The sequence below is a fragment of the Lichenibacterium dinghuense genome, from assembly GCF_021730615.1.
Taxonomy (GTDB): Bacteria; Pseudomonadota; Alphaproteobacteria; order Rhizobiales; family Beijerinckiaceae; genus Lichenihabitans; species Lichenihabitans dinghuensis.
The window spans coordinates 336645-559674 of sequence record NZ_JAJLMN010000001.1 but is presented as its reverse complement, the minus strand read 5'-3'; the positions used below and the strand labels follow the sequence as shown (position 1 = coordinate 559674).

The window sequence follows — 223030 nt, the reverse complement described above, 5'->3', positions numbered from 1 at the left end:
GTCGGCAGGAAGTCGACCGGCACGAGGTCGCCCTCGGGCGCCGCGCCGCGGCGTGCGCGGTAGCGCGGGGGCTTTGAGGCCTCGGCGACGCGGCCGCGCGGCGCCACGAGCCGCGGGGCGACGGCGGCGGGCGCGCGGCGCGACGCTTCCAGCCTGTCGAAGGCCGCGCCGAGGAGCGGCAGCATGCCGGGCCAGGGGCGCGAGTCCTGGTCGAACAGCGCCAGCCGCTCGTAGCCGTCGCGGCTGGCCGCCAGCGCGATGACGTTGAGCCCCACGCCGACCCCGAGGTTGGTGCCGGCCTCGATGGCGACGAGCTTGGGATAGTCGGCCAGCACCATCTCCAGCGCCGGGTCGAGGGATGCGTTGTTGAACAGGTAGACGCGGTCGACGTCGCGCGACAGCACGGCCACGAGGTCGAGCAGCAACTCGGCGTCGGGGTGGAAGGAGACGATGCCGGCCGCGACGGGGAGGGGCTCGCTCATGCCGGGGCCGCCCCCGCCCTCAGGCGGCCTCGCTGGCGGCGCCGACGAGGCGCCGCGCTTCGGCCGCCGTGATGGCCTGGCCGAAGGCGAAGCCCTGCGCGTATTCGCAGCCGAGCTGGGAAAGCTCGATCACGTCGCTCTCGGACTCGGCGCCCTCGGCCACCACCTCCATGCCGAGGTCGTGCGCGAGGCCCACGATGGAGCGCAGGATGATGGGCCGCGCGCCCTTGCCGTTCTGGCGCACGAAGCTCTGGTCGATCTTGATCGTGTCGAAGGGGAAGCGCTGGAGGTAGCTCAGGCTCGAATAACCCGTGCCGAAGTCGTCGAGCGACAGGCCGGCCCCGAGGTCGCGGATGCGGCCGAGCATCTTGGCGGCATATTCGGGGTTCTCCATCACCAGGCTCTCGGTGAGCTCCAGCTTCAGCGAGTCGCGCAGCACGCCGGAGCGGGTGAGCACGGATTTCACGTCGCCGAGCAGGTCGTGGCGCAGGAGCTGGCGCGAGGACACGTTCACGCTGGCGTAGATCGGCGGGTAGACGTCGAGCGCCGCCTGCCAGGCGGCCAGCTCCCTGGCGGTGCGGTCCAGCGCTAAGAGGCCGAGGTCGACGATCAGCCCGGTCTGCTCCGCCACGGGGATGAACTCGGACGGGGGCACGACGCCGAGCCGCGGATGCGTCCAGCGCAGCAGGGCCTCGAATCCCGCGATGGTGCGGTCTTCCAGGCGCACGATCGGCTGGAAGTGGACCTTGATCTCGCCCCGCTCGACGGCGCGGCGGAGGTCCGACTCGACGGTCACGCGCTCGGTCCGCACGGCCCGCATGGCGGGGCGGAACAGCTCGACGCGGTCGCCGCCGCCGCGCTTGGCGTGCGCCATGGCGACCTCGGCGTCCTGCAGCATGGTTTCGCGCTTGGCGTGGACGCTGGGATCGTAAGGGGCGATGCCGCCCGAACAGGTGAGCGCGATCTCGTGGTCGCCGAAGGTGATCGGCGTCGACAGGGTTCGGCGCAGCGTGTCGGCCAGGGCCAGCACGGCGTCGAGGTTCTGCTCCGACATGACGATGAAGGCGAACTGGTCGCCGCCGATCCGCGCCATCGTGTCCTGCTGGCGCAGCAGGCGGCCGAGGCGGCGCGCGATGGTGAGCAGGATCGAGTCCCCGACCGACGGCCCGACCTGCTCGTTGACCTGCTTGAAGCGGTCGACGTCGAGCGTGATCACGGAGGGGCGCGACGCGCCGACCCCGGCCCCCATGGTCAGGGCCGCGTTGAGCCGGTCGAAGAACAGCTCGCGGTTCGGCAGGCCGGTGAGGTTGTCGTGCACGGCGTCGTGGAGCAGGCGCTCCTCGGCGGTCTTGCTTTCCGTGCAGTCGGACAGGGTGCCGACCACGCGCACGACCTCGCCGTCCTGCCCCACCACGGGGCGGGCCTTGAGCGCGTACCAGAAGTAGTGACCGTCCGCGGCCCGCAGGCGGAAGAAGTGCGAGATGCGGCCGCAGCGCTGCTCCAGCACCGTGTCGAGCGAGGCGCGGTAGCGCTCGCGGTCGAAGCCGTGCAGCAGGTCGAACCAGCCGGAGGCGGGACCCTCGAGGCTGCCGCGCTTGAGGCCGAGCTGGTGCTCGATCTCGGGGCTGACGTAGATGCGGTCGGCGTCGACGTCCCAGTCGAAGATCACGTCGCCGGAGCCCGTCAGCGCCAGCGCCTTGCGCTCGGAATCCGACACCGCGCCGTGGCCGAGCCCGCTGCCCGCGAAGGCGTTCTGCATGATGGTGAAGCCGATCAGCATCACCAGGAGCACGAGGCCGCCCATCAGGGCCGGGGACACGAGGTCGTTGCTCAGCACGCCCTCGACCGTGAAGCCCGCCGCCGTGACCCACATGGACAGGATGAACCAGGTCGGGATCAGCATCACGGCGCGGTCGTAGCCGTGGGTCGACAGGTACAGCACCAGGATCAGGCCGACGCCCGCCACGGCGCCCAGCGTGATGCGGGCGACCCCGGCCGCGACCGGCGCGTTGAAGTAGGCGAAGACGACGAGCGCCAGCAGCAGCAGCGAGGACACGACGCCGATGTGGCCGTAGCGGACGTGCCAGCGGTTGAGGTGGAGGTAGGCGAACAGGAACACGAACAGGGTGGCGGCCAGCACGGCCTCGGCCACGGCGCGCGCCACTTGGTCGCTGTCGCCCCCCACCGCGAAGAGGCGGTGCCAGAAGCCGAAATCGATGCACACGTAGGCCAGCACCGCCCAGGCGAGCGCCGCGGCGGCCGGGAAGATCACCGCGCCGCGCACCACGAAGACGATGGTGAGGAACAGCGCCAGCAGGCCCGCGATGCCGATGACGATGCCCTTGTAGAGCGTGATGTTGTTGATCTGGTCCTTGTAGGCGTCGGGCGCCCACAGGGTCAGCTGCGGCAGGTTCGGCGTGCGCAGCTCCGCCACGTAGGTGACGGTGGAGCCGGGGTCGAGCGTGATGCGGAAGATGTCGGCGTCGGGGCTGTCCTGCGCTTCGGGCGAGAAGCCCTGGCTCGCCGTGATGGCCGAGATGCGGTTGGCGCCGAGATCGGGCCACACGAGCCCCGAGCCGACCAGGCGGAAGTGGGGCGCCACCAGCAGCCGCTCGATCTGCTCGTCCGTGTCGTTGGTGAGCGCGAAGACGATCCAGTTCGGATGCGTGCCGGGCTGCTTGGCGCCGACCTCGATGCGCCTCACGATGCCGTCGGCGCCGGGCGCGGTGGAGATCTGGATGCGGTCGCCCTGGCCGGTGAAGTGCTCGACCACCGGGGTGAGGTCGACGGCCGTGCTGTCCAGCGACACCCGCACCGCCTCGACGGCGGAGGCGGACCGCGGCAGCGCGAAGCAGAGCAGGGCGAGGACGATCAGGGTGAGGGAACGACGCACGGCACCTGGACTGCGTGGATTCGGGCGGACAACCGTGCCGCTGGGGCGCGGCGTCGCGGTCCGCACAGGTCTGCAGGACACGCATGGAGGACGGTAGAGGCACGGGGGGGCGAGCGCAAGGCGGAGCGCTCGCCCGGCGCCGCCCGGTTCAGGCGAGGGGATCGATCCGGAACCCGGCGCCGTCGAGCGCCACCCGGCCGAAGCCGCGCAGGTGCCCACCCCCCACGGTCCAGCCCTCGGCGGCGGCGCAGGCCAGCACGGCGCGGCGCGCGTCGGCCGCATCGGTCGGGCTGTCGTCGTAGACGAGGCCGAGGTCGGGGTCCGTCGCCTGCTCGACCGCGAGGTGGAGCAGGTCGCCGAACAGGAGCAGCGTGCCGCCGGCGTCCGTGAACAGGTAGGCTCCCTGGCCGCGCGAGTGGCCGGGGATGGGCAGCAGCTCCACGCCGGGCATCACGGGTCCGAACGGCGCGGCGCGGAGGCGCCCCGCATAGGCCGCGGCGACGCGCCCCGCCTCGTCGAAGGTTTCGCGCCAAGCCTCGGGCACGCGCTCGCGCTCCGCCGGATCGGTGTAGAAGGCGAGGTCCGCCGCGGGCACGACGAGTTCGGCGCGGGGAAAGAAGGCCTCGTCGCCGTCGATCAGCCCGAGCATATGGTCGAAGTGCATATGGGTGAGGTAGATCCGGACGATCGCGTCCGGCGCGACGCCCCGCTCGGCGAGGGCCGCGCGCGCGTGGCCGAGGTCGGCACCGCGGCTCGGCCCGCCGGCCCCAGCGTCGACCAGCTCGATGCCGCGCGGGCCGCGCAGGAGGAAGCAGTTGACGTCGAGCGACAGCGATCGCTCGTCCAGCCCCGCGACGGCGGCGGCGAGCGCCGCCGGGCCGCGGTCGTGGATCAGGTGCTCCCGGGGCACGCCGAGCGGGCCGTCCAGGAGCAGGTCGACGGCGGTGCCGCCGATGTGCAGGTGCCGCTTCGCCATGGCGTTCCTCCTTTCCCGCCTCGCACGGGTTCACCGGGCCGCGGGGCCGGTCCGATCATCGGCGCATCCGGGGGGCAGAGAAAAGCCCGGTCCGGCCGCGGCTCGCGCCGGTCAGCGCAGCCGGCGCTCCAGCTTGCGCGCGGACTTCACCATGCCCTCGATCGCGGCGCTGTGGATCTCGCTCACCTCCAGCATGGCGTGGATGGCGTTGAACATGGCCTCGTCGAACGGGTCGAGCTCCGTCCGCTCCTTGGCGGCCGTCAAGGCCTCACGCAGGGCCACAAGCCTTTGCCGGACCGCCGCACCGTCGTAGATCATCCATTCAGCCCTGATGTTCGTAGCCGCGCCGACATTGGAGCGTGCCGGTCCGCGGCACGCAAGCGCGACGGTGGCTTTTGCACGCCGGATCGGAAGGGCGTCAAACGGGGGGCAGGGCGGGGCCGCAGGCGTGGGCCGACGATCGCCCTTGCCTCCGCCGGCGGCACAGTCCAAGCTGACGTTCATGGATCGCACGACCGCCCGCCCCCGCGCCTATCGCGGCCCGTCTCGATAGACGCGGCCCGGTTCGTCACGACGATCTCCGAGATGCCGCCGCCGAGCGGTCCGCATCCCCACAGAGCCTCCCGCGGCTGCCCAGCCCCGACGAGGACACCATGCAGCGACGACGTGAGAAACGCCCGGCCCTGGGCCTGATCGGCGCGGGGGCCTTCGGGGCCTTCGCCGTCCCGCACCTGCGCCCCTTCTTCGACGTCGCCGTTCACGACCCCCGGCCGGACATCGACCGGCTCTGCGCCGGTTGGGGCGTCGCCCCAGCCTCGCTGGCCGAGGCCGCCGCGCGCCCGGTCGTGGTGCTGGCGGTTCCGCTCGGCGCGCTCCGCGCGGCCGCCGGGGCCGCGGCGCCACACCTCGGCCCCGGCGCCATGGTGGTCGACGTCTGCTCCGTGAAGGTGAAGCCGCTCGCGATCCTGCGCGAGGAACTCCCAGCGGGCACGCGCCTCGTCGGGACGCATCCCCTGTTCGGCCCCAACAGCGGGCGGGACGGCATCGCGGGGCTGAAGACCGTGGTGTGCGGCGAGGGAGTGGCCGCGGCCCTGGTCCGCCGCTTCTGCGCGCGGTCGCTGCGGCTCGACGTGCGGCGCGCCACCCCGGAGGCTCACGACCGGGAGATGGCCTACGTGCAGGGCTTGAGCCACCTCGTGGCCGGCAGCCTCAAGGCTCTCGACCTGCCCGACTTCGGGCTGGAGACGGCGGCCTTCGCGCGCCTCGCCGGGCTGCTAAACCTCGTCGGCGACGACTCGGCGGCGCTGTTCGACACGATCGTCGGCGGCAACCCCTTCGCGCCCGAGGCGCTCGGCAACTTCATCGCGGCGGCGAGCGCGCTGGCGGCCCGCGCCGGGGGGATGTCCGGCTGAGCCGCGCCGAAGATCCTACTTGCGGCGCAGGCGGATGATGACGTCGACCCGGTCGATCTCCATCCCGGCCGGCGCGTCCGGAAGGGCGCTCACCTCGATATGCGAGCCGGGGATGTCGACGAGGGCGTTGGTGTCCTCGATCAGGAAGTGGTGATGGTTCGACAGGTTGGTATCGAAATAGGTCTTCGAGCCGTCCACCGCGATCTCCCGCAGCAGCCCCGCCTCGGTGAACTGGTGGAGCGTGTTGTAGACCGTGGCGAGCGAGATGGCGACGCGCGCGCCCGTGGCCTCCTCGTAGAGCTTCTCCGCCGTGATGTGCCGGTCACCCTTGGCGAACAGCAGCCAGCCCAACGCCACGCGCTGCCGCGTCGGGCGCAGCCCGGCCTGCCGCAGCTTGGTGCGCAGGTCGTGCACCGGGCAGCCGTGCAGATGCGCGCCGGCGGCGGCCTGGAGGGCGGCGGGAGGGGTGACGGGGAGCTTGGGGGCGATGAAGGGCTGGGGCATGGGCGTTCCATAGACCATTCCGGCGGCGAAGAACAGCCGCGCCGTTCCGCGCCGCAACCGGGAGGATCGGCGTCCGGGGTGCAACCCCGCAATCTTCCCTTCACCACCGCGCGGGGGAAATCACCCGGAGGGATGAATCTGCGGCATGGTGATCGTGCGGGGCAGCGGCTGCTCCGACCCGTCGTTCATGCGCTGTCAAGCTCGAATCGACGATCGTCAACAGGCGCGGAACCGAAGGCGGTGTGGGGCATTGTCGCCACAACCGACGGCTTCAGCGCCTCCGGCTTCGGACAAGGGTCAGGACCATGGTCGCCACCTCCTCCACCACACGCCAGGGCTTCACCGCCGAGGTGACCGGGGTCGAAGCGCGCCGCCAACTCCGCATGTCGGTGGGCGTCGTGGTGATGCTGGCCGTGGGCATCGTGTCGGCGGCCTTCACGGTCGGCTCCCATCCCATCGCGGCTAAGCGCGACGTCGTGTCGACGGCGCCGTTCGTCACGATGCACGCCGAGGCGAACCCGGTCGGCGCCCGGGCGATCTGAGCGCCTCCATCCGACCGCGCTCGATGCCGAGCCGGGCCCCGCGCCCGGCTTTTTCATGCCGTCAGGCGAACAGCCCCGCCATCGGCTTCACGCCATCGCTGCCCGGGAACACGTCGCCCGCGAGGACGCCGGCGGAGAGGCCCCACTGCTCGGCCAGCACGCCCTTCAGCACCGCGCGCAGGTCCGTCGTCGGCTGGAGATCGCGCCCCTCGTAGAGCTTCGGCGCGGCGAGGCCTGGCCAGTCCGCCACCACGCGCCCGCCGCGCACGCCGCCGCCCGCCAGGAACGCGACCGTGCCGGTGCCGTGGTCCGTGCCCACCGTGCCGTTGATGTGCACGGTGCGGCCGAACTCCGTCACGGCCACTACCGTCGTGTCGCGCCACCGCGGGCCGAGGCCCGCTTCCAGCGCCGCGATCGCGCCGTCGAGCCCGCCGAGCAGTTGCGACAGGCGCCCCGTGGCGCCGCCCTCGTTGACGTGGGTGTCCCAGCCGTCGAAGGCCAGCGCGGCGACGCGCGGGCCGTCGTCCGCGGCGAGGAGGCGCGCGGCGCCCTCGGCGGCCTGCCGCATGCCGGCCGGGGACGCCATGTCGCCGCGGCCCGTCCTGCCGGCCGCGTCGCCGGCGAGGCGCTCGGTCGCCAAGCCCTGCGACAGCGCGGCGTGGAGGCCCGGATCGCGGCGCCCGTAGAGGTCGAGCACGCGGCGCGCGAGATCGTCGCCGGCGGGGGCCGGGCCGACCTGCGGGGCCCAGCCGAGCACCGGCGCAGGCCCGCGGATGACGAGCGGCGCCACGGCGCCGACCGCGAGCCCGGCCGGGCCCACCCGCTCCCCCGCCGGCAGCGCCGAGAGTGCGCGGTTCAGCCAGCCCGAACCGGTGAAGCCCGGCCCGGCGTGCCCGCTTTCGAGCACGTCCTGCCCGTCGAAGTGCGAGCGCTCGCGGTAGCTCGTCGCCACGGCGTGGACGACGCTGGCCTGCCCGGCGCGGAACAGCCGCGCCAGGTTCGGCATGGCGGGGTTCAGCGCGAAGAAGCCGTCGAGGGGCAGGGCGGGATGGTCGCCGTCGAGCCGCAGCGCCAGGGAGCCGTGCAGGTCGGCGTAGGCCGGATCCCCCACCGGCGCCACGGCGGACAGGCCGTCGAGGGCGCCGCGCAGCACGATCGTCACGAGCCGCATGTCGCGCCCGCCCGCCGCGTGGGCGAAGCCCGGCAGGCACGCCCAGGCGAAGCAGCCGGCGCCCGCGCCGAGCAGGGCCCGGCGGGAGGGGGATGGAATCTCGCACAGCGTCACGGTCACCTCCTCTGGAACTCGGGGGACATCAGGGCCAGGGCCAGGCCCTGCTCGCGCGACTCGGCGCGCGGGATGGCGTCCCGCGTCTCGGGCGACAGGGCGTTGCCCGCCGCGGCTTCGATCAGGGCCAAGGGGTCCGTGCCGCCCTTGTAGGCGTGCGCCGCCGCGGCGCAGAGGTCGAGCCGCAGCTTCATGTTCTCCGGCGAGGCCCAATCGGCGGCGGTGTCGGGGTAGCCGTTGGGGCCGGGCGGCTCCCACAGGGGCTGCCCGAGGGTGTGCAGCGCCCCGAGGGTCGGGCCGGGGTCGCGCAGCGGGGCGCCGGTCAGGCGCGCCACCGCGATCACGAGGTCGGCCGGGCTGCGCACCTTGGCCATCGGCGCCGACCAGGCCTCCGGCAGGTCGACCAGCGCGGAGGCCACGGCGCGGAGGTCGCCGTCGCGCTCGGTGAACACGGCGGCGATCCGCTCCACGGCGGCGGGCGGCGGATCGTCGGCGACGAAGTGGCGGACGAGCTTGGTCGCGACGTGCCGGGCCGTCGCGGGATGGCGGGCGAGGTCGTTCAGCGCCGCCTCGCCCTGGCCGAAGCCGCCGCCCGGATACACGCGCCCGAGGACGGTCTGGTCGCCGGGCTCGTGCCAGGCGGCGTCGAAGGTGAAGACGCCGGGCTCGCCGATGCGCCCCTCCCGCCCCGCGAAGGTCCAGCCCGTGATGACGCGGGCCAGCGCCGTCACGTCGGCCTGCGTGTAGCCGCCGCCGACCCCGAGCGTGTGCAGCTCCAGGGTCTCGCGGGCGAGGTTCTCGTTCAGCCCGCGCTTGCCCTTCGCCCCCGCGCGCGACGCGGGGCCGACGGAGCGCACGTTGTCGAGGTAGAACAGCATGGCCGGATGGCGCTCCACCGCCACCAGCATGTCGGCGAAGCGGCCGAGCACGTGGGGCCGGATGGCCTCGCGCTCGAAGGCGCCGGCGCTGGCGCGCAGCAAGGGCGCCTTGCCGGCCGACACGCAGAAGTGGTTCGACCAAAACATCACGAGCCGTTCGACGAAGCCGATCTCGGCGTCGCGCGCCATGGCGAGGCGGGCCGCGGCCTCGGCGCGGAAGATCAGCCCCTCCGTGAAGGGCTGCGGCTTGAAGGGCGGCGACCCGCCCGTCATGGCGGAGGGCAGGATCGCCGGCAGGGCGATGCCCTTCAGGCTTTCGCGCTGCGCCCTCCGCTCGGCCTCGGCCACGAAGGCAGCGCGCATGTCGCCCGCCGTGCCGGCGAGGCCGGCGGCCTCCACCGCCTCCGGCGACACCAGGGCGCGGTCCGGCTTCAGTTCGGCCCTGAGGGCGCCGCGCGGGTCGGGCGCCACGCGGGCGAGATCGCCGGGGCGGGCGCCGAGGCCGAAGCGGTTGAGGGCCGTGACGGCGTCGATGGACAGGGCAGCCTCCTCGCGCGAGCGACTTAGCGGAGTTTAAGCATGCCGAAGTTAGCGGTTCCATGAACGTTTGCGGGCAGACAGGGGGCGATGCGGTCGGCGGACGGAGGGGATGCGCCATGGCTCAACGACGCGGCGGCTTCGGCCTGGGCGCACCCCGGCTCGCGACCTTCGCGGCCTCGCTCGCGCTGGTGCTCGCGGCGACCCTGTCGCTGCGCTTCCACCTGCCGATCGGCCAGGGCTTCGTCGCGGCGCACCGCCTGTGGCTGGCGGTGGCGGCCTACGGGGTGCTGGCGCTCGGGGTGCTGCTGCCGATGCTGTGATGCGGCCGAGCGAGCCGGGTCGCGGATCGGGAGCCCGCGCGGCGTATGGGCGAAGCCCGTTTCCGCGCTGCGGAGCGGTCAGGCGAAAGCGGTATGGGGCGGGCGCGTCACCCGAAGCGCTCCGTCCTGACGGCGCGGGGCGCGACCCCGGCGTCGAGCAGCAGCGCCGTCATGGCCTCCACGAAGCCCGACGAGCCGCACAGGTAGGCGCGGGCCGGCGGCGCCGGCAGGAGCGCCAGGGCGGCCGCCACCGCGGCGCGGTCAGGGCGCCGCGCTTCGCCCTCGCGGCTCAAGCGCAGGACGAGGCCGAAGCCCGCCTCGTCGCGCGCCCGCGCTTCGAGCTCGTCGAGGTACAGGGCTTCGGCGCGGGTGCGGGCCGCGCAGAGCAGCGCCATCGGCACCGCGGGCGCCGCGGCCGCGCGCTCGCGCAGCATGGCGAGCAGCGGCGCGACCCCCGAGCCGCCGCCGACGAGCAGAACCGGGCCGCCGTCCTCCGGCGCCCAGGAGAAGGGCAGGCCCACCGGCCCGCGCAGCTCGATCGCGTCGCCGACCTCCGCGGCCTCGTGGAAGAAGCGCGACACCTCGCCGTCCGCCGCGAGCGCGACCAGGAGGTCGACCGTGCCCCGCTGCGACGGCGGCGAGGCGATCGAGTAGAAGCGGTGCGCCGCGTAGCCGTCCGGCGCGGTGAGCCGCAGCTCGACGGATTGGCCCGCGCGGTGCGGCTGCGCCCAGCCCACGGCGAAGCGGAACCGCGCGACGGTGGGCGTCACCGCCTCGCGCTCGACGATGCGGGCCTCCGCCCAGGCGAGGCGCACCGGCGGCGTTTCGGTCACGCCGCCCCGTGTCCGCCGTCCGCGCGGGCCGCGAACTCGGCCTGCGCGGCGGGCGCGGCCTCGGTCTGGTACAGCGCCTTCCATTCCGCGTAGGGCATGCCGTAGACCTTCTCGCGGCCGTCGTCGCGCGTGAGCGGCAGGCCGCGCTCGTTGGCGGCCTCGGCGAACCAGTTGCCGAGGCAGTTGCGGCAGAACCCGGCGAGGTTCATCAGGTCGATGTTCTGCACCTCGGTGTGCTGCCGCAGGTGCGCCACGAGGCGGCGGAACACCGCCGCCTCGAGCTCGGTCTGCATGGCGTAGTCGATCTCGTAGTCCATCGCGCCCACTTCCCCCTGTCAGAGCGCCGCCAAGCGGCGGCCGGCCCCCGCGCGGGGGCCGAAGAACCTCACCTCGTGGATGTCGGGGCGCCGGAGGATCGGCGCAAGCAGCCGCGCGAGGCGCGCGCCCCAGGCCTCGGCCTCCGCGTCCGTCGCCATCAGGTCCTGGCGCACCTCGACCAGCACGTTGGCGTAGCCGTTGCGCGTCGCGTGCGTGTCGATGGTGTCGCCCGGCAGGGCGCCGTCGTAGGGCTCGTTGTCGCCGACCCGCTCCGCCCAGGGCTGGAGGTCCGGCTCGGCCTTCAGCGCCTCGAAGAGCGGCGCGGCGAGCCGCGGGTCGTCATCCCACAGCAGCCCGACGTGCCAGGGCCGCGGCACGTCCTTCCAGAACGGCGTGAAGCTGTGCATCGACACGATGGCCGGCACCGTGCCGGTGGCCGCCATGGCGCGCAGCGCGTCCGCGACCGCCTCGTGGTAGGGGCGGTAGTAGGCGGCGCGGCGGCGCTCGATCTCGGCCTCGTCGATGCGGGCGTTGCCGGGCACGATCGCGCCGTCGGACAGGCGCATCACCAGCGTCGGATCGTGGGCGCCGCGGTTCGGGTCGATCAGCAGGCGCGAATAGGTGGTGAACAGGGCCGGCGCGCCGAGCGCCTCCGCCATCGCCTCCGTGGCCCGCCGCGCGCCGATGTCGTAGGCGATGTGGCGTTCGAACTGGGCTTCGGGCAGGCCCAGCCGCCCGTAGGCCGGCGGCAGGGCGTTCGAGGCGTGGTCGCAGAGCAGCAGCAGCCCGGCGTCGAGCCGTCCCTCGATGCGGCGCACCGGCGGGAAGGGCTCGGTCGTGTCTGGGCTGGCTAAAGGCATGGTCCTGGCCTATTGGGTTCCGCGATGACGGGCCGCGCGACCATAGAGTCGCCCGCGGCCGGACACCACAAAGCACAGCCCGGAGCCCGAGGGGCCTTCCGGCCCCGCGCGGGACCCCGAATGCTCGACGCCGACACGCCCGCGCTGCCCGCCGCCCCCGCGGCGCTCCCGCCCGGCGTGGCGCTCGGCATCGCCGCCATGGTGTCGGCCGCGCTGGCCATGAGCATCTCGCCGAGCCTCGTGCGGCTGGCCGACGTGGGCCCCTTCGCCAGCGCCTTCTGGCGCGTGGCGCTGGCCCTGCCGGTGCTGTGGGCCTGGATGCGGGCCGAGGAGGCGCAGGCCCCCGCGGGCGCGCCGCGCGCCCGCTTCACCCGCCCGACCCTGCTGGCCGGGCTCGTGTTCGCCGGCGACCTGTTCTTCTGGCACCTGGCGGTGATGAAGACCACGATCGCCAACGCGACCTTCTTCGCCACCTGCGCGCCGATCTGGGTGGTGCTGTTCGGCTGGCTGCTGCTCGGCCAGCGCGTCGGCGGCCCGGTGCTGTCGGGGCTCGGCCTGTGCGTGCTCGGCGGCGCCGCGTTGGTGGCGCAGAGCCTGGCCTTCGACCCGGCCCACGCGGTCGGCGACGGGCTCGGCATCGTCACGGGCGTGTTCTTCGGCCTCTACTTCCTCGCTGTCGGGGCCGCCCGCGTCCGCACCGGCGCGGCGCGCGTCACCTTCGAGATGAGCGTCGTCACCGCGCTGCTCCTGTTCGCCGCCGCGCTGCTGCTGGAGCCGCACCTGCTGCCCCGCTCGGCCTACGGCTGGGCCGTGCTGCTGGCCCTGGCGCTGGTGAGCCACGCGGGCGGGCAGGGGCTGCTGTCGGTGGCGCTGGGCCGCCTGCCGGCCGCGTTCTCGTCGCTGGTGATCTTTCTCGAAGCCGTGGCGGCGGCCGGCATCGCCTGGGCGGTGCTGGGCGAGGCCGTCACGCCCGTCCAGGCCGCCGGCGGCGTCGTCATCCTGGCCGGCATCTGGATCGCCCGCCCCCGCCCGTCGGCCGCCGTCGCACCGTGAGGTTTTCCGAAGCCATGCGCCTCCCGCTTTCCACCCTCGCCGCCCTCGCCGCGCTGTGCCTCGCCGCGCCGGCGGCCCGCGCCGACTTCCGCGTGTGCAACAACACGGCGAGCCGGACCTCGGTGGCGCTGGCCTACACCAACGGCGCGGCCTGGGTGTCGGAAGGCTGGTGGAACCTCAAGGCCAACACCTGCGAGACGCTGCTCGGCGGCGCGCTGACGGCGCAGTTCTACTACGTTTACGGCATCGACGAGAGCGGCGGCGAGTGGAAGGGCCGCGCCTTCATGTGCACCCGCGACCGCGAGTTCCGCATCGACGGGCGGCAGGACTGCTTCGTGCGCGGCTTCGACCGGACGGGCTTCCTGGAAATCGACACCGGCAAGGACGCCAAGGATTGGACCGTGCAGCTGACCGACCCCGGCAAGGCCGGCGCCGTCGCGGGCTCGGCGGCCCCGACCGCGCCCGCCCCGGCGCAGCCGACCGCGGCCAAGGCGGCCCCGGCGACGGCCGCGCAGGGCGCGCCGCCCCAGCCCGCTCCGGCCCACTGACGCGCTTCGCGCGCACCCCGCGCAGACGGGGGCGCGCCGAACCAACTTGCCCCGGCCCCGTTGTGCCGCGGGCGTGACGCGAGCCGCCCCGGATCGAAGCGACCCGGCCGCGGTTCGGATCAGAAGGCCGGAGCGCGCCCGCAGGGCAGCCCGGAAGGCCGGTGGGGAGACGAGCATGAGACGACTGCGCCGCGTGAAGATCCTGGCGACGCTGGGGCCGGCTTCCCAGGATCCCGCCGTGCTGGCACGGCTGTTCGAGGCGGGCGCCGACGTGTTCCGCATCAACATGAGCCACGCCAGCCACGACGCCATGCGCGAGCGGGTGCGCGCCATCCGGGCCCTGGAAGAGCGCTTCGGCCGCCCGGTCGGCATCCTGGTCGACCTGCAGGGGCCGAAGCTGCGCGTCGGCACCTTCGCCGACACTGGCGTCGATCTCCTGAAGGGCGACAGCTTCGTGCTCGACGCCGACCCCACCCCTGGCGACGCGAACCGCGTGCACCTGCCCCACCCCGAGATCCTGCGGGCGCTGCGCCCCGGCCACGCCATGCTGATCGACGACGGCAAGGTGAAACTGCGCGTGACGGAGGCGACCGACACGCGCGCCGTCGCCACCGTCGAGGTCCCCGGCCGCATCTCCAACCGCAAGGGCGTGAGCCTGCCCGACACGGAGATCCTGGTCTCGGCCATGACGGCCAAGGACCGCTCCGACCTCGACGCGGCGCTGAACGAGGGCGTCGACTGGATCGCGGTGTCGTTCGTGCAGCGCGCCGACGACGTGGCCGAGGTCAAGAAGATCGCGCGCGGCCGCGCCCTGGTGCTGTCCAAGATCGAGAAGCCGCAGGCCATCGACCGGCTCGACGAGATCATCGAGATGTCGGACGCCCTGATGGTGGCGCGCGGCGACCTCGGCGTCGAGATGCCGCTCGAGAAGGTGCCCGGCCTGCAAAAGCGCATCACCCGCATGGCGCGCCGCCTCGGCAAGCCCGTGGTGGTGGCGACGCAGATGCTGGAGTCGATGATCACCTCGCCGGTGCCGACCCGCGCCGAGGTGTCCGACGTGGCGCAGGCGGTGTTCGAGGGCGCCGACGCCGTCATGCTGTCGGCCGAGTCGGCGTCGGGCCAGTTCCCCGTCGAGGCGGTGGCGACCATGAACCGCATCGCCGAGGAGGTGGAGCGCGATCCCCTCTACGCCGGTATCATCGCGGCGCAGCGCGCCGAGCCCGAGCGCACGGGCGCCGACGCCATGGCGCACGCGGTCCGCGACATCGCCGAAACCCTGGACCTCAAGGCCATCGTGGCCTGGACGGCCTCGGGATCGACGGGCCTGCGCATCGCGCGCGAGCGCCCCACCGTGCCGGTGCTGGCGCTGACGCCGCAGAGCGAGTCTGCGCGGCGGCTGTGCCTCGCCTGGGGCATCCACCCGGTCATCGCCGAGGACGCCAAGACGGGCGACGACATGGCCAACCGCGCCTGCCGCCTCGCGCTCGGCGAGGGCTTCGCCGAGAAGGGCGACCGCGTCATCGTGGTGGCGGGTTTCCCCTTCGGCTCGCCGGGCGCGACCAACAACATCCGGCTCGCCTACGTCGGGCAGGGGTGAGGCGCGGTCTACGGCGCCGAGCAGACCCGCGTGCATCCCTGCGGGTCAGCCCCGTCCTCGATGGACTCCGTCTGAGGACGATACGATGATCTCCGAAGCGCTGGACTGAAATCGCGAGCGAGGCCCGGACGACGGCGGCTCTCGCTTGACGGAGACGGAGCATGATCGTCGGGTTCCGAGACGAGTGGCTGCGACGGTTCTTCTTCCACGACGTTCGGCATCGTGAAATCCCGGCCGACGTCGAAGCGCGTTTGTTTCGTAAGCTGCAGTTGATCGACGACGCGGTCTCGGATCAGGATCTGCGCGTGCCGCCCGGCAATCACTTCGAGAAGTTGAAGGGTTCGCTCGACGGCTTTCATTCGATCCGCGTGAACGGACAGTGGCGGTTGATCTTCGTTTGGGATGGCAGCCGGGGCGAGGCGTCGGACCTCTACCTCGACGACCACACGTACCGGTGAGGTTTCGCATGCTGATGACGGAGCGCAAGCCGGCGACGGTCGGTGAGATCCTCGTCGAAGAGTTCCTTCAGCCGATGGGACTGACGTCCGCATCGCTGGCCGAGGCGATGGCCGTGCAGCATGACACGATCGACGAGATCTGCGAGGGCCGACGTCCGGTCACGGCCGGGCTGGCGCTGGTCCTTGCGCGTGTGTTCGGCAACAGTCCCGAATTCTGGCTCAACGTGCAGAGGCGTCTCGACCTCTGGGAGGTGATGCACTCGCCCGAGCAGATGGCGCGGATCGAGCGAGCCAAACCGCTGGCGACGGCGGCCTGACCGCTCGGGTGTGTCGACGAGCCCGTTCTGAAAGCCAGCCACCTCCCGGAGGTGGTGCTCCAGGGCCGGCAAGGCGATGACGAGGGGTCGGCGAACCCCTGCGAAATCGCACCCACTCTCCCCGACCTCTTCCGCCGAAGAGCTGTGGGGTCTCGGCACCGGGGCTCGATGCCGTCGTTCCATCTTTTTGAGCGGGCGATCCACGGCAGGCCAGGCCGCCCGCGAGGGCTCAGTGCGAGGACACGCCCTCGTGCCGCGCCAGCTCTTCGAGGGTCTCGACCGGGACGGCGTCGCCGTCGTCGTCGATGATGGCCGTCAGGCTGAAGCCCTCGCCGCTGAGCTGGCGCACGGCCTGCAGGGCTTCGGCGGCGGTGGGCTTGGCGATGCCCGTGGAGGCGTCGGAGTTCCGCGCCACGATCCGATAGGTCATGGAGTTTTCCTTCTTAGGGCGGGTGACCGCCCGATGTCGGGTTGGAACCGCGGCCGGGCGACCACACACGACGCGCCCGGACCGGGAGCGGGCTCTGCGGCTCCGCTGCGCGCAGAAGCACCACAAGCCCTTGTAGCCCGCAACCCCGGCCGCCGTAGGCGTGCCATCCCCGAACGCGGGAGCGGGCGGGGATCGCCCGCCCGCCCGATCACTCCGCCGCGCGGGCGAACTCCTGGGTGATGCGGTGCGCCTCCTCCTCGGGGTCGACGCGCTCCTCGTCGCGCGGCGGCCCCATCAGGGCGGGCTGGAAGAAGATCGCCGACACCAGCGTGCAGACCAGCGACAGGGCGAGCAGCTTGCCCATGCTCGACGTGCCGGGATGGCTCGACGCCCACAGCGAGCCGAACGCCACCGCGGTGCAGGAGGCCGAGAAGAACACCGCGCGGGTGAGGCTCGACTGCAGCACGTGCCGCTGCCCGGCGCGCCACGCCAGCACGAAGTAGATCTTGAAGGCCACCCCGAGGCCCAGCAGCAGCGGGATCGCGATGATGTTGGCGAAGTTCAGCGGCATGCCGATCAGCACCGTGATCTCCATCGTGAGGAGGCCGGCCAGGATCAGCGGCACCAGCGTCAGCAGCACGTCGGTGACGCGGCGCAGCGCGAGGTACAGGATCACCGCGATCGAGCCCAGCGCCCAGAGGCCGGCCTCGATGAAGGCGTGGATCACCGAGTCGCCCGAGTCCTTGATGACGATGGGCTGGCCCGTCGCGTCCGGCGCCACGGTCAGCACGGCGTCGCCGAAGCTCTTCAGGTTGTCGTTGGAGGTCGACAGGTCCTTGGGCGTGACCTCGATGCGCGCCTGGCCTTCCGGCGTCACCCAGTCGCGGTGGATGCTCGCGGGCAGCGTTTCCGCCGTCACGGGCTCGGCCGAGATCAGGCTCCCGATCTGCTGGATCAGCAGGTGCATGGCCGGCACGAAGGCCTGGTTGGCGAGCGCGCGGGCTTCCGGCTTCGCGTCCGCGAGCTTGGTGAAGTCGGCGCCGAGGCGCTCGGCCGTGGCGCGGGCCTCGCCCGTGCCGTGCGGCGCCGCCTTGGACAGGCGCGTCGCGGCGCCCTTCAGCGCCTCCACGTTTTCGGCGTCGGTGGGCGCTGGCTTGAGGTCGTCGCCGGTGGGCTGCAGCGACGGGCCGAGCGAGTCCCGGAGGTCGGCGATGATCTTGAGCTTGGGGTCCTGGTCCGGCGGCACGTAGGCGTCGAGCGTCTTGGCGCTGGCGACCTCGGGCAGCTTGGCGATCTCGGCCGCGACCGCGTTGGCCTTGGCGAGCGAGGGCTCCAGCACGTCGATCTTGTAGGGCGTCGTGTTCGGGTCCTTGGCGAGGTCGAGGATGGTGGCGACGGACTCGACCTTCGGGCTGTTGAGGTTCAGCGGGTTGAAGTCGAAGTGCAGGTGGAACAGCAGCGGCGACATCACGACCACCGGCCCGAGCGTCGCGGCGATCACCAGGACGCGGTGGGTTTCCAGGAAGTGGTCGACGGGCTTCAGGAACGTGTAGCCCACCTCCGTCCCCTCGGACGGCGGGTTGAACAGCCTCAGCAGCGCCGGCAGGAAGGTGATGGCCGTGACGAAGGCGATGATCATGCCGCTACCGGCGATCAGGCCGAGCTCGGACACGCCGCGGTAGTCGGTCGGCAGGAACGAGTAGAAGCCGGCCGTGGTGGCGACGGCGGCGAGCAGCAGCGGCCGGCCGGCCTTGACGCCGGCGCCCACGATGGCGGGCACCAGGGCGTCCTCGATGTAGCGCTCGTCGCGGTAGCGCACCGAGAACTGGATGCCGAAGTCGACGCCGATGCCGATGAACAGCACCGCGAAGGCGACCGAGATCAGGTTGAGGGCGCCCACCATCAGCAGGCCCAGCGCCGCTGTGATGACGAGGCCGACCGCGGTGGCGAGGAACACCGCCACGATGAGGCGGCCGGACTTCAGCGCCAGCCACAGCAGGAACACCACGGCCAGCACGGTGAGGATCGAGTTGAGGGCGAAGCCCTCCTTCAGCGTGCCGAACTCCTGGTCGTCGAGCGGGATCTGCCCGGTGAGCCGCACCGTGACGCCGGTGTCGGGCCCGATGTTCAGCTGCTTGACGGCCTCGTGCACGACGTCGGTCGCGGCGGCGCCGGGCTCCAGCGCGCCGTAGTCGAGCTTGGGCTTGATCTGCACGAAGCGGCGGTTCGGATAGGCCTGATCGTCCGAGCCACCCGCGAGGCCCTGGAACGAGAAGGGCACGAGCCTGCCGGCGAGCGCACCCTCGATCGAATCCGCCATGTGGGCGAAGAAGGGCTGCACCTGCTGGAGCGGGATCTTCCCCTGCTCGATGCCGATGCCCATCATGCCGACCATCTGCGACAGGCCGCGCAGCGACGGGTCGGCCGCCAGGGTCGAGATCAGCGGCTCGGCCTTGTCGAGCTGCGCGGCGACCTGCTGCACCTTGGGCAGGGGCTGGAACAGCAGGCCGTCCTTGCCGAAGAAGCTCTGCTCGGGCGGCAGGCGCACGAAGTCGAAGTTCTTCTTGTCGTCCTTGAGCTTGGCGACGATGCGGTCGGCGGCGTCCTGTGCCGCCTCGGGCGTCGCGCCGTCGAGCACCATCAGGATGAGGCCGTCGTTCTGCGGGAAGGCGCGGTTGAACGCTTCCTGGCGCTGGCGCCAGGGCAGGTCCGACGCGATCAGGGTGTTGGAATCCGTGTTGATCGCGAAATGCGTGGCCGCGAACCAGGCGGACAGGACGGTGAGGAGGCCCGACAGCAGCACGACCCAGAGGGCGTGGCGGCTGCAGGCGGCGACGATCCGCGCTACGATCCTGGTCAACATTCGGTCGTCTGTGTCCTCGATGGCCCGCGCCCCGGCGCGCGGGGTGCCGCTAACCGGACGCTCAGGCCGTTTCATGGCATCGGCCCCGCCGACCCGACGCGACGGGGTCCAGCGGCTCGGCCGGCGACGGACGCGGACCGCCGGGCCGCACTGTGACTAGCACTGGCACGGATCGACCCGTGTGAGCAAGGATCAGCCCAGACGCCTGCTCCGCTGGCTCGCATGGCCACGCTCGCCGGCGGGCGTGTCACGCCGATGCGCGACCGTCACGCCTGAGCACGATCGGCGACCCCGCCGAAGCTCCGGCCAGCACCGCGCTGATCCAGTCCCGCGAGGGAGCCGAGGTCAAGGAGAGGCGGTCGAGGGCGGAGACGAGGTCGTTCCAGCAGGGATCGTCCTGCGTCACCATCGTACCGCTTCCGTTCCGAAACGCGAGCGTCAGCGCGATCAGTGCTCCCGCGTGGACGTCGGCTTCGTGGGCGACCACGCCGCACAGCTCGGCCAAAGGCAGAACCTCGCGTCCGATGCGGAGTGAGTCGCCCTCGACCACGGGAAGGGTGCGCTCCATCCGGCACATGATGAGGCGGTTGATGCGATCGACGATGCTCACGGCCTGATCCAGCGGATGCGGGTGACGAGGTCGTAGACTTCTTCTCCGGCCTTCTGGCCTCCCCATCCGCCGAGGAGGCCGAATCCGAAGCCGCCGAGGAGGCCTCCGACCAGGCAGGCGCCGCCCTCCGTCACCTCACCGACGATGGGAATGGTGAGGGATGGCGAAGCGAGCAACGCGGCCGAGGCGTAGCCGGCCCAAGCGCCGCCCCACCCCGCGACCGCGCTGCCGCCCAGGGCGCCGGCTTGTCCGGCCGTCACGCGGCCTCGATCCTCCGGTTTGGCTTCCGCGATCAACACGACCGACACGACGACCTGCAGCGCGACGCCGGCGCGGCCGACGTTCTTCATGACGACGGAAAGCCGGTTCACGACTGCCCGGGTCCGTCCGACGCTCTCGATCACCGCTTCGATGGAGCCCTTGGCGGTCAGCAGGCCGTCGTAGCTCGGCAGCTTGCCCGACGGCTTGAGGATCTCGGAATACAGGCGGCCGAAGGGGCTGAGACGGTCGCGCGCCGCGGCCAGGATCAGGTTGCGCTGCTCGCTCAGCGCGCGCGCTTCCGCATCGGTGATCCGTCCGCTCGCCATCAAGGCGCGCGCCTGCTTCTGCAGCGCGGCGTTGGCTTGGTTGTAGACCTCGCGCTGGTAGGCGTCCCACGTCAGGTTGGTGCCCAGACCGAAGAGGCCGTTGCCGGTCGCGGTGACGGCCGGGCTGTAGTTGAACTGCTTCTGGTCAGGCTGAGCCATGGGGACAAGCTCCGCCGCGGCGCGTCGCTGCCGCGGTGCGGCGAGTCTAACCCGCCCCGATCCGTCGGCAAGCCGCCACGGTGGACCTCGCACACCGCGGTGCGACCCATCTGGGCGGAGCGGCCGGGGCGTGTCATAGGGTGCTTTCGGGAGAAGCTGATGGGCGAGACGCGTGTTCTGGTGGGCGTGTTCGGGGCTCCGCAGGGGGTTCGGGGCGAGGTTCGGATCAAGTCCTACACGGGCGAGCCGCGCGATGTCGGCGCCTACGGCCCGCTCACCACCGCGGACGGCCGCGGGTCCTTCAAGCTCCTGTCGCTGCGCCCGCTCCGGGACGACATGCTGGTCGCCCGCGTCGAGGGGATCGAGGACCGCGACGCGGCGGCGCGCCTCACCAACACGGACCTCTACATCCCGCGCGACCGCCTGCCGCCGCCCGAGCCCGACGAGTTCTACCACGTCGACCTCGTCGGCCTGCGCGCCGAGGGCGAGGACGGCGCGGCCCTCGGCCGCGTGCGGGGGATCGAGAACCACGGCGCCGGCGACATCGTGGAGATCGCGCCGGACCGGCCGGGCGAAACGCTGCTCGTGCCCTTCACCCTGGCCTTCGTGCCGGTGATCGACTTCGAGGGCGGGCGCATCGTGGTGGCGGCGGGCGCGCTCCTCCCCGAGGAGGAGGGCGACGCCACGGTCGACGACGCCTGACATGTGGCGCGCCACCCCGCTCACGCTGTTCCCGGCCATGTTCCCGGGGCCGCTCGGCCTGTCGCTGGCCGGCGACGGGCTCGCGCGCGGCCTGTGGTCCTGCGAGCCCCACGACATCCGCCTCCACGGCCTCGGCCGCCACCGCACCGTGGACGACACGCCGGCGGGCGGCGGCGCCGGCATGGTGATGCGGGCCGACGTGCTGGCGGCGGCGCTCGACGCCGCGGCCCCGGCCGACGACGCGCGCCCGCGCCTGCTGATGAGCCCGCGCGGCCGGCCGCTCGACCAGGCCCGCGTCCGCGCGCTGGCGGCCGGCCCCGGCGTCGTCGTGCTCTGCGGGCGCTTCGAGGGCGTGGACGAGCGCGTCATCGCGGCGCGGGGGCTGGAGGAGGTGTCGGTCGGCGACTTCGTGCTGTCGGGCGGCGAGGTGGCCTGCCTGGCGCTGCTCGACGCCTGCGTGCGGCTGCTGCCCGGTGTGATGGGCGCGGCGCTGTCCGGCACGGAGGAGAGCTTCGAGGGCGGCCTCCTCGAATACCCGCACTACACGCGGCCGCGCGACTTCGAGGGGCGCGAGATCCCCCCGGTGCTGCTCGGCGGCGACCACGGCCGCATCTCGGCCTGGCGCCGCGCCGAAGCCGAGCGGATCACGCGGGAGCGGCGGCCAGACCTGCTGCGGGACCCGGGGCAGGGCGGATCTGCGCCGGAGCGCGGCCGGCGATGAGGTCGGCCACCACGGCGGCGAGCCGCGAGGCCTGGCGCAGCGACATGGGGCGGAACTCCAGTCCGTAGTGCAGGGCGCCGCTGTCGACCTGCACATGGCGCAGCAGAACCGGGACCACCACGCCGCAGCCGTCGCGCCCGAGCGGCCGGATCGACAGCAGCCCCGTGTCGCCGAACCGGTCCGGCAGGTGCTCGGAGCGGTCGAGGATGAGCACGCGGCAGCCCGTGTCGGACACGTCGCCGATGCGGGCCGGCGCCACGGCCTCGCCGGACGCCAGTTCCGCCAGGCAGCTCACGCTGTAGCGCGGCGAGCCGCGGCGTTCATTCGAGCTCATGGCGGTCGGCCCCCGGATACAAGCCGCCCAATTAGGACCAGAATCCTTAAGTCCGGGCCAAACCGATCGCTCGACTCCCGCGGATCCAAGACGAAGCCCGATCGGGCATGCGACTTGCACCGGTGTCAACTGTCCTGGGAGGGGAGATCGGCATGGCGACCACGATCACGGTGCTCTACGAGAACGTCGACGACGCGACGTTCGACCTCGACTCCTACATGGCCAAGCACATGCCGCTGGTCGACGAGAAGTTCAAACCCTTCGGCATCAAGGGTTGGCGCGTGTTGAAGGCGGTGGGGAAGCCGTTCGGCGGCAAACCCATGTACAGCGTCATCGCCAACCTGGAGTTCGACACGGCGGACCAGTTCCGCGCGGCCGTCGCGGCGGAAGGCGGTCCCGTGTTCGGCGACGTGCCCAACTTCAGCAACAAGGACCCGGTGGTGGTGATCGCCGACCTCGTCGGCGCGGCGGGCTGACGCCGGCCGTCCCATTTCCGGCGCCGACCTCGTATGGTGGAGGGCGGTCGGCGGCGGGCGGAGGCGCGGTTGGAGTTCCTGGGAGTGCACTGGGTCGGGCTGACCGCGGAGAACGGCCGGCGCCTGATCCTGTCGGTGCTGTTCGTCGCGGCCGTGCTCGCGGTCCGGGCCGGCCTGCGCCGCCTCGTGCTCGGCTTCGTGCAGGGCGACGGCGCCAGGCAGGCCCGGTTCTGGACCCACCAGGGCCTGAACCTCGTCGCCGCTCTGGTGATCGTGCTCGGGCTCATGTCGATCTGGTTCGACGATCCCGCCCGGCTCGCCACGGCGCTCGGCCTGTTCAGCGCCGGCCTCGCCTTCGCTCTGCAGCGCGTCGTCACCGCCTTCGCGGGCTACATCGTGATCCTGCGCGGCAACAACTTCACGGTGGGCGACCGCATCTCCATGGGCGGCGTGCGGGGCGACGTGATCGCGCTCGGCTTCATCCAGACCACGCTGATGGAGATGGGCGTGGCGCCGAACAGCGATGCCGGGCCTTCCGTCTGGGTGAAGAGCCGGCAGTTCACCGGCCGCATCGTCACCGTGTCCAACGCCAAGATCTTCGAGGAGCCGGTCTACAACTACACGCGCGACTTCCCCTTCATCTGGGAGGAGATGACCGTGACGGTGCGCTACGAGGACGACCGCGCCCTCGTCGAGCGCGTCGTGCTCGAAGCGGCGCGGCGCCACGCCGTCGACCCCGACGAGCTGTCGGCCGAGGCGGCGCGCACGCTGGAGCGGCGCTTCGACCTCCAGCGGCTCGACTTCGCGCCGCGCGTCTTCGTGCGGCTGACGCCGAACTGGCTGGAGATGAACGTCCGCTTCATGTCGCGCGACCACGGCACCCGCGCCATCAAGGACCTGATCGCCCGCGACGTGCTCGACGGGCTCGACCGCGCCGGCATCCGCGTGGCCTCCGTGCCCTACCGCGTGACCGAGATGCCCGGCGGGAACGCGCGGGGCGCCGCAGCGGTTGAGCCTCCGGCAGGGGGACGCGATGGCTGACGACACGACCTTCAAGCTCGGCGAGGCGCTCGCCGCACAGGCGGCCCTGCGCCGCTCGCTGGGGCTGGCGGAGGAGCTCTTCCCCGTCGAAAGCTTCGTCGGCATGATCTCCGACGAGATCGAGGCCAGCCGCCGCGCCGGCCGCGACGACCGGACCACCGCCGACCTCGTCCGCGACACGACCGGCAAAACCGTCACGGCCGACGACATCGCGCGGTTCTACGTGCCGCCGGAGGCGCGGCGGCATCCCGAAGAATGAGGCCGCTCGGACGTTCGCCCGATCTTCTGCGGCCGCCGGCTCGACGCGCCGTCGCGTCCGGCCCGTGTCGCGTCGGGACGGGAGGACGCCGATGCGCGCGGGATTCGTCGCGATCATAGGGCTGGCCGGGCTGCTCGCCCCCGCCTGCGCGACCGCTCAATGCCCCGCCCCGCCGGCCGACCGTGCGACGCTGGCGGTCGTCGGAAGCGGCGAGGTGCACCGGAAGCCCGAGATCGCGACGCTCGACATCTCGCTCCTGACGCGCGGCCCGACGCTCGACGGCACGTCGCGCGACCATCGCGGGCGCGTGGCGCAGGCGGCGCCGGTGATCGAGCGTCTCAGGTCCGAGGGCGTCGACGTCGAGGAGGGGGCGTTCACGCTGTCGGAGGAGCGGGCTCCCGTGCCGGTCGGCGTCCGTCCGAACGACGCTCCCCCGACATACAGGGCCGCGACGCGCTACGATCTCACGGTGAAGTCGCTCGCTCGGATCGACGCCATCGTCGCGGAGATCGCCGCGTCGGGGCTGTTCGAGGTCGGGTCGATGCGCTTCTCCGTGGCGGACCAGGATGCCGCGCTCGACGACGCCCGCCGCGCCGCGATGGCGGACGCCCTGCGGCAGGCCCGCGTCTACGCCGATGCGGGCGGCGTCCGCGTGGACGGCATCGATAGGATCGTCGACGGGCAGGCGGCGGCGCGCGGCGATGGAGCCTTCGACCTGCCCGTCCGGTCGGCGCGGACGGCTTCGGTCGGCATCGTGCCGCCCAGGACGTTGAGCTTCTCGGGCAGCGTCACCGCGACGTGGCACATCGTCCCGCGCTGACGCGCAGGACGGGCCCATCGTTTCGCGCTGACGTGCGGGGCTGGCGGGCCGTTCGAGGCTGGGGCATAGGGCAGCTTTGGACTCTGTGCCGGACGGCCCGCGCTTGCCCTTCGACGACGCCTTCCGTGACGACCTCCGGGCGCTGCTGCACTGGCGCCGCGACGTGCGCCGCTTCCGCCGCGATCCCCTGCCGGAGGGCGCGCTCGATCGCCTGATCGCGACGGCCTGCCTCGCGCCGTCCGTGGGCCTGTGCCAGCCCTGGCGCTTCGTCACCGTCGACGATCCCGCCCGGCGCGCCGCGCTGCGCGACCTGTTCGCCCGCTGCAACGCTGAGGCCGCCGCCGGCTACGCGGGCGAGCGGGCAGAGCGCTACGCGGCGCTCAAGCTCGCCGGCCTCGACGACGCGCCCGCGCAGCTGTCGGTCTTCGCCGACCGCTCCACCGCGGTCGGCCACGGCCTCGGGCGGCGCACCATGCCGGAGATGGCCGACTACTCCGTCGTCACGGCGATCCACACGCTATGGCTCGCGGCCCGCGCCGAGGGCATCGGCCTCGGCTGGGTGTCGATCCTCGACCCCGCCGCCGTCGCCCGCATCCTGGACGTGCCGGCGGAGTGGCGTTTCATCGGCCACCTCTGCATCGGCTACCCGGCCGAGGAGGCGGACACGCCGGAACTGGAGCGCGCGGGATGGGAGCGGCGCCATCCGGCGGGCGAGGCCGTGCTGCGACGCTGACGGATGGCGCCGCAGTCCCGAATGTGGTCGGTTGTTGACGTGCGGTCAGCGCGGTCGAGACCTCGGTCATGCATGCGGAGCTTCGAAGCGGCGAGGATCGTTCTCAAACCGTGGGGCAGGCGACCTTCGGCATGTCGAACCTTCGCCCCGACTCGACCGGCCTGCCCTTGATCGTCTTCATCCCGCAGACAGACGACGCGCGGCATGCCGCACGGGTCGAGTGGTCGCCTCAGCGGCCGAGACGAGGCCATGCTGGAACGCTGGATCGACCTGAACCGAGATGTGCTGCAGCGCTACTGGGACGGCGATATCGAATACACGCAGGATGCCCTCGCGCAGTTGATGAAGCTCTGAAGCGTCAATCCCGTGTAGGCTGAGCGGACGGCTCGAAGCGCGAGAAACACGATCTCGGTCGGCGGAGAGGGCCGGCGCTCGTACTCTCGGCTGCCGCCGCACCCCGCGCGGGGGCTGTCCCTCGCCGCAGATCCGGGCACAGGCCCCACACGAAATGACAATCTTGCACAATCGTGCATCTTCGTGCATGGGCTGGCGCGAGATTGGAGCGCGCCATGCCGACCCTGCCTGACGAGCGCCAGGCCGCCATCCTCGACCGCCTGACGCGCGAGGGCCGCGTCCTCGCGGCCGACCTCGCGGCCGAGTTCGACACCTCCGAGGACACGATCCGCCGCGACCTGCGCGACCTCGCCGCCGCGGGCCGCTGCCGGCGCGTCTACGGCGGGGCGCTGCCGCCGTCGCCCGCCGGCGGCCCGGTGTCGCGCCGCAACGCCGTCGCGCCGGACGCCAAGCGCGCGCTCGGCCGCGCCGCCGCCACGCTGGTCGAGCCCGGCTGGACCGTGCTGATCGATTCCGGCTCCACCAACCTGCGCATCGCCGAAGCCCTGCCGGCCGACCGCGACCTCACCGTCGTGACCAACGCGCCCGCCGTCGCAGCCGTGCTGGCGGGGCGGCCGCGCTGCGCGCTGGTGGTGCTGGGCGGGCGGGTGCACCCCGCCATCGGCGCCGCCTTCGGGCCGCGCGCCCTGCGCGATCTCGAGGGCATCTGGGCCGACATCGCCTTCGTGGGCGCCTGCGGCCTCGCGGCCGGGCCGGGCCTCACCGTCTTCGACGCCGAGGAGGCCGAGTTCAAGCGGTGTCTCCTCCGGGTCAGCGCCCGCGCAGCCGTGGCGATGACGGCCGACAAGCTCGGCACCGCCGCTCCCTTCGGGATCGGCCCCGCCGCGGACCTCCACCACCTCGTCGTCGAGGCCGGCCTGCCCGAGGCGGCGCTCGACGGCCTCGCCGGACCGCGGCTCCGCGTCCTCCGCGCCGACCCTGCCTGAGATCACCCGCATGACCGTCCTGTCCCGATCGCTCGGCGACGCCCGCTGGAGCGAGCGCGCCGCCATCCTCGCCGTCTTCCTGCAGCTCGGCCTCTTCGCCGGCGCCTGGGCGGCGGCGCTGCCGGCGGTGAAGTCCGGGCTCGCCCTGTCGGACCGGGCCATCGGCCTCGCGCTGCTGACCTTCGCGGGCGGCTCGCTCGTGTCCACGCTGGCGACGGGCGCGCTGTCGGCGCGGGTCGGCACGCGCCGCGCGATCCGCATCGGCGTCGTCGCGACCGCGATCACGATGGTGCTCCCCGCCTTCGCGCGCTCGCTCCTGGAACTCGCGCTCGCGACGGCCTCCATGGGCGTCGCCATGGGCCTGCTCGACGTGTCGATGAACGGCGCCGCCGGCGCGCTGGAGGAGCGCTGGGGGGCGCCGCTGATGTCCTCGTTCCACGGCGCCTTCAGCCTCGGCGGCCTGGGCGGGGCCGCGCTCGGCGGCGCGCTCGCGGGCGCGGACCTCGGCGCGCTCGGCCAGCTCGGCGTCGCGGGCGCGGTGGCGCTGACGGTCGGCGCCGCCGCGGCGCCCTTCCTCGGCGCCGACGCGCCCGCCTCCGGCGCGGGCGGCCCGGCCCTCGCGCTGCCGGGCCGCAGGCTGCTCGGCCTCGGCGTCGTCGCGGCCTTCTGCTTCATGGTCGAGGGCGCCATGGGCGACTGGAGCGCCATCTACCTCGACACGGTGGCGGGCAGCGGCCTCGCCCTCGCGTCCGCCGGATATGCCGGCTTCTCGATCGCCATGGCGGGGGTGCGCTTCGCCGGCGACGGTGCCGTCGCGCGCCTCGGCGCCCGCGCCGTGCTGGTCGGCGGCGGGCTGCTCGCGGGGGCCGGCCTGCTGCTGGCCGTGCTCGTGCCCGTCCCGCTCGTCGCGGCGGTCGGCTTCGGCCTCGTCGGCCTGGGGCTCGGCAACGTCGCGCCGGTGGCCTTCAGCGCCGCGGCGCGCACGGGCTCGGTGCCGGCGGCGGGCGTCGCCCCCGTGGCGACGGTGGGCTACGCCGGCTTCCTGCTCGGGCCGCCGGTCATCGGCTTCCTGTCCGGCGCCGCGGGCCTGCGGGCCGCGCTCGCCTGCCTAGTCGTCGCGACGGCGGTCGTGGCGGCGGTGGGCTACGGCGCCGCCGAGGGCCGCCGCAGCCGAACGTAGAGCGCGCCCGCGCCGCCGTGCCCGATCGAGGCCTCCTCGAAGCCGATCACGACCTGCCGCAGGGCGCCGTCGCGCAGCCAGGACGGCACGGCGCGGCGCAGCACGCCGGGCTCGACCGCGTCGGCGCGGGGGTGGTAGCGCTCGCGCATGCCCTTGCCGGTCACCACGATCACGAGGCGCGCCCCGTCCCGCTGCGAGCGCAGGATGAAGTGGTGCAGGGCCGAATGGGCCTGGGCCTGCGTCATGCCGTGGAGGTCGAGCACGCCCTCGACCGGCACGCGGCCGATCGCGACCTTGCGCTTGTAGCGGCGCTCCAGCCCGACCGGCGGAGGCTTCGGCACCGACACGGGCGGGCGGTAGCTCGGCGCGTGGAACACCCGCGGCGCGGCGACGGGCTTCTCCGGGGCGGGCGCGGTCTGCGCCGGCGGGAGCGAGGGCTCCGGCTGCGCGGGCAGCGCCGCCCCGTCGCGGGGCGTCACGGAAGCGGCGACGCGCCGCCAGATCTCGATCTCGGCCCCGGACAGGCGGCGGATGCGCATGGCGTGGGCCGACGCGCGCTCAGGCGCCGGCTTCGGTGGCGACGAGCCGCCAGTTGGGGTCGCGGGCGTCGGTCTCGCGGGCGAAGGTCCACAGGTCGAACACGTCCGCCACCTGGTCGGGCGCGCCCTCGACCACGGCGCCGTCGCGCCCGCGCGTGACGGTGATCATCTTGGACTGGAAGCGGATCGTCACCTGCGCGGTGCGGCCGCGCAGCTGCGCGTCGTGGACCAGCGACCGCTCGGTCGACACGAAGGTGGTCTCGTTCTTCTCGCCGCGCTCCTCGCGGGCCGAGATGGCGGCGTTGAAGCCCTCGTAGACGTCCTTGGCGAGCAGCGGCTTCAGGGCCGCGCGGTCGCCGGCGGCGAAGCCCGTGACGATGATCTCGTAGGCGCCCCGCGCGCCCTGCATGAAGCTGTTCGGCTCGAAGGAGCGGTCGGCCTCGGCGATGCGGGACAGGCCGTCGAGCGCGCGCGAGCCCGGCTCGACGTGGTCGCGCCAGGCCGCGGCGGGATCGACGGCGGCCGGCTCGACCGCGCGCGACTCCCCGCGCTGCAGCGGGATCACCTGGCCCGGCCCGCGGCCGGGCTCGGGCTTGGCGGCGTCGCGGCCGGACTTGCCCTCGCGCAGCTTGCGGCGTGCCTCGAAGGGGTCGAACGGCGGCCGCTCGTTGCCGGTGCGGGTCCCCAGGACCGAGCGGAGCTTCCACACCACGAAGATCGCCAGCACGGCGAAGATGACGATCGACGGATCGAAGGACTGGTGCATGGATCGGGGCCTCGCCGGCGCGTCGGGACGCGCGTTGCGCAGGCGCGCGGGGGCGCCCATATTCACGATCGAATGTGGGTGCGCCGCCCGCGATGTCCACGCCTGCCCGCGCGCAAGCGTGTGGACGGCGCGGCGATGGCGCCGCTTTTCGGGGCTCTCACGCCTGCGACGTCCACGCCGGAGGCTCGTTTCATGCTGCGCCGCCAGAACATCGGAACCCTGCTGCTGCTCGGCCTCGTGGCCGAGGTGGCGGCCTTCGTCGCCGTGGTGGACTGGCTCGGCGCGGGCCCGGCCGTGCTGCTCGGCATCGGCTCGACGCTGCTCGGGCTGGCGCGGCTGCGCCAGGTCGGCACCGCGTCGCTGATGGGCCTGCGCGCCGCCGCGGCCGGCCAGCCGCCGCGCGAGGACGGCTTCGCCGACGGGGCGCTCAGCACCGCCGGCGCCGTGCTGCTGATCCTGCCGGGCTTCATCACCGACGCGATCGGCCTGGCCCTGATGGCGCCGACGGCGCGCGAATGGGTGATGGGGCGCATCGGCGTGCGCGCGCTGTCGCCCACCGCGCGCCGCCCGGCCGGCGGCCCGCGCACCATCGACCTCGAAGCGCAGGACTGGACGCGGCTCGACCGGTCGCGCCCGTCGTGAGCGTCGACACGCCGGACTGGTCCCGCATCCCGGCGCCCGCGGACGACGGCGCCGCCGCGCACCTCGATGGGCTGGCGGTTCCCCCAGTGCCGCTGCCGGCCACAGACGGGACGGTGGTGGACCTGTCGCGCCTGCCGGGCCGCGCGGTGGTCTACGCCTATCCGCGCACCGGCCGGCCGGGCGTCGACAACCCGGACGGCTGGGACATGATCCCCGGCGCGCGGGGCTGCACGCCGCAGTCCTGCGCCTTCCGCGATCACTTCGCCGACCTCCGTGCCCTCGGGGTCGATCACCTGTTCGGCCTGTCGGCGCAGGACACCGCCGACCAGCGCGAGGCCGCCGAGCGGCTGCACCTGCCGTTCCCGCTCCTGTCCGACGCGGACGGCGCGCTCGCCGCGGCGCTGCGGCTTCCGACGATGACCGTCGACGGCATGACCCTTCTGAAGCGCCTCACGCTGGTGATCGAGGGCGGCGCGATCCTCCGCGTCTTCTACCCCGTGTTCCCGCCGGACCGCAGCGCCTCGGACGTCCTGGACTGGCTGTCGAACCCCCGGAGTTGAGGGTCTGCTTCGCTTGTCGGCCCACGCCGAAGCGTGATACCCGCGGCGCTGCACCGGCCCGCGCGGCCGCGAAGAGGATGGAAACGATGGCCGAGCAGAACGGGAACGGGCAGGGCAACCCGGGGCAGGGCGGCCCGCAGCTCAACGCCCTCGCGCAATACATCAAGGACCTGTCGTTCGAGAACCCGAACGCGCCGAACTCGCTCGGCCCGCAGGAGAACGGCCCCAACATCGCCATCCAGGTCAACGTCAACGCCAAGCAGCTGTCCGAGACGGACTTCGAGGTCAGCCTGTCGCTCGAAGGCTCGGCCGGCGAGGGCGCCGGCACGCTGTTCAAGTTCGAGCTGGACTACGCGGGCGTGTTCCGCGTCGCCGGCATCCCGAACGACCAGGTGCACCCGGTCGTGATGATCGAGTGCCCGCGGCTGCTGTTCCCCTTCGCGCGCCAGATCGTCGCCGACTCGGTCCGCAACGGCGGCTTCCCGCCCCTCTACATCGACCCGATCGACTTCGCCGGCCTGTACCGGCAGCGCATGAGCGAAGCCTCGCCGCCGCCGGCCAACATGGCCTGACGCGGCGCAGGCGCGGGGAGGGCGGCATGGCGGTCTACGCGCTCGGCTCGCACGAGCCCTCCCTGCCGGAGGACGGCCGGTTCTGGGTCGCGCCCGGAGCCCACGTGGTCGGGGACGTGACGCTCGGCGAGGACGTCGGCGTCTGGTTCAACGCCTCGATCCGCGGCGACCGTGCCCCGATCCGCATCGGCGCCCGCTCCAACGTGCAGGAAGGGGCGGTGCTGCACGCCGATCCCGGCTTCCCGCTCACGATCGGCGAGGGCGTCACGGTCGGCCACAGGGCGATCGTCCACGGCTGCACGGTCGGCGACAACAGCCTGATCGGCATGGGCGCCATCGTGCTGAACGGCGCCCGCATCGGCGCGAACTGCCTCGTCGGCGCCGGGGCGCTGGTCACCGAGAACAAGTCTTTCCCGGACGGCAGCCTGATCGTCGGAAGCCCGGCCCGCGCCGTGCGCCAGCTCGACGAGGCCGCGATCGAGGGCCTGCGCCGCTCCGCCCGGACCTACGTCGACAACCTCCGCCGCTTCCGCGCCGAGTTGAGGCCGCTCGACTGACGGGGCGGGCCCGCGCCCGCCCCGTCCGCTCTCAGGCGTCCAGCAGCTTGTCGATGGTGATCGGCAGGTCGCGCACCCGCTTGCCGGTCGCGTGGTAGATGGCGTTGGCCACCGCCGCGCCCGTGCCCACGATGCCGATCTCGCCGAGGCCCTTCACGCCGATGGGGCTGGCCTTGTCGTCCGGCTCGTCGACGAAGATCACGTCGATGGCGCCGATGTCGGCGTTCACCGGCACGTGATACTCGCCGAGGTTGTGGTTCATGAATCGCCCGAGGGTGTGGTCGAGCATGGCCTCCTCGTGCAGCGCCGAGCCGATCCCCATCACCACGCCGCCGAGGATCTGGCTGCGGGCGGTCTGGAGGTTCAGGATCCGGCCCGCCGCGACCGCGCTCACCACGCGGGTGACGCGCACGACGCCGAGCTCCTCGTCGACCTTGACCTCCACGAAGCAGGCGCTGTGCGTGTAGGCGGCGAAGCGCATCTGCTGGATCATCGACGGCGCCGCCGTCTCCTCGGCCTCGACTTTGCCCTCGTTGGAGGACGCGATCGCGTCGACCAGCGACACGGACCGCGACGGGTCGTTGGTGACGACGATGCGTCCGTCGCGGAAGGTGACGTGGTCGAGGTCCTGGTTGGCGAGCGGCGAGCCGTCGAGCTGGCGGGCGAGCTTGAACACCTTCTCGCGCACCGTCTCGCAGGCCATCTGCACGGCGGAGCCCGCCGAGGCCGCGGTCCAGGAGCCGCCTTCCAGGGGCGAGTAGGGCAGCGACGTGTCGCCGAGCTTCGCCGTCACGTCCTCCATCCGCAGGCCGAGCGCTTCCGCGGCGAGCTGCGTCAGGATCGTGTAGGTGCCGGTGCCGATGTCCGCCGAGGCGGTCGCGACCTCGAGCCTGCCGTCGCCCGTGAGGGTCGCGCGGGCCGAGGTCTTCTGCATCATGGCTTCCCACACGCCGGTCGCCATGCCCCAGCCCACGAGCTCGCGCCCGTCCGTCATGGAGCGCGGGCGCGCGTCGCGCTTCGACCAGCCGAAGCGCTCCGCGCCCTGCAGGTAGCAGTCGCGCAGGGCCTTCGAGGTCAGCTTCTTGTTGGTGTTCTGGTCGCGGTCGGCGACGTAGTTGCGCAGGCGCAGCTCGACGGGGTCGACCCCCGTCGCGTAGGCGAGCTCGTCCATCGCGGCTTCGAGCGCGTAGACGCCCAGGACGGCGCCAGGCGCCCGCATGTCGGAGGGCGTGTAGGTGTCGAGCTTGGCGAGCTCGTAGGAGAAGCGGGTGTTGGCGCAGTCGTAGAGCAGGCCGGACCAGTTGACCGTGTTCTCCTGGTAGTCCTCGAAGGTCGAGGTCTCCTGCACGGCGTCGTGCATGATCGCGGTCAGCTTGCCGTCGGCCTCGGCGCCGAGCGACACAGTCTGGATCGCCAGCGGCCGGTGGCCGAAGGTGAACATCTGGTCGCGCGTCAGCACCACGCGCACGGAGCGCTCGAGGTCGAGCGCCGCCAGCACGGCCAGGAAGAGCTGGTACTGCGGGCGCAGGCCCGAGCCGAAGCCGCCGCCCACGAACGGGCTGATGCAGCGCACCTGCTCCTTGGACAGGCCGAACACCCCGGTCACATAGCTCTGGGTGTTGGTGACGCCCTGGATCTTGTCGTGGACGGTGATGTTGCCGCCGCCCTCCCAAACGACCGTGGTGGCGTGGGGCTCCATCGGGTTGTGGTGCTCGACCGCGACCCGGTATTCCTGACGCACCTGCACGGGCGCCGACGCGAAGGCCTCGTCAGCGTGGCCGCGGGGCTTCGGCGGCGGGTCGATGCCGGCGCGCTTCTTCGGCGGATCGTAGCTCTCGCCGCGCTCGGCGTCGAGGTCGGTCCGGGGCGCCTCGGCGTCGTAGGACACCTCGACCAAGGAGGCCGCGTAGGTCGCGGTCTCGAAGTCGCGGGCCAGCACCAGCGCGACCGGCTGGCCGGAGAACATGATCTTGTCGGAATGGAGCGCCCGGAAGGGATGGCCGGGAGGCGCCACCTCGTCGCGATAGGACGAGTCGAGCCAGGCCGTGCGCGGCCGGTTTTGGTGCGTGTAGATCTTGACGACCCCCGGCACGGCTTCGGCCGCGGAGGCGTCGATCTTCGTGATCCGCCCCTTGGCGATGGCGCCCGAGACGACGGCGCCGTGCAGCAGGTCGGCCGCGGCGAACTCCGCCGCGTAGCGGGCGCCGCCCGTCACCTTGAGGCGGCCGTCGACGCGCCGCTGGGCGGTGCCGACGAGTTTCTGCGATGTGCTCATCTGCGGGGATCTCACTGCACGCGCTTGTCGACCTGGGACTGCGGGGTGCCGGCAGCCGCCTGGGACAGGGCGCGGATGATGGCCTTGCGGGCGAGGCCGATCTTGAAGCCGTTCTCGCTCCGGCCCACCGCCGGCGCGAGGATCTGGTCGGCGACGGCCGCGAAGCTGTCGACGCCGGCAGTCCGGCCGACGAGGGCGGCCTCGGCCGACTCGTCGCGCCAGGGCTTGTGGGCCACGCCGCCGAGCGCGATGCGGGCCTCCGTCACGGTGCCGCCGTCGAGCTTCAACGCCGCCGCGACCGACACCAGCGCGAAGGCGTAGGACTGCCGGTCGCGCAGCTTGAGGTAGGTGTGGTGCGCGCCGTAGTCCTGCGCCGGCAGGTCGACCGAGACGATGATCTCGTCGGACTTCAGGGTGGTTTCCACCTGCGGCGTGTCGCCGGGCAGGCGGTGGAACTCCGCGAAGGGGATGTCGCGCGCGCCGGACGGCCCCTCGACATGCACCGTGGCGCCGAGCGCCGCCAGGGCCACGCACATGTCGGACGGGTGGGTGGCGATGCACTTGTCCGACGTGCCGAGGATGGCGTGGATGCGGTTCACGCCCTCGACGGCCGGGCAACCCGTGCCGGGCTCGCGCTTGTTGCAGGGCGTGCCGGTGTCGTAAAAATAGTAGCAGCGGGTGCGCTGCAGCAGGTTGCCGCCCGTCGAGGCCGCGTTGCGGAGCTGCGCCGAGGCGCCGGCCAGGATGGCCGAGGACAGCAGCGGAAAGCGCGCCTGCACGCGCTCGTCGTAGGCGAGCCGGCTGTTCGACACGAGCGCGCCGATGCGCAGACCGCCATCGGCTCCCTCTTCGATGTCGGTCAGCGGCAGGCGCGAGATGTCGACGACCGTGGTGGGCCGCTCGACGTCGTATTTCATCAGGTCGAGCAGGTTGGTGCCGCCCGCGATGAAGCGCGAGCGCGAGTCGGCCGCCTTGGCGCGCAGCGCATCGGCGACCGTGGTGGCGCGGACGTACTCGAAGCGGTTCATTCCGCGGCCTCCAGGTGGCGGGCCGCCTTGGCGTCGACCACGTGCTTCACGGCCTCGACGATGTTCGGGTAGGCGCCGCAGCGGCAGATGTTGCCGCTCATCGCCTCGCGGATCTCCTCCGCCGTGTGGGCGTGGCCCTCGTTGATCAGGCCGATGGCCGAGCAGATCTGCCCCGGCGTGCAGTAGCCGCACTGGAAGGCGTCGTATTCGATGAAGGCGTCCTGCACGGGGTGGAGGTTGCCGCCCTCGGACAGGCCCTCGACCGTGCGGATGTCCGCGCCGTCCTTCATCACCGCGAGGGTGAGGCAGGCGTTGATGCGCTGGCCGTCCACCAGAACCGTGCAGGCGCCGCACTGCCCGTGGTCGCAGCCCTTCTTGGTGCCGGTGAGGCCCATGTGGTTGCGCAGGGCGTCGAGCAGCGTCGTCCAGGGGGCGAGTTCGACCGTGGTGGGCGCGCCGTTCAGCGTGAAGCTGACGGGGATCTTCACCATCCCGACGGGATGGGACGCGGGTGAGGAGCTCATGCCGTCCATCATGCTGTGGTGGAAGGCGCTTCAGCGTCACATACGCCCAGATCCGCCCGGCGGACCATCGGCCTTCCTTCGATGGGCAAACCGGACGTAACTTGGATTGGTTCCAGGGAGCGGCACGGCGGCGCAGGCACGAAAAAGGCGCCGCGGCGGGAGCCGGCGGCGCCTGCGATTCGAAGCGGTCGCGCTGTCACATGTTGTCGGACGGCGCGGGCGCCATGTGGGCCTGCAGGGAACGGAAGTGGGCGAGGTGGTCCTCGACCTCGGGCAGCGTCGAGGCTTCGTAGCGCAGGAGCGGCGCGTAGCTGCCCTGCACGGCGTAATCCTGCATCTGCTGCGCCGTCATGGCGTGCCCGGCCACCTGGTCGTCGACGTAGGCCCTGTCGAAGGCCGCGCCGTCGAGGGTGGCGAGGTTGGCCAGCATGTCGGCCGTCATCGGCGTCTCGACCGGCGAGGCGCCGCCCAGGTAATCGGCGTAGCTCGCGGCGCCGAGCAGCTTGCGCTCCGCGGCCGTGTGGCTCTGGATCATCCAGCGCGCCATGTCGCGCACCGCGGGATCGCGGCTCTTGCGCAGGGCGAGCTGCGACGAGCGGATCTCGAAGGTGTTCGAGGCCGCGGCCCGGCCGGCGAACTGCCGGTCGATCGGCGAGGCCGTGCCGCCGGCCGGCGTGGCGTAGACGGGATCCTGGGCGAGGGCGGCCGAGGACAGGAGGGCGAGGCCGAGCGCGCCGGCCAGGGTGGCGAGTTTCATGGGAGCGGTCCGATGTCGTGCGTCCGCCGCGCGGCGCATCCTGGACGCCGAAAGCCCCTCACCCGACGCGGGTTCCCCGACTGATCCGCAACTCTGGGATCACAGACCCAGCCGGGCCGCGTGCCAGCGCAGGTGGTCGGCGATGAAGCTCGCGATGAAGAAGTAGGAATGGTCGTAGCCGTTTCGCCTGTTCAGGGTCAGCGCCATGCCGGCGCCGCGGCAGGCCTCCTCCAGCAGGTCCGGCTTGAGCTGTTCCGTCAGGAAGGGGTCGGCGGTGCCCTGCTCGACCAAGATCTCTGGCAGGCGGGCGCCGTCGGCGATCAGGGCGCAGGCGTCGTAGGCGCGCCAGGCCGCGCGGTCCGCGCCGAGGTAGCGCGACAGGGCCTTCTCGCCCCAGGGGCAGTTCATCGGCGACACGATGGGCGAGAAGGCCGACACGGCGCGGAAGCGGTCCGGGTCGCGCAGCGCCATCGTGAGCGAGCCGTGCCCGCCCATCGAATGGCCGGAGATCCCCTGCCGGCCCATGTCGAGCGGCAGCGCGTCCCCGAGCAACTCGGGCAACTCGCCTTCGAGGTAGGCGCGCATGCGGTAGTTCGACGACCAGGGCGCTTCCGTGGCGTCGAGGTAGAAGCCGGCGCCCTTGCCGAAGTCGTAGGCCTCGTCGTCCGGCACGCCCTCGCCGCGCGGGCTGGTGTCGGGCGCCACCAGGGCGAGGCCGAGATCGGCCGCCAGGCGCTGCGCGCCGGCCTTCTGCGTGAAGTTGTCCTCCGTGCAGGTGAGGCCGGACAGGAACCAGAACACCGGCACCGGTCCGCGCTCCGCCTGCGGGGGCAGGAACACGGCGACCCGCATCGGCGTGCCGGTCGCGGCGGAGTCGTGCTTGAAGGTGACCTGCCGCCCGCCGAAGCAGCGGGTTTCCGACACGGTGTCGAGGCTCATGGGACGCTCCCGGGCGAGGTGTTCGCCGCTCCCCGATAGAGCGCCCATGCGCCTCGCGGCAAGCTCAGGCGAGATCGCCGTAGCCGCAGAGCGCGGCCCCGCTCCGGCGCGCCGCCGTGATCACGCGCGGCGAGATCAGGGCGTCGAGCTCCTCGCGGTAGCGGTAGCCGAGGGCCGCGCCGGGGTAGTCGCCGTCGAGCGCCGGGTGCGTGTAGATCTCGGTGACGCCGTCGGGCAGCCTGTCGAGCAGGCCGGCGACCCGCGCTTCCGTCATGGCTCCGGTCCAGGACAGGCCGAAGACCTGGGCAGGCACCGCGCAGCCGGCGCGCCGCATCCGCGCGCCGAGCAGCCGCGTCCACGGCGCCGTGACGGCCGGCAGCGCGCGGGGCGAGCCGGGCTCGACGGCGCGCACGATCCCCGCCGGCTCGGCCGGGATGCGGACCGAGCGCATGCCGTGGCGGCGCCCGACCCGGATCATCGCCGACGCCACGGTCGGGTGCAGGTGGAAGTGCTGGTGCGCGTCGACGTGGTCGAGCGGCAGGCCCGTCGCCGCGTAGGCGGCGAACTGCGCCTCGACCTCGCGGAGGAGCTGCCGGCGCATGCGGGGTGAGAAGAACAGTTCGGCGCCGAAGCGCGCCGTGTCGCGCCGGAACCAGCCGTCCGGCCCGACGAGACTCGGCACCTCCGCCGCCGGCAGGGCGGGGCGGGCCTCGACGAGCGCGAGGTGAAGGCCGACACGGAGCCCCGGGTTGCGGCGCGCGACCGCAACCGCTTCGACGGCCGCGGGCGCCGCCACCATCAGGCTCGCGGCCGTGAGGATCCCATCCCGGTGGGCGCGCTCGACCGCGGCGTTCACCTGGGGCGAGAGGCCGAAGTCGTCGGCGGTGACGATGAGGTGCTTGGGCATGGTGCGTGCCCCTTCTCCCGCTCGCGGGAGAAGGTGTCGACGCGGAGCGGCGACGGATGAGGGGAGGCCCGAGCGACGCGGTTCCCCTCATCCGACCGAGCTTCGCCCGGCCACCTTCTCCCGTTTCACGGGAGAAGGAAGCCTCGGCTCAAGCGGCTTCCTTGCGGTCGCGCAGGAAGCGGAAGAACTCGACGCCCTCGCGCAGGCGGCGCTTCATCATCTCGGGGCTCCGCACCATCTCGCCGACGATCGAGGCGATCTTCGGGGCGCGAAAGTAGAAGCGCCGGTAGAAGTCCTCGACCGAGGTGAAGATCTCGGTGTGGTTGAGGTGCGGGTAGGACAGCGGGGCGATCTGCGTGCCGCCGTCCGTCAGCAGGTCCTGCGTCTCGTCGTAGAGCCAGCCGTTCTCCTTGGCCTGCTTGTAGAGGTAGGTGCCGGGGTAGGGCGCCGCCAGCGAGATCTGGATCGTGTGAGGGTTGATCTCCTTGGCGAAGTTGATCGTCTCCTCGATCGTCTCCTTCGTCTCGCCCGGCAGGCCGAGGATGAAGGTGCCGTGGATGACGATCCCGAGCTCGTGGCAGTCCTTGGTGAAGCGGCGCGCCACCTCGGTGCGCATGCCCTTCTTGATGTTGTGCAGGATCTGCTGGTTGCCGGACTCGTAGCCGACGAGCAGCAGGCGCAGGCCGTTGTCCTTCAGCACCTTGAGGGTCTCGCGCGGCACGTTGGCCTTGGCGTTGCAGGACCAGGTGATGCCGAGCTTGCCGATCTCCTTCGCCAGCGCCTCGACGCGCGGCAGGTTGTCGGTCAGCGTGTCGTCGTCGAAGAAGAACTCCTTGACCTGCGGGAAGGCGGCCCGCGCGTAGCGAAGCTCGTCCATCACGTGGCCGATCGAGCGGGTGCGGTAGTTGTGGCCGCCCACGGTCTGCGGCCACAGGCAGAAGGTGCAGCGGCTCTTGCAGCCGCGGCCCGTGTAGAACGACATGTAGGGGTGCTTGAGGTACCCGCCGAAGTAGTTCTCGATCTGCAGGTCGCGCTTGTAGACGGGCGTGACGAAGGGCAGCTCGTCCATGTTCTCGAGGATGCGGCGGTCGGCGTTGCCGACGATCACGCCGGAGCCGTTCCGGTAGGTGATGCCGTCGATCTTGGACCAGTCGCGGCCGTCGGCGACCTCCTTGATGGTGAAGTCGAACTCCTCGCGCGCCACGAAGTCGAGCGCCGTGCAGGCTTCGAGGCTCTGGTTTGGCTCGACCGCGACCTTGGCGCCGACGAGGCCGACCTTGAGGTCGGGCTTGAGGTCCTTGAGCATCCGCACGGTGCGGATGTCCTGGTCGAAGGACGGCGTCGAGGTGTGCATCACCACGAGGTCGTAGTCCTTGATCTGGGGCGCGATGTCGTCCCAGCGCAGGCGGTGGGGCGGCGCGTCGATCAGCTTGGAGTTCTCGACCAGCGCGGCCGGCTGGGCGAGCCAGGTCGGGTACCAGAAGGACTTCACCTCGCGCTTCATCTGGTAGCGCGCGCCGGCGCCGCCGTCGTAGCCGTCGAAGGAGGGAGCCTGGAGGAACAGAGTGCGCATCAAGAGCCTGCTTTGGGGGGCGCCGTCATCGAGCCGTCGGTCTGCAACGCGAAGCGATGCCCGCGCCAATCGATCGATCCGGGCCAGAAGCCGAGGAGGAAGACCAGGAAAGCCGCGTAGTCGCGGACGGGGCCGACAATAAGGCCATTCGTTCCGGTGTTCAGCGCCCGGTTCACGATAATCTGGAGCAGTAGCCGCGATGTCACAGCGGCGCCCAGCATCGCCAGGGCCGCGCCCGTGAGGGCCGGCGCGAAGCACGAGGCGGCGAGGGCCAGCGTCGCGAGCGGGATCGGGTGGGTGACGACCGAGCCGAGGAAGCCCGTGGGGTCGACCGAGCGGATCGTGCGCACCCAGCGCACCTCCTGGCGCAGCAGCGCGCCGAGGCTCGCGGTCGCGCAGGTGTGGCCGAGCACGAGGTCGGGCGGCACCGCCACGCCGAGCCCGAGCGCGCGGACGGCCTCGCCCACCGCGTAGTCGTCCGCGAGCCGGTCCTTGAGGGCGAGGAAGCCGCCGATGCGGTCCAGCGTGTCGCGCGTGAGCGCGATGGTGGAGCCGAAGCAGGGCTTGGCCAGGCCCAGCGCCATGCCGACCGCGACGTTGGGCAAGAAGTGGTGGTCGATCCAGCTCACGCCGAGCCGCGACCAGAGCCCCGGCACCGCCACGCCGCGGTACAGGCAGGTGACGGCGCCGATGCCGGGCTGCTCCAGGGCCGCGACGACGCGGGACAGGTAGTCGGGCCCGACCAGCATGTCGCTGTCGGCGAAGACGATCACCGGGTGGCGCGCGCGGTCCAGCATGTTGGCGAGGTTGGACACCTTGCCGTTGGTGCCGTGGCGGCGTCCGTCGACCACGAGGCGGATGTCGCGCTCCGGCAGCTCCGCCCGCAGCCGCTCGGCGGCCGGCACGGCGGCGTCCCCCGACTCCGCGACGCCGAAGATCACCTCGACGGGACCGGGATAGTCCTGAAGGCAGGCGGAGCGCAGGTTGCGGTCGAGGTCCGGCTCGTCGCCGTAGAGCGGCTTCAGCAGGCTGACGCCGGGCCAGCCGCCCGCGGGCGGTGCGGGGCGCCGGCGCGCTCCGCCGAGGTCGCGGGCCACCAGGGCGGCGGCGAGAAGCGCGTAAAGGCATCCGGCCCCGGCCAGGGCGAGCAGGAAGAGCGTCAGGATCGGGATGCGGGAAGGTCCTCGTCGGGAGGGGAGCCGCGGCGCGGCCTCACAGGCGCCGGGGCGCCGGGGCGCTCGGCTCGGACGGGCGGTGCGCGCCGAGGCTCGCGCCGCCCTTCAGCGCCCGGTGGCTTTCCAGCCACTGCCACACGCCGAGGCCGGGCAGCCCCAGCACCACCTCCGGGAAGCGCTTGGCGAGTGACAGGGCGATGGCATCCGGGGCCGGTATGCCGAACAGCGCGCAGAGCGCCACGAAGCCGGCCTCCTGCACGCCGATGCCGCCCGGCACCACGAAGGCGGCGCCCCGCACCGCCTGGCCCAGGCTCTCGATCACCAGAGCCGTGCTGTAGTGGACGGGCTGCCCCATGAAGTGCAGCGCGGTCCAAACCTCCAGCGTGCCGAAGAACCAGATTGCGAAATGCAGCGCGAAGACCGCCGCGAGGCGCCAGCGGCGCCGATAGATGCGCAGGAGGCGCTCGTTCAGGGCTTCGAGCCCGCCGCCGACCGCGGCCCACTGCGGGTCGTCGGTGAAGTGGCGCAGCGCGCGGTCGAGCAGGCGCGCGCCGCCGAAGCGCTGGGCCGCGAAGAAACCCGCGAGCGCGGGCCCCAGCATGGCGAGGCCGAGCCCCACCCAGCGCACGATGGGCCCGCCGCCCTCGACACCGGCCAGCAGGGCGAGGCCGATCAGCGTGAACACGAACTGCGTCGCGGTCTGGGCCAGGAGGTCGACCAGCACGGAGGCGGCGGCCAGGCTCTTCGGCACGCCCCAGAAGGTGAGGAGGCGCGCGCCCACGACCTCGCCGCCGACCTGCGCCACGGGCAGCAGGGCGTTCACGGACTCGCGCACCCAGCGGAGCAGCAGCGTCGCGCGCAGCGTCTCGGAATTCTGCCGGTCGAGCAGCAGCCACCAGCACACGGCCGCCCCGGCGGCCTCGCCCGCGCGCACCAAGGACACCGGCAGCACGCCCCACCCCACCGCCCGCACGGCCTCGAGGATCGGCTGCCAGCCGTAGAAGGCCACCAGCGCGACCGCGGCCGCGACCCCGACGGCGCTGGCGATGACGAAGGTCAGGCGCATGCTGGCTATGGTGGTCCCCGTCGCCCCGGACCGGGCGGCTGAGCGGTGTCCATAGCACGACGGCGGCCCCCGGCGTGAAGCCCGGAGCGGCTTCCGTTCCGGCGGCGGTCGGGGTTATGAGGGAGATCCCCGGCCCCGGCCGGCCCCGACCGCGAAAGCCGACATGGCCAACAGACTGCACAAGGGCGACCTGCCGCCCGACTACCGGGCCGGCACCAGCGTGGCCATCGACACCGAGACGCTGGGCTTGAAGCCGCACCGCGACCGGCTCTGCGTCGTGCAGCTGTCGACCGGCGACGGCTCCGCCGACCTCGTGCAGGTCGCCAAGGGCCAGACCGCGGCGCCGAACCTGCAACGCCTGCTGGCGGACCCGGCCGTGCTGAAGCTGTTCCACTTCGGCCGCTTCGACATCGCCGTGATGTTCAACGCCTTCGGCACGATGGCCGAGAACGTCTACTGCACCAAGATCGCGTCCAAGCTCGTGCGCACCTACACGGACCGGCACGGCCTGCGCGAGCTGTGCCGGGAGCTGCTCGGGGTGGACATCTCGAAGCAGCAGCAGTCCTCCGACTGGGGCGCCGACGCCCTCACCGACGCGCAGGTGAGCTACGCCGCCTCCGACGTGCTGCACCTCCATGCCCTCAAGGGGAGGCTCGACGCCATGCTGGAGCGCGAAGGTCGCGCCGCCGTGGCGCAGAGCTGCTTCGACTTCCTGCCGACGCGCTGCCGCCTCGACCTGATGGGCTGGCCGGACAGCGACATCTTCTCGCACGAGTAGCGGCGATCCCCATGGCGCGGGGAGCGCGCGACACGGTCGCGCAAGCCCGCCATGCGAAACCCGTGCCGCCGGCCACAACTCCGCCACGGCGGACGGGGATCATCGTGGCTCCCCGTGACAACGCGAGCGCATGACCGACATCGCCACTGCCCCCGGACGACCGCCCCGGCCTGAGATGCGGGCCGCGGCCCAGCCGCCCGACGCCGCAGGCCAGCGTCGCGACGCCTTCCGGGCGGCGGGCCGCCACACTGCGCGGGTGCGCCTCCTGCGCCGCCTCGTGCTGTCCGGCGCCGTGCTGGGCTCGGTAGCGGTGATCGCCTTCGCGTTCTTCAACCCGTTCCGCGCCGTGATCCCGGGCGTGTCGGTCGACGGCGTCGGCCTGTCCGGCAGCAAGGTGACGATGGAGCACCCGAAGCTGACCGGCTTCCGCTCGGACGGGCGCCCCTACGACCTCGTGGCGAGTTCCGCCGTGCAGGACGCCAAGACGCCGAGCCAGCTGGAGTTGCACGACATCGACGCCCACGTCACCATGGCGGACCGGAGCGTCGTCCACATCGTGTCCGCGGCGGGCCTCTACGACAGCTCCAAGGAGACGATGCAGCTCAAGAGCGCCATCCGCCTCACGAGCGACAAGGGCCTCGACGCCCACATGCAGAGCGCCTTCATCGAGTTCAAAACGGGCCTCGTCGACACGCGCGAGCCCCTCACCGTGGTCAACGGCACCGGCACGGTGACGGCCGACAGCATGCACATGACCGACAACGGCGCCCACGTGGTGTTCGAGGGCCACGTCCACACCACCGTGCTGCCGGCCTCGGCCGCCGCCACGACGACCGCCAGCCTGAAGGGGACGGGCCAGTGATCCGCCACGCCACGCATCGCGCGCTGCTCCTGTCCGCCGCGGCGCTGCTCGCCACGCCCGCGGTCGCGCAGGCCGCGAAGAAGCTGAAGAGCCCGACGGCCATCCCCTTCGTCGACGACGCGGCCAAGAAGCCGGCGCCCGCCGACGCGGCGCCCAAGAAGGCCGCGGGCGTGCCGCTGCTGCCCGGCAGCGGCTCCAAGGAGCCCGTCAACATCTCCGCCGACAAGCTCGACTTCCTCAACAAGGAGAACAGGCTGATTTACAGCGGCAACGTCGTCGTGGTGCAGGGCGACTCCACCATGAAGGCGTCGAAGCTCAACATCGACCTGCAGAGGGACGCGGCCGGCGGCGCCACCGCGCCGGCGACGCCGACCGACGGCGCCGCTCCGGCGGCGGGGAACAGCTCCGTGCGCCACATGGAGGCGGACGGCCCCGTGACGCTGATCTCCAAGGACCAGGTCGGCACCGGCAATCACGCCACCTACGACAAGGCCGAGAACAAGGTCTACCTCAACGGAAACGTGACGCTGAGCCAGGGCACCAACGTCACCCAGGGCGACCGGCTGATCTACGACATGACGTCCGGCCAGGCGCAGGTCTTCTCCGGCCAGACCAACGGCGGCCGCGTGTCGAGCGTCTTCACGCCTGGCAGCGGCGGCCCGCCCGGCGCCGCGGGCGCCCCCGCGCCGAAGTCGAAGCCGCGCCCGGCCAAGGGCGGCGGCGAGGCTGCGGCCCGCGACGCGGAGGCGACGCAGTGACGGCCTCCCGCGCGCGGCAGGCGAACGGGCTCGGCTGAACCGTGTCGCAGACCATCACGAAGCCGCGCGGGCTCCGCCGCCTGTTCGGGCGCGCCCCGGCCGAGCAGTCGCCCGAGCCGGCCCCGGCACCGCGCCGCGAGCCGGGGTTCGCGCCCTCGCCCCCAGACCCGGCCTGGGCGGAGGAGCCGCTCCCCGAGGACCTCGCCGACGGCGCCTGGCCCGACCCGGACATGGCGGAGGGGGGAGCCGCCTATGCGGACCGTGCCGACGCCGACGAGCAGGCGCCGGACGACGACTACGCGCGCGATCCCGCCTGGGACATGGCGCCGGGCACGCGGCGCGACCTGTCGCCCGAGGGCATGCTGGGCGTGTACAACCTCGGCAAGGCCTACAAGGGCCGCAAGGTCGTCCACGACGTGTCGATCAACGTGCGGCGCGGCGAGGCCGTGGGGCTGCTCGGGCCGAACGGCGCCGGCAAGACCACCGTCTTCTACATGATCACCGGCCTCGTGAAGCCCGACAAGGGCATGATCCAGCTCGAAGGGCACGACGTCACGGCGCTGCCCATGTATCGCCGCTCGCGCCTCGGCATCGGCTACCTGCCGCAGGAGGCCTCGATCTTCCGCGGCCTCAACGTCGAGGACAACATCCGCGCCGTGCTGGAGATCACGGTGCCGGACAGGAAGCAGCGCGACCGCGAGCTCGACCAACTGCTCGACGAGTTCTCCATCACCAGACTGCGCAAGTCGCCGTCGATCGCGCTGTCGGGCGGCGAGCGGCGCCGCTGCGAGATCGCCAGGGCGCTCGCCGGCCACCCGTCCTTCATGCTGCTCGACGAGCCCTTCGCCGGCATCGACCCGATCGCGGTCGGCGACATCCAGGACCTCGTGCGCCACCTCAAGCAGCGCGGCATCGGCGTGCTCATCACGGACCACAACGTGCGCGAAACGCTGGGCCTGATCGACCGCGCCTACATCATCCACTCGGGCCACGTGCTGACCGAGGGCACGGCCGACGAGATCGTCGCCCATCCCGACGTGCGCCGCCTCTACCTCGGGCAGGACTTCCGCATGTAGCGGGAGCGAGCCGAATGCAAAATCGGGGCCGAAACGCCGCAAGGCGGTTCCTTTACGCAAAACCATGATATGACGGACCGACGGCGCCGTCCGCAGGGACGCCGCCGCCGCGGCACGGCGTGGGAACGGGGACCGGATGGCGCTTTCGGCCAAGCTCGTGATGCGCCAGGGCCAGTCCCTGGTGATGACGCCGCAGTTGATGCAGGCGATCAAGCTCCTGCAGCTGTCGAATCTCGAGCTGGCGTCCTTCATCGAGGAGGAGCTGGAGCGCAACCCGCTGCTCGAGAGGGTCGACGAGGCCCACGACCCGCGCGAGCACGAGCCGTCCGCGGAAGCCGCGCCGAGCGGCGATCCCGCCGAGTCCGACTGGACCAGCGACGAGTTCGAGACCGACCGGGGCGCGCTGGAGTCCGGCCTCGGCACGGAGCTGGAGAACAGCTTCGACGGCGAGCGCGCCGGCCCCGTCGCGGACCCGGCCGGCGACATGGCGGGCCTGTCCGCCACCTCCTGGACCGGCGCGCCGCCCTCGGCCGAGGGCGAGGCGTCGAGCCTCGAGCGCTACGTCGCCTCGCGCCCCTCGCTGCACGACCACCTCGCCGACCAGCTCCACCTCGCCGTGGTCGACCCCGTCGACCGCCTGATCGGCCTGAGCCTGATCGACGCCGTCGACGAGGCCGGCTATCTGTCGGAGCCCCTCGACGCCGTCGCGGAGCGGCTCGGCGTCGCGCTCGCGCGCGTCGAGGCGGTGCTCGGCGTGGTGCACGGCTTCGACCCCACGGGCGTCGGCGCGCGCTCGCTGGCCGAGTGCCTCGCGCTGCAGCTCAAGGAGCGCGACCGCTTCGATCCCGCCATGGCGGCCCTGGTCGGCCACCTCGACCTCCTGGCGCGGCGCGACCACGCCGCGCTGCGGCGCATCTGCGGCGTCGACGACGAGGACCTGGCCGACATGGTGGGCGAGATCCGCCGGCTCGATCCCAAGCCCGGCCGCTCCTACGGCGGCGGTCCCGTGCAGACCGTGGTGCCGGACGTGACCGTGCGGGCGGCGCCCGACGGCTCCTGGCTGATCGACCTCAACACCGACGTGCTGCCCCGCGTCCTGGTCAACCAGACCTACCGGGCGCGCGTGGTGCGCGGGGCCAGCGACGCGGACCGGAGCTTCGTGGCCAACTGCCTGCAGACCGCCAACTGGCTGACGAAGAGCCTGGAGCAGCGGGCGCGCACCATCCTGAAGGTGTCGAGCGAGATCGTGCGCCAGCAGGACGCGTTCTTCGCCCACGGCGTCCAGCACCTGCGGCCGCTCAACCTCAAGGCCGTGGCGGACGCCATCGGCATGCACGAGTCGACCGTGTCGCGCGTGACGTCCAACAAATACATGGCGAGCCCGCGCGGCATCTTCGAGCTGAAATACTTCTTCACGGCCTCCATCGCCTCGACCATGAACGGCGCGGCCCATTCGGCCGAGGCGGTGCGCTTCCGCATCAAGCAGATGATCGAGGCCGAGACCCCGTCCGACGTGCTGTCGGACGACGCCATCGTGGCGAAGCTCAAGGCGGCCGACATCGACATCGCGCGGCGCACGGTCGCGAAATACCGGGAAAGCCTGCGCATCCCGTCCTCGGTGGAGCGGCGGCGCGAGAAGTCCGTGATGGCGCTGGCGGGACGCTGACCGTCAGCGCACGGGCGGCAGAGCCGTCACAGCATCTCCAGCGGCACCTTGCGGGCCGGGGCCGGGAAGGCGCGGTCGAGGTCGGCGAGGTCCGCGTCCGTGAGGCGCAGGTCCGCCGCGGCGCGGTTCTCCTCGACGTGGGCCACCGTGCCGGCCTTGGGGATCACGATCGTGTCCGGCCGGCGCAGCAGCCAGGCGAGCGCCACCTGCAGCCCGGTCGCGCCGTGGCGCGCCGCGACGGCGTCGAGCGCGGGATGGCCGAAGAGGCGCCCCTGCTCGACGGGGCTGTAGGCCATGGCCGGCATCGACAGCTTGTCGAGGAGCGGCAAGAGGTCGAACTCCGGGCCGCGGCGCGCGAGGTTGAGCAGGATCTGGTCGGTCGCGCAGCCGTCGCCGCCGGCGTCGAGAAGGTCCTCCAGGTCGTCGGCGTCGAAGTTGAACACGCCCCAGGCGGCGATCAGCCCCTCGTCGCGCAGCGCCTCCATGGCGTCCACGGTCTCGGCCAGGGGCACGCTGCCGCGCCAGTGCAGGAGGTAGAGGTCGAGGCGCTCGGCCTTGAGCCGCTTCAGGCTGCCCTCGCAGGCGCGCCTGAGCCGCGCGCGGCCGGCGTTCTGCGGGTAGGCCTTGGACACGAGGAAGAGCTGATCGCGCAGGCCCTCCAGCGCCTCGCCGAGGAAGGACTCGGTCGCGCCCTCGCCGTACATCTCGGCGGTGTCGATCAGCGTCAGGCCGCGCTCGATCCCGGCGCGCAGCGCGGCCGCCTCCTCGGCGCGGCGGTCGGGGTCCTCGCCCAGGCGCCACGTGCCCTGGCCCAGCGCCGGCACGCGCCGGCCGCCGGGCAGGGTGACGGTTCCGATCTCGCTCATGGTGAAGCCTCGCCGCTGGTGCGAGGCCCCAACGGGGCGAGCGCCTTCAGAGTTCGATCTCGAGCCCGAGCTCGACGGCCTGCGCCGTGGGGACGCCGAAATACACGGCCGTGTGCTCCGAGTTGCGCGCCATGAAGGCGAACAGCTTCTTGCGCCAGCGCGCGAAGCCGTCGCGGGCCCGCGACGGGATCACGGTCTCGCGGCCGACGATGTAGGTGATGTTCTCGGGATCGATGTCCTCCAGAAGGCCGCGGTCCAGCGCGAAGGCGAGGCCCTCCGGCACGGAGGGCGCCTCGTCGAAGCCGTAGGTGAGGATCAGCCGGTCGATGCCCTGGCCGAGCGGCACCACCTGGGCCCGCTTCTCCAGCGGCACGCGGGGGCGCTCGGTCGTCACGGCCGAGATCAGCAGCACGCGTTTCTGCACGGCGCGGTTGGTGCGCACGAAGTGGGACAGCGGCAGCGGCAGGCCGGTCGTGCCGGCGGACAGGTAGGCCGCGGAGGTGGGCAGGCGCAGCAGGCGCACCCCGGAGGCGTTGATGCCGCAGGCGTCGACGAGCTTCGACTCCGGCTCGCGCATCTCGGCGCGCTGCTTCTCCAGGAGGTGGTTGCCGCGCCGCCAGGTGAGCATCAGGAAGGCGACGACCAGCGCCAGAAGCAGCGGGAACCAGCCGCCTTCGAGCAGCTTCACGGCGTTGGCCGAGAAGAACACGAGGTCGATCAGGAAGAAGGCGCCGTTGACAGCCACAACGGCGACGGGCGGGAAGCCCCACTGGATCGCCACCAGCGCGGCCAGCACCGTGGTGATGGCCATCAGCGCCGAGACCGCGATGCCGTAGGCGCCCGCCAGCGCGTCCGACGAGCCGAAGGCCAGCACGGCGCCGAGCGTCGCCGCCGCGAGCAGCCAGTTGACCACCGGCAGGTAGATCTGCCCGATCTCCTCGGAAGCCGTGTGGACGAGGTGCATCTTGGGCAGGAAGCCGAGCTGGATCGACTGCTGGGTCAGCGAGAAGGCGCCCGAGATGATGGCCTGGCTGGCGATCACCGTTGCGGCGGTGGCGAAGACCACGAGCGGGTAGTGCAGCCAGTCGGGCGCGAGCTGGTAGAAGGGGTTGTCGATCGAGGCCGGCTCGGCGAGCAGCAGCCCGCCCTGGCCGAAATAGTTCAGCACGAGGCAGGGCAGCACCACGGCGAACCAGGACACGCGGATCGGCGTGGCGCCGAAATGGCCCATGTCGGCGTACATGGCCTCGCCCCCCGTCACGGCCAGGAAGGCCGCGCCGAGGATCGCGAAGGACACGGCCGGCCCGGCGTGGATCATGAATCCCAGCGCCGCCCAGGGATTGACCGCCTGGAGGATCTCCGGCGCCTTGGCGATGCCGTAGACGCCGAGGGCCGCCAGCACCGCGAACCACACCAGCATGATGGGCCCGAAGATTCGGCCGATGGAGCCCGTTCCGAAGCGCTGGGCCAGGAACAGGACGATCAGCACGACGATCGTGATGGGCAGCACGAAGGCAGCGAGCGACGGCGCGTCCACCTTCAGCCCCTCGACGGCGGACAGGACCGAGATGGCGGGCGTGATGGCGCCGTCGCCGTAGAGCAGCGCCGCGCCGATGAGGCCGAACACCAGCAGGCCCACCCGCCAAGTGCCGGGCTGGGCCTCGCGGGCGCGCAGCAGCGCCAGCATGGCGACGATGCCGCCCTCGCCGCGGTTGTCGGCCCGCATGATCAGGATGGCGTATTTGATCGACACGACCAGGATCAGCGACCACAGGATCACCGACACGGCGCCGATCACCGCCGCGGCCTCCGGCTGGGCGGCCGGCGCCATGGCGGCCTTCACGGCCTCCTTGAGGGCGTAGAGCGGGCTCGTGCCGATGTCGCCGTAGACGATGCCGAGCGCCCCGAGGGAGGCGGCGGCCCCGAACCGGTGCAGGCCCTAGTGCGCGCCGTCGTCGGCAGTGGATGGGCTTGCTTGGCCGTCGCCCTGATGAGCGCCCCCGTGCGCGATCTGCTGGCTCACGCGTCCTCCCCTCGTCCGTCACCCGGAGGGCTCGATTCGCCCTTTTATGCAATAGTTCGGCGACGGCGCCATCCTTCTGAGCGGCGTCTCACTCCGATTTCCGCCCCGCCGATCCGCGCGTCCCTCACAGCGCGTCCTCGTCGGCCATCGCGGCGGCGAGCGCCGCCGCGGCCTCGCCGCACAGCGCCGCATAGGCCGGCGTCGCGCGGAACGCCCGCGTGCGCCCGAGGCGGCCCGGCACGGCGAGCTCGGCCGCGGCGCGGCCGGGATGCGACGACATGACCACGACCCGGTCCGACAGGTAGACGCTCTCGCCGACCGAGTGGGTGACGAAGACCATCGTGGTGCCGAGCCCCGCGACCAGGCCCGCGAGGTCGTCGTTGAGGCGCAGGCGCGCGATCTCGTCGAGCGCCGCGAAGGGCTCGTCCATCAGCAGCAATCGAGGGCGCACCACCAGCGCGCGGGCGATCGACACGCGCATCCGCATGCCGCCGGACAGCTCCGCCGGCCGGTGGCGCGCGAAGGCGCCGAGCCCGACGCGCGCCAGCGCCTCCGCGACCCGGGGCGCCGCGTCGCCGCGGCGGACGCCGCGCAGGCGCAGCGGCAGGTACACGTTGTCGCCCGCCGTCGCCCAGGGCATCAGCGTCGCGTCCTGGAACACGTAGCCCACCTCGGGCCGCCCGCCCGCCCAGGCGATCCGCCCGGTCGTGGGGCGGTCGAGGCCGGCGAGGAGGCGCAGCACGGTCGACTTGCCGCAGCCGGACGGGCCGAGCAGCGACAGGACCTCGCCCTCGCGCAGGGCGAGGTCGAGGCCGTCGAGCGCCACGGTGCCGTTGGGGAAGCGCCGGCCGACGCCGTGCAGCGCGGCGAGCGGCGGGCCGGGCGGGGACAGCGGATCAGCCGTGGCCGACGGACTCGCCGATCAGGAACTGCGGCTTCAGCGTCGTGAAATTCGGCACGTCGCCGACCACCGGGCCGCCTTCCGCCCTCAGGGCGGCGGCGAAGCCCTCGGCGCTGCCGAACTCCAGCGTGGCCTTGACGCTGAACGGCGCGGGCTCGCCCGCCGGCGTGCCGGTGATGCGCTCGACGCGCCAGCCCGTCATGCCGTGGGCGCCGAAGCGCTCCTGCACCATCGGCATGTGCCGGCCGAGGTAGTAATCCATGTCGAAGGTCGCGTCTTCGGCGTTCGGGTACAAGACCGTGATGACCGCGCTCATGGTGATCCCCCCTGGTGTTCGGCGCAGTGTAGCCGCGATCGCGCCCGCGTCGAGGGCGCGATCACGTTGACAGGCGCGGTCCGGCCCCGTATCCACCACGGCTGGTCGGAGCGGCGGCATCGCCGCCGTCCGGCATCGGCGCGCAGGCGCGCCGCGCCGCTCCAGGCCGACAATCAGCGGGTCACCCTGCACAAGAAGACGGCCGTCCCCGCGCGAGCGGATGGGCAGAGCCGATCGGGATCGAAGGTACGGAAAGATGTTCGCAGTCATCAAGACCGGCGGGAAGCAGTACAAGGTCGCCGCCGACGACGAGATCGTGGTCATGACGCTCGAAGGCGAAGCCGGGGCGGAGATCACGTTCGATCAGGTGCTGAGCTACAGCGACGGCACGACCGTGCAGGTCGGCGCTCCGCTGGTCGAGGGCGCCACCGTGGCGGCCGAGATCGTGAAGCAGACGCGCGGCCCCAAGGCCATCTCGTTCAAGAAGCGCCGCCGGCAGAACTCCAAGCGCAAGCGCGGGCATCGTCAGGATCTCACGGTGGTCCGCATCACCGACATCCTGCTCGCCGGCCAGGAGCGCCGCCCCCGCGAAGCCCGCCGGGCCCGCACGACCCCCGCGGCCGACGCCGCGCCCGCCGCGGAGGCCGCCTCGGCCTGAGGCCGGCGAGCCTTCGACCCCTTCCACGGCCGGCCCGCCGGGCCGGAGACTCCGAGTCTCCGCGGCGGTCCCCGGCCTCGACAGAACTGAGGAGCATTCCCCATGGCCCATAAGAAAGCTGGCGGCTCGTCCCGCAACGGCCGCGACTCCGACGGCCGCCGTCTCGGCGTGAAAAAATTCGGCAGCGAAGCCGTGCGCGGCGGCAACATCATCGTGCGCCAGCGCGGCACCAAGTGGCATCCGGGCGCCAACGTCGGGATGGGCAAGGACCACACCCTCTTCGCCCTGTGCGACGGGACCGTGGAGTTCCAGCGCAAGCACGATGGCCGCACCTATATCGCGGTCCTCCAGAACACCGTAGCGGCGCAGGCCGCCGAATAAGGTGGGGTTCACGAGGGATCCCACCGGTGCTCACACACCCCGGTGGAAGGTCCCTCAGGGAGCGCAGGACGCGCCCCACCCGGACCGGACAGCGACGGGCCGAAAGGCTCTCAGGGGGACGTGGGCATCCACGTCCCCCTTCGTCGTTTTCCGGGGTCCGCATCGCGCGGAGCCCCCGCTCAGGAGGTCCGGCATGTTTCCCGAGATCGCGCGCGAGGACATCTTCCGCCTCGAGACCCGCCGGCTGTGGCTGCGCTGCCCGCAGGCTTCCGACGTCGCCGCCGCCCCGCCCGAGGCCGCGGAGGGCGACCCTCACCGGCACGCCGCGGCGCTGACGGCGTGGCGCGAGGCGGGCGCGGCGGGCCGCGCGCTGCACCTGCTGCTGACCGGGCGCGGCGCCGACCGCACCGTCATCGGCGCCGTGGAGCTCGCGCCCGTGCGCGGGCGCGCCGAGGACTGCGGCCTGCGGCTGCGCGTGTGGCTCGACGAGGGTCCGCGGGGGCAGGGCCTCGCCACGGAAGCCGTGCAGGCGACGGTGGACGCCGCCTTCATGCTGACCGCGACGCCGCTGGTGTCGGCCTCGGCGCGGGTGCTCGACCCCGCGTTCCGGCGTGTGCTGGAGAAGTGCGGCTTCTCGTCCTGCGGGACGGGGCTCGACCCGGCCGCGGACGGGCAGGGGCTGACGGCGTCCGACCGGTTCCGCCTCGACCGCAAGGCCTGGGCGAGCCTGAAGAGCTGGCGCGTGTTCGGCCTGCCGCACGCGTCGAGCGGAGCGGCCGAACGGCTCGGCGCCTGAAGACGCCGGCCTCAGGCCACGGCGACCTCGTCCCCGACCGCGATGCGGCCGGGGCCGCGGGGGATCAGGTTCTGGCCGAAGATGATGCGGCCCTTGGCCTTGCGGCGGAACAGGCTCAGCGTGAGCAGGGGCTCGTTCTCGGGCGAGCGGGCGCCCGTCGACTGATCGACGGTCGTCACGGCGCAGCGCGCGCAGTCCTTGACGCCGTCGAAGGGGACGGGGCCGATGCGCAGGCTCAGCCACCCGTCCTCCGCCCAGGGCGCCGCCCCGTCCACAGCGACGTTGGTGCGGAAGCAGTCCATCGACACCGGATGGGGCAGGAGGCCGTTCAGGTCCTCCAGCGAGGCGACGCTGGTGGCCAGCAGCGGGAAGCCGTCCGCGAAGGTGACATGGTCGCCGGGCGCCGAGAAGTCCGGGTCGACGGGGCGGTCAGCCGCGGGATCGGCCATGTGGACCAGCCGGCACGCCGTGCCGAGCGCGGCGGACAGGAAGGCCGCGGCCTCGTCGCCGGCGTCGCGGGCCGCGACGATGTCCCTCCACACCGTCGCGGAGCGCGACGGCGCCTGCGGGCCGGGCTCCATCACGATGACGCGGCCGGTGTCGGGATTCGACAGCTCGAGGCCGTCCGGCCCGAGATGCGCCGCGATCTCGGCCATGCGGGGCAGCTGGCGCTGGGTCAGGAAGCGGCCCGAGGCGGCTTCCACCACCATGTAGCGCCGGTCGCCCTCGAGGCCCCACGGGTGGACGACGGCCCCGGGGACGGAGTGACCCCGCAGGCCCTTGACCGGATAGATCCTGATGTCGGAGACGCGCACGACCCACCCTGAGACAGATCAGCGCTCCGCGAAAGCCTTCTCGACCACGAACTGGCCGGGCTCGCCGTGGTTGCCCTCGATGAAGCCGCGGTCGAGCAGCAGCGCCTTGGTGTCGACCAGCATGCCGGGCGAGCCGCACATCATCACGCGGTCGTGCTCGGCCTCCAGCGGGTCGAGCTCGAGGTCGTCGTTGATCTTGCCCGAGGCGAGCAGGTCTGTGATGCGGCCCGTGTTGCGGAAGGGCTCGCGCGTCACGGTCGGATAGTAGACCAGCTTGTCGCGCAGGATCTCGCCCAGCAGCTCGTCCTGCGGCAGGTGCTCGGTGATCATGTCGCCGTAGGCCAGCTCGGCCACCTGCCGCACGCCGTGCACCAGGACCACCTTCTCGAAGCGCTCGTAGGTTTCCGGGTCCTTGATGACGCTCAGGAAGGGCGCGAGCCCCGTGCCGGTGCCGAGCAGGAACAGGTTGCGACCGGAGTGGAGGTTGTCGATCACCAGCGTGCCGGTGGCCTTGCGGCTCACCATCACGGCGTCGCCGACCTTGAGGTGCTGCAGGCGCGAGGTCAGCGGGCCGTTGTCGACCTTGATCGAGAAGAACTCCAGCTCCTCCTCGTAGTTGGCGCTGGCCACCGAATAGGCGCGCAGCAGCGGCTTGCCGTTGACCGGGATGCCGATCATCGTGAACTCGCCGTTGCGGAAGCGGAACGACGGGTTGCGGGTCGTCTTGAAGCTGAAGAGGTTGTCGGTCCAGTGGTGGACCGACAGCACGGTCTCTTCGTTGAAGTTGCTCACGTCCTCGCTCCGGTCCTGTTCGCTGCCCTCGGCCGCGACCCGCCGAGCGCGGTCCTGGCCTGTTCGTCGATAGACGAATATGTGCGGTGCAACATAGCGTCAACCTGCGCGCCGATGCGGCACGGCTGACATGCGGGAGGGCTGGGGACGGCGCCTCACTCGGCCGGCCGCATCCCCTTCGCCTCGGCCTCGGTGGGCAGGTATTTCGCGCCGTCGCGGTAGGTGAACTCGGTCATCACGCCGCGGTTGTTCTGTTGCGCCGTCCGGCCCGTGAAGGTGCCGAGCGTCGACTGGTGGTCGACGGCGCGGAACTGCGCGCGGCCGAAGGGCGAATCGAAGCTGATGCCTTCCGCCGCGGCGATGAGCTTGTCCGCGTCGGTCGAGCCGGCCTTGCGCAGCACGGCCGCCGCCGACTTCACCAGCGTGTAGCCCACCACGGAGCCCATCCTGGGCGCCTCGCCGAACCGGGCCTGGTAGGCCTTCGCGAAGGCGTCGTTCTCCGGCGTGTGCAGCCCGCCCGACAGCGGGTAGCCGGTGACGATCCAGCCCGTCGGCGCCTCGTCCTTCAGCGGGTCGAGGTATTCCGGCTCGCCGGTGAGGAAGCTCACCACGGAGCGGTCCTTGAACAGGTCGCGGGTCTGGCCCTCGCGCACCAGCTTCACGAGGTCGGGGCCGAACTCGACGTTCAGGATCGCGTCGGGCTTGGCCGCCGCGATGGCCTGGACCACGGGGCCGGCGTCGATCTTGCCCTGCGTCGGCCACTGCTCGGCCACCCAGGTCACGTCCGGCCGCCGCGCCGCGAGCAGCTTCTTGAACACCGCCACGGCGGACTGGCCGTATTCGTAGTTGGGCGCGATCGAGGCCCAGGTCTTGGCCGGCAGCTTGGCGGCCTCGTCGGCCAGCATCGCGGCCTGCATGTAGTTCGAGGGCCGCAGGCGGAAGGTGTAGCGGTTGCCGGCGGACCAGACGAGCGCGTCCGTCAGCGGCTCGCCCGCGAGGTAGAACACGCGGTGCGCCTTGGCGAAGTCGGACAGCGCGAGGCCGACATTGGAGAAGAAGCCGCCGGCCAGCATCGCCACGTGGTCGCGCGACACGAGCTCGTTGGCGGCCGTCAAGGCGTCCGCGGGCTTGCCGGCGTCGTCCTTCGCGATGACGGTGAGCTTCTTGCCGTCGATGCCGCCCGCGATGTTGATCTCGTCGACCGCCATCTGCCAGCCCTTGCGGTAGGGCTCGGTGAAGGAGGGCAGGGCGGAATAGGAGTTGATCTCGCCGATGCGGATCTCGCCCTCCTCGGCGCGGGCCGGCCGCGGCGCCGTCGCCAGGGCGAGCAGGGCGGCGCCGATCAGGCTCCGCCGCAGGATGACGCCGTGCCCCATGTCGCTCCTCCCCGCGCCGCCGTGCCGCGCGGCGTGCGAGGCTTGTCACCCATCCCCGGCCGATCCGCAACCGGCCGGGGGCCGTGGCTCAGCCGACGTGCTCGGCGAAGAAGGCCAGCGTGCGCTCCAGCGCCGCGGCGGCGCTCGGCTTGTCGTAGGACCCGCGGGCGTCGCAGTTGAAGCCGTGGCCGGCCGGGTAGGTGTAGACCGGCACGCCGGGCAGGGCGGCGCGGATCGCCTCGACGTCCGACATCGGGATGTGGTCGTCGTGGCTGCCGAAGTGCAGCATCAGCGGCACGCGCGGCTCGCGGTCGAGCGACTTCGCGATGTTGCCGCCGTAATAGCCCACCGCCGCCGCGACGCCGTCGAGCGTTGCAGCCGCGGCATAGGCCAGCGAGCCGCCCCAGCAATAGCCCACGACGCCGACCCTTCCGCCCTCGGCCGCCGCCTTCACGGCCGCGGCGACGTCGAGCATCGTCCGCTCGTGCCCGACCTTGCCGACGAGCTCGACGCCGCGCGGGATGTCGGCGGGCGCGTAGCCGAGCTCGACGCCGGGCTCGGCGCGGTCGAACAGGGCCGGCGCGATGGCGAGGTAGCCCTCGGCCGCGAAGCCGTCCGCCACGCGGCGGATGTGCGGGTTCACGCCGAAGATCTCCTGCAGCACGACGATGCCGCCCCGGGGCGTCCCGGCGGGATCGGCCCGGTAGGCGTCGGTCGTGACGCCGTCCGAGGCCGTCAGTTTGATGGTCTGGCTCACCGTGTAACCCCTCGCGCTGGCGGGCGACGGCCTTCGCCTGTAGGGACAGCCACGGACGGCCCGCGCCCGCGGGACGGGCGGGATCTAACACGGCGGGGGGCCAGCGGCCATGGACGGTGAAGTCGAGCGGCTGCGCGCCGAACAGGTCGGGCACTTCATCGCGGGCGACTTCACGCGCTACTTCGCCGTCTCAGACCGGCTCGCCGCCTCCTCCTCCGGCTTCGCCCGCTCCTACGAGTGCTGGATCCACACGGTGCTGCACGCGCTGCACGGCCTCGTGCCGGACGCGCGCGTGCTGCAGGTGGGCGCCATGGACGGCAAGCGCTTCGACCCCGTCCACGCCTTCGTGGCCCACTACGGCTGGCGCAGCGTGATTCTGGAGCCGCTGCCCGACCTCTTCGCGGCGCTCCGCGACACCTACCGCGACCACCCGAACGTCACGCCGGTCGAGGCGGCGCTGCTGCCCGCCGACGGCCCCGCCACCATGACGCGCGTCGACCGCGACGCCGCCCTGTCGGGCGCGGTGCCGCTCTGGGCCGAGGGGCTCGGCACGTTCCATCCCGAGCGCAACGCGCTCGGCGGCGTCGGGGTCGGGCCGGACCTGCATGCCGCGCTGCTCGGCGCCGCGCGGCGCGAGACCGTCTCGGGCGTCACGCTCGCCACCCTGAGCGAGCGCCACGGCCTCGGCCGCATCGACCTGCTCCAGGTCGACGCCGAGGGCTGCGAACGCGACATCCTCTGGCAGGTCGATGCCGCGGGGCACCGGCCCGCCGCGGTCCACCTCGAATATTGGGCGCTGCTGCCCGACGAGCGGCGCGAGGTGATCGGCACGCTGGCGGGCTGGGGTCACGCGCTGCGCATGGGCGAGTCGGACGTGATGGCGATCTCGCCCGCGCTGCGGGCCGCCGTGGACGCCGCGGTCGGCTGGGGATGTTGAGCGTGCCTCGGCCCGCTCCGCGTCCGAGCGAAAGAGCCGGATAAGTTCACCTGCGGCGGAACCATTAACTCTCGCCGACGTCCTAGGATGGAGCCGCCGACGAGCGGTCGATTCAAGAGAGGCGATCCACGCCATGTCCTTGCAGCCCAACGGCAGCACAGTCCGGGACGAAGGGGCCTACCTGAGCTTCACGATGACGAGCGCCGGCAGGGTCGTACGCTGCCACGTGCAGCAGGGGGCGCTGGATTCGATCGAGCGCACCAGGGCCGGGGATGCCGCCGACAGGACCGAAAGGTTCGGCCGGCACCGCGCCGCCTTCGAGGCCGTCGCCCGCCACCTCCACGAGGCGGGGCTGCCCCTGCGCATCACGGCCGACCACGTGACCTGGCTCCGCCGCGCCGCTGCGGCCGGGACGCGCGCCTACGCGTGATGCGGGGCCCTGCCGCACAGGCCGGGCCGTCATCGCGCGTTCGAGCGAAGCGGTAAGACGTGAAAAGGGAGCGGGCCGTGGCCCGCTCCCTTCGTCGTCGCGACCTTTCCTTGGAGCCGCTCAGCGCGGCAGGACGGTCGAGCCCATCAGCTGCTTGTCGACCGAATGCGCCGCCTGCCGCCCCTCGCGGATGGCCCAAACGACGAGGCTCTGGCCGCGCCGCATGTCGCCGCAGACGTAGACCTTCTCGGCGGAGGCCCGGTAGCCCTTCATGTCGGCCTGGACGTTGCCGCGGCCGTCGAGCTTGATGCCGAGGTCGGACAGCATGCCGTCCGACACCGGCGACACGAAGCCCATCGCCAGCAGCACGAGGTCGGCGCGGATCTGGAACTCCGAGCCCTCGACGGGCTGGAACTTGCCGTCCACGCGCACGCAGTCGACCGTCTCGACCGTGCCGTTCGGCCCGGAGAAGCGGCGCGTCATCACGCCGAAGTCGCGGTTGGCGCCCTCCTCCTGCGACGACGAGGTGCGGAGCTTCAGCGGCCAGTCCGGCCAAGTCAGAAGCTTATTCTCCTTTTCGGGCGGCTCGGGCATGATCTCGAGCTGGGTGACCGAGAGCGCGCCCTGGCGGATCGAGGTGCCGATGCAGTCCGAGCCCGTGTCGCCGCCGCCGATCACCAGCACGTGCTTGCCGGTGGCGAGGATCGGGTTGTTGGAGCGCAGCGGCTCGCGGCCGACGCGGCGGTTCTGCTGGGGCAGGAACTCCATGGCGAAGTAGATGCCGCCGAGCTCGCGGCCCGGCATCGGCAGGTCGCGCGGCTTCTCGGCCCCGCCCGCCAGCACCACGGCGTCGAAGCCGTCGAGCACCTCCTGCACGGTCACGTCGACGCCGACGTTGACACCGCAACGGAACGTGACGCCCTCGGCCTCCATCTGCTTCACGCGGCGCTCGATATGCGCCTTGTCGAGCTTGAAGTCCGGGATGCCGTAGCGGAGCAACCCGCCCGGCCGCTGGTTCTTCTCGAACACCGTCACGTCGTGGCCGACGCGGGCGAGCTGCTGCGCGCAGGCGAGGCCCGCCGGCCCGGAGCCGATGATCGCGACGCTCTTGCCGGTGCGCTGCTTGCAGACCTCGGGCTTGATCCAGCCCTCGGCCCAGGCCCGGTCCGCGATGGCGTTCTCGATCGTCTTGATCGTGACCGGCGCGTTGTCGAGGTTCAGCGTGCAGGACGTCTCGCAGGGCGCCGGGCAGATGCGTCCGGTGAACTCCGGGAAGTTGTTCGTGGAATGGAGGTTGCGCGACGCCTCCTCCCAGTCGCCGCGATAGACGAGGTCGTTCCAGTCCGGGATCTGATTGTTGACCGGGCAGCCGTTGTGACAGAACGGGATGCCGCAGCTCATGCAGCGCGAAGCCTGCGAGCGCGTGCTCTCCTCGGACAGCGGGAGCAGGAACTCCTTGTAGTGGCGGATCCGGTCGGCGGCCGGCGCATAGCGCCGGTCCACGCGATCGAGCTCCATGAAACCCGTGATCTTGCCCATCGGGCTACTCCCCCGCGGCCGCGAGCAGCGGCTCGTCCAGTTGCGTCAGTTCGGCGAGCGCGCGGCGGTACTCGACCGGCATCACCTTTCGGAATTTGGGCAGACAGGCGGTCCAGTCGTCCAGGATCGCCTGCGCCTTGGTCGAGCCCGTCAGCCGGGCGTGGGTGGCGATGAGCTGCTGCAGGCGCTCGGCGTCGAACCGCGTCATGTCGCCCATGACGTCGACCGGCGGCGGGCCCGTCCAGTTGTCCATCTGGTGGAACAGCCGGCGGTTCCGCTCGTCCTCGCCCTTGACCATCTCCAGCTCGACCATCGCCATGTTGCAGCGCTGGGCGAAGTCGCCGTCCTCGTCGAGCACGTAGGCGATGCCGCCCGACATGCCGGCCGCGAAGTTGCGCCCGGTGCGGCCGAGCACGACCACGATGCCGCCCGTCATGTACTCGCAGCCGTGGTCGCCCGTGCCCTCCACCACCGCGATGGCGCCGGAGTTGCGCACGGCGAAGCGCTCGCCCGCGACGCCGCGGAAGTAGCACTCGCCCGAGATGGCGCCGTACATCACCGTGTTGCCGACGATCATCGACTCCTCGGGCACGAGCTTCGTGGCTTCGGCCGGCGGGTACACCACCAGCTTGCCGCCCGACAGGCCCTTGCCGACGTAGTCGTTGGCGACGCCTTCGAGCTCCAGCGTCACGCCGTTGGCTACCCAGGCGCCGAAGCTCTGGCCGGCCGTGCCCTTGAACTTCACGTGCACCGTGCCCTCGGGCAGGCCGCGGTGGCCGTAGCGCTTGGCGATCTCGCCCGACAGCATGGCGCCGGTCGAGCGGTCGGTGTTGTTGATCGGCAGCGCGATCGACACCCGCTCGCCGTTCTCCAGCGCACCCTGCGCCCGCTCGATCAGCGTGCGGTCCAGGACCTTGCCGAGGTTGTGGTCCTGCTCCTCCGCATGGCGGATGCCGACGCCCTCGGCCGCCTCCGGCTTGTGGAACAGCTTGGAGAAGTCGAGGCCCTTCGCCTTCCAGTGGTCGACCACCTTCTCGCGGTCCAGCATCTGCATCTGGCCCGTCATCTCCTCCATGCGGCGGTAGCCCATGGCGGCCATCAGCTCGCGCACCTCCTCGGCGACGAAGAAGAAGAAGTTGATGACGTGCTCGGGCGTGCCGACGAAGCGCTTGCGCAGCACCGGATCCTGGGTGGCGACGCCGACCGGGCAGGTGTTGAGGTGGCACTTGCGCATCATGATGCAGCCCGCCGCGATCAGCGGCGCGGTGGCGAAGCCGAACTCGTCAGCGCCGAGCAGCGCGCCCACCACCACGTCGCGGCCCGTGCGCAGCCCGCCGTCCACCTGCACGGCGATGCGCGAGCGGAGCTGGTTCAGCACCAGCGTCTGGTGCGTCTCGGCGAGGCCGATCTCCCAGGGGGAGCCGGCGTGCTTGATCGAGGTGAGCGGGGACGCGCCCGTGCCGCCCTCGAAGCCCGACACGATGACGTGGTCGGCGCGCCCCTTGGACACGCCGGCCGCCACGGTGCCGACGCCGATCTCGGACACGAGCTTCACCGACACGAGGCTGGTCGGCGACACGTTCTTCAGGTCGTAGATGAGCTGCGCCAGGTCCTCGATCGAGTAGATGTCGTGGTGCGGCGGGGGCGAGATGAGGCCCACGCCCGGCGTCGAGTGGCGCACGCGCGCGATGGTGGAATCCACCTTGTGGCCGGGCAATTGCCCGCCCTCGCCGGGCTTCGCGCCCTGCGCCATCTTGATCTGGATCATGTCCGAGTTGACGAGGTACTCGGTCGTCACCCCGAAGCGGCCCGACGCCACCTGCTTGATGGCGGAGCGCATCGAGTCGCCGTTCGCCATCGGCTTGTAGCGGTCGGCCTCCTCGCCGCCCTCGCCGGTGTTGGACTTGCCGCCGATGCGGTTCATCGCGATGGCGAGGGTCGTGTGGGCCTCTCGGCTGATCGAGCCGTACGACATGGCGCCGGTCGAGAAGCGCTTGACGATCTCGGCCGCGCTCTCGACCTCCTCCAGCGGCACGGGCGCGCGCCCGTCCTCATCGGCGGTCTTGATGCGGAACAGGCCGCGGATCGTCAGCAGCTTCTCGTCCTGCTCGTTCAGGATCTGGGCATAGGCGCGGTACTTCTCCTGCGCGTTGCCCCGCACCGCGTGCTGGAGCAGCGACACGGACTGCGGCGTCCAGGAATGGGTCTCGCCGCGGACGCGGTAGTTGTAGTCGCCGCCGACGTCGAGCGCGTTGCGGTAGATCGGCGAGTCGCCGAAGGCCAGCGCGTGCCGCTCCGCCGTCTCGCGGGCGATCTCGTCGAGGCCGACGCCCTCGATCTTCGACTGCGTGCCGGTGAAGAAGGCCTCGACGAAGGCCGTCGACAGGCCGATCGCGTCGAAGATCTGCGCCCCGCAGTAGCTCTGGTAGGTCGAGATGCCCATCTTGGACATGACCTTGAGCAGGCCCTTGTCGATCGACTTGATGAAGCTCTTCACCGCGTGGGCGTGGTCGATCTCTTCCGGGAACTCCGTCGCCAGCGCGTGGATCGACTCGAAGGCCAAGTAGGGGTTGACCGCCTCGGCGCCGTAGCCGGCCAGGCAGGCGAAGTGGTGCACCTCGCGCGCCTCGCCGGTCTCGACCACGAGGCCGACGGAGGTGCGCAGGCCCTTGCGGATGAGGTGGTGGTGCACCGCGGCCGTGGCCAGCAGCGCCGGCACGGGGATGCGGTCCGGCCCCATCATGCGGTCCGACACGATGATGATGTTGTAGCCGCCGCGCACGGCCTGCTCGGCGCGCTCGGCGAGCCGCGCCAGCGTCGGCGCGAGGCCGTCCGCGCCCTCCTTCACCGGATAGGTGATGTCGAGCGTCTTCGTGTCGAAGGCGTCCTCGAAGTAGGAGATGCAGCGGATCTTCTCCAGGTCCTCGTTGGTGAGGATCGGCTGGCGCACCTCGAGCCGCTTCTTGGACGAGTGGCCCTCGAGGTCGAAGATGTTGGGCCGCGGGCCGATGAAGGAGACGAGGCTCATCACGAGCTCCTCGCGGATCGGGTCGATCGGCGGGTTCGTCACCTGGGCGAAGTTCTGCTTGAAGTAGGTGTAGAGCAGCTTCGCCTTGTCGGAGAGCGCCGAGATGGGCGTGTCCGTGCCCATCGAGCCCATGGCCTCCTGGCCCGTGGCCGCCATGGGGGCGAGCAGCGTCGTCAGGTCCTCCTGCGTGTAGCCGTAGGCCTGCTGCTTATCGAGCAGCGACACGTCGCGGCGCGCCTCGCGGGCCTCCACGGGCTGCAGCTTCTCCAGCACGATCTGGGTCTGGTCGAGCCAGGCGCGGTAGGGATGCGAGGCGGCGAGCTCCGTCTTCATCTCCTCGTCGGAGACGATGCGGCCCTGCTCCAGGTCGACGAGCAGCATCTTGCCGGGCTGCAGGCGCCACTTGGTGACGATCTTCTCCTCGGGGATGGGCAGCACGCCCATCTCGGAGGCCAGCACGACGAGGTCGTCGTCGGTCACGAGGTAGCGCGCGGGGCGCAGCCCGTTGCGGTCGAGCGTGGCGCCGATCTGCCGGCCGTCCGTGAAGGCGACCGCGGCCGGGCCGTCCCAGGGCTCCATCAGGGCGGCGTTGTACTCGTAGAAGGCGCGCCGGTCCTCGCCCATCAGCGGGTTGCCGGCCCAGGCCTCGGGGATCAGCATCATCATGGCGTGGGCGAGCGAGTAGCCGCCCTGCACGAGGAACTCCAACGCGTTGTCGAAGCAGGCCGTGTCGGACTGCCCCTCGTAGGAGATCGGCCACAGCTTGGTGATGTCCGAGCCGTAGAGCTCGGAGGTGACCGACGCCTGCCGCGCCGCCATCCAGTTCACGTTGCCGCGCAGCGTGTTGATCTCGCCGTTGTGGGCCACCATGCGGTAGGGGTGGCTCAGCGACCAGGACGGGAAGGTGTTGGTCGAGAAGCGCTGGTGCACGAGGGCCAGGGCCGAGGTGAAGCGCTCGTCCTGCAGGTCCTTGTAGTACTTGCCGATGCGCGAGACGACGAGCAGGCCCTTGTAGACGATCGTGCGCGACGACATCGACACGATGTAGAAGCCGCCCATGCGCGGGTCGGCCGAGCGGTACACCGCGCCCGAGATCACCTTGCGCAGGATGTACAGGCGGCGCTCGAAGGCCTCCTGGTCGGGCGTGCCGGCCCCGCGGCCGACGAAGAGCTGCCGCGACACGGGCTCGCCGTCCACCACGCTGTAGCCGAGCAGCGACGGGTCGACCGGCACGTCGCGCCAGCCGAGCAGCACCTGGCCCTCGGCCGCGACCGCCTCGGCCACGATGGCCTCGACCGCGGCGCGCCCTTCCGCGTCGCGCGGCATGAAGAAGAAGCCGACGCCGTAGCGGCCGGCCTCGGGCAGCGCGAAGCCGAGCCGCTCCGCCTCCGCGGCGAAGAAGTCGTGCGGGATCTGGGTGAGCATGCCGCAGCCGTCGCCGGCGTGCTGGTCCGCGCCCACGGCGCCGCGATGGTCGAGGTTCTCCAGGATCTGGAGGCCCATGGCCACGATGGAATGCGAGCGGCGGTTCTTCATGTCGGCCACGAAGCCGACCCCGCAGGCGTCGTGCTCGTTCGACGGGTCGTAGAGGCCTTGCGCGGCCGGCAGGCCGGGGTCGCGGACGGTCGGCACGGGTTTGGGTTCGGTCACGCGCTTGGCGATCTCGGCCGCACGGGCGGCGCGGGCGGGCGATGCGATGACGTCGATGTTCCCCTCGTCCATGGACATGGGACGATGCTCCCTCACTGTACCGAAGCGGCGGGCCGCGCCCGCCTCCTGCCGCCGGTGGAGACAGATGCCTGCCCGCCCACCGACCCGGCTCCGGCCGACCCGCTCCGGGACCGCCGCGAACCGCCCGTCCCGGCGCCGGAGCGCGCGGGAGGCACTCAAAACAGGTCAGCATGGCTGTCCTATTTGGAGCCGGTCTAGGTTGCAGGAAACGCGCCTCCGCACAATGGCTTTTTTGATCTATGCAAAGACCGCGCGGAGCGCCGAAGGTCGCAGAGCCCGGCCCGGTCCCGACGGGGGCATGTGGGCGCGCGCCCCGGCCCGGCGATGCGACACGGGCGCGCGCGGACCGCCTGCGGGCGTGGCCTCCCCTCGCGGAGCTTGAGGCGCGGGCGCCGCGCGCTCCCGTCGCCTCGCCCGCCGTGCTAGTCCGACGAATGCCGAGCGGCCGCGACCCGAGGGACCCGATGAACTTCTCCAGCGACAACGCGTCGGGCGCGAGCCCGCAGGTCCTCCGGGCGATCGTCGAGGCCAACCCCGGCACCGCCGCGCCCTACGGCATGGATCCCTGGACGGCCGACGCGTCGCGGCGCCTGTCCGAGCTGTTCGAGCGCGAGGTCGCGGCCTTCCTGGTCGCCACCGGCACGGGCAGCAACGCGCTGGCCCTGGCCGCCCTGGCGCCGCCCGGCACGGCGGTATTCTGCCACCAGGAGGCCCACGTCATCGAGGACGAGTGCGGCGCGCCCGAGTTCTTCACCGGAGGCGGCAAGCTCGTCGGCATCCCCGGGGCAGGGGGCAAGGTGACGCCGGACGGCTTCGCGGCCGCGCTGGCCCGCTATCCCCGCGGCATCGTCCGCCAGGTGCAGCCCGCCGCGCTGTCGCTGTCGCAGGTGACGGAAGCCGGCACCCTCTACACCGTCGCCGAGATCCGCGCCCTCGCCGACGCAGCCCACGCGGCCGGCCTCGCCGTGCACATGGACGGCGCGCGCTTCGCCAATGCGGTGGCGGCCATGGAGGCGACCCCGGCCGAGATGACCTGGAAGGCCGGGGTCGACGTGCTGTCCTTCGGCGCCACGAAGAACGGCGCCATCGCCTGCGAGGCGGTGGTGTTCTTCGACACCTCGCGCGCCGGCGACTTCCTGTTCCGCCGCAAGCGCGGGGGCCACACACTGTCCAAGGGGCGCCTCCTCGGCGCCCAGATGGCGGGATTCCTCGACGGCGGCCACTGGCTCGACCTCGCGCGCCGGGCCAACGCGCGGGCGGCGCGGCTGTCCGCCGGCCTGGCGGCGCTGCCCGGCGTGCGCCTGCCCTGGCCGACGGAGGCCAACGAGGTGTTCCCGATCGTGCCCGCCGCGGTGGACGACGCCCTCAAGGCCGCCGGCGCCCGCTATTACCCGTGGACGACGCGCTCGCTCGGGGACGACGCCGCGCCGCGCGAGGGCGAGCGCATGCTGCGGCTGATCTGCGCCTTCGACACGGAGGAGGCCGCCGTCGAGGAGTTCATCGCCGTCGCGGCGCGTGCAGCCGCGGTTCAGCCGCGCTAGTCTAGCGGGTCGGGGCCGCAGCTCCGCCGCATTGGCGTCCCATGCTGCCGCCTCATCGTCGCGAGGGGAGACGCCACATGACGGTCCGCCGGGCGCATCGCCCCTTCCAGCCCACCGCGGCCGCGCGGCCCGCCCTGCTGGCTCCCGTCGCCCTGGCGCTGGGCCTCCTCGCCGGCTCGGTGTCGGCGCCGTCGCCGGCGCGGGCGCAGTTCTTCGGCGGCTGGGGCGGCTGGGACAACGGCGGCACCTGGGACGGCATGGAACCCCAGCAGGTGCGGCGCGCCATCAGCCAGCGCGGCTTCCGGGTGCTCGCGCCGCTGCGCCGCAACGGCAACGTCTTCGTGGCCGACGTGCTCGACCAGCGGGGCCAGCACGAGCGACTCATCGTGGCGGCCGCCGACGCGCAGATCCTGCAGCGCTTCATGGTCGACGACGGACGCCAGCCCGGCGCCTTCCCGCGCGGCACGGACGACGGCCGCGACTTCACGGCGCGCGGCGGCGACGACGACCGCGGCCTCGTGCCTCCGGGCGACATCCCCAACGCCCGCCGCATCGGCCGGCCGATCGACCGCGACGCCGCCCCGCCGCAGCGCTACGGCGACCTCGGGACGGGCGACGACGGCAGCGCCGAGCCCGAATCGCCGCTCCACCGCGCGCCCCCGCCGATCCGCACCGTGAAGCCGCGGCCCCGCGTCGTCGAGCGCACGCCGGAGCCCGCTACCGGCGGCCGCGAGCCGGGCCCGGTCGAGTCGACCCCGCTCGCGCCCGTGGCGCCCCGTCCCGCGCCGCCGGCGCCGGTCGCCAAGGCGCCGGCCGCCGCCCCGGCGCCCGTGGTCGCGAGCCGGCCGGAGCCCGCGGCCGCACCGGCACCGGCTCCGGCCGCGCAGGCCGCGCCGGCGGCCCCCGCTCCTGCGACGGCGTCGCGCCGGATGACCGATCCCCTGGCGATCCCGGCGGGCGACGACGCCAAGCCCGTGCGCAACGTGGCGGCGGGCATCACGGGTTCGCCCGCGCCGGCCGCGGCTCCGGCCAAACCCGCCGCGGCCCCCGCCAAGCCGGCGGACGTGCCGGTCGCGCCGCTCGACTGAAGGCCGCACCCGCGCGGTCTGGGCCGTCGGCCTGTGGACAGGGCGCGGGGGTGCGACGTCGCGCCCGAACCGGAGGCGGGTGCCGGGCGCTAGACCGGGGCCGTCCACGCTCCGGGATTCCCCCATGTCCGCGCTCCGATTCGTCCTCGGCGACCAGCTCACGCGATCGATCCCGACCCTGAACGGGCTCGACCCGGCCGCCGACGTCGTCCTGATGGCCGAGGTGATGGACGAGGCCACCTACGTCCCGCACCACAAGCAGAAGATCGCCTTCCTGTTCTCGGCCATGCGCCACTTCGCGGACGGGTTGCGGGCCGAGGGCGTGAAGGTCGACTACGTCAGGCTCGACGACGAGGGCAACACCGGCTCCTTCACGGGCGAGCTGGAGCGCGCCGCGCGGCGCCATCTGCCGGACGCCGTCTTCGTCACCGAGCCCGGCGAATACCGCGTGGCCGAGGAGATCGACGGCTGGCGGACGCGCTTCAACGTGCCGATCCACGTGCGGCCCGACGACCGCTTCTTCTGCTCCACCGTCGACTTCGCCCGCTGGGCCGAGGGCCGGAAGAGCTACCGCATGGAGACCTTCTACCGCTCCATGCGGGAGCGCACGGGCCTGATGATGAAGGGCGGCGCGCCCGAGGGCGGGCGCTGGAACTTCGACGCCGACAACCGCAAGGCCTGGCCGCCCGGCGAAACGCCGCCGCAGCGCCTCCGCTTCGCGCCCGACGAGGCGACGCGCGAGGTGATCGACCTCGTCGAGCGCCGCTTTCCGAAGCACTTCGGCACCCTCGACGACTTCGGCTGGGGCGTCACGCGCGAGCAGGCGCTCGCGTCGCTCGACGACTTCGCGACGCGCTGCCTGCCGTCCTTCGGCGACTACCAAGACGCGATGCGGGCCGGGGAACCCTTCCTGTATCACGCGACGCTGTCGCCCTACATCAACGCCGGCCTGCTCACCGCGCGCGAGGTGGTGGATCGCGCGATCCGGGAATACGAGGCCGGCCGCGTTCCGATCAACGCCGCTGAGGGCTTCCTCCGGCAGATCCTCGGCTGGCGCGAGTTCATCCGCGGCGTCTACTGGCACCGCATGCCCGAATACAAGGACGGCAACGCGCTCGGCGCGGCCCGCTCCCTGCCGACCTTCTACTGGACCGGCGACACGCCGATGAACTGCCTGCACAACGCCATCGAGGACACGAAGCGGCAGGCCTACGCGCACCACATCAATCGGCTGATGGTGACGGGCAACTTCGCCCTGATCGCCGGGATCGCGCCGGCCGAGATCGAGGAATGGTACCTCGTGGTCTACGCCGACGCCTACGAGTGGGTCGAGTTGCCCAACGTCCACGGCATGGCGACCTTCGCGGACGGCGGGCTGATGTCCTCGAAGCCCTATGCGGGCGGCGGCGCCTACATCGACCGCATGTCGGACTATTGCAAGGGGTGCAGCTACAGCCCCAAGGTCAAGAGCGGCCCGAAGGCGTGCCCGTTCAACTACCTCTATTGGGCGTTCCTGATCCGCAACGCGCCGAAGCTTCAGCACAACGCGCGCATGGCGATGCCGTATCGCACGCTGGCAAGATGGGACGACAAGCGCAAGGCCGGCCTCGTGGCCGAGGCCGACGCCTTCCTCGATTCGCTGCCGACCGGCTATCCGTGACGGGCTCCGAGGGGTTTCGCCCTCCGGAGCAGTCGGTCGGGCGGTGGACCCGGCACCGGCCGGGTCCGCGCGCCGTCAGTGCGGGATCATCCAGGGCGTGACGTATTGCTGGATCACGACCAGCACGCCGAGCAGCACGGTGAGGATGATCGAGTGCCAGAAGGTGCGGGCGAAGACGACGCCTTCCTGGCCCTTGAGGTCCGTGACCGACACGCCGGTGGCGATGTTCTGCGGCGAGATCATCTTGCCCATCACGCCGCCCGAGGAGTTCGTGGCGGCGATCAGCACGGGGTTAAGGCCGAGCTGGTTGGCCGCCACCGCCTGCAGGTTGCCGAACAGGGCGTTGCCCGAGGTGTCCGACCCCGACAGGAACACCGCGACCCAGCCGAGGAAGGCCGACACCAGCGGGAACACGACGCCGAGCGACGCCACCGCCTTGCCGAGCGTGTAGTTCATGCCCGAATAGTTCATCAGGTAGGCGAGGCCGACGATCAGCGCCACCGTGAGGATTGCGATGCGCGTCTGGCGCAGCGTGCGGCCGATGCAGTCGAAGAAGGCGCCCGCGGGCACGCGCAGCACCAGGGCGGTGATGATCGTGGCCACCAGGATGGCGGTGCCGCCGGCCAGCGGTTGGAAGGTGTAAACGGCCGCGTAGGGCTTGTTGTAGAGCGTGATGAAGACCTGGTTGTGCAGGCCGGGCCACTCGAACTTCTGCGCACCGATGTTCTGGATGCCGAACGAGGTCCAGATGATCACCGTGGCGGCGACGATGACCCAGGGCAGCCAGCCCTGCCACGACGTCACGGCCCCGCGGGAGCCGACCGCGCCCATGGCGGCCGGGCGCACCATGGCGAACTCCGGGTCGAAGCGCGGCTTCCAAACCTGCAGGAAGCCGATCGTGACCACCAGCGACCCGAGCGAGGCCAGCACGTCCGTCAGCTTGTAGTCGATGAGGTTGGACGACAGGAACTGCGAGAAGGCGAAGGAAAGGCCGGCCACCAGCAGCACGGGCCACAGCGCCCGGATCGAGCGCATGCCGCTGTAGACGAACATGACGTAGAAGGGCAGCAGCACGCCGAAGAAGGGCAGCTGGCGGCCGATCATGGCGCCGAGCGTCACGTCGCTGAGGCCGGTCACCTGGCCCAGCACGGTGACGGGCGCGCCGAGCGCGCCGAAGGCCACCGGCGCCGTGTTGAAGATCAGCGTGAAGGTCAGCGCCTCGATGGGCTCGAACCCGACCAGGATCAGCAGCGCGCTGGTGATGGCGATGGGCGTGCCGAAGCCCGAGATGCCTTCGAGCAGCGCGCCGAAGCAGAATCCGATGACGACCAGCACGATGCGCCGGTCGTTGGGAAGGTGCTCGATCACCCAGTCGCGGAAGGCGTCGAAGCGCCCCGACACGACGGCGATGTTGTAGAGCAGCAGCGCGTTGACCACGATCCACATGACGGGCCACACGGCGAAGACCATGCCGTTGAAGGTGGCGTCGAGGCCCACGCTGAGGGGGAGCTGCCAGACCAGCGTCGCCAGGATCAGCGCGACGAGCAGGCCGGTGGCGGAGGCCTGCCAGGCGGGACGGCGCAGGATGCCGAGCATCACCAGGACGACCGCGATCGGCACGGCGGCGACCAGGAAGGACAGAAGAAGGTTGTCGCCGACGGGCGTCAGCAGCTGATGAAACAAGGCGATCCCCCCGCAATTTTGCGGCGACCTTGTCGCAATCACGGCTGCATTGCAATGCAGCTATGCCTCAGCCGGGCGGCTTTTTCGCTGCAGCGCACGCGTCGGAGGACGAAAAAAAGCGCGCCGATGGGCGCGCTCGATCCTCGCTTGGACCCCTGCCGTCCGGCCGGGGTCGGTCGGCTTGCGTCAGTTGGCCTGAGCGGCCGGCTGGGCCGACAGGGCCTTCACGCGGGCGGCGAGGCGGGACACCTTGCGGGACGCCGTGTTGGCGTGGATCACGCCCTTCTGGGCCGAGCGCATCACCACCGACTCCGTGGCGGCCAGCACTTCGCGGGCCGCGGCGGCGTCGCCGCTGGCGATCGCCTCTTCGGCCTTGCGAAGCTGCGTGCGCATCGCGCTCCGGCGCATGCGGTTGACCGCGGTGCGGCGTGCGAGCTTGCGGACGGCCTTCTTGGCCGAGGAGGTATTCGCCATTATCCAGGGTTCCCGAACGGCGGCCCAGCCCGACTTGTGTGTCTGAGGAGGCCACGGCAGATGGCGGCGCCGGAGCGCCGTGAATGAAGCCCCGTCCCTAGCCGCGATCCGCGGGGCCGTCAACGTCGGCGTGGTGCGCCCTCGCGGCGGGCGGCGAAAAACCTTGCCGCGCTTCGGCCGTGCGGCTAGAAGGCGCGTCTCCCCCGATCGTCCGGCCTGCCAGGGCTGCCGTGGCGATCCTTCCGCTCGTCCTCGAACCAGAGTGGGCTTCCCGGCACCGGCCGGCGATGCCCCGTGAGAGCCAAATGCCCAAGTTGAAGACCAAGTCGGGCGCCAAGAAGCGCTTCAAAGTCACCGGCACCGGCAAGGTGCTCTACGCCCAGGCCGGCAAGCGGCACGGGATGATCAAGAGGACCAACAAGCAGATCCGCAACCTGCGCGGCACCAACGTGCTGTTCAAGACGGACGGCGACAACATCAAGCGGTACTTCCTGCCGCACGCCTGAACCCGCTGCCTGTCCTCCCCATCTGAGAAGAGAGATCATCCATGGCCCGCGTTAAGAGGGGCGTCACGTCCCACGCCAAGCACAAGAAGACGCTCGACGCCGCGAAGGGCTTCTACGGCCGTCGCAAGAACACGATCCGCACCGCCAAGGCGGCCGTCGATCGCTCGATGCAGTATGCCACGCGCGACCGCAAGGTGAAGAAGCGCACGATCCGCGCCCTGTGGATCCAGCGCCTCAACGCCGCCGTGCGCGAGCTCGGCCTCACCTACAGCCGCTTCATCGACGGCCTGAACAAGGCCGGCATCGAGCTCGACCGCAAGGTCTTGTCGGAGCTCGCCATCTCCGAGCCGGAGGCCTTCAAGGCCATCGTGGAGAAGGCCAAGGCGGCCGCCCCGGCGCCCGCCGCGGTCTGAGCATGACGACGCGGGCCGCGGGATCGCCGCGGCCCGTCCACGAAGATCAGTGAGACGAACATGGTCGACGAGGCCGAACTCGAAGCGTCCATCCTGGCCGAGGTCGGGGCGGCCGGCACCGAGGCGGCGCTCGAAGCCGTCCGCGTGGCGGCGCTCGGCAAGAAGGGCTCCGTGTCGGCCCTGATGGCGACGCTCGGGCGCATGTCGCCGGACGAGCGCAAGGCGCGCGGCGCCGCGCTGAACCTGCTCAAGGACCGCGTGTCGGACGCCCTCGCGGCGCGGCGAGGGACGCTCGCCGCCGAGGCCCTGGCGGCCCGCCTCGCCTCCGAAACGCTGGACGTGTCGTTGCCCGTGCGCGAGGCGCCCGTGCTCGCCGGCCGCCTGCATCCGATCAGCCAGGTCACGGACGAGATCACCGCGATCTTCGCCGACATGGGCTTCGCGATCGCGGAAGGCCCGGACGTCGAGACCGACTTCTACAACTTCACCGCGCTGAACTTCCCCGTCGGCCATCCGGCGCGGGAGATGCACGACACGTTCTTCTTCGCGCCGAAGCCCGACGGCGAGCGCCGCCTGCTGCGCACCCACACCTCGCCCGTGCAGGTCCGCACCATGCTGGCCCAGAAGCCGCCGATCCGCGTGGTCTGCCCCGGCCGCACCTACCGCTGCGACTCGGACCAGACCCACACGCCGATGTTCCACCAGGTGGAGGGGCTCGTCATCGACAAGCGCGCCAACCTCGCCAACCTGAAATGGGTGCTGGAGGAGTTCTGCCGCGCCTTCTTCGAGGTGGACAGCGTGAAGATGCGTTTCCGCCCCTCCTTCTTCCCCTTCACCGAGCCGTCGATGGAGGTGGACATCCAATGCGCGCGCCGCGGCGACGAGATCCGCTTCGGCGAGGGCGAGGACTGGCTGGAGATCCTGGGCTGCGGCATGGTGCACGCCAACGTCCTGCGCGCCTGCAATATCGACCCCGACGAGTACCAGGGCTTCGCCTGGGGGATGGGCATCGACCGCATCGCGATGCTGAAATACGGCATGCCGGACCTGCGGCCCTTCTTCGACGCGGACGTGCGCTGGCTGGAGCACTACGGCTTCCGCCCGCTCGACATCCCGACGCTGGCGGGCGGCTTGACGGGGTAGCGCAGAGGAGGGCGCGGATGGAGGACGTCCAGCACGTCATCGAGGCGGCGGTTCACGCCGCCCTGGGACCGATGTCGATCAACGGCGTCGACGTCGTCTTCGGGCACGACCAGGACGACGAGGAAGCCTACTACGTCGCGATCGAAGTCCCGCATTCGACTCCGCGTCTCGGCGGTGAACGGCTGCTGTCGGCGATGACCGGCGTCAATGACGCGCTCATCGCGGCCGGAGAGCGCCGTTTCGCCTACGTCAAGTTCCGCTACCTCGGCGAGGAGGCGGCCGACGAAGGGGAGTCGGCCAGAAGCTCCGAGTCATGAAGCCGGAGGATCTGCTGGATCTCGCCCGCGGACTGGCGCGTCGTGAGGCCGGGCGGCCGAGGTCGGTCTCGCTGCGTCGGGCCGCATCGAGCGCCTACTACGCTCTCTTCCACACCCTCTGCACGCTCTGCGCCGGGAGCCTCGTCGGCGAGAAGCCCTGGCGGCACTACACTCCGGTCTATCGATCGCTGGACCATAAGAAGGCTCTCGACGGGCTGAGAGGGGCCGGGCCTCGGTTGTCCGTGGTCGCGAGGGCGTTCAAGAGCCTTCAAGACAAGCGGCACGAGGCGGACTACAGCCCCGAGCCCTTCTCGCTGAACCGCGCCGACACGCTCGATCTCATCGAGGTCGCAGCGCAGGCGATCGACGCCCTGAACGCCCTCACGGCTGATGAGAAGCTCGCGCTCGCGATCAAGCTCGTCGTCAAGCCACGCTGACCCGGACACCTCGGACCCATGAAATTCACCCTCTCCTGGCTCAAGGACCACCTCGACACCGAGGCCACGCTCGCCGACATCGCCGACGCCCTGACCCGCGTCGGGCTCGAGGTCGAGGGCATCGAGGACCCGGCCGAGCGTCTGCGCGGCTTCACGGTCGCCCGCGTCATCGAGGCGACGCAGCATCCCAACGCCGACCGGCTGCGCGTCTGCTCCGTCGACACCGGCGCGGGCGCGCCCGTGCAGGTCGTGTGCGGGGCGCCCAACGCGCGGGCGGGGCTGCTCACGGTCTTCTCGGCGCCGGGCACCTACATCCCTGGAAAGGACCTCACGATCGCCTCCGGCGTGATCCGCGGCGTCGCGTCGGACGGCATGCTGTGCTCGGCCGCCGAGCTCGGCCTGTCGGAGGAGCACGACGGCATCACGGAGCTGCCCGGTGACGCGCCGGTCGGCCGCGCCTACGGCGCCTACGCCGGCATGGACGACCCCGTGATCGACGTCGCGCTGACGCCGAACCGGCCCGACGCCGCCGGCGTCCGCGGCATCGCGCGGGACCTCGCCGCCCTGGGGCTCGGCCGCCTGAGGGACGAGGCGGCGCCGGCCGTCGAGGGCCGCTTCGCCCAGCCGGTCGCGCTGGAGCTCGACCTCGCGGCGGGCGACGAGCACCTGTGCCCCGCCTTCGCGCTGCGCCTCGTGCGCGGCGTGAGGAACGGGCCCTCGCCCGACTGGATGCGGCGGCGGCTCGCCGCCATCGGCCTGCGCCCCATCAACGCGCTGGTCGACATCACCAACTACATGACCTTCGACCGCGGCCGGCCCCTGCACGTCTTCGACGCCGCCAAGGTCCACGGCGCCATCACGGTGCGCCGCGCCCGGGAGGGCGAGTCGCTGCAGGCCCTGAACGGCCGCTCCTACGCGCTCGACCCCTCGGCGGTGGTGATCGCCGACGATCGGGGCGTCGAATCCATCGCCGGCATCATGGGCGGCGAGGCCTCGGGCTGCGGCGAGGATACGACGGACGTGCTGATCGAGAGCGCGCTGTGGGACACGACCAACGTGGCCCAGACGGGCCGCCGGCTGTCGCTGTCCTCCGACGCGCGCTACCGCTTCGAACGCGGCGTCGACCCGGCCTATACCGTGCCGGGGCTCGACCTCGCGACGCGGCTCGTGCTCGACATCTGCGGCGGCGAGCCCTCCGACGTGACGCTGGCCGGCGCCGTGCCGAAGCCGGACCACCGCATCGACTTCCCCCTGAGCGAGGTTCACCGGCTGACGGGGCTCGACCTCGAGCCCTCCGAGATGCAGCGCATCCTGGAGAAGCTCGGCTTCGACCTCGTCGGGCACCCCGACAATGCCGACCGGATCGTCGTGCGCGTGCCGTCGTGGCGGCCGGACGTTCACGGCAAGGCCGACCTCGTCGAGGAGATCGTCCGCATCGCCGGCCTCGACCGCGTCGAATCGCAGCCGCTGCCGCGCGAGCCCGGCGTGCCGCGCCCGGTGCTGACCCTGCTGCAGCGCCGCACGCGCCTCGCCAAGCGCGTGCTGGCCGGGGAGGGCCTGCTCGAAGCCGTCACCTGGAGCTTCGTGTCGGACGAGCAGGCCAAGCTGTTCGGCGGCGGCAAGCCGGAGCTCAGGCTCGCCAACCCCATCGCGGCCGACCTCAGCGCCATGCGGCCGAGCCTGCTGCCCGGCCTCATCGCGGGCGCCGGGCGCAACGCGGCGCGCGGGGCGGGCGACGTCGCCCTGTTCGAGGTCGGCCAGGTGTTCCTCGGCGACGGCGAGGTCGACCAGCGCGTGGTTGCTGCCGGCCTGCGCCGCGGCACCGCCAAGGCGGCCGGCGCGGGGCGGCACTGGACGGGAGCGGCCGGCGCCGTCGGCGTGTTCGACGCCAAGGCGGACGCGCTGGCGCTGATCGCCGCGCTGGGCGTCAACCCCGCCGCCGTGCAGGCGGTGCCGGGCGGGCCGGACTGGCTGCATCCCGGCCGCTCGCTCACCTTTCGCATGGGGCCGAAGAACACGGTCGGCTTCTGCGGCGAGGTCCACCCGGAGGTGCTGCGCGCGCTCGACGTCGCGGGCCCGCTCGCGGTCTTCGAGATCACCCTCGACGCCCTGCCGGCCCCCAAGGCGAGGCCCACCAAGGCGCGGCCGAAGCTCCTCCTGTCGGACCTCCAGCCGGTGGAGCGCGACTTCGCCTTCCTGGTCGACCGCGAGGTCGCCGCCGCCGACCTCGCCGGCGCGGCGCAGGGCGCCGACCGCGCGCTGGTGTCGGGCGTGTCGGTCTTCGACGTCTACGAGGGCAAGGGCGTGCCGGAGGGGCAGAAGTCCGTCGCCATCGCGGTGACGCTGCAGCCGAAGGATCGGACGCTGGCCGAGGCCGACCTCGACGCCGTGAGCAAGCGGGTGGTCGAGGCGGTGGCGAAGAAGACGGGCGGCACGCTCAGGGGCTGACCGTTTCCGCGGCGCGCGAGCGACGCGGTGGCTCCTGGCCTTCGCCGTCGGCCGAGACTAGCATGGCTCGATGAGCGACGGCCCGCCGCCGCCGGGGAGGCCCGCCATGAACGCCCACGACCGAGTCCTGCCCAAGGCCGCGGCCTTCCAGTGGGACGACCCGCTGCTCCTCGACGATCAGCTCTCGGCCGAGGAGCGCATGATCCGCGACACGGCGCGGGACTACGCGCACGAGAAGCTCGCCCCGCGCATCCTCGCCGCCTACCGTGACGAGGCGGTCGAGCCCGAGATCTTCGCCGAGATGGGCGCGCTCGGCCTCCTCGGCGTGACGCTGCCGGAGGACTACGGCTGCGCCGGCGCGTCCTACGTGTCCTACGGCCTCGTGGCGCGCGAGGTCGAGCGCGTCGATTCGGGCTACCGCTCGATGATGAGCGTGCAGTCCTCGCTGGTCATGTACCCGATCCACGCCTACGGCAGCGAGGCGCAGCGCGCGAAGTATCTGCCGGGACTCGCCTCCGGCACCCTGATCGGCTGCTTCGGCCTGACCGAGCCCGACGCCGGCTCCGACCCCGCCGGCATGCTGACGCGGGCCCGCAAGGTCGAGGGCGGCTACGTCATCTCCGGCGCCAAGACCTGGATCTCCAACGCGCCGATCGCCGACGTCTTCGTGGTCTGGGCCAAGTCGGACGCGCATGACGGCGCCATCCGCGGCTTCGTGCTCGAGAAGGGTATGAAGGGCCTCTCCGCCCCGCGCATCGCCGGCAAGCTCAGCCTGCGCGCCTCCGTCACGGGGCAGATCGTGATGGAGGACGTCGCGGTCGGCGAGGAGGCGCTGCTGCCCGGCGTGTCGGGGCTGAAGGGGCCGTTCGGCTGCCTCAACCGGGCGCGCTACGGCATCTCCTGGGGCGTGATGGGCGCCGCGGAGGACTGCATGCATCGGGCGCGCGGCTACACGCTGGACCGGCACCAGTTCAAGCGGCCCCTGGCGGCCACGCAGCTCATCCAGAAGAAGCTCGCCGACATGCAGACCGGCATCGCGCTCGGCCTCCAGGCGTCGTTGCGCGTCGGGCGGCTGATGGACGAGGGGCGGACGGCGCCCGAGATGATCTCGCTGGTGAAGCGCAACAACTGCGGCGTGGCGCTCGACATCGCCCGCACGTCGCGCGACATGCACGGCGGCAACGGCATCACGGCCGAGTACGGCGTCATGCGCCACAGCCAGAACCTGGAAACGGTGAACACCTACGAGGGCACCCACGACGTCCACGCGCTCATCCTCGGGCGTGCCATCACGGGGCTGCAGGCCTTCGGCTGACGCGGAGAGGCGCCGCTCGCGCGGCGCCCCGCCGTCGGATCGCTCAGTAGGCGCGACGATAGTAACGGTGGCTGCGGCGATACTTGGAAGCGTAGTGGCCGGCCGCGCAGCCGGCGGCCGCGCCGGCGAGGCCGTGATGGGCGAAGTGGCCGGCGATGCCGCCGACGATCGCGCCGGTGATGCAGCCCGCCTGGGCCTCGGACACGGACACCGAACCCAGCGCGGCGAGAGCCGCCACGGCGACGATGATCTTGCGCATTGTGTATCCCTGAACTGGTTGCGACCCGGGCAGAGAACGCGCGGCCTGTCGAAGGGTTCGGCGGCACGGGGCAGAAATGTGGCAGGACGGCGCCGCGAGCTGTGACGACAATGCGACTTGTCCGACAATCTCGGCCGGCCTAGAAGACATCTAAAGCGAGGAGGACGCCATGGGTGGATCGGTGAACGGCGTGTCGGGGAACGGCGCCGCGGGGCCGCGCAAGCTGCGTTCGCAGCTGTGGTTCGACAATCCCGAGAACCCGGGCATGACGGCGCTCTACATCGAGCGCTACCTGAACTTCGGCCTGACCCCCGGCGAACTCCGCTCCGGCAAGCCCATCATCGGCATCGCCCAGACCGGCAACGACCTCAGCCCCTGCAACCGTCACCACCTCGAGCTCGCCAAGCGCGTGCGCGACGGCATCATCGCCATGGGCGGCGTGCCGATGGAGTTCCCGGTCCACCCGATCCAGGAGACCGGCAAGCGCCCGACGGCCGCCCTCGACCGCAACCTCGCCTACCTCGGCCTCGTCGAGACACTCTACGGCTACCCGCTCGACGGCGTGGTGCTGACCACCGGCTGCGACAAGACCACCCCGGCCTGCATCATGGCGGCCGCCACCGTGAACATCCCCGCCATCGTGCTCTGCGGCGGGCCGATGCTGAACGGCTGGCACAACGGCGAGCGCACGGGGTCCGGCACCATCGTGTGGAAGAGCCGCGAGGAGATGGCGGCGGGCCACATCGACTACGAGGAGTTCATGGAGATCGTGACCTCCTCGGCGCCCTCGGTCGGCCACTGCAACACCATGGGGACGGCCTCGACCATGAACGCGCTGGCGGAAGCGCTCGGCATGACGCTGCCGGGCTGCGCCGCCATCCCGGCGCCCTACCGCGAGCGCGGGCAGATCGCCTACGAGACCGGCCGGCGCATCGTCGACATGGTGTGGGAGGACCTCAAGCCCTCCGACATCATCACCCGCGAGGCCATCGAGAACGCCATCGTGGTCAACTCGGCCATCGGCGGCTCGACCAACGCGACGATCCACATCAACGCCATCGCGCGCCACGCCGGCGTGCCGCTCGACATCTTCGACTGGGAGACGCTCGGCCACAAGGTGCCGCTGCTGGTCAACATGCAGCCGGCCGGCAAGTACCTCGGCGAGGAGTTCCACCGCGCCGGCGGCGTGCCGGCCGTGGTGGCGCAACTCATGGAGAAGGGCCTCGTCCGCGAGGGCGCGCTCACGGCCAACGGCAAGAGCTTCGGCGACAACAACCGCGGCCGCAAGACGCTCGACGCGGACGTGATCTTCCCGATCGCGGCGCCGCTGCGCGAGGATGCGGGCTTCATCGTGCTGCGCGGCAACCTGTTCGACAACGCGGTGATGAAGACCAGCGTGATCTCGAAGGAGTTCGAGGAGCGCTACCTGTCCAACGCGAGCGACCCCGGCGCCTTCGAGGGCCGCGCCATCGTGTTCGAGGGGCCGGAGGACTACCACCACCGCATCGACGACCCGGCGCTGGAGATCGACGAGCACTGCCTGCTGTTCATCCGGGGCACCGGGCCGATCGGCTACCCCGGCGGCGCCGAGGTGGTGAACATGCAGCCGCCTGCGGCCCTCATCAAGCGCGGGATCCTGTCGCTGCCCTGCATCGGCGACGGGCGGCAGTCCGGCACCTCGGCCTCGCCCTCGATCCTCAACGCCTCGCCCGAGGCCGCGGCGGGCGGCGGGCTCGCCCTGCTGCAGACCGGCGACCGCGTGCGCATCGACCTCAACCGGCGCACGGCCGACATGCTGCTCTCGGCCGAGGAACTGAACGTGCGCCGCGCCGCGCTGCAGGGGCAAGGCGGCTACCAGTTTGCCAAGAACCAGACGCCCTGGCAGGAGATCCAGCGCTCCATGGTGGACCAGTTCGACGAGGGCATGGTGCTCAAGCCGGCGGTGAAGTACCAGCGCGTCGCCCAGACCATGGGCGTGCCCCGCGACAACCACTGAGCGGGACGGCGCGGCGGCCGGCAGGGCCGCCGCTCACCCCAGAGCAGTCTGAAACAAAGAACGGCGGGGCTGATGCCCCGCCGTTCTTTGTTTCAGTCGTGAGTGGCCGGAGCGGGTCAGCCCTGCTGCGCCGCTTCCGGCTTCGGGCCGCCGCGCGACACGCCGACCTTGGCCGGGCGCAGCACGCGCTCGCCGATGACGTAGCCGGTCTCGACCTGCTGCACGACCGTTCCGGTCGGCACCGACTCGTCCGGCATCTCGAACAGGGCCTCGTGGCGGTTGGGGTCGAAGCGGGTGCCGACCGTCTCGATCGGCTGCACCTTGAAGCGCGCCATGCGGGACAGCAGGTCGCGCTCGGTCAGCTCGATCCCCTGGACGAAGGACTGGAGCGCGGGCGAGGCCTCGGCCTTGGCCTCCGCGGGCAGGCTCGCCACGGCGCGCTGCAGGTTGTCGACGGCGGACACCATCTCGCGCGCGAAGGAGGTCACGCCGTAGCTCTTGGCGTCCGCCACCTCGCGCTCAGTGCGCCGCCGCAGGTTCTCCATCTCGGCCATGGTGCGGAGCACGCGGTCCTTCAGCGACGCGACCTCGGCCTGCAGCGCCTCCACGGCGCCGTTCGACTCCGACGGGGCCACGCCCTGGGCGGATGCGTCCGAGGCCGGGGCTCCGTCGCGCAGCACGTCGTCGGCCTCGGGTGCCGTCGCCTCGACGTTTGAGGTGTCGGCGGGGTCGGTCATCATGCTGTCTCCAGGGAAGGCGAGGTCGGCCCCGATATCGGAGGACGGGGGTCGGAAATCAAGCGTCGGCGGCCGAGGGCGCACCCGGAGGGGCGGGCTCGAACACGTCGCCGAGCACGCGGCGGATCACCTCCTGGCGCGCCGGATCGGTGATCTTCGCGCCGAGGAGGTCGGACACGTAGAAGCTGTCGACCGCCTTCTCGCCGAAGGTCGCGATGTGGGCCGAGGCGATGTTGAGGCTCAGGCCCGCCAGCGCGCGGGTCAGGTCGTAGAGCAGGCCCGGCCGGTCGACGCCGCTCACCTGCAGCACGGTGTGGCGGCGCGAGGCGGCGTTGTCGACGATGATCTTAGGGTGCAGCGCGAAGGCGGCGCGCCCGCCCTTCGGCGACGCGTCCTTGGCCGCCACCATGTCGTTCAACCGGATCTGGCCGCGCAGGGCGCGCTCGATGCCGGAGGCGATCCGGCCGGCCCGCCGCATCTCGTCGTCGTCCTGGTCGAAGGCGCGGGACACGCTGACGGTGTCGAGCGCGAGCCCGTCCTTGGTGGTGTAGATGTGCGCGTCGACGATGTTGGCGCCCGCGCTGGCGCAGGACCCCGCGATCACGGACAGCAGCCGCGGGTGGTCCGGCGCCACGATGGTCAGCTCGGTGATGGAGCGGAACCGGTCGGTGGCGACGTCGCTGGCGAAGCCCTTGCCCTGCTGCCACAGCGTGCGGATCAGCCGGGCGTCGCGGATGCGGTTCGCCTGGCCGGTGCGCAGCCAGTAGGGCGCGTAGTGGCGGGCCACGTAGGCGCGGAACTCGTCGTCGGGGAACTCGGGTAGGGCGGGGCGGAGCTGGTCCTGGGCGGCCAGCACGCGCGCGTGCCGGTCGAAGTCCGGGCTGTCGCCGCTGAGCAGCGTCTCGGTCTCGGTGTAGAGGGTCCGCAGGAGTTGACCCTTCCACCCGTTCCACACGCCGGGGCCGACCGCCTTGATGTCGCAGATGGTGAGGATCATCAGCGCCTTGAGCTGCTCCACCGTTCCGACGATGCCGGCGAAGGTTTCGATGGTGCGGCGGTCGTTGAGGTCGCGGCTCTGCGCCGTGTTGGACATGTCGAGGTGGTGCTCGACGAGCCAGGCGGTCAGCTCCGTCTCCTCCTCCGACAGGCCGAGCCGCGGCGCGAGGCCCCGCGCCAGGGCGGCGCCGGCCAGGGAGTGGTCCTCCTGCTTGCCCTTGGCGACGTCGTGCAGGAACACCGCGAGATAGAGGGCGTTTCGGCTCGCAACGGTGGGCATCAGCTCGTTGGCGAGCGGGTGGGCCTCGCGCGAGCGCCCGGCGTCGATCTCGGCCAGGATGCCGACGGCCCGCAGCAGGTGCTCGTCCACCGTGTAGTGGTGGTACATGTTGAACTGCATCAAGGCGACGATGCGGCCGAACTCGGGGATGAAGCGCCCGAGCACCCCGGCCTCGTTCATGCGGCGCAGCGCCGTCTCGGGCGCGCGGCGCGAGGTCAGGATATCCATGAACAGGCGGTTGGCCTCCGGGTTCTCCCGGAGCGACCGGTCGACCCGGCGCAGCGACAGCGTCACGAGGCGCGTCGCGTCGGGGTGGATCGGCAGGTCGTAGAAGTCCGCCACCGCGAACAGGCGGATGAGGTTGACGGGGTCGCGCTCGAAGACGTCGCGGCGGGTCACCGTGATGCGGTCGAACTCGACGCGGAAGTCGTTGGTGCCGGCGATGGAGCGGGTGCGCCGCTTGAGGCCCTGGACGATGCGGTCGAGCGCGGCGGGCTGCGGCGCCTCCCGCTCCTCGATGGCCGAGCACACGATGGCGGTGAGGTCGCCGACGTTCTTCGCCACCAGGAAATAGTGCTTCATGAAGCGCTCGACCCCCGACAGGCTCGGGCCGGTGCCGTAGCCGAGGCGGGCCGCGATGCGGCGCTGGTAGTCGAAGGACAGGCGCTCCTCGGCGCGGCCCGACACGACGTGGAGCTCGCAGCGGACGCGCCACAGGAACTCCTCGCAGCGGCAGAACAGCCGGAACTCCTTGGCGGTGAACAGGCCCGCCCCGACGAGGGCGGAGGGCTCGGCCACCCGGTAGGCGTATTTGGCGATCCAGAACAGGGTGTTGAGGTCGCGCAGCCCCCCCTTGCCCTCCTTGACGTTGGGCTCGACGAGGTAGCGCGACGCGCCGGCGCGCGTGATGCGCGTTTCGCGCTCGGCCATCTTGGCGGCGACGAACTCGCGCGCTGTCCGGGCCTGGACGTCGCGGTCGAAGCGCAGCTGCAGGTCGTCGAACAGGGCGGCGTCGCCCAGGATGAAGCGCGCTTCCAGCAGGGCCGTGCGGATCGTCATGTCGGCCTTGGCCTGCCGGACGCATTCGTCGACCGAGCGGGTCGAGTGGCCGACCTTCTGGCGCAGGTCCCACAGCACGTAGAGCATGGCCTCGACCACGCTCTCGCCCCACGGCGTCTGCTTGTAGGGCAGCAGGAACAGGAGATCGATGTCGGAGCCGGGCGCCAGCGTGGCGCGGCCGTAGCCCCCGACCGCGACCACGCAGAGCCGCTCCGCCGTGCTCGGCCGGTCGAGCGGGTACACGTAGCGGACCACGTAGGTGTAGAGCGAGCGGACGATCTCGTCCTGCAGCGTCGCGAGCCGCGACGCGCAGCGCAGGCCGCCGTGGTCGGCCGCGAAATCGCTCAGGATGGCGGCCCGCCCGGCGCCGAGCGCGGCGCGGAAGCGGTCCACGACCGCGCGGCGGAACGCGGCGTCGTCGGGGTGTTCGGCGCGCAGGAGGGCGATGTCGGCGTCGAGCTGTGGGCGGTCGAGCGCTGAAGCTTCGGCGGTCGGAGCGGCATCGTGGCTTTGCAGGGCGAGGCTCATGGCCCGTGTCTATCGCACCTCCGCACCCGGCCCAAGCGCACCGGGGCCGGCCGCGCCGACCCCGCTCGGGCGCGTTCGTCATTGCGGCCGCATCGTGGCGACGTGGCCGGCCTCGGCCGGGCGGATGGTCCGGGGCGGATCGGAAGCCGGAGGCGGAGTCGAGCCCGCCCGGAAGGGCCCGCGGTGCGCTTCCCGACTTATCAACAGCCTGTTTACGATAATGGGCAAATGGGTCGTTAACCATACCGGCCGCGCAAGAAATCGGTATACATAACAGAGGGTTAGGGGGAAAGCGCAGAATCGGCCCGCTGAGATCGGGATTGACGGGCCCGATTCGGGCCCGGAGCCGGGTTGAATCGTCCCGGCCGTCGGAACGCCGCCTGTCAACGGCTCCGGAGCGTTATCCCGTTGGAATCCCGGCCGTTAGGGACTGTGGCGGGAGGCGGGCGCATTCCCGAAATCGGACGTCTCGGGGCCGCCGCATCGGAATCGTCGCGGGAGTCGGTTGCCCGCCCCGGAGGCCGGAGGTAGCTTGAATTCACCGGCGGGGCGCCGGTCGTCGGCGTCCCCACGGTAGATGTTCTCAGATTCCTGGCACATCCTGTTGAAGTCCACGGCGCCAGCCTAGACTCGGTAGAACCCCTGGTTCGCACAAAGATGTTGGAGGTTCCTCTTCGAGTTTGCGTTTGATTCAGGCGTTATTGCTAAAACTCGATCGATCATTTGAGCCCCGAGGCCGGACGCTCGATGGTGACTCACCCGGAAGAGCATGGCATCGACTGCTGAAACACTCCGATCCCTTCGCCGCCATCGGCGAACGACCAAACGATAGAGCCCTCCGGGCCGCTTCCCATCCCGCGCTTCGGAAGGCCACTCGAAGCGCGGCGGTGCCGGAGCCGGCCCCCGCCATGAAGCCCGCCGGGCGCACCTGCATACGACTTTCGGTCTGAGATGCGGCACACATCCCACGCCAGAAAGAACACCACCCAGATGACAGCGCGAAACGATGCCACCCGCGTGGTGGACCACGACGCCATCCTCGACACCGTCGCTTCGCTTCAGCCTTCCCGTGGGAACGAGGGGAGCCAGAGCGCCGCTCCCCGGACCGAACAATGGTCCAACGCCTGCCGCCGACTGCGCGCCGAACTCGGCGAGGCTGTGTTCAGCGCCTGGTTCGCCCGCCTCGACCTCGACCGGATCGAGGACGACACCGCCTACCTGTCGGTGCCGACCAACTTCCTGAAGACCTGGATCCAGTCGCACTACGTCGACAAGCTCTGCTCCACGCTGGCCGCCGAGGCCCCCGAGGTGAAGCGCTGCGTCGTGGGCCTGCGCGCGTCCGGCCGCGCCGCCGCCAAGGCGGCCCCCGCGGCCGTCGTCGAGGTCGGCGAGCTCGCGCCCGAGGTCAAGGCGGGCTCGCCCCGTGCCGTGGCCCAGGCCAAGTGGGAGCCGAACGCCAAGGCGGTCGCCGCGTCCGCGACGCCGGCCGGCGCGCCCGCCGACGCCCTGTCGGGCTCGCCGCTCGACCGGCGCCTGACCTTCGGCGCCTTCGTGGTCGGCCGCTCGAACCAGCTCGCCTGCGCGGCCGCGCAGCGCATCGCCGAGGCGGCGCCGGGCGCGCCGCCGCTGTTCAGCCCCCTCTACATCCACGCGGCGGTGGGCCTGGGCAAGACGCACCTGCTGCAGGCCACGGCCCACGCCGTGACGGAAGCCGACCGGCGCGTGATCTACCTCACGGCCGAGCGCTTCATGTACGGCTTCGTGGCGGCCCTGAAGGCGCAGACCTCGATCGCCTTCAAGGAGAAGCTCCGCGCCATCGACGTGCTGATCATCGACGACGTGCAGTTCCTCCAGGGCAAGGCCACCCAGACCGAGTTCTGCCACACGCTGAACGCGCTGATCGACGACGGCCGCCAGGTCATCGTCGCGGCGGACCGCCCGCCGTCCGAGCTGGAGTCGCTCGACGAGCGCGTGCGCTCCCGCCTCGCCGGCGGCCTCTGCGTCGAGATGGAGGCGCCCGACGAGGCGCTGCGGGTGAAGATCCTGGAGAACCGCGTCGTGGCGGCCCGGGCCCTGCACCCCGGCTTCGCCCTGACGCCGGCGGTGACGAGCTACGTGGCCCGCGCCATCGCGACCAACGGGCGCGACCTCGACGGCGCCGTGAACCGGCTGATGGCGCATGCCACGCTGTCGGGCACGGCCCACACGGTCGAGACCGCGGAAGCCGCGATCCGCGACCTCGTGCGGACCCGCGAGCCCAAGCGCGTCAAGATCGAGGACATCCAGAAGCTCGTCGCCAACCACTACAACGTCAGCCGCGCCGACATCCTGTCGTCGCGCCGCACCGCGGTGGTGGTGCGGCCCCGGCAGATCGCCATGTACCTGTCGAAGGCGCTGACGCTGCGCTCGCTGCCCGAGATCGGCCGCCGCTTCGGCGGGCGCGACCACACGACGGTGCTCCACGCCGTGCGCAAGATCGAGGCGCTGAGCGGCAAGGAGGCGGTGCTGGCCGAGGAGCTGGAACTGCTGAAGCGCCTGTTGCAGGACTGAGGGCGGATTCACCCCGCGGAGAGAAGGGGCGTGCAAAGGGGCGCGGGGTTGTGTAGGGGTCGGTCCATGCCGAAAGGTGCGACCGGGCCTGCCGGGCCCGCGCCCGCGCCTCACACCGCGAGACCCGCCGCCTCGGCGCGGCCGCCCCAGCCGAGGAGTCCCATGCGTCCCTTCGTTTCGCTCGCCCGTGCCGCGGCGCTCGCGGCCCTCCTGGCCGGGGCGGCGCCGTTCCTCGCCCCGGCCCCGGCCTTCGCCCAGGGCGCGGCCTGCGGCAACGACGCCGAGGGCTTCGAGCAGTGGCTCGCCGGCTTCAAGCAGGAGGCGGCGGCCCAGGGCATCTCGCGCTCGGTGATCAGCCGCTCGCTCGACAACATCATCTACGACCACAACACCATCAAGGCCGACCGCGCCCAGGGCGTGTTCCGGCAGAGCTTCGAGCAGTTCTCGAACCGCATGGTGCCGCCGCGCGTCGCCAAGGGCGCCGCCCTCGTGCGCAAGTATCAGCCGCTGCTCGACCGCATCGAGAAGCAATACGGCGTGCCGGGCCCGGTGCTGGTGGCCATCTGGGGCCTCGAGACCGACTTCGGCTCGTTCAACGGCAAATACGACACCATCCAGTCCCTGGCGACGCTGGCCTACGACTGCCGCCGGTCCGACAAGTTCCGCGCCGAACTGCTCGACGCGCTGCGCATCGTCCAGCGCGGCGACCTGACGCCCGGCAACATGCACGGCGCCTGGGCGGGCGAGATTGGGCAGACGCAGTTCATGCCCTCGTCCTACCTGAAGTTCGCCGTCGACTACGACGGCAAGGGCCGGGCCGACCTCATCCGCTCGGTGCCGGACGTGCTGGCCTCCACGGCCAAGTTCCTGCAGTCCTACGGCTGGCAGGCCGGCCAGGGCTGGGAGCCGGGCCAGCCCAACTTCCCCGTGATCCAGCAGTGGAACGCCAGCGCGGTCTATTCCAAGACGATCGCGGCGCTGGCGACCCGCATCGACGAGGCGAGCCGGTAGGCGAAGCCGCCGGGGCGTCTCCCGCCCCGACGCCTCGGAACGCGCCGGGATCGCCCGAGTTGTCCAGGCCGGAGTCGAGACTGACTCCGGTCGGAGACGATCTCATGTCGAAGGCGATGGTGGCGCTGCTCGCGCTCACGACGGCCGCGAGCGCGCAACAGGCCCAATGGAACCCACGCTCCTCCTGCGTCGCCGGCATAGGCGAGCAGTTCACGAACCACGAGCCCTTTCGGTCGGGGGAACCTACTACCGGCGTCTCGACGGGTCGGTCTACTACACCGTCGGCTCGGGGATGGAGAAGCACCCGGTCGACATGGCGTGCTTCGCCGCACTGCATGAGAAGCCGCCGGTCGTCGACGAGCCGCCTGGCTTCTGATCGGCGCGGCGAGAGCCTTCCCGACGCCGTCGCGCCGTCAGGCGCGATGGTAGGGGTGGCCGGTGAGGATGGTGACCGCGCGGTAGACCTGCTCGGCCAGCACGATCCGCGCGAGCTGGTGCGGCATGGTGGCGGCGCCGAAGCTCACCACCTCGCGCGCGCCCGACCGGAAGCCCTCGTCGAACCCGTCTGGACCCCCGACCGCGAAGGCCAGCGCCGGCGCGCCGCCGTCGATGATGCGGCCGACGCGCTCCGCGAAGGCGGGGCTCGGCAGCGATCGCCCGCGCTCGTCCAGCGCGAACAGCACGGCTCCCGGCGGCAGCTTCGCGCTCAGGGCCGCCGCCTCCTCGCGCCGGCGCTCGTCGACCGAGCGGGCGCGGCCCTCGTCCACCTCGATCAGGTCGAGGTTGGAGACGCCGAGGGCCCGCGCCGAGGCGCGGGCCCGTGAAACGTAGCGGTCCAGAAGCTCGCGCTCGGGGCCGGCCTTCATGCGGCCGACGGCCGCCAGCACGAGCCTCACGCCGAGGGGTCAGCCGGCATGGGCCTCCTCGGGGCGCAGGCCGCCCCACATCTTCTCCAGATTGTAGAACTGGCGCACCTCGGGGCGGAAGATGTGGATGATGGCGTCGCCGGCGTCCACCAGCACCCAGTCGCAGTTGCTCAGCCCTTCGACGCGGGTCGCGGTGCCGGCGGTCTTGCACTGGCGCAGGAGCCGGTCGGCGATGGCGCTGACGTGCGTGGTGGACCGGCCGCTCGCCACCACCATCGTGTCGGCGAGGGACGTCTTGCCCCGGAGATCGATCGCGACCACGTCCTCGGCTTTGGCATCGTCGAGACTGTCGAGTATCGTCCGGACCAGAGGGTCGGTCCCGGACAGCTGGTCCTGGGTCGACGGGAGCGGCTGCGCCGCGGTCGCGAGTTGGGTCGAGTTCAGTGGATCTGTCCCGTGTTCAGGGTTGGGGCACGGCTGTGCCTCATCAAGATGCGGCCATGTCCGGCCCGAATCAATGTGCGGATGCCCGCAGTTGACGATTCTTTCGCCGAACACGGTTTCTGGACGCCGCCCGTGTTGAGGTGGATCGTCCGGCTCGCCCTCCTGGTGGCACTGCTCGGGGCGGGGGCCCTGGCGCTGCAGAGCGCGATCCACCCCGTCTCGACCCTCATGCTGGCCCGTTGGCTGACCGGCGAGCCGGTCGACAGGCGCTGGGTGCCGCTGTCCGCCGTGTCGCCGCGGCTCGTCGCCTCCGTGGTCCTGTCCGAGGACGGGCAGTTCTGCCGCGAGCACGGGGTCGACCTCGGCGCGCTGCGCGAGGTGATCGCCGACAGCGACGGCGCGCCCTCGCGCGGCGCCTCCACCATCACCATGCAGGTGGCCAAGAACCTGTTCCTGTGGCCCGGCCGGTCCTACGTGCGGAAGGCGCTCGAGATCCCGCTGGCGGTGCTGCTCGACGCCGCCTGGGGCAAGCGCAAGGTGCTCGAAGCCTACCTCAACGTCGCGGAATGGGGCGACGGCGTCTTCGGCATCGAGGCGGCGTCGCAGCGGGATTTCAGGGTGCCGGCCTCGGCGTTGACGGCGCGCCAGGCGGCGCTGCTCGCCACCGCGCTGCCGAGCCCGGTGCTGCGCAATGCCGTCCGGCCGTCGCGCAAGCACCGCCTGCTGGCGCAGCGCATCCTCGACATGCAGCCCATCGCCGGGCCGCACGTCGCCTGCGTGCAGTAGGGGTCAGATCCAGCCCATCAGCTCGCGCCGCACGATGGCCTCGATCACGCGGATGCCGCCGGGGCTGTCGTTGAGGCACTCGATGCGGGCGAAGTGCTCGCCGCCGCCGTGGTGGAAATATTCGGCGTTCTCGCCGCCGATCTCCTCGATCGTCTCGAGGCAGTCGGCCGAGAAGCCCGGCGTCACCACGGCGAGGCGCTTCACCCCGCGCGCCGCGAGGGCCTTGATGGTCTCGTCCGTGTAGGGCTGCAGCCATTCCGCGCCGCCGAAGCGCGACTGGAACGTCAGCATGAACTGCTCGGCGGTGAGGCCCATCCGCTCGCGGATCAGCCGCGCCGTCTTGGCGCACTGGCAGTGGTAGGGGTCGCCCTTGAGCAGGTATTCCTTCGGCACGCCGTGGAACGAGGCGATGATCACCTCGGGCTCGAAGTCGAGCTTGGCGAGGCCCTCGCGGATCGATTCGGCCACGGCGTCGATGTAGTCGGGGTCGTCGGCGTAGGGCGGCGCCACGCGCAGCGCCGGCTGCCAGCGCATCTGCATCAGCGCCTCGAAGGCCTTGTCGCAGGCGGTGGCGCTCGTGGCGGCGGCGTATTGCGGGTAGAGCGGCACGAGCAGGATGCGGTCGCAGCCCTCGGCCTGTAGCCGCTCCAGCGCCGACTTCACGGAGGGGTTGCCGTAGCGCATGCCCCAGTCGACGCGCACGTCGACGCCCTCCGGGCCGAGCAGGCCGGCCGCGACCGAGGCCTGCAGCTTCTCGGTCTGCGAGCGGGTGATGGTCTTCAGCGGGCTCTCGTCGAGCTCCCGGTTCCAGATCGTGTCGTAGTCCTTGCCCTTCTTGCCAGGGCGGACGGTGAGGATGATGCCGTTGAGGATGACCCACCACAGCGCGCGGTTGGTCTCGATGACGCGGCGATCCGACAGGAACTCCTTCAAGTAGCGGCGCATCGACCAGTAGTCCGTCGCGTCCGGCGTGCCGAGGTTGGTGAGCAGCACGCCGATGCGGCGCGGCTTCACCGCCGGATGGCCGGGCGGCAGGGGCCCCGTCGCGGCGTAAAGCTTGGTGACGGAGTCGATGCGGGTCTGGACGTTCATCGAACCTCTGATCCTCCGGCGGGCCACAGGGCGTGGAAGTGGTGGACCGGGCCGTGCCCGCCGCCCACGCCGAGGCTCCCGCTGTCTGCGATGGCCCCGTTGAGATAGGATTTGGCGGCGTCGACCGCATCGGCCAGGGGCAGGCCCTTGGCGAGGTAGCAGGCGGTCGCCGACGACAGGGTGCAGCCGGTGCCGTGGGTATTCGGCGTGTCGATCCGCCGCGCGCGGAAGAAGCGGATCTCGCCCGCCTCGGCCAGGAGGTCGACGGCGTCGCCGCCCGCGAGGTGGCCGCCCTTCACCAGCACGGCCTGCGCGCCCCGCGCCATCAGGGCCTCGGCGGCGGCCCGCATGGCGTCCTCGTCCTCCGGCACGGCGACGCCCGCGAGGCGCGCCGCTTCGGGCAGGTTCGGCGTGACCACGGTGGCCAGCGGCAGGAGGTGCTCCAGCATCGCGTCGACGACGTCGGGCGCCCCCAGGCTGTCGCCGCTCGTCGCCACCAGCACGGGGTCGAGCACCACGGGCAGGCCCGGATGCGCGCCGAGGCAGCGCGCCACCGCCCGCACCATGTCGCCCGTCGCCAGCATGCCGAGCTTGACGGCGTCGACCCGCACGTCGGCGAAGACCGCGTCGAGCTGGGCCGCGAGGAACTCCGGCGGCGGCACGTGCACGGCGGAGACGCCGCGGGTGTTCTGCGCCGTCAGGGCCGTCAGCGCCGCCATGCCGTAGCAGCCCAGCGCCGAGAAGGTCTTGAGGTCGGCCTGCACGCCGGCGCCGCCGCTCGGGTCCGAGCCCGCGATGGAGAGGAGGTTGGGGATCATGGGACAGTGGTTCTCATCGTCACTCCGTCATAGTCGGTCCCAGGCCGCGATGCACGGCCGACGGCAACGCTGATCGTCGGGCAGACGTCGTGATATGAGGAGCGGCTGCGACGGGAGGGGCTTGCGATGGGCATGTACGACCGGATCACCCTGGATCCCGACCAGTGCGGCGGACGCCCCTGCATCCGCGGCCTTCGCATCCGGGTGAAGGATGTGCTCGACCTTCTGGCGGCCGGCGCCAGCCGCGAGGAGATCCTCGAAGACTATCCGCTGCTGGAAGCCGACGACATCGCGGCCGTGCTGGAGTTCGCGGCGCGGGAAAGCGATCACGTCATCTTGCGCGTGGCCTGAATGCGCTTCCTCGTCGATGCGCAGCTTCCACCGGCCCTCGCCCGTCGGCTGGCAGAGCGCGGGCATTCGGCGGAGCACGTCGGGGACCACGGCTGGCCGATGCCAGCGACGACGCCATATGGCATCACGCCGAGGCGACCGGCGCCATCATCGTCACGAAGGACGAGGATTTCGCGCGTTGGAAGGTGCTGCGTGTCGGCGGCCCCCGCGTGGTCTGGATCCGCCTGCGAAACACGCGCCGACGTGAGTTGCTCGACTGGTTCGACACGATCCTGCCCGATCTCGTGCGCGCGCTGGAGCGCGGTGAAGATCTGGTCGAGATCGCATCCGGTCCCTGAGGGGCCGGCGACACCATCGAGCCGTTGTCGGAGCCATTGCGCCGCGCCGCCGAAGGTGCTCCCCTCCCGTCAAAATCATATCGGGGAGTCAGACGATGGCGGATCCGCGGCTGCGTTGCCTGGAGGCGATCGAGCGCAAGGTCCTGTGGCTCGCGACCTGGACCATCCACGCCGCCAACCACCTGCGCGAGGGCGACGGCGTCAAGGTCGGCGGCCACCAGGCCTCATCGGCCTCGCTCGCGACCGTCATGACCGCGCTCTACGGCGCGGTGCTGCGCCCCGAGGACCGGGTCGCGGTGAAGCCCCACGCGTCGCCGAACTTCCACGCCCTGCAATACCTGTTCGGGCTGCAGACGCGCGACAAGCTCCTGAACTTCCGCGGCTTCAAGGGCGCCCAGTCCTATCCGAGCCGCACCAAGGACGTCGACGACGTCGACTTCTCCACGGGCTCGGTGGGCCTCGGCGTGGCGCAGACGCTGTTCGCCTCGCTGGTGCAGGACTACGTCGGCGCCAAGAGCTGGGCGAACACCCGGCCGATGGGCCGCATGGTGGCGCTGCTCGGCGACGCCGAGATGGACGAGGGCAACATCTTCGAGGCGCTGCTGGAGGGCTGGAAGCACGGGCTCCGGAACTGCTGGTGGGTGATCGACTACAACCGCCAGAGCCTCGACGCCGTCATCCGCGAGGGCCTGTGGGAGCGGTTCGAGTCGATCTTCTCCAACTTCGGCTGGGACGTGGTGGTGCTGAAATACGGCACGCTGCTGGAGGCCGCCTTCGCCGAGCCCGGCGGCGAGAGGCTCCGCCACTGGATTGACCACTGCCCGAACCAGCTCTATTCCGCGCTGTGCTTCCAGGGCGGCGCCGCGTGGCGCCGGCGGCTGGAGGACCAGATCGGCGACGGGGGCGAGGTGTCGCGCCTCATCGCCGCGCGCGACGACGACCAGCTCGCCCGCCTGATGACCAACCTCGCCGGCCACGACCTGCCGACGCTGCTCCGCGCCTTCGAGGACCGCCGCGACGACGAGCGCCCGGCCTGCTTCATCGCCTATACGATCAAGGGCTTCGGCCTGCCGCTCGCGGGCCACAAGGACAACCACGCCGGCCTGATGACGCCGAAGCAGATGGAGGTGTTCCAGGCCCGCATGGGCGTGCGGCCCGGCCACGAGTGGGAGCCCTTCGAGGGCGCGGGCGTGCCCGAGGCGGAGCTCCGGGGCTTCCTCGACGCCGTGCCGTTCCGGCGGGGCGGACGCCGGCGCCTGGAGGCGGCGCGCGTGCCGGTGCCGGCCGCGCTCACCTACAACGCCGCGCCCGTCATGACCACGCAGGCCGGCTTCGGCCAGATCCTGTCCGACCTCGCGCGCTCGGGCGAGCCCATCGCGGACCGGGTGGTGACGACCTCGCCCGACGTGACCGTGTCGACCAACCTGTCGGGCTTCGTGAACCGGCGCGGCCTCTTCGCCAAGGCCGACATGGCGGACACGTTCAGGTCCGAGCGCATCCCCTCGACCGCCACCTGGGACTTCTCGCCCAAGGGGCAGCACATCGAGCTCGGCATCGCGGAGTCGAACCTCTTCACCTGCCTGTCGGCGCTGGGCCTGTCGCATTCCCTCTTCGGCGAGCGGCTGATCCCCGTCGGCACGCTCTACGACCCCTTCATCTACCGCGGCGCCGACGCGCTGAACTACGCCTGCTATCAGGACGCCCGCTTCATCCTGGTGGCGACCCCGTCCGGCATCACGCTGGCGCCGGAGGGGGGCGCCCACCAGTCGATCGGCACGCCGCTGGTCGGCATGGCGCAGGACGGGCTGTCCTCCTTCGAGCCGGGCTTCGTGGACGAGCTCGCCGCGATCTTGCGCTGGAGCTTCGACTACGTGCAGCGCGACGGCGAGGGCGACCCCGACGAGCGCGACTGGCTGCGCGACGAGACGGGCGGCTCGGTCTACCTGCGCCTGTCGACGCGCCCCGTCGAGCAGCCACGCCGCGAGATGAGCCGGGAGCTGGCGCGCGACGTCGTGACGGGCGGCTACTGGCTGCGGCCGCCGGGGCCGAACGCGCGGGCCGTGATCGCCTACCAGGGCGCGGTGGCGCCCGAGGCGGTCGCGGCGGCGGGGCTGCTCGCCGAGGACTTCCGGGACATCGGCGTGCTGGCCGTGACCTCGGCGGATCGGCTGAACTCGGGCTGGCAGGCCGCCGAGCGGGCGCGCCAGCGCGGGCGCGCCGGGGCGCTGTCGCACGTCGAGCGGCTGCTGGCGCCCCTGTCGCGCGACTGCGGCATCGTCACGGTGATCGACGGCCACCCGGCCACGCTGGCCTGGCTCGGCGGCGTCGCGGGCCACCGCGTCAAGGCGCTCGGCGTCGAGCATTTCGGCCAGACCGGCACGGTGGCGGACCTCTACCACCACCACGGCATCGACGCGAACGCCATCGCGCACGCGGCGCAGGCCGCCGCCAAGGGCCGGCCCGCGCGCTACCTCGACGCGCTGGCGGAGGGGCGGTGATCGCTCCCGCGCGCCAGCCGGGCCTCAGAACAGGCCGGCGAACAGCGGCCGGAGCTTGAGGGCGCCGGACACGTTGAGGTGGGCGGCGTCGAAGTAGAGGGGCAGCCCGTCCGCGGCGATCGCGCACCGCTCCCCGGCGCACAGGGCCTCGTGCGGGTAGACGACGCGGACGCCGTAGCGGGCCGCGAGGTCGGCGAAGGTGCGGAACGTCGCCGCCTGCCGTTCGAGGTAGGAGGCCCGCGTCGGCGCGGGGTCGCGGCCGAGGCCCTGCGCCAGACGGGCGAGGCTTTCCGGCACGTCGACCCCGACCTCGGGCACCGAGGCCACGATCACCACGCGCTTGCCGGCCGCCGTCAGGGCCGCGACGAGGCGTTCGAGGCCGCGGTCGAAGGCGCGGAGGGTCTCGGCCGCGGAGGCCTCGGCCGACGCGTCGTCGCGCAGCAGCGCCGGCGACCGGCCCGGATCGGGGCGGAACGGCGCCAGGGCGGCCGCCCAGAAGGACGCCAGGACCACGGTCTTCACGCCCGGATCGGACAGGACGCGCCGCTCCGTCTCGGCGTTGAAGGCCCGGCAGCCGCGGACCCGCAGGGCGTCCACGCCGTCGAGGGGCGTGCAGGAATGGAACTCGACGAGGCGGCCGGAGAGGCCCCGCGCCGCGGCGGCTTCGGCGACCGGCGCCACCATGTTGCCGGCGAGCGAATCGCCCCACAGCACGAAGTCCGGCTCGGCCGCGGCGCTCGCGCCGATGGGGCAGGTTTCGCCCCCCGCCGGCGTCGCGTCGAGCCGGTCGAGGCAGCCGTGCTCCCGCCGCGCGCCGCGCGCCGCCGTGGCGCCCGCGTCGAGGATGGCGCGGACCTCGGGGGAGAAGCGCGCCGGCCATCCGCGGGTCTCGACCAGCGCTCCGCCGCAGAGCGCCGTCGCGGCCATGAGGCCCGCGCCCGCGGCCAGGGCGGTGCGGGGGCGCACCCCGCGCCGCGGCCGTGCCGGAACGGCTGCTCGACGAAGCGGTAGGAGGCCGCCGCCAGAGCCAGCGAGAGGGCGATCAGCGCGGGCGTCTCGATCCCGGTCGGCCGGCGGAACAGCCAATGGCCGGCGAACACGATCACCGGCCAGTGCCACAGGTAGAGCGAGTAGGAGATCCGCCCGAGCGCCGTCGCGGCCGGAAGGCTCAGCAGGCGCGCCGCGGCGTTCGAGCCCGGCCGCTCGCAGCTCAGGATCACCGCCGCGGCGCCGAGGCACGGGGGCAGGGCGGCGAGCCCCGGAAAGGGCGTCTCCAGCGTGTAGCCGAACACGGCGGCCGCGATCAGGCCGAGCCCGCCCCAGGCGAGCGTCTCGGACGCGGCCCGCGAGCGCGGCGCGGCCAGTCCGAAGAGCGGGATCAGGCCGCCGAGCATCAGCTCCCAGAACCGGAAGGGCGTCAGGTAGAAGGCCGTCATCGGCGCGGCGCGCGTCGCCCAGGCGCTCGCGAGCAGTGAGGCCAGGGCCAGGAGGCCGAGCACGGCGGCGGCCAATCGAACGGAGCGCCGGGCCAGCACCGCGAGCAGCGGCGGATACACGAGGTAGAACTGCTCCTCGACCGACAGCGACCAGGTGTGCAGCAGGGGCTTCTGGTCGGCGGCGGCGCTGAAGTAGCCGGAGCTGTTGCGGAAATACAGGTTGGAGCCGAAGCCGGCCACGCTGGCGAGGCTTTCGCCGAAATGGCGCAGGTCGCTCGGGTAGAGCAGCAGGAGCGCCGCCGCGAGCGTGACGGCCAGCATCATGAACAGCGCGGGGAAGAGGCGGAGGATGCGGCGCCGGTAGAAGGGCAAGATCAGCGGCTTCCTGTCGGCGATGTCGGCCAGGAGGAGGCGCGTGATCAGGAAGCCGGAGATCACGAAGAACACGTCGACGCCGACGAAACCGCCCGAGAAGGGCGCGACGCCGAAGTGGAACAGGACGACCGCGCCGACCGCCACGGCGCGCAGGCCGTCGATCGGGGTCCGGTAGCCCGGCGCCGGGCGGACGATCACGGCGGCCCGCTGCCGGGCCGGCGCGGCGGCGCGCATCGGCGGCAGGGAGGCGCGGGCGGAGATCGTCATGCTGGCAGGTCCACCGAGGCCGGAGGACCGCGGTGCCGTCCCGCCGCCGTCCGGATCCGGCGCCCGATCCGGGCGCCCTCGGGGTGGAGGTAGGGCTCAGCGACGGCGTTTTTGCAACCGTCGCCGCATCGTCAAGACCTACGAAACCGCGAACTGTCACATCGCTGCAACTCCGCCCGAATGCGGGGAGCGCGGCACCGGACCCGGGTCACCGGCTCCGGGCCTCAGTCGGCCGCCTTCGGTGCCGGCGCGCCCGGACGCCCGAAGTCCGCGGCCGCCGTCTCCTGCCCGACCGCGACGATCGACCGGCGGATCGCCCGCGTCCGGGTGAAGAGGTCGAACAGCCCGTCCCCGTCGCCGAAGCGCACCATGCGCTGGAGCTGCGACAGGTCTTCCAGGAAGCGGCCGAGCATCTCCAGCACGGCCTCGCGGTTGTTGAGGAACACGTCCCGCCACATGGTCGGGTCGGAGGCCGCGATGCGGGTGAAGTCGCGGAAGCCGCCGGCCGAGAACTTGATGACCTCGGAATCCGTCACCGTTTCGAGGTCCGCCGCCGTGCCCACGATGTTGTAAGCGATGAGGTGCGGCACGTGGCTGGTGATGGCGAGCACGAGGTCGTGGTGCTGCGGCGTCATCGCGTCGACGCGGGCCCCGAACGACTCCCACAGCGCCCGCACCCGCGCGACCCCGTCCTCGGTGGAGGCGGGGCAGGGGGTGAGGATGCACCAGCGGTTCTCGAACAGCGCCGCGAAGCCGGCGTCCGGCCCCGAGAACTCGGTGCCCGCCACCGGGTGGGCCGGCACGAAGGAGACGCCGGGCGGCAGGTGCGGCGCCACCGCGGCCACGACCGAGCCCTTCACCGAGCCGACGTCGCTCAGCACGGCGCCGGGCTCCAGGTGGGGCGCGATCGCGGCCGCCACCGCGCCGAGCGCGCCGACCGGCACGCAGAGCACTACGCCGTCGGCGCCGCGCACCGCTTCAGCGGCCGTCTCGGCCACGCGGTCGGCGAGGCCGAGTTCGCCCACGCGCGCCCGCACGGCCGCCGAGGCGTCGAAGGCCACGACGGAGCCGACGCGCCCGCCGCGCCGCGCCGCCAGCGCGACCGAGGCGCCGATCAGCCCGAGGCCGATCACGCACAGGCGGTCGAACACGATGCCGTCGGCGTCAGCCATGGGCGGGCGTCGCCACGAAGTCGCGCAGCGCCGCGGCGACGAGGCGGTTGGCCTCCTCGGTGCCCACCGTGATGCGCAGGTGGTCCGGCAGGCCGTAGGACGTCACGGCGCGGACCACGAGGCCGCGCTCGGCGAGGAAGCGGTCGGCCGCCGCGGCGCGGCCCTGCGGGAAGCCGACGAGCAGGAAGTTGCCGACGCTCGGCACCACGTCGAGCCCGAGCGCGCCCAGCGCCTCGGTGAGCCACGCGGCCCATCGCGCGTTGTGGGCCACGGCGGCGTCCTCGTGGGCGCGGTCCTCCATGGCGGCGATGCCGGCCTCGATGGCGGGCAGGTTGACGTTGAAGGCGCCGCGGATGCGGTTCATCGCGTCGCAGACCGGCGCGGGCGCGTAGGCCCAGCCGACGCGCAGCGCCGCGAGGCCGTGGATCTTCGAGAAGGTGCGCGTCATCACGACGTTGCCGGCCTCGGCCGCGAGCTCCAGGCCGGAAGAATAATCGTTGTTGCGGACGTATTCGGCGTAGGCGGCGTCGAGCACCAGGAGGGTGTCCGGGCGCAGGCCGGCGTGCAGCCGCTTCACCTCCGAGAAGGGCAGGTAGGTCCCGGTCGGGTTGTTGGGGTTGGCGAGGAACACCACGCGGGTGCGCTCGGTCACGCGCGCCAGCACGGCGTCGACGTCGGTCGTGAGGCCGCGCTCCGGCGCGACCACGGGCGTGCCGCCCGCGGCCCGGATGGCGATGTCGTATATCAGGAAGCCGTGCTCGGAGTGGATCGCCTCGTCGCCCGGCCCGATGTAGCTGTAGGCCAGCAGCGACAGCAGGTCGTCCGAGCCGCAGCCGCAGACGATCCGCGCGGGGTCGATGCCGTAGCGCCGGCCGATCGCCTCGCGCAGCCGGGTCGCGGCGCCGTCGGGATACACCTCCAGCTTCTTGGCCGCCTCCGCGAAGGCCGCCATCGCCCGGGGCGAGGGGCCGAGCGGGTTCTCGTTCGACGACAGCTTGTGCAGCTTCACGCCGGGCGGCACCGCGCTCTTGCCGGGCACGTAGGCCTCGATGGCGAGGAGGCCGGCGCGGGGTGTGGGGCGCGGGGCGGGGGCGGTCGACATGGGACGGGCTCTCGGGCGGGCTGTGTCAGGTCGGGACGGCGGGGGTGAAGTCGTAGCGGCTGGCGTGGCTGCCCACGGGGGCCACGCGCGCGTCGGCCGCGGTGGCGGCCAGCGCGTCGCGCAGGCGCCGGGCCGAGCGCTCCGCGTCGCCGCCGTCCGCGTCGCCCGGCAGGGCGACGAGCAGCGCCAGGCCGTCCGCCGCGGCGGCCTGCTCCAGCACCTCGCCGCCGAGCGACGCGACCGCGGCCGGCACGCCGTCGCGCCAACGGTCGATCCAGGCGCTGTGCACCAGCACCTCGGTGGCGGGCGTGGCGGCGGACGGCATGGCGATCACGAAGACCGGCATGCCGGCGGGGTGGTCGGGCCGCTCCACGAAGGGCAGGCGGGCGATGATCTTGGGCGCGTCCGGCCCGGCGAGGCCGCGCCACCAGGAGCCCGCCGCGATGCCGCCGTGCAGCCGCACGAGGCCGAGGTCCGTGCCGGCCGCCCGCACGGCAGCGATCACGGCCGCGGGGCCGGGGTGGGCGCGAAGCGGCACGGTGAAGCCGAAGTGGAAGCGCGCCGAGTCGCGCATCGCGGCGTCGCCGGCGGAGCCGTCGGCGTGCACGGCATATTCCGCCTGCACGTGGGTGAAGGTGGAGATGATGATGCGCCAGATGCCCTCGACCGTGTCGAGCGGCAGGCGGCCGCGGTGGCGCTCGGCGATGTGGCGCATCATCGACGCCTCGCGGTCCGGCCGGAAGGCGGAGCCGCCGCCGGCCCGCGCCTTGACGGCGATCAGCCGGTCGATGATCTCGCCCCGCTCGATCAGGCTCGCGTGCATGGCGGCGTCGATGCGGTCGATCTCGACCCGGAGGTCCGCCAGCGTCTCGTGCTGGTCGGGAGGCTCGGCGGACAGCGGGGTGACGGTCATCGGGTCGGGTGTCCGCGGGCGTTCGTGCCGCCTTGTATCGGCGCGGAACCCCGGACGCAAAGGCTGAGCTGGCCACACGAGCGCCCCATTCCGGCACGCCCGGCCCCGGCCCGCCGCTTGCTAACGGTCTGTTCACCACAGAAGCGCCGATCGGGGGCCGACCATGCTGGAACGTCGCAAACATGGCAGGACGCGGGACTTCGCGGCCGGCACCATCGCCTACGGCCGCGGCCCCGCGACGATGGACTGCGTCGTGCGGAACGCCTCCGAGGGTGGCGCGCTGCTGCTGCTCGACGAGCCGGAGCGGGCACCCGTCCGGATGGAGCTCGCCACGCGCGAGGGCGTGCGCCCGGCGCGGATCGTGTGGCGAGGCGAGTCCGCCGTCGGCGTCACCTTCCTTCCTGCGGGCGCGGGGATGTCGGCCCTGCCGCCGGCGGCCGCGGTGGTCGACCTCGACGCGGTGCGCCGCCGCAGACTGGCCGGCAGCGACGAGAGCCGCCTCGCCGAGCGCATTGCCCGCTTCGTTCGTCCGTCGCGCCGGCCCGACTCGGCCTGAACGCGCGGCCGTCCTGCAACTGTCCCGGAGATTCCGCGAAGCCGCGGCCGTGCGGAAAGTAGCGCGCCCCGGAACCGCCTCAAACGGCCGTATGATCTTCATACGATCGTATGAAAGATGGAGCGGTCACAATGCTGCGCAGATCGTCCGGCCTGTCCCGGCCCGTCCTGAAATGGGTGTCTCAGGTGGCCGCGTCGCTCGGCGCGACGCTGTCGGCCACCCTGATCTGGTCGGCGGTGCCCCATCCCGGCGCGGCCCCGGCCGCTCAGCCCGAACTGACGAGCGGCGGCAAGTTCGCGGCCCGCGCCATCCAGCCCGTGGCCTATGACGGGCTCGACACCATGCCGCTGCCCCGCGTCGCCCCCGCCCCGGCGCGCTTCGTCGCCGCCTCGTTCGAGGCCCCGCCCGCGTTCGACGCCGCGCCGCGCCGCCCCGCGGGGGAGGCGGCGCCGGCGGCCGAGCGCCGCGCGGCCCACGCCGCGCGCCCGGCCCCCCGCGCCGAGGCCAGGCGGGCCGAGCCGGCGCCCTCCGCCGCCATCGTCACGGCGGCGACGCCCGTCGCCGCCCCGGAGCCGGAGGAGGGGTTCCTGCATCGGGTGATCCCGTCGTCGTTGCCCTCCGTCGTGCCCACGATCGCCTCCACGGCGCGCGAAGCCTGGAGCGCCACGGCCTCGGCCGGCGACGCCCTCGTGTCGCACATCGTGCCGCGGATGCCGTGAGCCTCGACGTCGCGGAAGCCGCCCCGCCGCGCGCCCCGTCCCGCCAGGCCGAGGCGACGCGGGGCGCCCTCGTGGCGGCCGGCCTCGAAGCCTTCGCCGAGCACGGCTTCGAGGCCGCCTCGGTGCGCGACATCACCGCCAAGGCCGCCGTCAACCAGGGCGCCATCACCTACCATTTCGGCGGCAAGGAGGGCCTGTACCGGGCCGTGCTCGAAGCCGTGCGCGACAAGGTGTCGGCGCAGCCCCTGCTCGACCCCGCCGGCGTCGCCGACCACCCCCCGCCCGAACTGCTGCGCCGGTATTTCCGGCAGATGCTGGCGCCCCTGGCCGAGGGGCCCGAGGACCGCCGCCACCTGCGCGTCTTCGCCTGGGAGCAACTGCGGCCGACGCCGGTGGGCGCCAGCCTCGCCGCGGAGAAGCCCTTCCCGCCGGCCCTGCTGGCCGGCTCGATCGTCCGCCGCCTGCGTCCCGGCCTCGCGGAGGCCGAAGTCGCCGTCGCGGTGGCCTGGATGGTCGGGCAGGCCGTGACCTTCCTGCGAGACGCCGACTACTGGGCGCGGCCCCCGTTCGGCGTCCAGCTCGACGCCGCGTCCCTCGACGGGATCGTGGCGATCCTGTCTCGGCTCTGTCTCGGCGGGCTCGCGCCGGCTGTTCATCTTACGGAGATTTAATGGCCGGAGCGCGTTTTGCGCTCCGTTCGGGACTTTCCCGCCCGCCGCGGCGGAGCCATATTCCTCCCATCGACCGCCGTATCCCATCCGGAGCGTCGGCCACCAGAGAGGATCAAATGTCCGACTACCGCAATCCGTCGTACCGCTGGGGCGGCACAGCGGCCCGGGCCGGCGCAGACGTCGACCAGGGGCTGCGCTCCTACATGCTCGGCGTCTACAATAACATGGTGCTGGGCCTGGCCCTCACGGGCCTCGTCGCGCTCGGCACCAACATGCTCGCCGTGACGCGCGACCCGGCCGAGGCCGCCGCCCGCTTCCACAGCTTCTACCTGACCAGCTTCGGCGTGGCGATCTACGGCAGCCCGCTGCGCTACGTCGTGATGCTGGCGCCGCTGGCCTTCATCTTCTTCTTCTCGTTCCGCATCGACCGCATGTCGGCCGCCTCGGCGCGCAACATGTTCCTCGCCTTCTCGGCGGTGATGGGCCTGTCGCTGTCGTCGATCCTGCTGGTCTACACCGGGCAGTCGGTGGCGCTGGCCTTCTTCGAGACCGCGGCCGCCTTCGGCGCGCTGAGCCTCTACGGCTACACGACGAAGAAGGACCTGACCGCGATCGGCTCGTTCCTGGTGATGGGCCTGTTCGGCCTGATCATCGTGAGCGTGGTCAACATCTTCGTCCACAGCTCGGCGCTGCAGTTCGGCATCTCCATCCTGGCCGTCGGCATCTTCGCCGGCCTGACCGCCTGGGACACCCAGCGCATCAAGGAGATGTATTGGGAGAACGACGGCTACGAGGTCGCCACCAAGAAGGCGGTCAACGGCGCCCTCATGCTCTACCTCGACTTCATCAACATCTTCACGGCGCTGATCCAGCTGACCGGCAACCGCAACAACTGATCCCGAACAGCGGCCATCTCACAGGAAGCCCCGGAGCGATCCGGGGCTTTTTTCGTTCTGTGCGCTCGATGCCGTGATCCCGGGTCTCCGCTGCGCTCCGCCCGGGACGACACGGCTCACCGGGTGCAGCCGGTCATCTCGGCCGGTCGCCGAGGCGGATCGGCAGGTCGCGGTGGCGGTCGCCGGTGGCGTTGAACACCGCGTTGGCCACCGCGGCGTTGACGCCGATGATGCCGAGCTCGCCGATGCCCTTCACGCCGGCCTCGTTGGCGGCGGGGTCGTCGTCCTCGACCAGGATCGCCTCGACCTCGACCACGTCGGCCGACACCGGGACGTGGTACTCGGCGAGGTCGCGGTTGACGTAGGCGCCCGTGCGGGCGTCCGCGACCGTTGCCTCCAGCAGCGCCGAGCCGAGGCCGCCCACCATGCCGCCGATTAGCTGGTCGCGGGCGAGCCGCGGGTTGAGGATGCGCCCGCCCGCGAAGGCGCCGAGCAGCTTCGCGACCCGGATCTCCCCCGTCACCGCGTGGACGCGCACCTCGGCGAACTGCGCCCCGAAGGCCCAGGCCAGCGCCGACGGCTGGCCGAGCGCGGTCTTGCCCGCCTTCAGGTTCTCCATCATGGCGGGCTTCATGCCCTCGGGCAGGTGCTCGTGGAGCACGGCGACGCGCCCGCCCGGCGCCGCGGCCGCGAGGACCGCGAGCGGCTCCGAGCGCCCGTCGGGCGCCGTCAGGGCACCGTCGCCGAGCCGCAGCGTCGCCGGATCGGCGCCGGCGAGCGGGCCCGCTCCCGCCGCGGCGAGCCGGCCCAGGGCGAGGCGCATCGCGTCGCAGGCGGCCTCCACGGCGGGCGCGAGGCCCGTCGTCGTCGACGATCCGCCCGACACGGCCGCCGGCGGGAAGTCCGTGTCGCCGAGCCGCACCGTCACGCGCTCCGGCGCGAGGCCGAGGCCGTCGGCGGCGAGCTGGGTCAGGATCGTGTAGAGGCCCTGGCCGATCTCGTGATGCGCCGTCTCCAGCACGGCCGAGCCGTCGGCCTCGACCGCCACGCGGACGCAGGCCGGCGCCGTCTTCACGGGCCGCACCGTGCTGGCGCAGCCGAGGCCGACGAGCCAGTCCCCGTCGCGCAGCGAGCCGGGGCTGGGCCGCCGCCGGTCCCAGCCGAAGGCCGCCGCGCCGACCGCGAAGCAGCGCATCAGCGGGTGCGTCGAGAAGGGTTTGCCGTCCTCCGGCCGAACCCGGGTCTCGTTGCGGCGGCGGAGCTCGATCGGGTCGAGGTCGAGCCTCGTCGCGAGCTCGTCCATCGCGGATTCGAGCGCGAACACGTAGGGGACCTCCGGCGGCGCCCGCATGGGGCCCGGCGTGTTGCGGTCGACGCGCAGCACCTCCTCCCGCGTGCGGATCGCCGGGCAGGCGTAGACCGCTGCCGTCACGTCGGTCCCCTCCATGGCGAAGTCGTCGAAGCGCGAGGTCGCCATCGCGGCCTCGTGGATCAGGCCGCGCAGCCGCCCGTCGGCGTCCGCCGCGAGCGCCACGCGATGGCGCGTCTCCGGCCGGTGGTTGGCGATGGTGAAGCAGTCGCGCCGCGACGGCACCAGCGACACCGGGCGGCCGAGGCGCCGCGCCGCCAGCGCCACGATCGCCGTGTGCTGCGACAGGCCGAACTTCGAGCCGAAGTGGCCGCCGATGAAGGGGCACACCACGCGCACGTCCGCGGGGTCGAGGCCGAGCTGCGCCGCGAGCCCGTGCTGGACGGCGTCGATGTATTTCGAGGCCTCGTGGACCGTGAGCCTGTCGCCGTCCCAGGCGCAGGCGGTCGAGAAGAGCTCGATCGGGTTGTGGTGCTGGATCGGCGTGGAATAGCGCCCGTCGACCCCGATGTTGGACCGCGCCAGCGCCGCGTCGGCGTCGCCGAGCGCGATGTCGTGGTGCTTGGCCGAGAGTTTCGCGAGCGGCTCCGGGGCTTCGGACGCGAGGTCCATCCGGGGCTCGGCCGGCGCCTCGTCGACCGTGAAGCGGATCAGCGCCGCGGCTTCCTCGGCGGCCTCCTGCGTCTCGGCGACGGCGAGGCCGATGATCTGCCCGTGGTAGCGGATCTCCGGGCCGTCAAGCGGGCGGAAGGTCGAGTTGACGTAGCCGTCCCCCATGACGTAGCCGACGGGCCGCACGGCGCCGCCGAACTCGCGGTGCGTGAAGACCCCGAGCACGCCCGGCACGGCCTCGGCCTCGCGCGCATCGATCGACACGATGCGCCCCCTCGCGACGCGGCTCGTCGCCAGCGCGGCGTGGGCGAGGCCCGGCAGCGGGAGGTCGGACGCGTAGCGGGCCGCGCCGGTCACCTTGGCGCGGCCGTCGACGCGGCGGAGGGGTTGCCCCACGGATGTCGGTGCGTTCACGATGGTTTCCCCGATGGTGCGGGGGAATGATCGGCGGCGAGCGCCCGTTCCGGGCCGGGGGTGCGCCGCGATGTCCGGCCTTGCGGCGGGCCGGCCGCGGCGCCACACAGGGGACCACAGACCGAGGACTCCGCCATGGTGAGCACACGCAGGCCGCGCGACCCCTTCGCCGACGCCGAAGCCGTCTTCAGCAAGGGGCCGGCCAAGCCCTCCGCCCCGCCGCCGCCCAAGCCCGCCGCCATCCCCGGCGCGCGGCAGAGCGTGACCCTCAGGATCGACGAGGACGTGCTCGAGCATTTCCAGGCGGATGGCCCGGGCTGGCAGGACCGCATGAACGCCGCGCTGCGGGCCGCCGCGGGGCTGTGAGGCGCGCGCCTCAGCCGCACCTCGCCCGCGGCGCGACCGGCTGCGGCCTGAACCGCATGACCAGGAACGGCGCGCGGGCCTTCATGTCGCCGTCGTCGAATGGCGCCGCGAGCGGCAGCTGCGTGACGGTGACGTAGATCATCCCGTCCGGACCCGTCGCCAGCCCGTCGGGCCACAGCATGTCGGGGCTGGTGGCGACCTGCCGGTAGCAGCGGTCCCCGGGCGGGATCACGCCGACCGCGCGGTGCTCGATCTCGGTCAGGTACAGGTTGTCGTCGGCGTCCATGAGCATGCCGCCGGCGTTGGGCCGCGCCGCGTAGCGCTCGACGCGCTTCTCCAGCGCGTCCGGCTTCAGCGCCGCGTCGGCGAGGTCGGCCATGCGGACGCGGTACACGGCAGAGCCGTTCAGCGGGCCGAAGTAGAGCCACTCGGACCGGGCGTCGAGCGCGATGCCGTCGGCGCCGACCCGCATGGGCGCGCGCTTGCCCGTCTTGGCTTCGAGCCGCTGGAGGGGACGGCCGTCGACCACGATGTCGCGGTCCTCGGGCGTGGTGCCCTTCGATCCCTGCAGCACGCGCCGCGCCTGCCCGCTCGCGACGTCGACCACGATCAGCGCGCCCTGCGAGCCGTCGCCGCCCTGGCCCGTCGCCTCGTCGGCCAGCACGATCAGCCCGCGCGTCTCGTCGACGACCAGGTCCTGCGGCTCGGACGCCGGGACCGTGGCGGGCGGGGGCAGCATGATCGTCCTCGCGAGCCGGTCCGCCTTCGTGTCCCAGCCGACGATCTTGGGCACCGCCTTCTCGCGCTCGCCCATGTCGCCCATCCACATCACGCCCTTGGAGTCGGTGCACATCCCTTGCACGCTGTCGAAATGGTCGGGGCCGGACGGGCCGGCGTTCCAGACGGCATTCGGGTAGGGCTCCAGCCGGTCGGGGGCCGCGAAGACGCTGACGCGCTCGGCCGTGGCGAAGGCCGGGTGGTGGCTCGTGACGAGCCGGCCGTCGGCCGTGAAGGCCGGGTCGCCGAGCGGGATGGTGGAGCGGCCCCAGACCTCCGCCGTGACCGGGGCGTCCGCGGCCCGCGCGGAGGCGGGCCCGGCCAGGAGCAGGGCGGCGAGCGGGACGGCGAGGCGGGGACGGGGCATGCGGGCTCCGGGGTGGGTTCCTCCTGCAACGCGCGGGCTCGATCGCCGGCCGCCGGCGCGGCGAAGGGTCCGACCCCTAGAGGCCCCGCCGGCACGCGCCCGACCCGCCCGGCGCGTCGCCCCGCCCCGGCGCGCGGGCCCGGGTTGCCCGGCTCGCGCGTCGCCTGCTTAACTCCGCCCCATGCGAATCCCCCACGCGAGCGCCCGTCCGTGACACCCGAAGAGCAGGCAGAGGACTGGCGTGCCCAGGTCGGCGAGGAGCCCGGGGCGCCGGGATCGTCGACGGACCTCGCCCGCGCGCGGGAGCCGGGGCGGGGCCGCGAGGCCGACTCCCCGAAGGACATCCCGGCCCGCGGCTGGAAGGACATCCTGGTCCGGGTGTTCTGGGCCACGTCGGCCAACCGGGTCCTGTCGACGGCCGGCAGCGTGGCCTTCTTCGCCCTGCTCGCGGTGTTTCCGGGCATCGCCGCCATCGTGTCGCTCTACGGCCTCTTCGCGGACGCGAGCACGATCTGCGGCCACCTCGTGCTGCTGGCCGGCATCCTCCCGGCCGGCGTGCTCGGCCTCGTCGACGATCAGGTCAGGCTCGTCGCGCAGCAGGACAACAACACGCTCGGCAGCGCCTTCGCGATCTCGCTCGCCGTCGCGCTCTACAGCGCCAACTCGGGCGCGGTCGCGCTGTTCGACGCGCTGAACGTCGTCTACAACGAGAAGGAGGAGCGGAGCGCGCTCCGGCTCTACGCGACGACCTTCGCCTTCACGCTCGCCGGCGTGGCCTTCACGGTGGTGGCCCTGGCGGGCGTGGTCGTCCTGCCGGTGGTGTCCAAGTTCTTCGGCCTGCCGTCGCTGACGGAATGGCTGCTCGCGGTGGCCCGCTGGCCGATCCTGCTCCTCACCATCGTGGTGAGCCTCGCCGTGATCTACCGCTACGGCCCGTCCCGCAACGAGGCCCGCTGGCGCTGGGTGACCTGGGGCAGCGCGATCGCGGCCCTCCTCTGGATCGCGGCCTCGATGCTGTTCTCGTGGTACGTCGCCACCTTCGACAGCTACAACCGCGTCTACGGCTCCCTCGGCGCGGCCGTGGGCTTCATGGTCTGGCTGTGGATCTCGGCCGTCATCGTGCTGCTGGGCGGGGAGCTCAACGCCGAGGTGGAGCACCAGACCGCCCGCGACACGACGGAACCGGGCCGCAGGCCGCTCGGAACCAGGGGCGCCATGATGGCGGACCACGTCGGCAAGGCCCAGGGCTGAGGCGCCCCGCCCGTCGATCCTCGACGACCGGGGTCGCCGCCCGTCTGCTACAAGCCTCCGGTGGAGGCCCGATCCTGGAGGTGTGCGCCGTGATGGCCCTGATCTTCGCGGCGCTGACCGCGGCGCTGCTGACCCTGCTGTTCGGCCCGCGCCGGCTCGCCGCGGCCCTGCTCCTCGCCGGCCTGGCCCTGTCGGCGGCCCTGTTCCTGTTCGAGATCCACGACGCGCGGGACGGCTTCGCCATGCCCTGGCTGCAGGTGGCGGCCGACGCGCCGGAGCGCGGCGCGTGACCCGCGCCCGCCTCGACGACCTCGCGGCCCTCGCCATGCTGCTCGGCCTCCTGGCCGTGCTCGCCGCCGCGCTGGTGATGCAGTTCGGATTCGGGGAGGCGCCCTGTCCGCTCTGCCTGCTGGAGCGCGTCGGCATGTTCGGCGCCTGCTTCGGGCTGGCGATGCATTTCCGCGCCGGTCCCGGCGCCGGCGCGTCGGCCCGCGCCGCGGGCGTCGGCCTCGCCTCGGCCGTGTTCCTGCTCGTCGTGTCGGTCCGACAGGTGCTGCTCGACATCGTGCCCCGGCCCGGCCACGGCTACGTGGGCAGCGCCGTGCTGGGCCTGCACATGCCCGTGTGGGCCGTGGTGGTCGCGGTGGCGCTCATCGCCGGCTTCGCGGGGCGGCTCGCGCTGTTCGGCTCGCCCGCGCGCGAGCCGGACGGGCCGGGGATGACCGGGAGGCTCGCCGGGCTCGCGAGCCTCCTCGTCGCGGCGCTGGCGGCGGTCAACCTCGCCGCCGTGCTGATGCAGTGCGGGTTCGGCGAATGCCGGGCCGCCGGCTGAGCCTCAGGTCCCCTTGCCACCCGTCGCGGCGTAGACCTCGCCCGTCACGTAGCTGGCCTCCTGCGAGGCCAGGAACACGTAGATGGGCGCGCATTCCACGGGCTGGCCGGGCCGGCCGAGCGGCACCTCGGCGCCGAACTTCTGCACCTTCTCCTGCGGCTGGCCGCCGGAGGGCTGCAGGGCGGTCCAGAACGGGCCCGGCGCCACGACGTTGACGCGGATCCCGTGCTCGATCTGCTGCTTCGCCAGCGCCTGCGAGAAGGCGATGATGCCGGCCTTGGTGGTGGCGTAGTCGACGAGGCCGGCCGAGGGGCTGAAGCCCTGCACCGAGGCCGTGTTGATGATCGCCGCGCCGGCCGGCATGTGCTTCAGCGCCGCCTTGGTGATCCAGAACATGGCGTAAAGGTTGGTCTTCATCGTCCGGTCGAACTGCTCGGAGGTGATGTCGTCGACGTCCTCCTGGTTCGTCTGCTTGCCGGCGTTGTTGACCAGGATGTCGATGCCGCCGAGGCCCGAGGCCGCCTTGGTGACGAGTTCCAGGCAGAAGTCCTCGCTCGTGATGTCGCCGGGCAGCAGCAGGCAGGTGCGCCCCTCGGCCTCGACCACCGTCTTCACCTCCTCGGCGTCGGCCTGCTCGTCGGCGAGATAGCTGAGCGCCACGTCGGCGCCCTCGCGCGCGAAGGCGATGGCGGCCGCCCGGCCGATGCCGGAATCCGCGCCCGTCACCAGCGCCTTGCGGCCCACGAGGCGGCCGTAGCCCTTGTAGCTCGTCTCGCCGTGGTCGGGCTTCGGGTCCATCGCCTTCGCGAGGCCCGGCGCGCTCTGCGGCTGGCGGGGGAAGGGCGGCTGCGGGTACTGCTTGCGGGGGTCCTGCATGCGCAGGCGGTCGGCGGCGGCGTCGGTCATGGAAAGGCTCCGGGGTGCGGGGTCCCGCCACAACGGCGCGGACCGGCGGCGGGTCCGGGCTTGCGACGGACCGCCGCAGAGCGGCGAGCGAGGCCGATGGGGCGCGCGACCGCGCCCCGGCCTTGACCCCTGGGCGCGTCGTCCCATCCTCCCGACCGCGAACCGAGGGGGGACAGACACCATGCCGGCCATCAAGCTCTGGGGCTTCGACAACTCCACCTACGTGCGGACCGTGAAGATGCTGCTCGCCGAGAAGGGCGTGACGGACTTCGAGCAGGTGCCCGTGAACGTTCTGAAGGGCGAGCCCAGGCAGCCCGAGCACCTGGCGCGCCACCCGTTCGGCAAGGTGCCGGTGGTGGACGTCGACGGATTCCGCATCATCGAGACGCCCGCCATCGCGGCCTACCTCGACGCGCTGCTGCCGGGGAAAAGGCTGATTCCGACCGACCTCAAGTCCCTGGCGCGCTCGGCCATGACGGTGAGCATCCTCGATAGCTACGGCTACAAGGCGCTGATCGGCGGCGTGGTGGCCTACCACCTGTTCCCCGACTTCGTCGGCGGCAAGAACGAGGCGATGCACCACGAGGGCATCGCCGAGGGCAAGACGGTGCTGGGCGAGATCATGAAGCTCCGCGGGGGAGACCGCTTCATCGCCGGCGCCGAGCAGAGCCTCGCCGACCTCTACCTCGCGCCGATCTTCGCCTACGTGGTGCTCACGCCGCACAAGCAGGAGTTCCTGGCCCTGCCCGGCGTGGCCGACTGGTGGGGTGCCGTGACGGCGCTCGACAGCTTCAAGGGCACCGAATACCCGAGCTGACGGGAGGGGCCCGCGCGGCCTTCCTCGCGGGTCCGCCTCGGCCTTCGCCACCCGTCGTCCCGGGTCGACCGCGCCTCCGGCGCTCCGCCCGGGACGACGCCGCAGCTTCCGGCGACGCGCCGCCGCGGCTCCGCCCGCTCAGCCGAGCAGCCCCTCGGCCTCGGCGTCCTCGGTCACCTTGTCCCAGGCGCGCAGCAGTTCGGCCCGTTCCATCTCGGCCGGGTTGCCGGAGTGCTCGGGATGCACGCTCGTCAGCAGCACGCGGCCGTCCCGGACGTGGAAATGCGACACGCTCCCGTTGGGATGGACGAATCGCTTCGTCACCACGGGGTCGCCCTTGCTCTGGGTCATGCTGCTGCCTCGCTCCGCACCCGGCCCGGCCGGGCCTCGCGGCGAAAGGCGTAGGCAACCGGCGTGCCATGGCGCAGAAACACGGCATCCCCCGGACGGATCCGCCGATGACCAGCCCGAACCGCGTCGCCGTCACCCACGCCGCGGTGATCCGCCTCGCGCTGCCGATGACCCTGGCCCACATGTCGACGCCGCTGCTCGGCTTCGCCGACGCGGCCGTCATCGGGCGGCTCGGCGAGCCCGCGCTGCTCGGCGCCATCGCGGCCGCGGCCGTGATCTTCGATTTCGTCTTCTGGGGCCTCGGCTTCCTGCGCATGGGCACCGCCGGCCTGACCGCCCAGGCGGTCGGCGCGGGCGACCTCGCGGCCGAGCGCGCCACGCTGCTGCGCGCGCTCCTTCTGGCGCTCGGGCTCGGCACCCTGCTGATCGCGCTGCAGAGGCCGATCGCTTCCGTCGCCTTCGCGGCGCTCGGCGCCACGCCGGCCGTCACCGCGGCGGCGCGGAGCTACTACGACATCCGCATCTGGTCGGCGCCCTTCGCGCTCACGAACTACGTCGTGCTCGGCGCCGTGATCGGGCGCGGCCGCACCGACCTCGGCCTCGTGCTGCAGGTGCTCATCAACCTGTCCAACATCGCGCTGAACGTCGCCCTCGTGGCCGGTGCCGGGCTCGGCGTGCGCGGCTCGGCGGTCGGCACGCTCCTGGCCGAGGGCGTCGGCGCCGCGGTCGGCCTCGCCGTGCTGGCCCGGCTGCACGGGCGCTTCGCGGTCGACTGGGCGGCGCTGCGCGACCGCGCGGCCCTGTCGCGCATGCTCGGCGTGAACCGCGACATCATGATCCGCTCGGCCGCGCTGATCTTCGCCTTCGCGTTCTTCACGGCGCAGGGCGCGCGGGGCGGCGACGTCGTGCTGGCCGCCAACGCCGTGCTGATGAACCTCTTCCTGATATCGGCCTACTTCCTCGACGGCTTCGCCACCGCGGCCGAGCAGATGTGCGGCCAGTCGGTCGGCGCGGGCGATGGGGCGGGCTTCCGCCGCGCCGTGGGCATCACGGCCCTGTGGTGCGCGGCCTTCTCGGGCGCCGTGACGCTCATCGCCTTCGCGGGCGGCGGCCTCTTCATCGACGTCGTCACGACGAGCCCCGCCGTGCGCGAGGCGGCGCGCCTGTTCCTGCCCTTCGCGGCCCTCACTCCGCTCTGCGGCGCCATGGCGTTCGAGTTCGACGGCGTCTTCGTCGGCGCGACCTGGACGCGCGACATGCGCAACCTGATGCTCCTGTCCCTCGGCCTCTACCTCGCGCTCTTCGCCGCGCTGCGGCCGCTCGGCAACGCCGGCCTGTGGACCGCGCTCCTCGGGTTCCTGCTGGCGCGGGGCCTGCTCCAGGGCTGGCGCTACCGGGCGCTGGCGGGCTCGACCTTCCCGCGCGCCGCCGCGGCGCGTTGAACCCGTCGAGCGGCCCCGACCTCTGGTCCGACAATAACGGACGTCGACGTGCCGCGGCGATGCAGAACTCGCCCGCCCGAATGCGGTTGACGATGCTACTGATGCGTGTCCTACTCCCGCCCTGAACACTATAGAGGGGGGAGGGGACCATGGCCGTCGCGGAGCGCGTCCCGCTGACGCCGCAGCAGATCATCCTGATGAACTTCGGCTTCTTCGGGATACAATACAGCTTCGGCATGCAGCAGACGGCGATCAACCCGATCTTCTCGTTCCTGCACGCCGACGCCGGCAGCCTGCCGCTGCTCAACATGGCGGGGCCGATCACGGGACTGCTCATCCAGCCCGTCATCGGCGCCATGAGCGACCGGACCTGGTCGCCGCGCTGGGGGCGGCGCAAGCCCTACTTCCTCATCGGGGCGCTCGGCTGCAGCCTGTGCCTGTTCCTGTATCCCTTCTGCATGGCGCTGTGGATGGCGGTGCTGCTCCTGTGGCTGCTCGACGCCTCCAACAACACCGCCATGGAGCCCTACCGCGCCTTCATCGCCGACAAGCTGCCGCCCGCCCAGCACGCCCGCGGCTTCCTCACCCAGAGCTTCTTCACCGGCTTCGGCATCACGCTGGCCAACGTGTCGCTCTTCGTCTTCCAGAAGAGCATCGGCGGGGCGACGGCCTCGGGCATCCCCTACTGGGTGTTCGGCTCCTTCTTCCTCGGCGCCGTGTGTTCCATCGGCAGCGTCGGCCTGTCGGTCCGGACCACGCCCGAGATCCCGCCCTCGGCCGAGGAACTCGCCGCCATGCGGGCCCACGGCGCGGGCTTCGCGGCGACGCTCGGCGAGATCGGCACCGCGATCCGCCAGATGCCGCTGACGCTCTGGCAGCTCGCCCTCGTCTACCTGTTCCAGTGGTACGCGATGTTCTGCTATTGGCAGTACGTGTCGCTGTCGATCGCGAAATCCGTTTGGGGCGCCACGGCGGCCGACCCGGCCTATTCCGACGCCGTCGCCTGGACCGGCCTCGTCAACGGCTTCTACAACGTGGTGACCTTTCTGTCGGCCTTCGGCCTGATGTGGGCGGCGAAGAGATATTCGGCGCGGCTCGTCCACGCCGCAGCGCTGGTGCTGGCGGCGGTCGCGCTGCTGGTGTTCCCGCACATCGGCGACAAGTATCTGCTCTTCGTGCCGATGATCGGCTTCGGCATCGCCTGGGCCAGCATGATGGGCGTGCCCTACATCATGGCGGTCGCCGTGATCCCGCGCTCGCGCTACGGCGTCTACATGGGGATCATCAACATGATGATCGTGATCCCCATGCTGATCCAGACCGTGACGTTCGGCGCGGTCTACGACCACCTGCTCGGCGCCGACCCCGCGAAGGCGCTGACCTTCGCGGGCGTGCTGCTGCTCCTCGCGGCCGGCGCCACAATGATGATCGCCCAGCCGCGCGGCGAGGCCACGCAGAACATGCCCATGGAGGGTCGCCTGCCGGCCGAGTGAGGGGCGCCGGGTTGCAACGGCGGCGCGGGGCGCGTATGCACGGCGCTCCCGCCCGCCGACACCCTTGGAGGCACGGGCGAGGGGACACGCGGCCGCATCGGGCGGCCGTTCGCGTTTTGAGACAGGACATCACGACAATGGCAGCGACCAAGACCATCGCGGCCGTGGCGCGCAGCGGGCTCGGCAAGGGGGCCTCCCGCAGCATCCGCCGCGAGGGCCGCGTGCCGGCGGTCATCTACGGGGGCGGCGACGCGCCCGAGGCGATCAGCCTGGCGTTCCGCGACGCCGAGAAGCACATCTACGCCGGCCACTTCCTGACCACGATCTTCGAGGTCGACATCGAGGGCCGCAAGGAGCGCGTGATCCCGCGCGACTACCAGCTCGACAAGGTCAAGGACCGGCCGCTGCACGTCGACTTCATGCGCCTGAAGCCCGGCTCCAAGCTGCGCCTCGAGATCCCGCTGAACCTCGTCAACGCCGAGACCTCGCCGGGCGTGAAGCGCGGCGGCACCATCAACATCGTGCGCCACACGGTCGAGATGCTGGTGCCGGCCGACGACATCCCGGACAGCATCACGGCCGACCTGTCGAGCCTCGACATCGGCGGCTCGCTGCACATCTCCGCCGTGACGCTGCCCGCCGGCTGTGCGCCGGTTCTGCGCGACCGCGACTTCACCCTGGCCACCATCGTGCCGCCCTCGGGCCTCGCCGAGGCCAACGCCGCCGACGCCGCGGCCGCCGCCGCCGCCGAGGCCAAGGCCGCCGCCGGCGCCAAGGGCGGCAAGAAGGCTCCGCCGAAGAAGTGAGGGCGGCGCTCGCCACCGTCTAGGAAGCGCCCGCTACGGCGGGCGTTTTCATGTCTGGACCTCGGATCTCCGCCATGCTGCTCCTCGTCGGCCTCGGCAACCCCGGCGCCCAATATGCCGGCAACCGGCACAACATCGGCTTCATGGCGGTCGACGCCGTCGCGCGCGCCCACCGCGCCGCGCCGTTCCGCGCGCGCTTCCAGGGGCTCGTGGCCGAATGCACGGTGGACGGCGAGAAGGTGGTGCTGCTCAAGCCCACCACCTTCATGAACGACAGCGGCCAGTCGGTCGGCGCCGCGGCGCGGTTCTTCAAGCTCGGGCTGGAGGACGTCGCCGTGCTGCACGACGAGCTCGACCTGCCGCCCGGCAAGCTGCGCGCCAAGACGGGCGGCGGCAACGCCGGCCACAACGGTCTGCGCTCGATCACGGCACATCTCGGCAACGACTACCGGCGCCTCAGGCTCGGCATCGGCCACCCGGGCGACAAGAACCTCGTCCACGGCTTCGTGCTCAACGATTTCGGCCGCGGCGAGCGGGCCTGGGTCGAGGCGCTCTGCGACGCGGTGGCGGACAACGCGGGCCTCGTCGCCAAGCGGCGCGACGTCGAGCTGCAGAACAAGGTGCACCTGCGCATGGAGGCGGCCGGCTTCGCCGACGTGAGCCTGCCGGGGCGGTAGGGTCGCGACCTGCCCTTCTCCCCTCCGGGGAGAAGCGAAGGATGAGAGGCACTTTTGCGCCTCCGTCCCCTGGCGCCCCGGCCCCGACCGCGTCACATGAGCGGGACGGAATCGCTCCGGGAGAGAACGACATGGACAGGGTGGAGATCGCGGGTCTGAGCGTCGCGGAGCCGCTGGCGCGCTTCCTCGAAACCGAGGTGTTTCCGGGCGCGGGCGTGGCGAGCCGAGACTTCTGGTCCGGCTATGCCGCCATCCTGCGCGACCTCGGGCCTCGCCTGAAGGAGCTGCTCGCCAAGCGCGACGACCTCCAGGCCAGGATCGACGACTACCATCGGTCCCGCCGCGGCCAGCCGCTCGACCAAGCCCATTACATGCGTTTCCTGCGCGAGATCGGCTACCTGCTGCCCGAGGCCGAGGCCGGCACCGTTTCCACCTCGAACGTCGACCCCGAGATCGCCGGCATGGCGGGCCCGCAACTCGTCGTGCCGATGTCGAACGCCCGCTACGCGCTCAACGCCGCCAACGCGCGCTGGGGCTCGCTCTACGACGCGCTCTACGGCACCGACGCGATCCCCCACGGCAAGGGCGCGCCGGCAAAGGGCTACGACGAGGCCCGCGGCGCCCTGGTCATCGCCAAGGCCAAGGCCTTCCTGGACGGCGCCGTGCCGCTCGCCGGCGCCTCCTGGACCGACCTCGTCGGCCTCAAGGTCGCCGGCGGGAGGGTCGAGGCCGAGCTGAAGGGCGGTCGCACGGTCGGCCTCGCGAAGCCGGACGCCTTCGTGGGCCACACCGGCGACGCCTCCCAGCCCAAGGCGGTGCTGCTGCGCCACAACGGCCTCGGCGTGGAGCTCGCCTTCGACCGCGAGGGCACTGTCGGCCGCACCGACCCAGCGGGCCTCTCGGACGTCGTGCTCGAATCCGCCATCTCGACCATCATGGACATGGAGGATTCGGTCGCGGTGGTGGACGCGGACGACAAGGCGGACCTCTACCGCAACTGGCTCGGCCTCGTGGAGGGCACGCTCTCGGCCTCCTTTCCCAAGGGGGGCAAGACCGTCGAGCGCCGCATGAACGAGGACCGGACCTACACGGGGCCGGACGGCGCCCCCGTCACGGTGCCGGGCCGCTCGCTGATGCTGATCCGCAACGTCGGCCACCACATGTTCACCGACATGGTGACGCTGGATGGGGAGGAGACGCCCGAGGGCTTCCTCGACGCCGCCGTGTCGGTGCTGATCGCCAAGGCGGACCTCAAGGCCCGCCGCAACAGCCGCGCCGGCTCGATCTACATCGTCAAGCCGAAGCAGCACGGCCCCGACGAGGTGGCGCTGACGGACGAGCTCTTCGCCCGCGCCGAGAAGCTCGTTGGCATCCCGGCGAACAGCGTCAAGATGGGCATCATGGACGAGGAGCGCCGCACCTCGGCCAACCTCGCCCGCGCCATCCTGGCCGCCAAGGACCGCGTGGTCTTCATCAACACGGGCTTCCTCGACCGCACCGGCGACGAGATCCACACCGACATGGAGGCCGGCCCCATGGTCCGGAAGGACGCCATGAAGGCGTGCCCCTGGATCAAGGCCTACGAGAACAACAACGTCGACGTGGGACTCAGGCTCGGCCTGCCGGGCCGCGCGCAGATCGGCAAGGGCATGTGGGCGGCGCCGGACCGGATGGCCGACATGCTGGCCCAGAAGGGCGGCCACCCGAAGAGCGGCGCCACAACGGCCTGGGTGCCCTCGCCCACCGCCGCGACGCTGCACGCCATGCACTACCACGAGACCGACGTGGCGGCCGTGCAGGGCGAGCTGAAGGGCCGCGCCCCGGCGCGCCTCGAAGACCTGCTGACCATCCCGGTGTCGGATTCCAACTGGGCGCCCGACGCCGTGCAGCAGGAGCTCGACAACAACCTGCAGGGCATCCTCGGCTACGTGGTGCGCTGGGTCGACATGGGCGTCGGCTGCTCCAAGGTGCCGGACATCCACGACGTCGGCCTGATGGAGGACCGCGCGACGCTGCGCATCTCCGCCCAGCACGTCGCCAATTGGCTCGCCCACGGCACCGTGACGGAGAGCCAGGTGCGCGACGCCCTGCGCCGCATGGCGGCCGTGGTGGACCGCCAGAACGCCGCCGACCCGGACTACCGCGACATGGCGCCGGGCTTCGACGGAGAGGCCTTCCGCGCGGCCTCCGACCTCGTCTTCAAGGGCCGGGCGCAGCCGAACGGCTACACCGAATTCGTGCTGCACGAGCGCCGGCGGGCCGCCAAGAAGGCGGCGCGCGCGACGGCGTGAGGGGGAGGGGCGCCGCCGCGAACGCGGCGGCGCCCGACCATCTGCCGGTATCCGGGGCCGTCGCGGCGGGCGCGACGGCCTTTTGCCTTCAGTCCACCGCCTTCAGGTCCGACAGCTCCACCGTCCCGTCCTTGTCGCTGAACGTCGCCTGTCCGCCGTTCGCTTGCTGCACGCCGCTGATCTGGTGGTCGCCGCTGTCGTAGGTCTTGGTCTTGCCGTCCGTCTCGACGACAAGGCGCTTCTTGTCGGGGAAGAAGGCGTAGCGCATCCCGTCCTGCGAGCCGCTCGACGAGGGCTTGCCAAGGTTCTCCGGCCACCAGGCGTCGCCGCCGTCCATGGGCTTCATGGGCATCATCGGTTCCATGGCGTCGCTCCGTCCCGCCGCGCCCGCGCGGCACGGTGGGGAAACGCGCGAGGGCGCGATGATGTCCAGGGGGCATCTCCCTCCGTCATTCCGGGGCGAGCGGAGCGAGAGCCCCGGAATAACGGAGAGAAGGTCCGCGTCACCCCTGCCGCAGCTTGGCCGCCGTCTGCGTCGCGCCCATGCGGTCGGCGAGGTCCTGCGCCGTCATCCCGGCGGCGTCGCGCGCCGCGGCGTCGGCGCCGCGGGCGAGCAGCAGGTCGAGCATCTCCGTGCGGTCGAACATGGCGGCCATCATCAGCGCGGTCTTGCCGTCCGGCCCGCAGCCGTCGACCGGGGCGCCCGCGTCCAGCATGGCCTCGATCGCGGCGCCGTAGCCCTTGAAGGCCGCGGCGGTGAGCGGCACCTGGCCGCGGTCGTTGGCGCGCGCCGGGTCGGCGCCGCGCGCCATCAGGGCCCGCACCGCGTCGGCGTGGCCGTGGTAGGCGGCCAGCATCAGCAGCGTGTCGCCCTTGTCGTTGGTGAGGTTGGCGGGCAGGCCGGCGGCCAGCAGCGCGTCGAGCTCCGCCGCGTGGCCGCGGCGGGCCATCTCGAACACCCGGCCCGCGAAGGCGATCGTGTCCTCGTCCAGGCCGTGCTGGGCGGGGGCGGGGGCGGGGCGGGGGGCGGTGTCGGTCATGGGCGGCCCGTGTTGTCTCTTGCGTCGCAACTCATGCGGCGAGCTACCCCACCTCCCTCATCCTGAGCGGGAGCCGGAGGCTCCGTGTCGAAGGACGCACGAGCGGCCGACTGCTGCGCGGAGAGGGCCCGCGTCCTTCGACACGGGCGCTCCGCGCCCGGCTCAGGATGAGGGAAGTGGGGAAGACCTCGCGATCAGGCTCACATAGCCCGCGCGCGTCGCGCCGGCCAGACTCGGCCGTCGACCCCGGCAGTTCGGGCTTGCGGGGCCGGCGCCGAAGGGGGCAGGGTGGACGGCCGATCCGATCCCGAGAGCCGCCGTTGCCCGACGCCGATCCCGAAGCCCCGTCCGCCGAGCCGCTGCTGCGGATCGAGGATCTCGCGGTCGGCTTCCGCCAGGGCGGGGCGACCACGCGCGCCGTGGACGGCGTGTCCTTCTCGCTGAAGCGCGGTGGTACGCTGGCGCTGGTGGGCGAATCCGGCTCGGGCAAGTCCGTCACCGCCATGTCGATCGCGCGGCTGCTCGAGGCCTCGGGCGCCGAGGTGCTGGGCGGGCGCATCCTGTTCGCCGGCCGCGATCTCCTGACGACGCCGGAGCCCGAGATGCGCCGCATCCGCGGGCGCGCGATCACCATGGTGTTCCAGGAACCCATGACGTCGCTGAACCCCCTGCACCCGATCGAGAAGCAGGTCGGCGAGATCCTCGACCTCCACGGGGAGGGGGGCGGCGCGCGGCAGCGGCGCGCCCGCATCGTCGAGCTCCTGACCGAGGTCGGCATCCCGGACCCCGCGTCGCGGCTCGGCGCCTTCCCGCACCAGCTGTCCGGCGGGCAGCGCCAGCGCGTGATGATCGCCATGGCACTGGCGAACCGCCCGGACCTCCTCATCGCCGACGAGCCCACGACGGCCCTCGACGTCACCGTGCAGGCTCAGATCCTGCGGCTGTTGAAGGACCTGCAGCGCAAGCTCGGCATGGCGATGCTGTTCATCACGCACGACCTCGGCATCGTGCGGCGCATCGCCGACGACGTCTGCGTGATGCAGAAGGGCCGCATCGTCGAGAGCGGCCCGGCGGCGCGCGTGTTCGCGGCGCCCGAACACCCCTACACGCGCATGCTGCTCGCCGCCGAGCCCAAGGGCGCGCCGCCCGCCGCCGACCCCGAGGCCGCGTCCGTCCTCAAGGCCGACGACATCAAGGTGTGGTTCCCGATCCGCCGCGGCTTCCTGCGGCGTACGGTCGGCCACGTGAAGGCGGTGGACGGCATCTCGCTCGACGTGCGCGAGGGTCAGACCGTGGGGGTCGTCGGCGAGTCGGGCTCGGGCAAGACCACGCTCGGCCTCGCCATCCTCAGGCTGATCCGCTCCGAGGGGCCGGTGAGCTACCTCGGCCGCCGCATCGACGGCCTCGACGCCGGCGCCATGCGGCCGCTCAGGCGCGACCTGCAGGTGGTGTTCCAGGACCCCTACGGCTCGCTGTCGCCGCGGCTCTCCGTCTTCGGCATCGTCGAGGAGGGGCTGACGATCGGCCGCAAGCTCCCCTACGCTCAGCGCCGCGAGATCGTCGCCCGCGCGCTCGCCGACACGGGGCTCGATCCGTCCAGCATGGACCGCTACCCGCACGAGTTCTCGGGCGGCCAGCGCCAGCGCATCGCCATCGCGCGCGCCATGGCGCTGGAGCCGAAGTTCGTCGTGCTCGACGAGCCGACCAGCGCGCTCGACATGTCCGTGCAGGCGCAGATCGTCGACCTCCTGCGCGACCTGCAGCGGCGCCGCGGCCTCGCCTACCTGTTCATCAGCCACGACCTCAAGGTCGTGCGGGCGCTCGCGACCGACCTCGTGGTCATGAAGGCCGGCCGCGTGGTCGAGGCCGGGGCGGCGGCCGACGTCTTCGCGAGCCCGAAGAGCGACTACACGCGCGCGCTCTTCGCCGCGGCCTTCGACGTCGCCGCGGTGGGCGACCCCGCCGTGGTGGTGCAGTGAGGCCGCTGTGACCCGCGCGGCCCTGCTCGTCCTCGACTCCGTCGGGGTCGGCGGCGCGCCGGACGCGGAAGCCTATGGCGACGGCGGTGCCGACACGCTCGGCCATATCGCGGAGGCCTGCGCGACGGGCTGCGCCGACCGCGCGGGCCTGCGCGCCGGCCCGCTCCGCCTGCCGCACCTCGACGCCCTCGGCCTCGGCGCCGCGGCCGCCGCGGCGAGCGGGCGCGTGCCCCCAAGCCTCGCCGCCCGCCCTGCGCCGGGCTCGGCCTACGGCTTCGGCGTCGAGCGGTCGGCCGGCAAGGACACGCCCTCCGGCCATTGGGAGCTCGCCGGCACGCCGGTGGCCGAGCCCTGGGGCTACTTCGCGCCGAACGACCCCTGCTTCCCGCCGGAGCTGGTGCGGGCGATCTGCGCCGAGGCCGGCCTGCCCGGCATCCTCGGGGACCGCCACGCCTCGGGCACGCTGATCGTCGACGACCTCGGCGAAGAGTCCCTGCGCACCGGCCTGCCGATCCTCTACACCTCGGTCGACTCCGTGCTGCAGATCGCGGCCCACGAGGAGGCGTTCGGGCTCGAATGCCTCTACGCGCTCTGCGGCATCGCGCGCCGGCTGTGCGACCCCCTGCGCATCGGCCGCGTCATCGCCCGCCCCTTCGTCGGGCGGGACGCGGCCTCGTTCGAGCGGACCGGCAACCGGCGCGACTTCGCCATGCCGCCCCCGCCCGGCACGCTGCTCGACCGCGCCGCGGAGGCCGGTCGCGCCGTCGTCAGCGTCGGCAAGATCTCGGACATCTTCGCCCACCGGAACACCGGCACGGTCCTGAAGGGCCACGGCAACGACGCCAACCTCGACCATCTCGTCGCGGCCATGCGCGATCTGCCGGACGGCGGCCTCGCCGTCGCGAACCTCGTCGACTTCGACTCCGACTACGGCCACCGCCGCGACGTCGCCGGCTACGCGGCCTGCCTGGAGCGCTTCGACCGGCGCCTGCCGGAGCTGCTCGCCGTGCTGCGCGAGGGCGACCTCCTGGTCATCACCGCCGATCACGGCAACGACCCGACCTTCCGCGGCACGGACCACACGCGCGAAGCCGTGCCGATCCTCGCCCACGCGCCGGGCGGCGCCGGCGGGGCGCTCGGGCGGCGGGGCTTCGCCGACGTCGGCGCGACGCTCGCGCGCCACCTCGGTCTGAGGGAGACGGCGAGCGGCCGGGCGTGGGTGTGAGCGTGACGGACCTCAGCGATCGGATCGTCACCGCTCGATCGAGAGCGCTGCTGAGCCTCGTCGCATCGCGAGTCCGCTGAAGGCCGGACCCGCTCTGGACCGCAGTTCAGCTCAGTTTGAGTTCGGCGGGCACGTCCTCCATCGGCTGCCCCTGGTTGGGGAAGGATCCCCGGCCCTTCAGCGTCTCCCCGGCTTTCAGAGCACCCTTCTCGGGAAACTGGAAGCCGCACTCGACTCGCATAACCACTTGGGCAGGGGGGCTCGCCACGCCTCCGGTGATGATGATGCCCAAGTTTTCCTGATTGTTGAAGATGTCGTTGCCCCATCGCCCCGATGGCCCCGTGATCGGCGTGACGCCGTGAGGCGGCGGCAGCGCCTGTGTGATCTCCGCATTCTCGACCTCGACGGCGCCACCGGGTTTCAGCACTCCGTTACAACGGAATGTCGGCGCTCCCATCAGGCCGGTCGTCGCTGTCAACGTGAATTTCAGTGCCGCTGCATCAGCCATTGTCGTCTCACCTGCTCGGGCCGGCTCCCACTGCCGGAAGCCGCCGACTATGAGCAAACAATCAGAAATGAGTTTTTACAACCTATTATCTTCTGTTTCCCTCAAAAAACGATATGTGCTATTCATAATCGATTTTCTTCGACTTCTGCCGTCTTGCCGCCGCGTTTCGGAAGCGCCTTCGCGGACCCCTCCCTCCCCCTAACCCTCGAACACGAACCGTCCGGCCTCCTCCCAGGGACCGCCGCGGTAGTGCCACAGCGCCAGCCCCACGACCGTGCCGGTGATTGGCAGCAGCGCGTCGAGCCGCACCCGCGCGTCGCGTGCCTCCTCGCCCGACACCTTGTTCTGGATCGTCGCGTGGGGACGGTAGCCCTGCGCGTCCTGCGCGGTGAGCCGCCCCTTCCACGCCGCGGCGATGCCGGCGCGCAGCTTCACCAGCCCGGGGCAGTCGATCTCGTAGGCGACGCCGCGGCCGAGGAAGCGCGTCGCCGCCATGGTGAAGGGCAGGGGCGCCGTGGCGGCGCAGTCGGCCCGGAGGCGCTCGACGATCGCGCGCAGGTCGTCGCCCGGCAGGTGGTGGAACAGCGTGGCGTGGGCAGGCACGCGGTTCTGCGCGGCCGGGAAGTAGCGGCGCCGGAGGCCGTCGAGCAGGTCGAAGCTCTGCGGATCGAACAGGGCCGTCATGATCAGCGGGTCGGGCTCGGGCGCGCCGGACGGACTATGGTGGGACATCGACGGTTTTCCTGATCGCCGAACGGCCGGCTCCGCCCCCATCTAGGGCGCAGCGCGCCGCCTGCCGAACCGGAGTCCCGCCGTGCCGCCTCCCGCCGACGCCGCCCCGCCGCCCGACGCGATCGAGGAGGCCGGGCTCGACGCCGGCTCGCTGCCCGACGCCGCCGCGCTGTGCGGCGCGCCGGCCGGCCTCCCGCCGGGCCCGGTCGCCCACAACCGGATCGGCTCGGCCCGCTACCTCCGGGCCAGCGTGGCGCTGTTCCTCGCCGGCTTCGCGACCTTCTCGCTGCTGTATTGCCCGCAGCCGCTGCTGCCCGTGCTCGGCCGCGCCTTCGGGGTCCAGGCCGCCTCGGCGTCGCTGGCGGTGTCGTTCGGGACGGCCGCGCTGGCGCTGTCCATCGTCGCGGCCGCGACCCTGTCGGACCTCAGGGGGCGCAAGCCCGTGATGCTGCTGTCGCTGGTGCTGGCCTCGGCCCTCAACGCCGCCTCGGCCTTCGCGCCGCACTGGGGCCTGTTCCTCGCCGCCCGCGCGCTGGAGGGCGTGGCGCTCGGCGGCGTGCCGGCCGTCGCCATGACCTACCTCGCAGAGGAAACCGAAGCGTCGGGCCTCGGGCTCGCCATGGGGATCTACGTCGGCTCGACGGCGGTGGGCGGCATGGGCGGGCGCGTCATCACCGGCCTCGTGGCGGAGGCGGCCGGCTGGCGCACCGCCGTCGCGGCTGTCGGCGCCATCGGCCTCGCGACCGCGCTCGGCTTCGCGCTGCTGCTGCCCGCCTCGCGGCACTTCCGCCCCCGCGCGGTCGACCTCGGCACGCAGGCCCGCGCCTTCCGGGCCGCGCTGGCCGACCGGCGCCTCGTCGCGCTCTACCTCTTCGCCTTCCTGGCCATGGGCGGCTTCGTCGCGGTCTACAACTACGCCGGCTTCCGCCTGGAGGCGCCGCCCTACGGGCTCGACCAGGCGCAGGAGGGGCTGATCTTCACGCTCTACCTGCTCGGCACCGTGTCCTCGACCGTCGCCGGCACGCTCGCGGATCGCCTCGGCCGCGCGCCCGTGATGGCGCTCGGCATGGCGATCGCCCTCCTCGGCGCCGGCGCCACGCTGTTCGCGCCGCTGCCCGCCGTGGTGCTCGGCATCGCGCTCGTCACCGTGGGGTTCTTCGCCGGCCACGGCGTCGCCAGCGGCACGGTGGGCGGCTTCGCCGGACCCAACAAGGCGCAGGCGGCCTCGCTCTACCTGCTGACCTATTACCTCGGCTCGTCGGTGCTCGGCACGGCGGGCGGCGTCTTCTGGACGGCCGCGCGCTGGCCGGGCGTCGCCGGCTTCGTCGCGGCGCTGTTCGCCGGGGCGGTGGCGCTGGCGGCGGTGCTCGGATCGACCGTGGCTCGTCGCGGCCTCACGTCACCGAGCCGCAGTCAACCGTCCCGGTAAGGCCGTCGGCGACGCGGATGTACGATGGCGAGCATGCGAACGACACCGCGTTCCAGCAATACCTCATAGTAGAGCAGGTATCGTCCCTTGAGCACGACCGCCTTTCGGACGCCCGGCACGTCCTGCGCTCGGCCGCTGAAGGGGTGATCCGACAGGCGACGGAGGGTCCGTTCGATCGAGCCGCCGACCTCCGCCGCCCAAGCGGGAGAGAAAGCCTCGAGCTCTTCCGCGATCGTGGAGAGTTGCCTCAGCGCCGTTGCGGTGAACTCGACCTTCACCGCCGGAAGCGGGCCAGGACAGCTTCCACGTCCTCATCGCTGGCGATCTCGCCGCGGCGCGATTGCTCGAGACCCTCCAGAACCAGCGCGCGATCGTCGTCGTCGATCATTTCGATGCCGTGGTCGTCGTCGGCGACCTCGGCCGGCGGAGCGCTCGCTTTAGACGGATCACTCTGCACGGTGCGTCGAGCCATGACGATGCTCCGAGGATGCGTAGCGACGAGGCCGGTTGAGATCACCCTATCATCACCGGCCATGCAGCCATAGCCGCGTCGGCTGCTTGCAAGGCCTGACGCGCGACACGCCGAACTGTGAGCCGGGGCGGCGAGGTCGTCGGGGGGGCCGACCTCGCCGAGGCCGCCGCCGCGCCCTATCCTCCGGCGGCCAGAAGACGGTCTGGCCAGCGGGAGACGGCATGGTCGCGATCAGGTCCACGAAGCTCGTCCACGACGGCTGGCTCAAGCTCCGCGTCGCCACGCTGTCGGGCGACGACGGCGTGGAGTTCACCCGCGAGATCGAGGACCACGGCCCGGCCGTGGCCGTGCTGCCCTACGACCCCGAGCGCCGCGTGGCGCTCATGGTCAGGCTGCCCCGCGCGCCCGTGCTGCTGATGGGCGCGGCCTGCGACTTCCTCGAAGCGCCCGCCGGCCTGCGCGACGACGGCGAGGAGCCCGAGGACGCCGCGCGCCGCGAAGCGGAGGAGGAGGTCGGCGTCAGGCTCGGCGCGCTGGAGGAGGCCGGCCACGCCTGGTCGATGTGCGGCGTGTCGACCGAGCGCATGCACCTCTTCCTCGCCCCCTACGCGGCCGAGGACCGCACGGGCGAGGGCGGCGGCCTCGCCCACGAGCACGAGAACATCGCCGTCGTCGAGGCGCCGCTCGCCGAGCTGGCCGCCCTCGCCGACCGCAACGCCCTCGACGACATGAAGACGCTGTGCCTCGTGCAGACGCTGCGGGTGCGGCGGCCGGAACTGTTCGGCTGAGGGACCGGCCGGCTCCCGCGAGGGGCGCCCCGGAACGATGGTGCGTGCGTCAGGCCCGCGGCGGCTCGGGGGTCACACCGCCGCGCCGAGCCGCGCGCTGCGCGACTGCATCTCGGGAAGCTCGATCCGCCCCTCCACGAAGTCGTCGAACACCGCCTGCAGTTCGGGCGACACGGGCCGGCCGGCGATGCTCTGCACCAGCAGGGCCTCGCGGACCAGCGCCGGCCGGTCGGGCGCGCCGGCGGTCTGCAGGAAGGACGGCTCGCCCGACGGAGCCTCGGGGTCGAGCACCGCCGCGGTGAGGATGCCGGAGCGGTAGGCGCCGGTGTCGATGGAGATGCGGTTCGGCGTGACGACGGGCCGGTCGCCCATGATCGTGTGGCCGTGCACGACGCGCCGCGGCAGCCGGCCCTCGAAGGTGAGGAACTCCTCGCGGATCCAGGTCAGGTCCTCGTGCGACTGGCGCTCCAGCGGCACCCCGGGGCGGATGCCGGCATGGACGAAGAGGTGGGTGCCGTCGTCGTGCGTCAGCGGCAGGGACGCCAGGAAGGCCGCGTGGCGGCGCAGTTCGGCGTCGCGCCCCTGCAGGGTCGGGACCGTGAGGCCGTAGCTCTCCACCGTGTGGGTGTAGAGCGTCCAGGCCCAGTCGGGCACCACGGCGCCGCGCGTCACGGCGGCGATGAACAGGTCGTCGTGGTTGCCGCGCAGCGGCACGAATCGGTCGCACGCGCGGCGCGGCCCCGCCATCACGCGCGCGATCACGCCGCGGGAGGCGGGGCCGCGGTCGACATAGTCGCCGGTGAAAACGATCTTCGCGGCGGCGCCGCGGCCCTCGGCGTCGCCCTCCACCGCGTCGAGCAACCGCTCCAGGAGGTCGAGGCGGCCGTGGATGTCGGCGATGGCGTAGGTGACGGTTCTCATCGACGCTGAGCTAGAGCCGAGCCGGGGCCGGCGCAAGGCGGGGCCGCCATGCGCCGCACGGGCTCACGCCCGCGGCGGCACCGCGGGATCGGCGAGGGCCGCGTCGGTGCGCTGCTCCTGTTCGGTCGGCAGCGACTGGGTGGCGGCCCGCATGGTGATCTGCGCCTCGGGCTCCGCGGGCCGCAGCGCGGTGTAGACGAAGGCCGCGACGGCCGAGCCGATGCAGGGCGCGACGATGAACAGCCACAGTTGCGCGAAGGCGCCGCCGCCCGCGAACAGCGCCGGTCCGATCGAGCGGGCCGGGTTGACCGAGGTGTTGGTGACCGGGATCGACACGAGGTGGATGACGGCCAGCGCCAGGCCGATGGCGATGCCGGCGAAGCCCACCGGCGCCTTGATGTCGGTGGCGCCGAGGATCACGAACATCAGCAGGCCCGTCATCACCACCTCGGTCACGAAGCAGGCGAGGAGCCCGTAATGGTCGGGCGAGCGGTCGCCGTAGCCGTTGGTGGCGAAGCCCGAGGCGGTGGCGTCGAAGCCCGCCTTGCCGCTGGCCACGAGGTAGAGCACCGCCGCCGCCAGGATGGCGCCGACCACCTGCGCGATCATGTATCCCGGCGCGCGGCGGGAATCGAACTTGTTCGCCAGCACGAGGCCCAGCGTGACGGCCGGGTTGAGGTGGCAGCCCGAGATGGGGCCGACCGCGTAGACCATGATGAGCAGCGACAGGCCGAAGGCGGCCGCCACCCCGGCGAAGCCGATGTGGGGGCCGGCCAGCACGGCCGCGCCGCACCCCCCGAACACGAGCACGAACGTGCCGATGCACTCCGCCGCGTAGTTCCGCATGGGCTCACCTCAGAGTCTGTGACGACAGGATCGCGGCGACGAGCGGCGCGGGGGTCCGGCATCCGAAGCGGTCGAGGGACGCCTTTGTTCCGCCCCAATTCATCCCCGCCGCCCGTCGCACGACCGTCACACAAGGCTGCGCTGATTCCCCCGTTCGGCGGGGGACGACGGGATGGGGATGCTCGCGGCGGTGGCGCCGGGCTCGACGCTGGCGGTCGTCTTCCTGGCGCTCTGCCTCGCGCTGGTGCTGGCCTTCGAGTTCTCGAACGGCTTCCACGACACCGCCAACGCGGTGGCGACGGTGATCTACACCCACTCGCTGAAGCCGGTCGCCGCCGTGGTGTGGTCCGGCATCATGAACTTCCTCGGCGTGCTGCTCGGCGGCATCGCGGTCGCCTACGCCCTGGTGGAGCTGATCCCGCCCGACGTGCTGTCGCCGCCGGACGGCGGCATCGCGGCCGGCATGCTGGCCGCCATCTTCGTGTCGGCGCTGGGCTGGAACCTCGCGACCTGGCTGATGGGCATCCCGAACTCGTCCTCGCACGCGCTGATCGGCGCGCTCGTCGGCATCGCGGTCGAGGACACGCTGCGGCACGGGCGGGCGCTCGGGCAGGGCGTCGATTGGCACGAGGTGTGGAGCGTGCTTCTGTCGCTGCTGGTGTCGCCGGTCCTGGGCTTCGGCCTCGCCATGGCGGCCTTCTGGCTGCTGAAGCGCTTCATCCACGACGAGCACCTGTACGAGCCGCCGAAGGGCGAGGAGCCGCCGGTGTGGTGGATGCGCGCCGTGCTGATCGGCACCTGCACGGCCGTGTCCTTCGCGCACGGCACCAACGACGGGCAGAAGAGCATCGGCCTCATCATGCTCACCATCATCGGCCTGTTCCCCATGACCTACGCGCTCAACGTCGACATGACGGGCGCGCAGCTCCGCGCCATCGCTGGCGACATGGGCGAGGCGGCCGCGCTGATCGGACGCTACGGCGACGACCGGCGGCAGCTCGGCGTCGCGGCGGCCCGCGCCATCGAGGCGCGCTTCGGCGCCGCGCCTTCGGGCTCGGCCATCCCGGCGACGGAACGCCCGGCGCTGCGCAACGACATGAACCTCGTCCTGACCGAGCTGAAGCGCGCCGGAGAAGCCGCCCGCATCGGCGAGGCCGACGAGGAGCGGGCGCACGAAATCCACGAGACGCTGATGGGCACCGCGCAATACGTGCCGCTGTGGGTGCGGGTGCTGAGCGCGCTGTGCCTCGGGGCCGGAACCATGATTGGCTACAAGCGCATCGTGACGACGCTGGGCGAGAAGCTCGGCAAGCAGCACCTCGCGCCCGCGCAGGGCGCCGCGGCCGAGGTGGTGGCGGCCGGGCTGATCGGCGGGGCGGGGTTCAGCGGCTTCCCGGTGTCGACCACCCACGTGGTCACGGGCGGCATCGCCGGGACGATGGTGGCCTCCGGCGCGGGGGCCGAGCCCGGCATGCTCCGGCAGATCGGCGTCGCCTGGATCCTCACGCTGCCCGCCACGGTGGCGCTGTCGGCTGGCCTCTTCTATCTCCTGTCGTGAGGCGAAACGTCGGACCTTTGCGCGCCCCTCCGAACCGGGCTATGCGTCCGCCCGACGTTAATCGAGGCTCGAATCCCACGATGCACACCACTCTGGCGACGGCCCTGACGATTCTCACCCTCCTGACCCCCACGCTGGCCTCGGCCGAGATCACCACCGACACGGTGCGGCAGAAGGCCGAGCAGGCCTGCTACGACGACGTCAACAAGCTGTGCGGCGACGCCATCCCGGACGAGGACAAGATCAAGGCCTGCATGAAGGCGCACCGCACGCAGCTCAGCCCCAAGTGCCGGACCATCTTCGACTCCTACGCGAAGTGAAGGCGCCGAGCCCGTCGCCATGCGGCGGCGGGGAGGGCGCGACGAGCGATCGACGACCCTGAAAGGCGTCGAGCAGTGCCTCCGAGCGATCCTCACAGGCATGCTCGACGCGAACCGGAACAGAACTCCCGCGTTTCCGTGGTGAAACCCGGCGCACCCGCGCCGCACCGAGCCCGCGAGACGCCCCGTTTTGCCCCACGCCGACAGCCCCGTCCTGCAGCCCTTCACCCTGGGCGACCTCGACCTCAAGAACCGCGTCGTCATGGCGCCGCTGACCCGCAGCCGCTCCTCCACCGAGGGCGTGCCGCCCCCCTTCGCGGCCGACTACTACGCCCAGCGCGCCGGCGCCGGCCTGATCGTCGCCGAGGCCACCAACATCTCGCCTCAGGGCGTCGGCTACGCCTACACGCCCGGCATCTGGTCCGACGCGCAGGTGGAGTCCTGGTCGCGCGTCACCGAGGCGGTGCACCGCAACGACGGCCGCATCGTCCTGCAGCTCTGGCACACGGGCCGCATCTCCCACCCGGACGTGCAGCCCGGCGGGCAGCTCCCCGTCTCGGCCTCGGCCATCCGGCCCGAGGGGCAGGCCTTCACGGCGAAGGGCATGCAGGACCACGTCACGCCGCGCGCGCTCGACACGGACGAGATCCCCGGCATCGTCGAGGATTACCGCCGCGCTGCCGCCAACGCTCGGCGGGCGGGCTTCGACGGCGTCGAGGTCCATTCGGCCAACAACTACCTGCTCGAACAGTTCGTGCGCGACTCGACCAACGAGCGCACGGACCGCTACGGCGGCTCGATCGAGAACCGCCTGCGCTTCCCGCTGGAGGCGGTGCAAGCCGCGATCCAAGGCTGGGGCACTGCCGAGCGGGTCGGCATCCGCCTGTCGCCAGCGACCACCGGCGTCGGCAACACGCCGCTCGACAGCACGCCGGCCGAAACCTACGGCGCCTACGTGGACGCGCTGTCGAAGCTCGGCCTGCTCTACATCCACGTCATCGAGGGCGTGACGCAGGGCAGCCGCGACATGCCCGACGGCGCCGAGCTCTCCGCCCTGCGCGAGCGCTTCGCGGGCGCCGTGATGAGCAACAACGGCCTCGACTTGGCGCTCTGCGAGCGCGAGCTCGCGGAAGGGCGCGCCGACCTCTTCGCCTTCGGCCGCCCCTTCATCGCCAACCCCGACCTCGTGTACCGCCTCGCCACCGGCGGTCCGCTGGCCGAGGCGCCCAAGGCGACCTGGTACGGCGGCGACTTCCACGGCTATTCCGACTGGCCGGGCATGCGGGGCCCCGTCGAGATCCGGCGCTGAGGGTCGGGGATCGCAGGGGCCCCGCCCCGCCCCGCCCCGCCCCGCCCCGCCCCGCTTCGCGTCGTCCGGCTCGGCGGTCCGCGTCGTGCGGTCCCCGCCGCGATGTTTGGTGGTGCCGTCACCCCGCCGTTGTCTTAGGATAGACACCCTCGCGCGTCCCGCAGGCCGGGGCAGTGCGCGGGCGTTCAGCCGGGCCCGCGACGACGGAGAAGCTCACCGATGGTGGATAGCGAGATGTTCAGCGCCCTGCGCGTGCGGGGGCGCCTGGAGGACATCGCCCGAACCATCGCGGAAGCCAGGGTGACGGGCGACGTCTACGCGAGCCTCGACGCGGTCGAGCACGCGTTGCTGGCCGTGATGGACGAGGTGGCCGAGATCGCCCAGGCGGTGGCCGACACGCAGGTGCGGGTCGAGCGGGACGGCGGGGGGCTCGGCGGCTGGGTGCGCCGCCTCACGCCGTTCCGCTCGGGGGATGCGGCGTGACGCGGTCCGCGCGTCAGCCCGCGAGGACGACGTCCCTCGCGTGGGCGCGCAACTGGGCCGTGGTGACGCCCGCGAGGCGGATGGCATCGCCCGTCTGGGGGTCCGTGATGAAGGCGCTCCCGCCGACGTCGCCGGTATTGCGGAATACTGCGGCCAGGGTCGTGAAATCCGCTGACGGCAGTTGAAGCGTGTCGTGGCCCGAGCCCCCGAGCTTGAAGCCGCTCACCACGTCGAGCCCGTCCCCGGCGCTGAACACGAAGGCGGTGTCCGGCTGCTGGTGGCCGGCGGCGACGTCGAAGGGCTGGAGCGCGACGGTCTGGCCGGGCGCCGCGAGGCTCACGATGCGCGACCCGCTCGACTGGAAAGCCGTCCGGGACAGGAGCGTGCTCCCGTCGGCCGAGTAGCTGTCCTGCCGGACCACCGTTTGGTCGCCTGAAGCGCCGCCTGCGAGCGAGAACGGGGCGTCGACCAGCGCGTAGCCGCCCGCGGCGTCGTGCACCGTGGCGGTGATGAAGCTCTGCGCGGTCGAGCCGATCGCGTCGACGAAGGAGAAGGTCCCGTCGGGGTTCACCGTCGCGGCGCCGAGGTTTCGGCGCGTGCCGCCCGCCACGGCGCTGATCTCGACGGAGGCGACCCCGCTCGGGCTCGACGCCCGGCCGGTGAGGACGGCGTCGCCGGCCGCGTCCACCGTGATGGCCGGATCGATCGACGCCGCGTCGCCCGGCGCCTGCCCGGCCGCGATGGCGGCCGCCACCGCCGCGTCGGCCTGCACCAGGCCTGCGCCCTGCTGGAGCGCGGGCAGGCCCTGGTCGATCGCGGTGGATCCCAGCAGCGCCGTCACCTGCGCCGGGGTGAGGTTCGGGTTGGCCTGAAGCATCAGGGCCGCCACGGCCGCCGCGTTGGGCGCCGCCGCCGAGGTGCCATCGAAGGGTTGAAACCCCGGAACGGTCGTGTAGATGCCGCTCGGCGCGTCGAAGTCGACCTTGCCGGCGTTCTGCGGCGCGGGGAGTAGATCGCCCGAACTGTCGTAGAGCAGCGTCCCCGGACCGACGTCGCTGTCGGCGTAATCGTAGCTCGGCGTGAGGCCAAAGGCCGCGCTGTTGGCGAAGTAGCTTTCGCCGACCGTGTTGACGCCCGGCACGAGCTGCTGCGCGCGCTCGTCCCCCGAGCCCTGGCCGCTCGCCTCGTCGTGGAAGATGCCGCCCGGGCCCGTCCCGCCCGTGAGGCCGCCGCTCGACAGGATCATCTTGAACGCCGAGGGGCTGACCTGCTGCCCGTTGAGCGTCACCGCCAAGCGGTAGTCGGTCGCCTCGTTCTCGACCGGGAAGGAGAAGTACACGTCGGCGGTCTGCACCCCCGCCATGGTCGCGACCCTGCCGGTGCCGACGCGTTTGCCCGACGCGTCGAAGACTTCGAGGCCGAGCGCGTCCGGGGCGCCCGCGTCGCCGGCCCCCTCGTAGGGCGCCGTCCATTCGAGGTCGACTTCGGTGCTCTTGCCGCCCGGGATGGTGACCGTCTCGTAGGGGGTGCCGTCGTCGAACACTTCGGCATCCGCGGCCCGGCCGTCGCTGAGCACGGTCGCCTGCGGGGTGAAAGGCTGCTCGAGGTAGGCCCGGCCGTAGTTGCCGGCCGAGGTGAACACATCGACGCCCGCCGCCACCGCGGCCGCCTCGGACGTCGCAGCGCCGGCATCGACCTGATAGTCGGGACCGCGCGTGTAGGTGATGTCGTCGACGATGATCTGGCAGCCCGCCCGCTGGAGCGCCTGGACCGCCGCCGCGAAATCCGCCTGCGAGCTGCCGTTGGCTGCGAAGTAGAGCTGCGCCCCGGGCGCGATCTGGTGCACCTCCTCGAGCATGGCGCGGCCCTCGTCATCACCCTGGCCGCTGTCCGTGAGCACCGTGACGGCTGAAGTGCCGTCCGGGTTGGCGGGCAGGTATCCGGCCGCTGCGTCGGCGTTCGCCGAGCCGGGCGCCACCCTGTCGAAGCTGCTCGAGATCACGCCGACCTTGACCCCGGCGCCGGTGATCGGGGCGCCGGTAGTGGGCGCGAGTTCCGTGGTCCGCGCGACGTCCGCCCTCACGGCACGGTCGCCGTCGGTGATCTGATACTTCTTGCGCGGGAGGGAGCCGGCGTAGCTGATCGTCGTGCCGCCCTGTCCGTCGTCGGCGACGTTCAACGTGCCGGCCGCGGCCTGCACGTCGTGCAGCTGAGTCAGCACCTGGCCCGCCGCGCCGTAGAGCGACAGCGTCTGCGTCGCGGCATCGTAGGCGGCGCTGCTCGCCACGACGCTGGTGACGTCGAGGAGGTCGCCGGAGCCGAAGCCCGTGATCGCGCCCGCGAAGACGTTGGGCGCCGCGATCTCAAGCCGGCCGTCGACGTCCGAGAACGCGATGGTCTGTCCCGACGACACGCTGCCTTCGAGGTCCACCGTGCAGGCGTCGCCCAACGTGATCGTGCCCGTGCCGATCAGCGCGCCGCCGACGTCGATGGTCGATCCCTCGATCAGGACCGCGGCGTCGTTGATCAGCGTCGCGCCCGCGGCCGCCGTGATGGCCGCACCCGCCTCGTCGGTGATGCGGCCTTCGAGGTCCAGCGTGGCGCCCGCCGCGACCGTGACGGACGCATCGTTGGTCACCAGCAGTCCGTTCTGGACCGACGGATCGCCCGACAGCGTCAGGATCGAGCCGGCGACCGCGTCCGCGACCGGGCAGGCGATCGCCGAGGTGCCGTCTGACGCGATCGTCGCCGAGCCCGCCAGCGTGACGGAGGCCAGCGACGCCAGGTAGGCGCCCGACAGCTGCAGCATGGCTGGGTCGCTCGCGCCGTCGCCCAGGGTGATGCCCACGCCGTCGTAGAACGAACCGTCCAGCCCCTCGGCACCGACGAGGTCGGCCGTGCCGCTCCCGACAGTGGCGGTGTCGCCCGGGATCGGCGCGCCCGGCGCCCCGGTGTCGCCCGCGGCCCACTGATCCGGGTCGGCCCAATCGCCCGAGCCACCATTCCACGTGCGGTCCGTCAAGGCGCCCCTCCCCCAAGGTTGAGGTGAAGCTTAGCCGATCGCGAGCGGAAGTCGACGCATTTCAACGCGGGGAGGAGAACGCGCGCCGATGCAGCCCGTCTCCGACCGGCTCGGCGGATCGCAGCGCCGACGGGGTGCTTAAGCATTCGTCGCTACGATCCCTCCGAATCGCGAAGGATGGCGGACCATGCGGCATGGGGTGGGCGCGGCGATGCCGGGCGTTGCGGTGCGGGGGGCGGCGATGCGCGCCCTCGGTGGGATCGGCCTCGTCGCCGCGCTGATGGCCGGCGTGGGCTCGGGCCTCTTCCATGTCGGGCAGGCGCTCGCCGGGCCGGGGCAGCGGCGCGCCGCCCTGCTGGCGGCCGGCGTGGACCCCATGCCGGTCGGCACCGCCCGGCAGGTCGACAGGGCGAAGCGCGATCGAGGTCCGAAGCCGTGAGCGGGACGGCGCACGGGTTGCTCTACCCTTTCCCCGGCGTGAGCCAGGACTGGCCGAAGATGGCGCCCGCCGCCGGGCCGCAGAACTGCTCGGTGAAGGGCGCGTCGAGCGCCGCCGCGCCGAACGACACCCGGACCGTCGTGGTTCGGTAGCAGCGCCCGCCCGGAAAGGCGTCGCCCGACACCCATCGCAGCTCCGCGCTCGCCGTCGCGCCGGGCGCGAGGCTGACCGGCAGCACGACCGGCCCGGGATGCATCCCGGGCGGCGGCGCGAAGCGGATCGGCAGCGCCCCGCCGCCCGGCCCCGCGAAGGTGATGCGGGGCAGGCCGGGGATGCGGCACCGGCCGGCGCCGCGGTTGCGCACCACCATCAGCGTGCCGCCGTGCTGCATGCCGTCGAAGGCGCCGTCCCGGCCGTCGAAGCTGAGGGCGAGGTCGGCCGCCGCGCAGTCCGGCGACGCGGGCATCGCCTGCACCACCGCCGCGGGCGTGAGGATCATCGGACACCTCCTGGCCAAACGAGAGACGGCCGCCCGTGGGCGGCCGTCGCATCGCTGTTCCGCCCCCCGGTGATCGACCGGTCAGTAGTCGGGGTCGTTCGGCACCTGGGCGTTGCCGTAGACCGGGCGCGGCTCGGCCGGGACGCCGGCGTCCGCCGCATCGAGCGGCTCCGGCCGGGCGAGCCGCCGCGTGCGCGGGCGGGTCGTGGCGTTGCTGCGCTCCTCGGCGACCTGCTGGTTCGTCGGCTGCGCGTCACCGAGCACCAGCACCTTGGTGCCGACGTCGACGCGTGAGTACAGGTCGAGCACGTCCTGGTTCATCATGCGGATGCAGCCCGACGACACGCTGGAGCCGATGGTGTAGGGCTCGACCGTGCCGTGGATGCGGAACAGCGTGTCCTTGCCGTCCTTGTAGAGGTACATGGCGCGCGCGCCGAGCGGGTTGCCGGGGCCGCCGTGCATGCCGAGGCCGCTCGGCAGCTTCGACATCGCGCCGACGATCTCGGGCTGGCGCGCGAACATCTCCTTCGGCGGATACCAGTCCGGCCACTCGCGCTTGGCGCCGATCGTGGCCTGCCCGGACCACAGGAAGCCCTCGCGGCCGACGCCGACGCCGTAGCGGATGGCCTGACCGTTGTCGATGATGAGGTAGAGGAAGTGCCCCTTCGGGTCGATGACGATGCTGCCGGGCGGCTGGTCGGTCGGGTAGTCGACCAGCGTGCGCAGGAAGCGCGGGTTGACGCGGTTGAGGTCGATGCCCTTGACCGGATAGGGCTCGTCCTTGACGGGGCCGTAGATCTCCTCGGCCTCGACCTCCTGGGCGAGGGCCGCGCGCATCGGCAGCGCGGCGAACCCCGCCAGCGCGACGCCTCCCAGCAGCATGGACCGGCGGCTTTGCTTCACCATCGACGTGATCTCCTGGTGCCAGCCTCCGGGCAGGGGCGGCCTCCGGACAGTCTGAGCACGACTTAGTCGATGTAACACAAAGGCCAGGGTCAAGGTTGCCCCCCGATGCCGGTTCGCGGGCTGCGTGTCTTCCGCGTGACAGGTCGGGGGAGGCCGCGGCGTCTTGCGCGGCGGCGCCCGCCGCTCGATGAAGGACGCCATGCCCCTGCATCTCCTCAAACTCTGCGTCGGAGCCGAGTCCGTGGCCGACCTCGAAGGCTTCATCGCCGAGCGATTGACCGCGCAGCGCCGCGCCGGGCAGGCGGCCGAGCAGCGCCACACCACCCGCATGGTGCCGAAGCGTCTCGCGGAACTGCTCGACGGCGGCTCGCTGTTCTGGGTCATCAAGGGCCAGGTCGCGGCGCGCCAGCGCCTCGTCGACGTCCGGCCCTTCACGGACGGCGACGGCATCGGCCGGTGCCACCTCGTGCTCGAGCCCGCCGTGGTGCCGGTGGAGGCGCGGCCCTGCCGCCCCTTCCAGGGCTGGCGCTACCTCGAACCCGCCTCCGCGCCGCGCGACGCCGGCCTGCTCGGCCCCGAGCTCCTGGCGCTGCCGGACGCGCTGCGGCGCGAGCTGCGCGACCTCGGGCTGATCTGACGCGTTGGCGATTGGCCGTCGCCGCTCTGCGGCGGCGGGCCGCTTGCGGTCGGGCCGGCGCTGCACGATGTTGAAGCGGTTCCGCCCCGAGCCGCGCCCCGAGGAGCCGCCGTGCCGCCGTTCGACGATCGCCGCGCGATCAACCGTTCCGCCTCGCCGAGCTCATCCGTCGACGCCTTCGACGGGTCGCGCCGCGCTCCCGCCCCCCACGCAGCCGGTACGCGCGGCCGGCTGATCTTCGCGCTCGACGCCACGATGAGCCGGCAGCCCACCTGGGACGCCGCCATCGCGCTGCAGGGCCGCATGTTCGACATCACCGCCAAGCTCGGCGGCCTCGACGTGCAGCTCGTGTATTTTCGGGGCCTGCGCGAGTGCAAGGCCTCGGCCTTCGTGTCGGGCGGCGCGGGGCTCGATCGGCTGATGAGCCGCATCCGCGTCGAGGGCGGCAACACGCAGATCGGCCGCGTGCTGGCCCACGCGAGGGACGAGGCGCGCCGGGCGCGCACCGGCGCCCTTGTCTTCGTCGGCGACGCCGTCGAGGAGCGCGTGGACCCGCTCTGCTCCACCGCCGGCGAGTTGGCCCTGCTGGGCCTCAAGTGTTTCATGTTCCACGAGGGGCACGACCGGGCGGCCGAGCGCGCGTTCCGCGAGATCGCCCGCGTGACCGGCGGCGCTTACGCGGCCTTCGACTCCTCCGCGCCGGCGAAGCTCGGCAGCCTGCTCGCCGCCGCGGCCGCCTACGCGGCGGGCGGCACGCTGGCCCTGGAAGGGCAGAACACGGCCGCCGATCGCGAGGCGGCCCGCCTGCTCCTGTCACAGATCCGCTGAAGGCGTGCCGATGATCCCTCTCGTCGCGGGCGTTGTGCTGTTCTGGATGGGATCTCTGCTGGTGCGCGAGTTCCTGCGCGCCAGCCCGGCCGCCGTGGCGCGCCGCATGAAGCAGGGCGGTGGCGCGGTGCTGGTCGTCTTCGCGCTGCTGATGCTCGTGCGCGGGCAGGTCGGCCTCGCGCTCGGCTTCGGCGGCCTCGGCTTCTGGCTGATGACGGGCCGCCGGGCGTCCGTGTGGGGCGCCGCCCGCGCGGTCCGCGGCGCCCCGCGCCCCGGCCGGACCAAGCGGGGGCGGGTGTCCCGCGTGCGCTCCGCCACCATCGAGATGGAGCTCGACCATGTCAGCGGCGTGATGAGCGGCATCGTGCTCGCCGGGCCGTTCGAGGGCGCGCCGCTGGCGCAGCTCGACCGCGACAGCCTGGCCTCGCTGCACGACTTCTGCCTGTCGGCTGACGTCGAGGGCGCGCGCCTCCTAGAGGCTTATTTCGACCGCCGCTTCCCCGGTTGGCGTGGAGCATCGCAGGACAAGGCCGACGCGGGGCGCGGTGGCGCGAACGCGGGCGCGGGCCCGGGCGCGCGCCGCGGCATGCGCTCGGGCGCGATGTCGGAGGACGAGGCCTACCAGCTTCTCGGCCTCGCGAAGGGCGCGAGCCGGGAGGAGGTCGCGCGCGCGCACCGGAGCGTGATGAAGAAGGCCCATCCCGACCACGGCGGCTCCACCGATCTGGCGGCCCGGGTGAACGAAGCCAAAGACGTCCTGATGCGACGACATCAGTGATGTTCCGCTGAAGGGAGGTTCGGGGGGATGGCGCCGGCGCGGGGCCGGCGGGCCGGGCGGCCCGTCAGTCGCGCGTGGCGAAGCAGGCGAAGCCCGAGCGCTTCAGCGTCCGGCAGGCCGCCTCCGCCTCGGCCGGCTCCAGCCCCGCGAAGCGCGCGCGGTAGAGCGTCGAATCCCCCTTCTGGACCTTCTCGGTGAAGGGCTTGGCCGAGGCCAGGGCCGACCGTCCCTCGTTGCGCGCCCGGCTGAGGAGGTCCTCGGCCGAGCCGGCGTCCGCGGTGGCGCCGACCTGGATCATCACCTCGCCCTTGTTGGCCGCCGGGCGGGCGGCCGGCGTCGTGTCGGTGCGGTCGTCCGGCGAGGCGTTGAACGAGATCGCCCCCGCCCTGCCGGCCGCGGCCACCTTGGCGTCCGGCGCCGCGGGGCCGAGGCGCACCGGCTGCGGGCCCGTCACCCACCGCAGGCTCGACGGCGTCGCGGTGGCGATGGCGGCGCCGGTCGACGAGGCCACCACGGTGCGGCGGTTGGTCGAGCCGTCGGCCGCGGGGTGGTTCGCGTCGGCCCCCTTCGGGGCGCCGGCGATGAAGGCCGGCCGGGCGCGGTCCGCGAGGTTGCGGGCCAGGCGCATCCTGTCGGGGGCGCGCTCCGGCGTCGGCACCGCCATCTCGGGGGCGATCAGGCTCGGGCCGCGCGGCACGGGGCGGGGCGGCACAGGCGCCGCGTCGTCCTCCGACGCGTTCTCGGCCGCGTCGTCGTCGCCGTCCGCCACCTGGGCGATCGGCCGGCGGGGCGGCTCGGGCGCGGCGCGTTCGACCGGCTCCGGCGCGGGAACGGCGCGGCGCGGCGTGTCGGCCGCCTCCTCGACCGGGCTGCCGGCGTCGGCGACGCGGGTGGCCGGGCCGGCCTGCGCCTCCTCGAAGTGGGATTCGAGCAGCCCCTCCATGACGTTGTCGCGGCTCGCCGCCGACTTGCCCCCCATCACCACGGCCACGACGTGCCGGCCGCCGCGCTGCACGGAGGACAGGAGGTTGAAGCCCGACGCGTTGGTGTAGCCGGTCTTGATGCCGTCCATGCCCTGCATGCGGGCCATGAGGTGGTTGTGTGTGCCGATCGTCTCGCCGCGGTACACGAAGGAGGGGGTCGAGAAATAGCGGTAGTAGCGCGGGAAACGGTCGTGGATCGCGCGGCCGAGGATCGTGAGGTCGCGCGCCGTCGTGATCTGCCGCATGTCGGGCAGGCCCGACGCGTTGTGGTAGAAGGTGTGCCTCATGCCCAGCGCGTGGGCCTTGTCGGTCATCAGCCGGGCGAAGGTCAGCTCGTCGCCGGCGAGGTTCTCGGCCACCGTCACGGCCATGTCGTTGGCCGAGCGCGTCACGATGGCCTTGATGGCGATCTCGACCGGCACGGTGGAGCCGGCCGGCACCCCGAGCTTGGTGGGGGACTGGCCGGCCGCGTGGGCCGACACCTGCAGGGGCGTGTCGAGGCTGATCCGGCCCTTCTCGAGCTGTTCGAACAGCAGGTAGAGCGTCATCACCTTGGTGATCGAGGCGGGATGGCGCGGCGCGTCCTCGTTGACGCCGTAGAGTTCGCGGCCGGAATTGGCGTCGATCACGATGGCGGAGAAGTTCGGCGCCCCCCCGCCCAGCGCCGTGCGGGCCGCATGCGCGACATGGGGCGTGTGGGCGTAGCGGTGGAAGCTGTGGCGCCCGCGGGCTTCGGCCGCGCCGCCGGCGGCCAGCACCGCCAGGGCCACGGCGGCCGGGGCGACGCGCCCCACGATCCGCTTCTCGACGCCACGCAACACCATGGAACTCATCCCCGCTCCGGGCCGGCGCGCGGCGCCTCGACGCCGCTCGCCCGTCCCGGTTTTCGCGTTGGACCGATCGGGCCGTGCCGCCGCCGGCGGCCGACCCGTGATCGAAAGGGCACAGTCGGGGAGGCTAGGGGTTCGCGGTTACATGGCGGTTAACGGAGCCTCGCCGGGACGGCTCGGATCGACGTCTTATGTTGCAGTGCACAAAACTGTTGACGCATTTGTGCGATGCACCTAAATGCGGCTCACGTCCCCGCCGATCCGGCGCGGCCCCGCAGGACCAGCCCCATGTTCAAGAGCGTCGAAGACTTCCAGCAGTTCGGCAAGAGCCAGATCGAGGCCGCCACCGCGTCCGTCGCCGCGGTGTCGCGCGGCATGCAGCAGATGGCCACCGAGGCCTCCGCCTACGCCAAGCGCAGCGTCGAGGACGGGTCGGCCGCCACGACGCGCCTGATGGGCGCGAAGAGCCTCGACGGCGCCGTGCAGGTGCAGGCCGAATACGCCAAGGCGGCCTTCGAGGGCCTCACGGCGCAGGTGGGCAAGATGAGCGCCCTCATGATGTCGGTCGGCAAGGACGCCGCGAAGCCGTTCGAGGCCGTGATGCCGTTCGACCTCGGCAAGTCCGGCGGCCGCTGAGGCGCTGCCTCGTCCCGTGTAACGATCCTGAAAGGCCCGGCCCCGCCGGGCCTTTTTCGCGTCCGCGGTCGCCGCGCTGACCGATCGCTCACGTCAGCGACACCAGGATCAGCCCGCCGATCATCAGCGCGCCGCCCGCGATCCGCCCGACCCCGGCCGCGTGGCGCTCGAAGCCCACCAGGCCGAAGTGGTCGAGCGCGATCGACGTCACGATGCCGGCCGTGACGACCAGCCCGGTGAAGAGCGCGGCGCCGAGGCGCTCGGCGAAGAGCACGGCCGCCAGCACGTAGAGTCCGCCGAAGACGCCGCCGATCCAGGCCCACCAGGGCGCCTGCGCGAAGCGCTCCGGCGCCGGCCAGCCGATGCCGAGCACCGGGATGCTGGCCAGGTAGACCGCGAGGTTGGCGGCGACCACGGCGAAGGCCACGAGGACCGGCTGGCCGAGTGCCTTGTTGAGGGCCGCGTTGGCGCCCGACTGCACCGTGGTGAGCACGCCCGCCACGACGGTGAGCAGCCCGATGACGAGCGGCATGGCGATCCTCCTCGCGTTCCGCACCCGCCGCCACCGCTGCACCGCCCGCGAGGCCGGGGCGGGGCGATCGCGCGTGCGGCGACCCCGGATCCCGTGGCGGGATCGTGGTCGCTCCGGCACGCGCCCTGCATCGCCGGCGCCGATCCCGCGGGCCGACGCCGCGGCGGCGGCGCAGGAACAAGCCGTCGCGGCCGAGCCCTCATCGGGCCACGATCGTCTCGAAGATTGTGCGCCGGAGCGGGTTCCGGCTCCCGTCACGGGTTTGTCAAGGATGACGAAGCGTCTCTCCGCGACCCCTGGCGAAGCCGGAATCCGGGCCGTACATTGTGAAACGAAGGCGCGTCGCCCCTCGGCGGCGCCCCTCGCCCACGAGGAACACCGGAACGTGCCTGCCCGTTCGATCGACGTCTTCCGCGCCCGAACGGTCGCTCCACCGAGCGCCGCCGGGCCGGCCGGTCCCAAGGAGCCGCGGCGTGGCGGCGACGGGTCGGGCACGGCGGTCATCACGCGGCCGAAGACGCAGACCAAGCGGCCCAGCATGTACCGCGTGCTGCTCCTCAACGACGACTACACCCCCATGGAGTTCGTCATCGAGGTGCTCCGCATCTACTTCAACAAGGGGTCGGACGACGCCAACCGCATCATGCTGCACGTGCACCACCACGGCGTCGGCGAATGCGGCGTGTTCACCTACGAGGTGGCCGAGACCAAGGTCACCCAGGTGATGGATTTCGCCCGCAAGCACCAGCACCCCTTGCAATGCATCATGGAAAAGAAGTGAAAGGCGGTCGCCATCATGCCAGCGTTTTCCCGCTCACTCGAACAGTCCCTGCACCGCGCCCTGGCCCTGGCCAACGACCGGCACCATGAATACGCCACGCTCGAGCACCTGCTGCTCTCGCTCACCGACGACACCGACGCCGCGGCCGTGCTCAAGGCCTGCTCGGTCGACGTCGACGTGCTGAAGAAGCAGGTCGTCGACTACATCGAGCACGAGCTCGAGAACCTCGTGTCCGACGGGCGCGACGACGCCAAGCCCACCGCCGGCTTCCAGCGCGTCATCCAGCGCGCCCACATCCACGTCCAGTCGTCGGGCCGCGAGGAGGTCACGGGCGCCAACGTGCTCGTCGCCATCTTCGCTGAGCGCGAGTCGCACGCCGCCTACTTCCTGCAGGAGCAGGACATGACGCGCTACGACGCCGTGAACTACATCAGCCACGGCATCGCCAAGCGCCCCGGCATGTCCGACTCCTCGAAGACCCCGCGCGGCGCCGAGGACGAGGAGCACGGCGGCGGCAAGGAGGGCAAGGACGGCTCCGACTCCAAGAAGAAGGACGGCGCCCTCGAGGCCTATTGCGTCAACCTCAACAAGAAGGCCAAGGACGGCCGCATCGACCCGCTCATCGGCCGCACCGCCGAGGTCGACCGCACCATCCAGGTCCTGTGCCGCCGGCAGAAGAACAACCCGCTGCTCGTCGGCGAGCCGGGCGTCGGCAAGACCGCCATCGCGGAGGGCCTCGCGCGCAAGATCATCAAGGGCGAGGTGCCCGAGGTGCTGGCCGAGGCCACCGTCTTCTCGCTCGACATGGGCACGCTGCTCGCCGGCACCCGCTACCGCGGCGACTTCGAGGAGCGGCTGAAGCAGGTGATGAAGGAGATCGAGGGGCACAAGAACGCCATCCTCTTCATCGACGAGATCCACACGGTGATCGGCGCCGGCGCCACCTCGGGCGGCGCCATGGACGCCTCGAACCTCCTCAAGCCCGCGCTGGCCCAGGGCTCGCTGCGCTGCATCGGCTCGACGACCTACAAGGAATACCGCCAGTATTTTGAGAAGGACCGCGCGCTCGTCCGCCGCTTCCAGAAGATCGACGTCAACGAGCCCTCGATCCCGGACGCCGTTGAGATCATGAAGGGCCTCAAGCCCTACTACGAGGAGTTCCACAAGGTGAAGTTCACCACCGAGGCCGTGCAGGCCGCGGTGGAGCTGTCGGCCCGCTACATCAACGACCGCAAGCTGCCCGACAAGGCGATCGACGTGATCGACGAGACGGGTGCGAGCCAGATGCTGCTGCCCGAGAAGAGCCGCAAGCGCACGATCGGCATCCAGGAGATCGAGGCCACCATCGCCTCCATGGCCCGGATCCCGCCCAAGACCGTGTCCAAGGACGACGCCGAGGTGCTGGGCCACCTCGAGGAGAACCTGAAGCGCGTCGTCTACGGGCAGGACAAGGCGATCGGCGCCCTCACGGCCGCCATCAAGCTGGCCCGCGCCGGCCTGCGGGACGGCGAGAAGCCGATCGGCTCCTACCTGTTCTCGGGCCCGACCGGCGTCGGCAAGACCGAGGCCGCGAAGCAGCTGGCCGCCTCGCTGGGCGTCGAGCTGATCCGCTTCGACATGTCGGAATACATGGAGCGCCACACGATCAGCCGCCTGATCGGCGCGCCCCCCGGCTACGTCGGCTTCGACCAGGGCGGGCTGCTGACCGACTCGATCGACCAGCACCCGCATTGCGTGCTGCTGCTCGACGAGATCGAGAAGGCCCACCCGGACCTCTACAACATCCTCCTGCAGGTGATGGACCACGGCAAGCTGACCGACCACAACGGCAAGGCGGTCGATTTCCGCAACGTCATCCTGATCATGACGACCAATGCCGGCGCGGCCGACATGGCGCGCGAGAACTTCGGCTTCACCCGCGCCAAGCGCGAGGGCGACGACGTCGAGGCCATCAACAAGATGTTCACGCCGGAGTTCAGGAACCGGCTCGACGCCGTGGTGCCCTTCGGGCGGCTGCCCGAGAAGGTCATCGCCAAGGTGGTCGACAAGTTCATCCTGCAGCTCGAAGCCCAGCTCGCCGACCGCAACGTGACAGTGGAGCTGACGGACGAGAGCCGCGCCTGGCTGGTCGAGAACGGCTACGACGAGGCGATGGGCGCCCGCCCGATGGCGCGCGTCATCCAGAAGGTCATCAAGACCCCGCTGGCCGACGAGGTGCTGTTCGGCAAGCTGAAGAACGGCGGCGCCGTCAAGGTCGTGGTGGTGACGGACGAGGCCGGCGCGAAGACGCTGGGCTTCGTCTATCCGGAAGGCCCGGTGCTGCCCCGTCCCGAGCGCGAGTTCGTCGAGGCCGGCAAGAAGCGCGACCCCGACGGCAAGAGGGCGCGCGAGCGCGCCGCCGCACAGGACGCTGACGAGGACGGGGACGAGGGGGGCGACGAGCCCGAAGCCCCCTCGCCCGACGGCGGCAGCGGCGGCTCCGTGCCCAAGGTGCCGCTGAAGCTGCAGTGACGGCGGCGCGCCGCTCGCGCGGCGCGGCACGCTCCTGTAGGACTGCTCCGATCATCGCCCGTCCGGGGGTCCCCCGGGCGGGCCTTCACGTGAATGGAACACCATGCCGTCTCAAGAGGATGTCGTCGCCGCGCTGGCCGGGGTCATGGGCCCCGACGGGCGCACGCCGCTGCCGCAGTCGGGTGTGCTCGGCGGCGTGGTGGTGCGCGAGGACCGGGTCTTCGTGTCTCTCGAAGTCGAGGCGTCGCGCGCCGCCGAGGCGGAGCCGCTGCGCGCCGCGGTGGAGCGCACCGTTGCGGGCTTGCCGGGGGTCGGCCGCGCCTTCGTGACGCTGACCTCGCAGTCGAAGGGCGGCTCGACCGCCAAGGCCGGCCCGGCCCAGCACGCCCACGCGCACGACCACGGGCACCACGGCCATTCCCACGCGCCGGCCGCTCCCGCGCCGGGCCCGAAGGCCCAGGCGGCGCGCGCCGCGCAGGGCATCCCCGGCGTCAGGACCATCATCGCCGTGGCGTCGGGCAAGGGCGGCGTCGGCAAGTCCACCACCTCGGCCAACCTCGCGCTGGCGCTGCGCAACCTCGGCCAGCGCGTGGCCGTGCTCGATGCCGACATCTACGGCCCGTCCATGCCGCGGCTGTTCGGCCTGAAGCAGAAGCCCGAGGTGATCGAGGGCAAGACCATGCGGCCTCTCGAAGCCTTCGGGCTCAAGGTCATGTCGATCGGCTTCCTCGTCGAGGAGGAGACGCCGATGATCTGGCGCGGCCCCATGGTCATGTCGGCCATCCAGCAGATGCTGCGCGAGGTCGCCTGGGGCGACGTCGACGTGATGATCGTCGACATGCCGCCCGGCACCGGCGACGCCCAGCTCACCATGGCGCAGTCGGTGCCGCTGGCGGGCTCCGTCATCGTGTCGACGCCGCAGGACCTCGCGCTCATCGACGCGCGGCGCGGCATCGCCATGTTCCGGCGCACCGAGGTGCCCATCCTCGGCATCGTCGAGAACATGAGCACCTTCGTGTGCCCGAAGTGCGGGGAGCGCTCGGACATCTTCGGCCACGGGGGCGCCCAGCACGAGGCGGAGCGGCTCGGCGTGCCCTTCCTGGGCGAGGTGCCGCTGGCGATGCCGATCCGGGAAACGTCGGACGGCGGCCGTCCCATCGTGGTCGCCGACCCGCAGGGGCCGCACGCCCAGGCCTACACGGAGATCGCCCGGCGCCTGATGGCGACGCTGCAGGGCTCGCGCAGCCGGCCGGCGCCGCGCATCGTCACCGAATGATCCGGATCCGAAAGGCCCACGGCCTTTCGCGGGGTGCGGGGCGGAGCCCCGCATCTATTCGGCACATCGACAAAATCAGCGGGTCGTCGATCGGCCAAATCACCGGCGCTCCGCGCCGTGCGAACGGGAGTGTCGTGATGCGCGAGGGGATCGGGCGGCGCCGCTTCGTGGCCGCGGCCGTGCTGGGTGCCGCCGGCGCGGCCGCAGGGGCCGCCCGGGCCGACGCGGCCGAGGTGACGTGGCGGCTGACGTCGAGCTTCCCGAAGTCGCTCGACCTCCTCTACGGCGGGGCCGAGCTCTTCGCCCATCAGGTCGGCGCGATCACGGGCGGGCGCTTCCGCATCGACGTCTTCCCGCCGGGCGAGATCGCGCCGGGACTCGGCGCGCTCGACGCGGTGCAGGCCGGCACGGTGGAGGCCTGCCAGACCGCGCTCGATTACTCTTACGGCAAGGATCCCGCCTTCGCGCTGCCGACGGCCTTCCCGTTCGGCATGAACGCGCGGGAGCAGACCGCCTACGCGCTGCAGGGCGGCGGCATCGAGGCCACCAACGCGCTGCTGGCCGACTACGGCGCGATCGCCTATCCGGCGGGCAACACCGGCGCGCAGATGGGCGGCTTCTTCCGCCGCGAGATCAAGACCGCGGGCGACCTCGCCGGCATGAAGATCCGGGCCGGCGGCCTCGCCGGGCGCGTGCTGCAGAAGCTCGGCGCCGTGCCGACGCAGACGCCGCGAGGCGAGATCGTGGCGGCGCTGGGGGCGGGCACGCTCGACGGCGTCACCTGGGTGGGCCCCTACGACGACGCCCGCATCGACGAGGCCGGCCGCCTGCAGAAGGTCGCGCCCTACTACTACTACCCCGGCTGGTGGCGCGGCGGCTCGATGATCCACGTCGCCTTCAACAAGGCCAAGCACGACGCCCTGAAGGACGAGTTCAAGGCGGCGCTGCGCACGGCCGCGCTGTCGACGCATGTCCAGGTGCTCGCCTCCTACGACGCCGCCGACCCCGGCGCGCTGAAGAAACTCGTCATCGGCGGCACGGAGCTGCGCGCCTTCCCCCAGGACCTGCTGGACGCCGCCTACAAGGCCGCCAATGACGTCTACAAGGAGATCTCGGACACCAACCCGCGTTTCAAATCGATGCTCGACGCCGCACTGGCGTTCCGCGCCGACCAGTACCTGTGGTGGCAGGTGGCGGAATACACGTTCGACAACTTCATGATCCGACAGCGCGCGCGGGGGTGAGGCCGGGCTCGGCAGGATCGCGCTCGATCACACCGGGGCCGCGACCGTCGAGCGACGAGAGGGAGCCTTCTCGGCCTGTCGAGTGCGGTGATGAGCCGGCACGTCCCCGACCGCACGAGCGACGAGGGCGCTATCCGGGTGCGGTACAGCTCAGCAGGACACGTCGGAGCCTGGCCTCGCCGATGCTGGCCATCGTTGGGCTCAAGCCGTCATAGGACGGACCTGAGCCTCGTCGCCTTCGACGCCGTACGGGGCGACGCCGCGCCCGCGCTTCAGGTCGCCTCTGACGATCCCTGGCTCATGATCGGCCAGCTCGTCGCAGAGGAGCTCCAAGTCATCCTCGTCGAGGGTGTCGAACCAAGGATGGCGAATGCCGCGGCGTGGCGGAGGCAGAGAGCGGCTGTCCTCCGGTGCCTCGGTCTTGCGGCGAGATCGCGCGCTGGGTGCCTCGTGAAACGTCGAGGAGCCGAACCTGTCTCCAGGGTATATCTCAACAATAGAATAACCCGCGGAGCACATGGACATGCTCCGCGGGCGTATTCTGGGGTGCGCCGCGTGGGCTCAGTAGGTCGAGCGTGGAAGATTCCCCGTTTCAACAACAGCCGCGGCTCATGCCCCTCTCACGAACACCCGGTCGTCGCCCCGCAGGTCTCGCACTTCAGGCAGGTCCCGTTGCGCACCATGGTGAAGTTGGCGCATTCCGGGCAGGCCTCGCCGACGTAGCCCTTCATGCGGGCTTCGGCCTTCTTGTCGGCCACCGCGGCCTTGGCGGCGGCGAAGCCCTGCGGCTCGCTCCAGGCCAGCGCGGTCAGCTCCGAGGCCACCTCCTGGCCGGCCTCGCGCTTCAACGCGGTGGCACCCTCGACGCCGTAGCCCTTGGCGGGCGCGGGGCCGCGCATGTCGGCCCGGCCGCCGCCGACCAGCATGAAGTTGGTCGGCTTGGAACGCACGAGGCCCTTCGACACCGGGCTCACCGGGGCCGGGCGGTCATCGCCGCCGGCCGTCCGGCCTTCGCGCTCGCCGGCGCCGAGCACGTCGAAGCCGATGTCGGAGGGGACCACGTGGGCGAGGTCGGTGCGGTCGAGGTAGGACACCGCGAGCTCGCGGAACACGTAGTCGAGGATCGAGGTCGCGTTCTTGATGGCGTCGTTGCCCTGCACGGGCCCCGAGGGATCGAAGCGGGTGAAGGTGAAGGCGTCGACATACTCGTCGAGCGGCACGCCGTACTGCAGGCCGATCGAGATCGCGATGGCGAAGCTGTTGATGATCGACCGGAAGGCGGCGCCCTCCTTATGCATGTCGACGAAGATCTCGCCGAGCCGCCCGTCCGGGTATTCGCCGGTGCGGATGTAGACCTTGTGGCCGCCGACCGTCGCCTTCTGCGTATAGCCCTTGCGGCGCGCGGGCAGCTTCTCGCGCTCCCGAGAACGCTCGACGCGCTCCACCACGCGCTCGACGATCCGCTCTGCCATATCGGCGGCGCGGGCCGGGGCCGAGGCCGCGATCAGCTCCTCGACGGCGTCCTCCTCCTCGTCCTCGTCGGCGATGAGCTGCGAGTTCAGCGGCTGCGACAGCTTCGAGCCGTCGCGGTAGAGCGCGTTGGCCTTGAGGCCGAGGCGCCAGGACTGCATGTAGGCGCCCTTGCACTCCTCGACGGTCGCGTCGTTGGGCATGTTGATGGTCTTGGAGATCGCGCCCGAGATGAAGGGCTGCGAGGCCGCCATCATGCGGATGTGGCTGTCCACCGACAGGTAGCGCTTGCCCGTGCGGCCGCAGGGGTTGGCGCAGTCGAACACCGCGTAGTGCTCGCGCTTCAGGTGCGGCGCGCCTTCCAGCGTCATCGCGCCCGCGACGTGGATGTTGGCGGCCTCGATGTCGGCCTTGGTGAAGCCGAGGAAGGGCAGGAGCTCGAAGGCGGGCTCCTCCAGCCGGTCGGCCGGCACCTTCAGCACGTCGACCAGGAAGTCCGAGCCCAGCGTCCACTTGTTGAAGGCGAACTTGATGTCGAAGGCGGACGCCAGAGCCTTGTCGAGAGCTTCGAGCTTCTCGTCCGTGAAGCCGCGGGCGCGCAGGGCCGCGGTGGTCACGCCCGGCGCCTGGCGCAAGTTGCCGTGGCCCACCGCGTAGACCTCGATCTCGGCGATGTCGCTCTCGCGGTAGCCGAGCGCGCGGAGCGCCTCCGGCACGGCGCGGTTCACGACCTTGAAGTAGCCGCCGCCCGCGAGCTTCTTGAACTTCACCAGCGCGAAATCGGGCTCGATGCCGGTCGTGTCGCAGTCCATCACGAGGCCGATCGTGCCCGTGGGGGCGACAACCGAGACCTGCGCGTTGCGGTAGCCGTGCTCCTCGCCGAGCGCGATGGCGAGGTCCCAGGCGCGGCGCGCGGCGTCCACCATGTCGGGGTCGGGCGTGTCGGCGCGCCGCAGCGGCACCGGCGCCACCGACAGGCCCTCGTAGCCAGTGGATTCGCCGTAGGCGGCGCGGCGGTGGTTGCGCATCACGCGCAGCATGTGGGCGGCGTTGGGAGCGTGCCCCGGGAAGGGACCGCGCTCGGAGGCGATCTCGGCCGAGGTCGCGTAGCACACGCCCGTCATCAGCGCGGAGAGCGCGCCGCAGATGGCGCGGCCGGCGTCCGAATCATAGGGCAGGCCCGACGACATCAGGAAGCCGCCGAGGTTGGCGAAGCCGAGGCCGAGCGTGCGGTACTCGTAGCTGAGGCGCGCGATCTCGTCCGACGGGAACTGAGCCATCAGCACGGAGGTTTCGAGCACCAGCGTCCACAGCCGCACGGCGTGCTCGTAGGAGGCGACGTCGAGCTTGCCGGGGCCGTCGCCCTTGAACTGCAGCAGGTTCAGCGACGCGAGGTTGCAGGCCGTGTCGTCGAGGAACATGTATTCCGAGCACGGGTTCGAGGCCCGGATCGGACCCGACGCCGGGCAGGTGTGCCAGTCGTTGATCGTGGTGTGGAACTGCAGGCCGGGGTCGGCCGAGGCCCAGGCGGCGTAGCCGATCTTCTCCCACAGGGCGCGGGCCTGGAGGGTCTTGGCGACCTTGCCGTCCGTGCGGCGCACGAGGTCCCACGGCCCGTCGGCCTCGACGGCGTGGAGGAAGTCGTCGGTGACGCGCACCGAGTTGTTGGAGTTCTGGCCCGCGACGGTGAGGTAGGCGTCGGAATCCCAGTCGGTCGTGAACTCGTCGAAGTCGACGCTCGTGTGGCCCTGCTTGGCGAGCTGGAGCACGCGCTTGATCATGTTGTCGGAGACGAGGGCGCGCCGGGCCGCCTTGATCTCGCGCTTCAGCGCCGGGTTCTTCTCGGGCGTGAAGCAGTCGTCGTTCGAGCCCTCGCAGTTGACGCAGGCGCGCATCACCGCCTTGAGGTGGCGGCGCGTCAGCTTGGAGCCGGTCACGAGGGCCGCGACCTTCTCCTCTTCTTTCACCTTCCAGTCGATGTAGGTCTCGACGTCCGGGTGGTCGGCGTCGACGACGACCATCTTGGCGGCTCTCCGCGTGGTGCCGCCCGACTTGATGGCGCCGGCCGCGCGGTCGCCGATCTTGAGGAAGCTCATCAGGCCGGACGACTTGCCGCCGCCCGACAGCCGCTCCTTCTCGCCGCGCACGCGCGAGAAGTTGGTGCCGGTGCCCGAGCCGTATTTGAACAGGCGCGCCTCGCGCACCCACAGGTCCATGATGCCGCCCTCGTTGACGAGGTCGTCCTGCACGGACTGGATGAAGCAGGCGTGGGGCTGCGGGTGCTCGTAGGCCGAAGTCGAGCGCACGAGCTCGCCGGTGCGGTAGTCGACGTAGGAGTGGCCCTGGCCGGGGCCGTCGATGCCGTAGGCCCAGTGCAGGCCCGTGTTGAACCACTGCGGCGAGTTCGGCGCGGCCATCTGCCTGGCCAGCATGAAGCGCAGCTCGTCGTGGAACGCGTGCGCGTCCGCCTCGCCGGAGAAATAGCCGCCCTTCCAGGCCCAGTAGGTCCAGGTGCCGACCAGCCGGTCGAAGACCTGCTTGGCGGAGGTCTCGGGGCCGAAGCGCTCGGCCTCCGGCAGGGCGGCGAGGGCGGCCTCGTCGGGCACGGAGCGCCACAGGAAGGAGGGGACGTCGTTCTCCTCGACGCGCTTCAGCCGCGCCGGCACGCCGGCCTTGCGGAAGTACTTCTGCGCCAGCACGTCGGCGGCCACCTGCGACCACGCCGCGGGGACGTCGAAGTCCTCGAGCGAGAACACTACCGAGCCGTCGGGGTTGCGAATCTCGCTCTTGGCGGAGCGGAACGGGATGTCGGCGTAGGGGAGGCCCACGGCCTGGGTATAGCGGCGCTCGATACGCATGGGTCTACCTCATCGCGCGATCGAGCGCGGAACGCTGAAGCGTCCTCTGCTCAACGCGGGCACGTCGTCAAGGGATCGGGTCGGCCTGAGCCGCACACGAGGTTGACGAACCCCGGAGCAGCACAGAATAAACGTCCGACTTTGCTGAGTCGATTCGAATCTCCGCCGACGGTTCCACCGCCGGCCGAGAGATTTTCTGCTGTGGATATTTCTAGGGTCGAATTGAGATTCGCCCGTTATCGTCCACTGATTCCTGCATCGAATCGGATTGACTCTGGTGGTTCAGGTTGGAGTCGGTCTGCTGCTTCAGCGGTGCGCGATCGGATCGTCATGTGACCACTTTGCCTCGGGAAGGTCACGAATGAGTTAACCATATGGTCGTGGTTGACCCCGAGCCGAAGGGTGCGACGTCCCGCCCCGCGCGTCACGCAGCACGCCATTCCGTGCCTTGCCTCGCGCCGCCGCGCGCCCTATGCCCAGGCGGAGCGAACCCGACAGCGAGCAGCCCTTTGTCCTATCCGGCCCCGCCCGAAGAGCGCATCACCTGGAAGACGCGCTTCCTCCGCTTCGCGACCTGGTGGCACGGCGGCACGATCAACACGCGTTTTTGGACCAGCCGCTTCGGCGAGCTCGTCGGCCACGACGAGTTCGGCAATGCCTACTACCGGACCATCGGCGGCAAGATCGATCCGGCCCTCGGCTTCGAGCGCCGCTGGGTGATCTACCGCGGCGAGAGCGAAGGCTCGGCGACGCCGCCCGGCTGGTACGGCTGGCTCCACCACCAGACCGATGTGCCGCCGACCGAGTCCGACTACGTGCCGCGCGCCTGGGAGAAGCCCTACCTCCCCAACATGACCGGCACGCCCGCGGCCTACCGGCCGCCGGGCTCGCTGCTCAAGGACGGCACCCGCCCCCGCACCGGCGGCGACTACGACGCCTGGACGCCGGGCTAGTCCGGGACGCCCGACGGGGCAGGGCCCTCGTTTCGCCGCAACGGCGGGCGACACGGGGGCGGCGGCGCGCGGCCGCATCATCGGAGGCGGGCGAGCACCTTGGCGGTTTCACGATCCATCACCCTCGGGACCGCCCTGGCCCTGGCGTCGCTGCTCGCCGCCGGCCCGGCCCGGGCCGACCGGATCAAGAACAACACGGCGGTGTTCTCCGGCCTCGACAAGATCACCGGGCGCATCATCTCGTTCAAGGCCACGATGGGCGAGACCGTGCAGTTCGGCTCGCTGCAGGTGACGGCGCGCGCCTGCTACACGCGACCCGCCAAGGAGGCGCCGCTGACCGACACCTTCGTCGAGATCGACGAGGTGGCGGCCGACCGCGCGCTCAAGCGCATCTTCTCGGGCTGGATGTTCGCGGCCAGCCCCGGCCTGCACGGGCTCGAACACCCGATCTACGACATCTGGCTGACGAACTGCGAGGGGCCGGGCGACACGGTGGCCGACCCGGCGCAGACGGCCGACGCCGACGGCGCGGCGGTGGCTTCCGCGCCGGCCGCCGCAGCGGCGGCCCCCGATGCCGCGCCCGCGACCGGCGCCACCCCGGCGCCCGCGCCGCCGCCGGTCCCGGAGGCGCCGAAGCCGCGGTCCAAGCGCGTCGCCCGCCCGGCGCCGCCGCCGCGCAGCGACACCGTCGCCGAGCAGCGGCCCGAGCCGCGCCAGCGCTTCTTCCCGACGACGCAGTATCCGACGGCGGTCCCGCCGGACGACGCGCCCCTCCCCCGCGAGCCCGCCGGGCTCCCGTCCCACGACCCCCGCTTCCGCTGAGCCTCAGCCCGGGGGAGCGAGGATGTCCAGCACGGCGGCGCCCGTCAGGGGCGCCCTGTCCCAGGCCTCGACGCGCCCCGGCCGGCGCACCGCCTCGGCGAGCCGCTTCTTGTAGCGGGCGCGCGGCACCTCGATGGCGCCGAGCGTGGCGAGGTGCGGCGTGACGAACTGCGTGTCGAGCAGGTGGTAGCCGCTGAGGCGCAGCCGCGCCGCGAGGTGCAGCAGGCACACCTTCGAGGCGTCCGTGCTGCGGTGGAACATCGACTCGCCGAAGAAGGCGGCGCCGAGCGCCACGCCGTAGAGGCCGCCGACCAGCGCATCCCCGTCGTAGGCCTCCACCGTGTGGGCGTAGCCCATGTCGAACAGGCGGCGGTAGAGGGAGCGGATCTCCGCGTTGATCCAGGTGTCGGGTCGGCCCGCCGTCGCCTCGGCGCAGGCCGCGATCACGGCGTCGAAGTCGCGGTCCACCACCACGGCGAGGCGGTCGCGCCGCACCGTCTTGGCGAGCGAGCGCGACACCACCATGCCGCCGAGCGGGAAGACGCCGCGGACCTCGGGGTCCATCCAGAACAGCGACGGGTCGTCGGCGCCCTCCGCCATGGGGAACAGGCCCATGCTGTAGGCGCGCAGCAGGATCTGCGGCGTGATGGTCGGGGTCGGTCGCTGGGGTCCCATGGGCCCGAAGGTGGCCCCGCGACGCGCGGCGGGCAAGCGCGGCCGGCGGCCGGCGTTCAGGATCAGCGGGGCAGGGCGAGCCCGGCCGCGGCCTTGACCAGGGGGACGTCGATCAGCGCCACGGCGATCCAGGCCGCCGTGGCGGCGAGCGGCAGGCGCCGCGCGAGGTTCGACCACGGGGAGCGGGCGTCCTCCGACCGCGGGTCGGGGTCGACCGAGCGGGAGAAGAGGGCCGGCACGGTGGCGGGGTGCCGAAGCAGGACGGACATGGCAAACTCCTATGCGGGCGACCCTAGGCCCGCCCGCCTTGCCGGCGGGTCAAGCCGAGGCGGCGAAATGTGTTGATCCGCGTTCACCGTGGTCCGGCCCGGCCGGCGCACGGGCAGAGCGCTCCGTTGCGGGCGCCTCCGCATCCCGTGTAAGCGTCGGGCCGGACGAACTGATCTCCGCGACCGCCGATGCCCTGACGCGGCGCGCGAGGACGCCCCCGGACGGGCGAGACGGGACCGAGCATGACCGACCTGACCGCAGCGGGCGCCCCGGGGGCGCCGGCCTCCCCCGAGGCGGCGGCCCACGACAAGGTGCTGATCGTCGACTTCGGCAGCCAGGTGACGCAGCTCATCGCGCGGCGCGTGCGCGAGGCCGGCGTGTATTGCGAGATCGTGCCCTTCGACAAGGCGGAGGGCGCCCTCGCGGCGATGTCGCCCAAGGCCGTGATCCTGTCGGGCGGCCCGGCCTCCATCCCCGACGAGGGCTCGCCCAAGGCGGCGCCGGCGATCTTCGCCGCCGGGCTGCCGGTGCTCGGCATCTGCTACGGCCAGCAGGCCATGGCCCACGCGCTCGGCGGCACGGTCGAGGGCGGCCACCACCGCGAGTTCGGCCGCGCCGATGTCGAGGTGTCGGCGCGGAGCCCGCTCACCGACGGCCTGTGGGAGCCCGGCGCCCGCCACCCCGTGTGGATGAGCCACGGCGACCGCATCACGGCGCTGCCGGACGGCTTTCACGTCGTCGCGTCGAGCGAGAACGCGCCCTTCGCCGTCATCGCCGACGAGGCGCGCCACTATTACGGCCTCATGTTCCACCCCGAGGTGGTGCACACGCCGGACGGAGCGCGGCTGATCGAGAACTTCCTGTTCCGCGTGGCCGGCGTGAAGGCGGACTGGACCATGGCGGCCTTCCGCGAGGAGGCCATCGCGCGCATCCGCGAGCAGGTCGGCACGGGGCGGGTCATCTGCGGCCTGTCGGGCGGCGTCGATTCCGCGGTCGCGGCCGTGCTGATCCACGAGGCGATCGGCGAGCAGCTCACCTGCGTCTTCGTCGACCACGGCCTCCTGCGCGCCGGCGAGGCCGCGGAGGTCGTCGGCCTGTTCCGCGACCACTACAACATCCCGCTCGTGCACGCCGACGTGTCGGACATGTTCCTCGGCGAGCTCGCCGGCGTCACCGACCCGGAGCAGAAGCGCAAGACCATCGGCCGCCTGTTCATCGACGTCTTCGACGCCGAGGCCAAGAAGCTCGGCGGCGCCGACTTCCTGGCCCAGGGCACGCTCTACCCGGACGTCATCGAGAGCGTGTCGGCGACCGGCGGGCCCGCGGTGACGATCAAGTCGCACCACAACGTCGGCGGCCTGCCCGAGCGCATGAAGATGAAGCTCGTCGAGCCGCTGCGCGCCCTGTTCAAGGACGAGGTGCGCGTGCTCGGCCGCACGCTGGGCCTGCCGCCGGCCTTCGTGGGCCGCCATCCCTTCCCCGGCCCCGGCCTCGCCATCCGGTGCCCCGGCGAGGTGACGCGGGAGAAGCTCGACATCCTGCGCCAGGCGGACGCCATCTACCTCGACGAGATCCGCCGCGCCGGCCTCTACGACGTGATCTGGCAGGCCTTCGCGGTGCTGCTGCCGGTGCGGACCGTGGGCGTGATGGGCGACGGCCGCACCTACGACCAGGTCTGCGCCCTGCGGGCCGTGACCTCGACGGACGGCATGACGGCGGACTTCTTCCCCTTCGACATGGCGTTCCTGGGCCGCGCCGCGACCCGCATCATCAACGAGGTGCGCGGCATCAACCGCGTGGTCTACGACGTCACCAGCAAGCCGCCGGGCACGATCGAATGGGAGTGAGGGGATAAGCGTCCCCTTCGGCCTGAGACCCGGGGTGGAGCCTGCCCCGGCCGTGGCGCAACCCTGGCGATCGTCGGGCGTTGGCGAACGTCAGACAACAGGGAGGTTCCCATGCGCTCGCTCATCGCCGTCGCCGTCCTCGCCGGCTCGCTCGCCGCCGTCTCCACCGCCGCCGAAGCGCGCGGCTGCATCACCGGCGCCATCGTGGGCGGCATCGCGGGCCACGCCGTCCACCACGGCATCGCGGGCGCGGCCGCGGGCTGCGCGGCCGGATCGGGCGCGTCGCACTACTACCGCACCCACAACAATGCCGCCGCCCTGCGCCGCAGCCAGCAGCAGGTGACCCCCAGCGTCGCGCAGTGACCCGCCCATCGACGCCGTCCGCCGGGCGGCGACCCGCCCGGCCCCTCTAGCGTTCAGCGGCGGGCGGCCCGGCCCCGTGCCACGGCCAGACCGGCGCCGATCAGCAGCCCCGCCGCGACGGCCCCGGCCGCCACCGGGCTGACGCCCGGCTTCGGACCCGAGCGGCCGACGAACCAGTCCAGCGCTCCGCCGAGCTTGTCCGCCGCGTCGTGCTCGTGGGGGTGGCCGTGGCACATCACGATCCGCCGCGGCTCCAGGGCGATGAGCCGCTCCGCCGCCTCGCCCACGGCGCGCCCGTTGAGCTTGAGCAGCATGCGCAGGTGCACGGGCGCGCGGCCGTCCGGCGCCAGCATGCCGGCCGCCTCCATGACCCCGCGCGTCACCGGCGGCACCTCGCCCGGCTCGACGTTGACCACGAGGTCGGCCACCAGCAGCGTCCGGCTGGCGCGGTGGAACATCGCCACTTCGGCGAAGGGGCCGGAGGTCACGAGCACCTGGTCGATCTCGCCGCGCCAGGGCGGGGGAGCGGTGTCGCCCAGGTCCGCGTCGATGCGCAGCCCCGCGGCCCGCACCTGAGCCCGCCGGCTCAGCCCCGGCGCGCCCCAGGTCACCGCATCGGGGCAGGCGCGCTGCCAGTCCCGCACGAACATCCAGTGGGCGACGTTCGGCGCGACGAGGTGGCGGACCGGGCCGATCTCCTCGACCGCGCGCTGCAGGGTGGGCGAATGCTGCGTCGGCGAGTAGAGCAGCAGGCCTCCGTCCGCGAGCCGCACCACGCTCATCCGCACCGGCAGGGTCAGGCCGAGCGGGTGGATGGGCGCGGCGTCGACGGACCACAGGCCGTCGTCGACGGGCACCGGGCGATCGGAGAAATGGTCGGTGGGGTCGGGCATGGGGCACTCCGCGGTCGTCGCTGCTTGCGCGATCCCGGGGTCGACGCCCGCGGCGCGACGCGGGTTGCACGACGGCGACGGAGCGCCCGTTCCGTCAGGCCCGCTGGCGGCTCGGGGCGGGGTCGAGCACCGAGGGGTGCGAGCTCATGCCGTCGCTGTGGGACTGTGGCCGGTGTCCGGCGCGGTCGTCGGGCGCAGCTTCGGCCCGCGCCTCCCCCTCGCCCGTCGCCGCGCGCTCGGCGACCTCGCGCTCGGCCTGCCGCCAGTGCTGGTCCTGGTAGCCGTCGGCGTAGCCGCTCTCCACCCAAAGCTGATAGGCGCGGGCCCTGACCGCGGCCTCGTCCCTGTTGTCCATGCTGTCCGACTCCGGAGGCGGCGCGGATCCGACGGAGGCGCCGCCCGTTTTTGGACGCCTTTCGGTCAGAGTCGGTTCCGCGACGGCATGCCCCGCGGCTCGCCGGGCGTCATTCGCAATCCGTTCGATCCCTTCGGGATGCGGATTTCGGCTTCGCTCATGCGCCGCGCGGGCTGGTGATACGGCACCTCGGCCTGTTCGGCCGGATGCCGTATCAGAAGGCGTAGCGCACGCCGCAGTAGGGCATGACCTCCGCCAGCAGCGCCCGGAAGCGCGCGAGCCAGCGGCCTTTCCAGCCGGTGCGGTATCTGAGGTTCACGCCGCCGCCCTCGCTGGTCTTGGTTTCCTGGATGTCGGGCGTCCAGAGCCAGTCCTCGGCCTTGGGGTGCCACCGCAGGTTCACCTCGTGCAGCGCGGCATTGTGGGTGAGCATGATGATCTCGGCCCGGAGCTGGCGCTTCGCGGGTGCGGACAGCGCGGCGTCCACGGCCTCGAACAGAGCGCGGTAGTCGGCCTCCCAGCCGGGGTACAGGATCACGGGCGAGAAGTTGGCGTGGACCTCGTAACCGGCGCGCACGAAGTCGTCGATCGCGGCGATGCGCTCCGCCATCGGGCTCGTGCGCACGTCGACGACCTTCGCGACGCGCTCGGGCATCAGCGAGAAGCGCACGCGCGTCTTGCCGCGCGGGTCGTAGCCGAGCAGGTCGCGGTTCACAGCCTTGGTGGCGAAGGAGCCCTTGGCGTGCGGCGTGGCCGCGAACATCGCCACGAGGTCGCGCACGTTGTCGCTGAGCAGCGCGTCGACCGACAGGTCGCCGTTCTCGCCGACGTCGTAGACCCAGTCGGCGGGGTCGATCTGGTTCGGCTCGGGCTTGGCTCCGAGCTTCTTCGCGTGGCGCGCGATCGCCGAACACACCTCGTCGCAGTTCACGAAGAGCGAGATCGGGTTGGCGTAGCCCTTGCGGCGCGGCACGTAGCAGTAGGCGCAGGCCATGGCGCAGCCGTTCGAGGTCGAGGGCGCGATGAAGTCGGCGCTGCGGCCGTTGGGGCGCATGGCCATGCCCTTCTTCACGCCGAGCACCAGCGTGGTGCGCTTAGTGCGCAGCCAGTCCTCCGCCAGCCCCGCGTTGCCGTGGAGCTCGGGGATGCGCCAGTGCGACTCGACCGGCACGCGTCGCGCGTCGGGGAAGCGGGCCAGGATCTCGCGCCCGCGCGGGAAGCCCTCGACGGCCGGCTCGAGATAGATCGTGTCGACGGCGAGCAGAGACCGGAGGTCGGACATGGCTGGGACGGACTCGGCGGGGCGTCCGGCTCAGATGGTCCAGGGCGCGCCCGCGCGCCAGTCCCGGAGGCGGCGACCGGCCTGCCACCGCACGACCGCGCTGGGATCGCTTCGGTCCGGAGGGCAAGCCCGGTCCCGATTCGTTCCTGTGGATAACCTGTGGAAAACCCTTGAACAGAAAGGGAACGCCGCTAGCTTGTCCCCAACGGAGCGGACGAGGTCACGCCATGGCGACGCTGAGGGAATTCGAGGACGCGCTGCGCGAGCAGGGGATGTCGATGGCGCTGGCCATCCTGGCAAGCCTCAAGGAGCGCGACCGCGCCCGCCGCTCCGCCGTGGCGCCGGCCCGTCGCCTCACCGGGCAGAAGATGACGCCGGAGCTCGCGCGACGCATCCTGGAGCTGCACGGCACGACCGGCATGACCCAGCAGGAGATCGCCTTCAAGGTCGGCGTCAACCAGGGCCGCGTCAACGAGGTCATCAAGCGCGGCAAGTGGCTGAGCGACGACCCGAACTCGGAGGAAGCCAAGGCGCGCGACAAGGCCAAGGCGCGCATCGCCGCCGGGCCGAAGTCCACCGCCGCGGCGCGCAAGCCGCGCGTGCGAGTCCCCGTGGCCGAGAAGGCCAAGGCGCGCCCCGCCCCGGCCATCACGGCGGCGCCGAGCGGGCAGCTCACCTTCCTGTGATGCGGACGGACGGCGTTCACCGCATTTCAACCCTGCTGGAGCGCGACGCCGATCGGGCACTTTGTCTCCCCTCGGGTCGCTTGCCAAAGGCAGAAACCCGTGTATCCTCTGGTCATCGTCAACCAAACGGAAGGAGGTGATCTAGTGTCTCATTGTTTCACGCTGTGTGGGGCTCTGGTCTTCTCTTCGGTGAAGTCCGCGTAACGAGTTCTGGGCCGCACAACGGCTGACAATGCTTTCGCTCTTCGGAGCCTGATATGAGCCGCGGCGCCCGTGAGGGTCCCGCGGCTTTTCTCGTTCGGGGGCTCAGCGCCTGGCGCGGCGAGGCGGCGCCACGGCCGGCATCGCCCCCGTGAGGCTGGACAGCGCCGAGGCGGTGAGCGTGAAGCGCGGCGGCGCGAAGATCTGGTCCTCGTCCAGGCTTTCCCGCAGCAGCATCCCGTGGTGGACCAGCTTCTCGGCCACGTCGCGCACGCGGCGCACGGGGAAGAAGCCCGGATAGGTCGGCGTCCACTCATCGGCGTCGAGGTCGAGGGGCACGAGGTCGCGTCCCGAGACGAAGATGTAGGCCAGGAGCTGGTCCGACAGCGACGCCGCCCCCAGGAAACGCGTGGCGAGCTGCGCGCGCCGCGCCGCGAAGCCCTGGGCCACGCTGGCGACCTCGTCCCAGGCCGCCCGGTCCTCGACGTCGAAGCTGGCATCCGCGAGCCGGCCCCAGCGCCCCGCCACGTCCACCATGGGCAGGGCGAACAGGTTGCCGGTCGTGCGCAGTTCGGCGATCTCGCCGAGCCGCAGGTCCTCGGTCAGCAGCACCACGTCCGGGTTGCCCGGCCGCGACAGGTCGAAGGCGCGCCCGAGCCGGAGCCGGTTGTCGTGCGACGGCTCGGCGGCGAAGCGCGCGCGCGGGCGCCGCTCGAAGCCGTGGCTCCGCCACGCCTCCAGCACCTCGCGCTCCGCCGCGGCGCGGCGCAGTTCGGACAGGCAGCCCTCGACGGCGTCGACGAAGGCGGGCAGGTTCAGCGGCTTCTGCACGATGGCGTCGAAGACGATGCCCTCGGCGTCGCGCAATTCCAGCCCGCCGGGGTCAGCCGTGACGCCGATGAATCTTGTGTGGGCCGCGGGGCCGCCGTCCGCGCAGATGCGCCGCGCCGCCGTGGCGCCGTCCACGAAGGGCAGATGGTAGTCGAGCACCGCCACGTCGAAGCGCGCGCGGCGCAGCGTGGCCAGGGCCAGCGCGCCGTCCTCCGCCACCGTCACGGCGTGGCCGCGGTCGCTGAGCACGGCCGCCATCACGTCGCGCGCGATCTCGTCGTCGTCGGCGATCAGGATCTGCGCTGCCATGACCGGACGGCCTCCTTGGTCCGCCTCGATCTTGCACCCGTGATGGTAAATTCTTCGCTGCGGGGCGGTGTCAGGGCCGCCCCGCGGGGCTTCTGCCCAGCAGCGTCGCGGCCTCGGCCAGCGCCGCCCGGATGCGGGTCGGGATGGCCGGGCTCGTGCAGACGATGGTGGGGCTCGGATGCGGCATCTCCAGCACGGGCAGGCCGGGCCGGGCCGCCTCCAGGATCGGCCGCGCGCCGGCCGCGACGCGCCCCGCCAGCACCGCGACGGCGAGGCGGGGCAGCAGCGCCAGGAAGCCCGGCAGCTCGGCGATGCCTGCCGCGACCTCGCCCCGCCGCGGCGCGCGGTTGCGGGCGCCCGCGGCGTGGATGACCCAGGGCACGGCGTTCCAGATCACCGTGTCGGCCCGCGCGATGCCGGCCTCGGCGGTGAAGCGGCGGATGTTGGCGGCCGTGCCGGTGGGGTTGTCGCGGCTCACGAAGCGCAGCGGCTCGGCGCCGGGGCCGGGCGTCTCCAGCAGCAGCAGGAGGCGGGCCTCGGCGCCGCCGTCCGCGGGGTCGACATCGGGCACCGCGGCGTAGCGGGCCCGGAGGGCGTCGACGAAGCGGCCGAGCGCGGCGACGTGCGGCGCGTCGCGCATCGCGGCGCGGGCGAGGAGCACGGCCGGGTCCGCCAGGGTGCCGCGGAGCCGCTCGGGCAGCGCGGGCGGGTCAGACGGCGAGGAAGCCACCGTCCACCGGCAGGGTGTGGCCCGTCGTCATGGCGGAGGCGGGCGAGAGCAGGAACAGCACGGCCTCGGCGACCTCGTTCGCAGTGGCGAGGCGCCGCATTGGCATGGCGTCGAGCACGCGCGCCGTGGCGTCCGGGTCGGCCAGGAGACCGCGCGTGAGGTCGGTCTCGACATAGGTGGGCGCGACGGCGTTGACCCGGATGTTCAGCGGCGCCCACTCCACGGCCAGCGCGCGCGTCAGGTTCACCACGCCGCCCTTGCTGGTGTTGTAGGCCACGTTGGGGAACAGCCCGCCCGAAAAGCCCATGATGGATGCGACGTTGACGATCGCGCCGCCGCGCCCCTCCATCTGCCGCGCCGCCTCGCGGCAGCACAGGAAGGTGCCGGTCAGGTTCACCCCGATCACCCGGCCGAAGTCGGCCGCCCGCATGTCGAGGGCGCGCGCGCGCACCGTGATGCCGGCGGCGTTGACGAGGAGGTTGACCGGCCCGAGCGCTTCGCGCACGGCCGCGAAGGCGGCCCCGACCGCCGCCTCGTCGGACACGTCGCAGCGCTGGAAGCGGTCCGGCGGCGGGTCGCCCGGCGACAGGTCCAGCACGGCCACGCGGGCGCCGGCCGCGGCGAGCCGCGCCGCGCAGGCCGCCCCGATCCCGCGCGCCCCGCCGGTGACGGCGGCCACGCGGCCGGCGAGCGGGTGGGGTGCGGGATCGATGTCCATCGGCGGCTCGCCTGTCGTGTCGAACCGGGGCATGCTGCTTCCGGCCGCCCCTCAACGCGCGGACCGGACCCGGAGATCGACCGTGTCGGACGGGGTGCTGCCGGCGAGGCCGGCGGCCGCCGCGCTGGCCGTGGTGGTGCGGGGCCGCGCGGTGCTGCTCGTGCGCCGCTTCAACCGGCCCGACGCCGGCCTGTGGGGGGGAGGGCCGGGCGGCGAGATCGAGGGCGGAGAGGCGATCGTCCCGCGGGCGCTGTCGCTGGGCGAGCCGGGTCAGGCTTCAGGCATCCGCCTCGGCGCCGCGGATGTAGGGCTCGACCACGCCGCGCAGCTTGATCGTCATGGGCCGGCCGAAGCGGTCCTTGGCGTTGCCGGCGGCGACTTTGATCCAGCCCTCGCTGATGCAATATTCCTCGACGTTGGTCTTCTCCTTTCCGTCGAAGCGGATGCCGACGTCCTGCGACAGGATTGCCTCGTCGTAATGCGGGCTGTTGGGATCGACGGACAGGCGGTCGGGGAACTGCACGGTCAAGGCTGAGATCCTTCTCTGGAACGTCGCGCTGTCTAGCCGCCCGGCGGCCGGCGATCCAGCCCCGCGCGGGACGCCGCTCAGGAGGTCGCGCCGTCGCAGTCCGAGGTCGGCGCGCCGGGCGGCAGGGTCACGTGGAACCGCTGGGTCGCGACCACCGTGCGGCCGGCCGAGACCACGAAGGTCCACTCGCCCGGCCGCATCTCCCAGGGGTGGTCGAAGGTGAAGCCGGCGTGGGTCTGCCCGAACACGACGGCGCTCGCGAAGGCGTCCTCGCCGCTGGTCGCGCCGTCCGGCGCCGTGAAGGCCGGGTGGAGGACGTGGACGATCACGGCGGGCGGCTCCGGCTCGCCGGGGCCGGGGACGATCCGGAGGTGCAGGCCGAAGCTGCGGCAGAGCCGGGCCTCGATCGCGTCCGTCCGCTCGATGTAGCGCTGGTGCGACATCGGCACCGCGGGGGCGAGGCCGGTGCCGCCCGCGCCCGGCGGCGGTGCGGGGGCGCGGCGCCCCGTCATCGTGCCGAAGTCGAGCACCTCGGCGGAGGGCGCGGCGGCGGCCGGCCCCGCGAGGCAGAGCCCCGCCAGGAGCGCGGCGCCGAGGTGGGGGCGGGGGCGCATGGCCGCCTCAGACCTCCTTCGCGGCGCGCTTCAGCGCGTAGAGGGCTTCGAGCGCCCCCTTGGGCGTCAGCTCGTCGGGGTCGATGGCGTCGAGCGCGTCGCGCAGCGGGTCGCGGGCCGGCTCCGGGTCGTGCTCGGGCGGGGCCGGCGGCGGCGTGTTGAGGTTGGCGAAGAGCGGCAGGTCGTCGAGCAGGCGCTCGACCGGGGAGGAGCGCGCGCCGCGCTCCAGCTCGGCCAGGATCGTGCGGGCGCGCTCCACCGCCGAGGCCGGCAGCCCCGCGAGCTTGGCCACCTGGATGCCGTAGGAGCGGTCGGCCGCGCCCGGCACGACCTCGTGCAGGAACACCACGTCGCCGTGCCATTCCGTGACCTTGACGGTGAGGTTGCCGAGGCGCGGCAGCTTGTGGCCGAGCTGGGTCAGCTCGTGGAAGTGCGTGGCGAAGAGCCCGCGCGACCTGTTCCTGTTGTGGAGGTGCTCCATAGCGGCCCAGGCGATGGAGAGGCCGTCGAAGGTCGCGGTGCCGCGGCCGATCTCGTCGAGGATCACGAGCGAGCGCCCGGTCGCCTGGTTCAGGATCGCCGCCGTCTCGACCATCTCGACCATGAAGGTGGACCGCCCGCGCGCGAGGTCGTCCGCGGCGCCGACGCGCGAGAACAGCCGGTCGACGACACCGATACGGGCCTCCGCGGCCGGCACGAAGGAGCCCGCCTGGGCCAGGATCGCGATGAGGGCGTTCTGGCGCAGGAAGGTCGACTTGCCGGCCATGTTGGGCCCGGTCACGACGGCGATGCGCCCGCCCGTGGTCTTCGACCGCGCGGGCCCCTCGACGCCGCTGAGGTCGCAGCCGTTGGCGACGAAGTCGGCGCCCTTGCTCTTCAGCGCCGCCTCGACCACGGGGTGGCGCCCGCCCGCGATGCGGAAGGCGAGGGAGCGGTCGACCGTGGGCCGCGTCCAGCCGCGCGCATCCGCCACCTCGCCGAGCGCGAAGGCGACGTCGATCGCGGCCAGCGCCTCGGAGGCGGCGCGGATGCCGTCGGCCTCGGCCAGCACGGTCTCGACGAGGCCGGTCCACAGCTCGCGCTCGATGGTGAGGGCGCGGTCGGCCGCGGAGGAGATCTTGGCTTCCAGCTCGCCGAGCTCGGCGGTGGAGAAGCGCATGGCGCCCGCCATGGTCTGGCGGTGGATGAACAGCGCGTTGTGGGGCGGCACGCGCCATGTTTCGCCGACCTGCGCCGTGACCTCGATGAAGAAGCCGAGGAAGTTGTTGTGCTTGATCTTGAGGGTGCGGACCTCGGTGTGCTCGACGTAGCGGGCCTGGAGCGCCGCCACCACGCGGCGCGTGTCGTCGCGCAGCTCGCGGGCCTCGTCGAGCGCGAGGTCGTGGCCGGGGCGCACGAAGCCGCCGTCGCGCGCCATCAGCGGCAGGTCGTCGGCCAGCGCCGCGCCGAGCAGCACGCTCAGGGCGGCGTCGATGCGGCCCGCGCCCGCGGCGGCCTCGGCGAGCTCGGCCGGCAGCTCGGGCTCTTCCAGGAGCCGGCCCGACAGAGCGTAGGCGGCGGCGAGGCCGTCGCGCAGCGCGGCGAGGTCGCGCGGGCCGCCGCGGCCGAGGCTCAGGCGCGACAGGGCGCGGGCCATGTCGGGCGCGCGCTTGAGCGTCGCCCGCACCTCGGCGCGGCGCCGGCGGTCGGAAGCGGCGAAGCCGACGGCGTCGAGCCGGGCGGAGATCCGCGCGGGATCCGTGAGGGGGCCGGCGAGGCGCTCGGCGAGGAGGCGCGAGCCCGCGGGCGTGACCGTCAAGTCAACGGCGTGGAGCAGCGAGCCCTGCCGCTCGCCGCCGAGGGTGCGGGTCATCTCCAGGTTGGCGCGCGTCGAGGCGTCGATCTCGACCGCGAGGCCGCGCTCGCCCCGCGACGGCGGATGCAGGTTCGGCCGCGCGTCGAGCTGGGTGCGGGCGACGTAGTGGAGGACCGTGGCGGCGGCGGCGAGCTCGGCGCGCGTGAAGGTGCCGAAGCCGTCGAGCGTCGACACGCCGTACCACTCGGCCACGCGCCGCTCGGCGGCGGCGGGGTCGGCGGCGTCGCGCGCCACGCGGGTCACGGCGCCGGGCGCCTCGTCGAGCACGGGCCGCAGCTCCGGCTCGTCCGCGAAGCTGTCGGGCACCACGATCTCGCGCGGCTCGATGCGGGCGAGGTGGGCGGCGAGGCCCGCGGCCGGCACCTCGGCCACCGCGAAGGCGCCGGTCGAGATGTCCACGGCCGCGACCCCGTAGGTCCAGCCGCCGTCGCCCGCCTTGGCGCGCGACAGCGCGGCGAGCAGGTTGGCGCGGCCGGGCTCCAGCAGCCGCTCCTCCGTGATGGTGCCGGGCGTGACGATCCGCACGACGGCGCGGCGCACCACCGACTTGTAGCCCCGCTTCTTGGCCTCGGCCGGGTCCTCGGTCTGCTCGCAGACCGCCACCGTGTGGCCGCGGGCGATGAGGGTGTGGAGGTAGTCGTCGGACCGCTCGACGGGCACGCCGCACATGGCGATGTCCTCGCCCTGGTGCTTGCCGCGCTTGGTGAGCACGATGCCGAGCACGGAAGCCGCCACCACGGCGTCCTCCAGGAACAACTCGTAGAAGTCGCCCATGCGGTAGAACAGCAGCGCGTCCGGGTGCTCGGCCTTGATGCCGAGGTACTGCGCCATCATCGGCGTGACGCGGTCCGGCGCCGCGTCCGGCCCGAGGCTCGCCTCCGCGGGGGCGGGCGCCGGCTCGGCGGCGGCGCGGCGGTCTGTGAAGCGGATGGCGGACATGGGCGCTACCATACCGCGATCGGGGCGGGGACGCACGGCGGGCGGAGGGGCCGTCCACCGCGGCCTGACGATCCCCGGCCTCAGGCGAAGTCGAAGTCGAGCGTCTCAAAGCGTTCGATCGGCACGGGCAGGGCGCCGCGCTTGAGGTCGCGCAACTGCAGAACCATCGGCGAGGGGCGCAGGCGGGCGGGCAGGGGCAGGCCCGGCGGCGGCACGGCGGCGTTGAGCCCCGCGTAGACGAAGAACGGGCGGCGCTGGAGGCGGCAGGCCGCCGCGACGGCGGCGCTGACGTCGCGCCGGCTCACCGCGGCGCCGGGACGGGGCAGGAGCGCGCAGATCAGCGCGTGGGGCAGGCCGCGCGCCGCGCGCGGGGCCGACACCGCGAGAAGGTTCTCGCCCACGTGCAGCCCGTAGTTCGCGCCCGGGCGGCCGAGCCGCGACCACAGCGCGTCCGGCGTCCAGCCGAGGCCCACCTGCGGGCCGCCGCAGAAGGGGGCGACGAGCTCGCGCGCCCGCCCCGGATCGAGATCCGCCGCGCGGTGCGACGCCACGCGGACGCCCGGCACCGGCAGGCCGGCGACGCCGATCCTGATGTCGAGCCGGGCGACCTCGCGCAGGCGCAGCACGCGGGCGTTGACGTCGGCCGCCATGGCGTTCGGCACGGACAGGATGAAGCGCAGGCCGCGCTCCCGGCAGGCCGCCTCGACGGCGCGGTAGAGCCCCACCACTGCGGGCAGGGAGCGGTGGGACTCGAGCAGGAAGACGTCGACCAGCGCCGCCGCGGGCTCGCCGCGGCCGTCGACCGTCAGCGTCTGGTGGAGCAGGGCGGCCTGCCCGACCTTGCGCGCACCCGCATAGGCGGCCAGCACCGTCGCGCCCTGCCCGTAGCCGTCCTCGTATAGCCAGCGCAGGCCCTCGGGCGTGAAGCGGCCGGCCGCTGCCGCGAAGGCCTCGGCGGCGAGGCGCGCCGTCGCGTGATAGTCCACCGCCGCCTCGCGGCGCACGGCGACGCCTTCGGCGGGGAGGGGTGCGGGCGGGACGGGGGACGGGACGCAGCTCATGGGGGCTCCGGCGGCGGGGTCGCGGGGCGGGATCGCCGCCCCGGCATGGCAGGGAAAGCTTGCGACTTGCCCCACCGGTCAGGCGGCGATGGGCCGCGCGGCCGGCCAGGCGGCGATCAGCGCCGGCACCTCGGCGGCCGGCACGGCGCGCGAGAACAGGTAGCCCTGGGCCGTGGTGCAGCCGAGCGACGCCACCCGTTCGCGCTGCTCCTCGGTCTCGACGCCCTCCGCGGTGGTCGCCATGCCGGCGCTGCGGGCGATGTCCACCACGGCGCGCACGATGGCGGCGTGCTGCTCGTCGAGGCCGACCTCCGACACGAAGGATCGGTCGACCTTGATGCGGTCGAAGGGGAACTGGCGCAGGTAGCCGAGCGACGAGTGGCCGGTGCCGAAGTCGTCCATGGCGATCGAGACGCCGAGCGCCTTCAGCCCGTGCAGGGTTTTGAGCGTCGAGGCCACGTCGTCGAGCAGCACGCGCTCCGTGAGCTCCAGCTCAAGCCGATCAGCCGGCAACCCCGTGTCGCGCAGCACGCCGGCCACGAGGGCGACGACGTCGGGCCCGAGGAACTGCACCGGCGACAGGTTCACGGCGACCCGCAGGGGAGCCGGCCATCGGCGGGCCTGCCCGCAGGCTTCCCTGAGCGCCCATTCCCCGATCAGCCCGATCAGCCCGCATTCCTCCGCGACGGTCACGAACAGCGCCGGCGACACCGCGCCGTGTCCGGGTCGGTCCCAGCGGGCCAGGGCCTCGAAGCCCGCGATGGCGCCGGTGGCGAGGTCCACGGTGGGCTGGAAGTGCAGGTCGAGGCCGCCGGCGTCGAGCGCGGCCGCGAGGTCGGCTTCGAGCGCCCGGCGCTCGGTCAGCTCGTCGCGCATCGCTCCCCTGAAGCGGAGGAAGCGACCGCGCTGGCCGCCCTTGGCGGCGTAGAGGGCGAGGTCGGCGGCGGCCAGCACCTCGTCGGCGTCGCCGCCGTCCTCCGGACCGAAGGCGATGCCCACGCAGGCCCCGGACCTGACCGTGTGGCGGTCGACCGCGAAGGGCTTCGCCATGACGGCGCAGATGCGGGCCGCGATGACGTCGACGGCATAGCGCGGCGCGTCCGGGATCAGCACCGCGAACTCGTCCCCGCCGAGCCGCGCCACGACGGCGCCCTCCTGCATGACCGAGCGCAGGCGCTCGCCGATGGCGACGAGCAGGCTGTCGCCGACACCGTGGCCGAGCGTGTCGTTGACGAACTTGAAGCCGTCGACGTCGAGCAGCAGCACAGCATAGGGCGCTGAGCCGGCGCGGCAGCGCGCCGCCGCATCCGCCGCATCGAGCTTCGCCCGGAAATCGCGGCGGTTCGGCAGGTCCGTCAGCGGGTCTCGCAGGGCGAGGCGGAGCACGCCGCGTTCGGCTTCGGCCCGCTCCGCCTCGATGCGGAGCAGCTTCGCGACCGCGACGGCCACCAGCACGGTCAGCAGGCAGGCCAGGAGCGTGTCGTCGAACAGGCTCGCCTTCGCGTCGCGGTCGATGTCCGCTTCCGGGACCGACACCGCGACCGCGAGCGGCTGGCCGCGCACGCGTTCCAGCGTGACGACGCGGTCCGGCAACCCGCTCTCGGCGGGCAGGGCGAAGGTGCCCTCGCGCCCTCCGGCGAGCAGCGCGCCGAGCGCCGTCCCGCGCACGTCCGCCCCCATCGGCACGGGCGCGTCCGCGCCGCCCGTCGCCCGCACGATGCCGTCGTCGCCGATGAGGGCGAGCGACGCCTTGGAGCCGAGGTCGATGCGGTTGAAGAAGTCCGCGAGCCGGGCCGGGTCGAGCGAGGCCACGACGACGCCGCCGAAGGCGCCGCCGGGCCCGAGCGTGCGGCGGCTGAACTGCACCGTGGTCTTGCCGGTGGCGCGGCCGAGCACGGGCACGCTGATGTAGAGCCCGTCGCCCGCCGCGTCGCGCTGCGCGGTGAAGTGCTTGCGGTCGCTGAGGTCGGTGGGGGGCGGCGGCTGCGGGCCCCAGGTGGTGGCGCGCATGACGCCGCCGGCGTCGAGCACCGCGACCTGGATCAGCACGTCATTGAGAAGCCCGCGGGCGGCCTCCATCAGGCCGCTGAAGCCGGCGGTGCCCCGGGCCTCGACGACGCTGCGCATGAACAGCAGCGACTTGTCGATCTCGGCGATGACGTGGACGACGTTCTCCTCGAACATCAGCGCGACGGCGGCGTTCGAGCGGTCGGACGCGCGCCGCGCCTCGTCGAGGTCCTGCAGGCCCTTGTAGGCGACGCCGCCCCACAGCACGGCGACGACGCACAGGCCGCAGATCACCGACATCCGGCGCTTCGACACCGCCAGCGACAAGGTCGCGATCCGCCCATCCATCCGCACCGCCTCCGCGCCGATGGTCTATTTTAGTCCAGAACGCCTTTCTGCTTGTTGAAGGGAGACGGTCGTCCTCTCTGAGTTGTGGGAAGGATGTTCTCCGGCGCCGCGCGACATCCGTCCCGTCGACGGTCGGCGGCCCCGCGACGAGGGGAGCCACACCGCCGCCGCGCGCGGGGTCAGGCAGGGTCGCGGCCGACCTCCGAGAGGAGGACGGCCTGCGACTCCACCACACGCCGGAACGCGGGCGAGCAGGCCGCGAGGTCGACGAGGTCCACGCGCCACGGCAGGTCGCTCTCGTCGAAGGCGTCGGCGAGCCGGGCCTCTTCGCGCAACGTGAGCGGCCGGCCGGCGTCCACGGCGATGTCGAGGTCCGAGAAGCGTCGCGCCCGGCCCTGCACGCGCGAGCCAAAGGCGTAGATGCGGCAGGGCCGGGGAGCCCGCTCGGCCAGCACCTCGCGCACGAGCGCCAGCCATCGCGGCCCGACGTCGAGCACGGCCGTCATGGCGCTGAGAGCCGCCGGTCGAGGGCCGCGAGCAGAGCTCGCGCGTCGTCCAGGAAGGCGGGGATGCGGGCGAAGACCTCGGCGGCCTTCGCGCCGTCATAAGCGTGGCTGGTCGTCCCACGGGCTTTCCGATGCTCCGCCCAGACGTCCCAACCGTTGACCAGCAGTCCCCGCTCCGAGCCGAGCCGGATCAGGGCGGGAAAGCTCGACTCGCGGAGCTGTCCCGGCGCCGGCTCGGTCTCCTCCAGGAACCGGCGCAGAAACTTGTGGCTGAGCTCGTAGGTGTACTCAAACCGCTGGATGACGCCGTCTCGGATCACCTCGTTGTCGGGATGCTCTCGCGACATGGCCAGCCCGGCCGCGAGCTGCGCCACGGCGCGGCGGAACGGCGACAGGTCCAGCGCCACGCCTCAACCCCCGATGTTGAAGGCCGCCAGCGCCGCCATGTTGACGATGTCGCTGTCGCGCGCGCCGAGCGGCAGGATCTGCACGGGCCGGTCGAGCCCGACGATCATCGGGCCGATCAGGGTCGCGCCGCCGAGCTCCTGCAGCATGTGGGTCGAGATCGAGGCCGAGTGGAAGGCCGGCATCACCAGCACGTTGGCGACGTCCCTCAGGCGGCAGAACGGGTAGGACGCGAGGCGCTCGCGGTTGAGCGCCACCTCGGCCGACATCTCGCCGTCGTATTCGAAGTCGACGTGCATGCCGTCGAGGATCTTGACCGCGTCCTTGACGCGGCCCGAGCGCTCGCCCGGCGGGTGGCCGAAGGTCGAGAAGGCCAGCAAGGCGACGCGGGGCTCGTAGCCGAGCCGGCGCGCCACCCGCGCGGCCTCCACCGCGATGGCGGCGAGGTCCTCGGCGTCGGGCATCTCGGTGATGGCGGTGTCGGCCACCACCACGGTGCGGCCGCGCGACAGCACCAGCGACACGCCCATCAGCCGGTGTCCCGGCTTCGGGTCGATCACGCGCTGGACGTCGCCGAGCGCCGCCGAGAAGTTGCGCGTGACGCCGGTCACCATGGCGTCGGCGTCGCCGTTGGCCAGCATGGCGGCGGCGAAGTGGTTGCGGTCCGTGTTGATGAGGCGCTGGCAGTCCCGGAACAGGAGCCCCTTCCGCTGCAGGCGCTGGTACAGGAACTGCGCGTAGGTGCCGTTGCGGTGGGACAGGCGCGCGTTGTGGATCTCGATGCCGCGCTGCTCGGCGATGTCGAGCCCGAGGCCGTCGGCGGTGCGCTGGATGCGGTCCTCGCGGCCGACCAGGATCGCCGTGCCGAGCCCCTGGTTGGTGAAGGAGATCGCGGCGCGGATCACCTGCTCCTCCTCGCCCTCGGCGAAGATCACGCGCTTGGGGAAGCGCTTGGCCCGCTCGACGATGCGCTGCAGCGCGCCCGCCACGGGGTCGCGCCGCGCGCTGAGCTGCGCCGCATAGGCCGCCATGTCGACGACCGGCCGCCGGGCTACGCCCGTGTCCATGGCGGCGCGCGCCACGGCCGGCGGGATGGTCGAGATCAGCCGCGGGTCAAAGGGCACGGGGATGATGTAGTCGCGCCCGAAGCGCGGCCGCGCCCCGCCGTAGGCGGCCGCCACCTCGTCCGGCACGTCCTCCTGGGCGAGGTCGGCCAGGGCGTGCACGGCCGCGATCTTCATCTCCATGTTGATGGTGGTGGCCCGCACGTCGAGCGCGCCGCGGAAGATGTAGGGGAAGCCGAGGACGTTGTTGACCTGGTTCGGGTAGTCCGAGCGGCCCGTCGCCACGATGGCGTCGTTGCGCACAGCGTGGGCCTCCTCGGGCGTGATCTCCGGGTCGGGGTTGGCCATGGCGAAGATGATGGGCTTCGGCGCCATGCTCCGCACCATCTCGGGCGTCAGCGCGCCCTTGGCGCTGAGGCCGAAGAAGATGTCCACCCCTTCCAGCGCCTCGGCGAGGGTGCGCTTGTCGGTGTGGACCGCGTGGGCCGACTTCCACTGGTTCATGCCGGCCGTGCGGCCCTGGTAGACCACGCCCTTGGTGTCGCAGAGCAGCACGTTCTGCGCCTGGAACCCCATGGCCTTGATGAGGTCGAGGCAGGCGACGCCGGCCGCGCCCGCGCCGTTGCACACGAGCTTGGTCTCGCGGATGTCGCGCCCGGTGAGCCTCATGGCGTTCAGCATGCCGGCCGCCGCGATGATGGCGGTGCCGTGCTGGTCGTCGTGGAAGACGGGGATGTCCATCAGCTCGCGGAGGCGCTCCTCGATGATGAAGCACTCCGGCGCCTTGATGTCCTCCAGGTTGATGCCGCCGAACGAGGGGCCGAGATAGCGCACCGCGGCGATGAAGGCGTCCGAGTCCTCGGTGTCGACCTCGAGGTCGATGGAGTCGATGTCGGCGAAGCGCTTGAACAGTACCGCCTTGCCCTCCATCACGGGCTTGGAGGCCAGCGCGCCGAGGTTGCCGAGGCCCAGGATGGCGGTACCGTTGGAGATGACGGCGACCATGTTGCCGCGCGCCGTGTAGTCGAAGGCGCGCGACGGGTCCTCGGCGATGGCCTTCACGGGCACGGCCACGCCCGGCGAATAGGCCAGCGACAGGTCGCGCTGGGTGGCCATCGGCTTGGTGGGGATGACCTCCAGCTTGCCGGGCTTGCCCTGCGAATGGAATTGGAGCGCTTCCTGGTCCGTGATCGTGCGGCGCTTGGGTCGGCCGCCTTCGGGATCGTTCATTCTGTCCTGGCTCGTCGTTCGGGTGCGAGGCCGGGGAGGATAGGGCGGGAGGGGGCGGAGGGATAGGCGCTCGGAGGCTTCTCCAAGGAGGAGGGCCATCGACCTGCTGGTGCGGCACGCGACCGGAACACGGGCGGTTCGACGCGTCGAGACAGGCCCTCGACCGAGCAGGGCTCGGTTCGCCGCGACCGTGACGGGGGTATTCTGCTGGACGATGGCCCAGATCGTCCTGTCGTCCACCGACTCGTAACCGTGGCTCAGGAGGTTCCGGAGAGCGATCGCGCCACGCAGGCCGGAGATGCGCCCCGCCATCTCGGGGTCGACACGGCGCAACCGGTCGAGCGCTTCGCCGAGGATCTCGAATCGCCGCTCCACGGCGGAGCGCACCATCTCGGCCGCTGCATAGTCGTCGAAGGAAAGCCCTGCCGTGAACCGCAGGATCGCTTCGGCGCTCTGTGCCGCGTCTTACAGGAGCAGAGACGGATCACGCTCCATAGAGCGGCTCGCGCGACCGTTCGATGCTGGCGCGCAGGTACGGGTTTCTCACCGCGCCGGCCATGACGAAATCCACGTCGCGGCCGAACAGGGCGGCGAGGGCGTCGCGCAGCTCGAACAACGGGCCCCAGGAAGGAGGGCGGTCGGGCTCGTATTCGATCAGGAGATCGATGTCCGACTGATCCGTGAAATCATGACCGCGGGCCGCTGAGCCGAACAGGTCGAGCTGTCGCACGCCGTAGTGCCGACACAGCGCCGCGACCTCCTCACGCTTTTCGGCGACGATGGGCACCACGGTGAGCACCTCCGATCCATGCCGTCGCCCGCACGGCGCCCCTTCCTCAATCCCCCGTGCAGATCGGCGTCGGCCGCGGCGGGGGGGCCGGATGCGCCGCCCTGTACCGCGCGATGATCGGCTCCAGCACGGCCCGGGACCAGAACTTCGGCGCGCCGATCTCGGCCCGGCACGAGGCGTCCCAGTAGCCACCGCCGGTCGCGGCGGCGCGCACGTCGGCGGCCTCGGGGTAGATATAGAGCGTTGTGGGGCTGTTCGCGACGAGGGCGCCGATCTTGTCGGCATCCGCGGCCGACCAACTCGTGCAGCCGTTGGAGCGCCCGCCGGCGTAATCGACGAGATGGCCGAAGGGCACGTAGCCGTCGGCATTCGCGTGGGGGTCGCCGGGGGCGGGGCGCAGGCACACGCCCTTCAGCGTCACGGCCGCGTGGCCGCCGATCTCGCGCGCCTTCGCGTTGGCGGTCTCGCCCTCGCCGAGGAAGGGCACGAAGGTCCGCACGAAGGGCGCGTCGCCCGCCGAGGCGCGGTAGTAGCCCTTGAACGAGGTGCGCGCCTCGCCCGTCACGTAGGCGCCGCCGGTGGTGAGGTTGGAATCCGCGGCGTTGCCGAAGTGCCTCGCGCAGCGGCGGCCGTTGCGGAAGTCCGCCGCGCCCGGCAGGTTCAGCCCGGAGCCATGGCCGGCCGGGATGGCGGTGAACTGCCCGTCCGCCTCGCAGGCCACGTAGAAGCGGCCGCCGTCGGGGTCGTTCGGGCGGGTGGCGTCCATGGCGAACCAGCAGGGGTTCGACACCCGCCCCTCGGCGGTCTTGCGCTGCCACAGCGCCCGCGCCCGCCGCAGCACCGGCTCGGCGATCTGGTCCTCGCCGGTCCCGACATGGGCCATGAGCCAGGCCGGCACGCCGTCCTCGGCGGCGCGGGCCTGGCTGAACAACAGCGCGGCGACCGCGGCGGCGAGCGCCGGGATCAGGGCGAGCTTCGAGGATGTCGCGGTCACGCGGGCCGGGCCTCCGGATCGGTCGGGAGCCAGACTATCACAGCCGAATCGGGCGGCGCCGCGGCGCGGGGCGCCGCGAGGTCAGCGCGGGGACAGGATGGGCGCCTCACTCCGCCGCGGCCCTGCGGCCGCCGTCGCGGTCCTCGGCGAGCTTCTGGTTGAGCCAGGCGTCGAGGCGGTCGAGCGCGGGGCTCGATACGGTGGGGGCCGCGGGCGGGTTGGCGTAGCCGGCCGCCTTCAGCTTGGCGTGAAGGTCGTAGAGCAGGTCGCTGGTCACGCGGGCGCGGCTCTCGACGTCCTCGATGAAGCAGATCAGGTCGAAGCTCATGTTGGATTCTGTCAGCGCCGTGAACAGCACGCTCGGCGTGGGGATGGTGAGCACGCGCTCGTGGGCCTTGGCGGTGGAGATCAGCGCGGTGCGGACCTCCTCGGGGTCGGCCGAGAGCGGCACCGTGAAGGACAGCTTGATGCGGCCGACGCGGTCGTTGCGCACCCAGTTCTTCACCACGCCCGACATGAGGGAGGCGTTGGGCATGATCACCAGCGCGCGGTCGAAGGTCTCGATCTCGGTCGAGCGCACGTTGATGCGCCGCACGAAGCCCGATTCCGCGCCCACCTCCACCCAGTCGCCGACCCGCACGGCGCGCTCCCAGAGCAGGATCAGCCCGGACACGAAGTTGTTGGTGACGGTCTGCAGGCCGAGGCCGATGCCGAGCGACAGGCCGCCGGCGATCAGCGTCAGCCGCTCCCAGCTGAGGCCGAGGTAGGCCAGCGCCAGGGCGAGGGCGACGACGAAGCCCACGTAGCCGAGGCTCGTCTTGATGGAGTTCTGCAGGCCCGTGTCGAGCTTGGTGCGGGGCAGGTACTTGGTTTCGAGCCAGCGCTGCACCGCGCGCGTGCAGCCGAGCGCCACGGCGAAGAGCGCGACGCCGACGATCACGGAGGAGATCGAGATCGTGGCGCCGCCGATCGAGAAGCCGAAGAAGGCGGCCTCGGCCGTGGCCAGCATGTCGCCCGACTCGATGCGCCAGGGCGCGAGCACGAGCAGCACCGCCGCCACGTAGAGCGACACCTTGACGAGGCCGGACAGCAGGATCGCGCCCTGGTCGAGCCGGTCCTGCGACACGCCGAGCAGCGAGGCGAGGCCGCGGCCCGAGCGGGAGTCGGGCCGCGCGATGGCGCCGAAGCCCTCCTCGGCGAGGTTCAACAGGATGTAGAGCAGCGCCAGCGTGCCCGCCACGGCGAGGATCTGCTCGACCAGGAAGGCCGCAAAGGCGATGTAGCCGACCAGGATCGACACGAGCAGCGTGAGCGCCAGCGCGCGGCCGGCGGTGCGCAGCAGGGTGGACCAGCGCTCGGCCGCCGGCGAGCGGGGCGCGGCCTCGTGGGGCCGCAGCCACACGTTGCGCAGCGACAGCCCCAGCGCGACCGTGACGGCCGCCGCGCCGAGGCCGCGCGTCGCCACCGCGACCGGCACGCCGACGCTGATGAACTCGTTGACGGCCTCGACCAGCTTCACGGCGGCCACGATCACCTGGACCAGGATGGTGAGGTGGTACAGGTTCCTGGCGGTCGGGGTGTCGACCGGCGGCAGCCGCCAGTTGGGGCTGCCCGGCGCGAAGAGGCCGCGCGCGAGGCCGATGCCGACCGACACGATCGCCACGGCGATCGTGAGCGCGGTGCCGAGGCTCGACAACAGCGTCGGCAGGTCGAACAGCTCGACGAGGCCGCCCACGGCCAGCACGGCCGCGACCGGGACGGCGGCGGTCGCGATCATGACGCGCAGCGCCCACAGCGCCTTGAGCAGGCGGGACGGCTTGGCGGCCGGGTCGCGGCCGCGCAGGCCCACGGCGATCCGCCAGGCAAGCGGGTAGAGCACGGCGATGAGCGCCAGCAGGCCGCCGAGCGCGATGCGTCGGGCCGGCGTCAGCCCGTCGTAGGCGGCCTGGCTCCAGTTGGCGGCCAGCGTGGCGACGCGGGCCGCGTCGTCCGGCGCCTCCGACCCGACCGCGATCCACAGCGACGGGCTGAGCAGGCTGGAGGAGCGGGTGAACAGGTCGTGGGCGAAGAGCGCGCGGCGCCGGCCGACGATCGTCTCGCTCGCCTGCGCGGCCTGGACGGCGAGCACCTTGGCGCGCTTCTGCGTGGCGTCGAGGTCGTCGAACAGCTTCTGCTGGGCGGCGCGCTCCTCCGTGATCGAGGGCGCCTCGCCGGGGCCGTTCTTGGCGTCGGGCTTGGGGCCGAGCTGGGCCAGCCTGTCCTTCACGGCCGCGATGCGCGGCGCGAGTTCGGCCGCCACGGCGTTCATCTGGCCGGCCACGGGGTCGACCTGATTGCGGAGCAGCTGCAGCGTGGCATCGGACAGGTCGCCGCGCGCCAGCCGCTGGTCCACGGCGTCGATGGTCGACTTCGCCATGTCGAGGTCGCCGGCGACCTTGCCGGGCGCCTGAGCGAACGCGGGGATCGCCAGCAGGCAGAGGGCGAGCGCCAGAGCGGACAGGAGGCGATGCAAGGGGCGGCTCTCGGGTTCGGGGATCAGTAGAGCGGCGGCAGCCGCAGGCCCGTCTTGAACGGCCCGATCAGCACCGTGCCGTCGGCGAAGACCACGGGCAGCGACACGACGCCGGCCCGCGGCGCCGGCGAGGGCTTGCCGCCTAGGAGGTTGGCGAGCAGGCCCCCCACCTGAACGGCGCCGAGCGATATGCCGTAGCGCTTCATGATCGGCTCGAAGCCGCCGAAGCGCGCGTCGAGCCGGCCGTCGAGGCGGTGCAGAGCGTCGAGCCCCAGCGCGCCGGACGCGCCGAGCGACAGCGGACCCTTGGTCATGGTCGCGTCGGCGACGTCCAACCGCCCGCCCGCGGCGCGCCAGCGCTCCACCGTGGCGGGGCCGAGGTCGGGCAGGTCGCCCATGGCGTGGGTGACCGTTCCGGCGAGGTGCCCGTCGAGCGCGGCGGCCTCGCCCGTCACGGCGTCGAGCCCGGGCGCGGCGAGGCCCGACAGGCCGATCTCGACCGCGTCCGCGTCGGCCGCCGCGGCGCCGGGAGCAGGCCCGGCGCGGAGCTCGACCCGGCGGGCCGCGCCGCCGGTGCCGTCCGGACGGGCGAGCGTGAAGCCCTCGCCGACGAGCTCGGCGCGGGGGCGGCCGCCGAACACGCCGCGCAGCTTGGCGCCGAGCCTGTCCCAGCCGAGGGTGAAGTCCGCGTGGTGGTCGGCGGTCGTCAGCGTCATGGGGCCGTCGAGCAGCATGTAGACCGCGCTGGGCTCGTAGAGCCAGGCGCGGGCCGTCAGGCCGGCGAGGTGCCCCTCGCCGGGCGAGCTGTCGACCGTGCCGGCGAACCCGACGCCGCGGCAGGCGACCTCGATGCGGAACGGGTAGCCATCCACCGTGCGGTCCGGGCAGGACCAGCTCCGGCCGTGCGCGGCCTCCGCGGCGATGAAGCCGTCGATCGCGGCCGCGGCCTGCCAGCGCGCCACGGCCCACAGCACCGACCAGCCGAGCACCAGGATGGCGAGCGACAGCAGCGGCACCATCAGGCTGGCGCGCGGGCGCCGCCGGGCGCGGCGGAGGACGACGCCCTGGCTCACGGCGCTTCCCCCGCGGGCGCGGATCGGCTTAGGAAGGTCTGAGCCGGGGAGAGGGGATGACGACGGACATCGAGGGGACGGACGCCGGGGAGCTGTGGATCTTCGCCTACGGATCGCTGATGTGGCGGCCGGACTTCGCCTACGAGGAGCGGGTGGGGGCGCGTCTGTTCGGGTATCATCGGGCCCTCTGCATCTATTCGCACCATCACCGCGGCACGGCCGAACGCCCCGGGCTGGTGCTCGGGCTCGACCGCGGCGGCTCCTGCGTCGGCCTGTGCTTCCGTATCGCGGCGTCGGAGCGCGCCGCAACCCTGGATGCCGTGCGGGCCCGCGAGCTGGTCTCGGGCGTCTACGCGGAGATTGCGGCGCCGGTGCGCCTCGCCGACGGCCGCAGGCTGGCCGCCGTGGCCTATGTGGCGAAGCGCGACCACGAGCAATATGCGGGGGCGCTCGACACCGCCGAGGTGGCGCGCCTCGTGGCCCAGGGCCACGGCCAGTACGGGGCCAACGTCGACTACGTGCGCAACACGCAGGCCCACCTCGCCGAGATGGGGATGAAGGACGCGCGGCTCGCCGCGGTGATCGCCGAGCTGGGTTAGGACCCGGCGCGGGCGAGGACGTCAGCGCGGCGCCATGCGGAGCGCGCCGTCGAGCCGGATGGTCTCGCCGTTGAGCATGGCGTTGCCGACCACATGCAGCACCAGGGCCGCATATTCGTCCGGCCGGCCGAGCCGCGGCGGGAACGGCACGCCCTTGCCGAGGGCGTCGCGCACCGGCTCCGGCATGGCGGCCAGCATGGGCGTCGCGAAGATGCCGGGCGCCACGCACATGACGCGGATGCCGTGGCGGGCGAGCTCGCGCGCCGCCGGCAGCGTCAGCGCCGCGACGCCGCCCTTCGAGGCCGCGTAGGCGGCCTGCCCGATCTGCCCGTCGAAGGCCGCGACCGAGGCCGTGTTGAGCACCACGCCGCGCTCGCCCTCGGGGTTCGGCGCGTTGCCCGCCATGGCCTCGGCGGCGAGGCGCAGGCAGTTGAACGTGCCGACGAGGTTGACCGCCACCGTGCGGGCGAAGCCGTCGAGCCCGTGCGGCCCGTCGCGGCCGAGGATCTTCTCGGCCGGCGCCACGCCGGCGCAGTTCACCAGCCCGTGCAGGGCGCCGAAGCCGTCGAGGGCAACGCGGACCGCCGCGGCGACCTCCGCCTCGTCCCTCACGTCCGCGGCGGCGAAGCGCGTCCGCTCCCCGAGTTCGGCCGCGAGCGCCTCTCCGGCCTCCCGCGCGCGGTCGACCAGGACGACGCGGCCGCCCGCCGCCGCCAGGGCGCGGGCCGTGGCGGCGCCGAGGCCCGAACCCGCCCCCGTGACCATGAAGGCGTGACCGTCGATCTGCATGGCTCCACCCCCCGTGCCGGGCGGCAGTCGAGCACGGCGGGCGCCGGAGGCCAAGGCCGTCCCGGCTTGAGGTCGCCGACGGCCCGGCCTATCCTGCCCGCGGTCGAACGGAACTCGCCCATGCGCGCCCCCGCCCTCCTCACCGCCGCGGCCGCCCTGATGGGCACGGCGGCGGCGCGCGCCGCCGACATCGCGGTCTCGTCCTTCGCGGGGCCCACGCCGGTGATCACCATCCGCGGCGCGATCGAGCCGGGCGACGAGCTGAAGTTCACGCGCTTCGCGGCGGTGCTGCCGTCGGCCGTGGTCGAACTCGACAGCACGGGCGGGCACTTGGCGCCGGCGCTGACGATCGGCGACCTCTTGGCCCGGCACAACTTCTCCACCTACGTCGGGCCGCACGCGGTGTGTTCCTCGGCCTGCGGGTTGATCTGGCTTGCCGGCCACCCGCGGGTGAAGCAGGCCACCGCCCGCATCGGCTTCCACGCCGCCTACGTGCCGGACGCCGGCGGCGTCGACCGGGAGAACGGGCTCAGCAACGCGTTGATCGGCTCCTACATGACGCGGCTCGACCTCGGCACCGAGGCCGTCATATTCGCCACGGCGGCCGGGCCGGGCGCCATGGCCTGGATCACGCCGGAGGACGGGGCCCGCTCCGGAATCCCGTTCGAGGTCGTGCAGGAGGACCTGGCCGGCCTGAAGACCGCGGGCCCGTCGCGCGCCGAGGTCGTCGACGAAGCCGTGGGGTCGCTGAAGGCGGCGATGTCGGCGGCACGGCGGGCCGAGACGGGGGCGGGGCAGAAGGACGGCATCGCGCGCGTGCCGCATCGAACCGAGTAGGACCCGGTCGAACGTCGAAGGCGAATTCAGAATTCAAACGGCTTCAGCGCTGGGAGGCTTTCCGTCACCGCCCGCCCACCTGTCATGCTGGTCACGATCCGTGAGCCGTCGAGCCCGATCACGATGTGCTGATGGGGCTGCGCGCGCCTGAGCGTGTCGGCGACATCGTCGACGCGGTCCAGGATCGGGCGGCGTCGATTGTGGGGCAGGGCCACGACGGCGAGAGGCCGATCCCGCAGGCTGTTCTGATCCGAGATGTTCTTGTCGTTGGTCAGAACGGCATCGAAGCCGGCTGCGACTGCCGCGTCGAGCAGATCGCCGTTCCGCATCGCCGCCCAACGCCCCGGAAAGCGTTCCGCGTCGATGCCGTGGCGGCGCAGGGCGGCGACGATCTGGCGTGGGACGCCCTCGTCGACGACGACCTTCACGCCGCGTCGGCCCTCGCGATGGCATTCGACGTGAGTTGGAGCACCGCGACGACGTCCTCGCGGTCCAGCGTCTCGTAATCCGACAGGATCTCGTCGATCGACAGGCCGTCCGCCAGATTCTCGAACAGGACCTCGATCGGCACCCGCGTGCCGCGGAACACGCGTCGCCCACCCATGATGTCCGGGTCGGCCGTGATCAGCTCGTCGAGCGTCGGGGAGGGGATCATCGTATCACCCGTCCCTCCGCCAGCACGGACCGCGCCACGATCAGCCGCATGATCTCGTTGGTCCCTTCCAGGATGCGGTGGACCCGGAGGTCGCGCACGATCTTCTCGACGCCGTAGTCGCTGAGGTAGCCGTAGCCGCCGTGGAGCTGCAGCGCCTCGTCGGCGACCTTGGAGGCCGCGTCGGTGACGAAGCGCTTGGCCATGGCGCAGAGCCGCGTCGCGTCCGGCGCGCCCGCGTCGAGCGCCCGCGCGGCGCGGTGCAGGAGGGCGCGGGCGGCTTCGAGATCCGTCGCCATGTCGGCCAGGCGGAACTGCAGCGCCTGGTGCTCGTCGAGCCGGCGGCCGAAGGTGCGGCGCTCGCGCATGTAGGCGAGCGCCTTGTCGAAGGCCGCCTGCGCGCCGCCGAGCGAGCACGCCGCGATGTTGAGGCGCCCGCCGTCGAGCCCGCGCATGGCGAAGCGGAAGCCCTCGCCCTCGGCGCCGAGCCGGTTCGCGACCGGCACGCGGCAGCGCTCGAACACCACGGCGCGGGTCGGCTGGGCGTGCCAGCCCATCTTGCGCTCGTCCGCGCCGAAGGACAGGCCGGGCGTGCCGCCCTCGACCACCAGGGCCGAGATGCCGGACGGGCCGTCCTCGCCGGTGCGCGCCATCACGACGTAGAAGTCGTCCGGGTTGCCGGCGCCGGAGATGAACTGCTTCTGCCCGTCGAGCACGTAATGGTCGCCGTCCCGCACGGCGCGGGTGCGCAGCGCCGCGGCGTCCGAGCCCGAGCCGGGCTCCGTCAGGCAGTAGGAGGCGAGCCGGTCCATGCGGCACAGCATCGGCACCCAGCGCCCGCGCTGCTCGGCCGAGCCGAAGCGGTCGATCATCCAGGCGCACATGTTGTGGATGGAGATGTAGGCCGCGACCGTCGGGCAGCCGGTCGCCAGCGCCTCGAAGATCACCGCGGCGTCGAGCCGGGTCAGGCCGGAGCCGCCGTGCTGCTCGCCGACGGTGATGCCCGCCATGCCGAGCTCCGCGGCGGCGCGGATCACCGGGATGGGGAAGTGGTGGTCGCGGTCCCAGTCGAGCGCGTCGGGGGCGATGCGCTCCCGCGCGAAGGCGAGCGCCATGTCGCGGATGGCGGCCCGGTCGTCCTCGGCCTGATCGAGCATGCGCGCCTCCCCCGAGCGGGCTCCCGGGCCGAGCATAGGCCCGCGCCCCGCCTCTGGCGATGGCGTTCCGCGCCGCAGGTCCTCAGGGCTTCGGGAAGCGCGAGCGCCGGGCCGACAGCATGGTGACGTTGCTGATGGTCCGCGGCTCGACCGACTGCGTGCGGCGGCGGATGATGGCGGCGTTGAGCTCGCCGCCGTACACGAAGATGCTCGCCAGCGCGTAGAGGAACAGCAGCGCGATCATCACCGAGGCCAGGCCGCCGTAGGTCGTGACGTAGTTGCGGGCGTATTGCGACAGGTAGGCGCCGAACGCCATCGAGAAGACCAGCGACATCACCACGGTCAGCACGATGCCGGGCGCGATCTGCCCGAAGGTGCGGCGCTCTGCCGGCAGCCACTTGTGGGCGATCACCAGCGCCAGGATGAGGATGACGGAGACGAGGCCGTAGCGCGCGAGCGTCACCAGCCCCGCGAACTTGTCGAGATCGGGGGCGAACGAGGTCATCGCGCCCCAGAACAGCGGCGCCAGCACGACCAGGAAGGCGAGCGCCAGCAGCGCCACGGCGCCGACCAGGACGTAGGCGATCGACTCGAGCCGGAGCAGCCACCACGTCCGCCGCTCGCGCACCCCGTAGGCGCGGTTCAGCCCGACCCGGAAGGCTTCCACGCCGCTCGACGAGAAGTAGATCGCCAGCAAGGCGCCGATGGTCAGCAGCCCGCCGTGGGCGGTGGTCAGCACGGCGTGGATCTCGGACGCGATCGGCGCCGCCACCTGGTGAGGCCACACGTCGAACAGAAGGCTCGCGGCGCTCTCGCTCAGCTCCGCCGAGCCGAAGAAGCCGGCCAGCGCGGTGACGAAGATCAGGAACGGGAACATGGAGGTGAGCGTCGACATGGCGAGGTGGCTGGCGATGGCCCAACCGTCGTCCTCCGCGAGACGCCAATAGGCGTCCATGGCCACCTCGAAGACGACCTTCACGCGCCGCATGCCCGCTCGCCCCGCCCCGAACCGGCCGCCTCCGCGGCGCGGCCGTCCCGCCTCAGATCGTGCCGTCACGCCGTCCCGTCCAGGGCCGGACCATACCGCTGCGTCACGTCGCTGTCTCGATCAGGCGCCGGGCGGCGGCGCGCGCCTCCTCCGTGATCGTGGCACCGGCCAGCATGCGGGCGATCTCCTCGCGGCGCGACTCGTCCGCGAGCGGCGTCACACGCGTGGCGACCCGCCCCTCGCCCTTCAGCGCGCTCTTCGAGATGCGCAGGTGGCTCGCCGAGCGCGCCGCGACCTGGGGCGCGTGCGTCACGGCCAGCACCTGGATCTTGCCCGACAGGCGCGCGAGGCGCGAGCCGATCGCGTCCGCGACCGCGCCGCCGACGCCCGTGTCGATCTCGTCGAAGACCAGGGTCGGGGCCGAGCCGCGGTCGGCGAGCGACACCTTCAATGCCAGCATGAAGCGCGCGAGCTCGCCGCCCGAGGCCACCTTGGTGAGCGGGCCCGGCCGGGTGCCGGGGTTGGTCGACACCCAGAACTCGACGCGGTCGATGCCGTCCGGCCCCGCCGTCGCGGGGTCGGCGTCGATCTGCGTGGTGAAGCGGGCGCGCTCCAGCTTGAGGGGGCCGAGCTCGCGGTTGACGGCGGCGTCGAGCTTCGCCGAGGCCGAGGCGCGCGCCTTCGACAGGTCCTCGGCCGCCCGGCGGTAGGCGTCGCGCGCGGCCTCGACCGCCTTGGCGAGGGCGGCGAGCCGCGTCTCGCCGGCGTCGAGGGACTCGATCTCGCGCGTGAAGTGGCCCAGCAGCTCGGGCAGGGCGTCCACCGTGACGCCGTGCTTGCGCGCCGCGGCGCGCAGCGCGAAGAGCCGCTCCTCGACGGCTTCGAGCTCGCGCGGGTCGAAGTCGGCGGCCTGGAGCGCCTCCTCGAAGGCGCTCGTCGCGCCGTCGAGCGACACGAGCAGCGCATCGAGCGCCCTGAGGCAGGGTTCGATCAACTCCGGCGCCTGCCCGGCGCGGCGCTCCAGCCGGCGCATCAGCGCCGAGAAGGTGGAGGAGGGCGAGCCCTCGCCGCCGACGCTCTCAAAGGCGTCGCGCAGGTCGCCCGACACCTTCTCGGACTGCTGCATGACGGCGCGGCGCTCGGACAGCTTCTCCTCCTCGCCGGCCACGGGCTTGAGCTTCGACAGCTCCTCGTGGACGTGGTGGAGGTAGTCTGCGTCGGCGCGCGCCTTGGCGATGCGGGCCTGCTCGTCGTCGTGGTGGCGCTCGGCGGCGCGCCGGGCCGCGAAGGCGGCGCGGGTCTTCTCGACGCGCGCTTCGAGCCCGCCGAAGGCGTCGAGCAGCACGCGGTGGGCAGCGGGGTCGACCAGCGCGCGGTCGTCGTGCTGGCCGTGGATCTCGACGAGGCGGCGGCTCACGTCGCGCAGCGTCTGGGCGGAGATCGGCGCGTCGTTGAGGAAGGCGCGCGTGCGCCCGTCCGTCATCTGCACGCGGCGCAGGATCAGAGTGCCGTCGGCTTCGAGGTCCTGGGCGCGGACGACGTCCCAGGCCGGATGGTCGAGCGACAGGTCGAACACGGCCGTGACCTGGCCCTGCTTCTCGCCCTGGCGCACCATGGACCCGTCGCCGCGACCGCCGAGCGCGAGGGCGAGCGAGTCGAGCAGGATCGACTTGCCGGCGCCGGTCTCGCCGGTCAGCACCGTCAGGCCGGTGCCGAACTGGAGGTCCAGCTTGTCGATGAGGACGATGTCGCGGATGTTGAGCTGGGCGAGCATGGACGGACGCGCTTCACACCTGCGGGAAGGCGACGCTGTAGCACGCCGCCCTCGCGTCCGCGAAACGAAACATGAACGGAAGGGCCGGATCCCGCGACGGGGATGCGACCGTCAGCCGACGGTCTTGCGGTAGATCTTGGAGATCCAGGACTCGGAATCCTCGTTCGGCGACAGGCCGTCGGCCTGCAGCTTGGCGAAGGCATCCTTGTACCAGGGGCTGTCGGGGAAATTGTGACCGAGCACGGCCGCGGCGGTCTGGGCCTCGCCGGTAATGCCGAGCGACAGGTAGGCCTCGGTCAGCCGCTCCAGCGCTTCCTCGGCGTGCCGCGTCGTCTGATACTTCGACAGCACCTCGCGGAAGCGGTTGATGGCCGCGGTGTAGTTGCGGCGGTTCAGGTAGAAGCGCCCCGTCGACATCTCCTTGCCGGCGAGCTGGTCGCGCGTGACCTGGATCTTGAACTTGGCGTCGTCCGCATATTCCGACGTCGGGTACTTGGTGACGATCTGCTGGAACAGGTCGAGCGCCTTGGCGGAGTTCTCCTGGTCGCGCGACACGTCCGGGATCTGCTGATAGTAGGACATCCCCTGCAGGTAGAGCGCGTAGGGCGCGTCCGGCGCGTTCGGATAGAGCTGATAGAACCGCTTGCCGGTCGTGATCGCCGTGTCGTAGTCGCCGGCCTGGTAGTTGGCGTAGGTCTGCATCATCAGGCCCCGCCGCGACCAGTCGGAGAAGGGGTATTGCTTGTCGAGCTCGGAGAACTTCTTCGCCGCGCCGGCGCTGTCCTTCTTCTGCAGGCGCGCGAGGCCCTGATCGTAGATGTCGGAGGCCGGCGTCTCGGCCAGGATCTTGGTCTCGTATTTCTCGCCCGACCCGAACGGGTTGATCGAATCGAGGGTCGAGCAGCCCGCCAGGGGAATGGCCAGCAGGGCGGCCAGAGGCGCCGTTCGAAGGGCCATTCGGCGGACAGACACCATCGGGGGGACTCGATCTGATGAGGGGCCGGGGAGCGGCGTCGGGGAAACACGATCCATGCGCCCGGGCTTAAAGCCCTCCGGGGGTCGCATTAAGGCCTTGTTCCCCATGGCCCTGTGGGCATCGCCGAAAAACCGTCGACGTTGCCGGGATGCAACAGGTGCGGGGCCGCGGGCGGCGGCTCAGCCGATCTCGGCCGCGAAGGCCGGCATGGGCGCGAAGCCCCCGAAGTCGGCGAAGCCGGCCGCGCGGGTCGACGTCGCGTCCACCGGCGCCTCGACGAAGGTGAAGGCCGAGCGGTCGGCGAACAGGGCCTGGAGCACCAGGAAGTTCATCTTGTGGCCGGGGCAGAAGGCGGAATAGTGCCCGATGATGGGCGCGCCCGCGAGGGCGAGGTCGCCCACCGCGTCGAGCAGCTTGTGCGACACGAACTCGTCGGGCGCGCGCAGGCCTTCCGGGTTGAGGATGCGGTGGCCGTCCACGGCGACGGAGTTCTCCAGCGAGGAGCCGAGCGCGAAGCCCAGCTTCCACAGGCGCTCGACGTCGCGCAGCAGGCCGAAGGTGCGGGCGCGCGAGATCTCGCGGCGGAACACGGCGGGCGTCAGCGCCAGCGCCTTGCGGTGGCGGCCGATGGCCGCGACCGGATAGTCGATCTCGACGTCGAGCGAGAAGCCGGATTCGGCGGGGCTCAGCTCGGAAAAGGAGCGGCCGTGCTCGATGCGGACGGGCTTGAGCACCTTCAGGAAGCGCCGCGGCGCCGACAGGGTCCGCAGCCCGACGCGGTCGATGGCGGCCACGAACGAGGCCGACGAGCCGTCCATGATCGGCACTTCCGGCCCGTCCACCTCGACGAGGACGTTGTCGACGCCGAGGCCCGCGAAGGCGGCCAGCAGGTGCTCGACGGTGGACACGGAGCCGACCGAGGCGTCGCCCAGCACGGTGCACAGGTCGGTGGCCGACACGCGGGACCACTTCGCCTCGATGCGGCGCGTGGCGCCCTCGGGCAGGCCGGTGCGGAGGAAGACGATGCCGCTGTCGGGCTCGGCGGGATGGAGGATCAGGGTGACGGGAGCATTGGAGTGGACGCCGTTGCCGGACATGACGCACCGCTTGCGGAGGGTGGTCTGCTTCGGAAACTTCATGCCACTCAGCTCCACTCGGCGGTCCGATCGGTCGACGGCCGAGGCCGGCCAATACCCCGTCTTCCGCGATCCCGCCACAGCGTCGCCCCATGCGGGGCGGAGGTGGACGGGGTTCGGGGCGCTCGCCGGGCGCCTCGGGTTTCCCCGCCGGCCGCCGTCGATCCCCGCTGTCGAGAGCAAACTACGCGGCCGGGGCGGTCGCGCCAAATCACTCTTTCTTACGCTCTGTTACAAAAGATCCGGGATTTTTCGGAAAAGGTTACGGATCGGATTTCCGAGCCGAATCAACGCGATGCCGCCGCCGCCCGGGGCCGGGCGGCGGCGGCGCGATGTTGCGTTTTCGAAGGGCGAGATCAGTTCGACTGGCGGCGCAGGAAGGCCGGGATCTCGAGCTGGTCGTCCTCGTAGGGGCGCGCCGGGGGCAGGGCGCGGCCGTGCTGGTCGGTGGGGCCGCCGGCGTGGCGCGGGGCCGGCTGCGGGACCGGGCGCTTGCCGTAATCGGCGCCCTGCGGCTGCCGGGGGGCGTGGCCCTGCGGCGGAGCGTAGGGCATCGGGGCCTGGGGCAGGCGCGGGGCGGGCTGGGGCGGCGGCGGCTGGCGCACGGGGGCGGCCGCCGCCACCTCGTCCTGCCGGCTCATGCCGAAGGAGGCGAGGCGCTCCAGCAGCGTGCGGCGCTTGGTGTCGGAGCCGTTCTGCGGCTCGGCCATCTGCGGCTCGCCGCGCTGGGCGCGGATCTGCTGCTGCACGGGCAGGGGCAGGTCCTCGATCTGCGGCATGCGCTGGGCGCGCTGCGGCTGCTGGGGCGCGGGCGGGATGAACGGGCCGGCGTCGTGGTAGTCGTGGCGGGCGGGCTCGGGCGCCTGCGGGGGCGCGTAGCTCGACCCCTTGGGGGCCGGGACGGGCTTGATCTCGACGTCGCCGGCCACCTGGGCCTGCGGGGCGTAGCCGTTCGGCGCGGCGAAGTTCTGCGGCACCACGAACTGGTGGGGGGCCGGCGCGGGCGCGGGCTCGTAGGCGGCCGGCTCCTGCGTCATCACGGGGCGGGAGATCGCCTCCTGGCGGGCCGCCGACTGGGCGCGAAGCTTCTGGGCCACCTCGGCGATGCGCTGCTCGCCCGAGTTCAGGTCCTTGGCGCCGAGCGGCTGGTCGATGCCGGTGGCCACCACCGACACGCGCACGATGCCGTCGAGGTTGGAATCGAAGGTGGCGCCGAGGATGATGTTGGCGTCCTCATCGACCTCCTGGCGGATGCGGCTCGCGGCCTCGTCCACCTCGTAGAGGGTGAGGTCGTTGCCGCCCGTGATCGAGATGAGCAGGCCGCGGGCGCCCTTCATCGAGACTTCGTCGAGCAGCGGGTTGGCGATGGCGGCCTCGGCGGCCAGGATGGCGCGCTTGTCGCCCGAGGCCTCGCCGGTGCCCATCATGGCCTTGCCCATCTCGCGCATGATGGCGCGGACGTCGGCGAAGTCGAGGTTGATCAGGCCTTCCTTCACCATCAGGTCGGTGATGCAGGCCACGCCCGAGTAGAGCACCTGATCCGCCATCGAGAAGGCGTCGGCGAAGGTGGTGCGCTCGTTGGCGACGCGGAACAGGTTCTGGTTGGGGATGCAGATCAGCGTGTCGACGCTCTTCTGCAGCTCATTGATTCCGGCCTCGGCGACGCGCGCGCGGCGGGCGCCCTCGAACTGGAACGGCTTCGTGACGACGCCGACGGTGAGGATGCCCATGTCGCGGGCCGTGCGGGCGATGACGGGCGCCGCGCCGGTGCCGGTGCCGCCGCCCATGCCGGCGGTGACGAAGCACATGTGGGCGCCGGCGAGATGGTCGCGGATCTCCTCGATGGCTTCCTCGGCGGCCGCGCGGCCGACCTCGGGCTGCGAGCCGGCGCCGAGGCCCTCGGTCACCTGCAGGCCCATCTGGATGATGCGCTCGGCCTTAGACGAGGTGAGCGCCTGGGCGTCCGTGTTGGCCACGATGAAGTCGACGCCGACGAGGCCCGACACGATCATGTTGTTGACCGCGTTGCCGCCGGCGCCGCCGACGCCGCACACCATGATGCGGGGCTTGAGTTCGCGCAGTTCGGGCATCTTCAGGTTGATCGTCATCGTGTGGCCTCTTCAATCCCCGTGGGGCCGCTCGCATCGGCCCCTCTTGCCCGTCGCCGGTTCGGGCCGCCGCCGCTGTGACGGAGATTGTGCGAGAACCCTTAACAAAGTCCTTACGGTTAACCTCTCGGGATTAACCGCTCCGGGGTTGCGGCCCGGGGGCCGCGGTGGGGCGTGGCGGCCGAAAGGTTAAAAGCTGTCCTTCAGCCAGCGGCTCACGCGGCTCATGTAGCCGTCGGTTCCGGTGGCCTGCAGAGGCACGTCCCGGCGGGGCTCGAAATGCTCGATCGCCGCCACCTGCGGGTAGATCAGCAGACCCACGCCCGCCGCGAAGGCGGGGCTCTTCGCGGATTCCGGCAGGCCCTGGATGCCGAGCGGGCGCCCGATGCGGACCTGCGGCGACAGGATCCGGCGGGCGGCCTCCGGCATGCCGGTGAGCTGGCACGCGCCGCCCGTGAGCACGATGCGCCGGCCCGCGTGGGCCGCGAAGCCGGCCGCGTTCAGGCGGTCGCGGATCAGCTCCAGGATCTCCTCGACGCGCGGGCGGATGATGCGCACGAGGTGCGATTTCGGCAGGTGGGCCGGCTGGTCGTGCTCGTCGCCGACCTGCGGCACCGCGATGGTTTCGCGCTCGTCCGACGCGGAAGCGATGCAGGTGCCGTGCAGCGTCTTGAGGCGCTCCGCGTCGGACAGGCGCGTCGTGAGGCCGCGCGCGATGTCGGTGGTGACGTGGTTGCCGCCGACCGCCACGGCGTCGACGTGGGCGAGGTGCCCGCCCGCGAAGACGCCGACCGAGGTGGTTCCGCCGCCCATGTCGATCAGCGCCACGTCGAGCTCGGCCTCGTCGTCGGCCAGCACGGACAGGCCGGCCGCGTAGGGCGTCGCCACGAGGGCGTCGACCTGCAGGTGGCAGCGCTCGATGACCAGCATCAGGTTGCGGGCCGCCGCGGCGTCGCAGCCGACCACGTGCATGTCGGCGCCGAGCTCGTCGCCGATCATGCCCTTGGGGTCGCGGATCTGGCGGGTGCGGTCGAGGCTGAAGCCGGTCGGCAGCGAGTGCAGCACGGCGCGCCCCTGGCGGGCCATTGTGGCGCAGGAGGCCTCGAGCACGCGGTGGACGTCGTAGTCCGACACGGCCTTGCCGCCGACCGCCACCTTGGCGTTGTAGTGCTGGGAGGACAGCCGGCCGCCCGTGATGTTGACGATGACGGAGCCGACCTCGACGCCGGCCATGCGCTCGGCCGCGTCCACCGCGAGGCGGATGGCGTTCTCGGCCTCCTCCATGTCCACCACGGCGCCGCCCTTGATGCCGCGCGAGCGCTGGTGGCCGAGCCCCAGGATGCGGCAGCGGTGGGTGCGGCCCGGCAGGGTGTCCGAGGCTTCGGCGGGGTTCAGCTTGGCGATCAGGCAGGCGATCTTGCTCGTGCCGATGTCGAGCACGCAGAGGATCGCGCTGCGGCGGGCCGACAGGGGACGCATGCGCCGGGGCATCAGGCGGTTGCTCATAGGTCGATCTTCCGCTTGGGACGCTTGGCCAGCATCGCGGCCCGGGCGGCCGCGGCGTCTTCGGTGAGCCGGGCCGTGATCCGGCCCGGGATGCGCAGGTCGATGGACACGACGTCCTTCTCCAGGATGTGCGACTGGCGCTCGATGTCGGCCAGGCGCTTCAGCGTGTCCATCGCGTCGAGCTCGGGCAGCTCGACCTCGATCCCGGAATCCATCTGCAGCGTCCAGCGGCGCTTGCCCACCAGCACGCCGGCGCGGACCTTGTCGCGCAGCTCGCCCGCCGCGCCGAGCAGCGCCTGGAACTCGCCGACGCGCGTGTTGGCGCCGTCGCCCACCACGAAGGGCAGGGCGTTGAAGCGGTCGTCCCGCACGGCGTCGATCACGGTGCCGTCCGTCGCCACGAGGCTCAGCTGCCCGTCCTTCTGCCACACGGCCGCGGCGTCGCGCTCCGTGACGTTGACGTGGAGGTCGCCCGGGAACAGCTTGCGCACGGTCACGTCCTGCACGAGCGGCACGGCCTTGAGCCTGTCGCGCAGCGCGCCCGCGTCGAGCAGGGCCAGCGAGTTGCGCGCGCTCACGCCGCCGTCGCGCAGGATCTCGCCGGGGGTCAGCGATTTCAGGCCCGAGATGGTCACGCTGTCGATCGAGAAGCCGAGCGCCTTGGCGACGAGGTCCGCCGGCGCCCCCTCCGCGGCCACGTAGGCGGCATACTGGCCGCCCCGCACCGCGCCGTAGAGGCCGGTCGCCGCCATCAGACCGATCACCAGCACCGTGCCCCAGCCCGGCAGGGGGCGGCGGCGCACCGCGGCATCGACGCGCCGGAGGCGGCGGGACTTCGGGGCGGGAGCCGCGACGGCGCGCGCCGGTCCGGCCAAGAGCGCGAAGGGGCTGACGATGCGGGGGCGCCCGCCGGCCGGAAGCCCGAAGCCGGCTTCGCTCATCGATCGCAGGAGGCGTCCTCCACCATCCATCGCACAAGTCCACCAAACGAGTACCCGGCGTCGGCCGCCATCTCGGGGACCAGGGACACCTCGGTCATGCCGGGCTGGGTGTTCACCTCCAGCACGACGAGATCGCCGGTGCCGCCGGGCCGATCGTCGTAACGGAAGTCCGAACGGCTCACCCCGCGGCAGCCGAGCGCCTGATGGGCCCTCACCGCCAACTCTTGGACATGACGGTAAATATTTTGCGTCAAATCCGCGGGAAGCACGTGGGTCGAGCCGCCGGGCGCGTATTTCGAATCGTAGTCGTAGAAGGCGTGGTCGTTGGACAGGATGTCGATCACCGCCGTGGCCCGGCCGTCGATCACCGCGCAGGTCAGCTCGCGGCCGTGGATGAAGGGCTCCGCCAGCAGCGCGTCGCCGTGCGCCCAGTCGGGATCGCCGATCTCCTGGGGCGGGTGGCTCCGGTCCTCCTTGACGATGATGACGCCCACGGAGGAGCCCCCGTCGATGGGCTTCAGGACGTAGGGGGGCGGAAGCACGTGCCGCCGCGCCGCCTCGCGGCGGTCCACGATGCGGCCCTGGGGCACCGGGATGCCGGCCGCCGCCAGGACCACCTTGGCCCTGTCCTTGTTCATGGCGAGGGCCGAGGCCAGCACGCCGGAATGGGTGTAGGGGATGCGCAGCACCTCGAGGATGCCCTGCACCGTGCCGTCCTCGCCGACGCGGCCGTGGAGCGCGTTGAAGGCGACGTCGGGCTTCAGCCGCGCCAGCACCTCGCCGATGTCGCGGGCGACGTCGATGCGGGTGACGCGGTATCCCTCGCCTTCCAGGGCCGCGGCGCAGGACGTGCCCGAGCGCAGCGACACTTCGCGTTCGGAGGACCAGCCGCCCATCAGGACGGCGACGTGTTGCGACATCGGGTTCGACCTCCGGCGAGGGCTCCGGGCGCGGCCCGGCGTTGCCGGGGCCGCGCGGCCCCGGAGAACCGTCCTGTGATGGCGAACTATGGTTTCCTGAAGCTGGAGCGGACGGGCCTCAGGCCGCGAGCCCTGCCGGCACGCCGACCCGCTTGATCTCCCACTCCAGCGTCACGCCGCTCGCGTCCCGAACGCGGCGGCGGACCTCCTCGCCGAGGGCCTCGATGTCGGCGGCCGTGGCCCCGCCGCGGTTGATGAGGAAGTTGCAGTGCATTTCCGACATCTGCGCGTCGCCGACCGACAGGCCGCGGCAGCCCGCGGCGTCGATCAGCTGCCAGGCCTTGCCGCCGGGCGGGTTCTTGAAGGTGGAGCCGCCGGTCTTCTCGCGGATCGGCTGCGAGGCCTCGCGGGCCGCGGTGATGCGGTCCATCTCGGCCAGGATGGCGGCGGGGTTGCCGGGCCGGCCGCGGAAGAGCGCGCCGGTGAAGATCACGCCGGCCGGCGCCGCGCAGTGCCGGTAGGTGAAGCCCATCTCGGCGTGCGTGAAGGCGCGCACCGTCCCGTCGCGCATGACGCCGCGCGCCTCGACCAGCACGTCCGTGGTTTCGCCCCCGTGCGCGCCGGCGTTCATGCGCAGCGCGCCGCCGACCGAGCCCGGGATGCCGCGGAAGAAGGCGAGGCCGTCGACCGCGGCGTCGGCGGCGGCGCGCGCCACCTTGACGTCCGGCACGGCGGCGCCAGCCCGCACGGTGCAGTCCGCCCCGACCGTCACGGCGTTGAAGCCGCGGCCGAGCTTCACGACGACGCCCGGCACGCCACCGTCGCGCAGGATGACGTTGGAGCCGAGGCCGAGCGGCATCACCGGCACCTCGGCGGGGATGCGGGACAGCGCGTAGGCGAGGTCGTCCTCGTCGGCCGGCACCATCATGACTTCGGCGGGGCCGCCGACCCGGAACCAGCTCAGGGCCGCGAGGCTGTCGCCGGCCGTCAGGCGCCCGCGGAACTCCGGCAGGGCCGAGCGCAGATCGTCGTGCAGGCTCATGCGACGTCTCCCGCGGCCAGCTCGCCCGGCAGCGCGTAGGCCCATTGCGTGATGTTGCCGGCGCCGAGGCAGACCACGTAGTCGCCGGGCTTGGCGAGGGTGCGGACCACGCCGGCCAGGGCCGCGGGGCCCTCCAGCGCGACGACGTTGCGGTGGCCGTGGGCCTTCACGGCGGCGGCGAGGCCGTCGCGGTCGATGCCGGGGATCGGCTGCTCGCCGGCCGCGTAGACGTCGGCGATCACCACCGTGTCGGCGTCGTTGAAGCAGGTGGCGAAGTCGTTGAACAGCGACTGCAGGCGCGAATAGCGGTGCGGCTGCACGACCGCGATCACCTGGGCGCGCGTGGACGCGCGGGCGGCGCGCAGCACCGCGGCGATCTCGACCGGATGGTGGCCGTAGTCGTCGAAGATGGCGGCCCCGTTCCACTCACCGACGCGGGTGAAGCGGCGCTTGACCCCGCCGAAGCCGCGCAGGGCCTCGCGGATCGTGTCGATCGGCACGCCGAGCTCCAACGCCACCGCGATTGCCGCGGTCGCGTTGAGGGCGTTGTGGTGGCCCGGCATGGGCATGACCACGTCCTCGATGTAGCGCGCGGAGGCGGTCTTGCGGTCGCGCACGAGGACGTTGAAGCGCGACACGCCGCCCTTGAGGTCGATGTCGAGCAGGCGCACGTCGGCCTGGGGGTTCTCGCCGTAGGTGACGACGCGCCGGTCCTCGATGCGGCCGACGAGCTCCTGCACCACCGGGTGGTCGAGGCACATCACCGCAAAGCCGTAGAAGGGCAGGTTCTCGACCAGCGTGCGGAACGCCTCCTTCACGGCGGCGAAGGTCTTGAAGTGGTCGAGGTGCTCGGCGTCGATGTTGGTCACGACGGCCACGTCGGCCGGGAGCTTCAGGAAGGTGCCGTCGCTCTCGTCGGCCTCCACCACCATCCACTCGCCCTCGCCGCGGCGCGCGTTGGTGCCGTAGGCGTTGATGATGCCGCCGTTGATCACCGTGGGGTCGAAGCCGCCGGCGTCCAGCAGGGTGGCGACCAGGGACGTGGTCGTCGTCTTGCCGTGGGTGCCCGCGACCGCCACGCACTGGCGCAGGCGCATCAGCTCGGCCAGCATCTCGGCGCGTCGGACCACGGGGATGCGCCGCTCGCGGGCGGCGGCGAGCTCGGGGTTGTCGCGCCGGATGGCGGTCGACACGACCACCACCTCGGCTTGGCCGAGGTTCTCGGCGCGCTGGCCGATGTGGACCTCGATGCCCTTCTCGCGCAGGCGGGCGACGTTGGCGCCTTCCGCGGCGTCCGAGCCCTGGACGCGGTAGCCCAGGGTGTTGAGCACCTCGGCGATGCCCGACATGCCGATGCCGCCGATTCCGACGAAGTGGATGGGCCCGAGCTCGCGCGGCAGCTTCATGCGTGTGTCAACCTTGAGTTCTGCCCTCCGCCACGGCGAGGACGAGGTCGGCCAGGCGCTCGGCGGCGTCCGGGCGGCCGCCGTGCCGCGCCGCGTCGGCGCGCACCAGCAGTTCCGCGGGGTCGTTCAACACGCGCCTGAGCTCTTCCGCAAGCCATTCGGGCGTGAAGGCGGACTGATCGCGGACCGTGGCGGCCCCGCTGGCCTTGAGCACGGCGGCGTTGGAGGCCTGGTCCTGGTCGAGCGCGTGGGGGAAGGGCACGAGGATGGCGCCGCGCCCGATCACGGCGAGCTCGCTGACCGTGGAGGCGCCGGCGCGGGCCACGACGAGGTGGGCCGCCGCCATGCGGGCCGGCAGGTCCGCGAAGAAGGGCTGGATGTCGGCCGCCTGGCCCAGCGCCGCGTAGGCGTCGCGCACGCGGGCCTCGTCCTCGCCGCGCGCCTGCTGGACGATGTGGAGGCGGGCGCGCTCGCCGGCGTCGAGCAGGGCGACCGCGGCCGGCACGATGTCGGACATCACGCGGGCGCCCTGCGAGCCGCCGGTGACGAGCAGCGACACGGTCCCGCCGGGCGCGAGGTCCGGCATGGCGCGGTGCGACGCCTCGACTACCGCCGGGCGCACCGGGTTGCCGGTGAAGCTCGCCTTGCGGGCCACGGCGTCCGGCACCTTGCCGAGCTCGGGGAAGCCGGTGGCGATGCGCGCCGCGCGGTTGGCCACGAAGCGGTTGGCCTTGCCCATCACGGCGTTCTGCTCGTGCAGCACGATCGGCACGGCGCGGATCGAGGCCGCCACGATGGGCGGCACGGTGGGGTAGCCGCCGAAGCCGACCACGACCGAGGGGCGGATGCGGCCGATGGTGCGCCACGCCGCCAGCACGCCGCGCGACAGCTGCCCGGCGGCGGCGGCCTTGGCGACAGGCGAGCCGTTGCGCGGGGTCGCGGACGGCACGGCGTGCAGCGCCCGCGCCGGGAAGTCGACCCCGTACCGCAGGGCGCGGTCGTCGGTCATCAGCTCGACCGCGACGCCGCGGGCCGCCAGGGCGCGGGCCAGCGCTTCCGCCGGGAACAGGTGGCCGCCGGTGCCGCCGGCGGCGAGGAGGACGGGGCTGTCCAAGGGGCTCACGCCGCCTCCGATCCGTAGGCGCCGTCCGGCTCCTCGCCGCGGCGGTAGGGCACCGGGTCCATCACGGCGGCGCGGGGGCGCTTGCGCGTCACGGCGATCAGGAACCCCATGGCGAGCGCCAGCGAGATCATCGACGAGCCGCCGTAGGAGATGAAGGGCAGCGTCATGCCCTTGGCGGGCATGAGGTGCAGGTTCACCGACATGTTGATGCAGCTCTGGATGCCGAACAGGATCACGAGTCCCGCGGTGGCGAAGCGGCAGAAGGGATCGTCGTTGCGCGACGACAGGAGCAGACCGCGCAGCACGATGAAGGCGAAGACGCCGGCCAGGAACATGCAGAACAGCAGGCCGAACTCCTCGCCCGTGACGGCGAAGATGAAGTCCGTGTGGGCGTCGGGCAGGACGCGCTTCACCGTGCCCTCGCCCGGGCCCTTGCCGAGCCAGCCGCCCGACACGAAGCTTTCCACGGCCGTGTCGACCTGGAACGTGTCGGACGCGCCGGGGCCGTTCGACGGATCGAGGAAGTGGGTGATGCGGTCGCGCACGTGGGGCACGAACTTGTAGGCCACCACCACGCTGAAAGCGCCCATGCCGCCGATGCCGCCGACCCAGAACCAGTGCAGCCCGGCCATGAAGAACAGCGCCGCCCAGACGAGCGAGATCAGCATGGTCTGCCCGAAGTCGGGCTGGAGGATCAGCGGCACGATGGTGAGCGGCAGCAGGGCGAGCGCGATGAGGTTGCCCGGCACGTCGCGGCGCCGCGCCCCCTCCGAGAACGCCCAGGCGGCGATGATCACGAAGGCGGGCTTCACGAACTCGGACGGCTGGATGCCGAAGATCCAGCGGCGCGCGCCCTTCACCTCGTGGCCGAACATCAGCGCGCAGGCGATCAGCGCCAGGCCGCCGAGGTAGACCACGAGCCCGGCGCGCCGCACGTCGCGCGGGGCGAGGAACGAGGTCGCCAGCATCAGGCAGACGGAGGGCACCAGGAACATGACCTGGTGATGGACGAAGAAGAAGGTCGAGAGGCCCAGCCGCTCGGCCACGGGCGGGCTGCCCGCCATGGTGAGCACGATGCCGAGCACGATGAGGAGGCCGATGGCGGCGAGGAGCCAGCGGTCGACCGTCCACCACCAGTCTGCGAAGATTGAGCGTTCGGCGCGCGAGATCATGCGGGGCTCCTGCCAAAGCGCGCCGGTGGGGAGGCGTCCATCCTTCTCTCCCTCACCCTGAGCAGGGCGCGGAGCGCCCCGTGTCGAAGGAGGCAGCACCTCGCCGCGCCTGCGGAGGGCCCCTGCGTCCTTCGACACGGGGCCTCCGGCCCCTGCTCAGGATGAGGGAGGGTGAAGACGGACACCGTGGCCGGCCGTGAATGCGTCAGATCTTCGATTTCTGAACGAGCGCCCGAAAGGCGTCGCCCCGCGCCTCGAAGTTCCGGAACTGGTCGAAGGAGGCGCAGGCAGGGGAGAACAGCACGGTTTGGTTACCGGAAGCTTGCCGGGCGTCCTCGGCCGCCGCGGCGACCGCCCGCTCCAGCGTGCCGCAGCGGCGGCTGAGCACGCGGCCGCGCAGCGTCGACGCGAAGGCGTCCGCCGCCTCGCCGATCAGGTAGGCGCGCGCGACGCGGTCGAAGAGCGGGGCCAGCGCCTCGATGCCGCCCGCCTTCGGCACGCCGCCGAGGATCCAGTGGACGCGCGGGAAGCACAGGAGCGCCTTCTCGGCCGAATCCGCGTTGGTGGCCTTCGAGTCGTTGATGAAGACCACGTCGCCGATCCGGCCGACCTCCTCCATCCGGTGAGGCAGGCCGCCGAAGCTGTTGAGACCGCTCTGGATCACGTGGGCGTCGGCGCCCCGGAGCCCGAGCAGGTCCGCGCAGGCCGCGGCGAAGCAGGCGTTCTGCGCGTTGTGGAGGCCGCGCAGCGTGGCGATGCCGTCCGTGCCGCCGAGGATGCGCTCGCTCCCCTCGTAGGGCCGCATCAGCACCATGTGGCCGGCCGACAGCGACACGCCGGTCGGCAGGTCCTGCCGCACCGACACCGGATAGTGGCGGCCGGCGGGGCCGTGGCCGCGCGCGTGGAGCCGCATCTCGCGCTCCACCGCGCGCTCGAAGACCGCCGCCGAGGCCGGGTCGTCGACGCCGGTGAGCGACCAGTCCGAGCGCGCGATCAGTCGCTCCTTCACGGCCGCGTAGTTCTCGAAGGTGCCGTGGCGGTCGATGTGGTCGAGGCTGAGGTTCAGCAGCATGCCGACCGTCGGCGCGAGGCTAGGCGCGAGGTCGATCTGGTAGGACGACACCTCCAGGACGTGGATGCGGCCCGGCGCGGGCGGCTCCAGCGCCAGCACGGCCGTGCCGATGTTGCCCCCCATCTGCACGTCCCGGCCCGCCGAGCGGAACAGGTGCGCGGTGAGGGCCGTGGTGGTGGACTTGCCGTTGGTGCCCGTGATCGCGACGAGCGGCGCGTCCGGCGCGATCTTCGCGCGCTCCCGGCAGAACAGCTCGACGTCGCCGACGATCTCGACGCCCGCGGCGCGCGCGAGCTTCGCCGACCAGTGCGGCTCGGGGTGGGTCAGCGGCACGCCGGGGGTGAGCACCAGCGAGGCGACGCCGCCCCAGTCGATCCCGCGCAGGTCCGCGACCTCTTGCCCGGCCGCGGCCGCCCTGGCCCGCGCCGCTTCCGCGTCGTCCCAGGCGATCACGCGGGCGCCGCCGGCGCGCAGCGCGTCCGCGGTGGCGAGGCCGGAGCCGCCGAGGCCGAACAGCGCCAGGGTGCGCCCGGCGCAATGCGTGACGGGCGTCATGGGATCAGCGCACCTTGAGGGTCGACAGGCCGAGCAGGGCCAGCACGAAGGAGATGATCCAGAAGCGCATCACGATCTGCGGCTCGGACCAGCCGAGCTTCTCGAAATGGTGGTGGATCGGCGCCATGCGGAACACCCGCTTACCGGTCAGCTTGAAGGAGCCGACCTGGACGATCACCGACAGGGCTTCGACGACGAAGACCCCGCCGACGATCAGCAGCACGATCTCGTGCTTGATGATGACCGCCACGGTGCTGATCAGGCCGCCGAGGGCGAGCGAACCCGTGTCGCCCATGAAGATCTGCGCCGGCGGCGCGTTGAACCACAGGAAGCCCATGCCGGCCCCCGCCACAGCGCCCGCGATGACGAGGAGGTCGCCCGTCTGCGGCACGTGGTGGATGCCGAGGTAGGAGGCGTAGAGCAGGTTGCCGGTGCAGTAGGCGATGACGCCGAAGGTCCCCGTCGCGATCATCACGGGCACGATCGCGAGGCCGTCGAGGCCGTCGGTCAGGTTCACGGCATTGCCGAAGCCGACGATGATGAAGGCCCCGAAGGCGATGAAGAACAGCCCGAAGTCGATCACGATGCCGTTGATGAAGGGGAGGTACAGGGCCGTGGTGGAGGACGGCCCCACCGCCGTCATGGCCCAGCAGGCCACGAGGGCGATCAGCGCCTCCAGGGCCAGCCGGGCGCGGCCGGCGAAGCCCGCGTGGCTCTGCTTCGTCACCTTGAGGTAGTCGTCGTAGAAGCCGATCATGCCGAAGCCGAGCGTGACCAGCAGCACGATCCACACGTAGGGGCTGCGCAGGTTGGCCCAGAGCAGGGTCGACACGACGAGGCCCGACAGGATCATCAGCCCGCCCATGGTGGGCGTGCCGCGCTTCTTCAGGTGGTCCGGGCCGTCCGTGCGGATCGGCTGGCCCTTGCCCTGCTTGATGCGCAGCGCCGCGATGATGGCCGGGCCGAAGAAGAACACGAAGAGCGCGGCCGTGGCGGTGGCCCCGATGGTGCGGAAGGTCAGGTACCGGAACAGGTTCAGCGGGCTGAAATAGGGGGACAGTTCGGTGAGCCAGGTCAGCATGGATGTCCGATGTCCTCAGCGTCCCGCCGGGGTGGGGCGGAACCGGTCCTTCAGGGCGGCGACGAGCGGCCCCATCCGGCTCCCGTTGGAGCCCTTCACCATCACGACGTCGCCGGCCCGGATGCCGTCCGCGAGGGGGCCCTCGATAGCCGCGGCGGTGTCCCCCCACAAGCCTCTCATCTCCGCGGGCAGGCGGCTGAACAGCGCGTGACTGAGCGGCCCGGCGGCGAAGACGAGGTCGACCCGCGCCGCCTCGAGGTCGGGCAGGAGCTCGGCGTGGAGGCGCTCGGCGTCCGTGCCGAGCTCGCGCATGTCGCCGATCACGGCGACGCGGCGTCCCTCGCCGGCGGGCGCCGCCGCGGCCAGGACCGCCAAGGCGGCCCGCATGGAGGTGGGGTTGGCGTTGTAGCTCTCGTCGATCAGCGTCGCGTCGCCGCCCGGCAGCCGCAGCGTCACGCGGGCGCCGCGGCCCTGGCCGACGGTGAAGCGCGCGAGCGGGTCCGCCGCGCCGTCGAGGTCGAGGCCGGCGGCGTGCGCGGCCAGCAGCACCGCCAGCGCGTTGACGGCGAGGTGGCGGCCGGGGGCGCCGAGCCGGAAGTCCACCCGCCGGCCGAGCACGCGCGCGCGGGCCTCGACGCCGTCGGGCGTCGGCGCGAAGCTTTCCAGGCGGGCGTCCGCCTCGGGGTGCTCGCCGAAGGTGAGGATGCGGCCGGCCGGCGAGGCTTCGGCGGCGGCGCGCAGGCGGCCGTAGGTGTCGATGTCGCGGTTGATCACGGCGAGGCCGCCCTGGACGAGGCCGGAGAAGATCTCCGCCTTGGCGTCGGCGATCTCGTCGACGCTCGCGAAATGCTCCAGGTGGGCCGCCGCCACCGTGGTGACCACGGCGATGTCCGGGCGCACGAGGGCGACCAGCGGCGTGATCTCGCCCGGATGGTTCATGCCGACCTCGAACACGCCGTAGCGCGCCTCCGCCGGCAGGCGCGCGAGGGTGAGGGGCACGCCCCAGTGATTGTTGAAGGAGGCCGCCGAGGCGTGGGTCGGCCCGGCGTCCGACAGGACGAGGCGCAGCATCTCCTTCACGGTGGTCTTGCCGACCGAACCCGTGACGGCGACGACCCGCGCCTTCGAGCGGGCGCGGGCGGCGGCCCCGAGGCGCTCCAGGGCGCGCAGGGCGTCCTCGACGACGTAGAGGCAGGGCAGGTCCCCGAGCGACCGCCGCAGGCCGGGCGCGTGGGCCTCGTCGACCACGGCCGCGGCGGCGCCGGCCGCGAAGGCCTGGGCGACGAAGTCGTGGCCGTCGTGCAGGTCGCCGCGGATGGCGACGTAGAGCTCGCCCGGCTTCAGGCTGCGGGTGTCGATCGACACGCCGGTGACGCCGCCCAGCGGCGGCGTCCCGCTCACGCGGGCGTCGAGCGCGGCGACCAAGCCGAGACCGGACCAGAGGGGTGCGTCGTTCATGGGTCCAGCCTCGCGATGGCCTCGGCGACCGCCGCGGCGTCGGAGAAGGGCAGGGTGACGCCGCGCGCCGTCTGCCCGGTCTCGTGCCCCTTGCCGGCGACCACCAGGGCGTCGCCGGGGCCGAGCAGCGCGACCGCGTGGGCGATGGCGGCGGCGCGGTCGCCGATCTCGGCCGCGCCGGGCGCGCCCGCGAGGATGGCGGAGCGGATCGCGGCGGGCTCCTCGGAGCGCGGGTTGTCGTCGGTGACGACGACCACGTCGGCGAGCCGCGCCGCGATCGCGCCCATGATCGGCCGCTTGCCGGCGTCGCGGTCGCCGCCGCAGCCGAACACCACGACGAGCCGCCCCGGCGCGTAGGGGCGCATGGTGGCGAGGACCTTCTCCAGCGCGTCGGGCTTGTGGGCGTAGTCGACGACGACCGGCGCCCCCCGGCGCGTGCCCACGCGCTCCAGCCGGCCGGGCGCGCCGGCGAGCCCTTCGAGGGCCGCGAAGGCGGCGGCGGGCGCCGTGCCGGTGGCGATGCAGAGGCCCGCCGCGACGAGGGCGTTCGACACCTGGAAGGCGCCGGCGAGGGGCAGGCGGAGGGTGCGCTCGCGGTCCGCGTGGCGCAGGACCATGCGGGTCGCGAAGCCGTCGGGCTCGGCCGACAGGAGGCGGATGCTCGTCCCCGCCCGGCCGACGGTCAGCACGTCGAGGCCGCGGGCGCGGGCCGCCGCGACGACGCGCTCCGCGACCTGTCCGTCCGCGTCCACCACAGCGGGGCGGCCGGGCGCGAGCAGGTCGGTGAACAGGCGAAGCTTGGCGGCGAGGTAGTGCTCGACGTTTGGGTGATAGTCGAGGTGGTCGCGCGACAGGTTGGTGAAGGCGCCGGCCGCGAGGCGCGCGCCGTCGAGCCGGTGCTGGTCGAGCCCGTGCGAGGAGGCTTCGAGGGCCAGGTGGGTGACGCCGTCCCGGGCGAGGCGGTCGAGGTCGCGGTGCAGCGTGATGGGGTCGGGCGTCGTGAGCGAGCCGTAGACGGCGCCGTCCGGCGCGACCACGCCGAGCGTGCCCATCGAGGCGGCCCTGAGGCCCGCCGCGGCCCAGATCTGCCGCACGAAGGCCGCCACCGAGGTCTTGCCGCTCGTGCCCGTCACCGCCACCACCGTGCCGGGCTGGGCCGGGTGGACGCGCGCCGCGGCGGCGCTGAGCGCGCGCCGCGCGTCCGGCACGACGACCGACGCGACGCCGTCCGGCAGGCCCTCGGGCGGACGCTCGGACACGACCGCGACGGCCCCCGCCGCCGCGGCCGCGGCCGCGTAGGCCACGCCGTCGCCCTTGGCGCCGGGCACGGCGAAGAAGGCGAAGCCGGGCGCGACGGCGCGGCTGTCCGCCGTGAGGCCCGACACCGCGATGCCCCGATCGCACTCTGCGACGGCGCCCGGCAGCAGTTCGCCCAGCGTCATCGCAGCACCGAGTCCATGCCGATGCCGAGCTTGGCGACTGTCGGGAACGGGTTGGTGGGCAGGTTGAGGTTGGGCGGCAGGTTCAGCAGCGGCGCCACGCGCTCCATGATCTTGCCGCACACGTCGCCGGAGTTCCAGGCGGCGGTGTGGTAGCCGTAGGTGCCCTCGGCGGCCTGCGGGTCCTCCATCATCACGAAGAACAGGTATTTGGGCTTGTCGGCCGGCACCACCGACATAAAGGTCGTGTTGACCCGGTCGGACGAGTAGTGGCCGTGGATCAGCTTGTCGGCCGTACCGGTCTTGCCGCCCGCGAAATAGCCGGGGATGTCGATCTTCTTGGCCGACCCGATCGTCGCGTTCAGCCGCATGATGTAGCGCAGCTCCTCCGACACCTCCGGGCGGATCACGCGCTGCGCCTCGTCGCGGAAGTCCGGCTTGTCGCGCTTGAGGAAGGTGGGCGTGATCTCGTAGCCGCCGTTGGCCAGCGCCCCCACCGCCATGATGGCCTGGAGCGGGGTGACGTTGAGGCCCTGGCCGAAGGCGATCGTCATGGAGTTCAGCTCGCCCCAATGCGGCGGGATCTGCGGCATGGCGGTCTCGGGCAGCTCGGTCTGCAGGCGGGACAGCTGGCCCATCTTGCGCAGGAACGCCTTGTGGCCCTCGACGCCCACGGCCATGACCATCTTGGCCGTGCCGATGTTGGACGAGTGGACGAAGACCTCGGGCACGGTCAGCACGCGGTGCGTCGCGTGGAAGTCGTGGATGGTGAAACGGCCGTAGCGCAGGTTGTCGCGCGCGTCCACGCTGGAATGCAGCGTGAACTTGTTCGACTCCAGCGCCATAGCGATCGAGATGGCCTTGAAGGTCGAGCCCATCTCGTAGGTGCCGACGTTGAGCCGGTTGATGTGGTCGGGCTTCAGCGCGTCGACCGGGTTGTTGGGGTCGTAGTCGGGCAGCGACACGTAGGCGATCATCTCGCCCGTGTTGACGTCCATGATGGCGGCCGAGCCCGCCTGCGCCTTGAAGTGCTCGATGCCCTTGGCGAGCTCGTCGCGCACCGCGTAGGTGGCCTTAGTGTCGAGCGACAGCGCGATCGGCTTCAGGTCCTGCGGGGTGACGTCGAAGCCGGCGCCCTTGAGGTCGCCGAGGCCCTGGTTGTCGACCCACTTCTCGATGCCGGCGATGCCCTGGTTGTCGGTGTTGGTGAAGCCGAGCACGTGGGCGCCGACGGGCCCGTTCGGGTAGATGCGCTTGTTCTCGGGGATGAAGCCGACGCCGGGGAGCCCCAAGCGGAACACCTCCGCCTGCTGCTTGTCGGTGACGCCGCGCTTGACCCACACGAAGCCCTTCTTCGAGCCGAGGCGCTTGCGGAGATCCGTCGCGTCGATGTCGGGCAGCACGGCGGAGAGGAGTTCCACCGCCTCGTCCTTGTCGATCAGGCGGCGCGGCTCGGCGAAGACCGACATGGTCCTGACGTCCTGCGCCAGCACGCCGCCGTTGCGGTCGAGCAGCTCGGGGCGCGCGCCCGAGGCGGCGTCTGACGCGGCGGCCTTCAGGCTGGCCGGCGCCTCCTTGGACACGCCGAGCCTGGCGAGCTTGAAGTCGATCGCGCCGTAGACGCCCACGAAGGCGAGCGCGATCAGGCGCAGGCGGAAGCCGCTCTTGTCGAGCCGCGTCGAGCACACGTCGCGCACGAAGGCGCGGGCCCGCGCGAAAGCTCCGAGCCGGGCGGGCTCCCGCGGGAGGATCGGCGCGGGGGAGTCGGGAAAGCCGGACATGCGGGCGCTACCTCGCGGGCGTCGCGGAGGAGGGGGTGGCGCCGCCGGCCGCCGCGCCGGCGGCGCGTTCGCCCGACGGGGTCGCGGTCGGCTCGCCGAGGCCGAGGGCGTCGAGCTTGCGGCCGATGGAGTCGACCTTGGGCGGCGGGTCGGGCAGGTCCGCCGGCTGGACGATCTGGTCGAGCGACAGCTTCTGCAGGCTCAGACCGTGGTCGGCCAGCGACGCCAGCCGGTCCGGCCGCGTCAGGATCGCCCATTCGGCCTCGAGCTTGTCGATGCCGTCCTGCTCCTGGGCGATGAGGTGGCGCGTCTTGATGATCTGCTCGCCGTACAGGATCGTCTCGTATTTGACCGAATAGGCGTAGACCGCCGACCCGATCAGCGCCGCCACGGCGAGGACGTTGAGGATGCGCAGCATGGCTTCAACGCTTCCAGCTGACGGTGACGGCGGCGCGGGCCGCGGGGTCCGGCGCCCGGGCCGGCGCCTCGGTCCGCGCGCCGACGCGGAGCTTCGCCGAGCGCGCGCGCGGGTTCGCGGCGATTTCGGCCTCGCCGGGCGCGACCGGCTGGCGGCCGGGCAGGGCGAAGGTGGCGGCCGGTGGCGCGGCGCCGGCCGGCATGTGGCGCGAGCCGCCGTCGCCCCGCCCCGCGCGGCCCTGCAGGAAGCGCTTGACGATGCGGTCCTCCAGCGAATGGAAGGTCACCACCGCGAGCCGGCCGCCGGGCGCGAGCACGCGCTCGGCCGCCTCCAGCGCGTCGTGGAGTTCGCCGAGCTCGTCGTTCACGGCGATGCGCAGCGCCTGGAAGCTGCGCGTGGCGGGGTGGATGTCGCCGGGGCGCCCCGGCATGACCCGGCCGATCATGTCGGCGAGCTGCTTCGTCGAGGTGAAGGGCGCGGTGCGGCGGTCGAAGCAGATCGCGCGGGCGATGCGGCGGGACGCGCGCTCTTCGCCGTAGCGGTACAGGATGTCCGCGAGGTCGCCCTCGTCGGCGCCGTTGACGATGTCGGCCGCCGAGGGTCCGTCGCCGCCCATGCGCATGTCGAGCGGCCCGTCGAAGCGGAACGAGAAGCCGCGATCCGCCTGGTCGAACTGCATGGACGACACGCCGATGTCGAGCACGACGCCGTCGAGGCGGTCCAGGCCGAGCTCGTCCGCCACGGCGCCGAGCGTCGCGAAGCGGGCCTCGACCAGGGTGAGCCGGGGCTCCGACGCGGCGAGTCCGGCCCCGCCGGCGATCGCCGTGGGGTCGCGGTCGAGCGCCACGACGCGCGTGCCGGGGTGAGCCAGCATCGCGCGCGTGTAGCCGCCGGCGCCGAAGGTGCCGTCGAGGTAGGTGCCGCCGTCGCGCAGGAGGAGGGCATCGAGGGCCTCCTCGCGGAGCACGGGGCGATGCCGGATCGGTCCGCCGGCGGCCAGAGCGTCGTCTGGGCCGCGATCCGTCATCAGTCCCGTGCTCCAGGAGGCTGCGGCGCGGTGATCTGCGCCGCATGTCCGGAGCTGAGCAGTCTTCGGTGATCGCGCACTCGGCGTCTGGCCTCTTCCAAATGCGCGCGAAACCGTCCCGGCTCCCAGATCTGAAACTTGTGCCCCTGACCCACCAGCGTCACCTCGGCGGCGATCGCGGCGTGGTGCTTCAGCTTCTCGGACAGGATCACCCGCCCTTCCCCGTCGAGCTTGAGCACCTCGCTCTCCCCGTGGAGTGTGGACGCGTAGGCGTCCCACTCCTCCGAATAGGGCGACAGAGGGGCCATCAGCGCGTCGACCTCCCGGAGCAGGGCGTTGCCGCCGCAGTCCAGGGCGTCCGCGTAGAGCGAGGGATAGACGTACAACCCTTCGAAGCCGTCCCGCGCCAGCACCGAACGGAAGGAGGCCGGGATCGACACGCGACCCTTGGCGTCCAGCCGATTGGTGAAGTGCGAGACGAAGCGATCCAAAATCCCCTCTGTCCCGAGCAAGCCGGATCCCGCGGGCACGGCGGTCCGAGCGCGGGAGACCCATCGCGAGATGGTCCACCGCGGAAGCTCGAACTTGGCTGCCGGACGGGATGGCTTGGGATAGCATGGGACCCCATGGGCGTCAACGAACGGCCCCGCGCGCGAACTGGGGGCCAGGGTCCAGTAAGCGCCGCTTAGGGTTAAGGGACCCTTGCCGCGGCGCCGGAAAAACCGGCGCGCGGCGGGGCGAGATGGGGCGGGGAAGGCGGATCCGCGAGCGGCATCAGGACTGAAGCGGCAGGCGAGGCGGGGGTCGAATCGGCATGGCTTCGCGGCGCGCGGGCGGCGGCCGCCGTCCCGAGCGGGCGCGACTTGTCCACAGCGGAATCGGCCGAGTGGCTTCGGCCGCCCGTTCCGGGCCGTCAGCAGGTGCGGAGTGGGGCGCCGTCCCACGCCCGGGTGGGGCGCGATCCCATGCGGGGACCGCGGAGGCCCGGTCGGGGCCGTCAAGGTTCGGGGGAGAGGGTGCCAGCCGGCCTGTAAGCCGGGTTCTGTATGGCGCGGAAGGCGAGCCCGCCGCGCGTGACGACCATTCCTCTGGGACGACCGTCGCCGGCCGCCTCGAGCGATCAACCCGGGCGACAGCCCGGAAACGGGTTGGACGCCAGGCCGGCATGGCCGGTCCGCGCCCCGTCGCCCCTATTCGATCTTGCTCCCGGTGGGGCTTGCCGTGCCGTCGACGTTGCCGCCTCCGCGGTGCGCTCTTACCGCACCCTTTCACCCTGACCCGGACCGGACGATCGCTCGTCCAGCCGGGCGGTCTGCTTTCTGTGGCGCTATCCCTGGGGTCGCCCCCGCCGGACGTTATCCGGCACCGTGTTTCCGTGGAGCCCGGACTTTCCTCCGCGCTCGCGCGCGACGGCCGTCCGGCCGGCTGGCCCGGCCTGCGTATCGGATGCGGAGCGGAAAGGGAAGCGGTCGCCTACACCAGGACCGGCTGGGCGACCCGGCCCGCCTGGCCGAAGACGCGCAGGTAGCGCTCCACCTCGTCCGGGCGCCCGAGCGCCTTCTCGGGGTTGTCGGACAGCTTGACGGCGGGGCGGCCGCCGGCCTCGGTGATCTTGCACACGAGCGAGATGGCCTTCAGGCCGCCGTTCGGCGTCGGCGCGCAGCCGGCGAAGTCGTTGGTGAGGTTGGTGCCCCAGCCGAAGCTCATCCGCACGCGGCCCTGGAAATGGCGGTAGGTTTCCTCGATCGTGTCGACGTCGAGCGCGTCGGAGAACACCAGCAGCTTGTCGCGCGGGTCGCGGCCCTTGGACCGCCACCACTCGATGATGGCTTCGCCGCCGGGGATCGGCGGGGCCGAGTCCGGGCGGAAGCCCGTCCAGTCCGCGACCCAGTCCGGCGCGTCGCGGAGGAAGGGCGTCGTGCCGAAGGTGTCGGGCAGCACGATGAGGAGGTTGCCGCCGTAGTACTTGCGCCAGTCGGCCAGCACGGCATAGGGCGAGCGGCGCAGGCCCGCCTCGTCGCGGGCCAGCGCGGCCAGCACCATGGGCAGCTCGTGGGCGTTGGTGCCGAGGGCTTCGAGGTCGTTGTCCATGGCGAGCAGGACGTTGCTGGTGCCCGTGAAGGCGTCGCCGAGCCCCTCCTTGAGCGCCTCGACGCACCAGCGCTGCCACAGGAAGCCGTGGCGGCGGCGCGTGCCGAAGTCCGAGATTCGCAGCTCGGGAAGGCCGCGCAGGCGCTCGACCTTGTCCCACAGCTTGGCCTTGGCGCGGGCGTAGACGACGTCGAGCTGGAAGCGGCCGAGCCCCTTCAGGGCGGCGCGGGAGCGCAGCTCGTTGATGATGGCCAGCGCCGGGATCTCCCACAGCGTGACGTCGACCCAGGAACCCGAGAAGCTGAGCTCGAACTGGCCGTCGCGCACCGCGAGGTCGTAGTCCGGCAGCTGGTAGGTCGAGAGCCAGGACAGGAAGGCGGGCTCGAAGATGTGGGCGCGCCCGTAGAAGCTGTTGCCGGCGAGCCAGATCATCTCCTTCTTGCTCACCGTGAGCGAGCGGGCGTGGTCGAGCTGGTCGCGCAGCTCCACGACGTCGATCTCGTCCGCCACCCGCACCCTGTGGGAGCGGTTGACCAGGGAGAAGGTCACCGGCTGGTCGCGGTAGAGACCCCAGATCATCTGGAGCATCAGCAGCTTGTAGAAGTCCGTGTCCAGCAGGCTGCGGACGATCGGGTCGAGCTTCCAGGTGTGGTTGTAGACGCGCTTGGCGAGGTCGGTCGTCGGCATGGCGGAACCCCCTCGGCGCTGCGGCGTCTCGGTCCGCATGCGACAGACTAGCAGGCCACCGCGCGGGCCGCGAGCCGTCCCCGGCCGTAAAGTGCGACGGCGGGATCCCGGTCGGCCGCTTCCCCGAAACGAAGAAAGCCCCGCGCGGGGGCTTTCCGAGGCGTCGCGGGTGCAAGCCGCGTCACTGTACGAGCTGCGGCCCAGCGGAGCGGGCCGCGTCGTTCTCCTGCATGATGCCGAGGCGGCGGGCCACCTCGGTGTAGGCCTCGACGAGGCCGCCGAGGTCGCGGCGGAAGCGGTCCTTGTCCATCTTGTCGCTCGACTTCACGTCCCACAGCCGGCACGAGTCGGGCGAGATCTCGTCTGCCACGACGATCCGCATCAGGTCGCCCTCCCACAGGCGCCCGGTCTCCATCTTGAAGTCGACGAGGCGGATGCCGACGCCCAGGAACAGGCCGGACAGGAAGTCGTTGACCCGGATAGCGAGGGCCATGATGTCGTCGATCTCCTGCGGCGACGCCCAGCCGAAGGCGGTGATGTGCTCCTCCGACACCATGGGGTCGTTGAGGCCGTCGTTCTTGTAGTAGAACTCGATGATGGACCGCGGGAGCTGCGTGCCCTCCTCGATGCCGAGGCGCGTCGACAGAGACCCCGCCGCCACGTTGCGCACCACCACCTCGAGCGGGATGATCTCCACCTCCTTGATCAGCTGCTCGCGCATGTTCAGCCGACGGATGAAGTGCGTCGGCACGCCGATGTTGTTCAGGTGCTGAAAGATGTACTCCGAGATCCGGTTGTTGAGGACGCCCTTGCCGTCGATGATCTGGTGCTTCTTGGCGTTGAACGCGGTGGCGTCGTCCTTGAAGTGCTGGATCAGGGTGCCGGGCTCGGGACCCTCGTAGAGGACCTTGGCCTTGCCCTCGTAGATGCGGCGGCGGCGGTTCATTGGCGTCAACCGGGGCTTGAGAAAATCCATGGGTCGGTCGGGCTCCTCACTCACGCTCGCTCGACCGGCTCGCGCGACGTCGTTGCAACATCGAAGCCGCATGCGGCAGGGGGGAATGGAGCGCCCCGTCTGACCGACCCCGCGGCAGCCTAGCGGATCGCACCGTCCCGCACAACGCCGCCCCCGGCGCGCGCCGGGCGGCGCGGCCCGCCGGGGCGCGCTGAAGCGCAAGATTTGGGCAGCGCGCATCCGAGCCGCAAGATGCGCGTTCGGAACGGGCCAGCCGCGCCCCGCGGCCCGGGAGCCTCGCCCCATGACGACCTTCGACGATCGGGAACGCGCCTTCGAAAACCTGTTCGCCCACGACCAGGACCTCGCCTTCCGCGCCCAGGCGCGCCGCAACCGCGAGCTCGGCCTGTGGGCGGCCCACCAGCTCGGGCTCAGCGGCGACGAGGCCGAGGCCTATGCGGGGCGGCTCCTGGCGGTCGCGATCGAGAACGGGGGCGACGACGCCGTCGCGGCCCGGCTCGGCGAGGATCTGAACAAGCACGGGCTCGGGATCAGCGAACACCGGATCCGGCACCGCATGGCCGAACTCCTCGCCGAGTCGGTCGAGCACGTGAAGCGGGACTGAGCGCGGGACGCCGCCGTGGCCCACACGCTCGCCGACCTCGTCGCTGCATTGAACCTCGGTGAGGCCGGGCCGGACCGCTTCGCCGGCCGCAGCCCGGCCGTGGGGCGCCGACGCATCTTCGGCGGCCTCGTCGTCGCGCAGGCGCTGGTGGCCGCGGCCCGCACCGCCGCCGGGCGGCCGCCTCACTCGCTGCACGGCTACTTCATACTGCCGGGCGACCCCGAGGAGCCGATCGACTACGCCGTCGACCGGCTGCGCGACGGCGGCAGCTTCACCACGCGCCGCTGCGTGGCGCGCCAGCACGGCCGCGCGATCTTCGAGATGTCGGCGTCGTTCCACGCGCCGGAGCCCGGCGGGCTGGACCACGCCGCGCCGCGGCCTGACGCGCCGCCGCCCGAAGCGCTGCCCGGCCCGGACGAGCTCCGCGCCCTCGTCGGCCTGCCGCCGGCCGTGCGCGACTATTTCGGCCGCGACAGCTCCGTCGAGCTCCGCCCGGTCGACGCGTCGCGCTTCGCGCGGCGCCCGCCCGGGCCCCACCCGGCCCGGCAGGCCGTCTGGATGCGGGCGGGCGGCCCGCTGCCCGACGATCCCACCCTGCACGCCGCGCTGCTGGCCTACATGTCCGACATGACGCTGCTCGACACGGCGACCTCCGCCCACGGCCGCACCGTCTTCGATCCCGCGATCCAGGCGGCGAGCCTCGACCACGCGGTCTGGTTCCACCGCCCCGTCCGGGCCGATGCGTGGCTGCTCTACGCCGAAGACAGCCCGAGCGCGTCCGGCGCCCTCGGTTTCGCGCGCGGCTCCATCTTCGACCGGTCGGGGGTGCTCGTGGCCTCCACGGCTCAGGAGGGCCTGATCCGGCTCCGCGACCACGACTGACCGGGTCGAGGCTCCTGACGCGCGCAGATTGCCTAATTAACAGGCATTCAGCCTCGATTCCGCCACAAGTGCGCCGGAACGGCCGGCCGCTCCTCGGCCTTTGCCGCGGCTAAACTTTGGCACGGGGCTTGAAAGAGTGCTCGAACGCTGCCGCGCGATCTCGCGCGGCGGATGGTCCCCACGCGAGCCTCGGCCCGAGAGGGTCGGGGCGGGACCGAAGTCCGAGGATCCTGCGATGAAGATTGTCACGGCCATCATCAAACCCTTCAAGCTGGAGGAGGTCCGCGATGCCCTGACGGCCGTCGGCGTGCACGGGCTGACCGTCACGGAGGTCAAGGGCTACGGCCGCCAGAAGGGGCACACCGAGATCTACCGCGGCGCCGAATACGCGGTGAGCTTCCTGCCGAAGCTGAAGATCGAGGTCGCGGTGGCGGCCGAGCTGCTCGACCAGGTCGTGGACGCCATCACGGCGACGGCCCGCACGGGCCAGATCGGCGACGGCAAGATCTTCGTGACGACGCTCGAGCAGGCCGTCCGCATCCGCACGGGCGAGACCGACGCCGACGCCCTCTGACCATCCGTTCGGGCGGGCTCGGCGAGCCTGTCCCCTCCCATCGCCAGTCGAGCATCGACGCCCCCCGCACCGCGGGGGCGCGACCGGCCGTGCCCGCGTGGCCGCGGCGGCGCTCGGCTGACCCACTGCCCACCGGAGTCCATCGATGACGTTCAGTCCCCCGTCGCTCCCCGCGACGCCGCCTTTCCTCAAGTCCGCACGAACGCGAACGGCGCTCGGGCTGGCCGCCGTGTCGCTGCTGGTGATGGCCGGCACCGCCCTGGCGCAGACGCCCGCCCCCGAGGCGGCCACCACGGCCGCCCCGGCGGTCGCCACCGCGACGGCGGCCCTGAAGCCCAACCCGGGCGACACCGCCTGGATGCTGATCTCCTCGGCGCTGGTGCTGATGATGTCGGTGCCGGGCCTCGCGCTGTTCTACGGCGGCCTCGTGCGCTCGAAGAACATGCTGGCGGTGCTCAGCCAGGTGTTCATGATCGTGTCGCTCGTCGGCGTGGTCTGGGTCGTCTACGGCTACTCGCTCGCCTTCGGCGACGGCGGCGCCTGGCAGGGCTACATCGGCGGCCTCAACAAGGTGTTCCTGAAGGGCATCGACGCGACCTCCACGGTCGGCACCTTCTCGCCCCAGACGGTCATCCCGGAATACGCCTACATGGTGTTCCAGATGACCTTCGCGATGATCACCCCGGCGCTGATCGTCGGCGCCTTCGCGGACCGCATGAAGTTCTCGGCCGTCATGCTGTTCATGTTCCTGTGGGTGTCGATCATCTACTTCCCGGTGGCGCACTGGGTGTGGGCGACCGCCGCTCCGGACGACATCATCAAGGCCGCCAAGGCGCTCGCCGCCGCGACCGACGACGCCGCCAAGAAGGCCGCCCAGGCGAACCTCGACGCCGTGACGGCCGGCGCGGGCTGGCTCGCCCAGGCCGGCGCGCTCGACTTCGCCGGCGGCACGGTGGTGCACATCAACGCCGGCATCGCGGGCTTCGTGGGCTGCGTGCTGATCGGCAAGCGCATCGGCTACCCCCGCGAGCCCATGCCGCCGCACTCGCTCACCATGACGATGATCGGCGCCTCGCTGCTGTGGGTCGGCTGGTTCGGCTTCAACGCCGGCTCCAACCTCGAAGCCAACGGCACGACGGCCCTCGCCTTCGTCAACACCATGGTGGCCACCGCCGCGGCCGTGCTGTCCTGGCTGTTCACCGAATGGGCCATCAAGGGCAAGCCGTCGCTGCTCGGCATGGCGTCGGGCGCCGTCGCGGGCCTCGTCGCCGTCACCCCGGCCTCGGGCTACGCCGGCCCCATGGGCTCGGTCGTGCTCGGCCTGCTGGTCAGCCCGCTGTGCTGGTTCTTCGTCGCCGTCGTGAAGGAGAAGTTCCACTACGACGACGCGCTCGACGTGTTCGGCGTGCACTGCATCGGCGGCATCTTCGGCGCCATCATGACGGGCATCCTGGTCGCCCCCTCGCTCGGCGGCGTCGGCATCACCGACTATACCAACCTCAAGGACATGACCGGCACCTACGACATGGGCCAGCAGGTGCTGATCCAGCTCAAGGCCGTCATCTCCACGCTGGTGTGGTCGGGCGCCGGGTCGGCCATCCTGTACTGGATCGTCGACATGGTCATCGGCCTGCGCGTGTCGCCCGAAAAGGAGCGCGAGGGTCTCGACATCGCCGAGCACAGCGAGCGCGCCTACAACTACTGATCCGACTCCGGTCGCGATCTGGCGGGGAAGCGGTCCTTCGGGGCCGCTTTTTCGTTTTCGGCGGGCCCGCCGGCCGTCGGAGAGGGGGCGCCCGGCCCCGCGCTCACGGACCCTTAAGCATATCGACCTAACGTGAGGGTCGGACGGAGCCCCGGGGCTTGCGCGGCGGCCCGAGGGCCACGGGCGCGACGCCGCGCCTCCGCCCGATCCATGGGATCGAACCCGGGCCGCCCGTGCGCATCTCCACGCTTTCGTCCTTCGACATCATGCCGGAGCCCGCGCGCGAGTTCCTGGTGCGGCGCTGCGCCGAAGCCGCCGGCCTCCTGGTGCTCGGCGCCGTCGGAGCCGTCAGCCTGTCGCTGGCCACATGGTCGGTCCACGACCCGAGCTGGAACCACGCCGTGGGCGGCACCGTCCACAACCTCGCCGGGCCCGTCGGCGCCGTCGTGGCCGACCTCGTCATGCAGGTCTTCGGCATCGCCGTGGTGGCCCTGCTGCCGCCCGTCTTCTGCTGGGGGCTGACGCTTCTGTCGCGCCACAGGCTCGACCACGCCCGGCTGCGGCTGATCCTGCTGGCCGCCGGCACCTGCGGCGCGACCGGGCTCGCCTCCTCGCTGCCCGCCACCGACCGCTGGCCGCTCCCGACCGGCCTCGGCGGCATCGTGGGCGACGCCGTCCTGGCGCTGCCGCGCCGCCTCCTCGGCCCCTCCGAGCCCATGCTGATGATCCTGGCGCTGGTCTGCGCCGGGGTGGCGATCCTCGCCCTGACGGCCGCCGCCGGCTTCGGCCTGAAGCCCGCGCCGGGCGAGGTGGACGACGACGCCAGCGCCTACGAGTGGGTGCCGGTGCCGAAGCCGCAGCGCTCCCCCTTCGACGAGGACGCCGACGGCGAGCCCGGCATGGGGCTCGTGTCGCTCGGCGCGGTCCTCCACGCCGGTCTCAGCGCCAGGGCGGCGGTGGGGCGCGCCCTGCGCCGCGGTCGCCCCTCCGAGCCCGTGGCCGTCCCGTCCTGGCTCGAGGCGGGTCCCGTGCCGGCCGGGGCCGCGCCCGCGGGCCGCGTCGAGCCCTCGTTCGACGGGCCCGGCCGCCCGCGCGACGAGAAGGGTCGGCGTGAGCCGTCCTTCGCGCCACCCGCCCGCGACGAGGCCGAGCGCCCCGCGCCCCGCGCGGCCGGCCGCCCCGAGGCCGTCTCGGTCCTGTCCCGCATGGCGGCCGCCGCGGCCCCCCTGCGCGCCGCGGCCCGCCGCCAGCGCGAGTTCCATCCCGGCGGCTACGACCTGCCGAGCCCGGCCATCCTGTCCGAGCCGAAGCGCCTGTCGACCACCGTCGTGTCCGAGGACGCTCTGACCCAGAACGCCCGCCTGCTCGAAAGCGTACTCGAGGACTTCGGCGTCCGCGGCGAGATTATCAACGTGCGCCCCGGCCCCGTGGTCACGCTCTACGAGCTGGAGCCCGCGCCCGGCATCAAGTCGAGCCGCGTGATCGGCCTCGCCGACGACATCGCCCGCTCCATGTCGGCCGTCTCGGCCCGCGTGGCCGTCGTCCAGGGCCGCAACGTCATCGGGATCGAGCTGCCGAACCAGCGCCGGGAAACCGTGTACCTGCGCGAGCTCGTGGGGTCGCCGGACTTCTCGGAATCGAAGTTCAAGCTCGCGGTCGCGCTCGGCAAGACGATCGGCGGCGAGAGCGTCATCGTCGACCTCGCCCGCATGCCGCACCTGCTCGTCGCCGGCACCACCGGCTCGGGCAAGTCGGTCGCCATCAACACCATGATCCTGTCGATCCTGTACCGGCTGAAGCCGGAGGAATGTCGGCTCATCATGATCGACCCGAAGATGCTGGAGCTGAGCGTCTACGACGGCATCCCGCACCTCCTCACCCCCGTCGTCACCGACCCCAAGAAGGCCGTCACGGCGCTGAAGTGGGCGGTGCGCGAGATGGAGGACCGCTACAAGAAAATGTCCAAGGTCGGCGTGCGCAACATCGACGGCTTCAACGCCCGCGTGGCGGAAGCGCTCGCGCGCGACGAGAGCATCACCCGCACGGTGCAGACGGGCTACGACGGGGAAACCGGCGAGGCGGTCTACGAGCGGGAGGAGATGAGCCTGTCGGTCCTCCCCTACATCGTTGTGATCGTGGACGAGATGGCCGACCTGATGATGGTGGCCGGCAAGGACATCGAGGGCGCGATCCAGCGGCTGGCCCAGATGGCGCGCGCGGCCGGCATCCACCTCATCATGGCGACGCAGCGGCCGTCGGTGGACGTCATCACCGGCACCATCAAGGCCAACTTCCCGACGCGCATCTCCTTCCAGGTGACGAGCAAGATCGACTCGCGCACGATCCTGGGAGAGCAGGGCGCCGAGCAGCTGCTCGGCCAGGGCGACATGCTCCACATGGCGGGCGGCGGCCGCATCTCGCGCGTGCACGGCCCCTTCGTGTCCGATGTCGAGGTCGAGGGCGTCGTCGCCCACCTCAAGGCCCAGGGCCGTCCCGACTACCTCGACGCCGTCGTCGAGGAGAGCGACGGGGAGCCCGGGCCGGGCGCCGAGCCCCCCGCGCCGGGCTCGCTCGACGCGGAGGAAGGCGCCGACCTCTACGACCGCGCCGTCGCTGTGGTGCTGCGCGACAAGAAGTGCTCGACCTCCTACATCCAGCGCCGCCTCGCGGTCGGCTACAACAAGGCCGCCTCGCTGGTCGAGCGCATGGAGCGCGAGGGCGTGGTGGCGGCCCCGAACCACGCCGGCAAGCGCGAGGTCCTGGTTGGCGGCGGCGCCGACCGCGAAGCCTTCGACCCGGAGGATCTCTGAGGCGGGCCGGGCCGGGCCTGCCTCCGTTCCGGGCAGCCGAGGCGCCACCGTCTCACAAACGCCACACCGGAACCCTATCGCGCCGACCCATGCCCAGCCGGATTTCCTGCATGAATCGCTCGCTCCCGATCGCGCTCGTGTGTTTCGCCCTGATCGGGGGCCAGGCGTCCGCGGACACGAAGCCGCTCAACCTGCAGTCGGCCAAGGCCGCCAAGCCGGTCGGCAAGCCGGTGCCGCTCGACTCCGACGCGCTGATCGCCAAGGCCAACGCCTATTTCAACGACGACGCGACGATGATCGCCAAGTTCACGCAGATCGGCGGCGACGGCCGCCGCACCGACGGCCAGCTGCTGATCGACCGCCCGGGGCGGATGCGCTTCGCCTATGCCCCGCCGGCGACGCTGGAAGTGGTCGCGGACGGCACGTCCGTCGCCGTGATCGACCGGAAGCTGCACACGCAGGACCTGTATTTCATCGGCCAGACGCCGCTGAAGTTCCTGCTCAAGGATCACGTCGATCTCGCCAGCGACACCAAGATCACCGGCGTATCCGGCGACGGCAACACGGCGTCCATCGACATCGAGGATCACGCCACCTTCGGCGGGACGTCCAAGATCCGGCTGACCTTCGAGCAGCAGCCCTTCGCGCTGAAGCAGTGGACCGTGGTGGACCCGCAGGGCTACGAGACGGTGGTGTCGCTGTCGGACGTCGACCTGCAGACCAAGCCGGACGACAGCCAGTTCAAGATCAACACCGAGCGCATGCTCGACACCCGCAAGTGACGCGGGCGCCGGGCGCCACGGGCGGCCGGCCCGCCGCGCCCGACCACCCGGAACACGCCGTTTGACCCTGACCATCGCGACCTGGAACATCAACTCGGTGCGGCTGCGCATGCCCATCGTGCGCCGCTTCGCCGACCTCGCCCGCCCCGACGTCCTCTGCCTGCAGGAGACCAAGGTGCGGGACGAGGACTTCCCGTTCTCCGACCTGCGCGACCTCGGCTATCGGCACATCGAGATCAGCGGCCAGAAGGGCTATCACGGGGTCGCGATCCTGTCCCGCTACCCGCTGTCCGACGTCGTGCGCGGGCCCTTCTGCCGCGAGGGCCACGCACGCCACATCTCCGCGCGGGTGTCGGTCGGTGCGGGCGTGACGGTGCACAACTTCTACGTCCCCGCGGGCGGGGACGAGCCCGACCCCGCGATCAATCCGAAGTTCGACCACAAGCTTCACTTCCTGGAGCGCATGACCGAGGGGCCGAAGCTGCGCCACCTCCTGCCGGAGCGATCGGTCGTGGTCGGCGACCTCAACATCGCGCCGCTCGAAACCGACGTGTGGAGTCACAAGGCGCTGCTCAAGGTCGTCAGCCACACGCCGGTCGAGGTCGAGGCCTTCGGCCGGGTGCGCGCCGCCGGCGGTTGGGTGGACGCCATGCGGGAGCGCGTGCCGCCGGCCGAGAAGCTCTACACCTGGTGGAGCTATCGCTCGCCCGACTGGGCCGCGGCCGACAAGGGCCGGCGGCTCGACCACGTGTGGCTGAGCCCCGACCTCGGCGGCGAGCTCGGCGCCGTCACGGTCTACAGGCAAGCACGCGGCTGGGACAAGCCGTCCGACCACGTGCCGGTCATGGCGGAGCTGCGGCTCTGAACGCCGCCAGGCGGGCGCCGAGGCGGCTCGCCCAGTAGCGGCGCAGCGCCCCGGCGTTGCCGGGGTGGACGTCGAGCACGCGCATCATCAGCGCCCGGGGCACGGCCACCACGGTGCAGGTCTCGTGCGCCGTGGCGGTCACGGTCTGCACGCCGGGCGCGAACAGCGCCGCCTCGTTCAGCAGCGTCCCGGCCTGCGCCCAGCGCACGGACAGGCTGTCCTCGTGTTCCTCGTCGAGCGCCAGCGTGCCGGCGGCGAGCAGCACGGCGGCTTCGGCCGCCTCGCCGCGCCGGAACAGCACGTGGCCGGCGGGCAGGCGCCGGGTCTCGGCCGAGAAGGCGACCAGCTTCAGGGCTTCGGGGTCGAGGCAGGCGAAGACGGGCAGGCGCCGCAGCCGTCCGATGTCGTCCCCGAGCGCCATGACGCGCCTCACGCCATCAGCCGGTAGCCGCCGGCGTCGGTCACGAGCACGCGGGCGTGGGCCGGGTCGTCCTCGATCTTCTGGCGCAGGCGGTAGATGTGGGTTTCCAGCGTGTGGGTCGTGACGTTGCTGTTGTAGCCCCACACCTCGCGCAGCAGCACGTCGCGGCTCACCACCTGCGGCCCGGCGCGGTACAGGAAGCGCAGGATCGCGGTCTCCTTCTCGGTCAGGCGCAGCCGCGCGCCCCGCTCGGTCGTCAGCAGCTTGGCGCTCGGCTTGAACGTGAAGGTGCCGACCTGCAGCGCCGCGTCCTCGCTGCCGTCGTGCTGGCGCAGGTGGGCGCGGATGCGCGCCAGCAGCACGGCGAAGCGGAAGGGCTTGGACACGCAGTCGTTGGCGCCGGCTTCGAGCGCCGCCACGACCTCGTCCTCCGGCGCCCCCGCGCCGCTCAGCACGATCACGGGGCCGGAGAACCCGTCGGCGCGCAGCGATTTCACGAGGATCAGGCCGTCGCGGTCCGGCAGGGCGCTGGCCAGGATGACGAGGTCCGGCCGGCCCGAGTCCAGCGCCGCCTCGGCTTCGGCGGCCGAGCCGGCGCAATGGGCCGAGAATTCCGCGTGGCCGCCGAGCTGCTCGGTCAGGGTGGCCCGCAGATCGCCGTCGTCGTCGACGATGAGGATCTTGCGGGCATGAGCCATGGGCGCGTCTTTCCGATCGGCGGAGGGGCCCCGCGCTCCGGCTTCCCGGCCGCGGGGAGCCTCCGCCGCGCCTCACGTTGCGCAAAGTCGCGCGGCGGCGCAAGCGCCGCGACGCCGGCCTCGCTCCAATCTCCCCGGATCCGTGCTAATCGCTCCCCGTCGTCCTCCCGCCGAAGCCCCCATGATCCGCCTGTATTTCCGCGTCCTCGGCGCGCTCGGGGCCGAGCGGCGCGTCGCTGCCGTTCTGGTGCTCGCCAATGCCGTGCTGGCCGCGGCGCAGTTCGGCGAGCCCGTCCTGTTCGGCCGCATCATCGACCGCGTCACGGGCTCGGGCGGGGGAGGGTGGGCCGGTGTGCTTCCTCCGCTGATCGCCTGGGGGGCGCTCGGCCTGTTCAACATCCTGTGCGGCGTGTCGCTGGCCTTCAACGCCGACCGCCTCGCCCATCGCCGCCGCCTCGACCTCACGGCGAGCTTCTTCGAGCACGTGCTGCACCTGCCGACGAGCTTCCACGGCGCGAACCATTCCGGGCGGCTGCTCAAGGTCATGCTGGAAGGCGTGAACGGCATGGCGGGGCTGTGGCTGTCCTTCTTCCGGGACAATTGCGCGTCCTTCGTCGCGCTCACGGTGATGATGCCGCTGTCGCTCTTCGTGAACTGGCGGCTCGGGGTCCTGCTGGTGGTGCTCGTCGCCGCCTCCGGCTCGGCCACCCTGCTCGTGCTGCGCCACACCGAGGCCATGCAGACCAGCGTCGAGCGCCACAACAGCGGCCTCGCCGAGCGCGTCGCCGACAGCTTCGCCAACGTGCCCGTGATCCAGAGCTTCACCCGCGTGGCCAACGAGGCGCGCGGCCTGCGCCGCGTCACCGAGGCCGTGCTGGCGGCGCAGATGCCGGTGCTGTCCTGGTGGGCGCTGGCCGCCGTGGCGACGCGGGCGGCCTCGACGCTGACGCTGCTGTCGATCTTCGTGCTGGGCCTCGCGCTGCATTTCCGCGGCCTCGCCACGGTGGGCGAGATCGTGGCCTTCATGAGCCTCGCCGCCGGCATGATCGCCCGGCTCGACCAGCTCGTGTCCTTCTCCAACGCGCTGTTCCTGCAGGTGCCGAAGCTGCGCGACTTCTTCGGCGTGCTCGACACCGTGCCGGCCGTGGCCGATCGTCCGAGGGCCCGCGATCCCGGCCGCGTCGCCGGCCGCGTCGCCTTCGAGGGCGTCGCCTACAGCTACGACGGCCGGCGCGACGCCGTGTCCGACGTCGCCTTCACGGTCGAGGCCGGCGAGACGGTGGCGCTCGTCGGCGAGACCGGGTCGGGGAAGTCGACGACGCTCGGCCTGCTCCACCGCGTCTTCGATCCCGCCCGGGGCCGCATCACGGTGGACGGCACCGACCTCCGCGACATCCAGCTCGCGGGCCTGCGCCGCAACATCGGCGTGGTGTTCCAGGAGCCGATGCTGTTCGCCCGCTCGATCGAGGAGAACCTGCGCGTGGGCGCGCCCGAAGCCTCGGCCGAGGAAGTGGAGTCGGCGCTGCGCCGCGCCCGCGCGCTCGACTTCGTGGCGCGCCAGCCCGCCGGCCTCGCCACCGTGCTCGGCGAGCGCGGCCGGTCGCTGTCGGGCGGCGAACGCCAGCGCCTCGCCATCGCGCGGGTGCTGCTGAAGGACCCGCCGATCCTGCTGCTCGACGAAGCCACGAGCGCGCTCGACGCCGTCACGGAGCGGCTGGTGCAGGACGCCATCGACGCCGCGGCGCGCGGGCGCACCACCTTCATCATCGCGCACCGCCTGTCGACCGTGCGCCGGGCCGACCGCATCCTCGTCTTCCACGACGGACGCATCGTCGAGGAAGGGGGCTTCGACGAGCTTCTGCGGCGCGGCGGCCGCTTCGCCGCGCTGGCGCGGGCCCAGGGATTCGCCGTGGCCGAGGCGGGCTAGCGCCGATCCTCGGCGGCTCAGCTCGCGGCGCGCCGCCGGTCCGGCACCTCGACGGTCGGCACCACCCGCGCTTGGGGCCGCTCCGTGCGGTACTGGCCGCGGATCACCACGGCGAAGGCCAGCGCGCCGACCGACAGCGTCGTGACCCACCACAATTCTGTGGTGTCGAGCCCCCACAGCGCGAAGGTCAGGCCGGACACGATCTCGGCCAGCAGGAAGGGCGCCACCGCTTCCGAGGTCCGCCCGGCCAGGACGAAGCCGCCGTAGGCCACCGCGGCCGCCGCGACGGCCCCGACGAGGCCGAGGTCGTACCAGATCTCGAAGGCGAGGCTGCGCGGGATCTCGGGCGGCAGGAAGCCCACCACGGCGCCGCGCGTCGCGAGGTCGAGCCCGTGCCCGGTGAGCACCCGCGCCGGCGACGAGGCCACGATGTCGGCCCACAGGTGGAGCGCCCGCGCCATGGCGCCGAACTCCGGCACGCTGCCGCCGAGCGCGGCCCCGAGCCGGTCGAAGACAGGGCCGAAGACGAAGGGGATGGCGGGCGCGAGCAGGAGGACGGCCGCCGCGGCGACGCCGAGGACGGTGCCGGCGCGGCGCGGCGACAAGGTCGCGAGCGCGAAGGCCACGGCGCCGAGCGCCAGCGCGGTCAGCGCCACCGGCGTCCAGGCCGCCATGGCGCTGAGCGTGATGCCGACTACGAGCAGCGCCGCGGAGGTCCAGCGCTCGCGCACCGCCAGGGCGCCCAGCGCGGGCCAGACCAGCACGACGAGGCTCACCACGGCGCGCACCAGCGTCGCATCGGGGTCGGGGAACACGCTGAGCCGCTGCGCGCCGACGAGGCCGAACACCGCGGTGGCCACGCCGGCCGGCACGAGGCCGAGCGGGAAAAGGTAGAGGTTCGAGGTCCGCGTGCGCTCGGGCAGCACCGCCAGAACCACCGCGACGCCGAGGATCGTGCCGCCCTCCTTGAGCCAGCGCAGGCCCGCGTCGGCGGGAAAGGGCGTCCACAGGATCGACAGCGCGGTCCACACCAGCAGGGCCGCGCCGCCGAGCCCCGCCGTCGTGGTCAGGCCGCGGGCGAGGCGTCGCTCGATGGGCGGGCGCGGCAGCAGCGTCGCGGCCAGCACCAGCAGTCCCCCGCCGATGGGCAGCAGCGTGAAGACGGCGCGGCGCGACACGACGGCGCTCAGCGGCACCGCGAAGGCCAGCACGAAGAGGCCGAGGCGGGTCAGCAGCAGCGCGGCGTCGGCGGCCGGGTCGTCGAGGGGGCGGGCGCGGGATAAGGGCATGAGAACGCGTTTCGGGCGCGGATCTGGAAGGAACCCGCGCCCTCACGCTAACGTGAAACGGGCCTCGATATTGTTGCAGCGCTGCAACAAAGGCGGCCCAACCGCGGCGTCAGGCCGGCGACGGCCGCGGGACGCCGTCCCGGTCGGGCGGGCTCTTGCAGTTCCAGCGCGGCCCGATGTCGGACAGGACGGCTTCGAGCACCTCCACGTCGAGCCGCACGGCGCCGTCATCGTCGAAATGCAGCATGACGGTGCCGGCCGGCGCCTCTGTGGGCTCGTAGGAGATGGCCAGCAGCGTCAGCACCGCGTCCGGGTCCTGGTCGAAGCCGGCGCGCCGCACCCGCGTCACCCGCTCGAAGTGCAGGCCGGTGCCGCAGCGCTCGCAGCCGCCGCGGGCCGCCGCGTACCAGTCGAACCGCGCGCCCGCGAGCGCGAAGCGGCGCTGCTCTGGCAGGTAGGCCATGTCGCCGACGCGGATGTCGGCGTCCTGCAGGTGCGCCGAGAGGATCGCCAGCCCTTCCGGATCGAGCGCCGCGATGCGGAGCGGTTCCGCGTCGGGCAGGAGGTTGGCGGCGTCGGGCTGGGCCTCGATCATGGTGGGTTCCGCGTGGATGACGGCGGTATAAGCCCGAGCGCGCGCCGCCTGTTCCCGCGGCGCATCACCCAGCGGGAGGCGCGGCCGGGATGGCGTTCAGCGTGTCCTCGAGCGGCTGTGTGGGCACCTGGATGGTGCCGCGATCGGGCCGCTGGAGATCCAGCATCAGGGCGATCAGGGTCGACACCAGCAGGGCCATGATGAGGTTGGCGACGCGGCGCTTGACGCCCGCGACGCCCGCCCCGTAGCCCGAGAAGCCGAGGGCGACCAGCGCGGTTCCGGCCAACATCAGCGACACGACGACGGGCACGTGGTTGCGCAGCGCGGTGACGCGCTTCTCGCCCATGTTGTTCATGTCGTTGAGGTTCCACACGAACTGGTAGACGCCGAGGCTTTGCGGCTCCGCCGTCTCGGCCGCCACGGCCCGGCGCCACAGGTCAGCGCGGAGCTGGCCGGATCGCTGGATGTCGGCGGCGAATCTGGCGGCGTCGTGGGGGGCGCCGAGCGCGATGCGGA

Annotated in this window: 212 protein-coding genes, 1 other RNA gene and 2 pseudogenes (2 of these 215 only partly in view); 94 read left to right on the top strand and 121 right to left on the bottom strand. The window is 72.3% G+C overall.

Annotated elements, in window-relative coordinates; all coding sequences use genetic code 11:
* The 4 genes from L7N97_RS02655 to L7N97_RS02640 all read right to left on the bottom strand — a co-directional run.
* On the bottom strand, positions 1 to 482 hold the 5' portion of the coding sequence (locus tag L7N97_RS02655; protein WP_237476827.1) for a glycosyltransferase family protein. 430 nt of this gene lie to the left of the window's left edge; 482 of the gene's 912 nt are visible here — the first part of the coding sequence; the start codon lies at positions 480 to 482; its stop codon lies beyond the left edge, outside the window.
* 19 nt (positions 483 to 501) lie between these two features.
* Complete coding sequence (locus L7N97_RS02650; RefSeq protein WP_237476826.1) at positions 502 to 3375, bottom strand: EAL domain-containing protein; 2874 nt, start codon at positions 3373 to 3375, stop codon at positions 502 to 504.
* Between the two features lie 148 nt (positions 3376 to 3523).
* A complete protein-coding gene (gene aidB / locus L7N97_RS02645; protein WP_237476825.1) occupies positions 3524 to 4351 on the bottom strand; it encodes an AidB family quorum-quenching N-acyl homoserine lactonase in 828 nt (275 codons plus the stop codon).
* A gap of 111 nt (positions 4352 to 4462) precedes the next feature.
* Positions 4463 to 4669: a hypothetical protein gene (locus L7N97_RS02640; RefSeq protein ID WP_237476824.1), complete on the bottom strand. Its 207-nt coding sequence runs from the start codon at positions 4667 to 4669 to the stop codon at positions 4463 to 4465.
* Positions 4670 to 5004: 335 nt separating this feature from the next.
* Between L7N97_RS02640 and L7N97_RS02635 the strand changes: the two genes are divergently transcribed.
* A complete protein-coding gene (locus tag L7N97_RS02635; RefSeq protein ID WP_237476823.1) occupies positions 5005 to 5763 on the top strand; it encodes a prephenate dehydrogenase/arogenate dehydrogenase family protein in 759 nt (252 codons plus the stop codon).
* Between the two features lie 15 nt (positions 5764 to 5778).
* Here the strand turns inward: L7N97_RS02635 and irrA are convergent, their stop codons facing one another.
* Entirely contained in the window at positions 5779 to 6267 is a 489-nt protein-coding gene (gene irrA / locus L7N97_RS02630) for an iron response transcriptional regulator IrrA (protein WP_237476822.1), read from the bottom strand.
* A gap of 305 nt (positions 6268 to 6572) precedes the next feature.
* On the opposite strand from irrA, the gene L7N97_RS02625 reads away from it, so the two are divergent.
* The gene (locus tag L7N97_RS02625) at positions 6573 to 6809 is read left to right on the top strand and encodes a hypothetical protein (protein ID WP_237476821.1); all 237 of its coding nucleotides are present in this window, start codon (positions 6573 to 6575) and stop codon (positions 6807 to 6809) included.
* A 61-nt stretch (positions 6810 to 6870) separates the two neighbouring features.
* Here the strand turns inward: L7N97_RS02625 and L7N97_RS02620 are convergent, their stop codons facing one another.
* Together L7N97_RS02620 and L7N97_RS02615 are read right to left on the bottom strand one after the other, a co-directional pair.
* Entirely contained in the window at positions 6871 to 8094 is a 1224-nt protein-coding gene (locus L7N97_RS02620) for a DUF1501 domain-containing protein (protein WP_428980952.1), read from the bottom strand.
* A 2-nt stretch (positions 8095 to 8096) separates the two neighbouring features.
* Complete coding sequence (locus tag L7N97_RS02615; protein ID WP_237482010.1) at positions 8097 to 9512, bottom strand: DUF1800 domain-containing protein; 1416 nt, start codon at positions 9510 to 9512, stop codon at positions 8097 to 8099.
* A gap of 116 nt (positions 9513 to 9628) precedes the next feature.
* Between L7N97_RS02615 and L7N97_RS02610 the strand changes: the two genes are divergently transcribed.
* Complete coding sequence (locus tag L7N97_RS02610) at positions 9629 to 9832, top strand: hypothetical protein (protein ID WP_237476820.1); 204 nt, start codon at positions 9629 to 9631, stop codon at positions 9830 to 9832.
* A 107-nt stretch (positions 9833 to 9939) separates the two neighbouring features.
* Here the strand turns inward: L7N97_RS02610 and L7N97_RS02605 are convergent, their stop codons facing one another.
* From L7N97_RS02605 to L7N97_RS02595, 3 genes are read right to left on the bottom strand one after another with little or no spacing between them, the layout of a single operon-like run.
* Complete coding sequence (locus L7N97_RS02605) at positions 9940 to 10665, bottom strand: FAD-binding oxidoreductase (protein ID WP_237476819.1); 726 nt, start codon at positions 10663 to 10665, stop codon at positions 9940 to 9942.
* Positions 10662 to 10982, bottom strand: a complete 321-nt coding sequence (locus tag L7N97_RS02600; protein WP_237476818.1) for a DUF1244 domain-containing protein — start codon at positions 10980 to 10982, stop codon at positions 10662 to 10664. Before L7N97_RS02600 ends, L7N97_RS02605 begins: the two co-directional genes overlap by 4 nt.
* A gap of 18 nt (positions 10983 to 11000) precedes the next feature.
* Complete coding sequence (locus L7N97_RS02595; protein WP_237476817.1) at positions 11001 to 11843, bottom strand: N-formylglutamate amidohydrolase; 843 nt, start codon at positions 11841 to 11843, stop codon at positions 11001 to 11003.
* Positions 11844 to 11963: 120 nt separating this feature from the next.
* On the opposite strand from L7N97_RS02595, the gene L7N97_RS02590 reads away from it, so the two are divergent.
* The 5 genes from L7N97_RS02590 to L7N97_RS02570 all read left to right on the top strand — a co-directional run bounded on the left by L7N97_RS02590 (position 11964) and on the right by L7N97_RS02570 (position 15816).
* Positions 11964 to 12896, top strand: a complete 933-nt coding sequence (locus L7N97_RS02590; RefSeq protein ID WP_305069248.1) for a DMT family transporter — start codon at positions 11964 to 11966, stop codon at positions 12894 to 12896.
* Positions 12897 to 12910: 14 nt separating this feature from the next.
* The gene (locus tag L7N97_RS02585) at positions 12911 to 13444 is read left to right on the top strand and encodes a DUF1036 domain-containing protein (RefSeq protein WP_237476816.1); all 534 of its coding nucleotides are present in this window, start codon (positions 12911 to 12913) and stop codon (positions 13442 to 13444) included.
* A gap of 175 nt (positions 13445 to 13619) precedes the next feature.
* Positions 13620 to 15041, top strand: a complete 1422-nt coding sequence (gene pyk, locus L7N97_RS02580) for a pyruvate kinase (protein ID WP_237476815.1) — start codon at positions 13620 to 13622, stop codon at positions 15039 to 15041.
* 161 nt (positions 15042 to 15202) lie between these two features.
* The gene (locus tag L7N97_RS02575; protein ID WP_237476814.1) at positions 15203 to 15499 is read left to right on the top strand and encodes a type II toxin-antitoxin system RelE/ParE family toxin; all 297 of its coding nucleotides are present in this window, start codon (positions 15203 to 15205) and stop codon (positions 15497 to 15499) included.
* Positions 15500 to 15507: 8 nt separating this feature from the next.
* Complete coding sequence (locus L7N97_RS02570) at positions 15508 to 15816, top strand: HigA family addiction module antitoxin (RefSeq protein ID WP_237476813.1); 309 nt, start codon at positions 15508 to 15510, stop codon at positions 15814 to 15816.
* Between the two features lie 229 nt (positions 15817 to 16045).
* Here L7N97_RS02570 and L7N97_RS02565 read toward each other — a convergent pair whose 3' ends face one another.
* From L7N97_RS02565 to L7N97_RS02550, 4 genes are all read right to left on the bottom strand, one after another.
* Entirely contained in the window at positions 16046 to 16246 is a 201-nt protein-coding gene (locus tag L7N97_RS02565; protein WP_237476812.1) for a hypothetical protein, read from the bottom strand.
* Between the two features lie 208 nt (positions 16247 to 16454).
* On the bottom strand, positions 16455 to 19109 hold the full coding sequence (hpnN, locus tag L7N97_RS02560) for a hopanoid transporter HpnN (RefSeq protein WP_237476811.1): 2655 nt from the start codon (positions 19107 to 19109) through the stop codon (positions 16455 to 16457).
* Between the two features lie 247 nt (positions 19110 to 19356).
* Complete coding sequence (locus tag L7N97_RS02555; RefSeq protein WP_237476810.1) at positions 19357 to 19719, bottom strand: hypothetical protein; 363 nt, start codon at positions 19717 to 19719, stop codon at positions 19357 to 19359.
* The gene (locus L7N97_RS02550) at positions 19716 to 20465 is read right to left on the bottom strand and encodes a hypothetical protein (protein WP_237476809.1); all 750 of its coding nucleotides are present in this window, start codon (positions 20463 to 20465) and stop codon (positions 19716 to 19718) included. The genes L7N97_RS02555 and L7N97_RS02550 overlap by 4 nt, the downstream gene beginning before the upstream one ends.
* 159 nt (positions 20466 to 20624) lie before the next feature.
* On the opposite strand from L7N97_RS02550, the gene rimM reads away from it, so the two are divergent.
* Positions 20625 to 21167, top strand: a complete 543-nt coding sequence (gene rimM, locus L7N97_RS02545) for a ribosome maturation factor RimM (RefSeq protein WP_237476808.1) — start codon at positions 20625 to 20627, stop codon at positions 21165 to 21167.
* A gap of 1 nt (position 21168) precedes the next feature.
* Positions 21169 to 21888 (top strand): tRNA (guanosine(37)-N1)-methyltransferase TrmD, encoded by a 720-nt coding sequence (gene trmD, locus L7N97_RS02540; RefSeq protein WP_237476807.1) that lies wholly within the window; start codon positions 21169 to 21171, stop codon positions 21886 to 21888.
* Here trmD and L7N97_RS02535 read toward each other — a convergent pair.
* Positions 21812 to 22222, bottom strand: coding sequence for a PilZ domain-containing protein (locus L7N97_RS02535; protein ID WP_237476806.1), 411 nt, complete (start codon positions 22220 to 22222; stop codon positions 21812 to 21814). The genes trmD and L7N97_RS02535 overlap by 77 nt on opposite strands.
* Before the next feature lie 152 nt (positions 22223 to 22374).
* Here L7N97_RS02535 and L7N97_RS02530 point away from each other — a divergent pair, with 152 nt between their 5' ends.
* The 7 genes from L7N97_RS02530 (at position 22375) to L7N97_RS02500 (ending at position 28071) form a co-directional block, all read left to right on the top strand.
* A complete protein-coding gene (locus L7N97_RS02530; RefSeq protein WP_237476805.1) occupies positions 22375 to 22698 on the top strand; it encodes an EthD family reductase in 324 nt (107 codons plus the stop codon).
* A gap of 69 nt (positions 22699 to 22767) precedes the next feature.
* A complete protein-coding gene (locus L7N97_RS02525) occupies positions 22768 to 23739 on the top strand; it encodes a mechanosensitive ion channel family protein (protein WP_237476804.1) in 972 nt (323 codons plus the stop codon).
* Positions 23732 to 23998 carry a hypothetical protein gene (locus tag L7N97_RS02520; protein WP_237476803.1) on the top strand — a complete coding sequence of 89 codons (267 nt, stop codon included), beginning with the start codon at positions 23732 to 23734 and terminating at the stop codon, positions 23996 to 23998. Before L7N97_RS02525 ends, L7N97_RS02520 begins: the two co-directional genes overlap by 8 nt.
* A gap of 91 nt (positions 23999 to 24089) precedes the next feature.
* On the top strand, positions 24090 to 24818 hold the full coding sequence (locus L7N97_RS02515) for an SIMPL domain-containing protein (RefSeq protein ID WP_237476802.1): 729 nt from the start codon (positions 24090 to 24092) through the stop codon (positions 24816 to 24818).
* A gap of 103 nt (positions 24819 to 24921) precedes the next feature.
* Entirely contained in the window at positions 24922 to 25551 is a 630-nt protein-coding gene (gene bluB, locus L7N97_RS02510) for a 5,6-dimethylbenzimidazole synthase (protein ID WP_237476801.1), read from the top strand.
* A 569-nt stretch (positions 25552 to 26120) separates the two neighbouring features.
* A complete protein-coding gene (locus L7N97_RS02505; RefSeq protein WP_237476800.1) occupies positions 26121 to 26891 on the top strand; it encodes a DeoR/GlpR family DNA-binding transcription regulator in 771 nt (256 codons plus the stop codon).
* A gap of 10 nt (positions 26892 to 26901) precedes the next feature.
* Positions 26902 to 28071: an MFS transporter gene (locus tag L7N97_RS02500; protein WP_237476799.1), complete on the top strand. Its 1170-nt coding sequence runs from the start codon at positions 26902 to 26904 to the stop codon at positions 28069 to 28071.
* Here the strand turns inward: L7N97_RS02500 and L7N97_RS02495 are convergent.
* Positions 28035 to 28610 (bottom strand): Smr/MutS family protein, encoded by a 576-nt coding sequence (locus L7N97_RS02495; protein ID WP_237476798.1) that lies wholly within the window; start codon positions 28608 to 28610, stop codon positions 28035 to 28037. The two genes, L7N97_RS02500 and L7N97_RS02495, sit on opposite strands and share 37 nt — an antisense overlap.
* Before the next feature lie 19 nt (positions 28611 to 28629).
* Positions 28630 to 29376: a Tim44/TimA family putative adaptor protein gene (locus L7N97_RS02490; protein WP_237476797.1), complete on the bottom strand. Its 747-nt coding sequence runs from the start codon at positions 29374 to 29376 to the stop codon at positions 28630 to 28632.
* Between the two features lie 192 nt (positions 29377 to 29568).
* Between L7N97_RS02490 and L7N97_RS02485 the strand changes: the two genes are divergently transcribed.
* The 4 genes from L7N97_RS02485 (at position 29569) to L7N97_RS02470 (ending at position 31707) form a co-directional block, all read left to right on the top strand.
* The gene (locus tag L7N97_RS02485; RefSeq protein ID WP_237476796.1) at positions 29569 to 30018 is read left to right on the top strand and encodes an FxsA family protein; all 450 of its coding nucleotides are present in this window, start codon (positions 29569 to 29571) and stop codon (positions 30016 to 30018) included.
* A complete protein-coding gene (locus tag L7N97_RS02480) occupies positions 30015 to 30578 on the top strand; it encodes a peroxiredoxin (RefSeq protein WP_237476795.1) in 564 nt (187 codons plus the stop codon). Before L7N97_RS02485 ends, L7N97_RS02480 begins: the two co-directional genes overlap by 4 nt.
* 86 nt (positions 30579 to 30664) lie before the next feature.
* The gene (gene secB / locus L7N97_RS02475; RefSeq protein ID WP_237476794.1) at positions 30665 to 31150 is read left to right on the top strand and encodes a protein-export chaperone SecB; all 486 of its coding nucleotides are present in this window, start codon (positions 30665 to 30667) and stop codon (positions 31148 to 31150) included.
* Between the two features lie 26 nt (positions 31151 to 31176).
* On the top strand, positions 31177 to 31707 hold the full coding sequence (locus L7N97_RS02470) for a gamma carbonic anhydrase family protein (RefSeq protein WP_237476793.1): 531 nt from the start codon (positions 31177 to 31179) through the stop codon (positions 31705 to 31707).
* 31 nt (positions 31708 to 31738) lie between these two features.
* Here the strand turns inward: L7N97_RS02470 and L7N97_RS02465 are convergent, their stop codons facing one another.
* The 9 genes from L7N97_RS02465 to L7N97_RS02425 form a co-directional block, all read right to left on the bottom strand.
* Complete coding sequence (locus L7N97_RS02465; RefSeq protein ID WP_237476792.1) at positions 31739 to 33982, bottom strand: xanthine dehydrogenase family protein molybdopterin-binding subunit; 2244 nt, start codon at positions 33980 to 33982, stop codon at positions 31739 to 31741.
* Between the two features lie 11 nt (positions 33983 to 33993).
* A complete protein-coding gene (locus L7N97_RS02460) occupies positions 33994 to 35010 on the bottom strand; it encodes an FAD binding domain-containing protein (RefSeq protein ID WP_237476791.1) in 1017 nt (338 codons plus the stop codon).
* On the bottom strand, positions 35007 to 35534 hold the full coding sequence (locus tag L7N97_RS02455) for a (2Fe-2S)-binding protein (protein WP_428980951.1): 528 nt from the start codon (positions 35532 to 35534) through the stop codon (positions 35007 to 35009). The genes L7N97_RS02460 and L7N97_RS02455 overlap by 4 nt, the downstream gene beginning before the upstream one ends.
* Before the next feature lie 196 nt (positions 35535 to 35730).
* Positions 35731 to 36291, bottom strand: a complete 561-nt coding sequence (locus L7N97_RS02450) for a DUF4142 domain-containing protein (protein ID WP_237476790.1) — start codon at positions 36289 to 36291, stop codon at positions 35731 to 35733.
* Positions 36292 to 36390: 99 nt separating this feature from the next.
* Complete coding sequence (fghA, locus tag L7N97_RS02445; protein WP_237476789.1) at positions 36391 to 37230, bottom strand: S-formylglutathione hydrolase; 840 nt, start codon at positions 37228 to 37230, stop codon at positions 36391 to 36393.
* A gap of 64 nt (positions 37231 to 37294) precedes the next feature.
* Entirely contained in the window at positions 37295 to 38137 is an 843-nt protein-coding gene (gene hpnK / locus L7N97_RS02440) for a hopanoid biosynthesis-associated protein HpnK (protein ID WP_237476788.1), read from the bottom strand.
* Positions 38138 to 38285: 148 nt separating this feature from the next.
* Complete coding sequence (gene hpnJ / locus L7N97_RS02435) at positions 38286 to 39710, bottom strand: hopanoid biosynthesis associated radical SAM protein HpnJ (RefSeq protein WP_237476787.1); 1425 nt, start codon at positions 39708 to 39710, stop codon at positions 38286 to 38288.
* Positions 39710 to 40873 (bottom strand): bacteriohopanetetrol glucosamine biosynthesis glycosyltransferase HpnI, encoded by a 1164-nt coding sequence (gene hpnI / locus L7N97_RS02430; protein WP_255721840.1) that lies wholly within the window; start codon positions 40871 to 40873, stop codon positions 39710 to 39712. The genes hpnJ and hpnI overlap by 1 nt, the downstream gene beginning before the upstream one ends.
* A gap of 49 nt (positions 40874 to 40922) precedes the next feature.
* On the bottom strand, positions 40923 to 41951 hold the full coding sequence (locus tag L7N97_RS02425; protein ID WP_237476786.1) for a flippase-like domain-containing protein: 1029 nt from the start codon (positions 41949 to 41951) through the stop codon (positions 40923 to 40925).
* 163 nt (positions 41952 to 42114) lie between these two features.
* Here L7N97_RS02425 and L7N97_RS02420 point away from each other — a divergent pair, with 163 nt between their 5' ends.
* The 5 genes from L7N97_RS02420 to rpoN all read left to right on the top strand — a co-directional run bounded on the left by L7N97_RS02420 (position 42115) and on the right by rpoN (position 47091).
* A complete protein-coding gene (locus L7N97_RS02420) occupies positions 42115 to 42729 on the top strand; it encodes a ribonuclease D (RefSeq protein ID WP_237476785.1) in 615 nt (204 codons plus the stop codon).
* 130 nt (positions 42730 to 42859) lie between these two features.
* The gene (lptC, locus tag L7N97_RS02415; protein ID WP_237476784.1) at positions 42860 to 43591 is read left to right on the top strand and encodes an LPS export ABC transporter periplasmic protein LptC; all 732 of its coding nucleotides are present in this window, start codon (positions 42860 to 42862) and stop codon (positions 43589 to 43591) included.
* Positions 43588 to 44349: a lipopolysaccharide transport periplasmic protein LptA gene (lptA, locus tag L7N97_RS02410; RefSeq protein WP_237476783.1), complete on the top strand. Its 762-nt coding sequence runs from the start codon at positions 43588 to 43590 to the stop codon at positions 44347 to 44349. The genes lptC and lptA overlap by 4 nt, the downstream gene beginning before the upstream one ends.
* Positions 44350 to 44390: 41 nt before the next feature.
* Positions 44391 to 45425, top strand: a complete 1035-nt coding sequence (lptB, locus tag L7N97_RS02405; RefSeq protein ID WP_237476782.1) for an LPS export ABC transporter ATP-binding protein — start codon at positions 44391 to 44393, stop codon at positions 45423 to 45425.
* A gap of 136 nt (positions 45426 to 45561) precedes the next feature.
* Positions 45562 to 47091 (top strand): RNA polymerase factor sigma-54, encoded by a 1530-nt coding sequence (rpoN, locus tag L7N97_RS02400; protein WP_237476781.1) that lies wholly within the window; start codon positions 45562 to 45564, stop codon positions 47089 to 47091.
* Positions 47092 to 47117: 26 nt separating this feature from the next.
* On the opposite strand, the gene L7N97_RS02395 is transcribed toward rpoN, so the two are convergent.
* The 4 genes from L7N97_RS02395 to L7N97_RS02380 all read right to left on the bottom strand — a co-directional run bounded on the left by L7N97_RS02395 (position 47118) and on the right by L7N97_RS02380 (position 51197).
* On the bottom strand, positions 47118 to 47957 hold the full coding sequence (locus tag L7N97_RS02395; RefSeq protein ID WP_237476780.1) for an aldo/keto reductase: 840 nt from the start codon (positions 47955 to 47957) through the stop codon (positions 47118 to 47120).
* 46 nt (positions 47958 to 48003) lie between these two features.
* A complete protein-coding gene (locus tag L7N97_RS02390) occupies positions 48004 to 49893 on the bottom strand; it encodes a potassium transporter Kup (RefSeq protein ID WP_237482006.1) in 1890 nt (629 codons plus the stop codon).
* 211 nt (positions 49894 to 50104) lie between these two features.
* Entirely contained in the window at positions 50105 to 50806 is a 702-nt protein-coding gene (locus L7N97_RS02385) for an ABC transporter ATP-binding protein (protein WP_237476779.1), read from the bottom strand.
* A gap of 70 nt (positions 50807 to 50876) precedes the next feature.
* Positions 50877 to 51197, bottom strand: a complete 321-nt coding sequence (locus tag L7N97_RS02380) for an EthD family reductase (protein ID WP_237476778.1) — start codon at positions 51195 to 51197, stop codon at positions 50877 to 50879.
* 256 nt (positions 51198 to 51453) lie between these two features.
* On the opposite strand from L7N97_RS02380, the gene rplU reads away from it, so the two are divergent.
* From rplU to L7N97_RS02365, 3 genes are all read left to right on the top strand, one after another.
* Positions 51454 to 51855: a 50S ribosomal protein L21 gene (gene rplU, locus L7N97_RS02375; RefSeq protein WP_237476777.1), complete on the top strand. Its 402-nt coding sequence runs from the start codon at positions 51454 to 51456 to the stop codon at positions 51853 to 51855.
* Positions 51856 to 51957: 102 nt separating this feature from the next.
* Positions 51958 to 52236, top strand: a complete 279-nt coding sequence (gene rpmA / locus L7N97_RS02370) for a 50S ribosomal protein L27 (RefSeq protein ID WP_237476776.1) — start codon at positions 51958 to 51960, stop codon at positions 52234 to 52236.
* A gap of 193 nt (positions 52237 to 52429) precedes the next feature.
* Positions 52430 to 53032, top strand: coding sequence for a GNAT family N-acetyltransferase (locus L7N97_RS02365; protein ID WP_237476775.1), 603 nt, complete (start codon positions 52430 to 52432; stop codon positions 53030 to 53032).
* 11 nt (positions 53033 to 53043) lie between these two features.
* Here the strand turns inward: L7N97_RS02365 and L7N97_RS30110 are convergent, their stop codons facing one another.
* The 4 genes from L7N97_RS30110 to L7N97_RS02345 all read right to left on the bottom strand — a co-directional run bounded on the left by L7N97_RS30110 (position 53044) and on the right by L7N97_RS02345 (position 56772).
* On the bottom strand, positions 53044 to 53847 hold the full coding sequence (locus L7N97_RS30110; protein ID WP_237476774.1) for an MOSC domain-containing protein: 804 nt from the start codon (positions 53845 to 53847) through the stop codon (positions 53044 to 53046).
* 18 nt (positions 53848 to 53865) lie between these two features.
* Complete coding sequence (locus L7N97_RS02355) at positions 53866 to 54639, bottom strand: ferredoxin--NADP reductase (RefSeq protein ID WP_237476773.1); 774 nt, start codon at positions 54637 to 54639, stop codon at positions 53866 to 53868.
* Between the two features lie 155 nt (positions 54640 to 54794).
* Positions 54795 to 56015, bottom strand: coding sequence for an ABC transporter substrate-binding protein (locus tag L7N97_RS02350; RefSeq protein ID WP_237476772.1), 1221 nt, complete (start codon positions 56013 to 56015; stop codon positions 54795 to 54797).
* An 88-nt stretch (positions 56016 to 56103) separates the two neighbouring features.
* A complete protein-coding gene (locus tag L7N97_RS02345; RefSeq protein ID WP_237476771.1) occupies positions 56104 to 56772 on the bottom strand; it encodes a dienelactone hydrolase family protein in 669 nt (222 codons plus the stop codon).
* 109 nt (positions 56773 to 56881) lie between these two features.
* On the opposite strand from L7N97_RS02345, the gene L7N97_RS02340 reads away from it, so the two are divergent.
* Positions 56882 to 57709, top strand: coding sequence for an FkbM family methyltransferase (locus L7N97_RS02340; protein WP_237476770.1), 828 nt, complete (start codon positions 56882 to 56884; stop codon positions 57707 to 57709).
* A 133-nt stretch (positions 57710 to 57842) separates the two neighbouring features.
* Positions 57843 to 58139: a DUF1488 family protein gene (locus L7N97_RS02335; RefSeq protein ID WP_237476769.1), complete on the top strand. Its 297-nt coding sequence runs from the start codon at positions 57843 to 57845 to the stop codon at positions 58137 to 58139.
* Between the two features lie 120 nt (positions 58140 to 58259).
* Here the strand turns inward: L7N97_RS02335 and L7N97_RS02330 are convergent, their stop codons facing one another.
* Together L7N97_RS02330 and gltB are read right to left on the bottom strand one after the other, a co-directional pair.
* Positions 58260 to 59678, bottom strand: coding sequence for a glutamate synthase subunit beta (locus L7N97_RS02330; RefSeq protein WP_237476768.1), 1419 nt, complete (start codon positions 59676 to 59678; stop codon positions 58260 to 58262).
* A gap of 4 nt (positions 59679 to 59682) precedes the next feature.
* Positions 59683 to 64434, bottom strand: a complete 4752-nt coding sequence (gene gltB / locus L7N97_RS02325; RefSeq protein WP_237476767.1) for a glutamate synthase large subunit — start codon at positions 64432 to 64434, stop codon at positions 59683 to 59685.
* 467 nt (positions 64435 to 64901) lie between these two features.
* Here gltB and L7N97_RS02320 point away from each other — a divergent pair, with 467 nt between their 5' ends.
* The 3 genes from L7N97_RS02320 (at position 64902) to L7N97_RS02310 (ending at position 68726) form a co-directional block, all read left to right on the top strand.
* Positions 64902 to 65978 carry a threonine aldolase family protein gene (locus L7N97_RS02320; protein WP_237476766.1) on the top strand — a complete coding sequence of 359 codons (1077 nt, stop codon included), beginning with the start codon at positions 64902 to 64904 and terminating at the stop codon, positions 65976 to 65978.
* A 77-nt stretch (positions 65979 to 66055) separates the two neighbouring features.
* Positions 66056 to 67066, top strand: coding sequence for a hypothetical protein (locus L7N97_RS02315; protein ID WP_237476765.1), 1011 nt, complete (start codon positions 66056 to 66058; stop codon positions 67064 to 67066).
* Positions 67067 to 67190: 124 nt separating this feature from the next.
* A complete protein-coding gene (locus L7N97_RS02310) occupies positions 67191 to 68726 on the top strand; it encodes a cryptochrome/photolyase family protein (RefSeq protein ID WP_237476764.1) in 1536 nt (511 codons plus the stop codon).
* Positions 68727 to 68801: 75 nt separating this feature from the next.
* Here L7N97_RS02310 and L7N97_RS02305 read toward each other — a convergent pair whose 3' ends face one another.
* Both L7N97_RS02305 and rpsT read right to left on the bottom strand, forming a co-directional pair.
* Positions 68802 to 70409 (bottom strand): L-lactate permease, encoded by a 1608-nt coding sequence (locus tag L7N97_RS02305; protein ID WP_237476763.1) that lies wholly within the window; start codon positions 70407 to 70409, stop codon positions 68802 to 68804.
* Positions 70410 to 70595: 186 nt separating this feature from the next.
* On the bottom strand, positions 70596 to 70883 hold the full coding sequence (gene rpsT / locus L7N97_RS02300) for a 30S ribosomal protein S20 (RefSeq protein WP_237476762.1): 288 nt from the start codon (positions 70881 to 70883) through the stop codon (positions 70596 to 70598).
* A 305-nt stretch (positions 70884 to 71188) separates the two neighbouring features.
* On the opposite strand from rpsT, the gene rpmI reads away from it, so the two are divergent.
* From rpmI to L7N97_RS02265, 7 genes are all read left to right on the top strand, one after another.
* On the top strand, positions 71189 to 71389 hold the full coding sequence (gene rpmI, locus L7N97_RS02295) for a 50S ribosomal protein L35 (RefSeq protein ID WP_237476761.1): 201 nt from the start codon (positions 71189 to 71191) through the stop codon (positions 71387 to 71389).
* Between the two features lie 41 nt (positions 71390 to 71430).
* On the top strand, positions 71431 to 71802 hold the full coding sequence (gene rplT / locus L7N97_RS02290; protein ID WP_237476760.1) for a 50S ribosomal protein L20: 372 nt from the start codon (positions 71431 to 71433) through the stop codon (positions 71800 to 71802).
* 60 nt (positions 71803 to 71862) lie between these two features.
* Positions 71863 to 72945, top strand: coding sequence for a phenylalanine--tRNA ligase subunit alpha (pheS, locus tag L7N97_RS02285; RefSeq protein ID WP_237476759.1), 1083 nt, complete (start codon positions 71863 to 71865; stop codon positions 72943 to 72945).
* Between the two features lie 17 nt (positions 72946 to 72962).
* Positions 72963 to 73262, top strand: coding sequence for a hypothetical protein (locus L7N97_RS02280; protein ID WP_237476758.1), 300 nt, complete (start codon positions 72963 to 72965; stop codon positions 73260 to 73262).
* Positions 73259 to 73699 (top strand): hypothetical protein, encoded by a 441-nt coding sequence (locus tag L7N97_RS02275; RefSeq protein WP_237476757.1) that lies wholly within the window; start codon positions 73259 to 73261, stop codon positions 73697 to 73699. Before L7N97_RS02280 ends, L7N97_RS02275 begins: the two co-directional genes overlap by 4 nt.
* A gap of 18 nt (positions 73700 to 73717) precedes the next feature.
* Positions 73718 to 76147: a phenylalanine--tRNA ligase subunit beta gene (gene pheT, locus L7N97_RS02270; protein ID WP_237476756.1), complete on the top strand. Its 2430-nt coding sequence runs from the start codon at positions 73718 to 73720 to the stop codon at positions 76145 to 76147.
* Between the two features lie 106 nt (positions 76148 to 76253).
* Positions 76254 to 77462, top strand: a complete 1209-nt coding sequence (locus L7N97_RS02265; protein WP_237476755.1) for an acyl-CoA dehydrogenase — start codon at positions 76254 to 76256, stop codon at positions 77460 to 77462.
* 43 nt (positions 77463 to 77505) lie between these two features.
* Here the strand turns inward: L7N97_RS02265 and L7N97_RS02260 are convergent, their stop codons facing one another.
* Positions 77506 to 77721 (bottom strand): hypothetical protein, encoded by a 216-nt coding sequence (locus L7N97_RS02260; RefSeq protein ID WP_237476754.1) that lies wholly within the window; start codon positions 77719 to 77721, stop codon positions 77506 to 77508.
* 169 nt (positions 77722 to 77890) lie between these two features.
* Between L7N97_RS02260 and L7N97_RS02255 the strand changes: the two genes are divergently transcribed.
* A complete protein-coding gene (locus L7N97_RS02255; RefSeq protein ID WP_237476753.1) occupies positions 77891 to 79717 on the top strand; it encodes an IlvD/Edd family dehydratase in 1827 nt (608 codons plus the stop codon).
* Positions 79718 to 79833: 116 nt separating this feature from the next.
* Here the strand turns inward: L7N97_RS02255 and grpE are convergent, their stop codons facing one another.
* Complete coding sequence (grpE, locus tag L7N97_RS02250; protein WP_428980950.1) at positions 79834 to 80457, bottom strand: nucleotide exchange factor GrpE; 624 nt, start codon at positions 80455 to 80457, stop codon at positions 79834 to 79836.
* 55 nt (positions 80458 to 80512) lie between these two features.
* On the bottom strand, positions 80513 to 83317 hold the full coding sequence (locus tag L7N97_RS02245) for a [protein-PII] uridylyltransferase (protein ID WP_237476752.1): 2805 nt from the start codon (positions 83315 to 83317) through the stop codon (positions 80513 to 80515).
* 990 nt (positions 83318 to 84307) lie between these two features.
* Between L7N97_RS02245 and dnaA the strand changes: the two genes are divergently transcribed.
* Complete coding sequence (dnaA, locus tag L7N97_RS02240) at positions 84308 to 85867, top strand: chromosomal replication initiator protein DnaA (protein WP_237476751.1); 1560 nt, start codon at positions 84308 to 84310, stop codon at positions 85865 to 85867.
* Positions 85868 to 86029: 162 nt separating this feature from the next.
* Positions 86030 to 86878 carry a lytic murein transglycosylase gene (locus L7N97_RS02235; RefSeq protein ID WP_237476750.1) on the top strand — a complete coding sequence of 283 codons (849 nt, stop codon included), beginning with the start codon at positions 86030 to 86032 and terminating at the stop codon, positions 86876 to 86878.
* Between the two features lie 413 nt (positions 86879 to 87291).
* Here L7N97_RS02235 and rlmH read toward each other — a convergent pair whose 3' ends face one another.
* Both rlmH and rsfS read right to left on the bottom strand, forming a co-directional pair.
* Entirely contained in the window at positions 87292 to 87774 is a 483-nt protein-coding gene (gene rlmH, locus L7N97_RS02230) for a 23S rRNA (pseudouridine(1915)-N(3))-methyltransferase RlmH (protein WP_237476749.1), read from the bottom strand.
* A 9-nt stretch (positions 87775 to 87783) separates the two neighbouring features.
* Positions 87784 to 88065 (bottom strand): ribosome silencing factor, encoded by a 282-nt coding sequence (gene rsfS, locus L7N97_RS02225; RefSeq protein ID WP_428980949.1) that lies wholly within the window; start codon positions 88063 to 88065, stop codon positions 87784 to 87786.
* A 255-nt stretch (positions 88066 to 88320) separates the two neighbouring features.
* On the opposite strand from rsfS, the gene L7N97_RS02220 reads away from it, so the two are divergent.
* Positions 88321 to 88974: a biosynthetic peptidoglycan transglycosylase gene (locus L7N97_RS02220; protein ID WP_309242749.1), complete on the top strand. Its 654-nt coding sequence runs from the start codon at positions 88321 to 88323 to the stop codon at positions 88972 to 88974.
* A gap of 3 nt (positions 88975 to 88977) precedes the next feature.
* Here L7N97_RS02220 and hemH read toward each other — a convergent pair whose 3' ends face one another.
* The gene (gene hemH, locus L7N97_RS02215; RefSeq protein ID WP_237476747.1) at positions 88978 to 90066 is read right to left on the bottom strand and encodes a ferrochelatase; all 1089 of its coding nucleotides are present in this window, start codon (positions 90064 to 90066) and stop codon (positions 88978 to 88980) included.
* A complete protein-coding gene (gene thiD / locus L7N97_RS02210; protein WP_237476746.1) occupies positions 90063 to 90884 on the bottom strand; it encodes a bifunctional hydroxymethylpyrimidine kinase/phosphomethylpyrimidine kinase in 822 nt (273 codons plus the stop codon). Before thiD ends, hemH begins: the two co-directional genes overlap by 4 nt.
* 126 nt (positions 90885 to 91010) lie before the next feature.
* Between thiD and L7N97_RS02205 the strand changes: the two genes are divergently transcribed.
* The 3 genes from L7N97_RS02205 to L7N97_RS02190 all read left to right on the top strand — a co-directional run bounded on the left by L7N97_RS02205 (position 91011) and on the right by L7N97_RS02190 (position 94071).
* On the top strand, positions 91011 to 91235 hold the full coding sequence (locus L7N97_RS02205; RefSeq protein ID WP_237476745.1) for a DUF433 domain-containing protein: 225 nt from the start codon (positions 91011 to 91013) through the stop codon (positions 91233 to 91235).
* Positions 91232 to 91573 (top strand): DUF5615 family PIN-like protein, encoded by a 342-nt coding sequence (locus tag L7N97_RS29620; RefSeq protein WP_309242861.1) that lies wholly within the window; start codon positions 91232 to 91234, stop codon positions 91571 to 91573. The genes L7N97_RS02205 and L7N97_RS29620 overlap by 4 nt, the downstream gene beginning before the upstream one ends.
* Before the next feature lie 95 nt (positions 91574 to 91668).
* Entirely contained in the window at positions 91669 to 94071 is a 2403-nt protein-coding gene (locus tag L7N97_RS02190; RefSeq protein ID WP_237476744.1) for a transketolase, read from the top strand.
* 24 nt (positions 94072 to 94095) lie between these two features.
* On the opposite strand, the gene L7N97_RS02185 is transcribed toward L7N97_RS02190, so the two are convergent.
* The 5 genes and pseudogenes from L7N97_RS02185 to L7N97_RS02165 all read right to left on the bottom strand — a co-directional run bounded on the left by L7N97_RS02185 (position 94096) and on the right by L7N97_RS02165 (position 99336).
* Positions 94096 to 94998 carry an SGNH hydrolase domain-containing protein gene (locus L7N97_RS02185; protein ID WP_237476743.1) on the bottom strand — a complete coding sequence of 301 codons (903 nt, stop codon included), beginning with the start codon at positions 94996 to 94998 and terminating at the stop codon, positions 94096 to 94098.
* A 92-nt stretch (positions 94999 to 95090) separates the two neighbouring features.
* A pseudogene (locus tag L7N97_RS02180) lies at positions 95091 to 96116 on the bottom strand (acyltransferase family protein); the annotation flags it as partial.
* Between the two features lie 257 nt (positions 96117 to 96373).
* Positions 96374 to 97321 carry a prephenate/arogenate dehydrogenase family protein gene (locus L7N97_RS02175; protein WP_237476742.1) on the bottom strand — a complete coding sequence of 316 codons (948 nt, stop codon included), beginning with the start codon at positions 97319 to 97321 and terminating at the stop codon, positions 96374 to 96376.
* Positions 97314 to 98423 (bottom strand): histidinol-phosphate transaminase, encoded by a 1110-nt coding sequence (gene hisC, locus L7N97_RS02170; protein ID WP_237476741.1) that lies wholly within the window; start codon positions 98421 to 98423, stop codon positions 97314 to 97316. Before hisC ends, L7N97_RS02175 begins: the two co-directional genes overlap by 8 nt.
* 25 nt (positions 98424 to 98448) lie before the next feature.
* Complete coding sequence (locus L7N97_RS02165) at positions 98449 to 99336, bottom strand: chorismate mutase (RefSeq protein WP_237476740.1); 888 nt, start codon at positions 99334 to 99336, stop codon at positions 98449 to 98451.
* A gap of 163 nt (positions 99337 to 99499) precedes the next feature.
* On the opposite strand from L7N97_RS02165, the gene L7N97_RS02160 reads away from it, so the two are divergent.
* The 4 genes from L7N97_RS02160 to L7N97_RS02145 all read left to right on the top strand — a co-directional run bounded on the left by L7N97_RS02160 (position 99500) and on the right by L7N97_RS02145 (position 102178).
* Entirely contained in the window at positions 99500 to 99892 is a 393-nt protein-coding gene (locus L7N97_RS02160) for a PilZ domain-containing protein (protein ID WP_237476739.1), read from the top strand.
* A gap of 131 nt (positions 99893 to 100023) precedes the next feature.
* Positions 100024 to 100611 carry a hypothetical protein gene (locus tag L7N97_RS02155; protein ID WP_237476738.1) on the top strand — a complete coding sequence of 196 codons (588 nt, stop codon included), beginning with the start codon at positions 100024 to 100026 and terminating at the stop codon, positions 100609 to 100611.
* Complete coding sequence (locus L7N97_RS02150; RefSeq protein ID WP_237476737.1) at positions 100608 to 101282, top strand: TetR/AcrR family transcriptional regulator; 675 nt, start codon at positions 100608 to 100610, stop codon at positions 101280 to 101282. Before L7N97_RS02155 ends, L7N97_RS02150 begins: the two co-directional genes overlap by 4 nt.
* Positions 101283 to 101398: 116 nt before the next feature.
* Positions 101399 to 102178 carry a Bax inhibitor-1/YccA family protein gene (locus L7N97_RS02145; protein WP_237476736.1) on the top strand — a complete coding sequence of 260 codons (780 nt, stop codon included), beginning with the start codon at positions 101399 to 101401 and terminating at the stop codon, positions 102176 to 102178.
* Between the two features lie 133 nt (positions 102179 to 102311).
* Here the strand turns inward: L7N97_RS02145 and L7N97_RS02140 are convergent, their stop codons facing one another.
* Positions 102312 to 104573, bottom strand: coding sequence for a xanthine dehydrogenase family protein molybdopterin-binding subunit (locus tag L7N97_RS02140; RefSeq protein ID WP_237476735.1), 2262 nt, complete (start codon positions 104571 to 104573; stop codon positions 102312 to 102314).
* A 135-nt stretch (positions 104574 to 104708) separates the two neighbouring features.
* On the opposite strand from L7N97_RS02140, the gene L7N97_RS02135 reads away from it, so the two are divergent.
* Positions 104709 to 104939: a BrnA antitoxin family protein gene (locus tag L7N97_RS02135; RefSeq protein WP_237476734.1), complete on the top strand. Its 231-nt coding sequence runs from the start codon at positions 104709 to 104711 to the stop codon at positions 104937 to 104939.
* A gap of 10 nt (positions 104940 to 104949) precedes the next feature.
* Here the strand turns inward: L7N97_RS02135 and L7N97_RS02130 are convergent, their stop codons facing one another.
* Positions 104950 to 106083, bottom strand: coding sequence for a major royal jelly family protein (locus L7N97_RS02130; RefSeq protein WP_237476733.1), 1134 nt, complete (start codon positions 106081 to 106083; stop codon positions 104950 to 104952).
* A gap of 210 nt (positions 106084 to 106293) precedes the next feature.
* Here L7N97_RS02130 and L7N97_RS02125 point away from each other — a divergent pair, with 210 nt between their 5' ends.
* From L7N97_RS02125 to L7N97_RS02115, 3 genes are all read left to right on the top strand, one after another.
* A complete protein-coding gene (locus tag L7N97_RS02125) occupies positions 106294 to 107334 on the top strand; it encodes a YihY/virulence factor BrkB family protein (protein ID WP_237476732.1) in 1041 nt (346 codons plus the stop codon).
* Positions 107335 to 107423: 89 nt separating this feature from the next.
* Complete coding sequence (locus L7N97_RS02120) at positions 107424 to 107624, top strand: DUF5993 family protein (protein WP_237476731.1); 201 nt, start codon at positions 107424 to 107426, stop codon at positions 107622 to 107624.
* Positions 107621 to 108166, top strand: coding sequence for a disulfide bond formation protein B (locus L7N97_RS02115; protein WP_237476730.1), 546 nt, complete (start codon positions 107621 to 107623; stop codon positions 108164 to 108166). Before L7N97_RS02120 ends, L7N97_RS02115 begins: the two co-directional genes overlap by 4 nt.
* Before the next feature lie 3 nt (positions 108167 to 108169).
* Here the strand turns inward: L7N97_RS02115 and L7N97_RS02110 are convergent, their stop codons facing one another.
* Entirely contained in the window at positions 108170 to 109072 is a 903-nt protein-coding gene (locus L7N97_RS02110) for an SDR family oxidoreductase (RefSeq protein WP_237476729.1), read from the bottom strand.
* Between the two features lie 181 nt (positions 109073 to 109253).
* Between L7N97_RS02110 and L7N97_RS02105 the strand changes: the two genes are divergently transcribed.
* A complete protein-coding gene (locus L7N97_RS02105; protein ID WP_237476728.1) occupies positions 109254 to 109889 on the top strand; it encodes a glutathione S-transferase family protein in 636 nt (211 codons plus the stop codon).
* A gap of 138 nt (positions 109890 to 110027) precedes the next feature.
* On the opposite strand, the gene L7N97_RS02100 is transcribed toward L7N97_RS02105, so the two are convergent.
* Positions 110028 to 110240 carry a hypothetical protein gene (locus tag L7N97_RS02100; RefSeq protein WP_237476727.1) on the bottom strand — a complete coding sequence of 71 codons (213 nt, stop codon included), beginning with the start codon at positions 110238 to 110240 and terminating at the stop codon, positions 110028 to 110030.
* 107 nt (positions 110241 to 110347) lie between these two features.
* Here L7N97_RS02100 and L7N97_RS02095 point away from each other — a divergent pair, with 107 nt between their 5' ends.
* The 5 genes from L7N97_RS02095 to L7N97_RS02075 all read left to right on the top strand — a co-directional run bounded on the left by L7N97_RS02095 (position 110348) and on the right by L7N97_RS02075 (position 116949).
* Positions 110348 to 111682 carry an MATE family efflux transporter gene (locus L7N97_RS02095; RefSeq protein ID WP_237476726.1) on the top strand — a complete coding sequence of 445 codons (1335 nt, stop codon included), beginning with the start codon at positions 110348 to 110350 and terminating at the stop codon, positions 111680 to 111682.
* A gap of 149 nt (positions 111683 to 111831) precedes the next feature.
* Entirely contained in the window at positions 111832 to 113175 is a 1344-nt protein-coding gene (locus L7N97_RS02090) for an MFS transporter (protein WP_237476725.1), read from the top strand.
* 137 nt (positions 113176 to 113312) lie between these two features.
* Positions 113313 to 113981 (top strand): 50S ribosomal protein L25/general stress protein Ctc, encoded by a 669-nt coding sequence (locus tag L7N97_RS02085; RefSeq protein ID WP_237476724.1) that lies wholly within the window; start codon positions 113313 to 113315, stop codon positions 113979 to 113981.
* A 74-nt stretch (positions 113982 to 114055) separates the two neighbouring features.
* The gene (gene pth, locus L7N97_RS02080) at positions 114056 to 114658 is read left to right on the top strand and encodes an aminoacyl-tRNA hydrolase (protein WP_237476723.1); all 603 of its coding nucleotides are present in this window, start codon (positions 114056 to 114058) and stop codon (positions 114656 to 114658) included.
* A 131-nt stretch (positions 114659 to 114789) separates the two neighbouring features.
* Positions 114790 to 116949 (top strand): malate synthase G, encoded by a 2160-nt coding sequence (locus L7N97_RS02075; RefSeq protein ID WP_237476722.1) that lies wholly within the window; start codon positions 114790 to 114792, stop codon positions 116947 to 116949.
* A gap of 88 nt (positions 116950 to 117037) precedes the next feature.
* Here the strand turns inward: L7N97_RS02075 and L7N97_RS02070 are convergent, their stop codons facing one another.
* Together L7N97_RS02070 and L7N97_RS02065 are read right to left on the bottom strand one after the other, a co-directional pair.
* The gene (locus L7N97_RS02070; protein WP_237476721.1) at positions 117038 to 117313 is read right to left on the bottom strand and encodes a hypothetical protein; all 276 of its coding nucleotides are present in this window, start codon (positions 117311 to 117313) and stop codon (positions 117038 to 117040) included.
* Positions 117314 to 117452: 139 nt separating this feature from the next.
* Positions 117453 to 117989, bottom strand: coding sequence for an ankyrin repeat domain-containing protein (locus L7N97_RS02065; RefSeq protein ID WP_237476720.1), 537 nt, complete (start codon positions 117987 to 117989; stop codon positions 117453 to 117455).
* Between the two features lie 320 nt (positions 117990 to 118309).
* Here L7N97_RS02065 and L7N97_RS02060 point away from each other — a divergent pair, with 320 nt between their 5' ends.
* The gene (locus L7N97_RS02060; RefSeq protein ID WP_237476719.1) at positions 118310 to 119968 is read left to right on the top strand and encodes an ABC transporter ATP-binding protein; all 1659 of its coding nucleotides are present in this window, start codon (positions 118310 to 118312) and stop codon (positions 119966 to 119968) included.
* 7 nt (positions 119969 to 119975) lie between these two features.
* Positions 119976 to 121193, top strand: a complete 1218-nt coding sequence (locus L7N97_RS02055) for a phosphopentomutase (protein ID WP_237476718.1) — start codon at positions 119976 to 119978, stop codon at positions 121191 to 121193.
* A 106-nt stretch (positions 121194 to 121299) separates the two neighbouring features.
* On the opposite strand, the gene L7N97_RS02050 is transcribed toward L7N97_RS02055, so the two are convergent.
* Positions 121300 to 121701 carry a hypothetical protein gene (locus tag L7N97_RS02050; protein ID WP_237476717.1) on the bottom strand — a complete coding sequence of 134 codons (402 nt, stop codon included), beginning with the start codon at positions 121699 to 121701 and terminating at the stop codon, positions 121300 to 121302.
* A gap of 198 nt (positions 121702 to 121899) precedes the next feature.
* A complete protein-coding gene (locus L7N97_RS02045) occupies positions 121900 to 122433 on the bottom strand; it encodes a 2'-5' RNA ligase family protein (RefSeq protein ID WP_237476716.1) in 534 nt (177 codons plus the stop codon).
* Between the two features lie 82 nt (positions 122434 to 122515).
* On the opposite strand from L7N97_RS02045, the gene L7N97_RS02040 reads away from it, so the two are divergent.
* Positions 122516 to 123862, top strand: coding sequence for an MFS transporter (locus L7N97_RS02040; RefSeq protein ID WP_237476715.1), 1347 nt, complete (start codon positions 122516 to 122518; stop codon positions 123860 to 123862).
* On the opposite strand, the gene L7N97_RS02035 is transcribed toward L7N97_RS02040, so the two are convergent.
* Complete coding sequence (locus L7N97_RS02035; RefSeq protein WP_237476714.1) at positions 123847 to 124140, bottom strand: type II toxin-antitoxin system RelE/ParE family toxin; 294 nt, start codon at positions 124138 to 124140, stop codon at positions 123847 to 123849. The two genes, L7N97_RS02040 and L7N97_RS02035, sit on opposite strands and share 16 nt — an antisense overlap.
* A complete protein-coding gene (locus L7N97_RS02030; RefSeq protein WP_237476713.1) occupies positions 124137 to 124334 on the bottom strand; it encodes a hypothetical protein in 198 nt (65 codons plus the stop codon). Before L7N97_RS02030 ends, L7N97_RS02035 begins: the two co-directional genes overlap by 4 nt.
* 221 nt (positions 124335 to 124555) lie before the next feature.
* On the opposite strand from L7N97_RS02030, the gene L7N97_RS02025 reads away from it, so the two are divergent.
* Positions 124556 to 125122, top strand: a complete 567-nt coding sequence (locus L7N97_RS02025; RefSeq protein WP_237476712.1) for an NUDIX domain-containing protein — start codon at positions 124556 to 124558, stop codon at positions 125120 to 125122.
* A gap of 72 nt (positions 125123 to 125194) precedes the next feature.
* On the opposite strand, the gene L7N97_RS02020 is transcribed toward L7N97_RS02025, so the two are convergent.
* On the bottom strand, positions 125195 to 126043 hold the full coding sequence (locus L7N97_RS02020) for a metallophosphoesterase family protein (protein WP_237476711.1): 849 nt from the start codon (positions 126041 to 126043) through the stop codon (positions 125195 to 125197).
* Positions 126044 to 126106: 63 nt separating this feature from the next.
* The gene (gene aqpZ / locus L7N97_RS02015) at positions 126107 to 126889 is read right to left on the bottom strand and encodes an aquaporin Z (protein ID WP_237476710.1); all 783 of its coding nucleotides are present in this window, start codon (positions 126887 to 126889) and stop codon (positions 126107 to 126109) included.
* A gap of 172 nt (positions 126890 to 127061) precedes the next feature.
* On the opposite strand from aqpZ, the gene L7N97_RS02010 reads away from it, so the two are divergent.
* From L7N97_RS02010 to L7N97_RS01995, 4 genes are all read left to right on the top strand, one after another.
* On the top strand, positions 127062 to 128447 hold the full coding sequence (locus tag L7N97_RS02010; protein ID WP_237476709.1) for an inorganic phosphate transporter: 1386 nt from the start codon (positions 127062 to 127064) through the stop codon (positions 128445 to 128447).
* A gap of 80 nt (positions 128448 to 128527) precedes the next feature.
* Entirely contained in the window at positions 128528 to 128767 is a 240-nt protein-coding gene (locus L7N97_RS02005) for a hypothetical protein (protein ID WP_237476708.1), read from the top strand.
* Positions 128768 to 128957: 190 nt separating this feature from the next.
* Positions 128958 to 130076, top strand: a complete 1119-nt coding sequence (locus tag L7N97_RS02000) for an alkene reductase (protein ID WP_305069247.1) — start codon at positions 128958 to 128960, stop codon at positions 130074 to 130076.
* Positions 130077 to 130295: 219 nt separating this feature from the next.
* Positions 130296 to 130559 carry a hypothetical protein gene (locus L7N97_RS01995; RefSeq protein ID WP_237476707.1) on the top strand — a complete coding sequence of 88 codons (264 nt, stop codon included), beginning with the start codon at positions 130296 to 130298 and terminating at the stop codon, positions 130557 to 130559.
* 13 nt (positions 130560 to 130572) lie between these two features.
* Here the strand turns inward: L7N97_RS01995 and L7N97_RS01990 are convergent, their stop codons facing one another.
* On the bottom strand, positions 130573 to 133581 hold the full coding sequence (locus L7N97_RS01990) for a S8 family serine peptidase (RefSeq protein WP_237476706.1): 3009 nt from the start codon (positions 133579 to 133581) through the stop codon (positions 130573 to 130575).
* Between the two features lie 187 nt (positions 133582 to 133768).
* Between L7N97_RS01990 and L7N97_RS01985 the strand changes: the two genes are divergently transcribed.
* Positions 133769 to 134020, top strand: coding sequence for a hypothetical protein (locus L7N97_RS01985; protein ID WP_237476705.1), 252 nt, complete (start codon positions 133769 to 133771; stop codon positions 134018 to 134020).
* Positions 134021 to 134042: 22 nt separating this feature from the next.
* Here L7N97_RS01985 and L7N97_RS01980 read toward each other — a convergent pair whose 3' ends face one another.
* Both L7N97_RS01980 and L7N97_RS01975 read right to left on the bottom strand, forming a co-directional pair.
* Complete coding sequence (locus L7N97_RS01980) at positions 134043 to 134519, bottom strand: DUF4232 domain-containing protein (protein ID WP_237476704.1); 477 nt, start codon at positions 134517 to 134519, stop codon at positions 134043 to 134045.
* Positions 134520 to 134600: 81 nt separating this feature from the next.
* Positions 134601 to 135425, bottom strand: a complete 825-nt coding sequence (locus L7N97_RS01975; RefSeq protein ID WP_237476703.1) for a L,D-transpeptidase — start codon at positions 135423 to 135425, stop codon at positions 134601 to 134603.
* A gap of 199 nt (positions 135426 to 135624) precedes the next feature.
* Here L7N97_RS01975 and L7N97_RS01970 point away from each other — a divergent pair, with 199 nt between their 5' ends.
* The 3 genes from L7N97_RS01970 to L7N97_RS01960 all read left to right on the top strand — a co-directional run bounded on the left by L7N97_RS01970 (position 135625) and on the right by L7N97_RS01960 (position 137668).
* Positions 135625 to 136062 (top strand): DUF1489 family protein, encoded by a 438-nt coding sequence (locus L7N97_RS01970; RefSeq protein WP_237476702.1) that lies wholly within the window; start codon positions 135625 to 135627, stop codon positions 136060 to 136062.
* Positions 136063 to 136173: 111 nt separating this feature from the next.
* Positions 136174 to 136890, top strand: a complete 717-nt coding sequence (locus L7N97_RS01965) for a VWA domain-containing protein (protein ID WP_428980948.1) — start codon at positions 136174 to 136176, stop codon at positions 136888 to 136890.
* A 10-nt stretch (positions 136891 to 136900) separates the two neighbouring features.
* The gene (locus L7N97_RS01960) at positions 136901 to 137668 is read left to right on the top strand and encodes a DnaJ domain-containing protein (RefSeq protein WP_237476701.1); all 768 of its coding nucleotides are present in this window, start codon (positions 136901 to 136903) and stop codon (positions 137666 to 137668) included.
* 64 nt (positions 137669 to 137732) lie between these two features.
* On the opposite strand, the gene L7N97_RS01955 is transcribed toward L7N97_RS01960, so the two are convergent.
* Positions 137733 to 139475: a D-alanyl-D-alanine carboxypeptidase gene (locus L7N97_RS01955; protein ID WP_237476700.1), complete on the bottom strand. Its 1743-nt coding sequence runs from the start codon at positions 139473 to 139475 to the stop codon at positions 137733 to 137735.
* A 294-nt stretch (positions 139476 to 139769) separates the two neighbouring features.
* Between L7N97_RS01955 and L7N97_RS01950 the strand changes: the two genes are divergently transcribed.
* Positions 139770 to 140117: a phasin family protein gene (locus L7N97_RS01950; RefSeq protein ID WP_237476699.1), complete on the top strand. Its 348-nt coding sequence runs from the start codon at positions 139770 to 139772 to the stop codon at positions 140115 to 140117.
* 88 nt (positions 140118 to 140205) lie between these two features.
* On the opposite strand, the gene L7N97_RS01945 is transcribed toward L7N97_RS01950, so the two are convergent.
* A complete protein-coding gene (locus tag L7N97_RS01945; protein ID WP_237476698.1) occupies positions 140206 to 140649 on the bottom strand; it encodes a DMT family transporter in 444 nt (147 codons plus the stop codon).
* Between the two features lie 385 nt (positions 140650 to 141034).
* Between L7N97_RS01945 and clpS the strand changes: the two genes are divergently transcribed.
* The 4 genes from clpS to L7N97_RS01925 all read left to right on the top strand — a co-directional run bounded on the left by clpS (position 141035) and on the right by L7N97_RS01925 (position 146461).
* Positions 141035 to 141430 (top strand): ATP-dependent Clp protease adapter ClpS, encoded by a 396-nt coding sequence (clpS, locus tag L7N97_RS01940; protein WP_428980947.1) that lies wholly within the window; start codon positions 141035 to 141037, stop codon positions 141428 to 141430.
* A 15-nt stretch (positions 141431 to 141445) separates the two neighbouring features.
* A complete protein-coding gene (gene clpA, locus L7N97_RS01935; protein ID WP_237476697.1) occupies positions 141446 to 143941 on the top strand; it encodes an ATP-dependent Clp protease ATP-binding subunit ClpA in 2496 nt (831 codons plus the stop codon).
* A 103-nt stretch (positions 143942 to 144044) separates the two neighbouring features.
* Positions 144045 to 145217 (top strand): Mrp/NBP35 family ATP-binding protein, encoded by a 1173-nt coding sequence (locus L7N97_RS01930; RefSeq protein WP_237476696.1) that lies wholly within the window; start codon positions 144045 to 144047, stop codon positions 145215 to 145217.
* Positions 145218 to 145354: 137 nt separating this feature from the next.
* A complete protein-coding gene (locus tag L7N97_RS01925) occupies positions 145355 to 146461 on the top strand; it encodes a TRAP transporter substrate-binding protein (protein ID WP_255721596.1) in 1107 nt (368 codons plus the stop codon).
* A gap of 620 nt (positions 146462 to 147081) precedes the next feature.
* Here the strand turns inward: L7N97_RS01925 and L7N97_RS01920 are convergent.
* Entirely contained in the window at positions 147082 to 150789 is a 3708-nt protein-coding gene (locus L7N97_RS01920; protein WP_237476695.1) for a vitamin B12-dependent ribonucleotide reductase, read from the bottom strand.
* Positions 150790 to 151298: 509 nt separating this feature from the next.
* On the opposite strand from L7N97_RS01920, the gene L7N97_RS01915 reads away from it, so the two are divergent.
* Both L7N97_RS01915 and L7N97_RS01910 read left to right on the top strand, forming a co-directional pair.
* Positions 151299 to 151742, top strand: coding sequence for an NADH:ubiquinone oxidoreductase subunit NDUFA12 (locus tag L7N97_RS01915; RefSeq protein ID WP_237476694.1), 444 nt, complete (start codon positions 151299 to 151301; stop codon positions 151740 to 151742).
* A gap of 99 nt (positions 151743 to 151841) precedes the next feature.
* Positions 151842 to 152564 (top strand): DUF2155 domain-containing protein, encoded by a 723-nt coding sequence (locus L7N97_RS01910; RefSeq protein WP_237476693.1) that lies wholly within the window; start codon positions 151842 to 151844, stop codon positions 152562 to 152564.
* Between the two features lie 3 nt (positions 152565 to 152567).
* Here L7N97_RS01910 and aat read toward each other — a convergent pair whose 3' ends face one another.
* Entirely contained in the window at positions 152568 to 153239 is a 672-nt protein-coding gene (gene aat / locus L7N97_RS01905; RefSeq protein ID WP_237476692.1) for a leucyl/phenylalanyl-tRNA--protein transferase, read from the bottom strand.
* Positions 153240 to 153301: 62 nt separating this feature from the next.
* Positions 153302 to 153508, bottom strand: coding sequence for a hypothetical protein (locus L7N97_RS01900; RefSeq protein WP_237476691.1), 207 nt, complete (start codon positions 153506 to 153508; stop codon positions 153302 to 153304).
* Between the two features lie 243 nt (positions 153509 to 153751).
* On the opposite strand from L7N97_RS01900, the gene guaA reads away from it, so the two are divergent.
* Together guaA and L7N97_RS01890 are read left to right on the top strand one after the other, a co-directional pair.
* On the top strand, positions 153752 to 155356 hold the full coding sequence (gene guaA, locus L7N97_RS01895; RefSeq protein WP_237476690.1) for a glutamine-hydrolyzing GMP synthase: 1605 nt from the start codon (positions 153752 to 153754) through the stop codon (positions 155354 to 155356).
* A gap of 111 nt (positions 155357 to 155467) precedes the next feature.
* Entirely contained in the window at positions 155468 to 155719 is a 252-nt protein-coding gene (locus L7N97_RS01890) for a hypothetical protein (RefSeq protein ID WP_237476689.1), read from the top strand.
* Positions 155720 to 155772: 53 nt separating this feature from the next.
* On the opposite strand, the gene L7N97_RS01885 is transcribed toward L7N97_RS01890, so the two are convergent.
* The 3 genes from L7N97_RS01885 to L7N97_RS01875 form a co-directional block, all read right to left on the bottom strand.
* Positions 155773 to 156612 (bottom strand): DUF4336 domain-containing protein, encoded by an 840-nt coding sequence (locus tag L7N97_RS01885; protein ID WP_237476688.1) that lies wholly within the window; start codon positions 156610 to 156612, stop codon positions 155773 to 155775.
* 94 nt (positions 156613 to 156706) lie between these two features.
* Complete coding sequence (locus L7N97_RS01880; RefSeq protein ID WP_237476687.1) at positions 156707 to 156967, bottom strand: DUF2934 domain-containing protein; 261 nt, start codon at positions 156965 to 156967, stop codon at positions 156707 to 156709.
* A gap of 214 nt (positions 156968 to 157181) precedes the next feature.
* A complete protein-coding gene (locus L7N97_RS01875) occupies positions 157182 to 158249 on the bottom strand; it encodes a spore photoproduct lyase family protein (protein WP_237476686.1) in 1068 nt (355 codons plus the stop codon).
* A 227-nt stretch (positions 158250 to 158476) separates the two neighbouring features.
* Between L7N97_RS01875 and L7N97_RS01870 the strand changes: the two genes are divergently transcribed.
* Entirely contained in the window at positions 158477 to 158935 is a 459-nt protein-coding gene (locus tag L7N97_RS01870) for an RNA polymerase subunit sigma-70 (protein ID WP_237476685.1), read from the top strand.
* 306 nt (positions 158936 to 159241) lie between these two features.
* Here the strand turns inward: L7N97_RS01870 and L7N97_RS01865 are convergent, their stop codons facing one another.
* The 16 genes and pseudogenes from L7N97_RS01865 to L7N97_RS01790 all read right to left on the bottom strand — a co-directional run bounded on the left by L7N97_RS01865 (position 159242) and on the right by L7N97_RS01790 (position 177651).
* A complete protein-coding gene (locus tag L7N97_RS01865; RefSeq protein WP_237476684.1) occupies positions 159242 to 160276 on the bottom strand; it encodes a response regulator in 1035 nt (344 codons plus the stop codon).
* Positions 160277 to 160346: 70 nt separating this feature from the next.
* A complete protein-coding gene (locus tag L7N97_RS01860) occupies positions 160347 to 161006 on the bottom strand; it encodes a uracil-DNA glycosylase (protein ID WP_237476683.1) in 660 nt (219 codons plus the stop codon).
* Positions 160987 to 161724, bottom strand: a complete 738-nt coding sequence (locus L7N97_RS01855) for an SDR family NAD(P)-dependent oxidoreductase (RefSeq protein WP_237476682.1) — start codon at positions 161722 to 161724, stop codon at positions 160987 to 160989. The genes L7N97_RS01860 and L7N97_RS01855 overlap by 20 nt, the downstream gene beginning before the upstream one ends.
* Before the next feature lie 277 nt (positions 161725 to 162001).
* A complete protein-coding gene (locus tag L7N97_RS01845) occupies positions 162002 to 162253 on the bottom strand; it encodes a DUF3297 family protein (protein ID WP_237476681.1) in 252 nt (83 codons plus the stop codon).
* A gap of 77 nt (positions 162254 to 162330) precedes the next feature.
* Complete coding sequence (locus L7N97_RS01840) at positions 162331 to 162867, bottom strand: DUF3859 domain-containing protein (protein ID WP_237476680.1); 537 nt, start codon at positions 162865 to 162867, stop codon at positions 162331 to 162333.
* 7 nt (positions 162868 to 162874) lie between these two features.
* Positions 162875 to 165661: a DNA mismatch repair protein MutS gene (mutS, locus tag L7N97_RS01835; protein ID WP_428980946.1), complete on the bottom strand. Its 2787-nt coding sequence runs from the start codon at positions 165659 to 165661 to the stop codon at positions 162875 to 162877.
* Between the two features lie 80 nt (positions 165662 to 165741).
* Positions 165742 to 166722: a GNAT family N-acetyltransferase gene (locus tag L7N97_RS01830; protein WP_237476679.1), complete on the bottom strand. Its 981-nt coding sequence runs from the start codon at positions 166720 to 166722 to the stop codon at positions 165742 to 165744.
* Between the two features lie 78 nt (positions 166723 to 166800).
* Complete coding sequence (locus tag L7N97_RS01825; RefSeq protein WP_237476678.1) at positions 166801 to 169077, bottom strand: putative bifunctional diguanylate cyclase/phosphodiesterase; 2277 nt, start codon at positions 169075 to 169077, stop codon at positions 166801 to 166803.
* Positions 169078 to 169256: 179 nt separating this feature from the next.
* A complete protein-coding gene (locus L7N97_RS01820; RefSeq protein WP_237476677.1) occupies positions 169257 to 169583 on the bottom strand; it encodes a nucleotidyltransferase family protein in 327 nt (108 codons plus the stop codon).
* Positions 169580 to 169990, bottom strand: a complete 411-nt coding sequence (locus L7N97_RS01815; protein ID WP_237476676.1) for a nucleotidyltransferase substrate binding protein — start codon at positions 169988 to 169990, stop codon at positions 169580 to 169582. Before L7N97_RS01815 ends, L7N97_RS01820 begins: the two co-directional genes overlap by 4 nt.
* Positions 169991 to 169993: 3 nt before the next feature.
* Positions 169994 to 172282, bottom strand: a complete 2289-nt coding sequence (locus tag L7N97_RS01810; protein WP_237476675.1) for an NADP-dependent malic enzyme — start codon at positions 172280 to 172282, stop codon at positions 169994 to 169996.
* 207 nt (positions 172283 to 172489) lie between these two features.
* A pseudogene (locus L7N97_RS30475) lies at positions 172490 to 172726 on the bottom strand (HepT-like ribonuclease domain-containing protein); the annotation flags it as partial.
* A gap of 40 nt (positions 172727 to 172766) precedes the next feature.
* Entirely contained in the window at positions 172767 to 173072 is a 306-nt protein-coding gene (locus L7N97_RS01805) for a nucleotidyltransferase family protein (RefSeq protein WP_237476674.1), read from the bottom strand.
* Positions 173073 to 173118: 46 nt separating this feature from the next.
* On the bottom strand, positions 173119 to 174066 hold the full coding sequence (locus tag L7N97_RS01800) for a hypothetical protein (RefSeq protein ID WP_428980945.1): 948 nt from the start codon (positions 174064 to 174066) through the stop codon (positions 173119 to 173121).
* Positions 174067 to 174172: 106 nt separating this feature from the next.
* Positions 174173 to 176578, bottom strand: coding sequence for a DUF3772 domain-containing protein (locus L7N97_RS01795; protein WP_237476673.1), 2406 nt, complete (start codon positions 176576 to 176578; stop codon positions 174173 to 174175).
* A 23-nt stretch (positions 176579 to 176601) separates the two neighbouring features.
* Complete coding sequence (locus L7N97_RS01790) at positions 176602 to 177651, bottom strand: DUF2125 domain-containing protein (protein ID WP_237476672.1); 1050 nt, start codon at positions 177649 to 177651, stop codon at positions 176602 to 176604.
* A gap of 56 nt (positions 177652 to 177707) precedes the next feature.
* Here L7N97_RS01790 and L7N97_RS01785 point away from each other — a divergent pair, with 56 nt between their 5' ends.
* Positions 177708 to 178250 (top strand): gamma-glutamylcyclotransferase, encoded by a 543-nt coding sequence (locus L7N97_RS01785; protein WP_237476671.1) that lies wholly within the window; start codon positions 177708 to 177710, stop codon positions 178248 to 178250.
* 21 nt (positions 178251 to 178271) lie between these two features.
* On the opposite strand, the gene L7N97_RS01780 is transcribed toward L7N97_RS01785, so the two are convergent.
* On the bottom strand, positions 178272 to 179039 hold the full coding sequence (locus L7N97_RS01780; RefSeq protein ID WP_237476670.1) for an SDR family NAD(P)-dependent oxidoreductase: 768 nt from the start codon (positions 179037 to 179039) through the stop codon (positions 178272 to 178274).
* A gap of 120 nt (positions 179040 to 179159) precedes the next feature.
* Here L7N97_RS01780 and L7N97_RS01775 point away from each other — a divergent pair, with 120 nt between their 5' ends.
* Positions 179160 to 179876, top strand: coding sequence for a hypothetical protein (locus tag L7N97_RS01775; RefSeq protein ID WP_237476669.1), 717 nt, complete (start codon positions 179160 to 179162; stop codon positions 179874 to 179876).
* Positions 179877 to 179902: 26 nt separating this feature from the next.
* Here L7N97_RS01775 and L7N97_RS01770 read toward each other — a convergent pair whose 3' ends face one another.
* The 26 genes from L7N97_RS01770 to purC all read right to left on the bottom strand — a co-directional run bounded on the left by L7N97_RS01770 (position 179903) and on the right by purC (position 209362).
* The gene (locus tag L7N97_RS01770; RefSeq protein WP_237476668.1) at positions 179903 to 180304 is read right to left on the bottom strand and encodes a DUF5615 family PIN-like protein; all 402 of its coding nucleotides are present in this window, start codon (positions 180302 to 180304) and stop codon (positions 179903 to 179905) included.
* Complete coding sequence (locus tag L7N97_RS01765; RefSeq protein ID WP_237476667.1) at positions 180301 to 180531, bottom strand: DUF433 domain-containing protein; 231 nt, start codon at positions 180529 to 180531, stop codon at positions 180301 to 180303. Before L7N97_RS01765 ends, L7N97_RS01770 begins: the two co-directional genes overlap by 4 nt.
* Complete coding sequence (locus L7N97_RS01760; RefSeq protein ID WP_237476666.1) at positions 180528 to 181685, bottom strand: acyl-CoA dehydrogenase family protein; 1158 nt, start codon at positions 181683 to 181685, stop codon at positions 180528 to 180530. Before L7N97_RS01760 ends, L7N97_RS01765 begins: the two co-directional genes overlap by 4 nt.
* Before the next feature lie 82 nt (positions 181686 to 181767).
* Positions 181768 to 182673 carry a YihY/virulence factor BrkB family protein gene (locus L7N97_RS01755; protein WP_237476665.1) on the bottom strand — a complete coding sequence of 302 codons (906 nt, stop codon included), beginning with the start codon at positions 182671 to 182673 and terminating at the stop codon, positions 181768 to 181770.
* Between the two features lie 103 nt (positions 182674 to 182776).
* Entirely contained in the window at positions 182777 to 184447 is a 1671-nt protein-coding gene (gene recN, locus L7N97_RS01750; RefSeq protein WP_237476664.1) for a DNA repair protein RecN, read from the bottom strand.
* A gap of 111 nt (positions 184448 to 184558) precedes the next feature.
* Positions 184559 to 185404 (bottom strand): outer membrane protein assembly factor BamD, encoded by an 846-nt coding sequence (locus L7N97_RS01745; protein ID WP_237476663.1) that lies wholly within the window; start codon positions 185402 to 185404, stop codon positions 184559 to 184561.
* Between the two features lie 198 nt (positions 185405 to 185602).
* Positions 185603 to 186562, bottom strand: a complete 960-nt coding sequence (lpxC, locus tag L7N97_RS01740; protein WP_237476662.1) for a UDP-3-O-acyl-N-acetylglucosamine deacetylase — start codon at positions 186560 to 186562, stop codon at positions 185603 to 185605.
* Between the two features lie 353 nt (positions 186563 to 186915).
* A complete protein-coding gene (ftsZ, locus tag L7N97_RS01735; protein WP_237476661.1) occupies positions 186916 to 188667 on the bottom strand; it encodes a cell division protein FtsZ in 1752 nt (583 codons plus the stop codon).
* Between the two features lie 189 nt (positions 188668 to 188856).
* Entirely contained in the window at positions 188857 to 190173 is a 1317-nt protein-coding gene (ftsA, locus tag L7N97_RS01730) for a cell division protein FtsA (protein ID WP_237476660.1), read from the bottom strand.
* Entirely contained in the window at positions 190170 to 191114 is a 945-nt protein-coding gene (locus L7N97_RS01725) for a cell division protein FtsQ/DivIB (protein ID WP_237476659.1), read from the bottom strand. Before L7N97_RS01725 ends, ftsA begins: the two co-directional genes overlap by 4 nt.
* On the bottom strand, positions 191111 to 192034 hold the full coding sequence (locus L7N97_RS01720) for a D-alanine--D-alanine ligase (protein ID WP_237476658.1): 924 nt from the start codon (positions 192032 to 192034) through the stop codon (positions 191111 to 191113). Before L7N97_RS01720 ends, L7N97_RS01725 begins: the two co-directional genes overlap by 4 nt.
* A 118-nt stretch (positions 192035 to 192152) precedes the next feature.
* Complete coding sequence (murB, locus tag L7N97_RS01715; protein ID WP_237476657.1) at positions 192153 to 193076, bottom strand: UDP-N-acetylmuramate dehydrogenase; 924 nt, start codon at positions 193074 to 193076, stop codon at positions 192153 to 192155.
* Positions 193073 to 194482, bottom strand: a complete 1410-nt coding sequence (gene murC / locus L7N97_RS01710) for a UDP-N-acetylmuramate--L-alanine ligase (protein WP_237476656.1) — start codon at positions 194480 to 194482, stop codon at positions 193073 to 193075. The genes murB and murC overlap by 4 nt, the downstream gene beginning before the upstream one ends.
* Before the next feature lie 7 nt (positions 194483 to 194489).
* Positions 194490 to 195596 (bottom strand): undecaprenyldiphospho-muramoylpentapeptide beta-N-acetylglucosaminyltransferase, encoded by a 1107-nt coding sequence (gene murG, locus L7N97_RS01705; RefSeq protein ID WP_237481996.1) that lies wholly within the window; start codon positions 195594 to 195596, stop codon positions 194490 to 194492.
* Positions 195597 to 195601: 5 nt separating this feature from the next.
* A complete protein-coding gene (locus L7N97_RS01700; RefSeq protein WP_237476655.1) occupies positions 195602 to 196777 on the bottom strand; it encodes an FtsW/RodA/SpoVE family cell cycle protein in 1176 nt (391 codons plus the stop codon).
* A 205-nt stretch (positions 196778 to 196982) separates the two neighbouring features.
* Positions 196983 to 198404 (bottom strand): UDP-N-acetylmuramoyl-L-alanine--D-glutamate ligase, encoded by a 1422-nt coding sequence (murD, locus tag L7N97_RS01695; protein WP_237476654.1) that lies wholly within the window; start codon positions 198402 to 198404, stop codon positions 196983 to 196985.
* Between the two features lie 4 nt (positions 198405 to 198408).
* Positions 198409 to 199485 (bottom strand): phospho-N-acetylmuramoyl-pentapeptide-transferase, encoded by a 1077-nt coding sequence (gene mraY / locus L7N97_RS01690; RefSeq protein ID WP_237476653.1) that lies wholly within the window; start codon positions 199483 to 199485, stop codon positions 198409 to 198411.
* 15 nt (positions 199486 to 199500) lie between these two features.
* Positions 199501 to 200943 carry a UDP-N-acetylmuramoylalanyl-D-glutamyl-2,6-diaminopimelate--D-alanyl-D-alanine ligase gene (locus tag L7N97_RS01685; protein WP_237476652.1) on the bottom strand — a complete coding sequence of 481 codons (1443 nt, stop codon included), beginning with the start codon at positions 200941 to 200943 and terminating at the stop codon, positions 199501 to 199503.
* Positions 200940 to 202385, bottom strand: coding sequence for a UDP-N-acetylmuramoyl-L-alanyl-D-glutamate--2,6-diaminopimelate ligase (locus tag L7N97_RS01680; protein ID WP_237476651.1), 1446 nt, complete (start codon positions 202383 to 202385; stop codon positions 200940 to 200942). Before L7N97_RS01680 ends, L7N97_RS01685 begins: the two co-directional genes overlap by 4 nt.
* Positions 202382 to 204163: a peptidoglycan D,D-transpeptidase FtsI family protein gene (locus L7N97_RS01675; protein WP_237476650.1), complete on the bottom strand. Its 1782-nt coding sequence runs from the start codon at positions 204161 to 204163 to the stop codon at positions 202382 to 202384. Before L7N97_RS01675 ends, L7N97_RS01680 begins: the two co-directional genes overlap by 4 nt.
* A gap of 7 nt (positions 204164 to 204170) precedes the next feature.
* Positions 204171 to 204581 carry a cell division protein FtsL gene (gene ftsL / locus L7N97_RS01670; RefSeq protein ID WP_237476649.1) on the bottom strand — a complete coding sequence of 137 codons (411 nt, stop codon included), beginning with the start codon at positions 204579 to 204581 and terminating at the stop codon, positions 204171 to 204173.
* Between the two features lie 4 nt (positions 204582 to 204585).
* Positions 204586 to 205611: a 16S rRNA (cytosine(1402)-N(4))-methyltransferase RsmH gene (gene rsmH, locus L7N97_RS01665; RefSeq protein ID WP_428981042.1), complete on the bottom strand. Its 1026-nt coding sequence runs from the start codon at positions 205609 to 205611 to the stop codon at positions 204586 to 204588.
* Positions 205608 to 206099, bottom strand: a complete 492-nt coding sequence (locus L7N97_RS01660) for a division/cell wall cluster transcriptional repressor MraZ (protein WP_237476647.1) — start codon at positions 206097 to 206099, stop codon at positions 205608 to 205610. Before L7N97_RS01660 ends, rsmH begins: the two co-directional genes overlap by 4 nt.
* A gap of 524 nt (positions 206100 to 206623) precedes the next feature.
* An RNA gene (rnpB, locus tag L7N97_RS01655) (RNase P RNA component class A) lies at positions 206624 to 207037 on the bottom strand.
* A gap of 44 nt (positions 207038 to 207081) precedes the next feature.
* Complete coding sequence (gene pncB / locus L7N97_RS01650; protein WP_237476646.1) at positions 207082 to 208386, bottom strand: nicotinate phosphoribosyltransferase; 1305 nt, start codon at positions 208384 to 208386, stop codon at positions 207082 to 207084.
* Between the two features lie 181 nt (positions 208387 to 208567).
* On the bottom strand, positions 208568 to 209362 hold the full coding sequence (gene purC / locus L7N97_RS01645) for a phosphoribosylaminoimidazolesuccinocarboxamide synthase (protein ID WP_237476645.1): 795 nt from the start codon (positions 209360 to 209362) through the stop codon (positions 208568 to 208570).
* A gap of 283 nt (positions 209363 to 209645) precedes the next feature.
* Between purC and L7N97_RS01640 the strand changes: the two genes are divergently transcribed.
* The 7 genes from L7N97_RS01640 (at position 209646) to L7N97_RS01610 (ending at position 217584) form a co-directional block, all read left to right on the top strand.
* Positions 209646 to 209966 carry a DUF1476 domain-containing protein gene (locus tag L7N97_RS01640; RefSeq protein ID WP_237476644.1) on the top strand — a complete coding sequence of 107 codons (321 nt, stop codon included), beginning with the start codon at positions 209646 to 209648 and terminating at the stop codon, positions 209964 to 209966.
* Positions 209967 to 209981: 15 nt separating this feature from the next.
* Positions 209982 to 210848: an acyl-CoA thioesterase gene (locus L7N97_RS01635; protein WP_237476643.1), complete on the top strand. Its 867-nt coding sequence runs from the start codon at positions 209982 to 209984 to the stop codon at positions 210846 to 210848.
* A gap of 235 nt (positions 210849 to 211083) precedes the next feature.
* Positions 211084 to 211422: a P-II family nitrogen regulator gene (locus L7N97_RS01630; protein ID WP_237476642.1), complete on the top strand. Its 339-nt coding sequence runs from the start codon at positions 211084 to 211086 to the stop codon at positions 211420 to 211422.
* Between the two features lie 244 nt (positions 211423 to 211666).
* On the top strand, positions 211667 to 213127 hold the full coding sequence (locus L7N97_RS01625) for an ammonium transporter (protein ID WP_237481994.1): 1461 nt from the start codon (positions 211667 to 211669) through the stop codon (positions 213125 to 213127).
* Between the two features lie 266 nt (positions 213128 to 213393).
* On the top strand, positions 213394 to 215937 hold the full coding sequence (locus L7N97_RS01620) for a DNA translocase FtsK (protein ID WP_237481992.1): 2544 nt from the start codon (positions 213394 to 213396) through the stop codon (positions 215935 to 215937).
* 110 nt (positions 215938 to 216047) lie between these two features.
* Positions 216048 to 216719 carry a LolA family protein gene (locus L7N97_RS01615; RefSeq protein ID WP_237476641.1) on the top strand — a complete coding sequence of 224 codons (672 nt, stop codon included), beginning with the start codon at positions 216048 to 216050 and terminating at the stop codon, positions 216717 to 216719.
* A gap of 61 nt (positions 216720 to 216780) precedes the next feature.
* Entirely contained in the window at positions 216781 to 217584 is an 804-nt protein-coding gene (locus L7N97_RS01610) for an exodeoxyribonuclease III (protein ID WP_237476640.1), read from the top strand.
* On the opposite strand, the gene L7N97_RS01605 is transcribed toward L7N97_RS01610, so the two are convergent.
* Both L7N97_RS01605 and L7N97_RS01600 read right to left on the bottom strand, forming a co-directional pair.
* Positions 217562 to 218005, bottom strand: coding sequence for a cyclic nucleotide-binding domain-containing protein (locus L7N97_RS01605; protein WP_237476639.1), 444 nt, complete (start codon positions 218003 to 218005; stop codon positions 217562 to 217564). The genes L7N97_RS01610 and L7N97_RS01605 overlap by 23 nt on opposite strands.
* A gap of 8 nt (positions 218006 to 218013) precedes the next feature.
* On the bottom strand, positions 218014 to 218703 hold the full coding sequence (locus L7N97_RS01600; RefSeq protein WP_237476638.1) for a response regulator transcription factor: 690 nt from the start codon (positions 218701 to 218703) through the stop codon (positions 218014 to 218016).
* Between the two features lie 181 nt (positions 218704 to 218884).
* Here L7N97_RS01600 and L7N97_RS01595 point away from each other — a divergent pair, with 181 nt between their 5' ends.
* Entirely contained in the window at positions 218885 to 220630 is a 1746-nt protein-coding gene (locus tag L7N97_RS01595; RefSeq protein WP_237476637.1) for a glucan ABC transporter ATP-binding protein/ permease, read from the top strand.
* Between the two features lie 17 nt (positions 220631 to 220647).
* Here the strand turns inward: L7N97_RS01595 and L7N97_RS01590 are convergent, their stop codons facing one another.
* From L7N97_RS01590 to L7N97_RS01580, 3 genes are all read right to left on the bottom strand, one after another.
* On the bottom strand, positions 220648 to 221919 hold the full coding sequence (locus L7N97_RS01590; RefSeq protein WP_237476636.1) for a peptide ABC transporter permease: 1272 nt from the start codon (positions 221917 to 221919) through the stop codon (positions 220648 to 220650).
* A 109-nt stretch (positions 221920 to 222028) separates the two neighbouring features.
* Positions 222029 to 222514, bottom strand: a complete 486-nt coding sequence (locus L7N97_RS01585; RefSeq protein WP_237476635.1) for a DUF2948 family protein — start codon at positions 222512 to 222514, stop codon at positions 222029 to 222031.
* Positions 222515 to 222578: 64 nt separating this feature from the next.
* A protein-coding gene (locus tag L7N97_RS01580) for a bestrophin-like domain (protein WP_237476634.1) crosses the window boundary here: on the bottom strand, positions 222579 to 223030 show its 3' portion. It continues 340 nt past the right edge of the window; 452 of the gene's 792 nt are visible here — the last part of the coding sequence; its start codon lies beyond the right edge, outside the window; it ends in the stop codon at positions 222579 to 222581.

Excerpts from the sequence above, each read along its gene's own strand:
- L7N97_RS02100 (WP_237476727.1), bottom strand. The coding sequence starts at position 110,240 with ATGACCCAGAGCAAGGGCGACCCCGTGGTGACGAAGCGATTCGTCCAT.
- L7N97_RS01755 (WP_237476665.1), bottom strand. The coding sequence starts at position 182,673 with ATGCGGCGCGTGAAGGTCGTCTTCGAGGTGGCCATGGACGCCTATTGG.
- hpnN (WP_237476811.1), bottom strand. The coding sequence starts at position 19,109 with ATGTTGACCAGGATCGTAGCGCGGATCGTCGCCGCCTGCAGCCGCCAC.
- L7N97_RS01885 (WP_237476688.1), bottom strand. The coding sequence starts at position 156,612 with ATGCCCGACCCCACCGACCATTTCTCCGATCGCCCGGTGCCCGTCGAC.
- L7N97_RS02330 (WP_237476768.1), bottom strand. The coding sequence starts at position 59,678 with ATGGGCAAGATCACGGGTTTCATGGAGCTCGATCGCGTGGACCGGCGC.
- L7N97_RS01675 (WP_237476650.1), bottom strand. The coding sequence starts at position 204,163 with ATGTCCGGCTTTCCCGACTCCCCCGCGCCGATCCTCCCGCGGGAGCCC.
- L7N97_RS02105 (WP_237476728.1), top strand. The coding sequence starts at position 109,254 with ATGCCGGCCATCAAGCTCTGGGGCTTCGACAACTCCACCTACGTGCGG.
- L7N97_RS02075 (WP_237476722.1), top strand. The coding sequence starts at position 114,790 with ATGGACAGGGTGGAGATCGCGGGTCTGAGCGTCGCGGAGCCGCTGGCG.
- L7N97_RS02070 (WP_237476721.1), bottom strand. The coding sequence starts at position 117,313 with ATGGAACCGATGATGCCCATGAAGCCCATGGACGGCGGCGACGCCTGG.
- L7N97_RS01595 (WP_237476637.1), top strand. The coding sequence starts at position 218,885 with ATGATCCGCCTGTATTTCCGCGTCCTCGGCGCGCTCGGGGCCGAGCGG.
- L7N97_RS02625 (WP_237476821.1), top strand. The coding sequence starts at position 6,573 with ATGGTCGCCACCTCCTCCACCACACGCCAGGGCTTCACCGCCGAGGTG.
- rpsT (WP_237476762.1), bottom strand. The coding sequence starts at position 70,883 with ATGGCGAATACCTCCTCGGCCAAGAAGGCCGTCCGCAAGCTCGCACGC.
- hisC (WP_237476741.1), bottom strand. The coding sequence starts at position 98,423 with ATGTCGACCGCCCCCGCCCCGCGCCCCACACCCCGCGCCGGCCTCCTC.
- L7N97_RS02095 (WP_237476726.1), top strand. The coding sequence starts at position 110,348 with ATGACCAGCCCGAACCGCGTCGCCGTCACCCACGCCGCGGTGATCCGC.
- L7N97_RS01700 (WP_237476655.1), bottom strand. The coding sequence starts at position 196,777 with ATGATCTCGCGCGCCGAACGCTCAATCTTCGCAGACTGGTGGTGGACG.
- L7N97_RS01620 (WP_237481992.1), top strand. The coding sequence starts at position 213,394 with ATGCCGGAGCCCGCGCGCGAGTTCCTGGTGCGGCGCTGCGCCGAAGCC.
- L7N97_RS01680 (WP_237476651.1), bottom strand. The coding sequence starts at position 202,385 with ATGACGCTGGGCGAACTGCTGCCGGGCGCCGTCGCAGAGTGCGATCGG.
- L7N97_RS02490 (WP_237476797.1), bottom strand. The coding sequence starts at position 29,376 with ATGCACCAGTCCTTCGATCCGTCGATCGTCATCTTCGCCGTGCTGGCG.
- L7N97_RS02145 (WP_237476736.1), top strand. The coding sequence starts at position 101,399 with ATGTCCGACTACCGCAATCCGTCGTACCGCTGGGGCGGCACAGCGGCC.
- L7N97_RS02190 (WP_237476744.1), top strand. The coding sequence starts at position 91,669 with ATGGCGGATCCGCGGCTGCGTTGCCTGGAGGCGATCGAGCGCAAGGTC.
- L7N97_RS01760 (WP_237476666.1), bottom strand. The coding sequence starts at position 181,685 with ATGCTCGATCAGGCCGAGGACGACCGGGCCGCCATCCGCGACATGGCG.
- L7N97_RS01950 (WP_237476699.1), top strand. The coding sequence starts at position 139,770 with ATGTTCAAGAGCGTCGAAGACTTCCAGCAGTTCGGCAAGAGCCAGATC.
- L7N97_RS02595 (WP_237476817.1), bottom strand. The coding sequence starts at position 11,843 with ATGCCTTTAGCCAGCCCAGACACGACCGAGCCCTTCCCGCCGGTGCGC.
- secB (WP_237476794.1), top strand. The coding sequence starts at position 30,665 with ATGGCCGAGCAGAACGGGAACGGGCAGGGCAACCCGGGGCAGGGCGGC.
- rpoN (WP_237476781.1), top strand. The coding sequence starts at position 45,562 with ATGGCGCTTTCGGCCAAGCTCGTGATGCGCCAGGGCCAGTCCCTGGTG.
- L7N97_RS02515 (WP_237476802.1), top strand. The coding sequence starts at position 24,090 with ATGCGCGCGGGATTCGTCGCGATCATAGGGCTGGCCGGGCTGCTCGCC.
- L7N97_RS01600 (WP_237476638.1), bottom strand. The coding sequence starts at position 218,703 with ATGGCTCATGCCCGCAAGATCCTCATCGTCGACGACGACGGCGATCTG.
- L7N97_RS02535 (WP_237476806.1), bottom strand. The coding sequence starts at position 22,222 with ATGAGCTCGAATGAACGCCGCGGCTCGCCGCGCTACAGCGTGAGCTGC.
- pth (WP_237476723.1), top strand. The coding sequence starts at position 114,056 with ATGCTGCTCCTCGTCGGCCTCGGCAACCCCGGCGCCCAATATGCCGGC.
- L7N97_RS01830 (WP_237476679.1), bottom strand. The coding sequence starts at position 166,722 with ATGAGCTGCGTCCCGTCCCCCGTCCCGCCCGCACCCCTCCCCGCCGAA.
- L7N97_RS01925 (WP_255721596.1), top strand. The coding sequence starts at position 145,355 with ATGCGCGAGGGGATCGGGCGGCGCCGCTTCGTGGCCGCGGCCGTGCTG.
- thiD (WP_237476746.1), bottom strand. The coding sequence starts at position 90,884 with ATGATCCCCAACCTCCTCTCCATCGCGGGCTCGGACCCGAGCGGCGGC.
- aidB (WP_237476825.1), bottom strand. The coding sequence starts at position 4,351 with ATGGCGAAGCGGCACCTGCACATCGGCGGCACCGCCGTCGACCTGCTC.
- L7N97_RS01820 (WP_237476677.1), bottom strand. The coding sequence starts at position 169,583 with ATGACGGCCGTGCTCGACGTCGGGCCGCGATGGCTGGCGCTCGTGCGC.
- L7N97_RS02530 (WP_237476805.1), top strand. The coding sequence starts at position 22,375 with ATGGCGACCACGATCACGGTGCTCTACGAGAACGTCGACGACGCGACG.
- L7N97_RS02160 (WP_237476739.1), top strand. The coding sequence starts at position 99,500 with ATGCTGGAACGTCGCAAACATGGCAGGACGCGGGACTTCGCGGCCGGC.
- L7N97_RS02085 (WP_237476724.1), top strand. The coding sequence starts at position 113,313 with ATGGCAGCGACCAAGACCATCGCGGCCGTGGCGCGCAGCGGGCTCGGC.
- L7N97_RS02520 (WP_237476803.1), top strand. The coding sequence starts at position 23,732 with ATGGCTGACGACACGACCTTCAAGCTCGGCGAGGCGCTCGCCGCACAG.
- L7N97_RS02635 (WP_237476823.1), top strand. The coding sequence starts at position 5,005 with ATGCAGCGACGACGTGAGAAACGCCCGGCCCTGGGCCTGATCGGCGCG.
- L7N97_RS01585 (WP_237476635.1), bottom strand. The coding sequence starts at position 222,514 with ATGATCGAGGCCCAGCCCGACGCCGCCAACCTCCTGCCCGACGCGGAA.
- mutS (WP_428980946.1), bottom strand. The coding sequence starts at position 165,661 with ATGTCCGCCATCCGCTTCACAGACCGCCGCGCCGCCGCCGAGCCGGCG.
- L7N97_RS01980 (WP_237476704.1), bottom strand. The coding sequence starts at position 134,519 with ATGATCCTCACGCCCGCGGCGGTGGTGCAGGCGATGCCCGCGTCGCCG.
- L7N97_RS02010 (WP_237476709.1), top strand. The coding sequence starts at position 127,062 with ATGGGGATGCTCGCGGCGGTGGCGCCGGGCTCGACGCTGGCGGTCGTC.
- rpmA (WP_237476776.1), top strand. The coding sequence starts at position 51,958 with ATGGCCCATAAGAAAGCTGGCGGCTCGTCCCGCAACGGCCGCGACTCC.
- L7N97_RS01640 (WP_237476644.1), top strand. The coding sequence starts at position 209,646 with ATGACGACCTTCGACGATCGGGAACGCGCCTTCGAAAACCTGTTCGCC.
- L7N97_RS01810 (WP_237476675.1), bottom strand. The coding sequence starts at position 172,282 with ATGAACGATCCCGAAGGCGGCCGACCCAAGCGCCGCACGATCACGGAC.
- L7N97_RS01775 (WP_237476669.1), top strand. The coding sequence starts at position 179,160 with ATGCGCGCCCCCGCCCTCCTCACCGCCGCGGCCGCCCTGATGGGCACG.
- L7N97_RS02350 (WP_237476772.1), bottom strand. The coding sequence starts at position 56,015 with ATGGGGCACGGCGTCATCCTGCGGCGGAGCCTGATCGGCGCCGCCCTG.
- murC (WP_237476656.1), bottom strand. The coding sequence starts at position 194,482 with ATGAAGCTGCCGCGCGAGCTCGGGCCCATCCACTTCGTCGGAATCGGC.
- lptC (WP_237476784.1), top strand. The coding sequence starts at position 42,860 with ATGACCGACATCGCCACTGCCCCCGGACGACCGCCCCGGCCTGAGATG.
- L7N97_RS02245 (WP_237476752.1), bottom strand. The coding sequence starts at position 83,317 with ATGAGCCTCGCCCTGCAAAGCCACGATGCCGCTCCGACCGCCGAAGCT.
- L7N97_RS01685 (WP_237476652.1), bottom strand. The coding sequence starts at position 200,943 with ATGAACGACGCACCCCTCTGGTCCGGTCTCGGCTTGGTCGCCGCGCTC.
- irrA (WP_237476822.1), bottom strand. The coding sequence starts at position 6,267 with ATGCCCCAGCCCTTCATCGCCCCCAAGCTCCCCGTCACCCCTCCCGCC.
- mraY (WP_237476653.1), bottom strand. The coding sequence starts at position 199,485 with ATGCTGACCTGGCTCACCGAACTGTCCCCCTATTTCAGCCCGCTGAAC.
- L7N97_RS02090 (WP_237476725.1), top strand. The coding sequence starts at position 111,832 with ATGGCCGTCGCGGAGCGCGTCCCGCTGACGCCGCAGCAGATCATCCTG.
- L7N97_RS02280 (WP_237476758.1), top strand. The coding sequence starts at position 72,963 with ATGGAGGACGTCCAGCACGTCATCGAGGCGGCGGTTCACGCCGCCCTG.
- L7N97_RS01920 (WP_237476695.1), bottom strand. The coding sequence starts at position 150,789 with ATGCGTATCGAGCGCCGCTATACCCAGGCCGTGGGCCTCCCCTACGCC.
- L7N97_RS01840 (WP_237476680.1), bottom strand. The coding sequence starts at position 162,867 with ATGCGCCCCCGCCCCCACCTCGGCGCCGCGCTCCTGGCGGGGCTCTGC.
- L7N97_RS02340 (WP_237476770.1), top strand. The coding sequence starts at position 56,882 with ATGGACGGTGAAGTCGAGCGGCTGCGCGCCGAACAGGTCGGGCACTTC.
- L7N97_RS01720 (WP_237476658.1), bottom strand. The coding sequence starts at position 192,034 with ATGTCGCAACACGTCGCCGTCCTGATGGGCGGCTGGTCCTCCGAACGC.
- L7N97_RS01960 (WP_237476701.1), top strand. The coding sequence starts at position 136,901 with ATGATCCCTCTCGTCGCGGGCGTTGTGCTGTTCTGGATGGGATCTCTG.
- L7N97_RS02465 (WP_237476792.1), bottom strand. The coding sequence starts at position 33,982 with ATGAGCACATCGCAGAAACTCGTCGGCACCGCCCAGCGGCGCGTCGAC.
- L7N97_RS02500 (WP_237476799.1), top strand. The coding sequence starts at position 26,902 with ATGACCGTCCTGTCCCGATCGCTCGGCGACGCCCGCTGGAGCGAGCGC.
- rimM (WP_237476808.1), top strand. The coding sequence starts at position 20,625 with ATGGGCGAGACGCGTGTTCTGGTGGGCGTGTTCGGGGCTCCGCAGGGG.
- murD (WP_237476654.1), bottom strand. The coding sequence starts at position 198,404 with ATGACGCCCGTCACGCATTGCGCCGGGCGCACCCTGGCGCTGTTCGGC.
- L7N97_RS01870 (WP_237476685.1), top strand. The coding sequence starts at position 158,477 with ATGGCGACGCTGAGGGAATTCGAGGACGCGCTGCGCGAGCAGGGGATG.
- murB (WP_237476657.1), bottom strand. The coding sequence starts at position 193,076 with ATGAGCCTGCACGACGATCTGCGCTCGGCCCTGCCGGAGTTCCGCGGG.
- L7N97_RS02460 (WP_237476791.1), bottom strand. The coding sequence starts at position 35,010 with ATGAACCGCTTCGAGTACGTCCGCGCCACCACGGTCGCCGATGCGCTG.
- L7N97_RS01630 (WP_237476642.1), top strand. The coding sequence starts at position 211,084 with ATGAAGATTGTCACGGCCATCATCAAACCCTTCAAGCTGGAGGAGGTC.
- L7N97_RS01955 (WP_237476700.1), bottom strand. The coding sequence starts at position 139,475 with ATGGTGTTGCGTGGCGTCGAGAAGCGGATCGTGGGGCGCGTCGCCCCG.
- hpnK (WP_237476788.1), bottom strand. The coding sequence starts at position 38,137 with ATGCCCAAGCACCTCATCGTCACCGCCGACGACTTCGGCCTCTCGCCC.
- L7N97_RS02570 (WP_237476813.1), top strand. The coding sequence starts at position 15,508 with ATGCTGATGACGGAGCGCAAGCCGGCGACGGTCGGTGAGATCCTCGTC.
- L7N97_RS01825 (WP_237476678.1), bottom strand. The coding sequence starts at position 169,077 with ATGGATGGGCGGATCGCGACCTTGTCGCTGGCGGTGTCGAAGCGCCGG.
- L7N97_RS01625 (WP_237481994.1), top strand. The coding sequence starts at position 211,667 with ATGGCCGGCACCGCCCTGGCGCAGACGCCCGCCCCCGAGGCGGCCACC.
- fghA (WP_237476789.1), bottom strand. The coding sequence starts at position 37,230 with ATGAGCCTCGACACCGTGTCGGAAACCCGCTGCTTCGGCGGGCGGCAG.
- L7N97_RS01930 (WP_237476696.1), top strand. The coding sequence starts at position 144,045 with ATGCCGTCTCAAGAGGATGTCGTCGCCGCGCTGGCCGGGGTCATGGGC.
- grpE (WP_428980950.1), bottom strand. The coding sequence starts at position 80,457 with ATGATGACCGACCCCGCCGACACCTCAAACGTCGAGGCGACGGCACCC.
- L7N97_RS02185 (WP_237476743.1), bottom strand. The coding sequence starts at position 94,998 with ATGGCCGCGACGGCGCTCTGCGGCGGAGCGCTGGTCGAGACCCGCGGA.
- L7N97_RS02565 (WP_237476812.1), bottom strand. The coding sequence starts at position 16,246 with ATGACCTATCGGATCGTGGCGCGGAACTCCGACGCCTCCACGGGCATC.
- L7N97_RS02495 (WP_237476798.1), bottom strand. The coding sequence starts at position 28,610 with ATGCGCATCCGCCGCCTGTCCGGGGCCGAGATCGAGATCTGGCGGCGC.
- L7N97_RS02420 (WP_237476785.1), top strand. The coding sequence starts at position 42,115 with ATGGCCAACAGACTGCACAAGGGCGACCTGCCGCCCGACTACCGGGCC.
- L7N97_RS02585 (WP_237476816.1), top strand. The coding sequence starts at position 12,911 with ATGCGCCTCCCGCTTTCCACCCTCGCCGCCCTCGCCGCGCTGTGCCTC.
- rpmI (WP_237476761.1), top strand. The coding sequence starts at position 71,189 with ATGCCCAAGTTGAAGACCAAGTCGGGCGCCAAGAAGCGCTTCAAAGTC.
- L7N97_RS02020 (WP_237476711.1), bottom strand. The coding sequence starts at position 126,043 with ATGAGAACCGTCACCTACGCCATCGCCGACATCCACGGCCGCCTCGAC.
- L7N97_RS02065 (WP_237476720.1), bottom strand. The coding sequence starts at position 117,989 with ATGACCGACACCGCCCCCCGCCCCGCCCCCGCCCCCGCCCAGCACGGC.
- L7N97_RS01900 (WP_237476691.1), bottom strand. The coding sequence starts at position 153,508 with ATGTCCGTCCTGCTTCGGCACCCCGCCACCGTGCCGGCCCTCTTCTCC.
- rplT (WP_237476760.1), top strand. The coding sequence starts at position 71,431 with ATGGCCCGCGTTAAGAGGGGCGTCACGTCCCACGCCAAGCACAAGAAG.
- L7N97_RS01785 (WP_237476671.1), top strand. The coding sequence starts at position 177,708 with ATGACGACGGACATCGAGGGGACGGACGCCGGGGAGCTGTGGATCTTC.
- L7N97_RS02550 (WP_237476809.1), bottom strand. The coding sequence starts at position 20,465 with ATGGCTCAGCCTGACCAGAAGCAGTTCAACTACAGCCCGGCCGTCACC.
- lpxC (WP_237476662.1), bottom strand. The coding sequence starts at position 186,562 with ATGAAGTTTCCGAAGCAGACCACCCTCCGCAAGCGGTGCGTCATGTCC.
- L7N97_RS02110 (WP_237476729.1), bottom strand. The coding sequence starts at position 109,072 with ATGACCGACGCCGCCGCCGACCGCCTGCGCATGCAGGACCCCCGCAAG.
- L7N97_RS01590 (WP_237476636.1), bottom strand. The coding sequence starts at position 221,919 with ATGCCCTTATCCCGCGCCCGCCCCCTCGACGACCCGGCCGCCGACGCC.
- L7N97_RS02135 (WP_237476734.1), top strand. The coding sequence starts at position 104,709 with ATGGTGAGCACACGCAGGCCGCGCGACCCCTTCGCCGACGCCGAAGCC.
- L7N97_RS02205 (WP_237476745.1), top strand. The coding sequence starts at position 91,011 with ATGGGCATGTACGACCGGATCACCCTGGATCCCGACCAGTGCGGCGGA.
- ftsZ (WP_237476661.1), bottom strand. The coding sequence starts at position 188,667 with ATGACGATCAACCTGAAGATGCCCGAACTGCGCGAACTCAAGCCCCGC.
- L7N97_RS02235 (WP_237476750.1), top strand. The coding sequence starts at position 86,030 with ATGCGTCCCTTCGTTTCGCTCGCCCGTGCCGCGGCGCTCGCGGCCCTC.
- L7N97_RS02320 (WP_237476766.1), top strand. The coding sequence starts at position 64,902 with ATGAACTTCTCCAGCGACAACGCGTCGGGCGCGAGCCCGCAGGTCCTC.
- L7N97_RS02030 (WP_237476713.1), bottom strand. The coding sequence starts at position 124,334 with ATGGCTCGACGCACCGTGCAGAGTGATCCGTCTAAAGCGAGCGCTCCG.
- L7N97_RS01875 (WP_237476686.1), bottom strand. The coding sequence starts at position 158,249 with ATGTCCGACCTCCGGTCTCTGCTCGCCGTCGACACGATCTATCTCGAG.
- L7N97_RS02265 (WP_237476755.1), top strand. The coding sequence starts at position 76,254 with ATGAACGCCCACGACCGAGTCCTGCCCAAGGCCGCGGCCTTCCAGTGG.
- L7N97_RS02175 (WP_237476742.1), bottom strand. The coding sequence starts at position 97,321 with ATGGCTGACGCCGACGGCATCGTGTTCGACCGCCTGTGCGTGATCGGC.
- L7N97_RS02450 (WP_237476790.1), bottom strand. The coding sequence starts at position 36,291 with ATGAAACTCGCCACCCTGGCCGGCGCGCTCGGCCTCGCCCTCCTGTCC.
- pheS (WP_237476759.1), top strand. The coding sequence starts at position 71,863 with ATGGTCGACGAGGCCGAACTCGAAGCGTCCATCCTGGCCGAGGTCGGG.
- L7N97_RS02505 (WP_237476800.1), top strand. The coding sequence starts at position 26,121 with ATGCCGACCCTGCCTGACGAGCGCCAGGCCGCCATCCTCGACCGCCTG.
- L7N97_RS02155 (WP_237476738.1), top strand. The coding sequence starts at position 100,024 with ATGCTGCGCAGATCGTCCGGCCTGTCCCGGCCCGTCCTGAAATGGGTG.
- L7N97_RS02365 (WP_237476775.1), top strand. The coding sequence starts at position 52,430 with ATGTTTCCCGAGATCGCGCGCGAGGACATCTTCCGCCTCGAGACCCGC.
- L7N97_RS01970 (WP_237476702.1), top strand. The coding sequence starts at position 135,625 with ATGCCCCTGCATCTCCTCAAACTCTGCGTCGGAGCCGAGTCCGTGGCC.
- guaA (WP_237476690.1), top strand. The coding sequence starts at position 153,752 with ATGACCGACCTGACCGCAGCGGGCGCCCCGGGGGCGCCGGCCTCCCCC.
- trmD (WP_237476807.1), top strand. The coding sequence starts at position 21,169 with ATGTGGCGCGCCACCCCGCTCACGCTGTTCCCGGCCATGTTCCCGGGG.
- L7N97_RS01745 (WP_237476663.1), bottom strand. The coding sequence starts at position 185,404 with ATGGCCCTTCGAACGGCGCCTCTGGCCGCCCTGCTGGCCATTCCCCTG.
- hpnJ (WP_237476787.1), bottom strand. The coding sequence starts at position 39,710 with ATGCGCACTCTGTTCCTCCAGGCTCCCTCCTTCGACGGCTACGACGGC.
- ftsL (WP_237476649.1), bottom strand. The coding sequence starts at position 204,581 with ATGCTGCGCATCCTCAACGTCCTCGCCGTGGCGGCGCTGATCGGGTCG.
- L7N97_RS01945 (WP_237476698.1), bottom strand. The coding sequence starts at position 140,649 with ATGCCGCTCGTCATCGGGCTGCTCACCGTCGTGGCGGGCGTGCTCACC.
- L7N97_RS02005 (WP_237476708.1), top strand. The coding sequence starts at position 128,528 with ATGCACACCACTCTGGCGACGGCCCTGACGATTCTCACCCTCCTGACC.
- L7N97_RS01865 (WP_237476684.1), bottom strand. The coding sequence starts at position 160,276 with ATGGCAGCGCAGATCCTGATCGCCGACGACGACGAGATCGCGCGCGAC.
- L7N97_RS01975 (WP_237476703.1), bottom strand. The coding sequence starts at position 135,425 with ATGGTGAAGCAAAGCCGCCGGTCCATGCTGCTGGGAGGCGTCGCGCTG.
- L7N97_RS01995 (WP_237476707.1), top strand. The coding sequence starts at position 130,296 with ATGGTGGATAGCGAGATGTTCAGCGCCCTGCGCGTGCGGGGGCGCCTG.
- L7N97_RS02165 (WP_237476740.1), bottom strand. The coding sequence starts at position 99,336 with ATGACCGTCACCCCGCTGTCCGCCGAGCCTCCCGACCAGCACGAGACG.
- L7N97_RS02130 (WP_237476733.1), bottom strand. The coding sequence starts at position 106,083 with ATGCCCCGTCCCCGCCTCGCCGTCCCGCTCGCCGCCCTGCTCCTGGCC.
- L7N97_RS01605 (WP_237476639.1), bottom strand. The coding sequence starts at position 218,005 with ATGGCGCTCGGGGACGACATCGGACGGCTGCGGCGCCTGCCCGTCTTC.
- dnaA (WP_237476751.1), top strand. The coding sequence starts at position 84,308 with ATGACAGCGCGAAACGATGCCACCCGCGTGGTGGACCACGACGCCATC.
- recN (WP_237476664.1), bottom strand. The coding sequence starts at position 184,447 with ATGCTCGCCCAGCTCAACATCCGCGACATCGTCCTCATCGACAAGCTG.
- L7N97_RS02260 (WP_237476754.1), bottom strand. The coding sequence starts at position 77,721 with ATGCGCAAGATCATCGTCGCCGTGGCGGCTCTCGCCGCGCTGGGTTCG.
- L7N97_RS02050 (WP_237476717.1), bottom strand. The coding sequence starts at position 121,701 with ATGGCTGATGCAGCGGCACTGAAATTCACGTTGACAGCGACGACCGGC.
- L7N97_RS02470 (WP_237476793.1), top strand. The coding sequence starts at position 31,177 with ATGGCGGTCTACGCGCTCGGCTCGCACGAGCCCTCCCTGCCGGAGGAC.
- L7N97_RS01615 (WP_237476641.1), top strand. The coding sequence starts at position 216,048 with ATGAATCGCTCGCTCCCGATCGCGCTCGTGTGTTTCGCCCTGATCGGG.
- L7N97_RS02315 (WP_237476765.1), top strand. The coding sequence starts at position 66,056 with ATGACGGTCCGCCGGGCGCATCGCCCCTTCCAGCCCACCGCGGCCGCG.
- L7N97_RS01725 (WP_237476659.1), bottom strand. The coding sequence starts at position 191,114 with ATGAGCGAAGCCGGCTTCGGGCTTCCGGCCGGCGGGCGCCCCCGCATC.
- L7N97_RS02575 (WP_237476814.1), top strand. The coding sequence starts at position 15,203 with ATGATCGTCGGGTTCCGAGACGAGTGGCTGCGACGGTTCTTCTTCCAC.
- hemH (WP_237476747.1), bottom strand. The coding sequence starts at position 90,066 with ATGAACGTCCAGACCCGCATCGACTCCGTCACCAAGCTTTACGCCGCG.
- L7N97_RS01890 (WP_237476689.1), top strand. The coding sequence starts at position 155,468 with ATGCGCTCGCTCATCGCCGTCGCCGTCCTCGCCGGCTCGCTCGCCGCC.
- L7N97_RS02275 (WP_237476757.1), top strand. The coding sequence starts at position 73,259 with ATGAAGCCGGAGGATCTGCTGGATCTCGCCCGCGGACTGGCGCGTCGT.
- L7N97_RS01780 (WP_237476670.1), bottom strand. The coding sequence starts at position 179,039 with ATGCAGATCGACGGTCACGCCTTCATGGTCACGGGGGCGGGTTCGGGC.
- L7N97_RS01765 (WP_237476667.1), bottom strand. The coding sequence starts at position 180,531 with ATGATCCCCTCCCCGACGCTCGACGAGCTGATCACGGCCGACCCGGAC.
- L7N97_RS01880 (WP_237476687.1), bottom strand. The coding sequence starts at position 156,967 with ATGGACAACAGGGACGAGGCCGCGGTCAGGGCCCGCGCCTATCAGCTT.
- L7N97_RS02380 (WP_237476778.1), bottom strand. The coding sequence starts at position 51,197 with ATGAGCGCGGTCATCACGGTCTTGTACCCGAACGCCGAAGACGCGACC.
- gltB (WP_237476767.1), bottom strand. The coding sequence starts at position 64,434 with ATGTCCATGGACGAGGGGAACATCGACGTCATCGCATCGCCCGCCCGC.
- pncB (WP_237476646.1), bottom strand. The coding sequence starts at position 208,386 with ATGCCGACGACCGACCTCGCCAAGCGCGTCTACAACCACACCTGGAAG.
- L7N97_RS01985 (WP_237476705.1), top strand. The coding sequence starts at position 133,769 with ATGCGGCATGGGGTGGGCGCGGCGATGCCGGGCGTTGCGGTGCGGGGG.
- L7N97_RS02025 (WP_237476712.1), top strand. The coding sequence starts at position 124,556 with ATGGTCGCGATCAGGTCCACGAAGCTCGTCCACGACGGCTGGCTCAAG.
- rplU (WP_237476777.1), top strand. The coding sequence starts at position 51,454 with ATGTTCGCAGTCATCAAGACCGGCGGGAAGCAGTACAAGGTCGCCGCC.
- L7N97_RS02335 (WP_237476769.1), top strand. The coding sequence starts at position 57,843 with ATGTCCTTGCAGCCCAACGGCAGCACAGTCCGGGACGAAGGGGCCTAC.
- L7N97_RS02485 (WP_237476796.1), top strand. The coding sequence starts at position 29,569 with ATGCTGCGCCGCCAGAACATCGGAACCCTGCTGCTGCTCGGCCTCGTG.
- L7N97_RS02255 (WP_237476753.1), top strand. The coding sequence starts at position 77,891 with ATGGGTGGATCGGTGAACGGCGTGTCGGGGAACGGCGCCGCGGGGCCG.
- L7N97_RS02425 (WP_237476786.1), bottom strand. The coding sequence starts at position 41,951 with ATGCGCCTGACCTTCGTCATCGCCAGCGCCGTCGGGGTCGCGGCCGCG.
- clpA (WP_237476697.1), top strand. The coding sequence starts at position 141,446 with ATGCCAGCGTTTTCCCGCTCACTCGAACAGTCCCTGCACCGCGCCCTG.
- ftsA (WP_237476660.1), bottom strand. The coding sequence starts at position 190,173 with ATGAGCAACCGCCTGATGCCCCGGCGCATGCGTCCCCTGTCGGCCCGC.
- L7N97_RS02045 (WP_237476716.1), bottom strand. The coding sequence starts at position 122,433 with ATGTCCCACCATAGTCCGTCCGGCGCGCCCGAGCCCGACCCGCTGATC.
- aat (WP_237476692.1), bottom strand. The coding sequence starts at position 153,239 with ATGGGACCCCAGCGACCGACCCCGACCATCACGCCGCAGATCCTGCTG.
- aqpZ (WP_237476710.1), bottom strand. The coding sequence starts at position 126,889 with ATGCGGAACTACGCGGCGGAGTGCATCGGCACGTTCGTGCTCGTGTTC.
- L7N97_RS01855 (WP_237476682.1), bottom strand. The coding sequence starts at position 161,724 with ATGGACATCGATCCCGCACCCCACCCGCTCGCCGGCCGCGTGGCCGCC.
- L7N97_RS02590 (WP_305069248.1), top strand. The coding sequence starts at position 11,964 with ATGCTCGACGCCGACACGCCCGCGCTGCCCGCCGCCCCCGCGGCGCTC.
- pheT (WP_237476756.1), top strand. The coding sequence starts at position 73,718 with ATGAAATTCACCCTCTCCTGGCTCAAGGACCACCTCGACACCGAGGCC.
- L7N97_RS02310 (WP_237476764.1), top strand. The coding sequence starts at position 67,191 with ATGTCCGCGCTCCGATTCGTCCTCGGCGACCAGCTCACGCGATCGATC.
- L7N97_RS02395 (WP_237476780.1), bottom strand. The coding sequence starts at position 47,957 with ATGAGCGAGATCGGAACCGTCACCCTGCCCGGCGGCCGGCGCGTGCCG.
- L7N97_RS02610 (WP_237476820.1), top strand. The coding sequence starts at position 9,629 with ATGGCTCAACGACGCGGCGGCTTCGGCCTGGGCGCACCCCGGCTCGCG.
- L7N97_RS02455 (WP_428980951.1), bottom strand. The coding sequence starts at position 35,534 with ATGAGCTCCTCACCCGCGTCCCATCCCGTCGGGATGGTGAAGATCCCC.
- L7N97_RS02600 (WP_237476818.1), bottom strand. The coding sequence starts at position 10,982 with ATGGACTACGAGATCGACTACGCCATGCAGACCGAGCTCGAGGCGGCG.
- L7N97_RS02640 (WP_237476824.1), bottom strand. The coding sequence starts at position 4,669 with ATGATCTACGACGGTGCGGCGGTCCGGCAAAGGCTTGTGGCCCTGCGT.
- purC (WP_237476645.1), bottom strand. The coding sequence starts at position 209,362 with ATGGATTTTCTCAAGCCCCGGTTGACGCCAATGAACCGCCGCCGCCGC.
- pyk (WP_237476815.1), top strand. The coding sequence starts at position 13,620 with ATGAGACGACTGCGCCGCGTGAAGATCCTGGCGACGCTGGGGCCGGCT.